Annotated in this window: 206 protein-coding genes, 2 tRNA genes and 25 pseudogenes (2 of these 233 only partly in view); 118 read left to right on the top strand and 115 right to left on the bottom strand. The window is 64.8% G+C overall.

Features of this window, described 5'->3' with window-relative positions:
* From DRB87_RS02880 to DRB87_RS02865, 4 genes and pseudogenes are all read right to left on the bottom strand, one after another.
* Nucleotides 1-709 carry the 5' portion of a Na/Pi cotransporter family protein gene (locus tag DRB87_RS02880; RefSeq protein WP_130024791.1) on the bottom strand. It extends 1,109 nt beyond the left edge of the window, so only the first 709 of its 1,818 coding nucleotides appear in the window; it begins with the start codon at nt 707-709; the stop codon falls past the left edge of the window.
* Between the two features lie 338 nt (nt 710-1,047).
* A pseudogene (phnY, locus tag DRB87_RS02875) lies at nt 1,048-2,501 on the bottom strand (phosphonoacetaldehyde dehydrogenase).
* Nucleotides 2,502-2,601: 100 nt separating this feature from the next.
* Nucleotides 2,602-3,855, bottom strand: coding sequence for a phosphonoacetate hydrolase (gene phnA / locus DRB87_RS02870; protein WP_130024790.1), 1,254 nt, complete (start codon nt 3,853-3,855; stop codon nt 2,602-2,604).
* Nucleotides 3,856-3,961: 106 nt separating this feature from the next.
* Nucleotides 3,962-4,678 carry a phosphonate utilization associated transcriptional regulator gene (locus DRB87_RS02865; RefSeq protein WP_130024789.1) on the bottom strand — a complete coding sequence of 239 codons (717 nt, stop codon included), beginning with the start codon at nt 4,676-4,678 and terminating at the stop codon, nt 3,962-3,964.
* A gap of 391 nt (nt 4,679-5,069) precedes the next feature.
* On the opposite strand from DRB87_RS02865, the gene DRB87_RS02860 reads away from it, so the two are divergent.
* From DRB87_RS02860 to DRB87_RS02850, 3 genes are all read left to right on the top strand, one after another.
* Nucleotides 5,070-6,203, top strand: a complete 1,134-nt coding sequence (locus DRB87_RS02860; protein ID WP_130024788.1) for a 2-aminoethylphosphonate--pyruvate transaminase — start codon at nt 5,070-5,072, stop codon at nt 6,201-6,203.
* Between the two features lie 172 nt (nt 6,204-6,375).
* A complete protein-coding gene (locus DRB87_RS02855) occupies nt 6,376-6,822 on the top strand; it encodes a DUF488 domain-containing protein (protein ID WP_130024787.1) in 447 nt (148 codons plus the stop codon).
* A gap of 354 nt (nt 6,823-7,176) precedes the next feature.
* Complete coding sequence (locus tag DRB87_RS02850) at nt 7,177-8,547, top strand: MFS transporter (RefSeq protein ID WP_130024786.1); 1,371 nt, start codon at nt 7,177-7,179, stop codon at nt 8,545-8,547.
* An 8-nt stretch (nt 8,548-8,555) separates the two neighbouring features.
* On the opposite strand, the gene purU is transcribed toward DRB87_RS02850, so the two are convergent.
* The 10 genes from purU to DRB87_RS02800 all read right to left on the bottom strand — a co-directional run bounded on the left by purU (nt 8,556) and on the right by DRB87_RS02800 (nt 20,579).
* The gene (gene purU, locus DRB87_RS02845; RefSeq protein WP_130024785.1) at nt 8,556-9,428 is read right to left on the bottom strand and encodes a formyltetrahydrofolate deformylase; all 873 of its coding nucleotides are present in this window, start codon (nt 9,426-9,428) and stop codon (nt 8,556-8,558) included.
* A 79-nt stretch (nt 9,429-9,507) separates the two neighbouring features.
* The gene (locus DRB87_RS02840; protein ID WP_130024784.1) at nt 9,508-10,359 is read right to left on the bottom strand and encodes an NUDIX hydrolase family protein; all 852 of its coding nucleotides are present in this window, start codon (nt 10,357-10,359) and stop codon (nt 9,508-9,510) included.
* Nucleotides 10,360-10,505: 146 nt separating this feature from the next.
* A complete protein-coding gene (locus DRB87_RS02835; RefSeq protein ID WP_130024783.1) occupies nt 10,506-12,995 on the bottom strand; it encodes an FAD-dependent oxidoreductase in 2,490 nt (829 codons plus the stop codon).
* 167 nt (nt 12,996-13,162) lie between these two features.
* Entirely contained in the window at nt 13,163-13,969 is an 807-nt protein-coding gene (phnE, locus tag DRB87_RS02830; protein ID WP_017232636.1) for a phosphonate ABC transporter, permease protein PhnE, read from the bottom strand.
* Between the two features lie 173 nt (nt 13,970-14,142).
* Nucleotides 14,143-15,111, bottom strand: a complete 969-nt coding sequence (phnD, locus tag DRB87_RS02825; protein WP_130024782.1) for a phosphonate ABC transporter substrate-binding protein — start codon at nt 15,109-15,111, stop codon at nt 14,143-14,145.
* Between the two features lie 16 nt (nt 15,112-15,127).
* Nucleotides 15,128-16,039: a phosphonate ABC transporter ATP-binding protein gene (phnC, locus tag DRB87_RS02820; RefSeq protein ID WP_130024781.1), complete on the bottom strand. Its 912-nt coding sequence runs from the start codon at nt 16,037-16,039 to the stop codon at nt 15,128-15,130.
* A gap of 322 nt (nt 16,040-16,361) precedes the next feature.
* A complete protein-coding gene (locus DRB87_RS02815; RefSeq protein WP_017232639.1) occupies nt 16,362-17,117 on the bottom strand; it encodes a DeoR/GlpR family DNA-binding transcription regulator in 756 nt (251 codons plus the stop codon).
* A gap of 83 nt (nt 17,118-17,200) precedes the next feature.
* Entirely contained in the window at nt 17,201-17,815 is a 615-nt protein-coding gene (locus tag DRB87_RS02810) for a LysE family translocator (protein ID WP_130024780.1), read from the bottom strand.
* A gap of 77 nt (nt 17,816-17,892) precedes the next feature.
* A complete protein-coding gene (locus DRB87_RS02805; protein ID WP_174966532.1) occupies nt 17,893-18,444 on the bottom strand; it encodes an adenine phosphoribosyltransferase in 552 nt (183 codons plus the stop codon).
* A gap of 152 nt (nt 18,445-18,596) precedes the next feature.
* Complete coding sequence (locus DRB87_RS02800) at nt 18,597-20,579, bottom strand: monovalent cation:proton antiporter family protein (RefSeq protein ID WP_130024779.1); 1,983 nt, start codon at nt 20,577-20,579, stop codon at nt 18,597-18,599.
* A gap of 205 nt (nt 20,580-20,784) precedes the next feature.
* Between DRB87_RS02800 and DRB87_RS02795 the strand changes: the two genes are divergently transcribed.
* The 11 genes and pseudogenes from DRB87_RS02795 (at nt 20,785) to rapZ (ending at nt 29,916) form a co-directional block, all read left to right on the top strand.
* Nucleotides 20,785-21,765 carry a KpsF/GutQ family sugar-phosphate isomerase gene (locus DRB87_RS02795; RefSeq protein WP_017232643.1) on the top strand — a complete coding sequence of 327 codons (981 nt, stop codon included), beginning with the start codon at nt 20,785-20,787 and terminating at the stop codon, nt 21,763-21,765.
* A gap of 107 nt (nt 21,766-21,872) precedes the next feature.
* A complete protein-coding gene (locus tag DRB87_RS02790) occupies nt 21,873-22,358 on the top strand; it encodes an HAD family hydrolase (protein WP_051060087.1) in 486 nt (161 codons plus the stop codon).
* Nucleotides 22,359-22,381: 23 nt separating this feature from the next.
* Nucleotides 22,382-23,041 carry an LPS export ABC transporter periplasmic protein LptC gene (gene lptC, locus DRB87_RS02785; protein WP_130024778.1) on the top strand — a complete coding sequence of 220 codons (660 nt, stop codon included), beginning with the start codon at nt 22,382-22,384 and terminating at the stop codon, nt 23,039-23,041.
* On the top strand, nt 23,038-23,736 hold the full coding sequence (gene lptA, locus DRB87_RS02780; RefSeq protein ID WP_130024777.1) for a lipopolysaccharide transport periplasmic protein LptA: 699 nt from the start codon (nt 23,038-23,040) through the stop codon (nt 23,734-23,736). The genes lptC and lptA overlap by 4 nt, the downstream gene beginning before the upstream one ends.
* Before the next feature lie 25 nt (nt 23,737-23,761).
* The gene (gene lptB, locus DRB87_RS02775) at nt 23,762-24,532 is read left to right on the top strand and encodes an LPS export ABC transporter ATP-binding protein (protein ID WP_026131715.1); all 771 of its coding nucleotides are present in this window, start codon (nt 23,762-23,764) and stop codon (nt 24,530-24,532) included.
* 76 nt (nt 24,533-24,608) lie between these two features.
* Nucleotides 24,609-26,113: pseudogene (locus DRB87_RS02770) on the top strand (RNA polymerase factor sigma-54).
* 142 nt (nt 26,114-26,255) lie between these two features.
* Entirely contained in the window at nt 26,256-26,609 is a 354-nt protein-coding gene (gene hpf, locus DRB87_RS02765) for a ribosome hibernation-promoting factor, HPF/YfiA family (protein WP_017232648.1), read from the top strand.
* 225 nt (nt 26,610-26,834) lie between these two features.
* Nucleotides 26,835-27,290 carry a PTS IIA-like nitrogen regulatory protein PtsN gene (ptsN, locus tag DRB87_RS02760; RefSeq protein ID WP_130024776.1) on the top strand — a complete coding sequence of 152 codons (456 nt, stop codon included), beginning with the start codon at nt 26,835-26,837 and terminating at the stop codon, nt 27,288-27,290.
* Nucleotides 27,291-27,386: 96 nt separating this feature from the next.
* On the top strand, nt 27,387-28,352 hold the full coding sequence (hprK, locus tag DRB87_RS02755) for an HPr(Ser) kinase/phosphatase (RefSeq protein ID WP_017232650.1): 966 nt from the start codon (nt 27,387-27,389) through the stop codon (nt 28,350-28,352).
* A 146-nt stretch (nt 28,353-28,498) separates the two neighbouring features.
* Entirely contained in the window at nt 28,499-28,810 is a 312-nt protein-coding gene (locus DRB87_RS02750; protein WP_130024775.1) for a PsiF family protein, read from the top strand.
* Between the two features lie 230 nt (nt 28,811-29,040).
* The gene (gene rapZ, locus DRB87_RS02745) at nt 29,041-29,916 is read left to right on the top strand and encodes an RNase adapter RapZ (protein ID WP_130024774.1); all 876 of its coding nucleotides are present in this window, start codon (nt 29,041-29,043) and stop codon (nt 29,914-29,916) included.
* A 15-nt stretch (nt 29,917-29,931) separates the two neighbouring features.
* On the opposite strand, the gene mutY is transcribed toward rapZ, so the two are convergent.
* Together mutY and mutM are read right to left on the bottom strand one after the other, a co-directional pair.
* Nucleotides 29,932-31,089 carry an A/G-specific adenine glycosylase gene (gene mutY, locus DRB87_RS02740; protein ID WP_130024773.1) on the bottom strand — a complete coding sequence of 386 codons (1,158 nt, stop codon included), beginning with the start codon at nt 31,087-31,089 and terminating at the stop codon, nt 29,932-29,934.
* An 83-nt stretch (nt 31,090-31,172) separates the two neighbouring features.
* Nucleotides 31,173-32,003: a bifunctional DNA-formamidopyrimidine glycosylase/DNA-(apurinic or apyrimidinic site) lyase gene (gene mutM / locus DRB87_RS02735; RefSeq protein WP_130024772.1), complete on the bottom strand. Its 831-nt coding sequence runs from the start codon at nt 32,001-32,003 to the stop codon at nt 31,173-31,175.
* A gap of 79 nt (nt 32,004-32,082) precedes the next feature.
* Here mutM and DRB87_RS02730 point away from each other — a divergent pair, with 79 nt between their 5' ends.
* The 7 genes from DRB87_RS02730 (at nt 32,083) to pth (ending at nt 38,338) form a co-directional block, all read left to right on the top strand.
* The gene (locus tag DRB87_RS02730) at nt 32,083-33,999 is read left to right on the top strand and encodes a tetratricopeptide repeat protein (protein WP_130024771.1); all 1,917 of its coding nucleotides are present in this window, start codon (nt 32,083-32,085) and stop codon (nt 33,997-33,999) included.
* Nucleotides 34,000-34,025: 26 nt separating this feature from the next.
* Nucleotides 34,026-34,622, top strand: a complete 597-nt coding sequence (locus tag DRB87_RS02725) for an outer membrane lipoprotein LolB (protein ID WP_240756152.1) — start codon at nt 34,026-34,028, stop codon at nt 34,620-34,622.
* Between the two features lie 224 nt (nt 34,623-34,846).
* The gene (ispE, locus tag DRB87_RS02720; protein WP_130024769.1) at nt 34,847-35,716 is read left to right on the top strand and encodes a 4-(cytidine 5'-diphospho)-2-C-methyl-D-erythritol kinase; all 870 of its coding nucleotides are present in this window, start codon (nt 34,847-34,849) and stop codon (nt 35,714-35,716) included.
* 53 nt (nt 35,717-35,769) lie between these two features.
* Nucleotides 35,770-35,846 (top strand) — tRNA-Gln (locus DRB87_RS02715).
* A 67-nt stretch (nt 35,847-35,913) separates the two neighbouring features.
* Complete coding sequence (locus DRB87_RS02710) at nt 35,914-36,843, top strand: ribose-phosphate pyrophosphokinase (protein WP_017232658.1); 930 nt, start codon at nt 35,914-35,916, stop codon at nt 36,841-36,843.
* 154 nt (nt 36,844-36,997) lie between these two features.
* On the top strand, nt 36,998-37,618 hold the full coding sequence (locus tag DRB87_RS02705; protein WP_130024768.1) for a 50S ribosomal protein L25/general stress protein Ctc: 621 nt from the start codon (nt 36,998-37,000) through the stop codon (nt 37,616-37,618).
* A 123-nt stretch (nt 37,619-37,741) separates the two neighbouring features.
* On the top strand, nt 37,742-38,338 hold the full coding sequence (gene pth, locus DRB87_RS02700; RefSeq protein WP_130024767.1) for an aminoacyl-tRNA hydrolase: 597 nt from the start codon (nt 37,742-37,744) through the stop codon (nt 38,336-38,338).
* Between the two features lie 45 nt (nt 38,339-38,383).
* Here the strand turns inward: pth and DRB87_RS02695 are convergent, their stop codons facing one another.
* From DRB87_RS02695 to rsmD, 3 genes are all read right to left on the bottom strand, one after another.
* Nucleotides 38,384-38,641, bottom strand: a complete 258-nt coding sequence (locus DRB87_RS02695; RefSeq protein ID WP_130024766.1) for a YfhL family 4Fe-4S dicluster ferredoxin — start codon at nt 38,639-38,641, stop codon at nt 38,384-38,386.
* Between the two features lie 64 nt (nt 38,642-38,705).
* A complete protein-coding gene (gene coaD / locus DRB87_RS02690; RefSeq protein WP_017232662.1) occupies nt 38,706-39,200 on the bottom strand; it encodes a pantetheine-phosphate adenylyltransferase in 495 nt (164 codons plus the stop codon).
* A 55-nt stretch (nt 39,201-39,255) separates the two neighbouring features.
* Nucleotides 39,256-39,849, bottom strand: a complete 594-nt coding sequence (rsmD, locus tag DRB87_RS02685; protein WP_130024765.1) for a 16S rRNA (guanine(966)-N(2))-methyltransferase RsmD — start codon at nt 39,847-39,849, stop codon at nt 39,256-39,258.
* A 272-nt stretch (nt 39,850-40,121) separates the two neighbouring features.
* Between rsmD and nodI the strand changes: the two genes are divergently transcribed.
* Nucleotides 40,122-41,039, top strand: a complete 918-nt coding sequence (gene nodI, locus DRB87_RS02680) for a nodulation factor ABC transporter ATP-binding protein NodI (RefSeq protein ID WP_130027681.1) — start codon at nt 40,122-40,124, stop codon at nt 41,037-41,039.
* Nucleotides 41,040-41,047: 8 nt separating this feature from the next.
* Nucleotides 41,048-41,931, top strand: a pseudogene (locus tag DRB87_RS02675) (ABC transporter permease).
* A gap of 116 nt (nt 41,932-42,047) precedes the next feature.
* On the opposite strand, the pseudogene DRB87_RS02670 reads toward DRB87_RS02675, so the two are convergent.
* The 3 genes and pseudogenes from DRB87_RS02670 to DRB87_RS23380 all read right to left on the bottom strand — a co-directional run bounded on the left by DRB87_RS02670 (nt 42,048) and on the right by DRB87_RS23380 (nt 45,414).
* Nucleotides 42,048-43,495: pseudogene (locus DRB87_RS02670) on the bottom strand (M16 family metallopeptidase).
* 12 nt (nt 43,496-43,507) lie between these two features.
* On the bottom strand, nt 43,508-44,926 hold the full coding sequence (locus DRB87_RS02665; protein ID WP_130024764.1) for a pitrilysin family protein: 1,419 nt from the start codon (nt 44,924-44,926) through the stop codon (nt 43,508-43,510).
* 164 nt (nt 44,927-45,090) lie between these two features.
* Nucleotides 45,091-45,414 carry a hypothetical protein gene (locus DRB87_RS23380; protein WP_165385205.1) on the bottom strand — a complete coding sequence of 108 codons (324 nt, stop codon included), beginning with the start codon at nt 45,412-45,414 and terminating at the stop codon, nt 45,091-45,093.
* On the opposite strand from DRB87_RS23380, the pseudogene ftsY reads away from it, so the two are divergent.
* Nucleotides 45,329-46,503 (top strand): annotated as a pseudogene (gene ftsY, locus DRB87_RS02660) (signal recognition particle-docking protein FtsY). The gene DRB87_RS23380 and the pseudogene ftsY overlap by 86 nt on opposite strands.
* Before the next feature lie 74 nt (nt 46,504-46,577).
* Here the strand turns inward: ftsY and DRB87_RS02655 are convergent.
* Nucleotides 46,578-47,264: a LysE/ArgO family amino acid transporter gene (locus DRB87_RS02655; RefSeq protein WP_130024763.1), complete on the bottom strand. Its 687-nt coding sequence runs from the start codon at nt 47,262-47,264 to the stop codon at nt 46,578-46,580.
* Between the two features lie 8 nt (nt 47,265-47,272).
* Nucleotides 47,273-47,920 (bottom strand): maleylacetoacetate isomerase, encoded by a 648-nt coding sequence (gene maiA / locus DRB87_RS02650; RefSeq protein ID WP_130024762.1) that lies wholly within the window; start codon nt 47,918-47,920, stop codon nt 47,273-47,275.
* 198 nt (nt 47,921-48,118) lie between these two features.
* Between maiA and ybiB the strand changes: the two are divergent.
* Nucleotides 48,119-49,073 (top strand): annotated as a pseudogene (gene ybiB / locus DRB87_RS02645) (DNA-binding protein YbiB).
* Between the two features lie 182 nt (nt 49,074-49,255).
* Here ybiB and DRB87_RS02640 read toward each other — a convergent pair.
* Entirely contained in the window at nt 49,256-49,639 is a 384-nt protein-coding gene (locus DRB87_RS02640) for a nuclear transport factor 2 family protein (RefSeq protein WP_130024761.1), read from the bottom strand.
* Between the two features lie 220 nt (nt 49,640-49,859).
* Between DRB87_RS02640 and rpoH the strand changes: the two genes are divergently transcribed.
* From rpoH to cydX, 5 genes are all read left to right on the top strand, one after another.
* On the top strand, nt 49,860-50,798 hold the full coding sequence (rpoH, locus tag DRB87_RS02635) for an RNA polymerase sigma factor RpoH (protein ID WP_026131720.1): 939 nt from the start codon (nt 49,860-49,862) through the stop codon (nt 50,796-50,798).
* Between the two features lie 415 nt (nt 50,799-51,213).
* Nucleotides 51,214-51,534, top strand: coding sequence for a cytochrome oxidase putative small subunit CydP (gene cydP / locus DRB87_RS02630; RefSeq protein WP_130024760.1), 321 nt, complete (start codon nt 51,214-51,216; stop codon nt 51,532-51,534).
* The gene (locus DRB87_RS02625) at nt 51,524-53,128 is read left to right on the top strand and encodes a cytochrome ubiquinol oxidase subunit I (RefSeq protein ID WP_130024759.1); all 1,605 of its coding nucleotides are present in this window, start codon (nt 51,524-51,526) and stop codon (nt 53,126-53,128) included. The genes cydP and DRB87_RS02625 overlap by 11 nt, the downstream gene beginning before the upstream one ends.
* A 27-nt stretch (nt 53,129-53,155) precedes the next feature.
* Nucleotides 53,156-54,292, top strand: coding sequence for a cytochrome d ubiquinol oxidase subunit II (gene cydB, locus DRB87_RS02620; protein ID WP_165385403.1), 1,137 nt, complete (start codon nt 53,156-53,158; stop codon nt 54,290-54,292).
* A 15-nt stretch (nt 54,293-54,307) separates the two neighbouring features.
* Complete coding sequence (gene cydX, locus DRB87_RS02615) at nt 54,308-54,430, top strand: cytochrome bd-I oxidase subunit CydX (protein ID WP_017232677.1); 123 nt, start codon at nt 54,308-54,310, stop codon at nt 54,428-54,430.
* An 86-nt stretch (nt 54,431-54,516) separates the two neighbouring features.
* Here the strand turns inward: cydX and DRB87_RS02610 are convergent.
* The 5 genes and pseudogenes from DRB87_RS02610 to DRB87_RS02590 all read right to left on the bottom strand — a co-directional run bounded on the left by DRB87_RS02610 (nt 54,517) and on the right by DRB87_RS02590 (nt 58,819).
* A pseudogene (locus DRB87_RS02610) lies at nt 54,517-55,205 on the bottom strand (SCO family protein).
* Between the two features lie 57 nt (nt 55,206-55,262).
* Nucleotides 55,263-56,168, bottom strand: a complete 906-nt coding sequence (cyoE, locus tag DRB87_RS02605) for a heme o synthase (protein ID WP_130024757.1) — start codon at nt 56,166-56,168, stop codon at nt 55,263-55,265.
* A gap of 18 nt (nt 56,169-56,186) precedes the next feature.
* Nucleotides 56,187-57,374 (bottom strand): heme A synthase, encoded by a 1,188-nt coding sequence (locus DRB87_RS02600; RefSeq protein ID WP_130024756.1) that lies wholly within the window; start codon nt 57,372-57,374, stop codon nt 56,187-56,189.
* Nucleotides 57,375-57,450: 76 nt separating this feature from the next.
* The gene (locus DRB87_RS02595; protein ID WP_165385230.1) at nt 57,451-58,083 is read right to left on the bottom strand and encodes a cytochrome C oxidase subunit I; all 633 of its coding nucleotides are present in this window, start codon (nt 58,081-58,083) and stop codon (nt 57,451-57,453) included.
* A 7-nt stretch (nt 58,084-58,090) separates the two neighbouring features.
* Entirely contained in the window at nt 58,091-58,819 is a 729-nt protein-coding gene (locus DRB87_RS02590; RefSeq protein ID WP_130027679.1) for an SURF1 family protein, read from the bottom strand.
* A 137-nt stretch (nt 58,820-58,956) separates the two neighbouring features.
* On the opposite strand from DRB87_RS02590, the gene DRB87_RS02585 reads away from it, so the two are divergent.
* On the top strand, nt 58,957-59,160 hold the full coding sequence (locus DRB87_RS02585; protein WP_026131724.1) for a twin transmembrane helix small protein: 204 nt from the start codon (nt 58,957-58,959) through the stop codon (nt 59,158-59,160).
* Between the two features lie 316 nt (nt 59,161-59,476).
* Here the strand turns inward: DRB87_RS02585 and DRB87_RS02580 are convergent, their stop codons facing one another.
* From DRB87_RS02580 to DRB87_RS02560, 7 genes and pseudogenes are all read right to left on the bottom strand, one after another.
* Complete coding sequence (locus tag DRB87_RS02580) at nt 59,477-60,337, bottom strand: cytochrome c oxidase subunit 3 (protein WP_017232684.1); 861 nt, start codon at nt 60,335-60,337, stop codon at nt 59,477-59,479.
* 39 nt (nt 60,338-60,376) lie between these two features.
* Nucleotides 60,377-60,598 (bottom strand): DUF2970 domain-containing protein, encoded by a 222-nt coding sequence (locus tag DRB87_RS23375; protein ID WP_150606400.1) that lies wholly within the window; start codon nt 60,596-60,598, stop codon nt 60,377-60,379.
* A 24-nt stretch (nt 60,599-60,622) separates the two neighbouring features.
* Nucleotides 60,623-61,207: pseudogene (locus DRB87_RS23370) on the bottom strand (cytochrome c oxidase assembly protein); the annotation flags it as partial.
* Nucleotides 61,208-61,337: 130 nt separating this feature from the next.
* Nucleotides 61,338-61,457 carry a cytochrome oxidase small assembly protein gene (locus DRB87_RS23365; RefSeq protein ID WP_217424916.1) on the bottom strand — a complete coding sequence of 40 codons (120 nt, stop codon included), beginning with the start codon at nt 61,455-61,457 and terminating at the stop codon, nt 61,338-61,340.
* 2 nt (nt 61,458-61,459) lie between these two features.
* Nucleotides 61,460-63,052 (bottom strand): cytochrome c oxidase subunit I, encoded by a 1,593-nt coding sequence (ctaD, locus tag DRB87_RS02570; protein ID WP_017232688.1) that lies wholly within the window; start codon nt 63,050-63,052, stop codon nt 61,460-61,462.
* A 47-nt stretch (nt 63,053-63,099) separates the two neighbouring features.
* Nucleotides 63,100-64,317 (bottom strand): annotated as a pseudogene (gene coxB / locus DRB87_RS02565) (cytochrome c oxidase subunit II); the annotation flags it as partial.
* A gap of 40 nt (nt 64,318-64,357) precedes the next feature.
* A complete protein-coding gene (locus DRB87_RS02560; protein WP_017232690.1) occupies nt 64,358-64,831 on the bottom strand; it encodes a DUF2244 domain-containing protein in 474 nt (157 codons plus the stop codon).
* A gap of 582 nt (nt 64,832-65,413) precedes the next feature.
* Here DRB87_RS02560 and DRB87_RS02555 point away from each other — a divergent pair.
* Nucleotides 65,414-66,241 carry an autoinducer binding domain-containing protein gene (locus DRB87_RS02555; protein ID WP_165385229.1) on the top strand — a complete coding sequence of 276 codons (828 nt, stop codon included), beginning with the start codon at nt 65,414-65,416 and terminating at the stop codon, nt 66,239-66,241.
* Here the strand turns inward: DRB87_RS02555 and DRB87_RS02550 are convergent.
* The 12 genes and pseudogenes from DRB87_RS02550 to DRB87_RS22950 form a co-directional block, all read right to left on the bottom strand.
* Nucleotides 66,189-66,836, bottom strand: a complete 648-nt coding sequence (locus DRB87_RS02550) for a flavin reductase family protein (protein WP_165385228.1) — start codon at nt 66,834-66,836, stop codon at nt 66,189-66,191. The genes DRB87_RS02555 and DRB87_RS02550 overlap by 53 nt on opposite strands.
* Before the next feature lie 48 nt (nt 66,837-66,884).
* The gene (locus tag DRB87_RS02545) at nt 66,885-67,841 is read right to left on the bottom strand and encodes an FAD-dependent oxidoreductase (protein ID WP_165385227.1); all 957 of its coding nucleotides are present in this window, start codon (nt 67,839-67,841) and stop codon (nt 66,885-66,887) included.
* Nucleotides 67,838-68,950: a threonine synthase gene (locus DRB87_RS02540; protein WP_130024751.1), complete on the bottom strand. Its 1,113-nt coding sequence runs from the start codon at nt 68,948-68,950 to the stop codon at nt 67,838-67,840. The genes DRB87_RS02545 and DRB87_RS02540 overlap by 4 nt, the downstream gene beginning before the upstream one ends.
* A 146-nt stretch (nt 68,951-69,096) precedes the next feature.
* Nucleotides 69,097-70,109 (bottom strand): annotated as a pseudogene (locus tag DRB87_RS02530) (ornithine carbamoyltransferase).
* A gap of 153 nt (nt 70,110-70,262) precedes the next feature.
* Nucleotides 70,263-71,228 (bottom strand): diiron oxygenase, encoded by a 966-nt coding sequence (locus tag DRB87_RS02525; RefSeq protein ID WP_130024748.1) that lies wholly within the window; start codon nt 71,226-71,228, stop codon nt 70,263-70,265.
* Nucleotides 71,221-71,724, bottom strand: a complete 504-nt coding sequence (locus DRB87_RS24095) for an adenylosuccinate synthetase (RefSeq protein ID WP_370363398.1) — start codon at nt 71,722-71,724, stop codon at nt 71,221-71,223. The genes DRB87_RS02525 and DRB87_RS24095 overlap by 8 nt, the downstream gene beginning before the upstream one ends.
* Entirely contained in the window at nt 71,721-71,837 is a 117-nt protein-coding gene (locus DRB87_RS24090) for a hypothetical protein (protein WP_370363919.1), read from the bottom strand. Before DRB87_RS24090 ends, DRB87_RS24095 begins: the two co-directional genes overlap by 4 nt.
* A gap of 116 nt (nt 71,838-71,953) precedes the next feature.
* Nucleotides 71,954-72,688, bottom strand: a pseudogene (locus DRB87_RS24085) (adenylosuccinate synthetase); the annotation flags it as partial.
* Complete coding sequence (sbnB, locus tag DRB87_RS02515) at nt 72,685-73,740, bottom strand: 2,3-diaminopropionate biosynthesis protein SbnB (protein WP_130024747.1); 1,056 nt, start codon at nt 73,738-73,740, stop codon at nt 72,685-72,687. The pseudogene DRB87_RS24085 and the gene sbnB, both read right to left, overlap by 4 nt.
* Nucleotides 73,737-74,822, bottom strand: coding sequence for a 2,3-diaminopropionate biosynthesis protein SbnA (gene sbnA, locus DRB87_RS02510; RefSeq protein ID WP_130024746.1), 1,086 nt, complete (start codon nt 74,820-74,822; stop codon nt 73,737-73,739). The genes sbnB and sbnA overlap by 4 nt, the downstream gene beginning before the upstream one ends.
* A gap of 209 nt (nt 74,823-75,031) precedes the next feature.
* On the bottom strand, nt 75,032-75,952 hold the full coding sequence (locus DRB87_RS02505; protein ID WP_130024745.1) for a methyltransferase domain-containing protein: 921 nt from the start codon (nt 75,950-75,952) through the stop codon (nt 75,032-75,034).
* Nucleotides 75,953-75,990: 38 nt separating this feature from the next.
* On the bottom strand, nt 75,991-76,194 hold the full coding sequence (locus DRB87_RS22950) for a hypothetical protein (protein ID WP_165385225.1): 204 nt from the start codon (nt 76,192-76,194) through the stop codon (nt 75,991-75,993).
* Between the two features lie 243 nt (nt 76,195-76,437).
* Here DRB87_RS22950 and DRB87_RS22945 point away from each other — a divergent pair, with 243 nt between their 5' ends.
* Nucleotides 76,438-76,905, top strand: a complete 468-nt coding sequence (locus tag DRB87_RS22945; protein WP_165385224.1) for a ComF family protein — start codon at nt 76,438-76,440, stop codon at nt 76,903-76,905.
* 16 nt (nt 76,906-76,921) lie between these two features.
* On the top strand, nt 76,922-77,392 hold the full coding sequence (gene trmL, locus DRB87_RS02495) for a tRNA (uridine(34)/cytosine(34)/5-carboxymethylaminomethyluridine(34)-2'-O)-methyltransferase TrmL (protein WP_130024743.1): 471 nt from the start codon (nt 76,922-76,924) through the stop codon (nt 77,390-77,392).
* Here the strand turns inward: trmL and DRB87_RS02490 are convergent.
* The 5 genes and pseudogenes from DRB87_RS02490 to DRB87_RS02470 all read right to left on the bottom strand — a co-directional run bounded on the left by DRB87_RS02490 (nt 77,374) and on the right by DRB87_RS02470 (nt 80,393).
* Nucleotides 77,374-77,903, bottom strand: a pseudogene (locus tag DRB87_RS02490) (O-acetyl-ADP-ribose deacetylase). The gene trmL and the pseudogene DRB87_RS02490 overlap by 19 nt on opposite strands.
* A 155-nt stretch (nt 77,904-78,058) precedes the next feature.
* Entirely contained in the window at nt 78,059-79,078 is a 1,020-nt protein-coding gene (locus DRB87_RS02485; RefSeq protein ID WP_130024742.1) for an NAD(P)H-dependent glycerol-3-phosphate dehydrogenase, read from the bottom strand.
* Nucleotides 79,079-79,135: 57 nt separating this feature from the next.
* Entirely contained in the window at nt 79,136-79,642 is a 507-nt protein-coding gene (secB, locus tag DRB87_RS02480) for a protein-export chaperone SecB (RefSeq protein ID WP_017232705.1), read from the bottom strand.
* Between the two features lie 65 nt (nt 79,643-79,707).
* Entirely contained in the window at nt 79,708-79,968 is a 261-nt protein-coding gene (grxC, locus tag DRB87_RS02475; protein ID WP_017232706.1) for a glutaredoxin 3, read from the bottom strand.
* A 17-nt stretch (nt 79,969-79,985) separates the two neighbouring features.
* The gene (locus DRB87_RS02470) at nt 79,986-80,393 is read right to left on the bottom strand and encodes a rhodanese-like domain-containing protein (protein ID WP_130024741.1); all 408 of its coding nucleotides are present in this window, start codon (nt 80,391-80,393) and stop codon (nt 79,986-79,988) included.
* A gap of 234 nt (nt 80,394-80,627) precedes the next feature.
* Here DRB87_RS02470 and gpmA point away from each other — a divergent pair, with 234 nt between their 5' ends.
* The 3 genes from gpmA (at nt 80,628) to DRB87_RS02455 (ending at nt 84,160) form a co-directional block, all read left to right on the top strand.
* Complete coding sequence (gpmA, locus tag DRB87_RS02465; protein WP_130024740.1) at nt 80,628-81,374, top strand: 2,3-diphosphoglycerate-dependent phosphoglycerate mutase; 747 nt, start codon at nt 80,628-80,630, stop codon at nt 81,372-81,374.
* 439 nt (nt 81,375-81,813) lie between these two features.
* On the top strand, nt 81,814-83,337 hold the full coding sequence (locus tag DRB87_RS02460; RefSeq protein WP_130024739.1) for a S41 family peptidase: 1,524 nt from the start codon (nt 81,814-81,816) through the stop codon (nt 83,335-83,337).
* Between the two features lie 70 nt (nt 83,338-83,407).
* The gene (locus DRB87_RS02455) at nt 83,408-84,160 is read left to right on the top strand and encodes a molybdopterin-synthase adenylyltransferase MoeB (RefSeq protein WP_130024738.1); all 753 of its coding nucleotides are present in this window, start codon (nt 83,408-83,410) and stop codon (nt 84,158-84,160) included.
* Nucleotides 84,161-84,314: 154 nt separating this feature from the next.
* Here DRB87_RS02455 and ptsP read toward each other — a convergent pair whose 3' ends face one another.
* From ptsP to DRB87_RS02410, 9 genes and pseudogenes are all read right to left on the bottom strand, one after another.
* Nucleotides 84,315-86,051, bottom strand: coding sequence for a phosphoenolpyruvate--protein phosphotransferase (ptsP, locus tag DRB87_RS02450; RefSeq protein ID WP_130024737.1), 1,737 nt, complete (start codon nt 86,049-86,051; stop codon nt 84,315-84,317).
* Nucleotides 86,052-86,195: 144 nt separating this feature from the next.
* Nucleotides 86,196-86,465 carry an HPr family phosphocarrier protein gene (locus DRB87_RS02445; RefSeq protein WP_017232712.1) on the bottom strand — a complete coding sequence of 90 codons (270 nt, stop codon included), beginning with the start codon at nt 86,463-86,465 and terminating at the stop codon, nt 86,196-86,198.
* A gap of 3 nt (nt 86,466-86,468) precedes the next feature.
* Nucleotides 86,469-86,881: pseudogene (locus DRB87_RS02440) on the bottom strand (PTS sugar transporter subunit IIA).
* A gap of 169 nt (nt 86,882-87,050) precedes the next feature.
* Nucleotides 87,051-87,989 (bottom strand): glutathione synthase, encoded by a 939-nt coding sequence (gene gshB / locus DRB87_RS02435; protein ID WP_130024736.1) that lies wholly within the window; start codon nt 87,987-87,989, stop codon nt 87,051-87,053.
* Between the two features lie 60 nt (nt 87,990-88,049).
* Nucleotides 88,050-89,348, bottom strand: coding sequence for a hypothetical protein (locus tag DRB87_RS02430; RefSeq protein WP_130024735.1), 1,299 nt, complete (start codon nt 89,346-89,348; stop codon nt 88,050-88,052).
* Nucleotides 89,349-89,781: 433 nt separating this feature from the next.
* Complete coding sequence (gene gshA, locus DRB87_RS02425) at nt 89,782-91,071, bottom strand: glutamate--cysteine ligase (RefSeq protein ID WP_017232716.1); 1,290 nt, start codon at nt 91,069-91,071, stop codon at nt 89,782-89,784.
* A gap of 357 nt (nt 91,072-91,428) precedes the next feature.
* A pseudogene (amt, locus tag DRB87_RS02420) lies at nt 91,429-92,897 on the bottom strand (ammonium transporter).
* Nucleotides 92,898-92,983: 86 nt separating this feature from the next.
* Nucleotides 92,984-93,322 carry a P-II family nitrogen regulator gene (locus DRB87_RS02415; protein ID WP_010804740.1) on the bottom strand — a complete coding sequence of 113 codons (339 nt, stop codon included), beginning with the start codon at nt 93,320-93,322 and terminating at the stop codon, nt 92,984-92,986.
* Nucleotides 93,323-93,335: 13 nt separating this feature from the next.
* The gene (locus DRB87_RS02410) at nt 93,336-94,157 is read right to left on the bottom strand and encodes a TorF family putative porin (RefSeq protein WP_130024734.1); all 822 of its coding nucleotides are present in this window, start codon (nt 94,155-94,157) and stop codon (nt 93,336-93,338) included.
* A gap of 393 nt (nt 94,158-94,550) precedes the next feature.
* Here DRB87_RS02410 and DRB87_RS02405 point away from each other — a divergent pair, with 393 nt between their 5' ends.
* Both DRB87_RS02405 and DRB87_RS02400 read left to right on the top strand, forming a co-directional pair.
* Nucleotides 94,551-94,799 carry an accessory factor UbiK family protein gene (locus DRB87_RS02405; RefSeq protein WP_017235617.1) on the top strand — a complete coding sequence of 83 codons (249 nt, stop codon included), beginning with the start codon at nt 94,551-94,553 and terminating at the stop codon, nt 94,797-94,799.
* A 297-nt stretch (nt 94,800-95,096) separates the two neighbouring features.
* A complete protein-coding gene (locus tag DRB87_RS02400) occupies nt 95,097-96,635 on the top strand; it encodes a YifB family Mg chelatase-like AAA ATPase (RefSeq protein ID WP_130024733.1) in 1,539 nt (512 codons plus the stop codon).
* 22 nt (nt 96,636-96,657) lie between these two features.
* Here DRB87_RS02400 and DRB87_RS02395 read toward each other — a convergent pair whose 3' ends face one another.
* Complete coding sequence (locus DRB87_RS02395; RefSeq protein ID WP_130024732.1) at nt 96,658-97,197, bottom strand: hypothetical protein; 540 nt, start codon at nt 97,195-97,197, stop codon at nt 96,658-96,660.
* 249 nt (nt 97,198-97,446) lie between these two features.
* On the opposite strand from DRB87_RS02395, the gene DRB87_RS02390 reads away from it, so the two are divergent.
* Together DRB87_RS02390 and DRB87_RS02385 are read left to right on the top strand one after the other, a co-directional pair.
* A complete protein-coding gene (locus DRB87_RS02390; RefSeq protein ID WP_240756150.1) occupies nt 97,447-98,043 on the top strand; it encodes a thioredoxin in 597 nt (198 codons plus the stop codon).
* Between the two features lie 211 nt (nt 98,044-98,254).
* Nucleotides 98,255-98,749, top strand: coding sequence for a TlpA disulfide reductase family protein (locus tag DRB87_RS02385; protein ID WP_370363388.1), 495 nt, complete (start codon nt 98,255-98,257; stop codon nt 98,747-98,749).
* 20 nt (nt 98,750-98,769) lie between these two features.
* Here the strand turns inward: DRB87_RS02385 and DRB87_RS02380 are convergent, their stop codons facing one another.
* The 11 genes from DRB87_RS02380 to DRB87_RS02330 form a co-directional block, all read right to left on the bottom strand.
* A complete protein-coding gene (locus DRB87_RS02380; RefSeq protein ID WP_370363386.1) occupies nt 98,770-100,134 on the bottom strand; it encodes a sigma-54-dependent transcriptional regulator in 1,365 nt (454 codons plus the stop codon).
* Nucleotides 100,131-101,984 (bottom strand): ATP-binding protein, encoded by a 1,854-nt coding sequence (locus DRB87_RS02375; RefSeq protein ID WP_240756267.1) that lies wholly within the window; start codon nt 101,982-101,984, stop codon nt 100,131-100,133. Before DRB87_RS02375 ends, DRB87_RS02380 begins: the two co-directional genes overlap by 4 nt.
* A 373-nt stretch (nt 101,985-102,357) precedes the next feature.
* The gene (locus DRB87_RS02370) at nt 102,358-103,644 is read right to left on the bottom strand and encodes a dicarboxylate/amino acid:cation symporter (RefSeq protein WP_130024729.1); all 1,287 of its coding nucleotides are present in this window, start codon (nt 103,642-103,644) and stop codon (nt 102,358-102,360) included.
* A 44-nt stretch (nt 103,645-103,688) separates the two neighbouring features.
* Nucleotides 103,689-104,483 carry an ABC transporter ATP-binding protein gene (locus DRB87_RS02365; RefSeq protein ID WP_130024728.1) on the bottom strand — a complete coding sequence of 265 codons (795 nt, stop codon included), beginning with the start codon at nt 104,481-104,483 and terminating at the stop codon, nt 103,689-103,691.
* Nucleotides 104,484-104,493: 10 nt separating this feature from the next.
* Nucleotides 104,494-105,330 (bottom strand): ABC transporter permease, encoded by an 837-nt coding sequence (locus DRB87_RS02360; RefSeq protein WP_206100061.1) that lies wholly within the window; start codon nt 105,328-105,330, stop codon nt 104,494-104,496.
* A 14-nt stretch (nt 105,331-105,344) separates the two neighbouring features.
* On the bottom strand, nt 105,345-106,313 hold the full coding sequence (locus DRB87_RS02355; RefSeq protein ID WP_130024727.1) for an ABC transporter substrate-binding protein: 969 nt from the start codon (nt 106,311-106,313) through the stop codon (nt 105,345-105,347).
* Nucleotides 106,314-106,602: 289 nt separating this feature from the next.
* Nucleotides 106,603-107,382: an IclR family transcriptional regulator gene (locus DRB87_RS02350; RefSeq protein ID WP_017235605.1), complete on the bottom strand. Its 780-nt coding sequence runs from the start codon at nt 107,380-107,382 to the stop codon at nt 106,603-106,605.
* Nucleotides 107,382-108,266, bottom strand: a complete 885-nt coding sequence (locus DRB87_RS02345; protein ID WP_130024726.1) for an N-formylglutamate amidohydrolase — start codon at nt 108,264-108,266, stop codon at nt 107,382-107,384. The genes DRB87_RS02350 and DRB87_RS02345 overlap by 1 nt, the downstream gene beginning before the upstream one ends.
* A gap of 369 nt (nt 108,267-108,635) precedes the next feature.
* Nucleotides 108,636-109,646: a lipoyl synthase gene (gene lipA, locus DRB87_RS02340; RefSeq protein ID WP_240756149.1), complete on the bottom strand. Its 1,011-nt coding sequence runs from the start codon at nt 109,644-109,646 to the stop codon at nt 108,636-108,638.
* Between the two features lie 24 nt (nt 109,647-109,670).
* Nucleotides 109,671-110,378: a lipoyl(octanoyl) transferase LipB gene (gene lipB / locus DRB87_RS02335; protein ID WP_130024725.1), complete on the bottom strand. Its 708-nt coding sequence runs from the start codon at nt 110,376-110,378 to the stop codon at nt 109,671-109,673.
* 261 nt (nt 110,379-110,639) lie between these two features.
* A complete protein-coding gene (locus DRB87_RS02330) occupies nt 110,640-110,972 on the bottom strand; it encodes a DUF2917 domain-containing protein (protein ID WP_130024724.1) in 333 nt (110 codons plus the stop codon).
* 100 nt (nt 110,973-111,072) lie between these two features.
* On the opposite strand from DRB87_RS02330, the gene DRB87_RS02325 reads away from it, so the two are divergent.
* Nucleotides 111,073-112,113, top strand: a complete 1,041-nt coding sequence (locus DRB87_RS02325; RefSeq protein ID WP_130024723.1) for a transcriptional regulator GcvA — start codon at nt 111,073-111,075, stop codon at nt 112,111-112,113.
* Between the two features lie 68 nt (nt 112,114-112,181).
* Here the strand turns inward: DRB87_RS02325 and DRB87_RS02320 are convergent, their stop codons facing one another.
* The 11 genes from DRB87_RS02320 to DRB87_RS02270 form a co-directional block, all read right to left on the bottom strand.
* On the bottom strand, nt 112,182-112,394 hold the full coding sequence (locus tag DRB87_RS02320) for a DUF493 family protein (protein WP_240756266.1): 213 nt from the start codon (nt 112,392-112,394) through the stop codon (nt 112,182-112,184).
* Between the two features lie 56 nt (nt 112,395-112,450).
* On the bottom strand, nt 112,451-113,299 hold the full coding sequence (locus tag DRB87_RS02315; protein WP_130024721.1) for a D-amino acid aminotransferase: 849 nt from the start codon (nt 113,297-113,299) through the stop codon (nt 112,451-112,453).
* 2 nt (nt 113,300-113,301) lie between these two features.
* On the bottom strand, nt 113,302-114,489 hold the full coding sequence (locus DRB87_RS02310; RefSeq protein WP_130024720.1) for a D-alanyl-D-alanine carboxypeptidase family protein: 1,188 nt from the start codon (nt 114,487-114,489) through the stop codon (nt 113,302-113,304).
* A gap of 252 nt (nt 114,490-114,741) precedes the next feature.
* Nucleotides 114,742-115,371, bottom strand: a complete 630-nt coding sequence (locus DRB87_RS02305) for an alpha/beta hydrolase (protein WP_130024719.1) — start codon at nt 115,369-115,371, stop codon at nt 114,742-114,744.
* 69 nt (nt 115,372-115,440) lie between these two features.
* The gene (locus DRB87_RS02300) at nt 115,441-115,770 is read right to left on the bottom strand and encodes a ferredoxin (RefSeq protein WP_130024718.1); all 330 of its coding nucleotides are present in this window, start codon (nt 115,768-115,770) and stop codon (nt 115,441-115,443) included.
* Nucleotides 115,771-115,936: 166 nt separating this feature from the next.
* A complete protein-coding gene (locus DRB87_RS02295; RefSeq protein ID WP_130024717.1) occupies nt 115,937-117,478 on the bottom strand; it encodes an MFS transporter in 1,542 nt (513 codons plus the stop codon).
* 197 nt (nt 117,479-117,675) lie between these two features.
* Nucleotides 117,676-118,848: a VanZ family protein gene (locus DRB87_RS02290; RefSeq protein ID WP_130027672.1), complete on the bottom strand. Its 1,173-nt coding sequence runs from the start codon at nt 118,846-118,848 to the stop codon at nt 117,676-117,678.
* Nucleotides 118,849-118,861: 13 nt separating this feature from the next.
* The gene (locus DRB87_RS02285; protein WP_130024716.1) at nt 118,862-119,722 is read right to left on the bottom strand and encodes an ABC-type transport auxiliary lipoprotein family protein; all 861 of its coding nucleotides are present in this window, start codon (nt 119,720-119,722) and stop codon (nt 118,862-118,864) included.
* The gene (locus DRB87_RS02280; protein WP_130024715.1) at nt 119,722-120,681 is read right to left on the bottom strand and encodes an MlaD family protein; all 960 of its coding nucleotides are present in this window, start codon (nt 120,679-120,681) and stop codon (nt 119,722-119,724) included. Before DRB87_RS02280 ends, DRB87_RS02285 begins: the two co-directional genes overlap by 1 nt.
* Nucleotides 120,671-121,627, bottom strand: a complete 957-nt coding sequence (locus DRB87_RS02275) for an ABC transporter ATP-binding protein (RefSeq protein WP_240756148.1) — start codon at nt 121,625-121,627, stop codon at nt 120,671-120,673. Before DRB87_RS02275 ends, DRB87_RS02280 begins: the two co-directional genes overlap by 11 nt.
* A complete protein-coding gene (locus tag DRB87_RS02270) occupies nt 121,627-122,748 on the bottom strand; it encodes an ABC transporter permease (RefSeq protein ID WP_130024714.1) in 1,122 nt (373 codons plus the stop codon). Before DRB87_RS02270 ends, DRB87_RS02275 begins: the two co-directional genes overlap by 1 nt.
* A 205-nt stretch (nt 122,749-122,953) precedes the next feature.
* On the opposite strand from DRB87_RS02270, the gene DRB87_RS02265 reads away from it, so the two are divergent.
* The 3 genes and pseudogenes from DRB87_RS02265 (at nt 122,954) to DRB87_RS02255 (ending at nt 125,968) form a co-directional block, all read left to right on the top strand.
* Nucleotides 122,954-123,952: a biotin--[acetyl-CoA-carboxylase] ligase gene (locus DRB87_RS02265; RefSeq protein ID WP_130024713.1), complete on the top strand. Its 999-nt coding sequence runs from the start codon at nt 122,954-122,956 to the stop codon at nt 123,950-123,952.
* A pseudogene (locus tag DRB87_RS02260) lies at nt 123,949-124,980 on the top strand (type III pantothenate kinase); the annotation flags it as partial. The gene DRB87_RS02265 and the pseudogene DRB87_RS02260, both read left to right, overlap by 4 nt.
* A 61-nt stretch (nt 124,981-125,041) precedes the next feature.
* Nucleotides 125,042-125,968, top strand: coding sequence for an SPOR domain-containing protein (locus DRB87_RS02255; protein ID WP_130024711.1), 927 nt, complete (start codon nt 125,042-125,044; stop codon nt 125,966-125,968).
* Between the two features lie 191 nt (nt 125,969-126,159).
* Here DRB87_RS02255 and DRB87_RS02250 read toward each other — a convergent pair whose 3' ends face one another.
* The 3 genes from DRB87_RS02250 to DRB87_RS02240 form a co-directional block, all read right to left on the bottom strand.
* A complete protein-coding gene (locus tag DRB87_RS02250) occupies nt 126,160-127,167 on the bottom strand; it encodes an asparaginase (protein WP_130024710.1) in 1,008 nt (335 codons plus the stop codon).
* Complete coding sequence (rfaE2, locus tag DRB87_RS02245) at nt 127,164-127,667, bottom strand: D-glycero-beta-D-manno-heptose 1-phosphate adenylyltransferase (RefSeq protein WP_130024709.1); 504 nt, start codon at nt 127,665-127,667, stop codon at nt 127,164-127,166. Before rfaE2 ends, DRB87_RS02250 begins: the two co-directional genes overlap by 4 nt.
* 106 nt (nt 127,668-127,773) lie before the next feature.
* Nucleotides 127,774-128,640: a hypothetical protein gene (locus DRB87_RS02240; RefSeq protein ID WP_026131919.1), complete on the bottom strand. Its 867-nt coding sequence runs from the start codon at nt 128,638-128,640 to the stop codon at nt 127,774-127,776.
* A 723-nt stretch (nt 128,641-129,363) separates the two neighbouring features.
* Between DRB87_RS02240 and DRB87_RS02235 the strand changes: the two genes are divergently transcribed.
* The 3 genes from DRB87_RS02235 (at nt 129,364) to DRB87_RS02225 (ending at nt 131,246) form a co-directional block, all read left to right on the top strand.
* Nucleotides 129,364-129,924: a chalcone isomerase family protein gene (locus DRB87_RS02235; RefSeq protein WP_130024708.1), complete on the top strand. Its 561-nt coding sequence runs from the start codon at nt 129,364-129,366 to the stop codon at nt 129,922-129,924.
* Nucleotides 129,925-130,107: 183 nt separating this feature from the next.
* Nucleotides 130,108-130,545 carry a nuclear transport factor 2 family protein gene (locus DRB87_RS02230; protein ID WP_017233765.1) on the top strand — a complete coding sequence of 146 codons (438 nt, stop codon included), beginning with the start codon at nt 130,108-130,110 and terminating at the stop codon, nt 130,543-130,545.
* A gap of 113 nt (nt 130,546-130,658) precedes the next feature.
* A complete protein-coding gene (locus DRB87_RS02225) occupies nt 130,659-131,246 on the top strand; it encodes a LysE family translocator (RefSeq protein WP_130024706.1) in 588 nt (195 codons plus the stop codon).
* Nucleotides 131,247-131,273: 27 nt separating this feature from the next.
* Here the strand turns inward: DRB87_RS02225 and DRB87_RS02220 are convergent, their stop codons facing one another.
* From DRB87_RS02220 to DRB87_RS22940, 7 genes are all read right to left on the bottom strand, one after another.
* On the bottom strand, nt 131,274-132,116 hold the full coding sequence (locus DRB87_RS02220; RefSeq protein WP_130024705.1) for an AraC family transcriptional regulator: 843 nt from the start codon (nt 132,114-132,116) through the stop codon (nt 131,274-131,276).
* A gap of 27 nt (nt 132,117-132,143) precedes the next feature.
* Nucleotides 132,144-133,433 (bottom strand): patatin-like phospholipase family protein, encoded by a 1,290-nt coding sequence (locus DRB87_RS02215; protein ID WP_130024704.1) that lies wholly within the window; start codon nt 133,431-133,433, stop codon nt 132,144-132,146.
* 110 nt (nt 133,434-133,543) lie between these two features.
* Complete coding sequence (locus tag DRB87_RS02210; RefSeq protein WP_130024703.1) at nt 133,544-134,488, bottom strand: PhaM family polyhydroxyalkanoate granule multifunctional regulatory protein; 945 nt, start codon at nt 134,486-134,488, stop codon at nt 133,544-133,546.
* 144 nt (nt 134,489-134,632) lie between these two features.
* Nucleotides 134,633-135,454: an enoyl-CoA hydratase/isomerase family protein gene (locus DRB87_RS02205; RefSeq protein WP_130024702.1), complete on the bottom strand. Its 822-nt coding sequence runs from the start codon at nt 135,452-135,454 to the stop codon at nt 134,633-134,635.
* 163 nt (nt 135,455-135,617) lie between these two features.
* A complete protein-coding gene (locus tag DRB87_RS02200; RefSeq protein ID WP_130024701.1) occupies nt 135,618-136,769 on the bottom strand; it encodes an ABC transporter substrate-binding protein in 1,152 nt (383 codons plus the stop codon).
* A gap of 276 nt (nt 136,770-137,045) precedes the next feature.
* A complete protein-coding gene (locus tag DRB87_RS02195; RefSeq protein WP_130024700.1) occupies nt 137,046-138,032 on the bottom strand; it encodes a fumarylacetoacetate hydrolase family protein in 987 nt (328 codons plus the stop codon).
* A 218-nt stretch (nt 138,033-138,250) separates the two neighbouring features.
* On the bottom strand, nt 138,251-138,475 hold the full coding sequence (locus DRB87_RS22940) for a hypothetical protein (protein WP_165385204.1): 225 nt from the start codon (nt 138,473-138,475) through the stop codon (nt 138,251-138,253).
* On the opposite strand from DRB87_RS22940, the gene DRB87_RS02190 reads away from it, so the two are divergent.
* From DRB87_RS02190 to DRB87_RS02180, 3 genes are all read left to right on the top strand, one after another.
* On the top strand, nt 138,440-139,438 hold the full coding sequence (locus DRB87_RS02190; RefSeq protein WP_130024699.1) for a DUF3108 domain-containing protein: 999 nt from the start codon (nt 138,440-138,442) through the stop codon (nt 139,436-139,438). The genes DRB87_RS22940 and DRB87_RS02190 overlap by 36 nt on opposite strands.
* 217 nt (nt 139,439-139,655) lie before the next feature.
* Entirely contained in the window at nt 139,656-140,450 is a 795-nt protein-coding gene (gene pcaD / locus DRB87_RS02185; RefSeq protein ID WP_130024698.1) for a 3-oxoadipate enol-lactonase, read from the top strand.
* Nucleotides 140,451-140,622: 172 nt separating this feature from the next.
* On the top strand, nt 140,623-140,880 hold the full coding sequence (locus DRB87_RS02180; RefSeq protein WP_017232000.1) for a DUF3567 domain-containing protein: 258 nt from the start codon (nt 140,623-140,625) through the stop codon (nt 140,878-140,880).
* A 132-nt stretch (nt 140,881-141,012) separates the two neighbouring features.
* Here the strand turns inward: DRB87_RS02180 and DRB87_RS02175 are convergent, their stop codons facing one another.
* Nucleotides 141,013-141,405, bottom strand: coding sequence for a rhodanese-like domain-containing protein (locus tag DRB87_RS02175; RefSeq protein ID WP_017231999.1), 393 nt, complete (start codon nt 141,403-141,405; stop codon nt 141,013-141,015).
* A 146-nt stretch (nt 141,406-141,551) separates the two neighbouring features.
* Here DRB87_RS02175 and DRB87_RS02170 point away from each other — a divergent pair, with 146 nt between their 5' ends.
* The 3 genes from DRB87_RS02170 (at nt 141,552) to DRB87_RS02160 (ending at nt 146,464) form a co-directional block, all read left to right on the top strand.
* Complete coding sequence (locus DRB87_RS02170) at nt 141,552-142,694, top strand: homocysteine S-methyltransferase family protein (protein WP_130024697.1); 1,143 nt, start codon at nt 141,552-141,554, stop codon at nt 142,692-142,694.
* A 170-nt stretch (nt 142,695-142,864) separates the two neighbouring features.
* On the top strand, nt 142,865-145,570 hold the full coding sequence (metH, locus tag DRB87_RS02165; protein WP_240756265.1) for a methionine synthase: 2,706 nt from the start codon (nt 142,865-142,867) through the stop codon (nt 145,568-145,570).
* A 183-nt stretch (nt 145,571-145,753) separates the two neighbouring features.
* Nucleotides 145,754-146,464, top strand: coding sequence for an MgtC/SapB family protein (locus DRB87_RS02160; RefSeq protein ID WP_130027670.1), 711 nt, complete (start codon nt 145,754-145,756; stop codon nt 146,462-146,464).
* A 214-nt stretch (nt 146,465-146,678) separates the two neighbouring features.
* On the opposite strand, the gene DRB87_RS02155 is transcribed toward DRB87_RS02160, so the two are convergent.
* Nucleotides 146,679-147,005, bottom strand: a complete 327-nt coding sequence (locus DRB87_RS02155; RefSeq protein ID WP_130024695.1) for a DUF1840 domain-containing protein — start codon at nt 147,003-147,005, stop codon at nt 146,679-146,681.
* Nucleotides 147,006-147,172: 167 nt separating this feature from the next.
* On the opposite strand from DRB87_RS02155, the pseudogene argS reads away from it, so the two are divergent.
* From argS to DRB87_RS02125, 6 genes and pseudogenes are all read left to right on the top strand, one after another.
* Nucleotides 147,173-148,953: pseudogene (gene argS, locus DRB87_RS02150) on the top strand (arginine--tRNA ligase).
* Nucleotides 148,954-149,072: 119 nt separating this feature from the next.
* Nucleotides 149,073-149,690 carry an SPOR domain-containing protein gene (locus DRB87_RS02145; RefSeq protein ID WP_240756147.1) on the top strand — a complete coding sequence of 206 codons (618 nt, stop codon included), beginning with the start codon at nt 149,073-149,075 and terminating at the stop codon, nt 149,688-149,690.
* A gap of 249 nt (nt 149,691-149,939) precedes the next feature.
* A complete protein-coding gene (locus DRB87_RS02140) occupies nt 149,940-150,623 on the top strand; it encodes a thiol:disulfide interchange protein DsbA/DsbL (protein WP_130024693.1) in 684 nt (227 codons plus the stop codon).
* Between the two features lie 46 nt (nt 150,624-150,669).
* Nucleotides 150,670-151,524, top strand: a complete 855-nt coding sequence (locus DRB87_RS02135; protein ID WP_130024692.1) for an SDR family oxidoreductase — start codon at nt 150,670-150,672, stop codon at nt 151,522-151,524.
* Between the two features lie 99 nt (nt 151,525-151,623).
* The gene (locus DRB87_RS02130) at nt 151,624-152,115 is read left to right on the top strand and encodes a hypothetical protein (protein ID WP_130024691.1); all 492 of its coding nucleotides are present in this window, start codon (nt 151,624-151,626) and stop codon (nt 152,113-152,115) included.
* 226 nt (nt 152,116-152,341) lie between these two features.
* Nucleotides 152,342-153,661 (top strand): MFS transporter, encoded by a 1,320-nt coding sequence (locus DRB87_RS02125; protein ID WP_130024690.1) that lies wholly within the window; start codon nt 152,342-152,344, stop codon nt 153,659-153,661.
* Nucleotides 153,662-153,869: 208 nt separating this feature from the next.
* Here the strand turns inward: DRB87_RS02125 and DRB87_RS02120 are convergent.
* Nucleotides 153,870-154,951, bottom strand: a pseudogene (locus tag DRB87_RS02120) (MBL fold metallo-hydrolase).
* A gap of 128 nt (nt 154,952-155,079) precedes the next feature.
* Here DRB87_RS02120 and DRB87_RS02115 point away from each other — a divergent pair.
* The 21 genes and pseudogenes from DRB87_RS02115 to DRB87_RS02020 all read left to right on the top strand — a co-directional run bounded on the left by DRB87_RS02115 (nt 155,080) and on the right by DRB87_RS02020 (nt 177,724).
* Nucleotides 155,080-155,517, top strand: a complete 438-nt coding sequence (locus tag DRB87_RS02115) for a MerR family DNA-binding transcriptional regulator (protein WP_130024689.1) — start codon at nt 155,080-155,082, stop codon at nt 155,515-155,517.
* Between the two features lie 254 nt (nt 155,518-155,771).
* Nucleotides 155,772-156,257 (top strand): PaaI family thioesterase, encoded by a 486-nt coding sequence (locus DRB87_RS02110; RefSeq protein ID WP_130024688.1) that lies wholly within the window; start codon nt 155,772-155,774, stop codon nt 156,255-156,257.
* A gap of 98 nt (nt 156,258-156,355) precedes the next feature.
* Nucleotides 156,356-157,537: an isovaleryl-CoA dehydrogenase gene (locus DRB87_RS02105; RefSeq protein WP_130024687.1), complete on the top strand. Its 1,182-nt coding sequence runs from the start codon at nt 156,356-156,358 to the stop codon at nt 157,535-157,537.
* Nucleotides 157,538-157,621: 84 nt separating this feature from the next.
* Entirely contained in the window at nt 157,622-159,427 is a 1,806-nt protein-coding gene (gene aceK, locus DRB87_RS02100) for a bifunctional isocitrate dehydrogenase kinase/phosphatase (protein WP_130024686.1), read from the top strand.
* 48 nt (nt 159,428-159,475) lie between these two features.
* A complete protein-coding gene (gene can / locus DRB87_RS02095) occupies nt 159,476-160,156 on the top strand; it encodes a carbonate dehydratase (protein WP_017231720.1) in 681 nt (226 codons plus the stop codon).
* 144 nt (nt 160,157-160,300) lie between these two features.
* A complete protein-coding gene (locus tag DRB87_RS02090; RefSeq protein ID WP_130024685.1) occupies nt 160,301-161,485 on the top strand; it encodes an acetyl-CoA C-acetyltransferase in 1,185 nt (394 codons plus the stop codon).
* 40 nt (nt 161,486-161,525) lie between these two features.
* Entirely contained in the window at nt 161,526-162,203 is a 678-nt protein-coding gene (locus tag DRB87_RS02085) for an SDR family oxidoreductase (protein WP_130024684.1), read from the top strand.
* Nucleotides 162,204-162,331: 128 nt separating this feature from the next.
* Nucleotides 162,332-162,937, top strand: a complete 606-nt coding sequence (locus tag DRB87_RS02080; protein ID WP_130024683.1) for a 2-hydroxychromene-2-carboxylate isomerase — start codon at nt 162,332-162,334, stop codon at nt 162,935-162,937.
* A 19-nt stretch (nt 162,938-162,956) separates the two neighbouring features.
* On the top strand, nt 162,957-163,379 hold the full coding sequence (locus DRB87_RS02075; protein WP_130024682.1) for a YchJ family protein: 423 nt from the start codon (nt 162,957-162,959) through the stop codon (nt 163,377-163,379).
* Between the two features lie 67 nt (nt 163,380-163,446).
* Nucleotides 163,447-165,054 carry a carboxyl transferase domain-containing protein gene (locus tag DRB87_RS02070; RefSeq protein WP_017231715.1) on the top strand — a complete coding sequence of 536 codons (1,608 nt, stop codon included), beginning with the start codon at nt 163,447-163,449 and terminating at the stop codon, nt 165,052-165,054.
* Nucleotides 165,055-165,088: 34 nt separating this feature from the next.
* The gene (locus DRB87_RS02065; RefSeq protein ID WP_130024681.1) at nt 165,089-165,880 is read left to right on the top strand and encodes an enoyl-CoA hydratase/isomerase family protein; all 792 of its coding nucleotides are present in this window, start codon (nt 165,089-165,091) and stop codon (nt 165,878-165,880) included.
* A 313-nt stretch (nt 165,881-166,193) separates the two neighbouring features.
* The gene (gene bioA, locus DRB87_RS02060; protein WP_130024680.1) at nt 166,194-167,570 is read left to right on the top strand and encodes an adenosylmethionine--8-amino-7-oxononanoate transaminase; all 1,377 of its coding nucleotides are present in this window, start codon (nt 166,194-166,196) and stop codon (nt 167,568-167,570) included.
* Entirely contained in the window at nt 167,567-168,775 is a 1,209-nt protein-coding gene (gene bioF / locus DRB87_RS02055) for an 8-amino-7-oxononanoate synthase (protein ID WP_130024679.1), read from the top strand. Before bioA ends, bioF begins: the two co-directional genes overlap by 4 nt.
* Nucleotides 168,768-169,526, top strand: a complete 759-nt coding sequence (bioD, locus tag DRB87_RS02050; protein WP_240756146.1) for a dethiobiotin synthase — start codon at nt 168,768-168,770, stop codon at nt 169,524-169,526. The genes bioF and bioD overlap by 8 nt, the downstream gene beginning before the upstream one ends.
* Nucleotides 169,527-169,651: 125 nt before the next feature.
* A pseudogene (bioB, locus tag DRB87_RS02045) lies at nt 169,652-170,644 on the top strand (biotin synthase BioB); the annotation flags it as partial.
* Between the two features lie 203 nt (nt 170,645-170,847).
* Nucleotides 170,848-172,869: an acetyl/propionyl/methylcrotonyl-CoA carboxylase subunit alpha gene (locus DRB87_RS02040; RefSeq protein ID WP_130024677.1), complete on the top strand. Its 2,022-nt coding sequence runs from the start codon at nt 170,848-170,850 to the stop codon at nt 172,867-172,869.
* 278 nt (nt 172,870-173,147) lie between these two features.
* Complete coding sequence (locus DRB87_RS02035; protein WP_130024676.1) at nt 173,148-174,344, top strand: porin; 1,197 nt, start codon at nt 173,148-173,150, stop codon at nt 174,342-174,344.
* Nucleotides 174,345-175,374: 1,030 nt separating this feature from the next.
* A complete protein-coding gene (locus tag DRB87_RS22935) occupies nt 175,375-175,545 on the top strand; it encodes a hypothetical protein (RefSeq protein WP_165385223.1) in 171 nt (56 codons plus the stop codon).
* A gap of 244 nt (nt 175,546-175,789) precedes the next feature.
* Complete coding sequence (locus DRB87_RS02030) at nt 175,790-176,182, top strand: helix-turn-helix domain-containing protein (RefSeq protein WP_240756145.1); 393 nt, start codon at nt 175,790-175,792, stop codon at nt 176,180-176,182.
* A 95-nt stretch (nt 176,183-176,277) separates the two neighbouring features.
* Nucleotides 176,278-176,634, top strand: a complete 357-nt coding sequence (locus DRB87_RS02025; RefSeq protein ID WP_130024675.1) for a hypothetical protein — start codon at nt 176,278-176,280, stop codon at nt 176,632-176,634.
* Between the two features lie 526 nt (nt 176,635-177,160).
* On the top strand, nt 177,161-177,724 hold the full coding sequence (locus DRB87_RS02020) for a helix-turn-helix domain-containing protein (RefSeq protein ID WP_370363363.1): 564 nt from the start codon (nt 177,161-177,163) through the stop codon (nt 177,722-177,724).
* A 90-nt stretch (nt 177,725-177,814) separates the two neighbouring features.
* On the opposite strand, the gene DRB87_RS23200 is transcribed toward DRB87_RS02020, so the two are convergent.
* Nucleotides 177,815-178,006, bottom strand: a complete 192-nt coding sequence (locus tag DRB87_RS23200; protein WP_206100060.1) for a hypothetical protein — start codon at nt 178,004-178,006, stop codon at nt 177,815-177,817.
* 626 nt (nt 178,007-178,632) lie between these two features.
* On the opposite strand from DRB87_RS23200, the pseudogene DRB87_RS02010 reads away from it, so the two are divergent.
* The 12 genes and pseudogenes from DRB87_RS02010 to DRB87_RS01950 all read left to right on the top strand — a co-directional run bounded on the left by DRB87_RS02010 (nt 178,633) and on the right by DRB87_RS01950 (nt 191,915).
* Nucleotides 178,633-179,216, top strand: a pseudogene (locus DRB87_RS02010) (YaeQ family protein).
* Nucleotides 179,217-179,545: 329 nt separating this feature from the next.
* A pseudogene (locus DRB87_RS02000) lies at nt 179,546-180,486 on the top strand (2-hydroxyacid dehydrogenase).
* Nucleotides 180,487-180,535: 49 nt separating this feature from the next.
* Nucleotides 180,536-181,476 (top strand): annotated as a pseudogene (locus DRB87_RS01995) (hydroxymethylglutaryl-CoA lyase).
* 58 nt (nt 181,477-181,534) lie between these two features.
* Nucleotides 181,535-182,052 (top strand): annotated as a pseudogene (locus DRB87_RS01990) (YbaK/EbsC family protein).
* Between the two features lie 85 nt (nt 182,053-182,137).
* On the top strand, nt 182,138-182,311 hold the full coding sequence (locus DRB87_RS01985; protein ID WP_240756144.1) for a DUF1289 domain-containing protein: 174 nt from the start codon (nt 182,138-182,140) through the stop codon (nt 182,309-182,311).
* Nucleotides 182,312-182,345: 34 nt separating this feature from the next.
* Nucleotides 182,346-182,776: pseudogene (locus DRB87_RS01980) on the top strand (MaoC family dehydratase).
* A 43-nt stretch (nt 182,777-182,819) separates the two neighbouring features.
* Nucleotides 182,820-183,743 (top strand): MBL fold metallo-hydrolase, encoded by a 924-nt coding sequence (locus DRB87_RS01975; RefSeq protein ID WP_130024674.1) that lies wholly within the window; start codon nt 182,820-182,822, stop codon nt 183,741-183,743.
* A 370-nt stretch (nt 183,744-184,113) separates the two neighbouring features.
* A complete protein-coding gene (locus tag DRB87_RS01970; RefSeq protein ID WP_130024673.1) occupies nt 184,114-185,061 on the top strand; it encodes a nitronate monooxygenase family protein in 948 nt (315 codons plus the stop codon).
* A gap of 622 nt (nt 185,062-185,683) precedes the next feature.
* Nucleotides 185,684-187,528, top strand: coding sequence for a hypothetical protein (locus DRB87_RS01965; RefSeq protein ID WP_130024672.1), 1,845 nt, complete (start codon nt 185,684-185,686; stop codon nt 187,526-187,528).
* A gap of 188 nt (nt 187,529-187,716) precedes the next feature.
* Nucleotides 187,717-189,639 carry a hypothetical protein gene (locus tag DRB87_RS01960; RefSeq protein WP_130024671.1) on the top strand — a complete coding sequence of 641 codons (1,923 nt, stop codon included), beginning with the start codon at nt 187,717-187,719 and terminating at the stop codon, nt 189,637-189,639.
* A gap of 321 nt (nt 189,640-189,960) precedes the next feature.
* Nucleotides 189,961-191,244 carry a hypothetical protein gene (locus DRB87_RS01955; RefSeq protein ID WP_130024670.1) on the top strand — a complete coding sequence of 428 codons (1,284 nt, stop codon included), beginning with the start codon at nt 189,961-189,963 and terminating at the stop codon, nt 191,242-191,244.
* Nucleotides 191,241-191,915 (top strand): hypothetical protein, encoded by a 675-nt coding sequence (locus tag DRB87_RS01950; RefSeq protein ID WP_130024669.1) that lies wholly within the window; start codon nt 191,241-191,243, stop codon nt 191,913-191,915. Before DRB87_RS01955 ends, DRB87_RS01950 begins: the two co-directional genes overlap by 4 nt.
* A 99-nt stretch (nt 191,916-192,014) precedes the next feature.
* Here the strand turns inward: DRB87_RS01950 and DRB87_RS01945 are convergent, their stop codons facing one another.
* The 4 genes from DRB87_RS01945 to DRB87_RS01930 all read right to left on the bottom strand — a co-directional run bounded on the left by DRB87_RS01945 (nt 192,015) and on the right by DRB87_RS01930 (nt 195,644).
* Nucleotides 192,015-192,863: a 3-hydroxybutyryl-CoA dehydrogenase gene (locus DRB87_RS01945; RefSeq protein WP_130024668.1), complete on the bottom strand. Its 849-nt coding sequence runs from the start codon at nt 192,861-192,863 to the stop codon at nt 192,015-192,017.
* Between the two features lie 308 nt (nt 192,864-193,171).
* Complete coding sequence (locus tag DRB87_RS01940; RefSeq protein ID WP_130024667.1) at nt 193,172-194,212, bottom strand: porin; 1,041 nt, start codon at nt 194,210-194,212, stop codon at nt 193,172-193,174.
* A 463-nt stretch (nt 194,213-194,675) separates the two neighbouring features.
* Complete coding sequence (locus tag DRB87_RS01935) at nt 194,676-194,861, bottom strand: hypothetical protein (RefSeq protein ID WP_130024666.1); 186 nt, start codon at nt 194,859-194,861, stop codon at nt 194,676-194,678.
* Nucleotides 194,862-195,221: 360 nt separating this feature from the next.
* On the bottom strand, nt 195,222-195,644 hold the full coding sequence (locus DRB87_RS01930; RefSeq protein WP_130024665.1) for a hypothetical protein: 423 nt from the start codon (nt 195,642-195,644) through the stop codon (nt 195,222-195,224).
* Nucleotides 195,645-196,388: 744 nt separating this feature from the next.
* On the opposite strand from DRB87_RS01930, the gene DRB87_RS01925 reads away from it, so the two are divergent.
* Nucleotides 196,389-196,850, top strand: coding sequence for a hypothetical protein (locus DRB87_RS01925; protein WP_130024664.1), 462 nt, complete (start codon nt 196,389-196,391; stop codon nt 196,848-196,850).
* A gap of 171 nt (nt 196,851-197,021) precedes the next feature.
* Nucleotides 197,022-197,426 carry a hypothetical protein gene (locus DRB87_RS01920; RefSeq protein ID WP_130024663.1) on the top strand — a complete coding sequence of 135 codons (405 nt, stop codon included), beginning with the start codon at nt 197,022-197,024 and terminating at the stop codon, nt 197,424-197,426.
* Nucleotides 197,427-197,501: 75 nt separating this feature from the next.
* On the opposite strand, the gene DRB87_RS01915 is transcribed toward DRB87_RS01920, so the two are convergent.
* Together DRB87_RS01915 and DRB87_RS01910 are read right to left on the bottom strand one after the other, a co-directional pair.
* Complete coding sequence (locus DRB87_RS01915; RefSeq protein ID WP_130024662.1) at nt 197,502-198,083, bottom strand: YigZ family protein; 582 nt, start codon at nt 198,081-198,083, stop codon at nt 197,502-197,504.
* 22 nt (nt 198,084-198,105) lie between these two features.
* Nucleotides 198,106-198,975, bottom strand: a complete 870-nt coding sequence (locus tag DRB87_RS01910) for a PhzF family phenazine biosynthesis protein (protein ID WP_130024661.1) — start codon at nt 198,973-198,975, stop codon at nt 198,106-198,108.
* Between the two features lie 375 nt (nt 198,976-199,350).
* Between DRB87_RS01910 and DRB87_RS01905 the strand changes: the two genes are divergently transcribed.
* Nucleotides 199,351-200,070 (top strand): pirin family protein, encoded by a 720-nt coding sequence (locus DRB87_RS01905; RefSeq protein WP_130024660.1) that lies wholly within the window; start codon nt 199,351-199,353, stop codon nt 200,068-200,070.
* Nucleotides 200,071-200,135: 65 nt separating this feature from the next.
* Here the strand turns inward: DRB87_RS01905 and DRB87_RS01900 are convergent, their stop codons facing one another.
* A complete protein-coding gene (locus DRB87_RS01900) occupies nt 200,136-201,386 on the bottom strand; it encodes a GTP-binding protein (protein WP_130024659.1) in 1,251 nt (416 codons plus the stop codon).
* 402 nt (nt 201,387-201,788) lie between these two features.
* Here DRB87_RS01900 and DRB87_RS01895 point away from each other — a divergent pair, with 402 nt between their 5' ends.
* Nucleotides 201,789-202,199, top strand: a complete 411-nt coding sequence (locus DRB87_RS01895) for a copper resistance protein CopC (RefSeq protein ID WP_130024658.1) — start codon at nt 201,789-201,791, stop codon at nt 202,197-202,199.
* Here the strand turns inward: DRB87_RS01895 and DRB87_RS24080 are convergent.
* Nucleotides 202,127-202,747 carry a hypothetical protein gene (locus DRB87_RS24080; RefSeq protein ID WP_206100059.1) on the bottom strand — a complete coding sequence of 207 codons (621 nt, stop codon included), beginning with the start codon at nt 202,745-202,747 and terminating at the stop codon, nt 202,127-202,129. The genes DRB87_RS01895 and DRB87_RS24080 overlap by 73 nt on opposite strands.
* Nucleotides 202,748-202,941: 194 nt before the next feature.
* Between DRB87_RS24080 and DRB87_RS24075 the strand changes: the two genes are divergently transcribed.
* From DRB87_RS24075 to alkB, 4 genes are all read left to right on the top strand, one after another.
* Nucleotides 202,942-203,187 carry a CopD family protein gene (locus DRB87_RS24075; RefSeq protein ID WP_130024656.1) on the top strand — a complete coding sequence of 82 codons (246 nt, stop codon included), beginning with the start codon at nt 202,942-202,944 and terminating at the stop codon, nt 203,185-203,187.
* Between the two features lie 102 nt (nt 203,188-203,289).
* Complete coding sequence (gene ada, locus DRB87_RS01880; RefSeq protein WP_130027667.1) at nt 203,290-204,480, top strand: bifunctional DNA-binding transcriptional regulator/O6-methylguanine-DNA methyltransferase Ada; 1,191 nt, start codon at nt 203,290-203,292, stop codon at nt 204,478-204,480.
* On the top strand, nt 204,477-205,208 hold the full coding sequence (locus tag DRB87_RS01875) for a 2OG-Fe(II) oxygenase (RefSeq protein ID WP_130024655.1): 732 nt from the start codon (nt 204,477-204,479) through the stop codon (nt 205,206-205,208). The genes ada and DRB87_RS01875 overlap by 4 nt, the downstream gene beginning before the upstream one ends.
* Nucleotides 205,205-205,864: a DNA oxidative demethylase AlkB gene (gene alkB / locus DRB87_RS01870; RefSeq protein ID WP_130024654.1), complete on the top strand. Its 660-nt coding sequence runs from the start codon at nt 205,205-205,207 to the stop codon at nt 205,862-205,864. Before DRB87_RS01875 ends, alkB begins: the two co-directional genes overlap by 4 nt.
* A 59-nt stretch (nt 205,865-205,923) precedes the next feature.
* Here alkB and DRB87_RS01865 read toward each other — a convergent pair whose 3' ends face one another.
* Nucleotides 205,924-206,544, bottom strand: coding sequence for an NAD(P)-dependent oxidoreductase (locus tag DRB87_RS01865; protein ID WP_130024653.1), 621 nt, complete (start codon nt 206,542-206,544; stop codon nt 205,924-205,926).
* Nucleotides 206,545-206,756: 212 nt separating this feature from the next.
* Between DRB87_RS01865 and DRB87_RS01860 the strand changes: the two genes are divergently transcribed.
* Nucleotides 206,757-207,686, top strand: coding sequence for a LysR family transcriptional regulator (locus DRB87_RS01860; protein WP_130024652.1), 930 nt, complete (start codon nt 206,757-206,759; stop codon nt 207,684-207,686).
* A 239-nt stretch (nt 207,687-207,925) separates the two neighbouring features.
* A complete protein-coding gene (locus DRB87_RS01855) occupies nt 207,926-209,644 on the top strand; it encodes an acid phosphatase (protein WP_130027666.1) in 1,719 nt (572 codons plus the stop codon).
* Between the two features lie 188 nt (nt 209,645-209,832).
* On the opposite strand, the gene DRB87_RS01850 is transcribed toward DRB87_RS01855, so the two are convergent.
* A complete protein-coding gene (locus tag DRB87_RS01850; protein ID WP_165385221.1) occupies nt 209,833-210,288 on the bottom strand; it encodes a MarR family winged helix-turn-helix transcriptional regulator in 456 nt (151 codons plus the stop codon).
* A 189-nt stretch (nt 210,289-210,477) separates the two neighbouring features.
* On the opposite strand from DRB87_RS01850, the gene DRB87_RS01845 reads away from it, so the two are divergent.
* The 6 genes and pseudogenes from DRB87_RS01845 to DRB87_RS01820 all read left to right on the top strand — a co-directional run bounded on the left by DRB87_RS01845 (nt 210,478) and on the right by DRB87_RS01820 (nt 215,528).
* A complete protein-coding gene (locus tag DRB87_RS01845) occupies nt 210,478-212,166 on the top strand; it encodes an FAD-dependent monooxygenase (RefSeq protein ID WP_130024650.1) in 1,689 nt (562 codons plus the stop codon).
* 29 nt (nt 212,167-212,195) lie between these two features.
* The gene (locus DRB87_RS01840) at nt 212,196-212,390 is read left to right on the top strand and encodes a DUF2783 domain-containing protein (protein WP_130024649.1); all 195 of its coding nucleotides are present in this window, start codon (nt 212,196-212,198) and stop codon (nt 212,388-212,390) included.
* A gap of 98 nt (nt 212,391-212,488) precedes the next feature.
* On the top strand, nt 212,489-213,898 hold the full coding sequence (locus DRB87_RS01835) for an MFS transporter (RefSeq protein ID WP_206100058.1): 1,410 nt from the start codon (nt 212,489-212,491) through the stop codon (nt 213,896-213,898).
* A gap of 72 nt (nt 213,899-213,970) precedes the next feature.
* Nucleotides 213,971-214,759, top strand: a pseudogene (locus DRB87_RS01830) (NYN domain-containing protein); the annotation flags it as partial.
* Between the two features lie 84 nt (nt 214,760-214,843).
* A tRNA-Val gene (locus tag DRB87_RS01825) sits at nt 214,844-214,920 on the top strand.
* Nucleotides 214,921-215,225: 305 nt separating this feature from the next.
* A complete protein-coding gene (locus tag DRB87_RS01820) occupies nt 215,226-215,528 on the top strand; it encodes a hypothetical protein (RefSeq protein ID WP_130024647.1) in 303 nt (100 codons plus the stop codon).
* A gap of 87 nt (nt 215,529-215,615) precedes the next feature.
* Here the strand turns inward: DRB87_RS01820 and DRB87_RS01815 are convergent, their stop codons facing one another.
* Nucleotides 215,616-216,509: a LysR family transcriptional regulator gene (locus tag DRB87_RS01815; protein WP_130024646.1), complete on the bottom strand. Its 894-nt coding sequence runs from the start codon at nt 216,507-216,509 to the stop codon at nt 215,616-215,618.
* 146 nt (nt 216,510-216,655) lie between these two features.
* Here DRB87_RS01815 and DRB87_RS01810 point away from each other — a divergent pair, with 146 nt between their 5' ends.
* From DRB87_RS01810 to DRB87_RS01780, 8 genes and pseudogenes are all read left to right on the top strand, one after another.
* On the top strand, nt 216,656-217,345 hold the full coding sequence (locus tag DRB87_RS01810) for a glutathione S-transferase family protein (RefSeq protein WP_130024645.1): 690 nt from the start codon (nt 216,656-216,658) through the stop codon (nt 217,343-217,345).
* Nucleotides 217,346-217,361: 16 nt separating this feature from the next.
* Nucleotides 217,362-218,336 carry a pyridoxamine 5'-phosphate oxidase family protein gene (locus DRB87_RS01805; RefSeq protein ID WP_240756141.1) on the top strand — a complete coding sequence of 325 codons (975 nt, stop codon included), beginning with the start codon at nt 217,362-217,364 and terminating at the stop codon, nt 218,334-218,336.
* A 478-nt stretch (nt 218,337-218,814) separates the two neighbouring features.
* Nucleotides 218,815-219,663: a DMT family transporter gene (locus DRB87_RS01800; protein WP_130024644.1), complete on the top strand. Its 849-nt coding sequence runs from the start codon at nt 218,815-218,817 to the stop codon at nt 219,661-219,663.
* A gap of 105 nt (nt 219,664-219,768) precedes the next feature.
* Nucleotides 219,769-220,665, top strand: a complete 897-nt coding sequence (locus DRB87_RS01795; RefSeq protein ID WP_130024643.1) for a LysR family transcriptional regulator — start codon at nt 219,769-219,771, stop codon at nt 220,663-220,665.
* 112 nt (nt 220,666-220,777) lie between these two features.
* On the top strand, nt 220,778-222,112 hold the full coding sequence (gene argG / locus DRB87_RS01790; RefSeq protein ID WP_130024642.1) for an argininosuccinate synthase: 1,335 nt from the start codon (nt 220,778-220,780) through the stop codon (nt 222,110-222,112).
* A gap of 216 nt (nt 222,113-222,328) precedes the next feature.
* A pseudogene (locus DRB87_RS01785) lies at nt 222,329-223,722 on the top strand (HdeD family acid-resistance protein).
* Between the two features lie 157 nt (nt 223,723-223,879).
* A complete protein-coding gene (locus tag DRB87_RS23195) occupies nt 223,880-224,332 on the top strand; it encodes a hypothetical protein (protein WP_206100057.1) in 453 nt (150 codons plus the stop codon).
* Entirely contained in the window at nt 224,257-225,051 is a 795-nt protein-coding gene (locus tag DRB87_RS01780) for an alpha/beta hydrolase (protein WP_206100056.1), read from the top strand. The genes DRB87_RS23195 and DRB87_RS01780 overlap by 76 nt, the downstream gene beginning before the upstream one ends.
* A gap of 280 nt (nt 225,052-225,331) precedes the next feature.
* Here the strand turns inward: DRB87_RS01780 and DRB87_RS24070 are convergent, their stop codons facing one another.
* The 4 genes from DRB87_RS24070 to DRB87_RS01760 form a co-directional block, all read right to left on the bottom strand.
* Nucleotides 225,332-225,502 (bottom strand): DUF6726 family protein, encoded by a 171-nt coding sequence (locus DRB87_RS24070; RefSeq protein WP_315973487.1) that lies wholly within the window; start codon nt 225,500-225,502, stop codon nt 225,332-225,334.
* A gap of 217 nt (nt 225,503-225,719) precedes the next feature.
* Entirely contained in the window at nt 225,720-226,001 is a 282-nt protein-coding gene (locus tag DRB87_RS01770) for a DUF1653 domain-containing protein (protein ID WP_130024640.1), read from the bottom strand.
* Nucleotides 226,002-226,067: 66 nt separating this feature from the next.
* Nucleotides 226,068-226,859 (bottom strand): DUF4239 domain-containing protein, encoded by a 792-nt coding sequence (locus DRB87_RS01765; RefSeq protein ID WP_130024639.1) that lies wholly within the window; start codon nt 226,857-226,859, stop codon nt 226,068-226,070.
* Between the two features lie 110 nt (nt 226,860-226,969).
* Nucleotides 226,970-229,078: an ATP-dependent helicase gene (locus DRB87_RS01760; RefSeq protein WP_130024638.1), complete on the bottom strand. Its 2,109-nt coding sequence runs from the start codon at nt 229,076-229,078 to the stop codon at nt 226,970-226,972.
* A gap of 177 nt (nt 229,079-229,255) precedes the next feature.
* Here DRB87_RS01760 and DRB87_RS01755 point away from each other — a divergent pair, with 177 nt between their 5' ends.
* Nucleotides 229,256-229,459 carry the beginning of a DUF72 domain-containing protein gene (locus DRB87_RS01755; protein WP_130024637.1) on the top strand. The gene runs 747 nt beyond the window's last position, so 204 of the gene's 951 nt are visible here — the first part of the coding sequence; it begins with the start codon at nt 229,256-229,258; its stop codon lies beyond the right edge, outside the window.

The raw sequence follows: 229,459 nt of genomic DNA, 5'->3' as shown, positions 1-229,459 counted from the left end.
GACGGCCCGCCGCATTCTGCCCCGCCGACGTGAGCATCGCGAGCATGCCGCTGCCCAGATTCGCGCCGATCACGAGGCACAAGGCCACCTTGAGCGAAATCACGCCCGACGACGCCAGCGTCGCCGTCAACAACACCGCCGCCAGACTCGAATACGACACCATCGCGAAGAGCGCGCCGATCAAAGTGTCGAGCATCACGTCGCCGGTCAGCGACCCAAACAGTACCTTGACACCCGCCGCCTCGGTCATCGGCGTGGTCGCGTTCACGATCAGTTGCAACGCCAGCACGATCAGCCCGAGCCCGATGGCCACGCGGCCGATCTGACCGGCGCGCGTCTGCTTGCGCGAGAGGAAGAAGACAACGCCGAAGAAGATCAGCAACGGCGAGAGCCAATGAAGATCGAACGTCAGGATTCGCGCCATGAGGGCCGTACCGACGTCCGCCCCCAACATGATCGACAGCGCGGGCGCGAGCGCGATCAGGCCCTGTGCACCGAACGACGAGACGATAAGCGCCGTCGCGTTGCTGCTCTGCACGAGTCCCGTGACGAGCACGCCTGCCGCAAACGCGAGGAATCGATTCGAAATGCTGTGCGACAAAATGCGCCGCAGATCGGCGCCGTAGACGCGCAAGACCCCGGTACGCACGATGTGCGTACCCCAGATCAGCATTGCAACGCCGGAGAGCAGGTTAAGGAGTGTCAGCATGCCAGTGTTCCGTGATCATTGTGTCGACGGGACCGGCAGCGCCTTGCGCCGCCAACATGACGCGCACACTGGTTTGCCAAACCGGCATCCCGCGTCAGTCCAACACTGGCGTCGGGATGCGTATGAAGTTCACGCGTCATGCGTATCCCCAATCGAAACACCGTACACCAAAATGAACAGCGCAACAATCGTGTCATCAATTTGTCACAATTTTTACCCTGATTCCGCCAAGCCTTGTTGCGTAAGGGGAACAGCCTGAGCCGAAGCGCCGCGAAACGCGGCTTTTCGCCCCATTTGACCGTGTCGGCAGGTGCCCCTTGCGCGGTCGATCACCTGCCTCAGACACCCCACGGCAACGTGAACGTTTTGGTGTTGGTGAAGCTCTTCATCGCCTCCTGCACGCCTTCCTTGTAGCCGAGCCCGGAATCCTTGATGCCGCCAAACGGCGTCAACTCGATGCGATAGCCCGGCACTTCCCAGATATTGACCGTCCCCACCTGCAGTTCGTTGGTGAAACGCGTCACATAATCAAGGCGGTTCGTGCACACGCCGGACGACAGACCGAATGCCGTGCCGTTGGAGATGGCGATGGCTTCGTCGATGCTGCCGAACGTCAGGATCGGCGACACCGGCCCGAAGGTCTCTTCGCGCACGACCGTCATTTTCGGATCGACACGATCGATGACGGTCGGCGAGTACAGCGCACCCTCGCGCCGGTTGCCCACGAGCAAGCGTGCGCCCTGCGACACCGCTTCGTTGACGCGTGCCTCGAACAGGCGGGCGGCCGCTTCGTCGATGACCGTGCCCATGTCGTTGGCGCCGTCGGCCGGGTCGCCGTACTTCCACGCGCGGGTCTTTTCCACCACGAGATCGGTGAACTGCGCCGCGATGTCGCGATGGACGAGCATGCGCTTGACGGCCGTGCAGCGCTGACCTGAATTCTTGTACGACCCCTGCACCGCCAGATCGGACGCACGATCGAGATCGGCGTCCTCCATCACGATCAACGGATCGTTGCCGCCGAGTTCGAGCACGATGCGACGATAGCCCGCCTTCGACGCGATGTACTTGCCGATCGATACCCCCCGGTGAAGGTGATCATGTCGATGTTCTCGTTCGTGATTAGCTCGTCGGCAATCTCCATCGGGTCACCGGTCACGACTTGCAGCATCTCCGGCGGCAGACCCGCTTCATAAAGCGTGTCTGCCAGGTAGTAGGCCGAGAGCGGTACCTTTTCCGATGGCTTGAGCACCATGCGGTTGTTGGTCGCAATCGACGGCGCCACCTTGTGCGCCACCTGGTTCATGGGATGGTTGAACGGCGTGATGGCCGAGATGGCCCCGAGCAGCGGCTCGCGCTGAGTCACGACACGACGCTTCTTGCCATGCGGCGTGAGATCGCACGAGAACGCCTGTCCGTCGTCCTTGAGCGCTTCGCCGGCGGCGAACCCGAGCACATCGGCCACGCGACCGATTTCGTAGACCGCGTCTTTCTTGCACAGCCCCGATTCCATCGTGATGATCGCCGCCGCCTCGGTCGTGCGCGCGCGCAGCAACGCAGCGGCCTTATCGAGAATGTTGGCGCGCTCGAAGCGTGTGAGCGTCGAGCGATACTGCTTCGCGATCGAGAACGCGCGGCGCACGTCGTCGAGCGAGGCTTTCGGCACCGTGCCAACGAGATCGCCCGAGTAGGGATTGAAGATTTCGATGATCCGATCGCGGGTCACTTTCTCGCCGCCGATGCGAAGCGCTTCGGCGCGGAACTCGGGATGCAGCTTGTGCGGCGCGTTCATGGGGTTCTCCACAGCGTATCCAACGGGTCGGGGCCCGGCGACGCAACCGTTCTGAGTTGCACGCCGCGGGCTCACAGGGCAAAGGCGTTGCGGTACCGCGTCAGACGTGATTGAGTGCCACGTCGAGAATGTCGAAGTTGCGCAGCCGCGCCTTGCCCGGAATACCGACGGTCTTGCGGTTGAAAAGCAACGGCACCGTCTGCTCCGAGATCCCGCCATGCGAGCGCAGCGGCACCGTGAGTCCGGTCAGATCGTGACGGCTGGCACTTGTGCCCAACACGACCGACTGATCGCTCACAACGACCAGGTCGCCCACGCGGTCAGGCGGCAGTTCGAAGCGAGCGCATGCCTCGGCGTTGCTTAGCACGACCTCGATACCGGGCATCGCGGCGATGCGCCGACGCATGGCATCGCGATCCACATCCCGCGGCAGATAGATCGTGGCAAACGAGCCGAGCGCGCCGTGATGCACCACGTAGGGATCGGTAATCGGCAGAATCACCCGCGCGCCGCCGGCTTCCACGCCCTTGCCGAGCCAGTCGTCGAGCAGATCCTGCAAATAGATGACGTTGGGCCGGCCAGTCGCCGGATCGTGCTTGGCGTTCATGCCGTGGTCGGCCGTCAGTCCGATGACGGCGCCCAGCGCGTCCATGCGACGCAGATAGCCGTCCATCATCGCGTAGAAATCGTTCGCGCCCTGCGTGCCCGGCGCCCATTTGTGCTGGACGTAGTCGGTCGTCGAGAGATACATCAGGTCGATGTGACGCGTCTCCAGCAGGCGCACCCCGGCGGCGAACACGAACTCGGAAAGTGCCGCGCTGTAGACGTCCGGTACCGGCATGCCGACGAGTCCAAGCACGTCGTCGATGCCGTTCTCGGCGAGCGTGACGTGGTCCGCCTTTTCCGACGAGAAGCAGATGCCCGTCATGCGATGGCCGAGCAGCTTGCGCAGCTTGTCCTTCGCGGTCACGACCGCCACGCTCGCCCCCGCATCGGCGGCGGCGGCAAGCACCGTGCCCGCGCGCAGGTAGGCAGGGTCGTTCATCATGACTTCCGCGCCGCGACCACCATCGGCCGACGGGTCGAAGAAGTAATTGCCGCAGATGCCATGCACGGCGGGGGGTACGCCGGTCACAATCGACAGGTTGTTCGGGTTGGTGAACGACGGCACGACACAGTCGCCCTGGAACACCGCGCCGTCGGCCAGCAGATGCTTCAGGTACGGGGCGACGCCGGCAGCCGCGGCGGCTTCGAGATACTCGAACTGGCAGCCATCGACGCAAACGATGACGGTCGGCTGTTGCGGCAACCGGTATTGGCGGCCGTTCACTTCGATCTGTACGGACGGGTTCACGTCGGGTCTCCTCAAGCGCAACTCGGCAAATGACCGCCGGTGTCGCCCTCGCGGCGACACGCACCCGGCGGCCGGGTATTCAGCAATACAAACCGTTCACGGTCCTTCAGCCGGCCTTCGCCTGCACGGCGGCACCGGGTGCTCGCGCAAGGGCCTCGCGAATGCGCGCGCGGCCTCGCGACAGATGCTCGCGCGTGACTTGCGCCGCACGCTCAGGGTCGCGCGACGCAATCGCGCTCACGATGTCGCGATGCTCGCGCGCCGACTTCGGCGGCGCAGACGTATCGCCGGTCAACGCTTCGTGACGGAACAGGCTCAGTTCCCTGACCAGGCGCCGGTAGGTTTCGATCAACTTGCGATTGCCGACCATCTCGACGAGCGCGTCGTGAAACGCCAGGTTCAGCCGGTAATACGCTTCGCTGTCGCCCGCCTCCACCGCAATGTGCATCGCCTCGACGGACTCGCGCAGACGGGTGAGCTGCGCCGAGGTGATCGCCTCGGCCAGCGTGCGCGCCACGAATTCGTCGAGCACGCCGCGCAGCGTGTAGATCTCTTCGGCCTCCTCCAGCGAGATGACGCGCACAAACACGCCGCGATTCTTCTCGGTGCGCAGCAGGCCCGCTTCTTCCAGCGCACGAAACGCCTCGCGCACCGGACCCCGCGACACGCCCAGACGTCCAGCCACTTCAATCTCGTTGAGCTTGGTACCGGGCGTGAGGGTACCCGCCATGATCTGGCGCTCGATTTCGTGCTGGACGAGCGTGGTCAGCGACTGGCTCTGTAACAGCTCGATCGCCGAGGGCGACGTGGGATTTGGATTCATACCGGTCTTCCTTCTCTCTGAACGCTGGCGCCACCCTGCGACGCGATCCCGCAAAGCACAAACCGCTTCCCCACTTATCCGTGGCAATTTGTGGCATTACGCGATTATTTGTGTTGTTTGTCATTCAAGCACAACGATTTGTAGATTGTCAACAAATCGTATTCGTAATTTTCCGGCAGCATCGCAAAACAGCCGGACAACGTTGCGCACGGCGACGACAAAACCCCATCTTAATCAATGATTTCCATACTATTCGAGGTATTTGACGAACAGATGACAACACCTCAACGGTTTCAATAAAACGACATAATTTGCCAATAATATGCAACACATCGCCTCGCCGAGGTGTTTTCCGAACGCAGCTTGTTTTCCCGCTTGATAGGAGGCAGTCATGATTCTTGGTCAGGAACCGATTCTGCTGACCCCCGGCCCGCTCACCACGTCGCCGGCGACGCGGCAGGCCATGTTGCGCGACTGGGGCTCGTGGGACGCGCAGTTCAACCGCGTCACCGCGTCGCTGTGCCACGATCTCGTGGACATCGTGCAGGGCGGCGACACGCACGTTTGCGTCCCGCTCCAAGGCTCGGGCACGTTCTCGGTCGAAGCGGCCATCGGCACGCTCACGCCGCGCGACGCACGCATTCTCGTGCCGGACAACGGCGCGTACTGCCAGCGCCTGCTCAAGATCTGTCGCTATCTTGGGCGCGACGCCGTCGCCCTGCCCATCCCCGACGATCAGGCGGCCAATGCCACCGCCATCGACGAAGTGCTCACGCGCGATCCGTCGATCACGCATGTTGCACAGGTGCACCTGGAAACTGGCGCGGGGGTCCTCAATCCGCTTGCGGATATCGCACGCGTCTGTCAGAAGCACGGTAAAGGGCTGATCGTCGATGCCATGAGTTCTTTCGGCGCGCTGGACATCGACGTGCGATCAATGCCGTTCGACGCGCTGGTCGCCGCGAGCGGCAAATGCCTCGAAGGGGTGCCGGGCATGGGCTTCGTGATCGCGAAGCGCTCAGTGCTCGAAGCGAGCGGCGGCAACAGTCATTCGCTGGCGATGGACCTTCACGACCAGTACGCGTATATGCAAAAGACCACGCAATGGCGCTTCACCCCGCCAACGCACGTGGTCGCTGCCCTGCGCGCGGCCGTCGATCAGTTTCTCGCCGAGGGCGGACAACCGGCTCGCGGCGAACGCTACCGCAAGAACTGCCGGACATTGGTCGATGGGATGGCGTCGCTGGGCTTCCGACCGTTCCTCGCGCCGGAGATTCAGGCGCCCGTGATTGTGACGTTTCACGCGCCCGCCGACAGCAAGTACGATTTCCAGACGTTCTATGCGGCGGTGCGCGAGCAGGGTTACATCCTCTATCCGGGCAAGCTCACGCAGATCGACACGTTTCGCGTGGGCTGCATTGGCGCCGTCGACGACAACGAAATGCGCAACGTCGTCACGGCGATCGGGCAGTCGCTGGCATCGCTCGGCATTCGGCAAGTCGCGCCCCTCACGCGCGCGGCGTGATGGGGTAGCCGCCGACGCCGGCGCATGCAGCGCGCGGCGTTCTCGACGGCCCTCACGTTCGGCGACGCAACTCGGCGTCGCCGAACGCACACGCGACTCGCCGGCCTCGGGCGCCTCGGGTAAGCTTTCGGGTGTCGCGCGCTTGCGCTCCCACGCTCCGAGGTCGCCGCCCATGCCGTCGTCGAAGACACCTGACGCCGCCCCGCCGGTCAAAGCCAACCCCGCTCGCAAGCGCGGCGCCAAACTTCCCGAGATTCGCTTCAAGCGGGTATACGACGCCCCCGAGGCCGCCGACGGCCAACGCGTGCTCGCCGATCGCCTCTGGCCCCGTGGTCTGGCCAAGGCCAAGGCGCAAATCGACTTCTGGGCCAAGGACGCCACCCCGAGCACGCCGCTGCGCCAGTGGTTTCACCAGCATCCCGAGCAGTTCGACGAATTCCGCCAACGCTATCTGGATGAACTCGCCGCGCTCGACGCCGAGCGAAACGCCACGCTCGCGGACTTGCGCACGCGATTGACCGAAGGCCCCATCACGTTGCTCACCGCAGCCCATCGACTGGAAGAGGAGGATGCGCACACGCACCTCGACGTGCTGCGCGACTTCCTGACATCGCGATAGGCTCGAACGCCTGCCAGGGCATCGACGCCGGTGGCGCTGCAACCGCCAGCAGGCAACGATCGGCGGCGCGTTTCGATGGATGCAACAACGTATTGTGGTGCAACACCGCATTCCACCCTCCAAAACGATGTTGCCCGCCGCGAGCTCCGTGAAAACCCGCATGGCGCCTGGCGCTGCACACGACGGGCACGGACCGCGGAGAAGTTTGCTATAACCCTCACTGCGCCGCCATCGAGCCTGCCATGACCGGCGCACCGCCGTGTTATCGATTGCCCCCGCTGACGCACCGCCGCTCGTGTGTCGAGTCGTTCTTCGTTTGCTTACCCGGTTGCCGCGACGGCAACGTCATGCCTCATGCTTGTTCCACTGATCGTTGCCTGCGCGCTGTTCATGGAGAACATGGATTCCACCGTGTTGTCCACCTCGTTGCCGTTGATTGCGCAAGATCTCGGCGAGAGCCCGATCACGCTCAAGCTCGCGCTCACGACCTACCTCATCAGCCTCGCGGTCTTCATTCCGATCAGCGGATGGATTGCCGATCGTTTCGGCACGCGCAATGTCTTTCGCACGGCCATTGGCGTGTTCGTGCTTGGCTCGATCTGCTGCGGCATATCGAGCACGCTGCCGGAACTGGTGATCGCGCGTTTCATCCAGGGCGTGGGCGGGGCGATGATGGTGCCGGTGGGACGCCTCGCCTTGCTCAAGTCCGTGGAAAAGCGCGACATGGTGCGCGCACTCAATTACCTCACGATCCCCGCGCTGGTCGGCCCGGTGCTCGGCCCGCCGCTTGGCGGCTTCATCACCACGTACTGGCATTGGCGCTGGATCTTCTACATCAACATCCCCATCGGCGTGCTCGGCTTCGTTCTTGCAACGAAGTACATTCCCGATCTTTATGAGGACGACGTGCCGCCGCTCGACATCCGGGGCTTCGTGCTGTCGGGCCTCGGACTCTCGATCCTGATGCTGGGGTTGTCCACCATCGGCCGCCATCTGATCCCCGTATCGCTCGCGCTGGGACTCGTCGCCATCGGTGCGGCGTTGCTCGTGGCCTACCTGCGTCATGCGAAGGGGCTCGCGCATCCGCTGCTGCGGCTCGACCTCTTTCGCATCCCCACGTTCCGTGCCGGTGTCGCGGGCGGCACGCTGTTTCGCATTGGCGTCGGCGCCACGCCGTTCCTGCTGCCGCTGATGCTGCAACTGGGTTTCGGGATGACGCCGATGGAATCGGGCGCGCTCACGTTCATCTCGGCGGCGGGCGCGATGTTCATGAAGACGCTCTCGCTGCGCATTCTGCAACGCTGGGGTTTTCGCCGCGTGCTGATGACGAACGCGTTGGTCGCGTCGGCGACGATCGGCGGCTACGGGTTGTTCTCCGCACAGACGTCGCATCTTGTGATTCTCGGCACGCTGCTGTTTGGCGGATGCTTCCGCTCGTTGCAGTTCACGAGCCTGAACGCCATTTCGTACGCGAACGTGCCGGCGCAGCGCATGAGTCAGGCGACCAGCCTGGCCAGCGTCGCCCAACAGGTGTCGCTCACGCTGGGCATCACCATCGGCGCCGCCGTGTTGCAGACGTCGTCGTGGCTGCACGGGCGCGATCATGTGATCGACGTCGACTTCCCGTGGGCGTTCCTGGTGGTCGGGCTGATTGCCGTGAGTTCGACGATCTCGATTGCGCGGCTTGCGCGCGATGCCGGCAGTGAGCTGGCGCGGCGTACCTAGCGCTTCGCTTAGCGGAAGATCACCGTCTTGTGGCCGTTGAGCAGAATGCGATGCTCGGCGTGATAACGCACGGCGCGCGCCAGCGCCACACATTCCACGTCGCGCCCGATGGCGGTCAGTTGCTCCGGGTCCATCGTGTGATCCACGCGCTCGACTTCCTGCTCGATGATCGGACCTTCGTCGAGATCGGATGTCACATAGTGCGCCGTCGCCCCGATCAGCTTCACGCCACGGTCGAACGCCTGATAGTACGGCTTCGCGCCCTTGAAGCTCGGCAGGAATGAATGGTGAATGTTGATCGCGCGGCCTGCGAGCTTCTCGCACAGATCGCTGGACAGCACCTGCATGTAGCGCGCGAGGACCACCAGATCGATGTCGTTGTCCTGCACCAGTTCATACACCTTCGCTTCCTGCGCCGCCTTCGATTCCGGCGTTGCGTTCATGAGCGGCAGGTAATGGAACGGAATGTTGTAGCTCGCGGCCAGTTGGTAGAAATCCTTGTGGTTCGAGACGATGGCCGGAATTTCGATGTTGAGCTGGCCCGTCTTGTAGCGGAACAACAGATCGTTCAGGCAGTGACCGATCTTCGAGACCATGAGCATCACGCGCGGCTTGATCGCGGCGTCGACCAACTCCCATTGCATCTCGTACTGCACGGCGAGCGGGGCAAAGTCGCGCTGCAACGCGGCCAGATCGCTCTGGCCCGGCAGTTGCTGGAAATGCACGCGCATGAAGAAGCCACCGGTGAAGCGATCGTTGAACTGGGCCGAGTCGAGAATGTTGCCGCCGCGCTCGACCAGGAAACCGGCCACCGCGTGGACGATGCCGGGACGGTCCGGGCAGGACAACTTCAGAATGTAGCTATTTTCGATCGGTGCCATGATTGCTCCTGGGCAAAGGCTTGCAATGTCGTTGCAGTGTTGAAATCGGTGTCGATGGACGTGCGTCCGATGGCCTCGATCATTCGTCCGCCGGCTTGAACAACGCCTCGATTCCGGCGCAGTCCTTCGTGCGAATGGCGCCTTCGCGCAGCAGGAAATCGAGACTGGCGAGGCTCGCGTCGACGGTCATCTTGCCGTCTGCGATCACCTCGCGCACGTCGCCGGCCGAGCACAGCCAGTGCGCGCTCGCCTCGCCATCCTGGTTCTCGGGCACGAAGCCGCGCGGCAGCGCGAGATCGTAGACGAAAATCTGCTCGGACTGCACGCCCTCCGGAATTTCCGCGAGGATATGCAGCGTGCGGCCAGGCCGCGCGTCGTTCGTCAGATGCGCCGGAATGCCGGCCTCTTCCCAGCACTCCTTGACGAGCGTGTCGCCTACGCCGATCCCATTGCCGATGCCCCCGGCCGCCGTGTTGTCGAGACAACCGGGATCGGTCGCCTTGAGCACACTGCGCCGCGCAATCCAGAGCTTCGGCGCCTCACCGACGAAGCGGGCCGGCACGTATCCGTTCACATGCACGGCGAACGTGCGCGTGCCGAAAAAGCGCGAGGCGGCGCGTTCGATCCACGCGAGCGGCGCGTCGTAGAGCCGTTGCCGGATGGCATAGCGCTCGTTGCGCCAACCCGTGATGAGGCCCTCGGCCGCAAGCGCTTCGATCACCGGCGCCAGCGCCGCCGTGCGCGCTTCGCAGGTATCGTGGCGCGGATGAATCCGCACCGCGAGTGAACTGATCTCGAACACGTCGGGCCAACGGCACAGCGACTCGGCGTCGCGACGGCGAATCCACCCATAACGCTGCGAACCGATCACGAGCGGCAGATGCGCCGTGTCGTCGAAGCGGCGCGCCGCCGCAATACAAGCAAAAGGCATACGTCAGAGACCGAACGCGCCCCCGTCGGAGACGCGCGAAATCGAGGCAAAAGCGGCATTTTACAGAAGCGGCGGCGAGTCCGCCCGCCTCCGGTGTCGCGGCGGCCTGCGTCGTCGTCGCGACCCACCGCGACAGGCTCGCCCGCTCAAGCGCTCACGCGCTCGCCCTTCGGGTCGTACAGCGCGCGCAGTTGGACTCGGGCGTCGAGCCGATCGCCCGCGAGATCGACCTGATAGCGGCCCGTTTCCACGTATTCGGCGGACACGAGGCCCTCGGGATTCGTCAGATAGGCGAGCCCGACGGGCGCATCGATCGTGTGCCCATACGCGGCCGACGACAGGAAGCCGACCGGCACGCCGTTGCGAAGCAGCGCCTCACCGCCCCAGAGCATTCTGTCGCTCGCCCCGTCGAGCACAACGCTCACAAGCCTGCGGCGGACCCCCGTCGATTTGGCCAGTTCGACCGCCTCGCGGCCGACAAACGGGAGACCGCCGGCCAGCTTGCAGGCGAACGTCAGCCCCGCTTGCACCGGATTCGTGTCAGGTGTCAGTTCTCGTCCCCAGGCACGATAGCCCTTCTCGATACGCAGCGAGTCGATGGCGTAGTAGCCCGCATCCTTCAACCCGAAGGCGGCACCCGCCGCGTGCAGCGTTTCATAGACGCCCACCGCGAACTCGACGGGCACGTACAACTCCCAACCGAGTTCGCCGACGTAGGTCAGGCGCGTGGCACGCACCGTGGCGTAGCCGAGATCGATTTCCCGGCTCGTGCCGAACGCGAACGCCTCGTTGGAAAAATCGGCGCGCGACACCCGCTGCAACAGCGCGCGCGAATTCGGCCCCATGAGCGCCAGTACCGCATACTGCCCGCTGACGTCGACGACCGTACAGCGCGGATCGTCGGGCCGTTGGGCAATGCGCCGTTCGAGATAGTCCATGTCGCGGGTCGTCTGCGCCGAACCGGTGACCATCAGGTATTGATCGGGCGCGAGGCGCGTGAGCGTGAAGTCCGACTCGTAGCCACCGCGCTCGTTGAGCATTCCCGTGTAGACGGTGCGTCCGGGCGGCACGGCCACGTCATTGGTACACAACGCTTGCAACACGCGCTCGGCATCGCGGCCCTTGATGAGCAGCTTCGAGAAAGAACTCATGTCAAACAGCGCGACGGCCTCGCGGCACGCGCGATGCTCGGCGGCACTCCACGCGTGCCAGTTCTGCTGACCGAAGCCGTAATCGATCGTCGCCTGCTCGGGCGACGGCGCGAAGAAGTTCGGCCGCTCCCAGCCCATCTTGCTGCCGAAGCAGGCGCCCTTGGCGAGCAGCGTCGCATGCAGTGGCGAGCGACGGAACGGCCGCGCCGTGTCCAGTTCGCGATTCGGCCACGGCATGGCGTAGTGCAGGCCGAGCGTCTCCTTCACGCGATCGTGCAGCCAGATGTCGTTGCCGTTGAATCGCGCAAAGCGGCGAATATCGACGGGCCAGAGGTCCATCGTCGGCTCACCCGCGACAATCCACTCGGCCAGCGCCATGCCGGCCCCGCCCGCCGACGCAATGCCCATCGAATTGAAGCCTGCGCCGACGTAGAAATTGCGCAGCTCGGGCGCTTCGCCGAGCATGAAGTTGTTGTCCGGCGTGAACGACTCGGGGCCGTTGTAGAACTGCCGGATCTGCGCCGTCTCGAGCGCGGGCACACGCATCAGTGCGTTCTCCATGAGGATCTCGAACTGGTCCCAGTCGTCGGGCAACAGTTGAAACTCGAAGTTCTCGGGAATGCCGTTCATGCCCCACGGCTTGGCGTTCGGCTCGAAGCCGCCCATCACCAGACCGCCGACTTCCTCCTTGAAGTAGGTGTAGCCGTCCGGGTCGCGCATGACCGGCAGATCGGGATGCACGCCCTCGATCCGTTCCGTCACGATGTAGTAGTGCTCGGCCGAATGCAGCGGCACGCTCACATCGCACAGGCGACCTACGGCCTTGGCCCACTGCCCCGCGCAGTTCACGACGATCTCCGCGTCGATGCGTCCGCTTTCGCCGTCTTTATTGCACCAGGACACCCCGGTCGCCGTGCGAATCCCGCCAGGCGACGCCGTGTGAATCGCCGTGATGCGCGTGTTCTCCGCGATGCGCACGCCACGGCTGCGCGCGCCGCGCGCGAGCGCCTGCGTGAGATCGGTCGGGTTGGCCTTGCCGTCGCCCGGCAGCCACACCCCACCGACGAGATCGTCGGTGCGCATCACCGGCCAGAGTTCGCCGGCCTCGCGCGGCGAGATCACGTCGCACTGCACGCCATAGGCACGCGCCACCGCCGCCGTGCGCTTGAGTTGCGTCATGCGCGCCTGGGTGCGGGCCACCGACAATGACCCGCATGCCTTCCATCCCGTGGCGAGCCCCGTCTCCGCTTCCAGTTCGCTGTAGAGTTTCGTCGAATAGCGGATGAGCTTCGTCATGCTCTCCTGCGAGCGCAACTGGCCGACCAGCCCCGCCGCGTGCCACGTCGTGCCGCACGACAACTGTCCCTGCTCCAGCAGGACGACGTCCGTCCATCCCAGTTTGGCAAGGTGATAGGCGACAGAACAGCCGACGATGCCGCCACCGACGATGACGACGCGAGCTTGAGTGGGCAAGGCAGAGGGCATGGGGGAGCTCCAGTTTGGCCGCGCGCCGGGAACGGCGTCACGGCCCGGGCGATCGGCATTGGCCGCTGTGCGGGACTCGACGCCGTCGCGAGGCGGCTGCCGTCAGGAAGAAGCAAAGGGCACCCAAGTGCCCTTTGCGGATTGACGCGATCGACGCGGCGGGACGATCAGATCACGTGCTTGCGCACACGGGCCGAAAACACGTCGATGCACGTGACGACCACGATCATGATGAGCATCACGGCACAGGTCTGCGCGTACTCGAAGCTGCGGATCACTTCGTAGAGCACCACGCCGATGCCGCCCGCGCCGACCATGCCGACCACCGACGCCGAACGCACATTCGACTCGAAGCGGTACAGCGTGTACGAGATCCACAGCGGCATGACCTGCGGCAGCACGCCGTACAGGATTTCATCGATCGCGCGCGCCCCGGTGGCCCGCACGCCCTCGACCGGGCGCGGATCGATCGCTTCGACCGCTTCGGCGAACAGCTTCGAGAGCGTGCCCGTCGTATGCACCCACAGCGCCAGTACCCCGGCGAAGGGGCCAAGCCCTACCGCCACGATGAAGAGCATCGCGAAGACCATCTCATTGATCGCGCGGCACGCGTCCATCACGCGGCGCACCGGCTGGTACACCCACGCCGGCACCATGTTCGACGCCGAGAGCAACCCCATCGGAATCGAGCACACCACGGCGAGCACCGTGCCCCAGACAGCGATATGAATGGTCACGAGCATCTCGTGGACATACACGCGCCAGTCGTGAAAATCGGGCGGGAAGAAATCGTGCGCGAATTGGCTCATGTTGCCGGAATCGCGAATCAGATCGAGCGGACGCATGTCGGCGCCGCCCCACGACCACACCAGGATCAGGAAGAATGCGCCCCAGCCGATCAACGTCAGCCATGAGCGCTTGGGCGGCTCGCCCGGCAGGCGGCCATTTGCAGTGAGGGATACGCTGGTGTTCATGTCGTGTACCACAAGGCAAGCCGGTGCAGCATCGACCGGCAAATCATCGGACCACAGAGGTCACCAGAGGTCACGGCGGGCCAGATGACCTGGCCCGCCGTCATCGATCACAGAACAACGCCCGTGCGCCGCCCTGTGACATCGTGTCGTTCCACGCCCAGGCAATCAGGCGCTTACTTCGTTTTGCTCATTTCCTGATCGAGCGCGGCGAGCTTGCTGTCGATGTCGGTCAATTGCGATTGCTTCTTGGCCGCATCGAGGTTGGCATCCGACTGGATCTGTTGCTTTTGCTTGAACAGCTCGAGCTGGCGGATCGGCAGCAGTTGCGCATTGCTCGACGCACGGAAGCCGCCGTAGTTGTAGATGTTCTTCAGCACTTCCTTCTCATGCGCGTCCTTGCCGTACGCCAGGAAGAAGTCGCGAATCTTCTTCTTCGTCGCTTCCGGCAGGTCCTTGCGCCACACCAGCGGATCCGACGGGATCAGCGGCGACTTCCAGATCACCTGCACCTGCTTGGCCTTCTCCGGCTGCGTTGCCTCGAGCTTGTCGATCTCTTCGGTGTTGTTGGTGGCCACGTCGACCTGGTTGTTGAGCACGGCCATCAGGTTGGCGCCGTGATTCGAGCTGCGCGCGGTTTTGAAGTACGTGCGCGGATCGATGTTGTGCTTCGCGAACACGTAGTAGCCCGGCACCAGCGTGCCCGACGTCGAGGTCGGATCGCCCAGGCCGAAGTTGATCTTCTTGCCGTTCTTGATCACGTCGTCGAGCGTCTTGTACGGGCTCGCCTTGTTCGCGATCAGCAGCGAGTAGTAGCCTTCGGTGCCGTCGGCGTACATGATCTTCGCGAAGACTTCGCCTTGCGAGCGGTCCACGGCTTCCATCGCGGCCTTGTTGCCCAGCCAGGCGAGCTGCACCTTGTTGAAGCGCATGCCTTCGATCACGCCGGCGTAGTCGGTGGCGAAGAACGGCGTCACCTTGATGCCGGTTTGCTTCTCCATGTCGTCGATCAGCGGCTGCCAACGCTGGCGCAGTGCCGCGCTCGAGTCGGTCGAGATGATGCCGAAATTGATTTCCTGCGCGTGCACTGCCGCCACCGAGGCAAGCATGGCCGCGCCGGCCAGCAGGGTTTTCCAAAGTTTCATGAGAGCAAGCTCCTGGTCAGGTCAGACTGAGGGACATCGAGGTGAGGAATGGGGCTTGCGCATTGGCCGGCGCGGGGCCGGCGGCGCGCGGAGAAGCGTCGGCAGCGTCGCTGCCGTCGGCGTCTTCCACATGGTCAACTTGGTCAACGCGGTCGTTAAGCAGTTCGCTTGCCTGCACGCCATACAGGCGGCGCAGCAAGTCGGGCGTGAGCGCCGCGGACGGGCCGTCGTACACCACGCGTCCCTGATGCAGGGCGACGGTTCGCACGCAATAGCGCATGGCGACATCCACCTGATGCAGCGAGACGACGACCGTCAGTTTGTGATCGCGGTTCATGCGGGCCAGCATGTCCATCACCTTGCGGGCCGACTCCGGATCGAGCGACGCAATCGGTTCGTCCGCAAGAATGATCTTCGCGCCCTGCACCAGCGTGCGCGCCAGCGCCGCGCGCTGCTGCTGACCGCCCGAGAGCGTGCTGGCGCGCTGGAACGCCAGATCGGCGATGCCGACCTCCGCGAGCGCCGCCATCGCCGCCTGACACTCGGCCGGCGTGAAGCGGAACAGCAGGCTGCGCCACAGTGGCACGCGCGCGAGCAGCCCCGTCAGCACGTTGGTCATCACCGGCAAGCGGCCCACCAGGTTGAACTGCTGGAAGACGAAGCCGATGTCGCGACGAATCTGGCGCACTTCGCGCACGATGCGGCCGTCGCGCTGAATCGGACGACCGAGAATGTCGATGCCGCCTGGCTGCGGATCGGCCGCCACGAAACCCGCCATGTGACGCATCAGCGTCGACTTGCCCGAGCCCGACGCCCCGATCAGGGCGACCATTTCGCCCGGCATCACGGTAAGCGCCACCTCGTCGAGCGCACGGCGGCCGCCCCCGAAAGTCTTGGTCAGTCGCTCGATTCGAATTGCTTCGTCCACGGGTCACCTGTCAATCGACTCGCCGGTCGGATCCGAGGCGTTCCCGCTAACCGCGCCCCAGGGTGGGAGCACGTCGCCCGCATCGCTCGACTAGCTGTTTTGTGGCAATTTGTGCCAAAAGTGACAGCAGTCTAAGAAGTGCCGATGACAGGACAGTGACAATCGATGAGCTTTTCGATGGGCGTTGAAAATCCTTATTGGGTCAAGGAGTTAACAACGTTTTCGGCGCCACGGCACGCACGGATGCGCGGGCGTCGAAGTCACACCGAACGGGGCGCGACGTCATCGGCCTCGGGGGCGAGCGCCGATGTTGTCTACACATTCACGCGATGAGGAGTTCCGGGCCGCGCGCGCGCAGTTGGGCCAGCATGCTCTTGTGCGGCGCGGCGTCGCTGATGAGGTAGCGGGCCGCCTCGAAATGGCGGATACGCACGGGCGTCACGCGCCCGAACTTGGTATGGTCCGCCACCACGGCCGAGATGTTCGCACACAGCAGCATGCGCGCGCGAAGCTCGGCGGCCGCGCGGTTGAAATCGGTAATGCCACCGTCCTCGGTCACGCCGCCTACGCCGATGAATGCGAAGTCGGCATGGTATTGCGATATCTGGTTGATGGCATCCCAGCCCTGCACGGCATCTTCGTTGTCCTGCAGCTCGCCGCCAAGCAACGTCACCTGATTGTCGTGATGACGGCCCAGCAATCGTGCGATCTGCCAGTCGTTCGTGTAGATGCGCAACCGATGCTTTGCGAGCAGCGCCTGCGCCACCGCCCGCGTGGTCGTGCCGTAGTCGATGATCACCGACGCCCCATCGGGTACGAGTTCCGCCGCGCGCATGCCGATGGCCCGCTTGCCTACGGCGTTGACGTTCTCGCGCAGCGTCCAGTCGGGTTCGCTGCGATCGGCGGCCAGCGCGCCGCCGTGCGTCATGAGCAGCAGTCCGCGCGCGGCGAGCGTGTTGAGGTCGCGGCGCACCGTCTCGCGCGACACCCCCAGCTCACGCACGAGATCGCTGATCGCGAGGGCCCCGGTCTTGGCAAGTTGTTCAAGCACGTACTGTTGGCGTTGTTCGGCAAGCATGATCTGGCAATGTCGGTGGGACTACGAATTCTTGGAAGGTATCGGCGCGGTCGCCGCCGCTCATGCGTGGGCGCGCGGGCGTCCTACGCCTGTAGCGCGACGCGCAAGCCCAGGCCGATGAAGATGGCGCCGGCGGCACGGTCGAGCCAGCGCCCCGCGCCGGGGCGTTGCTTGAGCCACGTGCCCAGCACGCCCGCGAACCATCCGTACGCGCTGAACACGACGATGGTCTGCGCCATGAACACCAGGCCGAGCAACAGCATCTGCGCGCCGGGATGGGCCGTGTCGGCACTCACGAACTGGGGCAGGAACACCAGGAAAAACAACGTGACCTTGGGGTTGAGCATATTCGCCAGCACGCTTTGACGAAAGACGGCCCCGAGCGGTTGCGGCGCGGACTCGTTGGCCAACGCCAGAGCGCCGCGCGCGCGTATCGCCTTGATGCCGATCCAGATCAGATAGGCGGCCCCCGCGAGCTTGATCCCCTCGAAGGCCCACGGCGACGAACGCAGCACGGTGGCCAGGCCGATGGCCGCGACGCTCGTGTGGAAGAGACATCCCGACGTGAAACCGGCGGCCGCGGCCAGTCCCGCCCGACGGCCCTGCGCAATGCCGCGCGCGATGACCTGCATGTTGTCCGGCCCCGGCGCAAGCGTGATCGCCACCGAGGTCAGCAAGAACAGCCAGAGATTGGGCATCGGCGGGTCCGAAGTCGGGTGATGAGGATGATCGGGGAAATGGGGACGCGGCAAGGCGTCCACTCAGGCAACCGGGTTCAGTGGCCTTCGAACGAGCACAGCAGGAATAGTGGCAATCCGGCGTCGCGAATCAGACGCGAGCCGCCCAGTTCCGGCAGGTCGACGATGGCCGCCCCTTCGATGACGGTCGCCCCCAGGCGCTCCAGCAACTTCTTGCCGGCGAGCATCGTGCCGCCCGTGGCGACCAGGTCGTCGATGAGCAGCACGCGGTCGCCCGGGCCGCAGGCATCGGCATGGATCTCGACCGTTGCGCTGCCGTATTCCAGCTCGTACTCCTCCGCGACCGTCTGATAGGGCAGCTTGCCCTTCTTGCGAATGGGGATGAAGCCGATGTTCAATTCGTACGCGAGGATCGATCCGAGGATGAAGCCGCGCGCGTCGAGACCCGCGATGTAATCCGGACGCTGCGTCATGTACCGATGCACGAACACATCGATGAGCACGCGCAAGGTGCGCGGGTTCTTGAGCAGCGGGGTAATGTCGCGGAACTGCACGCCCGGTGCGGGCCAGTCCGGCACGGTGCGAATCTGGCTCTTGATATAGGCGGCAGGGGACTCGTCGATCTGCACGGGGATCCTTCTTGGGATACTGAGGGGAAACACGCCACATTATGCCAAAAATCGCCCGGCGCCCCGCGAGGGGGCGGGCAGCGCCGCCCGGCGCATGATGCGCGCCCCGGCAGCACGCCTTCTTCCCGGCCGGGTCGTCCATTCGTCGCCGTCTATTCGTGGCCGCGCAGACGCGCCTCGGCCGCGACCAGCTTGTCGGGCAATCCGCGCAGCACCACGATGTCCTCCGCCATCAGACGCGTCTCCGACACCGGCTCGACGCCGCGAATGCCATGTCGACGGATGGCCGTGACCGTCACGCCGAGCTTGTCGAGCCGGAGTTCGCCGAGCGTGCGCCCGACCGCGTCCGAGTGAAGCGTAAGCGGCACCGATTGCAGCCTGACCTGCTCGCGCTCGCCCCCCTCGTCCTCGTCGTCGAGGCCGTGAAAGTAACCCCGCAGCAGGCTGTAACGCTCGTTACGCGCCTGCGCCACCCGGCGCAGCACGCGGCGCATGGGCACGCCCAGAAGCACCAGCGCATGCGACGCCAGCATCAGGCTGCCCTCCACGATCTCGGGCACGACTTCGGTCGCGCCCGCCGCGATCAGCTCGTCCATGTGGGTGTCGTCGACCGTGCGCACCACCACCGGCAAGGTCGGCTCCAGCGCCTGCACCTGCGAGAGCACCTTCAACGCGGCCGGGGTGCTGTCGTAGGTCACCACGATGCCGGCGGCGCGGTGAATCCCGGCCGCGACCAGCGCCTCGCGCCGGGCCGCGTCGCCGAAGACGACCGTCTCGCCGGAGCTGGCCGCCTCCATCACCCGATCGGGGTCGAGATCGAGTGCCACATAGCCGATGCCCTCCTGTTCAAGCATGCGCGCCAGATTCTGGCCGCACCGGCCGTAGCCGCAGATGATGACGTGGCCCGACGTCTTGATGCTCTGCGTGGCGATCCGGGTCATCTGCAACGACTGCATCATCCACTCATTGGCAACGAAGCGCAGCGCGATACGGTCGGCATTGATGATGAGAAACGGCGCACACAGCATCGAGAGCAGCATGCCCGCGAGCACGGCTTGCGAAAGCGACGGGTCGAGCAGGTGCCGGTCGATCACCAGATTGAGCAGCACGAAACCGAATTCGCCCGCCTGCGCCAGGCCCAGGCCGGTGCGAATCGCCGTGCCGGGCGGGCTGCCGAACAGGCGCGCGAGCCCCGCGATCAATGTGAACTTGACGACCAGGGGGCCAACGAAGAACAGCAGCACGAGCAGCGGCTGCTGCACCACGATGGACGGATCGAGCAACATGCCGGTCGTGATGAAGAACAGCCCCAGCAGCACGTCGCGAAATGGCTTGATGTCGTCTTCCACCTGATGGCGGAACGGCGTCTCGGCGATGAGCATGCCGGCAATGAACGCGCCAAGCGCCATCGACAGGCCGAGGTTCTCGGTGACGTAAGCCAGCCCGAGCGTGAGCAGCAACAGATTGAGCATGAACAGCTCTTGCGAGCGCCGCGCTGCCACGATGTGGAACCAGCGTCCGACCAGCTTCTGGCCGATCCAGAGCAACAGCGCGAGCGCCCCGGTGATCTTGAGCGCGGCCAGCGACAGTGCCAGAACCAGCGCCTTCGGGTTGCCGCCCAGTGCCGAGATCACGATCAGCAATGGCACGACGGCCAGATCCTGGAACAGCAGCACCCCCATGATGTTGCGGCCGTGCTCCGTCTCGAGTTCCAGGCGCTCCGCCAGCATCTTGGTGACGATGGCCGTCGAGGACATGGCCAACGCGCCGCCCAGCGCCACCGATGCCTGCCAGGAGAACGACCAGAACAGGTTGACGAGCGCCCCCAGTCCCACCGCCACGAGCAGCGTTCCCATGACCTGGGACACGCCCAGCCCGAGCACGATCCGGCGCATCGTCCTGAGCTTCGGCAGCGAAAATTCGATGCCGATGGAGAACATCAGGAAGACAACGCCGAACTCCGCGAGATATTGCACCCGCTGCGTGTCGGCAGCCAGTCCGACCGCATGCGGGCCGATCACGATGCCCACGCTCAGGTAGCCGAGCATCGGCGGCAGATGAAGCATGCGGAACAACACCACCCCGACACAGGCGGCAAACAGCAGGACGAGAGTGAGTTCGAGCGGTGATGCCATCGGCTGAGGTGGGTTTCCTGAGTGAATCTGAATGCTGGCGGTCTGACGGAACGCGGTACTTGCTATGCAAGTGCCGTGCCAGATAGCGTTGGCGCGGCGGTCTCCGACGAGGCACCGGGCCGCTTCCTGGGTGGTCTCGAACGGTGCGGGTCCAAGCCTGGCGCGGCTGTCCTCGGCGCCGCGTGCGTTTTGATATACTCCGCGCATGATAGCGAAAATCAATCCAGGCCGGGCACTCGAGGTCGCCCGGGAGGTGTTGCGCACCGAAGCCGACGCCATCGAACGCGTCTCCGCGCACCTCGACGACAGCTTCTTCGAAGCGATCTCTCTGCTGCTCGCTTGCCGCGGGCGCGTGGTCGTCACCGGAATGGGCAAATCGGGCCACATCGGCCGCAAACTGGCCGCCACGTTCGCCAGCACCGGCACACCCGCCTTCTTCGTTCACCCCGCCGAAGCCAGCCACGGGGATCTGGGCATGATCACGACCGACGATGTCGTTGTCGCCCTGTCCAACTCCGGCGAGACGGGGGAACTGGTCAGCATTCTCCCGATGATAAAGCGCATCGGCGCGAAGCTCATCGCCATGACCGGCAACGCCGCGTCCAGCCTGGGGCGCCTGTCCGACGTGCACCTCGACGCGCACGTCGACAGAGAAGCCTGCCCGCTGGGCCTCGCACCGACCGCCAGCACCACGGCCGCTCTCGCCCTGGGCGATGCGCTTGCCGTCACGCTGCTCGACGCGCGCGGTTTCGGCGCAGAGGACTTCGCCCGGTCGCATCCGGGCGGCGCGCTCGGTCGACGTCTGCTGACGTTCGTGCGCGATGTCATGCGCACCGGCGAGCGCGTTCCGCGCGTGCGCGCCGATGCAAGCCTGTCCGACGCCCTGCTGGAGATGACCGCCAAGGGTCTGGGCATGACGGCCATTGTCGACGCCGACGATCGCGTTGTGGGCATCTTCACGGACGGCGACCTGCGCCGCCTGTTCAAGCGCACGCTCGATTTCACCACGCTTACGCTGGCCGACGTCATGAAGGCCGGCCCGCGCAGCATCGGCCCCGATCAACTCGCCGCCGAAGCCGCCGAACTGATGGAACGTTTCGGCATCACGCAATTGCTCGTGACCGAGAACGACCGCCTCGTCGGTGCGCTCAACGTGCACGACCTGTTCGCCGCCAAGGTCGTGTGAGCCGCTTGCCCATGAATCAGCCCAGCATCGCCCAACCCACTCGTTCCGCCCCGCTTGATGCAACCGACGTGACCGACGCCGCTGCGCGCGCCGCGCGCCTGCGTGTCATGGTGTTCGACGTCGACGGCGTCCTCACCGACGGCGGCCTGCGCTACGGACCGGCCGGGGAAGTCATCAAGACCTTCGATTCGCTCGACGGCCACGGCCTGAAGCTGCTCGCCGAAGTCGGCATCGTCACGGCCATCATCACCGGGCGCCAGTCCGAGATCGTCGCCAAGCGGGCGGCCGATCTTCGTGTCGCACACGTCTATCAGGGCGTGCAGGACAAACGCGCCGCATTCGAAGACCTGTGCGCCAAGGTGTCGGTGACGAGCGAGGTTTGCGGCCATATCGGCGACGACTGGCCCGATCTGCCGATCCTCAGCCGCGTGGGCTTCGCCGCCTGCCCGGCCAATGCCCATGCCGAAGTCAGGGCACGCTGCCACTGGGTTGCCGCCACGCGCGGCGGCGAAGGCGCCGTGCGCGAGCTGTGCGACTTCATCCTGCGTGCCCAGGGACGTTACGACGCCCTGCTCGCCGACGCGCTCGCCTGACGCGTCGAGGAAGCCGATCATCCATGGCCACTCAACGCCTCTCACCCGCTTCGCTGGTCGCCATCGTCGTGCTGGCCGGCCTGGCCGCCGGCACCTACTGGCTCGTGCAACGCACGCTGCCGTCGGACGCCGACCGCGCGCCGTATGTAAAGCAGCACATTCCGGATTACTTCGCCGACGACATGGTGATCTCCACCCTGTCGGCGACCGGCCTCACGCAATACCGCGTCAATGCCGTGCACATGACGCATTTCGAGGACGACCAGACCACGGCCATGACCATGCCCGCCGTGCGCGCGTTCACGCCGAATCAACCGGAAGTGACCGCCACGAGCAAACGCGGCACGCTCAATGCCGACATGTCCGTCGTCGATCTGTACGACGATGCGGTCGTGGTACGTCAGGCCGGACCGCGCGATCCGGAGATGCGCGCGCTGTCCGAGCACTTCCAGGTGCTCGTCAACGACGACATCGTTCGCACGGAATTGCCAGTCCAGCTGTTCCGCGGTGCTTCCGTGATGTACGGCGACGGCATGATTTTCAATAACATCTCGCGCGCCGTACAATTGCTCGGCAATGTTCACGGCACGATCCAGCCGGCGGAACTGGGCGGCAATCGCCCGGCACCGGCCGCCGCGCCGAGCGCGCCAACTCAGACCAAACCGGGCCCCAAGACCCCATGACCGATCGCCGCCAACCGCGCCCCGTCTCTCTGTCGCTGCGTCGCCTACGCGCACTGGCCGCCGCCTTCGCCATGCTCGGCGCCCTCGCGTCGCCGCTCGCCCATGCCGAACGCGCCGACCGCGACAAGCCGCTCAATATCGAGTCGGATCACATGAGCTACGACGACCTCAAGCAGGTCAACATCTTCACCGGCAACGTGACGATGACCAAGGGGACGATTCTCCTCAAGGCCGATCGCGTCGAAGTGACTCAGGATCCGGAGGGCTATCAGTACGCCACGGCCTATTACAAGCCGGGCGGCCCGCTCGCCTACATGCGCCAGAAGCGCGACGGCCTGGACGAATACATCGACGGCTGGGGCCAGACGATCTATTACAACGGCAAGACCGAAGTCGCCACGCTGACCACACAAGCCACGCTCAAGCGCCTGGCCTGCGGCACGAGGGTGCTCGACGAGATTCACGGCAGTGTGATCACTTACGACACGTACAACGAGGTCTATACCGCCAACAGCGGTGCCGATCAGGTCAACGCCAACAATCCGAACGGCCGCGTGCGCGCCACGCTCGCCCCGCGCAATGCCACTGGCGCGAACCAGCCCAGCGCCGGCGGCGCGAGCAAGCCGGCGGCCGCGCCCAAGGGCGATCTGCCGCCGCTGTCTCCCTCCAAAAGCATCGGGAATCCGCGTGAGTAATCCTGTCAACAGCAACGCCTCGACGATCCATCCGGGCGACGGTCAATCCGGCAAGCCGAGCGCGCTCGTCGTGCGCTCGCTCAAGAAACAATACGGTGCCCGTACTGTCGTCAAGGACGTCTCGCTCGATGTGAAGAGCGGCGAAGTCGTGGGACTGCTCGGCCCGAACGGCGCGGGCAAGACGACATCGTTCTACATGATCGTGGGCCTCGTGCCCGCCGACGACGGCGAAATCCAGCTCGACGGCAACGTGATCAGCGAACTGCCGATTCACGAGCGCGCCCGCATGGGGGTCTCGTACCTGCCGCAGGAAGCGTCGGTGTTCCGCAAGCTCACGGTCGAAGACAACATCCGGGCAGTGCTCGAATTGCAGCTCGACGCGCACGGCAAGCCGCTCAAGCGCGACGAGATCGACCGACGCATCGAAGCGCTGCTCGACGAGTTGCAGGTGAGCCATTTGCGTGAAAATCCGGCGATGTCGCTCTCGGGCGGCGAACGACGCCGCGTGGAAATCGCCCGCGCCCTGGCCACGCAACCGCGCTTCATTTTGCTTGACGAACCGTTCGCGGGCGTCGATCCGATCGCGGTGCTGGAAATCCAGCGAATCGTGCGTTTTCTGAAAGATCGTGGCATCGGTGTCCTGATTACCGACCACAACGTACGCGAGACGCTCGGCATCTGCGATCACGCCTACATCATCAGCGAAGGCTCGGTGCTCGCCGCCGGCACGCCCGACCAGATCGTGGCCGACGAAAGCGTGCGGCGCGTATATCTGGGCGAAAACTTCCGGATGTAAAGCAAATTTTTCGCATGTAAACCCTGCCTCCGATAGGGGACCGGGCCGGTTTCGCTGGCGTGACAAAGCCTCTACAATGAAGGCGAGAAATGCTATGAAACCGACCCTTCAACTCCGCACCTCCCAGCACCTGACTCTCACGCCTCAGTTGCAGCAATCCATCCGATTGTTGCAACTGTCGACGCTCGAACTTCAGCAGGAAGTCGAGCACGCCCTCACCCAGAACCCGATGCTCGAGCGCGAGGACGATTGGCTCGCCGGCACGGTTCGTGTGGGCACGGACGGATCGCTGCGCAATGAGCGGGGCTCGTCGAGCAGCAGCACCAACGACACGCCGGAATCGGGCAGCGGCCAGGACGACGCCCGCGAACTCGACGGCGAGACCCGCTTCGACGACAACGCGCGCGACGGTGGCAACGACTGGAGCCTGAACGACTTTGCCCGCTCGGGCAGTGCGTCGGACGACGACGACAATGAGCGGCCGCAACTGCACGTCGATCATCCCAATCTTCGCGAACACCTGCTCGCGCAGTTGCGCCTGACGAAAGCCAGCCCGCGCGATCGCCTGCTGGTGGAATTCCTTATCGAATCGCTCGACGAAGACGGCTATCTCGGTACCCTGCTCGACGAAATTCAATCGGAAATGTCCGAAGAGCTCGGGCTCGAGACCGAAGAGATCAATGCCGCGCTCGCGCTGCTGCAGAGCTTCGACCCGGCAGGCGTGGGCGCCCGAACCCCGTCCGAATGCCTTCGCCTGCAACTCCAGCGACTGCCGGCAAGCAGCGTGCGAACGCTGTCGCTGCGCATCGTTTCCGATCATCTGGAGCTGCTCGCCGCGCGCGACTACACGCGCTTGCGTCGTCTGCTGGGAGTGAGCGAAGACAGCCTGCGCGCGGCGCATCAACTGATTCGCTCGCTCGACCCGTTCCCGGGCGCCGCCTACGGCTCGCCCCAGGCGGATTACGTCATCCCCGACGTGCTCGTGCGCAAGCAAGGCGGCGGCTGGACCGCCGAACTCAATCCCGAGGTCATGCCGCGCCTGCGCATCAATGAAATGTATGCGCGCATCCTTCGCAACAACCGCAATGCGCCGGGAACCGGCAACCTGCAGCAGCAACTTCAGGAAGCGCGCTGGCTCATCAAGAACATCCAACAGCGGTTCGACACGATCCTGCGCGTGTCGCAGGCGATCGTCGAGCGTCAGAAGAACTTCTTCACGCATGGCGAAATCGGCATGCGGCCCTTGGTTTTACGCGAAATTGCTGATACGCTGGGTTTACATGAATCCACGATTTCACGCGTGACAACCAGTAAGTACATGCTCACTCCATTCGGGACCTTCGAGCTTAAGTACTTCTTTGGTTCACACGTGGCCACGGAAGCCGGGGCGCAGCCTCATCGACCGCCATCCGCGCACTCATCAAGCAACTCATAGGAGCAGAAGATCCGCAGACCCCCCTTTCCGACAGCCGTATCGCGGAGCTGCTGGCAGAGCAAGGGTTCGTGGTAGCGCGACGCACCGTCGCGAAATACCGTGAAGCCATGCGCATTCCCGCAGTGAACTTGCGCAAATCTTTGTAGGACGGTCCTGGTGTGCCATCTTGGCTCGCTGGGGCATCACGCCGCAGTGCGACATTGCGTCACGCCAATGGCTCGCACTCCCGCTAGCCAGCGTTGCTTGTGACGCGGCCTGCACTTCGGCATTTCAGCAAGGAGAGCAGCTATGAATCTGAAGATCAGTGGACATCATCTCGAACTCACGCCGTCGCTGCGCGAATTCGTGGTCAACAAGCTTGAACGCGTGTTGCGCCATTTCGACCAGCTCATCGGTGCCGAGGTGATCCTATCTGTCGACAAGACCAAGGAGAAGACCGGACGCCAGATCGCTAGCGTCACCGTGTATCTCAAGGGCAAGGAGATTTTCGTCGAGAAGTGTGACGAGAACATGTACGCTGCCATCGACAAGCTGATCGACATGCTCGACCGCAAGGTTATGCAATACAAGGACAAGGTTCAGGATCATGGCCGCGAGGCCCTCAAGCACCAGGAACCTCCCGAGGCGGAACCGCTGCAATGAGTCTGTCCGGGCAAGGTAGCCGCATTGACCGACACTGACGGCGATTCGCGAGGGAGCCCACGCGCACATCGACGTCTGTCGTAAGTCTGGCATCACCCACCGCGGGCCGTTGAACGGCCCCTTTTGCATGCCCCCTCGCATCGCCGGGAGTGCGTCGACGGGTGGTCTATAATGCGAGGTCAACCGGGGGCTGGAGGGCGACCATGCGTTCGCCCGCATTACAAGATGAACCGTTTAGTCAAACTCTTACCTGCGTCCAACATATTGCTTGGGCTGTCTGTCACCAGCAAGAAGCGCGTCTTCGAGCAAGCCGGGCTTCTCTTCGAGAACAATGCCGGCCTGTCGCGCGCGCTTGTCACCGACAATCTGTTCGCCCGCGAGCGTCTCGGCTCGACCGGACTGGGAGAAGGTGTGGCCATTCCGCACGGGCGCATCAAGGGCCTCAAGCATCCGATGGCAGCCTTCGTGCGCCTGGACGATCCGATTCCCTTCGAGGCCCCCGACGCGCAACCCGTGTCCCTGCTGTTCTTCCTGTTGGTACCGGAGCAGGCAACGCAGCAGCATCTCGAGATATTGTCCGAAATTGCGCAGTTGCTCTCGGATCGCGCGATGCGCGAGACCTTGACCTCCGCGCCGAGTGCCGACGATATCCATACCGCGCTCGCGAACTGGCAACCCTGAGCCGGCGCGGGTGCGGCTATCCCGGTGTTTCGGGTATCGCGCCGCGACGCTGGACGAACTCCGTAGCACCCAACCCCAACCGAACGAGGCGACGCGGTGGAACTGACCGGCATCAACGCGCAAAGCATTTTCGACGACAACGCCGCCACGCTGCGTTTGTCGTGGCTGACCGGGCACGAGGGGTGGGAGCGCGGCTTTACGCCCGAGAGCGTGTCGACGGCCACCTCCAGCGCCGACCTGGTGGGTCACCTGAACCTCATTCATCCGAACCGGATCCAGGTCCTTGGCGAGGCCGAGCTGCGCTACTACCAGCGCCTCACCGACGAAAACCGCAAGCGCCACATGGGCGAAGTCATCGCGCTCGAGCCGCCGTTCCTCGTGGTGGCCGACGGCCTCGAAGCCCCGCCCGATCTCGTATTGCGCTGTACCCGCTCCTCCACGCCACTGTTCACCACGCCGATGTCGACGGCGGCGGTCATCGACAGTCTGCGCATGTACATTTCGCGTGTGTTCGCCCCGCGATGCACGATGCACGGCGTATTTCTCGACATTCTGGGCATGGGGGTGCTGCTCACCGGCGATTCCGGCCTCGGCAAGAGCGAGCTCGGCCTGGAACTGATCAGCCGCGGTCACGGACTGGTGGCAGACGATGCGGTCGATTTCGTGCGCCTCGGGCCGGATTTCGTCGAAGGCCGTTGCCCGCCGCTGCTGCAAAACCTGCTGGAAGTGCGCGGCCTGGGTTTGCTCGACATCAAGACGATCTTCGGTGAGACGGCCGTGCGCCGGAAGATGAAGCTCAAGTTGATCGTTCAGTTGGTGCGCCGCCCCGACGGCGAGTTCCAACGGCTGCCGCTCGAAGCGCAAACCGTGGATGTGCTGGGCCTGCCCATCAACAAGGTGATTCTGCAAGTGGCGGCCGGGCGAAACCTCGCCGTGCTGGTCGAAGCCGCCGTGCGCAACACGATCCTGCAACTGCGTGGCATCGACACCCTCAAGGATTTCATGGAGCGCCAGCGTCAAGCCATGCAAGATCCGGACGGCATGCAGAACCGGCTGCTCTGAGCGATCTCCCGCCGGACGAATGCCCCGGGTTTACCGCAATTTCTGCGTCTTTCTGTCAACGCCGCGCGATTGCGGCGCGTTTTCTTTCATGTTGTAATCGCCACGCGGTCCAATCCCGTGCGTGTCGACCTTATGGAGAGACGATCATGAAAAAAGCATTCGCTGCATTGCTTCTGGTATCCCCGCTGCTCGCATCGCCCGTGTTTGCCCAGACGGCCGCCCCCGCGCCTGCGCCCAAGGCCGCCAATGCCCAACAAAGCAAGATGGGCGCCTGCAATACGCAAGCTGGCAGCAAGAAGGGCGACGATCGCAAGGCGTTCATGAAGGAATGCCTGTCGAACAAGCCCGCCGCCAAGCCGACCCAGCAGGAAAAGATGAAGACCTGCAATGCCCAGGCTGGCGACAAGAAGGGCGACGATCGCAAGGCGTTCATGAAGTCGTGCCTGTCGAACAAGTAAGCGCACCGGGGGCTTTCCCGCACCGACCTTCTGACGGATAGACGGATGGACGGACAAGCGGCGAGACCGCCCACAGGCTGACACAACGGCGCCCCTCGCGGGCGCCGTTGTCGTTTCTCGCGCGTCCGTCTCGCGAATGGAGCAAAAACGCATGGAACGTTCTTCTTTTTGGCGGCTCGACACCCATACGACACAATCGCTTACCATGATCGCTGTATCCGGGGAATCTCATGAAGATCGTACTGATTACCGGCGTTTCGGGTTCCGGCAAATCGCTCGCCCTGAACGTCCTCGAAGATGCGGGTTACTACTGCGTCGACAATCTACCGTCGCGCTTTCTCCCTGAACTCGCCGAGTATCTCGAAACGCAGAACTACACACGTCTCGCCGTTGCCATCGACGCGCGCAGCGGCGGCTCGCTTGCCGATCTGCCACCGATCATTGGCGGCCTGCGTCGCTTCGGTCACGACGTGCGAGCCCTGTTCCTCAACGCCACCACGCAAACGCTGGTTCAGCGCTTCTCGGAGACACGCCGCCGTCACCCACTCTCCGTGATGAGCGATGATGCCGTCTCGGCCAATGGTTCGCTGGTCGAAGCGATCGAGACCGAGCGCGAAATGCTCAACAGCGTGGCCGAACTCGGTCACCAGATCGACACCAGCAATTTGCGCGCGAGCGCGTTGCGCCGTTGGATCCGCGAGTTCGTCCAGCACGATCACACCGGACTCACACTGATGTTCGAGTCGTTCGGATTCAAGCATGGCGTGCCGCTCGACGCCGATCTCGTCTTCGACGTGCGCTCGCTGCCCAATCCCTATTACGACACCCAGTTGCGTCCGCTGACCGGTCGCGATCAACCGGTGATCGACTTCCTGTCGGCCGTCCCCGAAGTCGACGAGATGACCAACGATATCGGCGCCTATCTGCAGAAGTGGCTGCCGAGCTATATGCGCGACAACCGCAGTTACCTGACGGTGGCGATCGGCTGCACGGGCGGTCAACACCGCTCCGTGTTCATCGCCGAAACGCTGGGTAAGCGCTTTCGCACCGAAGCCAGCGTGCTGGTGCGCCATCGCGAACTCGCCCCGCTCGAGTCGACGACCTGAGCCGGAACAGCCCGCTCAGGTCGGCAACGACAGTTGGCCGTCGCTCGGCGAACCGATCGACAAGGCGTCGGCAATCTTGCGGATCGGCGAGGGCAGGCCGGCGGCGGCAACGCCTGCGGCGTCCAGCCACGCGTGGCGTGAACCGTTCGGCGGCACCGCGGCGCTCGCGCCCAGCGTCACCCGCCACGGCCTCAAGTGCAGCCGGAAATGGGTGAAAACGTGCGTGAGACCGTGCAGCGGTTCGAGCGACTGCACCCTCCCGTTACCCGCACCGAGCGCGGCGGCATGCGCGCTCAGACGCTCGCGCAGCAACGCATCGTCGGCGTCGCGCGCGTCGGACGGCGGGGTCAGTTCCGGCAGGCTCCATAACCCGCCCCAGATACCGCTGTCCGGCCGTCGCTCGAACAACACGCGCTCGCCCGCGCAAATCACCAGTACATCGACATAACGCTCCGGCTGCGCCTTTTTGGGCTTGGACGTCGGCAACGTGCGCTCGCGTCCGGTTGCATGCGCGACGCAATCGCCGTCGAACGGGCACTCGCCGCAACGCGGCTTGCCGCGAGCGCACAGCGTCGCCCCGAGATCCATCATCCCCTGCGTATAGGCCGGCAAGTCGCGTTGCGGCAGCAGGGACTCGGCCAGCGTCCACATCGCCCGCTCGATTTTCGGCGAGCCCGGAAATCCCTCGATGCCGAACACCCGCGCGAGGACTCGTTTGACGTTGCCGTCGAGAATCGCGGCGTGCGCATCGTAGGCAAACGCGGCAATCGCCGCGGCCGTCGAACGGCCGATGCCCGGCAGCGAGGCGAGCATCTCGGGGTCGGACGGGAAACGACCGCCGTGCTCGGCCACCACGACCTGCGCGCAACGGTGCAGATTGCGCGCCCGCGAGTAGTAGCCCAGGCCGCTCCAGAGCGCCATCACGTCGTCCTGCGCGGCGCTCGCCAATGCCGCGACGTCGGGGAAGCGCTCGAGAAACCGCGTGTAGTAGGGGATCACCGTCGCGACCTGGGTCTGCTGCAACATGATCTCGGAGAGCCAGATGCGATAGGCGTCGCGCGTGTTCTGCCACGGCAGGTCGTGACGGCCGTGCTCGGCCTGCCAGGCAATCAGACGCTCGGCGAAATGGCTCGCCGGCGGGCCGGCGGTGGAGTCGTTGAGGGAGTCGTTCATATCATTTTCTGGGGGGCGTCGTGTACGGCAGCCGTCGCGGCCAAACCGCCGACCCGCTGCGCGATCGGCCATTGCCGCCTGCGTTATTTCTGACAATGCGGGCAGAAGAACGTGGAGCGCTGCCCTTGCACGATCTGCCGGATCGGGGTGCCACACACGCGACAGGGTTGCCCGGCACGATCGTAGACGAAATATTCCTGCTGGAAATAGCCGCGATTGCCGTCGCTGCCAACGAAGTCGCGCAACGTGCTGCCGCCCTTCTCGATCGCCGCGGCAAGCACGTCCTTGATGGCTTGGGCGAGCTTCTCGGCGCGGGGCCGCGAGAGTTTGCCCGCCGCCATACGCGGCGCGATGCCCGCGCGAAAGAGGCTCTCCGACGCATAGATGTTGCCCACCCCGACCACGATGCTGCCCGCGAGCAATGCCTGCTTGATGGCGACGGTCTTGCCGCGCGTGCCGGCGTAAAGCCATTGGCCGTCAAAATCGTCGGTCAGCGGCTCGACACCGAGACCGGCGAGCAGAGGATGCGCCAGCACGTCTCCCGCCGAGCGCGGATGGAACAGCACCGCGCCGAACCGACGCGGATCGCGATACCGCAGCGCGCATCGCTCGAAAACGAGATCGATATGGTCGTGCACCCCGGCGGCCGGCAGCGCCTGCGGCTCGGGCAGGACACGCAACGTGCCGGTCATGCCCAGATGCACCAGCAGCCAGCCGGGCGCGTATTCCAGCAACAGGTACTTGCCGCGACGGGTCACGCCGACGAGCGTTTCGCCGCGCAGGAGCGTGTCGAGCCCGTCGGGCACCGGCCAGCGCAACGAGGCGTTGCGCACGTCGATGCGGGCAACGCGTGTGCCTGCCACGTGTGGCGTAATTCCGCGACGGGTAACTTCGACTTCTGGGAGTTCAGGCATGCCTGCGAACGTTTGCTGAGGATTTAGACTCTATTGTATCGGGCGCGCTACAATCGCTCGAAACCTGTCGTGGATCCCTATGCCGAACACCCGATTCCAGTCCATCCCCGCCGCGACCAGCACGGCGCTCACCGTGGCACCCGTGGTTTTGCGCCTGCGCGGCGCCCTGGCACGCGGGGCGTGGGCCGGCGCAACGGCGCTTGGCGTAACCTGCGCCAGCGCCATCATGGCGTTCCTGCCTTCGTCGAACGCGTTCGCACAGTCCCGGCCGACGGCGCAAGCCGCGCCGGCGAGCGCGCCGGCAGGGGCGAGCGACGCCTCGGCAAACGCCGGCAGCGAGGCCGCGGCGTCCGATGCGAATGTCCCGCGCGAAAAGCTTCCGAACGTCGCGCTCTCCAGCGAGATCGTTTTCGAGGTGATGGCCGCCGAGTTGAGCCTGCAGCAAGGCAGCCTGGCGCCCGCCTTCAACACCTACGTCGCACTGGCCAATCGCACGAAGGACCCGCGCATGGCCCGCCGCGCGGTCGAGATCGCGCTCGGCGCCCGCCAGCTCGGAGACGCGCTCATTGCCGCCCGACTCTGGCATGAACTCGATCCGACCTGGCGTCCTGCATCGCAGTTGCTCGCGAGCCTCGAGGTCGGCACCGGCCATCTGGCCGAAGCCGAGCCACTGCTCGTCGGCGAATTGAACAAGGTACCGGAAGCGCGCCGCGGCCAGGCCATTCTCGAGCTGCAGCAGATGATTGCGCGCAGCCCGGAGCGCGCCACAGGGATCGCGTCGCTCAAGCGGATGCTGGCGAACGACATGCAACGCCCCGAGGCGCAACTGGCCATCGCCCGCTCGCAACTCGATGCCGGCGACACCGCCGGCGCACGTGCGTCGCTGGAAAAGGCGCTCAGTCTCAAGCCCGATTACGAAGCCGCCGCACTGCTTTACGGTCAGATGGGGCCGGAAGAGCGCAGCAGCGCCATTGCCGGATTGAAGACCTTCCTCGATCGCAATCCGAACGCCAAGGAAGCGCGCTTCGCCTACGCCAAGCTCCTGCTGGCCGACAACCAGCTCGACGCGGCACAGAAGCAGTTCGAAACGCTGGAAAAGCGTTACCCGCACGAACTCTCGACGCTCATGGCGCTCGCGCTGCTCAACCTGCACGCCAAACATCCGGAGCAGGCCGAACAATATCTGCAGAAGTACGCGTCGGAAGCCGAGCAGCAGAACACCGACGGCGCGCAAGCCTATGTCTATCTTGCGCAGATCGCCCAGGACCGCAAGGATTACCCGGCCGCCGACCAGTGGCTTTCGAAGATTCGCGAAGACAGCAACGCGTATCTGCCCGCGCAGATCGGGCGCGCGCAGCTGCTCGCCGACCAGGGCAAGGTCGACGAAGGCCGTGCGCTGCTGCACAGCATCAGCATCAAGACGAGCGATCCGCGTGAGCAACTCGCACTCAAGCGCGCCGAGTCGGATTTGCTCGTCAAGGCAAAACGCTACGACGAGGCGGAAAAGCTGCTCGCCGTCGAGGTGAAGAACCATCCCGACGATCCGGACCTGCTGTATCAGTACGGCATGGTGGCCGAGTTGAACAAACACTACGACGTCATGGAAAAGACGATGCGTCGTGTGATGGCGTCACAGCCGGAAAACGCACAGGCCTACAACGCGCTCGGCTACTCGCTGACTGTGCGAAACACCCGTCTGCCGGAAGCGCTCAAACTACTGCAAAAGGCGTCGGCGCTCGCGCCGGACGATCCGTACATTCTGGACAGCCTGGGCTGGGTGAAGTATCGCCTCGGCGACAAACCGCAGGCGCTCGAACTGCTGCGCCGCGCGTATGGCATTCAGGCGCAGGCCGAGATCGGCGCTCACTTGGGCGAGGTGCTGTGGGAATCGGGCCAACAGGACGAGGCACGCAAGACCTGGCGTGAAGCCCTCAAGCTCGACGGCGACGACGACACGCTGCGCGCGACGATGAAACGCTACAACGTGACGCCGTAATGCGGACGAGGTCGCCGTTTTCGCGCGTGGCGTCGCGTTCGGCTCGCGCCACGTCCCTGGTCCTGGCCTGTGCGCTCGCCGGGCTCGTCACCGGCTGTGCGAGCCTCGCGCCGCCCACCGTGGTGACGTCGACGGCGGGCGCCAGCGTCGAACATTACCGCGGCCGCTTCTCTGTGCGTTACGAGCAGAATGGCGAAACGCGCAACACCTACGGCAATTTCGACTGGCAGCAGAACGGCGACAACGCGATCGTTCAGTTGCTCGACCCGCTCGGACAAACCCAGGCGATCGTGCGCGAGAATCCCCGTCGTGCGTCGCTCGAATTACCCGGCAAGGCACCGTTGAGTGGCCCGCGCCTCGAAGATGTCATGCATGACGCCCTGGGCTTCGCGCTGCCGGTGGGCGGCCTGCGCTACTGGTTGCAAATGCAGGGCGCTCCGGGATCGCAGGCGAGCATCGAGCGCGATCCCCAGACACAACGGCCGACGCATTTGAAGCAGGACGGGTGGACGATCGACTATCAGGCCTTTTTCGACGGCGCGCCGCTACGCGTCAAGCGCATCGACCTGTCGCGCGATCTCGACGGGTCGCCGCTCGCTGTGCGGCTCGTGATCGACGAGTAAGGTCGAGCGACGCCGATTGGGCCGGGCACCGGCATCGCTTCGGCGGCCACTTGGACGCGCTTGTTGCGACGGTGCTATGCTTGGCGCCGCCCGATCCAACGCGCGTCGTGTGCCGCGCGCGCCTTGAGAGCAGGGATCGAATTGCGCGGGGAAGTCCCCGTCTCCAGACACCGACGTTGCGACATTGCCGCGACGACGCTCGTTAGCCATCGTTTTGCATCGCCATGTACGAAATCCTGCGTGATTGCCCGGCTCCGGCCAAGCTGAACCTGTTCCTGCACATCGTGGGACGCCGGCCGAACGGCTATCACGAGCTGCAGACTGTCTTCCAACTGATCGACTGGGCCGATACGTTGCATTTCGCGCGTCGCGACGATGGACGGATCGTCCACACGAACCCGCTGCCGGGAGTGCCGCCTGAGACGGATCTGACGGTGCGCGCCGCCCGCCTTCTACAGCACCATTGCGGCGTGCACTTCGGCGTGGAGATTGCCATCGAGAAGCGGCTGCCGGCCGGTGGCGGCATCGGCGGCGGCAGCTCCGACGCCGCGACGACGCTGCTCGCGCTCAATCGCATGTGGCAACTCGATCTGCCGCGCGCGGAACTTCAGGCGCTCGCCCTGCAACTCGGGGCCGACGTGCCGTTTTTCGTCTTCGGCCGCAATGCGTTCGCCGAAGGGCTGGGCGAGGAATTGCACGCCGTGGATTTGCCGCACAGGTACTTCCTCGTGGTCAACCCGCGCGTCCACGTCGCGACCGACAAAATATTTCGCGATCCACTGTTGACAAGGGATTCGAAGATCGTCACAATGGCGTTCTTTCTCGAACACGCAAGCAAAAACGTGTTAGGAACGGATGAAATTTTCCGTAACGACATGCAAGCGGCAGTGATTCGAGAATACGCGGAAGTCGCTGCGGTGATTGACTGGTTCAGAACCTTCACCACCGCACGTATGACGGGCTCCGGCGCCAGTGTGTTTGCAGCATTCGACACGAAGGCAGAGGCGGAAGCGGCATACCAGCGATTGCCAGAGCACTGGCTGGGTCAAGTGACCGCCAGTCTGGCCGAACACCCGCTGTTCGCCTTCGCGTGAAGGGTTTTACTTTGTTGCGTTTCCTACGACGCGGCAAGGGCAACGGTTAGTGTAGGGGAGTCGCCAAGTTGGTTAAGGCACCGGATTTTGATTCCGGCATACGAGGGTTCGAGTCCTTCCTCCCCTGCCAATTTCTCTGTCGTGCAGTCTCAGCATCCCAACGTTCCGCAGGTAGCCAGATGAGTAGTGATAACCTAATGGTATTCACCGGGAACGCCAATCCCGCCCTGGCCCAAGCGGTCGTCGACACTCTCGGCATTCCCCTCGGCAAGGCCATGGCGAGCCGGTTCTCGGACGGTGAGATCCAGGTCGAAATCCAGGAAAACGTGCGCGGCAAGGACGTCTTCGTCCTCCAGTCGACGTGCGCGCCGACCAACGACAACCTGATGGAACTGATGATCATGGTCGATGCGCTCAAGCGCGCGTCTGCCGGCCGGATCACCGCTGCCATCCCGTATTTCGGCTATGCCCGTCAAGATCGCCGCCCCCGTTCGGCGCGCGTGGCGATCTCGGCGAAGGTCGTCGCCAACATGCTGCAAATCGCGGGCGTCGAGCGCATCATCACGATGGACCTGCACGCCGACCAGATTCAGGGTTTCTTCGATATCCCGGTCGACAACATCTACGCGTCGCCGCTGCTGCTGGCCGACGTGCGCGCGCAGAACCACGAAAACCTGCTGGTGGTCTCGCCGGACGTTGGCGGTGTGGTGCGTGCGCGTGCGCTCGCCAAGCAACTGCATTGCGATCTGGCCATCATCGACAAGCGTCGTCCGAAGGCCAACGTCGCCGAAGTGATGAACATCATCGGTGAAGTCGAAGGCCGCACCTGCGTCATCATGGACGATATGGTCGACACGGCCGGCACGCTGTGCAAAGCCGCGCAGGTGCTCAAGGAACGTGGCGCACAGAAGGTGTATGCGTACTGCACGCACCCGGTGCTTTCCGGCGGTGCGGCGGCGCGCATCAACGCGTCGGAACTCGACGAAGTGGTCGTGACGGACACGATCGCGCTGCGCGACGACTCGAAGGGTGGCAAGATCCGCCAGTTGAGCTGTGCCAATTTGCTCGCCGAGACGTTCTCGCGTATCCGTCGTGGCGACTCGGTAATGTCGCTGTTCGCGGAATAAGCGTTCGGTAAATTTTTGCGACGGCGCCTGTGTGGCGCCGTTGTTGTGTCGGCGGGGAGCGTCTCCCCGCCTTTGTCATTCCTGAAGCCGATGTTTTTTGCACGGCATTTGGGAAGCTATCGCTGCCTGGTCGCGGGCAGTCCAAGGAGTTGTTATGAAAGTCGTCGCTTTTGAGCGTAATCTGCAAGGTACGGGTGCGAGCCGCCGCCTGCGCAATGCCGGTAAGACCACGGGCATCGTGTACGGTGGAAACGTTGATCCGAAGATGATTGAGCTCGATCACAATGCGCTGTGGCATGCCCTGCGCAAGGAAGCGTTCCACTCGTCGATTCTCGAGCTGGAAGTTGCCGGCAAGACCGAACAAGTGCTGCTGCGCGATGTGCAGTACCACCCGTTCAAGCAATTGGTTCTGCACGTGGATTTCCAACGTGTCGATCCGAACAAGTCGATTCACGTGAAGGTGCCCCTGCACTTCCTGGGCGCTGAGAACGCCCCGGCCGTGAAGCTGGCGTCGAACGTGATCAGCCACACCGTGAACGAACTCGACGTGAACTGCCTGCCGGGCAAGCTGCCGGAATTCCTGGAAGTCGACCTGTCGACGCTGGAAGCGGGCAAGACGGTGCACGCCAAGGACGTCAAGCTGCCCGCCGGCGTGACGCTCACGCTGCACGTCGAGCAAGAAAACCCGGTGGTCGCGCAAGCCGTCCAACCGGCAGGTGCGGCTGCTGACGAAGCGGCTGCCCCGGCTGCCGAAGGTGCAGCGCCGGCCGCCTAAGGCCCGCGCGTTAGCCTTCAGCGGCGACGCTGGACGCAAGACCCGCCGCGACGTCATGTCCGGCGGGTTTTTTTATGGCGGCGCGCATGCCGATTCGGCGCGCGCCAAGATCGTGATACCGAAATGATCAAGCTGATCGTAGGGCTCGGCAATCCGGGCGCCGAATACACAGCAACGCGTCACAACGCCGGCTTCTGGTTCGTCGACGCGTTGGCGCAGCAATGCGGTGCATCGCTCACGAACCAGAAGAACTTCCACGGCTTTGCGGCGCGCACCCGCATTGCCGGCCAGGAAGTCTGGTTGCTCGAGCCACAGACCTTCATGAACCGCTCGGGGCAGTCGGTTGTGGCGCTCGCACGCTTCTACAAGATCCTGCCGGATGAAATCCTCGTCGTGCACGACGAACTCGATCTGCTACCTGGCACGGTGAAACTCAAGCGTGGTGGGGGCAGCGGTGGTCACAACGGACTGAAGGACATTGCCGCGCATCTGACGACGCCCGAGTTCTGGCGTCTGCGCCTGGGCATCGGCCATCCGCGCACGCTTCAGCCGACGGGCAGCCAACAGCAGGTCGTGGACTTCGTGCTCAAGCCACCGCGCAAGGAAGAGCAGGCGCAGATCGACGACGCGATGTCGCGCTCGCTCGACATCGTCGATCAGGTCGTCAAAGGCGAGATGGAAAAGGCAATGATGCGCCTGCACGCCGCGCCGGGGAAGTAAGCGGCGCTGCCGCGCAGTGCGCGGCTGGCTTGGCTTGCACGTCGCTCAGGCCGTCTTGGCCGCTTGCAGATGGGTGTACTTCTCGAGCAGTTGCTCGGGCGTCTCGACGTGTTCGGGGTTGAGGGGAATGCACTCCACCGGACACACCTGCACGCACTGCGGTTCATCGAAGTGCCCCACACACTCGGTGCACTTGTTCGGATCGATCTCGTAAATCTCGACCCCCATCGAAATCGCGTCGTTCGGGCACTCTGGCTCGCACACGTCGCAATTGATGCATTCATCGGTAATCATCAAGGCCATACGGCACCTCCAGCCGTATCGCAACGCCGGTCAGCCGCAAGGGCCGGGCCGGCGTACGCGATACTCATCCGTTCGTCGGCAGGCTGCCGACTTTCGTCATCAGCCATTTTTCGACGGAAGGAAACACGAACTTGCTGACGTCGCCGCCCAGTTGCGCGATCTCGCGCACGATCGTGCCCGAGATGAACTGGTACTGGTCAGACGGCGTCATGAACATCGTTTCCACATCGGGCAACAGATAGCGGTTCATCCCGGCCATCTGGAACTCGTACTCGAAGTCGGACACGGCGCGCAGGCCGCGCACGATCACACGGGCCTGGTGCTTGCGCACGAAGTCCTTGAGCAGCCCGGAAAACCCTTCCACGCTGACGTTCGGATAGTGACCCAGCACTTCGCGCGCGATGTCGATGCGCTCTTCCAGTGAGAAGAACGGCTTCTTGTTTCGGCTATCCGCCACGCCGACGACGAGCTTGTCGAAAATCCCTGCCGCGCGGCGGACCAGATCTTCATGTCCTCGGGTCAACGGGTCGAACGTCCCCGGATAAATCGCCACTACCATGCGAACGTCTCCTCGCGGCTGGGGACCTGTGCTGCGTACTTGTTCATTGTGGTCTCTAGGTTTTCGGTATCGATTCAAGCAAATGATAATGCACGGCCCCGGCTTTCGCCCGTCGCAGGCATGTGAGGTCGAGCACCGCCAGTGCGTCGTCCTCCAGCGCGATGTCCGATTCGGCGTAGATCACCCCGCCAGGGGCGAGCAGACGGGCCGCGGGCGCCAGCAGGTCGTTCATCCAGCCGCTCGCAAACGGCGGATCGAGAAACACCACGTCGAAAGCCCCGGGCGGGAGTGTGGTTATCAGGCGGCGGGCATCGGCCTGCACGATCTCGATCTGATCGGCCCCGAGTTTGGCCTGATTGGCACGCAGTTGCCGAACGGCCCGCGCGGCGTGCTCGACCATCAGCACCCGGGCGGCACCGCGCGAGGCGGCCTCGAATCCCAGCGCGCCGCTGCCTGCGAACGCGTCGAGGCACCGCATGCCGCCCAGATCCTGCCCCAGCCAATTGAACAGGGTTTCCCGCACACGGTCAGGCGTGGGCCGCAGGCCTTCGCCCGACGGCACCGGCAGCGGCGTGCGCTTCCACTGGCCGCCGATGATGCGCACCTGCTGCGGCGCGCCGCGTGCCACGTTTCCCGAACCGGACTTCATCGTGTTCCCCGCAGGACAGCCTTGCCGGAGACACCGTCACCCGTGCAAAAATGAGTTCGCGCGCGCGGCTGCGCACGCCAGGAATCCAAAATCATGACAATTCACGCTACATTGTTGAGGCGAAACATACCACATCGCCCGCAAGACCTGCCCCATCAAGGCATACGATGGCAGGCGATGCGTCGATCCCGAACGGCGAGCGTCTGCTTCGACGCCAGTGGCACAACGACGACGCGCCCGGCAGGACATCACAGGAAACCGCCCGATTCGCCATGACCGACGCCGCCATCGAGGTAATTGAGCTGTGCAAGGCCTATGACGGCCGTTCCGTGGTCGACCATCTTTCGCTGCGCGTCGCACCGGGCGAGTGCTTCGGCTTGCTCGGGCCCAACGGGGCGGGCAAGACCACCACGTTGCGCATGCTGCTGGGCCTGGTCACGCCCGACAGCGGTGAAATCCGTCTCGGTGGCCTGTCCGTGCCGCGACAGGCGCCACAGGCGCGACGCCGCGTCGGTGTCGTGCCACAATTCGACAACCTCGACCCCGACTTCACCGTGCGCGAGAACCTCGCGGTCTTCGGACGCTATTTCGGACTCTCCTCTGCCGAGCTTCGGGAACGCGTGCCCGCCCTGCTCGCGTTCGCGCGACTCGAGTCGAAGGCAGACGCCCGCGTCGGCCAACTCTCAGGCGGCATGAAACGACGTCTCACACTCGCCCGGGCGCTCATCAACAATCCCGATGTGCTTGTGCTCGACGAGCCCACGACGGGCCTCGATCCGCAAGCTCGCCACCTGATCTGGGAACGGCTCAAGTCGCTGATGAACGAGGGCAAGACGATTCTGCTCACGACGCACTTCATGGAAGAAGCTGAGCGCCTGTGCCATCGTCTGTGCGTGATCGACGCCGGCCGCAAGATCGCCGAGGGCACGCCGCCCGAACTGGTTGCGCGCGAAATCGGCTGCGATGTCGTGGAGGTGTTCGGCGACGTGCCGCAAGCCCTGCTCGCGCGCCTGACGCCGCTGGCCGAGCGCATCGAGACGAGTGGCGAGACCCACTTCTGCTATGTGCGCGACGCGGTGCCGGTCGTTGCAGCGCTGCAAGATCAGCCCGGCGTTCGATATCTGCATCGGCGAGCCAATCTGGAGGACGTCTTTCTCAAACTCACCGGCCGGGAGATGCGCGATGACTGAACGTGACCATCCCATGCCCGACACACTCGAAACACGCGAAACACGCGACACCGGCGACAGCGCGGCAGTCTCGACGGCGGGCGCGCACCGCGCGGGCCCACCCACGAACGCCCCCGGAGACGCCTCGCTACCTGCCCGGCATCTCGTCGTGGATGGGCGTCTGGCGGCGCAACTTCCTCGTCTGGCGCAAGCTCGCCATCGCGTCGCTGTTCGGCAATCTGGCTGACCCGATGATCTATCTCTTCGGGCTGGGGTTCGGCCTCGGCATGATGGTCGGCGAGGTCGACGGCACCTCATACATTGCGTTTCTCGCCGCAGGGACCGTTGGCTCAAGCGTGATGTTCTCCGCCAGCTTCGAATCGATGTACTCGGGCTTCTCGCGCATGCATGTGCAGCGCACGTGGGAAGCGCTCATGCACACGCCGCTCACGCTGGGCGACGTCGTGCTCGGCGAAGTCGTGTGGGCTGCGAGCAAGGCCGTGCTCTCAGGTGTCGCGATCCTGCTGGTGGCCAGCGCACTCGGCTATGCGCGCATCGACAGCATACCTGTCGTACTGCCGGCGATCCTGCTGGCGGGACTCGCGTTCGCCAGTCTGGCGATGGTGATGACGGCGCTCGCGCCGAGCTATGACTTCTTCATGTTTTACCAGACGCTGGTCATGACACCGATGCTGCTGCTCTCGGGGTGTTCTTCCCCTTGGCGCAACTGCCGGCGGCAGCCCGTCACGTCACTGAATGGCTGCCCCTGGCCCACGCGGTAGCGCTGATCCGCCCCGCCATGCTCGGACGCCCCATCGACCTGCCATGGCTGCATGCAAGCGCGCTCGCTATCTATGCAGTCGTCGGGTTCGCCGCGGCACTCGTACTGCTGCGCAGGCGCATTCTTCGGTAACGCCGCGCCGTACCTTTCGGCCCGCTCACGCAAGACAACGAAAAACGGCACCGAAAGCTGTCGGTGCCGTCTGTCGTATGCCAATACGTCGCGTCAATCCCACGACGATGCGACGATTATTTCGTTTGCTTGCCTGCCGAAGATTTGGCGCCGGGCGCCGCCGCGCCTGCGCTTGCGCCGCCGAAGACGTTGCTCGGCCCCACGACAACCGTGACGAGCCGGTCCGGCTGCACGTGACGCGCGAAGGCGCTCTTTACCTGCGCGGCGGTCACGGCTTGAACGTTGCGGGTCCACGTATCGAGGTAGTCCAGCGGCAGGTGATAGAAGCCGATAGCGGCCACGTTCGCCAGCAGCTTGCGGTTACTGTCGAGTCGCAGCGGGAAGCCGTTGGTCAGGTTGTCCCTGGCGGCCTGCATCTCCGCGTCGGTCGGCCCGTCCTGGACGAACTTGGCGAGTGTTTCACGCACGACCTTGAGCGCCTCCGGTGCCTGCTCGCGGCGCGTCTGCAAACTGATCTCGAACGGCCCCTCCTGCAACTGCGGCATGAAGCCACTCGACACACCGTACGTCAGACCGCGTTTCTCGCGCACCTCTGCCGTCAAGCGAGACACGAAGCCCCGCCGCCCAGGACATAGTTACCCACGAGCAACGGGAAGTAGTCGGGATCACTGCGTGCCACCGATGCCTGCCCCGTCACGATATGCGCCTGTTCCGCCGGGTGCGGCAGATCGATCTGCATGGCACTGCCCAACGACGCGACCGGCGGCATCGCCGGCGGCGTCACGCCCACGGGCATGGCGTCGGTCAGCATGGCGACGAGCGCCTCCGCCTGCGCTCGATCAATGTCCCCGACGATCGTCACGACCGCACGCTTCGGGCTGTACATGTCGCGGTAGAAACGCACCAGATCGTCGCGCTTCACGGCGGTCACACTCGCCACCGTCGGGCTGACGCCGTACGGATGGCTGCCATAGATCGCGCGGCGAAATGCCTTCTCGGCGATCGCCTCGGGCTTCGTATCGGATTCCGCAATCGCCGACGACAGACGCGCCGCTTCCCGCTTGAGCACCGCATCGGGGAACGTAGGATGTTGCAGGAACTGCGCCATCGCGCCGACCGCCGCATCGCGTTCGGTCGCCGACGACAGCGTGCGCAGGGTGACGGTCGCGGCATCGCGTCCGGCACTCGTCGCTTCCATCGCCCCCACGTCGGCAAAGCGATCGGCAATCTGCGCCTCGGTCAGCGCGGGGCGCCCCGCTGCGGCGGACGCCCCCGCGTCGAGCAAGCCCGCCGTGAGCATCGCCAGACCGGACTTGCCCGGCGGATCGTAGCGACTGCCTGCATCGAAGTCGATGTTCAGGTCGATCATCGGGATCGAACGACTCTCGACGAACATCACCTTGGCGCCCGACGGCGCCACCCAGCTTTGAATCGGCAGCGCCGCGCGAGCACTCAGCGGTGTGACGGCAATAATCGCGCCCGCGGCAACGGCAGCAACGCTCGCCGTAAAGCCCGTGCGCGCAGGCACGGAGAACGCACGCAACAGTGCGGAAATTTTCATCATCGTGTGGCCCTCTCAGCGCATGTTCTTCAAGTCTTCCGCCCCTTGGGCGCGGCGCTTTCGTGTCGCTTCGTCGATGGGCTGGGGGACCAGCGTCGCCACGGTCAGGGACGCGTCGCCGAAGTACTTGCCGGCCACCGCCTGCACCTGTGCCGGCGTGACCGCCTTCACCTTGTCGAGCATGCGATCGATCTGCCGCCACGAGATGCCCGACATTTCGTTCAAGCCGATCTCCATCGCCTGGCCGAACACCGAGTCGCGTTTGTAGATTTGCGAGGCGACGACCTGCGCCTTCACGCGCCCAAGTTCCGCCTCGGTCACACCATGCGCCGCAATATCGGCCACCTGCGCGCGAAGCGCCTTCTCGAGCTGCTCAGGCGTCTTGCCCTTCGCGGGGGTGCCGTCGAGAAGGAAGAATTGCGGGCCACGGCCCACGCCATCGTAGTTGGCACCGACATCGTTCGCGATGCGTTGCTCGCGCACGAGATGGCTCGTCAGACGCGCATTGCCATAGCCGTCGAGCACGGCGGCGAGCACCTGCAACGCATAGACGTCGTCGTCCTTTTCGACGTCGGTCAGACGAGGCGCACGCCACGCGAGCATCACGTGTGGATTCTCGGCAGGCGCTTTCACGAACACCCGGCGCACGCCGAGTTGGGCCGGCTCGTTCTGAGGACGCCGATCAGGCAACGCATGCGGCTTGAGCGGGCCGTAATAGGTCTCGGCGAGTTGCTTGACCTGCGCGGGATCGACATCGCCGCTCACGACCACCACTGCATTGTTCGGCGCGTACCAGCGCGCATACCAGTCGCGGGCGTCCTGGACGGTCATGTGCTGAAGGTCGTCCATCCAGCCGACGATTGGGCGACGATAGGGATTGGCAACGAGCGCCGAGGCCATCAGTTGCTCGTAGAGCAATGCGCGCGGCTGATCGTCCGTGCGCAGCCGGCGCTCCTCCATGACCACCTGGATCTCTTTGGCAAACTCGTCGCCGGAGAGCGTGAGGTTGGCCATGCGGTCGGCCTCGAGACGCATCATCTCCGGCAGACGCGACTTCTCCGTCTGCTCGAAGTAGCCGGTGTAGTCCTTGCTGGTGAACGCATTTTCACGGCCACCCAGGGCCGCCACCTGACGCGAAAACTGGCCCGGCCCGACAGCCTTGGTGCCCTTGAACATCATGTGTTCGAGCACGTGGGCCACGCCCGTCGTGCCGTTGAATTCGTCGAGCGAGCCAGCGCGGTACCAGACCACATGGGCCACCGTTGGTGCCCGGTGGTCTTCGCGCACGATCAACCGCAGCCCGTTCGATAACGTGAATTCCGACGTGTTATCCGCCGTTTTGCTGCCGGCGGTGTCGGCCGCCTGGCTCAGGCATGCCACACTGGCCAGGATGAGTCCGGCCAAGGTATGTCGCCAGCGCATGGTTCCCGTCATGGATCCCCTTTCGCCCGTCACGGACGTTGATTCGCGTCTGATAAAATACGTCGCATCTCCCGCGTCGGAAATCACGACCCGCCCATTGTAGGGCGTTTTGTGCGACGCGAATGGCAAGACAAATCACAGACGCACGCCGACCGCGTGCGCCCACGTCGAGTTCTTCACCCCATGTTCAGTTTCTTCAAGCGCTTCAAGTCGGGCGGTAACAAAGCCGCCGAGACGAGTCCCGCATCGACCGAATCTCTCGCGTCCGACGCGCTGGCGCCATCGCCGGAAATCCCGGAAACGCCCGCTTCGCCAAGCTTGCCGGTCGAAGACGCTGCGGCGAAGGCCGACATCGCACCGGCCGTTGCCCCCGCGCCCGCGCCGGCCGAAGCCGCACCGGCGCCCACCGCGCCGATCGACGCCCCGTCCTCGCCTGTCACCCCGGTCGAAAATGCGGCGCTGTCCGAACCGGCGCGGGGGAATGTCCCATCGCTCGTCACGCCTGCGCAGTCCACGCCGACGCTCGCTCCGCAGATCGCGCCCGAACAGGCGGAACTGGCGGAGCCCCTCGAGCCAATTGAACCGATTGAGCCGATTGAGCCGGCCGCACCGCCCCGGCCGTCGTTGTCAAGGATGCCCACGGCGACGCCATCGGCGAGATCGTCGCGGCCCCCGCGCAAGCTCCGGCCGCCAAGCGGTCCTGGCTCACGCGCCTGAAGGCAGGACTGTCGAAGACGAGCGCCGGTCTCACGGGCATCTTCATCGGCGTGAAAGTCGACGAGAACCTGTTCGAGGAACTGGAAGACGCCTTGCTGATGAGCGACGCCGGCGTGGAAGCCACGGCTTTCCTGATCGGCGCCCTGCGCAAGAAGGTCAAGACTGACCGGCTGACCGAAGGCGAGCAGGTCAAGCGCGCGCTGCACGATCTGCTGGTCGAATTGCTGCAGCCGCTGGAACAAAGCCTGGTCCTGGGTCGCGAGGCGCCGTTGGTCGTGATGATCGCGGGCGTGAACGGCGCAGGCAAGACGACAAGCATCGGCAAGCTCGCCAAACACTTCCAGCACTACGGGCAGTCCGTGCTGCTCGCCGCCGGAGACACCTTCCGCGCGGCGGCACGAGAACAACTGGCGATCTGGGGTGAGCGCAACAACGTCGCCGTCGTCTCACAGGAAAACGGCGACCCGGCCGCCGTCGTCTTCGACGCCGTCACTGCCGCACGCGCGCGCAAGATCGACATCGTGATGGCCGACACCGCGGGTCGACTGCCCACACAATTGCATCTGATGGAAGAGTTGAAGAAGATCAGGCGCGTGTTGGGCAAAGCTGCCGAGGGCGCACCGCACGAGGTGCTGCTCGTGATCGACGCCAACACGGGACAAAACGCGCTCACTCAGGTCAAGGCGTTCGACGACGCGCTGCAACTCACCGGCCTCATCGTGACAAAGCTCGACGGCACGGCCAAGGGCGGCATTCTCGCCGCCATTGCGCGCCAGCGTCCGGTGCCGGTGTACTTCATCGGCGTGGGCGAAAAGGTCGAGGATCTGCAGCCGTTCTCGGCGCGCGAATTCGCCGACGCCTTGCTCGGCTAACTCAGCGAACTCAGCGAAGCGCGTCCGACGGCACGGTCCGCAAAGCCGACCATAAAGGCAACGGCCCGCTCGCATCACGCGGCGGGCCGTTGCCTTTTCAGACGGCGCAAGACAGCGCCGCGCGATAACAGCGCATTACCACTGCTGCGCGACGAGTCCTGCGCAGAGCCCCACATCATCGTGCCGACGACCCCATCGAGGATCTGCCACGCCCGCGCGCGCGCAAAAAGCGGCGCAAGCAACCGGGCGCCATAGCCCAGCGCGCAGAACCACAACACGGAGGCGGTCATTGCCCCCGCGGCAAACCACGCATTCCCGGGCGGCACCTCGCGAGCGCCGATCCCGCCCAGCAGAATCACCGTATCGAGATAGACGTGCGGATTGAGTAACGAGAGCATCAGCACGAGCACGAACGCTCGCCGCCAGGTCATCGCCTGTGTGGCCGCACGGCTGCCGTCTGCCTGCAAGGCACCCGCACCGCGCAATGCGGCACGCCACGCGCGCAGGCCGTACCAGAACAGGAACGCGGCGCCGCCCCACGTCACGGCCGTCAGGAAGCGCGGATAGGCGGCAATCAAGCCGCCCATGCCCGCGACCCCCGCCGCAATCAAGACCATGTCGCAAATTGCGCAAACGGCCACGACCACGCCGACATGGCGTCGAAGAATGCCCTGACGCAGCACAAACGCGTTCTGCGCGCCAATGGCCATGATGAGGCTGGCGCCCAACGCCATGCCCCGCCAGAACGCGGGATCGACCATCGTGAGGCTTACTCGGCGTCGGGTTGCGCTTCGGGCGCCGCGCGCTGGAAAGCGTCGAGTGTCAGGCAATGTGCGTTGACGGCGGCGATTCGCGGGAAGGGCGTCATGTCTACCTTGAATCGGTTCGCGTTGTAGACCTGCGGCACGAGGCAGCAATCCGCGAGCGTCGGGGTGTCACCAAAGGTGAACCTGCCTTGCGGCGACTGCGCCGCCAGCCGGGCTTCCAGCGCCGCGAAACCCTCCACGACCCAGTGGACATACCACGCATCCTTTTGCGCGTCGGTCACCCCCAGGTCGTGCTTGAGGTAACGCAGCACGCGCAGGTTGTCGATCGGGTGGATGTCGGCGGCGATGTCGAGCGCCAGTGCCCGCACCTGAGCGCGCGCCACCGGGTCGGCCGGGAGGAGCGCAGGCGTCGGATGCACCTCTTCGAGATACTCGATGATGGCCAGCGATTGATGGAGGTTCACGCCCTCGTCGACGAACGTCGGCACCAATCCGTTGACGTTGAGCGCAAGGTACGCCGGTTTGCGCTGCTCGCCGCCCTCGCGCACCAGATGCACCGGCACGGTCTCGTAATCGAGGCCCTTCAAATTCAGGGCGATCCGCACGCGATACGCGGCGGAACTGCGGAAATAGCTATACAGCGTGGACATGGCTGACCTCGGAGGCGAAATTGGGGAAGGCGCGGCGCCGGCTTCAAGCCTGAGGGGCTGCGTCTGAACACGAAATGGTACTTCAAGCGCTGGCCCCGATGACACTTGATTGCGTATGATGGATGGATATCCGGCGGCAGGATCACAGCGGCTCGCCCGTCCCCTGCACCGCCCCCGCGACCCCAACACCGACGTGCCATGACCTCTGCCGCTCCTTTCGCCTGTGCACCACTGCTCAAAATCATCGCTCGCGGGCGAAAGGCGCACGGGCACTCAACGCCGACGAGACGCGTACCCTGTTCGACGCCATCCTCGCCGGCCGCGTGGCGCCTGCGGAGCTGGGCGGGGTTCTGATCGCCTATCGTATCAAGGGGAAACGCCGGTCGAACTGCGCGCGATGCTCGACGCCGCACACGCGACGTTTACGCCGCTCGTCGCCCCCACCGACGCCCCGCCGCCGGTGCTGCTGCCCAGTTACAACGGCGCGCGCAAGCAACCGAACCTCACGCCGCTGCTTGCCCTGCTGCTCGCCCGCGAGGGGATTCCGGTACTCGTGCACGGTCAGCATCACAGCGGCGCGAATCGCGTGGGCTCCCAGGCGATCTTTACCGCGCTGGGTCACGCCGCTTGTCAATCCGCGGCCGAGGTGGAGGCAGCGCTGCGAACGCGTCGTGTCGCCTATCTGCCGATTGCGGCGCTTTCCCCGGCGCTGGAGCGACTGCTGGAGATGCGTTCGGCGCTGGGTGTTCGCAACTCCGGCCACACCGTGGTGAAGTTGTTGCAGCCATTTGCCGGCCCGGCGTTGCGGCTCGTGAATTACACGCACCCGGAATATCGAGCAACGCTCAGTGAGATGTTTGCCGACGCGGCCAACAGTCCGGCGCCGGGCGTGCTGCTCGCGCGTGGCACGGAAGGCGAACCGGTCGCGGATGCCCGCCGCCAGGCCGCCATCGACGGCTTTTCGGATGGGGCTTACCAACTTTGGCAGGAAGCGGAAGACGGTGCGACGGGCACGCCGCCGATGCTCCCGGCGGCCGACGCGCCGGCAACCGCGCAGTGGATTGAAGCCGTGCTGGCCGGCACCGTTGCCGTGCCTGCGCCGATCGCCCGGCAAGTCGAGGTGATTCGTCAGGCATTGGGACGCATCCAATAGAAAGCAGTCGCACGCGCTCGAGCGCAACGGCGAGGCCCCCTGGATTTCGACGCCCCCAAGAATACTTGATAATTTTCGGAACATTTCATTCCGAAATTAGTCAATTATACTGTTTTGGGGCAAACATCCAGCGAGTGCTAGGGAAATGCGCGGCCCAATCGGCCTGACGAAATACTGACGATTCAGTCGGTCGACGCCATGCGAGTTGCCTGCCACGAGATGAGGTGCCATTCGTTGGCCTCAAGCACGTGCACCGCCGTATAAGCCATTTGCGACTCGAGCGAGCCGGTGGCGGTTTCCAGTTCGACCTTCAGCTTGCCCGTGACGACCACGGTGTCGCCGAACTGGCGCAGTTCCTGTGCGCGGATATCGATGTCGAGGTAACGACGGCGGCCCGAGGTGAGCGCGTCGAGAAATTCGCGTTTGCTTTCGCGTTTACCGTTCGAATGAACGTAGTGCAGACCGTCGGCCAAGAGGGCGTCGAGTTGTTCGACGTCCCCTTCGACCATCGCGTCAAAGCGCGCCGACTCGCGTTCGCGTACCGCGTCAAGTTGCTTCTCCGCCATGTCGACCTCCCGTCGTCTTCGCCCCAATCGCGCGCGGCTTGGGTTGCAATTTACACCATCCGCGTGACGTTTGCGCCAGTGACTTTCCCCGTTTGATGGGGGGTGCTGGAAAACCCCGAGATTGCGGAAACTTCCCGTCCGGTAAGGGTTCTAACGTCTTTAGCACTCATTCGAAGAGAGTGCTAAAATGCTTTCCAGAGGCTAACCAGGAGTCTGCCACTTGAGTACTGCCGCCACTTTGCATCCGACGACGCCGGCCACCGGCACGGCGCCGACTTCGCGAGCCCTTGCGTTTGCCCCGTCTGCATTGATGCTGCCGGGCAGTCTGGGCAATATCGAAAGCTATATTCAAGCCGTCCACCGTATTCCGCTGCTTACCGCCGAGGAAGAACAGTCGCTCGCCAAGCGTCTGCGTGAGAACGACGACCTCGAAGCCGCCCGTCAGCTCGTGCTCTCGCACCTGCGTCTGGTGGTGTCGATCGCACGTAATTACCTCGGCTACGGTCTGCCGCACGCTGACCTGATCCAGGAAGGCAACATCGGCCTGATGAAAGCCGTCAAGCGCTTCGATCCGACCCAGGGGGTGCGACTCGTGTCGTACGCCATGCATTGGATCAAGGCTGAGATTCACGAGTATGTGCTGCGCAACTGGCGCACGGTCAAGGTTGCAACGACCAAGGCCCAGCGCAAGCTGTTCTTCAATCTGCGCAGCCAGAAGCAAGGCCTGCAGGCGTTCACGCCGGACGAGATCGATCAGGTCGCCCGCGATCTGAACGTCAAGCGCGAAGACGTCGTCGAGATGGAAACGCGCATGTCGGGCGGCGATATCGCCCTCGAAGGGCATAGCGACGACAGCGACAGCGCAAGCTTCGCCCCCATCGCGTATCTGGCCGATTCGCACCAGGAGCCGACCGCCGTGATCGCCGCACGCGAGCGCGACCGTCTGCAAAGCGACGGCCTGCAAACGGCCCTCGGCCGTCTCGACGCACGCAGCCGCCGCATCATCGAAGCGCGCTGGCTGTCGGTGGCCGACGACGGCAGCGGCGGCGCCACGCTGCACGAGCTGGCAGACGAATTCGGCGTGTCTGCCGAGCGCATCCGTCAGATCGAAGTCGCCGCAATGAAGAAGATGAAGGGCGCGCTGCAAGCCTCTGCGTAACACCTCGATCGGATTGTCGACGGCAATGCGTCACGTTGCCACACGACATCGCCGACACCGAAACCCCGTGAGATCCACGGGGTTTTTTTATTGGACTTCGAAAGTTCACGCGACATTTGCGTCGGACTTGATGCATCGCAAAGTCGCCGGCGAGCGCGGTCGATAGAATCAATCTGCACGTGGCCATGTTACGTGCGAAGGACGGCCCGGGGGCCGTTCGCTGCGCCGGACCCGTGTTTCGAATCCGCTTCTCTTCGGCCGTCTTGCCTGACGGTAGATCCGCATCGAAATGGCGTCGTCGGCGTGTCATCCGCCCCCGCGCCGCGGTTTGACATTTTCAAGCGATGAGGCAAAATGCGGCGAAAGTCGACGCGGTTTCCGACACAACGACTTTTGACGCCAGGAGCCGTCACGGATGGACACCCACTCTCCTAGCAGTCTGAAGCCTCCCGCCACGGCCGCGCCTGTCGCGGCGTCGCGTCCCGCCATCGCCGCCCTGCGTACCTGGGCGATGCAGCGCTGGCGCAACCGCCCGTCCCGCTTCATGTTCGAAATCCTGATCGTCCTCGCGATCAAGGTAGCACTCCTTTTCATCCTGAAGCACGCGTTCTTCGACGCCCCGATGGCCAAGCACATGCAAATGCCGCCGGATGTCGTGGCCCGCGCCCTGATCGGGCCGCAAGCCGTCGAAGCGCCATCCCCCACCCCAAGTCAAGGTGTCCGCCATGATCAGTAGCGAAGTCGTTGACCTCTCGCGCCTGCAGTTCGCCATAACGGCGTTGTATCACTTCCTGTTTGTCCCGCTCACCCTGGGCCTGTCGTGGCTGCTTGTCATCATGGAATCAGTCTACGTGATGACCGGCAAGCCGATCTACAAGGACATGACCCAGTTCTGGGGCAAGCTCTTCCTGATCAACTTCGCGATGGGCGTGACCACCGGTCTCACGCTCGAATTCCAGTTCGGCACCAACTGGGCGTACTACTCGCATTACGTGGGCGATATCTTCGGCGTGCCGCTCGCGATTGAAGGCCTGATGGCGTTCTTCCTCGAAGCCACGTTCGTCGGTCTGTTCTTCTTCGGCTGGAACAAGCTCTCGCGCATCGGCCACCTGGCCACCACGTTCGCGGTGGCACTGGGCTCGAACCTCTCGGCGTTGTGGATTCTCGTGGCCAACGGCTGGATGAACAATCCGGTCGGCGCGCACTTCAACTACGAGACCATGCGCATGGAGTTGACCAGCATCTGGGACGTGATCTTCAACCCCGTGGCCCAGGTGAAGTTCGTGCACACGCTCTCGGCCGGCTATGTCACCGCCGCCATGTTCGTGCTCGGCATCTCGGCCTGGTACCTGCTCAAGCGCCGTGACGTGCCGTTCGCGCTGCGCTCGTTCGCCGTCGCGGCCGGCTTCGGCCTGGCCTCGACGCTGTCGGTCATCGTGCTGGGCGACGAATCGGGCTACACCACGGGCGAAGTGCAGAAGGTCAAGCTCGCCGCGATCGAAGCGGAATGGGAGACGGCCAAGCCGCCTGCATCGTTCACGCTGTTCGGCTTCCCGAACCAGAAGGAGGAGCGCACCGACCGCGCGGTGACGATTCCCTGGGCGATGGGCCTGATCGCCACGCGCTCGATCGACACGCCGGTGATTGGTCTCAAGCAATTGCGCGACGAGCACGAGGAGAACATTCGGCGCGGCATGCTCGCCTTCGCGGCACTCGAGAAGCTGCGCGGCGGCGATACCTCGCCGGCCGTGCGCACCGAGTTCGACAAGTACAAGGACGATCTCGGCTACGGTCTGCTGCTCAAGAAGTACACACCGAACGTTGTCGACGCCACGCCCGAGCAGATCCACCTGGCGGCCAACGACACGATTCCGCGAGTGGCACCCGTGTTCTGGTCGTTCCGCGTCATGGTCGCGCTGGGCTTCCTGTTCCTGTTCACGTTCCTCTGGGCGTTCTGGCTGTGCGCGCGCCGTCGTCTGCTCAAGCCGCGCTCGGCATGGTTCCTGCGCTGGACAGTGTGGGCGATTCCGCTGCCGTGGATCGCCATCGAGTTCGGGTGGATCGTTGCCGAGATGGGGCGTCAGCCGTGGACCATCGCCGGCGTGCTGCCGACCCACCTTTCGGTCTCGTCGCTCTCGGCAACCGACCTGTACCTGAGCCTCGCGGGCTTCATCATCTTCTACACCGCGTTGCTCATCGTCGAAATGTTCCTGATGGTGAAGTACGTCAAGCTCGGCCCGTCGTCGCTGCACACCGGCCGCTATCACTTCGAGACCGAAGGGACCGACGGCGCGGCCATGGTTGGCAAGCGTCCGACGGCTTCGGTCTGATCGTCAGGGAGACACCACATCATGATGATCGATTACACCGTACTCAAGCTGGTCTGGTGGGTGCTCATCGGCGTACTGCTGATCGGCTTCGCCTTCTTCGACGGCTTCGACATGGGCACGGCCACGCTGCTGCCCTTCCTGGGCAAGACCGACGCGGAGCGCCGCGTCATCATCAATACGGTCGCGCCGACCTGGGAAGGCAATCAGGTCTGGTTCGTGACGGCGGGCGGCGCAATGTTCGCCGCCTGGCCGCTCGTCTACGCGGCCGCGTTCTCGGGCTTGTACTGGGCACTGCTGCTCGTGCTCTTCGCGTTGTTCCTTCGACCGGTCGGCTTCGACTACCGCAACAAGCTGCCGAGCGCACGCTGGCGCAATTCGTGGGACTGGGCGCTGTTCGCCGGCAGCGTGGTGCCGTCGCTGGTGTTCGGCGTGGCCTTCGGTAACTTGCTGCTCGGCCTGCCGTTCTCGTTCGACGACACCATGCGCTCCACGTACACCGGCTCGTTCTGGGCACTGCTCAATCCGTTCGCGCTGCTGTGCGGCCTCGTGAGCCTGCTGATGCTGCTCACGCACGGCGCGGCCCATCTGCGCATGAAGGCCGATCCGATCGTGGCCGAACGCGCCGGACGCATCATGCGCCTCACCGCGCTGGGCACGCTGCTGCTGTTCCTCGTGGCGGGCGTACTCGTCGCCACGCATGTCGACGGTTTCGCCATCACGAAGATGGCCGCGACCGACTCGCCGGCCAACCCGCTCCTGAAGCAGGTCACGACGGGCCCCGGCCTCTGGCTCTCGAACTATCAGACGTACCCGTGGATGATGGCGGCACCGATCGTTGCCTGCTTATGCGCCCTGCTCGCGGCCCTGCTGGCGACCAGCCGGGCCTACGCGTGGACGTTCGTCGTCACCGGCCTGATGATGGCTGGCATCATCCTCACCGCGGGCTTCTCGATGTTCCCGTTCGTGATGCCCTCGGCCACGGTGCCCGGCAACAGCCTGACGGTCTGGGACGCCACCTCGAGTCAGCTCACGCTGCAAATCATGCTCATCGCCGTCGTCGTCTTCCTGCCCGTCGTCCTGCTCTATACCGGCTGGGTGTATCGCGTGATTCGTGGACGCGTGACGATCGAGACGGTCAACGACAACCCGCACACGATGTATTGATCAAGGAGTCGCGACATGTGGTACTTCTCTTGGATTCTCGGCCTCGGCCTCGCGCTCGCGTTCGGCATCATCAATGTGATGTGGTTCGAAGCGCATGACGACCTCGAACGCCGCAGTCAGGAAGGCAATGGCCCCTGAGTGCTCCCGCTCGGGGCCAGGTCGGCAGAAATGAAAATCGCGCCCCGAGGGGCGCGATTTTTTTGTGCGTCACGCGCGATGCCGACTCAGCTCAACAACGTGTGCAGATCCTTGGCCATTGCATCGACCGACTCGTCGGGACGCATGAACAGGCGCAACTGACCGCTCGGGTCGAAGACATAGATGCCCGCGGTATGATCGATGGTGTAGTTGGTCGGCGTGGAACCTTCCTCCTTGTTCACCACCACGCGGAACGACTGGGTAACGGCCTTGAGCGCCGCGTCGTCAGCCGGACGCAGCCCACGAACGTCGGGTTGAACGCAGGCGCATACTGCGCCATCAGTTCCGGCGTATCGCGCTGCGGATCGACGGTCACGAACACGACCTGCACGCGTTGCGCGTCCGGACCGAGCTTCTGCATGACCTGATTGAGCTGCGCCATCGTGGTCGGGCAAACGTCGGGGCAATGCGTGTAGCCGAAGAACATCACCACCGCCTTGCCCTTGTAGTCGGCGAGTGTACGCGTCTTGCCCTGCGGATCCTGCAGCGAGAAGTTTTGCGCAAACGCCTTGTTGCCGGTGATATCGAGGCTCTGGAACGTCGGGCCGTCGTTGCCGCAGGCGGCGAGCAGCACGGTGAGTCCCATCAGCAATAGCGCGCGACGCAACCAGATGACAGCCAGATTCATGAACGAATGCCCCAAAAACGGATGAAAAAATGCGTCGCGCAAAGACAACAGGCGCGCCGGCCAGGAATACCGTAACGCGCCTGTCATCGTGGCTCGACCGACCGCGGACCACGCACCCGCGACTACAACTGCAACGGCAAGGTCTTAGCCCAGCAGGAAGATCTGAACGTAATGATCCACCAGCAGTGCGGCAAACAGCAGCGACAGGTAGATGATCGAGTAGCGGAACATCGATCGCGAGAGCGCATCGGAATAGTGGCGCCACAGCTTGATCGCGTAGCCGAGGAAGATGCCCGAGAGCACGACCGCCGACACCAGGTAGACGTAACCGCTCATGCGATGCGCGAACGGCAGCAGCGACACCGCGAACAGCACCACACTGTAGAGCAGGATTTGCAGACGCGTGTATTTCTCGCCGTGCGTGATCGGCAGCATGGGCAGCCCCGAATTCACGTAATCCTGACGGCGATAGAGCGCGAGCGCCCAGAAATGCGGCGGCGTCCAGACGAAGATGATGAGCACCAGAATCCACGCATCGGCCGGCACGGCGCCGGTGGCCGCGGCCCAGCCGAGCGCCGGCGGCATGGCCCCCGACGCGCCGCCGATCACAATGTTCTGCGGCGTGGACGGCTTGAGGATGATGGTATAGATCAGCGCGTAGCCGACGAATGTGGCCAGCGTGAGCCACATCGTCAGCGCATTGGTAAAGGTGTAGAGCACCGCCATGCCGGCTGCGCCGAGAATCGTCGAGAAGACGATGATTTGCCACGGCGCGATCTCGCCACGGGCGGATGGCCGCCACGCCGTGCGGCGCATCAGCGCGTCGACGCGTTGCTCGATCAGGCAATTCACGGCAAAGGCGGATCCGGCCAGAAGCCAGATACCGAGGGTGCCGCCGATCAGCACCTGCAGCGGCACCATGCCCCGCGTGGACAGGAACATGCCGATCACGGCGCAGAACACGGCGAGCTGCGTCACACGGGGCTTGGTCAATGCCCAGTATTGTGCGATACGGCTCGCTGGCGGATGGGGGAGGGTCGTGCTTTTCATACACTCAGAGGCAATGCGCTACGCCGAGCCAGTCGGGGCGCCGGCGAGTGGAGCGGCAGCCGGCTGCGCTGCTGGGAGGGGCTTCTGGCGGGCCGGAAGGTCATCAGCCTGATCGCTCAGGCGGGCCGCCGTTAACGCCGTTTTAGCGGCGCGAATGCGGAAGTTTAACATAACGAGCAATAGCAGCAGGATCGCCGCCCCGCCGTTGTGGGCAATGGCGTTGAGCAGCGGCCATTGGAAAACGATGTTCGACAATCCGGTCGCGAATTGCACAAACACCAGGATCAACACCAGGATCGATGGCTTTCTGAGCGCCGCATGACGTCGCAGCCTGCTCGCCAGCCAGGCCAGATACGCCACCACCACCACCGCGAACGTCCGGTGCACCCAATGGATCGCGACCAGCGCGTCCATGGGAATCACCTCGCCACCGGCCGTTTTCCCCAGCGCACGCCAGAGCCTGAAGCCGTTATGGAAGTCCATCGGCGGCACCCACTGGCCCTGGCACGTCGGGAAATCGGTACAGGCAAGCACTGCGTAGTTGGTACTCACCCATCCTCCGAGCGCGATCTGGAACACCAGCAACGCCAGTCCGATGAGCGCAGCCCAGCGCCAGCGCAGCGCGCCGGGGTCGGCTGCCACGCTGGCGAGCGGCATCTGACGCGATGCCAACCAAACGAGCGACGCCAATAAAGTGAGCGCCAACATCAAATGTGTCGAGACGATCACTGGCTGAAGCTTCATCGTGACGGTCCAGGCGCCGAACGCCCCCTGCACGCAAACGAGCACAAACAGCCAGGTGGCGAGCCAGGGCGACTGCTTCAGTTCGCGTCGCTTCCCCCAGGCTGTCACCATCAGCGCAATGATGAGCACGCCCACAGCCATGGCGAAGTAGCGGTGAACCATCTCGATCCACGCCTTGACGAACGTCACCGGGCCGCTCGGCAGCAGCAACTGCGCGGCGTGAATGTCCGCATGGGCGGCGAACGGCGACGACGTGCCGTAGCAGCCTGGCCAGTCAGGACACCCGAGCCCCGAATCCGTGAGCCGCGTGAAGCCGCCGAACATGATCAGGTCGAGCGTGAGAAAGGTCGTCACCCAGGCCAGTTTGCGGTATTTGTTCGTGTCGCGGCGCAACAGCACCCAGCCCAGCGGCAGCACCGCGATACACAGGCCGATAAAGCCCAGTTCCAGAAGGTAAAGCATCGGTTTTACGTCAGGTCTTCGTCATGTCCGGTGCGCCATTGCACACGGTCTCGTTGCCGTTGTCGGGTCTCGCCCCTCAACCCGTCCCCGACCACTTGAGCAGGCGAGCAAGATCGCGCTTGATCTTGCTGGGGTCGGCGTGCTTCGGGAACGCCATCATCAGGTTGCCCAGCGGATCGACCAGGTAGATGTGGTCGCTCACCTGGGTGCCGTCCTGCGTTGGCAGCCAGGCGGCCAGTGCGGCAGGATCGACGCGCAGACGTCGCGTGTCCGGATACGCGCTGTCGATTTTCTGCGGCAAAGAGGCGGCATCCGTCACCAGCCAGAGCGTTTCCACTCGCGTGCGCTCATTGCCCTGCAACACGCGAATCTGCCGCATGTAGAAGAGCTTGCTCACGCAATTCTCGTCGCAAGCGGCCGCGTCCGCGCTGATCATCAGCCACTTGCCCTTGAGCGACGACAGCGGCAGCGTCTGCCCAGTCTCGTCGTCGCGCGCCACCAGCGCGGGCAGCGGCCGCTGCGGCTCGATCAGCTTGCCGTAGGCCGACGTGCCGCCCTGCGGCTTGAACACGTAATACATCAGGTACGCCGCCACCGCCGGCGCCGCACACACGACGAACAGCAGCACCAACATACGCCGCGCTCGGCGTCGCTGCGCCGGATCGATGGCGGGGCCGTCGGCGTGCCCGGGATTCACCTCTGTACTCATGCTCGCCTCATGCCCGCTTGAAGTTGTTGTCGGGGGACGCCGCCAGCCGGCGTCCTCGCCGATACGCCAGACGCAAGCCCAGCAGCGCGAGCACCAGCGACATGCCGGCCCACTGCGCCATATACCCGTAGTTGCGATCCGCCCCACTGGCCGGCGCAGGCCAGTCGCGCAACAGATGATCGCCCGTGTCGTTCGTTTGCATGATCACAAACGGCTGCAGCGGCAGCGCCGTTTCGCGCGCGTAATCCGCCACGTCGAGATTCTGGCGAATCGTCATCCCCGCCGCAGAACCGCCTTTGCCCAACTCGAAGGCACGCGACGGGTCCGGCTGCGCCAGGCCCTCGATGGTGACGTCACCGGCTGGGGTCGCGTACGGCATGATCGACGTGCGATCGCGCAAATCGCGGGGCAACCATCCGCGATTGACGAGCACCACGTGATCCGGTGCGATCTGCAGCGCCATCACCACATAGAAACCGGGCAGTTCGTTGCGGGGACGATTGTCCAGGTACACCACGCGGTTCTGCAGGAAGCGTCCCGTGACGCGCACGCGCCGGTTCGCCACGTCACCGAGCGTGTATGCCCGTGCGCCCAGCACGAGTACCGGCGCGTGTTCGGCCTGCTCGATCTGCGCCTGACGCGCCAGACGCATCTGGGCACGCTCGTATTGCCACACACCAAGCGCCGCCGTAAGCATCACGGCCAACAGCATCAGCACCGCCGGCACCGGGCGCATACCGCGCAAAAGGGTTTTCAACACATCCATTCCTTGTCTGGCAGCACGACGCAGGCGGGCGAACAACACACCGCATTGCAGCGTGCCAGCGCGTGTTCGTTGCCCGATAATGTCGCATCATTGTCATCGGACACATCATGCGCATTATCGTTGCCATCGCCTTCGTCCTGATTCTCGGCAGTCTGGCGTCCGCATTGTTTTTCATGATGCGGGACAAGGGCGGATCGAATCGCACCGTGCATTCGCTCATGGTGCGCGTCGGCCTGTCGGTGACGCTGTTCCTGCTCATCCTGTTCGCCAACTGGATGGGGTGGATTCACAGCACGGGCATACGATACTGAGTCCCGCGCCGCTTCTCTGCGGCAAAACGCCGCACCCCATGCCCACCCTACGGGTTCGATCCACGTCATGCGACGGGTCGTCGCGCGGCGTCATGGCTTGCCGGCCGACGACGGTCGTGCGACATAAAGCCGCATTGCGTCCGCCGCCGCCCTTCGCCTCGCCCATCACGCCCATCCTGCCGGCCATCGTGCCGTGAAAGCGCGTTCCGGGCGCTGTCTCGCCTCGCTGCCCTCGCCTCAGCCCCCGCCATCGCTGCAAAAGGAAACGCCGCCGGAATTCGGCGGCGTTCCCCCGATGCACCGACGGCTGTCGGCGTCAGAGCCAGTAGACCACCACGTACAGTCCCAGCCACACCACGTCAACGAAGTGCCAGTACCACGCGGCGCCCTCGAAGCCGAAGTGATGCTCCGGTGTGAAGTGCCCCTTCATCATGCGCACCATCATGACGGTCAGCATGATCGCGCCCAACATCACGTGAAAGCCGTGGAAGCCGGTGAGCAGGAAGAACGTCGAGCCGTACACGCCCGAGGTCAGCTTAAGGTTCAGCTCGGTATAGGCGTGGTGATACTCATAAGCCTGGAAGCCCAGGAACGTGAAGCCCAACGCCACGGTGGCGAACAGCCAGAAAATCGCGCGGGCGCGATGGTTGGCGCGCAGCGCGTGGTGCGAGATCGTTAGCGTGACGCCCGAGGTCAAGAGCAGTGCCGTATTGAGCGTGGGGATCGGCCAGGGGCCCATCGTCTCGAAGGCGTCCACCACGCCGGCCGGGCCGGCGTTCGGCCACACGGCGCTGAAGTCGGGCCAGAGCAGCTTGTTGTCGAGATCGCCGAGCCACGGCATCGCCAGGGTGCGGGCGTAGAACAGTGCGCCGAAAAACGCGGCGAAGAACATCACCTCGGAGAAGATGAACCAGCTCATGCCCCAGCGGTAGGACGCGTCGATGCGCTTGCCGTACAGGCCGCCCTCGGACTCGGCAATCGAGTCGCCGAACCAGCTACGCAGCACCCACAGTACCCACAGCAGGCCGGCCAGCGCCGTCCACGGGGCCCACGGTTGTCCATTGACCCACGCGGCCGCCGAGCCGAGCACCACCAGCAGGCCGACACTGCAGCTCACGGGATGGCGCGACGGGGCCGGCACGAAGTAGTAAGGCGCCGTTTGGTGTTGACCACTCATTCTTATCTCTCCAGGCTTGGTTCTCTTTGTCGATGCCACTCACGTCGCGAGCCGAATGGCGAGCTTCGCCAGCAATACCAGCGCCACGACGAACAGGATGCCTCCGATCAGCCCCGCGACGATCAGATGCACAGGGTTGAGCTGCGCCATGTCGCGGTCATGATCACGCCCCTTGCGCACGCCGAAAAACGACCAGAACACGGCTTTGACGGTCTGGACGAATGACAGCTTGCGCTGGGTCGCCTCCTTCAAGTCATCCATTGCTGCCCTTGCCTCCCCCGTCGGTCCTGCGTTCAACTCGCCAGACTGGGCACCGGTTGAGGTATCCGCGCGCGGACTGGCGTCGTTCTTGCCGAGATCGAAAAAAGTATAGGACAGCGTAATCGTATTCACATCCTTGGGCAGCTTCGTGTCCACCACGAAGACCACCGGGTATTCCTTGGCCTCTCCGGCCTTGAGTGTCTGCTGGGTAAAGCAGAAGCACTCGAGCTTCTTGAAGTAGCGCGCGGCCAGCGCCGGCGCATAGCTGGGAATCGCCTGCGCACGCACCTCGTGCGACTGCTGGTTCGCCACTTCGTACTCGATGGTCGCGATCTGCCCCGGATGCACCGTCAGACTGCTCTTCGCCGGCTTGAAGCGCAACGGGCCCTGGGCATTGGCGTCGAACTCGACGGTGATCGTGCGGCTTTCGTCGACCTGCGAATTGCGAGCGGTGATCTCGGTCGCGCGATCGCCCAACTGGTTGAGACCCACCAGATTGCAGAACGCCCGGTAGAACGGCACCATGGCGTAACCGAAACCAAACATCACCACGACCATCAGCAGCAGCTTGCTGAAGGTGCGCACATTGATTCTTCGCAAACCGCTCATATTCGCCTTGCCGGTTCCCTGCCTGACGGCCGTCAGTCCTTCGATGCCGTCGGTTGCCGTGTGCCGTCGTGTGCCCTCGTGAACCCGCTTCCCGTACCGCGCGTCCCGCCGGTGCGACGGGACGTCCGGATCAGATGCCGCCCACCAGCTTGACCTTGATCATCACCCCGAAGAAGAACACCAGCACGACGGAGCCCAGGATCAGCCCCGTGCGCAGGTTCTTCGCGCGTTGCTCGCGAGTCGAAGCCATGATCAATGCACCTTCGGCGGCGTCTCAAACGTATGGAACGGCGCCGGGCTCGGCACGGTCCACTCGAGGCCCTCCGCACCATCCCACGGCTTCGCTTCGGCCGCCGGGCCGCTGCGCCACGTCGGCAGCGCCACGAAGAACAGGAAGTACACCTGCATCAGGCCGAAGGCGAACGCGCCGATCGTCGCCACCTGGTTGAAATCCGTGAACTGCGCCGGGTAGTCCGCATAGCGACGCGGCATGCCGGCCAGCCCCAGGAAGTGCATCGGGAAAAACGTCACGTTGAACGAGATGAGCGTGCCCCAGAAGTGGAATTTGCCACGCCACTCGTTGTACATGTGGCCTGTCCACTTCGGTACCCAGTAGTAGAACCCTGAGAAGAGCGCGAAGAGCGAACCGGCCACGAGCACGTAGTGGAAGTGCGCCACCACGTAGTAAGTCCCGTGCATCTGGATATCGAGCGGCGCCATGGCAAGCATGAGGCCGGTGAAGCCGCCCATCGTGAACACGAAGAGGAAGCCGATGGCGAAGAGCATCGGCGTCTCGAACGTGAGCGAGCCCTTCCACATCGTGGCAACCCAGTTGAACACCTTCACGCCCGTCGGCACCGAGATCAGCATCGTCGCGTACATGAAGAAGAGCTGGCCCGTGACCGGCATGCCCGTCACGAACATGTGGTGCGCCCAGACCATGAACGACAGGATCGCGATCGACGCCGTGGCGTAGACCATCGAGCTATAGCCGAACAGCGGCTTGCGCGAGAACGCCGGAATGACCTGCGAGACGATTCCGAACGCCGGCAGAATCATGATGTACACCTCCGGGTGTCCGAAGAACCAGAAGATGTGCTGATACATGACCGGATCGCCGCCGCCCGCCGCGTTGAAGAACGACGTGCCGAAGTGACGGTCCGTGAGCAGCATCGTGATCGCGCCGGCGAGCACCGGCATCACGGCGATGAGCAGATAGGCGGTAATCAGCCACGTCCACACGAACATCGGCATCTTCATCAGCGTCATGCCCGGCGCGCGCATGTTGAGGATGGTCACGATGATGTTGATCGCGCCCATGATCGACGACGCGCCGAGAATGTGCGCACCGAAGATCGCCAGATCCTGGCCCGGCCCCATCTGTACCGACAGCGGCGCGTACATCGTCCAGCCGGCTGCCGTGGCGCCGCCCGGCACGAGGAACGACGAGAGCAGCAGCAGGCCGCCGACCGGCAGCAGCCAGAAGCTGAAGTTGTTCATGCGCGCGAAGGCCATGTCCGACGCGCCGATCTGCAGCGGGATCATCCAGTTCGCAAACCCCACGAACGCCGGCATGATCGCGCCGAAAATCATCACCAGCCCGTGCATGGTGGTGAGCTGGTTGAAGAACTCCGGACGAATGAACTGCAGGCCCGGTTCGAACAACTCCGTACGGATCATCAACGCCATCACGCCGCCCGAGAGCAGCATGACGAACGAGAAGATCATGTACATCGTGCCGATGTCCTTGTGATTCGTCGCGAACAACCAGCGACGCCACCCGTGCGGATGGTCGTGCGCGTGATCGTCGTGACCCGCCACGTGATCGTGAGCGATGGAACTCATACCCAATCTCCTTCCTCGAACTGGTCGAACGGCACTTAACTGTTCTTCGCTGCGCCAGCGTCGGCAGCCCCTGCGGCCTTGGCCGACTTGTTGCCCCGCGCTTCGCGCACCTGGGCCGGCTGAATCACGTCGCCGGTCTTGTTGCTCCACGAGTTGCGCTCGAACGTAATCACGGACGCAAGCTCCACATCGTTCAGATGCGACCAGTTAGGCATCGCATTCTTGCCATGCAGCACGATGCTGATGTGGTCGGCCACCGGTCCGTTCGCGATCTTCGAGCCGTCAAGCGCCGGGAAGGCGCCGCCGCCCTTGCCGTTCGGCTGGTGGCACACCGCGCAGTTCGACGCGTAGACCTTCTGGCCGCGCTCCATCAACTCCTGCACGGTGTAGGTCTTGTTCGGATCGTCGGCCGACGCGGCCATCAGCTTCTTCTGCGACTCGACCCACGTGTTGTAATCCGCTTCCGAAACGACCTTCACCACGACCGGCATGAACGCGTGTTCCTTGCCGCACAGCTCGGTGCAGAAGCCGCGATACTCGCCGACCTTTTCGGCCTTGAACCACGTGTCGCGCACGAAGCCCGGAATAGCGTCCTGCTTGATGCCGAAGGCCGGTACGTAGAACGAATGGATGACGTCGTTGGCCGTGGTGATCAGACGCACCTTCTTGTTGACCGGCACGACCAGCGGGTTGTCGACTTCCTGCAGATACGTGTTGCTCTTCGGCGACTCCCCGTCGATCTGGCTGCGCGGGGTGGTGAGCGTGGAGAGGAACTTGATACCCTCGCCGTCGCCCTTGAGGTAGTCATAACCCCATTTCCACTGATAACCGGTGACCTTGATCGTGAGATCGGCGTTGGTGGTGTCCTTCATGGCGACCACGGTCTTCGTGGCGGGCAGCGCCATCAGAATCACGATGATGAACGGCACGACGGTCCAGATCACTTCGACCGTGGTGCTTTCATGGAAATTCGCGGCTTGATGGCCCTTGGATTTGCGGTGCTTGAAGATCGAGTAGAACATCACGCCGAACACGCCGAGGAAGATCACCAGGCAGATGATCAACATCATGGTGTGCAGGCTGTGAAGCTCTTGCGCGAGTTTCGTGACCGGCGGCTGGAAGTTGAGTTCGTTGACGGCCGGCCCCCCGGGCATGTCCGTGACCGCCGCCAGGGCCGGAACGCAGGCGAGCAACGAGGCGCCCGCAAGGAAGGCCGCCAAGGCGTGTTTCGTTTTTTTCATAGCTTCCTTACCCAAAATTACCATCCAAACCTCCCTGGCGGTCGCCCGAGATTGTCTCCATCTCTCAGGCCTGTTGGGCAAGACAACGGCGCAGCTCGCGCGCAAACGTTTCGCGGCGATGCGGCGCAAGGTAAGCACCGACAGTGACCGAGCGGCTACCCGAGCGCAAGACAATGCGCAAACGCGGCGGCTTCTCGATGTCGATGCGCACCCAGCGGGGATTGAACTCGTACTGCGTCAACCTCTGTGCTGAACGTTGCTCGACCACAAGGCTCACGGGCGACAACCGAATGACCTCGTAATCTGTGGCATGCCGGGCATGAATGACAAACGCAACGCCCACCACGAGCAAGTCCAGGCCTGTGAACGGCAAGACCAACCACCCACCGCGCCACGCCGCAATCAAGGCAACACCCAGCGACACGGCGGCCAACGACAGGTAGAACAGGACAAACTGGCGCGGCGATATCGCGCAGTTGCGCTTGTGCTTCCATTCCTTCGTCACCGAATCGGCATCGGAAGAAGAGGCTGCGAGCATCGCCGTCACCCGTGGGGCATTTTGGGTCTTTCATGTCCGACGGCCGGGAACTTGCTGCGTCCGGGCCGCGACAAACTGCCGCATTATAGAACGCGCCTTCTCCAAGCGACAACATTGATACCGAGTATTTGGCGCACCATAGCATTCTCCTGAACTCATTGATGCAAAAGGGAAATCCGTTTATTCCCCTAGTCTGAAATCGCGACGGCGAAGCGACTACGGGATACTCCCTATGCGTCACCGGTTTGACACATTGCAACAACGCGACGACTCGTTGCGGTGTCCTGACTACCTGACGCCCCCCCTCCACAGACGATCGTCGCCCCACCCCGTCCAATGCCCGTCACGCAAATGGCGCAATGCGACGCACGCCCCGCCGCCTTCGCTGCGATGCGGGATTCGTCCGATATCCGTCAACCGTCGATGCGGCACCCGGGGGCGCGTGCGACGTTATGTCGCGCCCTGAGATGGCGCGCCGCGGCGGCTGCACGGCGAATGCGCGCCGGCCCCTCGGCGTCCGTCGATGCGCGCGACGATACAACGCGTGCTAAAACCGAAACCTGTTCCCCACCTCGCCATGCCATGCGTGCCACGCGTTGCGTCACTCCCCGCTCGTTTGCCGACGGTCTGAGCGCCTTGCGCTCCGCCACCGACTTCGATGCCTTGTGCGCCCTGCTGCAAACGTTGTGCGGCTCGCTCAGCCACCGCTATTTCAGCTATCGCGGACATTTCCCTCTGCCGGACGGTAAACGGGCAACGCCGCGACTCGGCAACGTGCCGCATGCGTGGCAAGCGCACTACGAGGCTCAGCGCTATGCGCGCGTCGATCCGGTGCTGGCGCGCGCCAGCCGGCAACTCACCCCCGTCGAATGGACGCCGGCGCTCTACACATCGCCCGACGCCCGGCGGTTGCTTCGTGATCAGCGGGCCGCGGGCATGCGCTACGGCGTGACGTATCCGGTATTCACCCCGTCGGGCGCGTCGGGCATGTTGAGTCTCTCATCGACCCGCCCGCCTCCCGGCTATGTGCGAGCACCCGGCGCGCATGCCTGGAAGCCGCATGCCGGCGCGTCGCTGGCGATGCATGTGCATGAAGCCGTGTGGCGCATCGTGCAGCGCGACGCCGTGCATCACGGCGCCCCCGTGCTGACGCCGCGCGAGCGCGAGTGTCTGCGGTGGGTGGCGCGCGGCAAGACGTCATGGGAAATCGGGCGCATTCTCACGCTCTCCGAGCATGGTGTGGTGTTTCATCTGCGCAGCGTCATGCGCAAGTTCGACGTCTCGAGCCGCCATCGGGCAGCGAAGCTGGCGAGCGATTACGGCCTGCTCGACGATCTCGCCGGCGGCGGGTCGGCTGTCATCGGGTCCGCGCCGCAAGATCGGCAAGCGTCTTGTATCGCGTCAACGTGAAGGTGTCGCTCGCGGCATTCACGAACGAGCCGCCGCCCAATCGCCCCACAGGACGGAGCGCCTGCAAATCCACGTGATGTGTGACGGGGTCGAGCAACGCGTCGTCGACATGGACCGCGACGACGGTGCCGAGCACGACCCATCCGCCGCCCGGCGCGGCGCTGATCTCGATAATGTCGCGGACATGGCATTCGTACGCGACCGCAGCCTCCTGAACACGCGGTGGTCGCACGCGCGACGAGGCAACCGGTGTCATGCCGGTGAGCGCGAACTCAGACTCGCCGGGCGGCAACGGCGCCGCCGAGAGATTCACGGCCTCGATACACGACAGGCTCGCCACGTTCACGACGAACTCCGGCACCGCCTCGACGTTGAGCAACGTGTCCTTCTTTCGCTTCGGCGCCGGCGGCACCACCGGGCAGAACAGTACCGTCATCGGCACACAGCACACGCCCATGAAGTACGCATAGGGCGCCAGATTCGGCCGTTCTTGCGCGTCGACGGTACTCACCCATGCGATGGGCCGCGGCAGAATCGTGCTCATCATGAAGTTGTAGCGACTTGCCTCGTCGAGCGTCGCCGGATCCAGTTCCATGTCGTCTCCCAGAGTTGTCATCCCTCGCCTGCTATCCGAAGGCGGGGGCTAGTTGCGTGATGTCACGCCCGTGAGCCGAAGCACCTCATTGGCGCATCCCCACGACAACGTGAAGCCCCCGCCCCCGTGGCCGTAGTTGTGAAGCAAACGCGGGTGGTGCGCGTCGCACGCCACCCGTGTCACCCGTCGCATCGGCCGAAATCCGAGGCGGACTTCGACGACACGCAGCGCGGCTACGCCCTCACACAGCCCGGTGCATCGGCGGACGATGTCCTCGACCTGCCGCTCGCCGATCACGGTCGACGTCAGGTCGGGATCGGCGGTACCGCCCAGTACGACGTCCTCGTTCCGTTCGACCACGTATGTCGGCGCCTGCGGATCGGAATCGTCGATAAAGCAGCCGCGCACGGCGGCGTCGCGTTCTGCCCGAAGCACAATGGCGCGCGACAACGATAAATCGCTGTCGCCAAACGGCCGGCTTCCATAACCGCAGCAATTCACGACGTGCTCGGCGTCGCCGAGCAACGACGCCGGATCGCCGACGCGCTGCGCCACATACCGGCCGCCGAGTTCGAGGAACAGCGTCATCAGGTAGCGAAGATAGACCGCTGCGTCGGCCACGGGCACGTCCATGCGGTAAGCGCAGGCGAAGCGCGACGGCACGTCCGCCGGCGCCAGACGCTCAAGGCCGCTGGCGCATTCCGTCCACCACGGCGGCCCGGCATCGCGTTGAAAATATTCGGTGAGCATGCGCATCCGTACGCCTGAAGCCGCGTCGGCGGACAGTCGACGCATCGTCGCGTAGGTTTGCCGGGCGCGTTCGAGATAGACCAGGTCGGGCGCCTGATAGAACGGATGCCAGATGGCCGCCGCGAGCGCCGACGTCGTCTGCGCCGGCCCCTCTGCCGCGTAGATGACGACGTCGCACCCGGCCAGCGCCATCGTCACGGCCGTCGTCAGGCCGCTGACCCCGGCACCGAGCACAATGATGCGCGGGCGGATCACGGCTGCGCCTCCGATTGCACGTATCCTGGGTCGTCAGGCATGCGGCGCGGCGCGGCATCGATATAGTCCCGCAGTTGGCCGGGCGTCACAGCGTCAAAACACTGCGGAGATTTCAGGCCGCTTCCCGTCCCGAGCAGCACCACGCGCGACCGGGGCTCGATGCGCCCCGTTGCGAGACACTCGCCCAACGCGGCGTAGCCGGCGGCCGTCGACGGTTCGAACCACAGGCCGAAGCGCTGCGCGAGCATGCGCGCCGCCGCCATGATCCGTGCATCACTGAGTGCGACGCACGCGCCGCGCGTGGCGCGCAAGGCATGCAGGGCCGCGAAGTGATCGCGTGGACGACCGACCGCCAGACTGTCGGCCACGGTGTCCGGGCTGACCTGCGTGGGCGACGCAGGCAAGGCCATGGCATCGTCGCAGGCGCGCCAATCGCGGGTGATGCTGTTCGCGCTGTCGGCTTGCGCCGCAAGCAGGCGCGGCATGGCGGAGGTAATGCCGAGCGAATAGAGATCGAGAAACCCCGCCGCGATGCCTGACAGAATGTTGCCGTCCCCCGTGGGTACGATGACCCAATCGGGTACCCGCCAATCGAGCGCTTCCGCCATCTCGAACGCGCACGTCTTCTTCCCTTCGCGCGTGAAGGGATTGATGCCCGTATTGCGACAGCACACGCTGGCGTCGTCGGCCATGCGCTCGGCGATGTCGAAGGCGTCGTCGTAGCTGCCCTCGACCTCGCAGACCTTCGCCCCATATGCGCGAATCTGCGCCAGCTTCACGCGAGGCGTGCTTGCCGGCACGACCACGGTGGCCGACATTCCCTGAGACGCCGCGAGGCACGCCAGCGACGCACCGGCATTGCCGGTCGATGCGGTCACCGCATGCTGGCACCCGGCGCGTTTGGCGACCGCCAGCACCACGTCGGTGGCGCGGTCCTTGAGCGATCCGCTTGGGTTCCGCGACTCATCCTTCACCCAGAGACGGACCCCACTGTCGTCGCCGCAATCGACCAACGGCGTAGCGCCCACGACCAACCGGCTCGCCCAGTGGGCTTCAACCGGAAGGAGTGCGCCATATCGCCACATTCCCCGTCCCTGAAACGTATTCACGATGTCCGCGGCACATGGCAAATCCGCGTCCGCCCGCCGTTGAATGCGAAGATTCTGCCCACACACAGGGCAGCGATAACGGATCGTGCCCCACGACTGCGGCGTTGCACACCTCACACACACGTAGTGATACGAAAACGGCGCCCTCACGCGAGGCACCCCGGATTCAGCAGGTGCGCCATCACGGCATTCTGCGCATGAAGTCGATTCGCGGCCTGGTGGAAAACCCACGACGACGGGCCATCGATCACGTCGTCCGTCACCTCCTGCCCCGGTCAGCGGGAAGGCAATGCAGGTAGCCTGCGTCGGGCGCTGAGCGTCGCATGACGTCGGCGTCGACGCACCAGTCCCGGTACCGCTCGAAGACGTTGTGCATGGCGGCCTCATCGACCGAATCGCCGTGACGTTGCGGAAGATGCGCGAGACTGCACCACGACTTGGCGTAAACGACGTGCGTATCGGACACGCCGTCGCGCAGATCGTGGGTCACGCGCAGACGCGCCCCGGTCTGCTCGGCAAACCGCGTGGCCGCGGTCATCACCTGCGGATCGAGGCCGAACGACGGCGGATGCGCAAGCGTCACGTCCATCCCGGATTTCACTGCGGCGAGCAACAGACTCTGCGGCACGGCCACTGGCTTGTGCCAGCTACCGGAATACGCCCAACTGATGCACAGCCGTCGACCGGCCAGTCCGCCCAATTGCTCACGCATCGTCATCACATCGGCAAGCGCCTGACACGGATGAAAGCGGTCGCACTCCATGTTGATGACGGGCACCCGACTCGACTGAGAAAAAGCTTCGAGATGACGATGCGCCGCACCGTACACCCACCCGGCCGGCGCGCCATACATGCGAATGGCAATCGCGTCGCCATAGGAAGAGAGCACGCGCGCCACGTCGGCCACGCGCTCCGTCGAGTACGGAATCTCCGCCTCGGGTAGCGCGGGTGTATAGATCCCGTTCAGCGGATCGAGCACGATGGCATGGCCGCCCATTCGCGACAGTCCGGTCTGGAAGCTGCTGCGAGTGCGTAACGACGCGTTGTAGAACAGAAAGTAGATCGTTCGGCCGCGCAGCGCAGATTCCGTGTGCTGCGGATAGCGGCGCTTGAAGGCGAGCGCCGCCTCGAGGAGTGCGCGATACTCCGCCGCACTCATGGTCAAATCGGGGCGAGCCAGTGGCAATTCACAGATCTCTCCTGGTCGTTTATCAGTGAAGCGCGGGGACACCACCACGTTGCCCGCCGGGTTGAACCGGTTCGGCCGCATGATCGCGCGCGTCGCAGCGCCATCGGCTCGACTGGCCGACGGTCAAGGCGGCCGCCAGCGACTCGCTTGTTGCGCGAAGCGTTCCACACAGGCCATGCCCAATCGCTCGAACAAACGCCGTGGCACCCGCGCCGCTTCCATCATCTGCACGCCCACTTCGAGCGGGTCGATGCTCTCGCGGATCACAAGATCGGCTTCAGTGGCATCCAGCCCGACGGCACACAGATGCGCTCGCCACACCGGTAATTCAGGCGCAAGGAACGCGGTCATCAGGTCGGGAAGCAGCGTGTCGAGAAACGCGCGGTCCGCTGGGGATAACGACGGTATCCACTCGCTGGAAAAGCGGACAAACGCCGCCTGATGACGTCGTTCGTCGGCGCCATGTTCGCTCAGCATTGCGCGCACGGGCGGGTAGATGTCGTCACCGGCCCCCGCCTGCCGCAGCGTGCCTGTGATCAACGTCTCGGTCACCGTTGCCGCTGCGACGATGGCCATCTCGCGATGCGTTTCGGGCACCGCCTCACACAACGCCAGCACGCGCACGACACTCAGCGATGGCGTTCGCGCCAGCTCATACCCCGCCTGTTTCAACAGTTGTCCGCGGAAGCGCTCCATCATCCACGTGTGAAAGCCCTCGTCCGTGTAGATGGCGAGCAGATCGTCACGGCTGACCGACGCGATGCCAGCAATGTCGAGCATCTGCTCGATGGCGCGATTCACGATGTGTAGTTCGACACGTTCCGTTTTGTTCAGGTAATCGGCCAGACGGCGCGCACTCAACTGCTGCCGAGCCGCCTGACCGCGTTCACAGACCAGCGGATGCGTGGCATACGGCATGAGCGACAGGTTGAAGAACAGATGCTCGGGCCGCAGCGGCGGGAACGGTGCCTCCCCGCCGCCGCGGGTCACGGCGGCGACGTCTCGCCACGGCCGCTGCCCATGCTCAACCGACCCGCCATCGCCGGGCATGCACGTTTCAACGCCGCTCTCCGCATGCCGATCAGACATGCGGGGACGCCGCGGCCACAAGCGCCGGTTGATGCGCGCTCAGCGATACCAGGCTGGCCCGTTCCGGCCCCAGTCCGATGCCGGCCAGCGGCGCGCCGATTTGCCGCTCGACGAAATCGACGAAGCCATGCATGGCAGCATCCAGTTGGCCTTCGCGTCCGAGTGTGAGTGAATGCTCGGACAGTCCGGGATAGATCAGCACGTCGGGCGTGACGTCGCTGGACAACACATCGCGATGCACACGCATCGGCACGCCCTGATAAGTCGAATGGAAGTAGTGGGCCAGGCAGTCGACCTTGTTGAGGTAGACGCAGTCGACAGCGTGGGCCTTGACGACCTCTCGCAACTGCGCGAGATCGAGCATGCCGATACGACGCGGGCGCCCCGTCCCCGTGCCGTACTCGCCGGTGAGCATGCGAAGCGCAGTGCCAACGTCGAACGGATCGTTGGAGCGCAGCAGTTGCTCCGGCGAAAAGCGTACCTGCTCGTCGGTCACGCCGAGGTGAGTCTGTGACGCGTTATCGCAATATTGCGCCGAGCGCTCGCCCCCAACTCCGACGGAAACGGGCCACGCCCCACGCGCGACATGATGGCCTTCGCCACACCGATGGTCCGACGGTGATACTTCGGCGACAGATCCCCCCCACATACGCATATGCCGGCACCGTGTGGCTCGACGTGACATACGGCTGACAGCCGTCAACGACATCGAGCAACACCGACTGCGCCCCTTCGAACAACACCCTGGCGCCCTGCTTCACGCGATTCGCAAGCCATCCTCGATCGGGTTCAATGTAGGCGCGCAAGGTGTCGGCGACTTTCGGCAGACTCAACAACAGATCCGACATTTCGGCGACCCAGGGCGACGTTCCCCCTTCCGCGTTGATCATGCGCGTGAAGACGTCGCGCATCGAGGCCACGGTGTCCGCCTCGCTATTGAGCAGATCGCCGAGCATCAGATTGACGCGTTTGTCGTTGCGCACACGCAAGGCGCGATCGGCGTAGCACGGCCCGATGCCGTTACCCGTGGTACCGATCGTGCCGCCGCCGCGTCGATCCAGCGCAATGTGGTGGGGCTGCACGAGCGCGGCTCGCGCGCTGATGCGTAGCCGGCCCTCGAGCGAGACGCCCATCTCGCGGAGTTGTTCGATCTCGTCAGCCAGCTTCCACGGGTTGAGCGCGCACCCAGACCCGATGTACAGCGTGGCGTGGGGATGAAACACGCCTGACGGCAGTTGCTTGAGCGCGATGCGGCCGAAGGGTGTGTCGATGGTGTGGCCGGCGTTGGCGCCGCCATTGAATCGGGCGATCACGTCGTACCCCGCAGCGAGGGCGTCGATGATCTTCGCTTTGCCTTCGTCGCCATATTGCAGACCGACAAGGACGTCGGCGAAGCCTTCGGCGGGAGGCGAAGCGAGGTGAGCGGCGGGGAAGGAGGCGCTATAGGTAACGGAGGTCATGCGCGTTGCATATCGTGGAAAAAATGGGGGATGGGCGCCTGCTGCGCAGCCAACTGTTCATAGACCCAACGCCCGACGGCAATGTCCAGGATGCCCAGACCGAACGGCGAAAACACAATCGGTCGATCACGCACCGGCGCCTGTCCGCCACAGAGCAAATGCGGCAGCGACGTCGTGACGAAGCGCCGATGACCGGTCTCGACTTCGGCGAGATGAAGCGAGGTCATCGCCCGCAGACAATGATCGATGTCGTCGACGACGTTGTGGGACGCAAGCACGACCGCTGGCGCAAGGTCGCGAAGCGAGAGGTGCAGCACGACGGGGCAGTGAGAGAACCAGTCCGGGTCGTTCACATAGGGCGAGGGCGCCGTCGTGGTGAACACGATCACGTCCGACGCGCGAACGATACGTTCGAGCGAGGCCTCGGTACGCGCTTCGTAGCCGAGGCGCATACCGATGCGGGTGGCAAGTGTCGTGGCGTAGTCCGGGTTCAGGTCGTGCACTGTCACGTCACCGATTGGCAGTTCGGCGAGCGGCAGACACTCGGCCACGTGGCGTGCGATCACGCCGGCGCCGACAAATGCCACGCGCAGGCTTCGCGCTGAGGTCTTGGCCGTCGCCTTCGTGGCGAGCGCGTCGCTGGCGAGACACCGCAGCGCGCTGATCGCGCTCGCCGCCGTGCGCGCCGCGCTGATGAGGCTCGCTTCCATGCACGCGATCGGATAGCCCGTCGCCCCATCGTTCAGAATGAGGACGGCCGACGCGCGCGGCATGCCACGTTCGACGTTCGCGGGAAAGCTCGATATCCATTTGATGCCGGTCACCGCCTCGCCGTGATCATCGCGAAGGTGCGCAGGCAACGCGATGATGCGATTGCGTTGCGCGTCGGGAAAGCGGAGAAACTGACTCTCCGGATTGACGGTGCGCCCGGCGTGATGCGCGCGATACGCCGCTTCGACCGTTTCGAGAACGGCAGCCGTCCCCGTCCCGAGAGTCGAACTGACCTGCTCTCCGGTGAACACGCGAAATTGCGGTAGCGGTAGTGCGTTCATGGCAATGAAGGACCGACGGTATCGACGAGAGGAGACGTTCCGCATGGCGAACTTGGGCGGCCATCGATACAGGTAGCGGCCCAATCGGGGTCGTAGAGGGTGTCGAGATATTTGTCGCCCATATCGGGAGCGACGGCGACGACCGTGTCGTTGGCGGCGATCTCGCCCGACGACATTTGCACGGCACGCAACACGCTGCCCGTGGACCCGCCCGCGAGCAAACCGCGCGCGGCCAGCGTGTGGCACATGCGAAGGGTTTCGGCCTCGTCAACGTAGACGATGGCGTCCGGCGGCTCGGCCTGCGACGCCTCAGACAACGCCGGGCGGCAACTCGTGCCCAGTCCAGGGATGCGGCGAGGCCCCGGCGGGCCGCCAAACGTCACCGAACCGACGGCATCGACCGCAATGACACGGGTCGGCAGTCGATGGGCGCGTACGTAACGCAGGCAGCCCATCAATGTGCCGGTGGTGCCCGCGCCGACAAACAAGTGGTCGACGTTGCGATAGGCCGCGAAGATTTCCGGCGCCGTCCATCGATAGTGCGCACGCCAGTTGCCTGGGTTGGCGTACTGATTGACCCACACCCAACGCGGGTTACGCGCCACTTGCTCACGGATCCACGCGATGCGTGTGCCGAGATACCCCCCCTGCGCATCGCGACGTTCAACGCGCACGACGTGCGCGCCCGCCGCCTGCATGGCGCGGATCGCATGACGCGACGTGTTGGGATCCGTGACGCAAGTGAACGGGTAGCCGCGATTTGCGCACACCATCGCCAGCGCCATCCCGAGATTGCCCGAGGAAGACTCGACGATCCGCGTATTCACGTCAACGCGGCCCGCCACCTCCAGATCCTCGATGAGTTGAAGCGCGGGCTTCAGCTTGATGGAGCCCGCCGCGTTCAGACCTTCGAGCTTGAGGTGAACCGTGGCGCGACACAGGCCGTCAATCGCCGTGAAAACGGGGGAGGTCGGTCGCAGAAAGGCGCCATCGACGCGCAGCCTCTGGCGATCGCGCGTTGTTTCGCGTTGCGCAGGTTCGACCTGCGGCGACGCCGCCCACGTTTCGTGCTGGTTCCCCACCCCGACCTCCCGATGTCTCGCCCGAAGGCGATTCGATGGCGTGGCGTAGCGAAGGCAATCCGCAAGGCCCTGTGCTCATGCACGCCGTGAAGCGTCATTTAAGCGAATCGGACGTGCGCGGAACACCTGCAAGGTCGTGTAGGGCGCAGGACACGGTGGGTCGTCAGGGCGCCAGCGGGAGGTGGCGGGTCCGCGAAACGCGGCGAAACTCAGCGAGGCCGGCCGCCGCGTCCGATGTCCTGAAGGCGAACGACGGCATTGCCGGCCGCATCGGTCTTCTCGGGAATTTTCCAGGCGTGCCCGTAGACGAGTTCGAACGTCAATGCGATCGTGCCGTCCGCACCGCGCTGTCGTTCCAGCGCCGCACGCAAAGCCGCAAGACGCGCCCGCCCGGTGAGGCCCCGGCGACGCTCGGGTCGTGGATTCACGCCGAGCAACCGCACGTCGCGCAGCAACGTGTCAGGCGTTTCGAACGTCAGCGTGAGGCGCTCCATGTCCGTGACGGGGGTATCGAATCCACTCGCCACCATCATGTCGCCCAAGTCATGCATGTCCGTCGGCTCGAGGGCATGCGGCACGTCATCGACTTCCGCCCACGCCGCTCGCAACTCCCGCAGGGTGTCGGGACCATAGGCCGAAAACATCAGCAAACCGTCGTTGCCAAGCACGCGATGCCACTCGGGAATGACGCGATGCGGCTCGCGATACCAATGGAGCGCGAGGTTCGACCAGACGAGATCGAAGGTGCGCGGCGCGAACGGCAGCGCGGAGAAATCGGCCTGCACGAGGCCATAGGGCGGCGCACTGCGCAGCAGTCGGCGCCAGCCGGTTGCTGCGCCTGCCGCCGCGGCGGCCTTGACCATCGCGAGCGACGCATCGAGCCCCACGCGATATGCCTCGGGGTAACGCTCGCCGAAGCTCAGCAAATCGCCGCCCGTGCCGCATCCGGCATCGAGCACGCGGGTCGGCTTCAGCTTGATGTAATCGAGTCGGCTCGCGAGCCGCGACGCCACCTCCCGCATCAGGAAGTCGGCCTGCGGCCAGTTCGGCGCTCGGCGGTCGAACGCAGTGCGCAAAAAGCGAGCGGAGAACGCGGAGGACGGGGTCGGGGGAGCGGCGGAAGGCTTCATGGGACGGGCGAAAAGGCGAGTCGGCAGTATACTCGTTGCTAACCGAACGCATCGGGCACCGCCACGCGCCCCGTCGCACGCCGTCCCATGCCGAGCATCGACGACGTCGACCGCGCCGCCTTCCACACCACTTCATCGCCGCTATCGCCTTGCCCTTCCTCCATGCCACCTTGCAAACGCTCGCCAAGCTTGCTGGCGGGTGGCTGCGCATGGCGTTGCCCGATCACTGCGCGCTTTGCCACCGGCGCGCACCGCGGCAGATCTGTGTCGATTGCGCACACGCCTTCGATGCCGACCGGCCTGATGCGCCGCTGCGCTGTCGTCAATGTGCGGTCGCATTGCCATGGCGGCCCACTTGCGCGGACGAAACCGACTCGCAGGGCATCGGAGGTGCGACAATTTGCCGCACCCCACCCCCGCCCGTGTGCGGACAATGTCTGCGGTTACGACCCGCGTTCGATACGACACTGACCCTCGCAGACTACGTGGCACCGCTCGATACGCTGATGATTCGTCTGAAATATCAAGGCGCCCTGCCATTCGCGCGCGAGTTCGGCGAACGCCTCGGCGATGCCCTCTCGAATTGCCGAGACGAGGCTGCGCTGCTGGTGCCCGTGCCGCTGGCGCCCTCGCGACTCGCGACGCGGGGGTTCAACCAGGCGTGGGAACTCGCGCGGGTCGCGTCGCGGCGGGCGCATCTGCCCGCCAGCGCCCACGTGCTGCACCGCGAGCGAACGACCGCCGCGCAGCGACGCCTCTCGCGCGATGAACGCCGACGCAACCTGCGCGGCGCCTTCGTCGCGAGCGACCAAGTCCGTGGGCGTCGGATTGTGCTTATCGACGACGTGATGACGACGGGTGCGACGTGCGACGCCGCGGCCGCCGCCCTCAAACGCGCCGGCGCAACGCATGTGATTGCGGCAGTCGCATTGCGCACGCCGCTCACCTCATAACTCTGTCTCAACGCTCATGTTCAACGTTGTTCTCGTCAGCCCCGAAATTCCGCCGAACACCGGCAACGTCATTCGCCTGTGTGCCAATACGGGCGCGCGCCTGCACCTTATCGAACCGCTAGGCTTCCCGCTCGACGACGCGCGTATGCGCCGCGCCGGGCTCGACTATCACGAGTATGCCGAGATAAAGGTCCACCGGGATTGGGCCGCGTTTCTGAGCGCAGAAGCGCCGGATCCCACGCGCATGTTCGCGTTGACGACGCGCGGTTCGCGCCCGTTCGGCGAGCTGTCGTTCGCCGAGGGCGATTGGTTCGTGTTCGGATCGGAAACCCGCGGCCTCGCCCCGGAACTGCTCGATACATTCGCCACGACGCAGCGCGTGCGTCTGCCGATGCGCCCCGGCAATCGCAGCCTCAATCTTTCGAATACGGTTGCCGTCGTGGTCTTCGAGGCGTGGCGTCAACAGGGTTACGCCGGCGGGTCCTGACTCGCCAGTTCGGCGCGATAACGCGCCAGCATCGCACCGTCGAAACAAACGAACTCGACGTGCTCGATGCTCGGGAAATGCGGCAGCGCGTCGCGCACGGCGAAGACAGCCAGCGGCACCGCCAACTCGGGGGATAACCGTAGATACCGCAACTGATGGCCGGAAACGCTACGCTGCGACAGCCGTGCGCCGCCGCCAGACGCAAGCTCTCGCGATAGCAGCTCGCGAGCAGCGCAGGCTCATCGTTCGCGCCGCCGTGCCAGACGGGCCCCACCGCATGAATCACGTATTTCGCCTTGAGTCGAAATCCCGGTGTGAGCTTGGCCTGTCCCGTCGCGCAACCCTGCAGTTTGCGACAGGCGTCCAGCAATTCCGGGCCGGCGGCACGATGGATCGCCCCGTCGACACTGCCACCGCCCAGCAGCGATTCGTTCGCGGCATTCACGATGGCATCGACCGACGATTGCGTAATATCGCCTTCGGAGGTATGGAGATGGGCAACTGGCGACATGGGTTCGACTCCCTTGTGCGAGTGCCGACGACGGGATTCCGCCATCGGGGAAACGGCGCACCGACCCTCCTGCGAAACATCGCAGGCCGGTCATGCCGCGCCGGGCAAGACCGGACAACCGTCGCAACTTACCAGTGATGCGTCAGAGCGATGCCTCAGCCCGCAGGGGCGTCGTCCTCGCGTTCCGCGCGGGCATCGCGCCGCAGCAGGGATTCCACCGCCGCACGGGCGGGTAGCCCCTCGAACAGCGTAGCGCATACCGCGTCGGTAATTGGCATTTCAACCCCATGCGCGTGGGCCAGATCGCGCACCGCACGTGCACATCGTACGCCTTCCGCGACGTGCCCCAACGATGCCAGCACGTCGTCGAGCGACTTGCCCGACGCCAGTTGCAGACCGACGGTACGATTGCGCGACAGATCACCCGTTGCCGTCAGGATCAGATCACCCATGCCGGCCAGCCCCATGAACGTCTCGGGCTTGCCGCCCAGCGCGACGCCCAGGCGGGTCATTTCGGCCAGGCCCCGCGTGACGAGCGCCGCGCGGGCATTGAGTCCCAGACCGAGTCCGTCACTGACACCCGTGGCGATGGCGAGCACGTTCTTCACGGCGCCGCCGACCTCGACGCCGACCACGTCGTCACTCGAATAGATGCGCAGCGCGCCGAAGTGACATGCGGCGATCGTCAGCTCGCACAGCGACGGCACCGCGCTCGCAATGGTCAGCGCCGCCGGCAGTCCCTGGGCGACTTCGCGGGCGAAACTCGGCCCGGAGAGCGCGCCGCCCGCCACCTGTGGGAAGACCTCGGTAACGATCTGGTGTGGCAGCAGTCCGGTATCGGACTCGAAACCCTTGCACAGCCAGATCAGGTTGTGCGGCGCATCGGCCGCAAGCGCCATATGGCCGGCCAGTGCCCGCAGGCCGGCCACGGGCACAGCCGCTACGCACAAGGCGCGTTCACCCGTGCCATGCGTGAGCGCCGTCGCGAAGTCGGCTTCGAATCGCAGACGAGGCGACAGCGGCGAACCAGGGAGGTAGAGGGAATTTTCGTGCGAGGCGCTCAGTTGCTTCACGAGCGCCGCATCGCGCGCCCAAAGGACAACCTCATGGCGTGCCGCCATGTGACTCGCCATCGCGGTGCCCCAGGCACCTGCACCGAATACGGCAATCTTCATGAGAGAGGCCTCGACGCGAAGGCTGACGCCGGGCCGGCCGTCGCGTCGATCAAGCGCTTAGTGGGTCTGGGCGGCCGAGCCGTCGGGCATCACGATGCCCGGGGCCGGCGTTTCGCCGTTGGCCGCTTGTTGCTCAGCCAGTTGCGCCAGTCGCTGTTCGTACAGTGCCTGGAAATTCACTTCGGCCAGGTGGATCGGCTGGAAACCGGCACGGCTGATGGCATCGGCCACGTTGGCACGCAGGTACGGGTAGACGATCGTCGGGCAAGCAATGCCAATGAGGGGGTCGAGCTGTTCGACCGGCACGTTGCGAATTTCGAAGATACCGGCTTGCTTACCTTCGACCAGGAACGCGACCTTGTCCTTGATCTTGGCCGTCACGGTGGCAATCACGGCGACTTCGAAGATTTCCTCGGCCAGGCGTTCGGCGGCGACGTCCAGTTGCACTTCCACGGTCGGCATCTCTTGCTCGAGGAAGATCGCGGGCGAATTCGGCTGCTCGAGCGACAAATCTTTCAAGTAAGCGCGCTGGATGCTGAAAAACGGCTGATTCTGGTCGGACATTTTGTTTCCTTGAGATAAGACAGCCGCGCAGACACGCGGCTGGGCGCACTATTTTGCGGGCGGTATCAGGCGGCTTGCAAGAGCGGCACGAGGCCGCCGGCACGGTCGAGTGCCGACAGATCGTCGTAACCGCCGATGTGGCGCTCGTCGATGTAGATCTGCGGCACGGTGCGGCGCCCCGTGCGCGTCATCATTTCCTCGCGGCGGGCGGGTTCCTTGTCGATCAGAACCTTCTCGATTTCCTGAACGCCACGCTGACGCAGCAGTCGCTCCGCCATCTGGCAATACGGGCACACTTGCGTGCTGTACATCACGATCTTCGGCATGACTGGCGATTCCTCGATTACTTCACGACCGGCAGGCCGGCTTCCTGCCAGGTGGCAATCCCGCCCTGGAGGCTGAACGCCTCGGCGTAGCCGAGACCGCGCAGCAACGTCTGTACGCGCGCGGCGCCCTGCCCGTTCTTGCACACGATCAGGACCGGTGCGGCCTTGTTCTTGATGACCTGCCCGACCTTTTGTTCGACGTCGTCGAGCGGCAGGTTGCGCGCGGAGGGCAAGTGGCCTGCGGCGAACTCTTCGCCAGAACGCACATCGAGCACCACGGCGCCTTTACGGTTGATGAGCTGGGTCGCTTCCACAGTCGACAGACCGCGCCCGCCGCGCTTGACTACGGGCCATGCCAGCATGCCCCCAGAAACGAGGGCAATGGCGATCAGCGCGAGGTTGGTGTAATCAGTAAAGAACGTCACAAACCACCTGAAAAATATCAAAAGAATCCGATCATTATAAAATAATCCGTGATTGCGCCGACGGGTTGCGTTGCCAATCGCTGCGCCGGACGTCGGCGGCCCCTTCGCCGCGCCCCCGAACGTCTCTGAATTGCTGCCGCAAATCCCCTTGCCGGGCCTTGCTGCGCAAGGCGCGGCGTGTAGCAATGCGCTCGCCGGCTGCCCCCGCTTTCCAACTCTGACTGACGTTTTCTCATGTACAAGCTCGTTCTCATCCGCCACGGCGAATCGACGTGGAACAAGGAAAATCGCTTCACCGGCTGGGTCGACGTCGACCTGACCGAGAAGGGCGCTGCCGAAGCCATTCAGGCCGGCAAATTGCTCTCTGACGCCGGCTACACGTTCGATCTCGCCTATACGTCGGTCCTCAAGCGGGCGATCCGCACGCTCTGGCATGTGCAAGACGCCATGGACCAGATGTGGATTCCCGTCATCCATAGCTGGCGCCTGAACGAGCGTCACTACGGTGCGCTTGCCGGCCTGAACAAGGCCGAGACCGCCGCCAAGTACGGCGACGATCAGGTGCACGTCTGGCGCCGCAGCTACGACACGCCGCCGCCGCCGCTCGCCGCGGATGACGAGCGTAGTTCGTACCGCGACCCGCGTTACGCCAAGCTCAAGCGCGACGAGATTCCGCTTACGGAATGCCTGAAGGACACCGTGGCGCGCGTGCTGCCGTTGTGGAACGAGTCGATCGCCCCGGCCGTGCGGGCCGGCAAGCAGGTGCTCGTCGCCGCGCATGGCAACTCGCTGCGTGCGCTCATCAAGCATCTCGACAACATTTCGGACGACGATATCGCCGGTCTGAACATCCCGAACGGCACGCCGCTGGTGTACGAGCTGGACGCCGACCTCCAGCCGATCCGGCATTACTACCTGGGCGACGCGGAGAAGATCGCCGGCGCGCTGGCCGCCGTGGCCGCGCAAGGCAAGTCGAAGTAATCGTCGACCCTCGCCTGCGTCAATTGCCGACACCGAGCGCGCCGCCCCCTTGCGGCGTGCTCGCCCCCCGTCTGGCGCGCCGCTACGTTCCTCCCTTCCGCCGCTTTCGCCGCATTTCCCCCAACACGTCCCCCAGCACGTCCCCGCTGCCCCCTCCAGTAACGCGCCGTAACATGATTTCCCTCGCTTTCGGGCATCCTGCCCCGCGAGGTCCAATCCTCGCCAATGCTCGCTCCGCCAGCGAAAGCCCGCCGTTATCGAGCCGCGCCCCGGAAACATCCCCCACAAAGTCGCCGCAACCGGAACTTTTCGTAGAACCACTCCGGAAAACTCCCTGTCGAATGGGCAATGCCCGCCCTGCGGGCAAACGGTTATACTTCGCCAAAGTGCGCGCGCCCCTTGGCGGGCGCCCCGAAAAATCCGGAATTTCCACGCCTATATGCGCCAAACCCTCAAACACATCGGCCTGATCGTGCTGGGCCTCGCAACCGGTGCGGCTGCCACCCTCGCGTTCTCGCAGGCTTCCGCACAAACCGCTACCACGCCGTTGCCGCTCGAACAGCTCCGGCTGCTGGCCGAAGTGTTCGGTCAAATCAAGCGCGAATATGTGCAGCCGGTCGACGACAAGAAGCTCCTGACCGCAGCCATCAAGGGCATGGTGTCCAGCCTCGATCCGCATTCGTCCTATCTCGACAAGGACGAATACAAGGAGTTGCAGGAACAGACGCGTGGCCGCTTCGCCGGTCTTGGCATCGAGATCTCTCAGGAAGACGGCCTCGTGAAGGTCATCTCGCCGATCGAAGACAGCCCGGCCTTCAAGGCGGGCCTCAAGCCTGGCGACCTCATCACCCGCATCGACGACAAACCCGTGCGCGGCATGACCCTTGATCAGGCGGTCAAGCGCATGCGCGGCGCGCCCGGCAGCAAGGTCACGCTGACCATCTACCGCAAGTCGGACGAGCGCACGTTCCCGGTGTCCATCGTACGTGCTGAGATTCGCGTCCAAAGCATCAAGGGCAAGATGCTCGAGCCGGGCATCGCTTACGTGCGCATCACGAGCTTCCAGGAACGCACGGTGCCGGATCTGGCCAAGAAGCTGCAGGAGCTGGCCAAGGATCAACCGATCAAGGGTCTGGTGCTCGACCTGCGCAACAACGGTGGCGGCATTCTGCAGTCGGCCGTCGGCGTGTCGGCAGCCTTCATGAAGGAAGGTGCCACGGTCGTGACGACCAACGGCCAGATCGAAGACGCCAAGCAGAAGTACACGGCCACCTTCGACAACTACCGTCTGTCGGCGAGCCCGGAGGATCCGCTCAAGGGCGAAGCCGCCTTCTGGAAGACGGTGCCGATGGTCGTGCTGGTGAATGCCTACTCGGCGTCGGCCTCGGAGATCGTGTCCGGTGCGCTGCAGGATTCGAAGCGCGCGCTGATCATGGGCAAGACGACCTTCGGCAAGGGCTCCGTGCAGACCGTGCGTCAACTGTCGCCGGACACGGCGCTGCGTCTGACCACGGCCTACTACTACACGCCGAGCGGCCGCTCGATCCAATCCATCGGTATCACGCCGGACGTGCCGGTCGACCAGAATCCGAAGGGCGATCCGGAAGACGTGCTGGTGACGCGCGAAATCGACTACCAGAACCATCTGCGCAACACGCAGAAACCTGACGAGCAGAAGGCCATCGACGCCCGCGAAGCCCGTCGACTGGAAGAATTGCGCCGCCTCGAGGAAGAGAACGCCAAGAAGACGCCGGAAGAGCGCAAGAAGGAGCGAGACGCTCGCCTGCCGGATCTGGGCAGCGCCGACGACTTCATGCTCCAGCAGGCCGTTCACCAGCTCAAGGGCGAGCCGGTCCAACGCACGAAGTCCCGTCTGGAAGCCAATGCCGGCCCGATGCCGAAGGACGCGTCCAAGGCCGCCAGCCCTGCCGCGACGCCTGCCAAACCGTCGGACAAGAAGTAAGCATCGGCTTTACACTACAAACCGTGCCCGCGAAAGCCGGCACGGTTTTTTTATTCTTTTCCGTTTTGCGATGAACGACGACCAGTTGCTGCGTTACTCCCGCCATATCCTGCTCGACGAACTCGGTATCGAGGGTCAGGAGCGTCTGCTCGCGGCCCACGCCGTGATCGTGGGCGCAGGCGGTCTAGGCTCGCCCGCCGCGCTTTACCTCGCGGCCTCCGGCATCGGACGCATCACGCTGATCGACGACGACGACGTCGATCTCACCAACCTGCAACGCCAGATTCTTCACGACACCGGCAGCGTCGGGCGGCCCAAGGTGGTCTCCGGACGCGACCGCATTGCGCAGATCAATCCCGGCGTGGTCGTCGACGTCGTCACCGAACGGGTGAACGAAGCGCAACTCACAACGCTCGCCCGCAGCGCCACCGTGGTGCTCGATGGGTCGGACAATTTCACTACACGTCACGCCGTCAATCGGGCTTGTGTCACGGCGAGGGTGCCGCTCGTGTCCGGCGCGGCCCTGCGCTTCGACGGACAGATCAGCGTATTCGACGTGCGCGACGACGCGTCGCCGTGCTACGAATGCATCTTTCCCGCCGACGAACCCTTCCCTGAGCAGGCCTGCGCCACGATGGGGGTTCTCGCCCCGCTCGTAGGCATTATCGGCAGCATGCAGGCGGCCGAGGCGATCAAGCTCATCACGGGCATCGGGAAGCCGCTCGTTGGGCGCCTACAGATGCTCGACGCCCTCAGAATGAGCTGGCACACCATGCACTGCGCCCGCAATCCGGAGTGCAAGGTCTGCGGCCAGCGCCACTGAAGGCACAGGGTCCGGCCGACGTTGACCCGGCGTCGCACGAACACTCCAATCGCGCTCAATGCCCGGTGAGCGCGGGCGAAAAAAAGCGGGCCCCCTGCGACAGGAGACCCGCTTTTTTCGTAGTTGGGGGATGCGCGATGCCCCGGCCTGCCCGTCAGGCCGCCGCCAGGCGCGCCAGCGCCGCCTGCATCTCCTCGGGTTCAGTGGCGGCGAGCAGCTCCTGGACCGGCCGCTCCAGATCCGGCAGATGCGCCCGCAGGATCTCCTGCTTGACCTGCAGCAGTTGGCTCGGATGCATTGAAAACTCGCGCAGGCCCATGCCGAGCAACAGACGGGTCGCCGTCGGATCGCCCGCCATCTCCCCGCATACGGCCACCGGCACGCCAAACGCATGCGCTTCGCGAATGGTCATGGCGATGAGTCGCAGCACCGCCGGATGCAGCGGGTCGTATAGATGGGCGACGGCGTTGTCCGCGCGATCGATCGCGAGCGTGTATTGAATCAGGTCGTTCGTGCCAATGGACAGGAAGTCGAGCCGCTTGAGGAACATCGACACCGTGAGCGCCGCCGCCGGCACTTCGATCATCGCGCCCAGCTTCACGCCCGGGTCGTAGAGCAGGCCTGCCGCGTCGAGCTGCGCCTTCGCTTCGCGAACGAGTTCGAGTGTCTGGTCGATTTCCTGCGCATGCGCGATCATCGGGAACAAAATCTGCACCTTGCCGAACGCCGACGCACGCAAAATCGCGCGCAACTGCGTGAGGAACATGCGCGGCTCGGAGAGGCTCCACCGAATGGCCCGCAGCCCCAGAGCGGGGTTCGGCGCCGTCTCGTACGACTCATGACTGTCGAGCGGCTTGTCGGCGCCAACGTCGATGGTCCGGATCGTCAACGGCAGACCTCGCATCGATTCGACGGCGCGCTTGTACGCCTCGAACTGCGCCTCTTCCGCCGGCGCCTCCTTTTCGTTCATAAAGAGGAATTCCGTGCGGAACAGCCCCACTCCCACCGCGCCGGCGGCGACCGCCGTCGCTGCGTCCTCCGGCAATTCGATGTTGGCCAGCAACGCGATGTGGGTGCCGTCGATCGTCTGCGCGGGCGAATGCTTCAAACGCTGGAGACGGCGCTCCTCGAGCGCACGCTCGCTTTGGCGGTAGCTGTACTCCTCGAGCACGATCGGCGCCGGGTCGACGATGACGATACCGTGATCGCCGTCGATGATGATGACGTCGTCCTGCTTGATGAGCAGGCTGGCCTGCGCGACGCCGACCGCCGCCGGAATGCCCAGGCTGCGCGCGACGATGGCCGTATGCGACGTCTTGCCGCCAAGATCGGTGACGAAGCCTTTGAACGTCTGTGACTTGAATTGAAGCATGTCGGCCGGCGCGATGTCGCGGGCCACGACGATCATGTCGTCGCGTGGCGTCTCAGCCACCACATGGCGAATGCCGGGTGCACCGGCGAGCGCCTTGAGTACGCGCTCGGTCACCTGTTCGATGTCGGCGCGGCGCTCTCGCAGATACTCATCGTCGATCTCCTCGAAACGGGCGACGAGCACCTCGAGCTGGGTGGTCAGCGCCCATTCCGCGTTGTAGCGGCGCTCGCGAATCAGCCTGATGACGGCGTCGGCCAGCAGCGTGTCATTGAGGATCAGCGAGTGAACGTCCAGGAATGCGCCCATCTCGCCCGGCGCATCGTGGGGCAATTCAACCTTGAGGGTATCGAGTTCGTGCTGGACGGTCGCCTGCGCGCCGTGAAAGCGCGCGATTTCGTCGTCGACCTGGGTAGGGTCCAGCAGATAGTGCGGAACATCGAGCGTGGCCGGCGCGAGCAAGTAGGCGCGTCCGATTGCGATGCCGCGGGAAACGGGAATGCCGTGCAGGGTGAAAGACAAGGAAGTCTCCCGGTTCAGAGGCGGATGATTCGACCGAAGTCCGTGTATTTTGCCGCGTACGGGCGGCGCTCGGCACGGTGAGTCGCCATTGGGCACAGGCGCGATCGACGCTCGCGGCGCACCGCGACTCACCGCAACGGCGTGTTACTCCCCTTCGCCGAACTTGCTCGCGATGAGCGCCAGGATTTCATCCATGGCTTGTTGCTCGTCAGCGCCTTCAGTCTCCACTTCGACCGTCGCGCCAATCCCGGCAGCCAGCATCATGACGCCCATGATGCTCTTCGCGTTGATGCGCCGACCATTCCGGGTCAGCCAGACCTCACTCTGAAATTTCGCCGCCAATTGCGTCAGCTTTGCCGATGCCCGGGCATGCAAGCCCAATTTATTTACGATCGTCGTTTCTTGTCGAAGCATGTTTCAGTGTGACGTAGTGTGTGTGGCCGGCGCACCCGCGCCGACTTCCAGAATACCTTTAGATCCGCCCGAAAGCACCTTCTCCACCAACGTGTCGAGCGGCACCGAGCGATAGCACACCGCCTTGATGAGCATCGACAGGTTCACCCCTGAGAGCACACGCACCTTCGAATCGACGAGTTGCGCAGCAACATTCGACGGCGTGGCCCGAACAGATCGGTGAGGACCAGCACGCCGTTGTCTTCGTGCAACTGCGCGAGGCGTTCGCGCGCCGTGACGACGAGTGCCGCCGTGTCCTGGTCGGGCACAACGTCGATCGCGCCGATGTGCGCCGGACAACCGCCATAGATGTGCGAAACACACTCGCGAAGTGCCGAGGCGAGCGGTGCGTGAGCAATAATCAGAATTCCAGCCATGATGCTAGGTACGCCAAGCGCCGCGCGTGTTTGGAAGACAAACACAACGGCGAACGCGAACCTGTCGTTTTTGGGACTGTTATTTTAGCAGGCGCGCAAAAAACCCGAATTTTCATCAAGTTAGGGGCTGTCTGAAACGACTCGTCGCCCGACCGCCCCCGGATTTGCCTTACACCGCCCGTTCCAGCGCATCGATGAACATCTTCGGCACGTCGAAGCCGGTTTGCTCCGTAATTTCCTGGAAACACGTCGGACTCGTGACGTTCACTTCCGTGAGGCAATCCCCTATGACGTCGAGCCCTACGAGCAGCAGGCCACGTTGCCAGAGTATCGGCGCCAGTGTTTCGGCAATCTGACGATCGCGCGCCGTCAGGTCGCGCGCCTCGCCCACGCCGCCGGCGGCAAGGTTGCCACGCACTTCATTGCCCTGCGGGATGCGCGCCAGCGAGTGCGGCACGACTTGGCCGCCGATGACGAGAATCCGCTTGTCGCCCAGCACGATCTCGGGAATGAAGCGCTGCGCCATCACCGAGCTGGCCCCGTATTCACCGAGCATTTCGATGACCGACCCAAGGTTGCGGCCATCCGGCCCGATGCGGAACACCCCCGTGCCGCCCATGCCGTCGAGCGGCTTGTAGATCACGTCGCCATGTTCGTCGTGAAAGGCGCGCAGGCGGTCCGCGTCGCGCGTGACCAACGTCGGCGTCACGAACTGCGCAAACTCGGCGATCGCCATTTTTTCGGAGTGATCACGAATCGAGCTCGGCTTGTTGAACACCCGGGCACCGGCGCGCTCGGCGACTTCCAGCAGCCACGTGGCGTTGATGTACTCCATGTCGAACGGCGGGTCCTTGCGCATGAGCACGGCGTCGAACTCGGTAAGCGGACTCACCTGCGTTTGCACCACGTCGTACCAGGCTATCGCATCGCCCGTCAGGCGGATTTCCCTGACGCGCGCATCGACCGCCGCGTTTTGCCATGCCATCTCGTGCGTCTCGCACGCAAAGATGCGGTGCCCTCGACGCGCGGCCTCGCGCATCATCGAGAACGTGGTGTCCTTGTAGATCTTGAACTGGTCGAGCGGGTCGGCGATAAAGAGAATCTGCATCGATCGGCGGGAGTCTTTGGGGGTTCGGATGCACACACCGCGGGCAGCGGCGACAGGCGTCTATTCTAGCCGAGGCGCCATTTTGCCGCTGTGCGTCGCCTCGACGAGCGGCGCCACGCGCTCGCGCGCCCCCAGCGCACGTGCGCCGCTTCCGAGCGCCGCCATCCCGCCCAGCCCAAGCAGCAGCGATGCGTCGCGCACGGGGTCCAGACGAGCGCGCATGAGCGACAAATGCGTCTTGAGCGTTTGCACGCCAATCGCGCAAGCCTCGCGCGTCTGGGCGCGCGACTGCCCGGCAAGCAATCGCATCGCGATCTCGCGCTGCACCGGGGTCAGCCCCGTCTCCCAGAGCCGCAGCAGCAGCCGGATGGCGGGCGGCACGGCCAGGTGCAGGGCAATGCGCACGCGCTCGGTCGCTCGCCCCCCCATCCCGCACAAGTGCGTGGCGTGCAGATGCAGCGTGCCGCCCGGCACCTCGACCGCCGCGCAGACCGGCACACCCGGCGACGAGGCATCCGATGGGTGGAGTCGGAGTTCGTCGACCAGCGTTTGACACGCCTGCACCACGACGCACGCGTCGGGCCAAGCCCGCCCCGGCATGCGTTGCCAGACCCGTCGCATGAGCGTCAGCGCGGCGGGGTCGGCCCACTCCGGCTGACGCCGATGCCAGACGAGCGTACCCGCCACGTCGTCGCCAATCGCGCCCGACGGCTCGGGCCGAAGGATCCGCGCAGGCGATGTCATCGCGGTCATCGGCGGAAAACCGGGGCGCTTGGGTGGCGTGGCGAATTCGGCGGCGGCTGCCTCGAACGCCATGACTTCGCGCGCAGTGAACCGCGGCTGCGACCTGCGGCGCGACACGAACAATCGCAACACCCCGAGGGGTGCGATGGCCAACAGATCGGCGCCGTCGCTGCGCGCCGCTTCCTCGTCGCACGCCCGGGACGCCGGCAACAGACAAACGTCGAGCAAGTCCCCGTCGGCGAGGCATCCCGCCAGTTCCGGAGGACGACGCAACGTCGACGGCGCCGCGCCCAGACCGCCCCGCGAGCGCCGCGCATGACCGCATAACAGTTCGCCGTGCGCGAGCGAGCGCTGTAACTCCGCCACCGGCGGCATCGTCCAATCGCTGGCGGCAAGGCGCTCGCAGGCCGACAGCGGTGCCTGCGGTGCGTACCAGCGGGTGGCCTCGGCCGTCGCGGCCGGGTCGGCTGACGCATGACACCAGAGCGCGGCGACGCCATCCGCCGCCAGACGTCGGCGCAGCGTCTCCAGCCACAGCGGCAGATAGCCCAGCGTCGGTACCGGCAGTTGATGGATTTGACGAAGGCCCGTGCGCAAATCCCCCTGCATTTCCATGTGCCTCCCAGACACCCCGTTCCGAGGAAATTTCCTATTCCGCGTCGAGACGGACGCGCATCCCCCGTTCGGGGATGTGGTGCACGTCAAACGGTCGCATCATCGCTTCAATGCTGACGCGAACGAGACGGCGGATCGGCACAGTACACCGATCCAACAGTCGAAGGGGGAGCGCAGGAAACCAGTTTGCGGGGGGAACCGCCCAGGGAAGCCCCGATTTCCGGTCGTTGCATGAGGCGACCGGTAAATGTGACGCCCGGCTAGTCGGGGGGCCAGCCGGGCGTCTTTTTCTTTTCGCCCCACGGAACTTGAAGCGTTCAAGGCCGCCGCCGCACGGGCGGGGCCTCACCTCAAATTCGGAAACATCTCAAACCAACGCGCGACCGAAAGGGCGTGAACGGATGTCACTTGCCGCCGCGCCGATCATGCCGCGTCAATACGTTTCCGGATCCGGATCGGTGCGCTCGAGTTCGACCGACGCCGCGAGCAGCGCCAGACGCGCTACCACACCGTACATATAGAACCGGTTGGGCGGTGCCGCCCCCGGCTTGGCGTGGACATCGGGCAGTGCCGTATGCTCGAAGGCGAGCGGCACGAAGTGCATGCCCGGCGCGTTGAGGTTCTCGTCGGTCCCGCGTCCGGTGTGCACCCGGTAGAAACCGCCGACCACGTACCGATCGATCATGTAGACGACCGGCTCGGCCACGGCTTCGTTGATGCGCTCGAACGTGTAAACCCCTTCCTGCACGATCACGTCGTGCACTTCGAGACCTTCCTTGACCACACTCATCTTGGTGCGCTCGCGCCGGTTCAGGTTTTTGATCTCGGCGGCGTCGTGCACCATCATCACGCCCATGCCGTAAGTACCGGCATCGGCCTTGATCACGACGAACGGCTTCTCGCTGATGCCGTACTCGCGATACTTCTTGTTGATCTTCTTGAGCACGGCGTCGACCGTATCGGCGAGCTTTTCTTCCCCCACGCGCTCGTCGAAATCGATGCCCTCGCACTTGGCGAAGTACGGGTTGAGCATCCAGGGATCGACGTCGATCATCTTGGCGAACTTCTTGACGATGTCGTCATATGCCGAGAAATGCTGGCTCTTGCGGCGCACCGCCCACCCCGCATGCAGCGGCGGCAGGAGGTACTGTTCGTGCAGACCTTCGAGAATCGGCGGAATGCCGGCGGACAGGTCGTTATTGAGCAGGATCGAACACGGATCGAAATTCTTGAGGCCCAGCCGGCGCGGTGTACGCTCGAGCGGCTCGATCACGACGTGCTGGCCGTCGGGCAACTCGATGGTGGTCGGCTCGGTGATGTCGTCCGAGAGACTGCCCAGACGCACATGGAGCCCCGCGTGACGCATGATCGTCGACAGTCGCGCAAGGTTCTGCAGGTAGAACGTATTGCGCGTATGCCGTTCGGGAATGAGCAGCAGGTTCTTGGCGTCGGGGCAGATCTTCTCGATGGCGGCCATCGCCGCCTGCACCGCAAGCGGCAGCACCTCAGGCGCCAGATTATTGAAGCCGCCGGGGAAGAGATTGGTGTCGACCGGAGCAAGCTTGAAGCCGGCATTACGCAGGTCGACCGAACAATAGAACGGCGGCGTATGTTCCTGCCACTCGAGCCGGAACCAGCGCTCGATGGCGGGCGTCGCATCGAGGATCTTCTTTTCCAGGTCGAGCAAAGGGCCTTTCAGAGCCGTGACGAGATGCGGAACCATGCTTCTCTCATATCCAGATGGAATATCGATTGTAGAGCATACGCTCGGCGCCCCCCACCCTTGGGCAGGATCGGAGGACGTGGAGTGCGCACGCCGCGGTGAGAGAAGATGGGGACGAAGCGGGGAATCGCAAGCGAAAAAAACGGGCACCCGCCGGGTACCCGTCCAATGCCGGGGCGGCTGTCCGACCAGCCACCGGCAACCTCTCGTGCTCGCCCTGGGCCGAGGTTGGCAGCGTATCGTTGCCGATTCGCGGGCGCTTGTTGAAAGTCACGCCCGGCCGAAGCCGGGCCCAAACCATGCGATGTCACAGCGTCGAGCGGTGGGGCAAACGCCCCCCCACCGACGCCTGCGTCATCAGTTGTGATAAGCGGATTCGCCGTGCGAGGTAATGTCCAGACCCTCGCGCTCTTCGTCTTCCGGCACCCGCAGACCCAGCACGATGTCGGCGATCTTGAAGGCGATGAAGGCGACCACGCCCGACCAGACGACCGTGGTGAGCACGGCTTGCAGCTGGATCCAGACTTGACCGGCGATCGAGTAGTCCGGCGCCACCTTGTTGGCCACGTAGTCGTAGATGCCCGTGCCGCCAAGCGACGGGGCCGCGAACACGCCCGTCAGAATCGCGCCGAGCATACCGCCCACGCCATGCACGCCAAACACGTCGAGCGCGTCGTCGGCCTTGAGCAGGCGCTTCAGGCCATTCACCCCCCACAGGCAGATCAGACCGGCAAGCAGGCCGAGCACGATCGAGCCCATCGGGCCGACGAAGCCGGCGGCCGGAGTCACCGCCACCAGACCGGCGACAGCCCCGAGGCGCCACCGAGCATTGACGGCTTGCCCTTGCCGATCCACTCACCGGCCGTCCACGACAGCGTGGCAGCCGCGGTGGCGAGCAGCGTGTTCACGAAGGCGAGCGCGGCACCGCCGTTGGCCTCCAGCCCCGAGCCGGCGTTGAAGCCGAACCAGCCGAACCAGAGCAGCGAGGCACCGATCATCGTCATCGTGAGCGAATGCGGCTTGAACGCTTCCTTGCCGAAGCCAACACGCTTGCCGACCATGTACGAGCCGACCAGACCGGCGATAGCGGCATTGATGTGCACCACCGTACCGCCTGCGTAATCGAGCGCGCCCTTCTGGAAGAGCCAGCCGGCATGTGCCGTGGCGGCGTCGGCGGCGGCAGGGTCCGTGTAAGCATCCGGACCCGACCAGAACCACACCATATGGGCGATCGGCAGGTACGAGAACGTGAACCAGATCACGGTGAAGAGCAGCACGGCCGAGAACTTGGTACGTTCGGCAAATGCCCCGACGATCAGCGCACAGGTAATGGCGGCGAACGCGGCCTGGAACGCCATGTACGCGTATTCCGGCACATTCACACCCTTGCTGAAGGTCGCGGCGATCGAGTCCGGCGTCATGCCCTTCAGGAACAGTCGATCAAAGCCCCCGAAGAACGCCCCGCCCTCGGTGAACGCGATGCTGTAGCCGTAGATCGACCAGAGCACGACCACGAGCGAGAAGATGATGAAGCACTGCATCAGCACCGAGAGCATGTTCTTCGAGCGGACGAGACCGCCGTAGAACAGGCCCAGGCCGGGCAGCGTCATCAAAATCACCAGCGCGGTACAGGTCAGCAGCCAGGCCGTATCGCCTTTGTTCGGCGGCACGGGCGTTGCGGCGGCAGGCGCCGGCGCAGCGGCCTGAGCCGACGGTGCAGGCGCAGCCGCCGGCGTCGCAGCCGTCGCTGCGGGTGACGCCGTCTCCGACGCGGCGGCAGGCGCCGAAGCGTCCTGCGCGAGCGCGGCGGTCGAGCCGAGGCCCATCGTGCCCGCGACGCCCGCGAAGGCGGCGACGAGCAACAGTTTGGCAAGCAGTTTTTTCATGATTTGTTGTCTCTTTTGTAGGACCTTCACAGCGCGTCTTCGCCCGTCTCTCCCGTACGGATGCGGACGACGTGTTCGACGTTGGACACGAAAATCTTGCCGTCGCCGATCTTGCCGGTGCGGGCCGCCTGCTCGATGGCGTCGATCGCCTGATCGAGCAGGGCGTCGCCGATGACCGCCTCGATCTTCACCTTCGGCAGAAAGTCGACGACATATTCTGCACCCCGATACAGCTCGGTATGGCCCTTCTGGCGGCCGAAGCCCTTGACTTCGGTCACCGTAATCCCCGCCACGCCAATGTTCGAGAGGGCTTCGCGCACCTCGTCGAGCTTGAAGGGTTTCACAATTGCGGTTATCAGCTTCATATTGAGTCGCTCCTTAGAATGTCTTCGACAACCCCACGACGACCGTCGCCTTGGAGAGTACCTTGCCGGAATTCGCGGCGGTGTAGTACTTCTCATCGGCGTTCGTATCGACGTAGGCAACCGACACGGAGAAGTTCTTGCCCAGGTCTTTCGACAGGCCGATCTTCCAGTCGGTGTAGCCAGCCGCGCTGAAGTTGTGCACCCACTGATGCCCCACGTGCCCCACAGCCGAGAGGCCCCAGACGCCGATGTCATAGGTTGCCGTGAGGTCGAGGTAGCCGCTGTTCGACGTATCCTGGCCGTCCGGACTCACGAGGCCGAACAAGCGGGTCATGGAGTGCGAGTACTTCAGCGTTACGGTTTTCCAGCCCAAGGCGGCATACAGTTCGAACGTATGCGGACGCGGGAAGAAGGCCCCGGACGGATAGGTGCCCGGGTAGTAGTACTGCAGGCCCCCGACATCGATGGTCCAGTCCGGGATGATTTCCTTCTTCCAGCCGCCGTAGAAATCCATTTCGATCGGCGCGCTCACCGCCGAATTGCCATCCGAAATCCAGCTGATGTTCGACGCCCATACGCCCGCATACAGTCCGGATTCGTGTGCGATATCGAAGCCGCCCTGCACCGCCGGGCGCTTGCCCGTTTGCGAGATCCCGCGGAAGCGGTAGTCGGAGAACAGACCGATGTTGGCGGTCACGGTCAGCGGTTCGGCCGCGGCACTCGCCGCTGTGGCGGGCGCCGCGCCATCGGCGCTCGTCTGCGCAAAAGCGCTGGCAGACATCGCCATCGCACCGGAGAACACAACGCCAGCCATCGCAGTTGACACTTTCTTCATCACTTTCCCCTGAGTTGTTATCTAACGTCTTGGTGCAGCGTGCGGCAGTTTCTGACCTGAGTAGAGCAACTCTCGTGCCAGGTCTCAGATCCCCATGCGCTGCGACGCGCAAGATACAAATTCCGGGATAAAAAATTGGCAAAATTGCGGGGGCAAAGTGACGCGCCGGCGCCGGTGCCGGCGACAACCCGGCGTGTCGAACGAGGTCAAGTCCTTGCCGGGTAACGGTTGCGCCGTTGTGTGCGCTGGCTGGGCGCAGGAAACGGTGTTAGAGTTGCGCCAACGTTGGCGGCCGCCCTGATGCACCACCTTGCACCGGTCAGACCGGCGCGCCGAAGCACACCGACGGTGCAAGCACCACGTTGGTGCGAAGAATTGAAGAGAGGAAGGCTTATGAAACCGAACGAGATCCTGCAAGACATGCAAGCCAAGGTGAGTGAGTTGCTCAAGCAATCCCCCGCCAAGGATATCGAGCGCAACGTCAAAAGCCTGCTCAACCAGGGGTTTAACCGGCTCGATCTGGTGACCCGCGAGGAATTCGACGTGCAGGCGCAGGTGCTCGCGCGCACGCGCGAGAAGCTCGAGGCGCTCGAAAAACGCGTGGCCGAACTCGAAGGCCTGCGCAACGAAGCGCAAGACTGACGAAACACAAGGGGCGCGTGGGCGCCCTTTGTCATCTTCGGCGGCCGAAGGCCAACGCCATGCCCCACTGCGGCGCACCCAGCTGTCGTGTGTCGTCACTTCCCGATTCTCAGTCCGAGATCAGAATCCTCCTAAATCGCAGCGGACCTTGCCGAGCCGTCGGTGCCGTCGCTCCGAAAACACCCTCCACTCCCCCGATTTCCTCCGACTGGACATTGTGCGTCGCGGCGTTCTGCGACGACTATCGACATCGACGCGATGTGATGTGACGCGTCGCAATCGTTCGAAGGAGGAGAGATGTCATTGGCAGTTGTCAGCAGCCGTGCGATCACGGGGATGGCGGCCCGCGCGGTCACCGTCGAAGTGCACTTGGCGAACGGGCTGCCCGGCCTGTCGCTGGTCGGCCTGCCCGATACCGAGGTCAAGGAAAGCCGGGAGCGCGTGCGCTCGGCGTTGCAGAACTGCCGGTTCGAATTCCCCGCCCGGCGCATCACGGTCAATCTGGCGCCGGCCGATTTACCCAAAGCGTCTGGCTGCTTCGATCTGCCGATTGCGCTTGGCATCCTTGCGGCCAGCGGTCAGCTCCCCGACGCCGGATTGCGCTCGCACGAGTTTGCGGGAGAGTTATCGCTCACCGGCGAGTTGCGTCCGGTTCGCGGGGCATTGGCGATGGCGAGCGCCATGCTGGCCGAGCCGTCGGCGCGTGCGCTCGTGCTACCTGCGGGAAGCGCGCAGGAAGCCGCATTGGTGGAGGGCGCCACTGTCTATGGCGCGCGCACCTTGCTCGATGTCTGCGCACATCTCGCCGAGCCCGACGTGGCGACGCCGCTGCCGCGCGCCGTTGTCCCACTGGCGCTGGCGGCGTCGGCCGACAGCGGCGTCGCGCAAGCAAGCGACCTCCCCGACCTGGGCGATATCAAGGGACAAGAGCACGCCAAGCGCGCGCTGGAAGTTGCGGCGGCGGGCGGACATCACATCCTGTTCTACGGTCCACCGGGTACCGGCAAGTCGATGCTCGCGACGCGGCTCGCGGGACTGCTCCCGGCGCTGAGCAAGGCACAGGCCGTGGAAGCCGCCACGCTGGCCAGCCTGAGCGTACAGGGATTCGATATGCGCCACTGGGGCCGGCGACCGTTTCGCGCGCCGCATCACACGGCGTCGGCCGCGGCCCTGGTGGGCGGAGGTAGCGCGCCGCGGCCCGGTGAAATCAGCCTGGCCCATCGCGGGGTGCTCTTTCTCGACGAACTACCTGAATTTCAGCGCCGCGTGCTCGAAGTCCTGCGCGAACCGCTGGAGTTGGGCCATGTCACGATCTCCCGCGCGGGCGGACACGCCACGTTCCCTGCCGCGTTTCAACTCGTGGCCGCGATGAACCCGTGCCCGTGCGGCGACCTGGGACATCCGTCGCGCAATTGCCGCTGTACGAGCGAGGCCGTGGCGCGATATCGCAATCGTCTCTCGGGCCCGCTGCTCGACCGCATCGACCTGCACGTCGAGGTGCCGGCGCTGAGCGCCGAGATGTTCGCCGCGCCGGCCAGCGGCGAGCGCAGCGAGGTCGTGGCGACACGCGTCAGCCAGGCGCGGGAGCGCCAGCTATCTCGCCAGGGCCAATTGAACAGTGGCCTGTCGAGCCGTGCGCTGGAGGCGCAATGCGCCCTGCGGCCGAACGCGCAGGACGTTCTGCACCGCGCGGTGACGCAACACCATTGGTCGGCACGCACCTATCATCGCGTGCTGCGCGTGGCGCGCACGGTAGCCGATCTCGCAGGCATTGGCGATATCGATGCCGATCACGTCGCAGAGGCCGTGCAATACCGCGAAGCCCCGTCATCGTGACGGGCGCGCAGCGCAGCGGCCATCACTCCAACGTGAACGAATCGAGAAATTGGTCGACCTGGTCCTTCGCGGGAGCCTTCGTCGCCAGCACGACAACTTGATAGACGTGATTGCCGCGTCCGACGAAACGGGCGGCAACGTAACGCTCGGTCTTGTCGCTGGCCTTGCCTTGCGCGGATACGCCCAGTCCTGGAATCGCAGGCGCGTCGCCCGCCTGACGCACCATGACCTGCACCGGCGCGGCGGCCCCGTCGTTCACGTTCGCGAGCAAGCCATGCTGCAACTCGGCGAGGACTGCTTGACGTAGCGTCGCGTCGTCCTTGGGCAGCGTCACCACGCCCACGGCGAAGAGTGCCGCATCGACCCGGGCGGCTTGCATGCGCATCGGCAGTAGGCCGGAGGCGAACTTCACTTCGCGCGCGTCCTGCGTCGGTTTGGCGGGATAGGTTGCGGCATACCCGCCGTCTTTGTCGTGCACCTCGCGCCAATCGTAGCGAGGGGAACAGGCGGCGAGCACCATGGTCGCGGCAAGCAGGACGTAGACACGGACAACGCGATTCATAGACAGGAGGATGAGCCTGAAGGGAAGGAGATTGCCATTATCCGCCATGTGTTGCGACACGAAAAACGCGCCGTTGCAGATCCCGGTATCATCGGCGGCATGAAACGCGCCACGGCCGACTCATCCCGCCCATTGCCTACCAGCGTCCGCGACAGTCGCGGGGCGATTGCATCCGCGCGGGCGCTCATGCCCGGGCGTCAAGCCGTAGCGCCCCTGCAAAGGACCGGTAGCCTTGTCAGGGGGTTGGCGGTGCTGACGACGGTATTCGCCATTGGCACGACGGCCGCGGCGCCGGCATCGGGCGGTAACCCGCGCCCCGTCGCAGGGAATCTCGCGTCGGCGCAAACCGCAAGCGTCACGTCACCCCGTAACGGCGGAGGCGGCGCGGCAACGCCCGCGCAGAACGACGGTACGCGTGCGGCGCAAGCACAGGCCAGCGTGCCGCTGGCGACGGACTTCGCCGCTCACGCCCGCCGTGCCGCTTCGCTCGACGCCCCGCTGATCGTGCTGGTATCGCTGCGCGACTGCGTGTATTGCGGCCCGATCCGTCAGCGCGAACTTGCGCCGCTCGTGCGCAGTGGAAAATATGAGGTCCGCGAAATCGGCATGGACAGCACAGCGCCCGTGCGCGAGTTCGACGGCTCGACGACAACCGGCGTTGCCTGGGCGCGCGCTCACGGCGTGAAGGTGTCGCCGACGGTTTTGTTCCTCGATACGAGCGGACGCCCCGTCGCCGACCCGCTGATCGGCGCAGGGCTCCCCGACTTCTATGGCGCCTATCTCGACGACGCCATCTCGCAAGGCCGCACCCAGCTGCGCGCTGGACGCGCCACCGTGACGCGCTGAGCATCGGGGGCCGTGAAATCGGAGCTGTGGAATCGGTGCGCTGGAATCGGGGCAATGGAATCGAAGCGGCACGATCGCGGCGGCGCTACCGAAGCAGCGGGATCGGGGCGGCAGAATCGGAGTTGGAAATCAGAGTAGAATCGTTGTCACCCATTGAACCATCCTCCCACACGGCTGTGTCATGAGCGCTACGACCACCCGCAAGTCTCCCATGAGCAAGATCCTCGCCATTGCGATCGTCGCAATCGTGGCGATCGCTGCGTATTTCACGTTTTACGGTCAGAAGCGCGCGCCCGAGGCGACGTTCACGCTGCTCTCGGGACAAAAGCTCGACACCGAGCAACTCAAGGGCAAGGTCTATCTCGTGAACTTCTGGGCGACGAGCTGCACAACGTGCATGAAGGAAATGCCGACGATGGTGCAGACGTACGAGAAGTACAAAGGCCGAGGGCTGGAATTCGTGGCCGTCGCCATGAGCTACGACCCGCCAATGTATGTGGTGAACTATGCCCAGTCGCGCCAACTGCCGTTCAAGGTGGCGATGGATTCCGACGGCAGCGTGGCCAGGCAGTACGGCAACGTCCAGCTCACCCCGACGACCTTCGTCGTGGACCGCAATGGCAAGGTGCTCAAGCAATACGTCGGCGAGCCGGAATATGCGGAACTCGACAAACTCATCGAGACGGCGCTGGGCAAGCAGGCTTGACGACGCCGCGCCCGGCCGCGTCACCGCATCGTCTGACCGCCCTCGCCTCCATCGCCTTGACCGCGCGTGTGTAGACCGTAACGCTTGAGCTTTTCATACAGCGTTGCCTTGGGCACATGCAGCGCCTCGGCCGTCGCCGCCACGTTGCCCTTGCTGTGCTCCAGCGCCTCTTGCAGCACGGCGCGCTCGAAGCGGTCCACCTGCTCCTTGAGCGGCAGCGGCGCAAGCGAGTCGCCCTCGGGCGCACTCGCCACACCGAGCACCAGACGATCCGCCGCGTTGCGAAGCTCACGCACGTTGCCCGGCCAGTCTGCCTGCATCAGCTCCTGACGCATCCGATCCGAGACCACGGGCGCCGGACGTCCATAACGCACGGCGGCGTCCAGCATGAAGTGCTCGAACAGCGGCAGGATATCCTCGCGACGCTCGCGCAGCGGCGGCAACGCCAACGTCACCACATTCAGCCGGTAATACAGATCGCGACGGAATGTGCCCTCGCGCACCAGCGCTTCCATATCGCCCTTCGCAGCTGCGACCACGCGGCAGTCGACACGAACCGATTGATTCGAGCCCAAGCGTTCCAGCACACCCTCCTGCAAAACGCGCAGCAACTTGACCTGCAACGCAAGCGGCATGCTCTCGATCTCGTCGAGAAACAGCGTGCCGCCCGACGCATGTTCGAGCTTTCCGATGCGACGTTTGGCCGCGCCGGTAAACGCGCCAACCTCGTGACCGAACATCTCGCTCTCGAAAATCGCCTCGGGCAACGCACCGCAGTTCAGCGCGACGAACGGCGCATCGCGGCGGCGCGACAACTCATGCAGACTGCGCGCCACCAGCTCCTTGCCCGTCCCCGTGTCGCCGTTGATGAGCACCGGCGCATCGGTCATCGCCACGTTGGCGATGAGCGTGCGCAGCGTCTCCATTGCCGGACTGCGTCCGATGATGCGCGAGGCGCGTCCGCCCTGTTCCGCCAGTTCGCGCCGTAACGCCTGGTTTTCCAGCATGAGCTTGCGTGTTTCCAACGCACGCTTGGCCGATTCGATCAGACGGTCCGGCGCAAACGGCTTCTCGATGAAGTCGTAGGCACCATCGCGAATCGCCTGTACGGCCATCGAAATATCGCCGTGACCGGTCACGAGGATCACGGGCACCTCGGGCGCGTGCTGACGCAGATGCGAAAGCAGCTCAAGCCCGCTCATGCCGATCAGGCGAATGTCCGACACGACGATGCCGGCGAAATCCGGCGTGATGCGCTCGCGCGCGGCTTCGGCCGAGGCAAGCCCGAAGGCGTCGAGTCCGGCGAGTTGCAGGCTCTGCAGCGTGGCACGCCGCACGAGTTCGTCGTCTTCGACAAATAAGATCTGAAGGTTCTTGTACATCATGCGATTGTCGCGCCGGTGCGTTGCACGCGGCGCAGCGTCACGAGAAATTCTGCGCCACCGCCAGGAACGTTGCGTGCGACCAACTGGCCGCCGTTCTCCTGGGCGATGGATGACGAGATGGCGAGTCCGAGCCCCATGCCCTGCCCCCCCTCCTTGGTACTGAAAAACGGCTCGAACAGTCGCGGCATATGTGCCTCCGAAATGCCCGGCCCGTTGTCACGCACGTAAATGCGCACCCACAGGTCGTCGGCCTCCACATCGATCCAGATCGACGGCGGTGCGTGCGGGCTGGAAACGCTTCCCACCGCGTCGATAGCGTTACCCACCAGATTGATCAACACCTGTTCGAGACGCAGTCCTTCGCAGGCCACGTACACGTCGTCCAATCCGTCGGCAAACGTCGTCGTCAATGGGATGTCCGCCAGACGCCCTCGCAGCAGCGTCACCGTATTGTCGAGCGCGCGGCGCACCGACGCCTCCATGTCGCCACGGCGCGATCGGCCCGCGAAGAGCCTCAGTTGCCCGGTGATCTTGCCCATGCGGTCGGTGAGCGACGCAATGGCCTCCAGGTTCTCCTGCGCCGCGCCGTACTCAGCGCGTTCGAGCAACACCCGTGTGTTGTCGGAAAAGCTGCGCAGCGCCGAGAGCGGCTGATTGAGTTCGTGCGTGATACCGGCGGCCATCTGCCCCAGCGCCACGAGTTTGGACGCCTGCACGAGTTCGCTCTGTGCCTCGCGCAGTTCGTGCTCGGTGCGCGAGCGCTCCTGCACCTCTGTCTGCAAGCGTTCATTGGCCGACTGCAGATCGGCGGTGCGCTCGGCCACGCGCTCGCCCAGTTCCGCGTACGCCGCTTGCAACAGCTCACGGCTCTTGAGCATGTCGCGTACGCGCTGACGCCGCTGGTTCCATGCCACCCCCAGCAAGCAGGTAAACGCCGCGAGACAGCCCGCCGCCACCGCCGCGATCCGGGCATTGGCGATCACCTGATCGAGCGGCGCGAAGTACATCAGCGTCCAGTTCGGCTCGCCCAGCCTGCGCTGCACCGCAAGAAAGCGGCGCATCTTGCCTGCGCCGCGTCCGTCGCGCACGGTCACGACCTCGCCGTCGGCGTCGAGCCGCTCGTCCTCGCTCCAGGCGAGCGGCGTGATGTGCTGGTTGTAGTACTGACGCGAGCTGTCGAGCGCCGCCTTCACCGCGGGGGTTAGCGGTGCGAGCGCCCGATACTGCCAGCGCGGCTCGGACGACAGGAATATCACGCCGTGATCGTCGGCCACGACGACGGGCTCGGAGGCGTCGGCACCTGCACGCTGGAACCACTCCAGGTTGAGCTTGAGGACCACTACGCCACGAATCTGGCCATCCACCACAATCGGCTGCGAGACGAAGTACCCTGGCTCGCCCGATGTCGTACCCACGCCATAGAAACGGCCCAGCGCGCCGCGGATCGCATCGATGAAGTACGGGCGAAAACGATATTGCTGCCCCACGAACGTGGCCTTCTCGCGCCAGTTGCTCGCGGCCAGCGCGATCCCGTTGGCATCGATCACATAGGCGGCCGATGCCTTGGCGCGCTGGTTCACGTCGAACAGATAATCGTTGGCGCGCTGCACGACCGCGGGATCGTTCGGATGAAGCAGCAGATCGCGCACATCCGGATGCAGCGAAAGCAAATACGGCAGGAATTCGTAGCGATCGACGGTGCTGCGCAGACTGCCCGCGTAGCGCTCGACCCGCGCGCCGGCGTTCACGCGCAGGTCGGCCACGCCGCGCTGCCAGCTCAGGGCGTACGTCAACCAGCAGAACAGAACGCTCGCCAACAGCATGACGGCGATCCACGACCAACGGCGCATCGGCACGGCCCTCTCGAAATCGATGGGGACTTCGTCGCGCCGGGGGGCGAAGCGTCCGTACGTGAAGCGGAGGCACCTGCCGGTGCTTGGCGCTCACGTGGGCGAATCGGGTTGTCGTGCTGAGTGGCCATTGGGTCGCAGCGTACGCCTTGTCGACGTCGATGACGGCCGGTTCTGGCGATGGCGGCAGGCGGCGCGGTCGTGCCGCCTGTCGTCATCGCAAAACCAGGAAAAACCAAAGGACCACCGGGCGGCGAAGCTCAGGCGCTATTGTGCCTGTGCCGCGCCGCCCGGTGGCGAATCTTGCGTTGGCGGGAGCCGGTGGCGTCACGCGAAACGACTCACGTGACGCTCCCGCCCCCGCCGCCGGCCGTCAGGCCAGCTCAGGTTCGCGGTCCTTGGACATGGCCTGCGCGAGCTTGTTGCGGTCCAGCTCCTTTTCCCAGGCCGACACGACGATCGTCGCCACGCCATTGCCGACGAGGTTCGTCAGCGCACGGCACTCGCTCATGAAGCGGTCGATACCGAGAATCAGCACCATCCCGGCCACCGGGATCGTCGGGATCACGGCGAGCGTGGCGGCCAGCGTGATGAAGCCGGCGCCGGTCACGCCCGAGGCGCCCTTCGAGGTCAGCATCGCCACGGCGAGCAGCGTGAGCTGCTGGCCCCAGGTCAGATCGATGTTGGTCGCCTGCGCAATGAACAGCACGGCCATCGTCATGTAGATGTTGGTGCCGTCGAGGTTGAACGAGTAACCGGTCGGAATCACCAGACCCACCACCGACTTCGAGCAACCGGCCTTCTCCATCTTCTCCATCAGGTGCGGCAGTGCCGCTTCCGACGAGCTGGTGCCCAGCACGATCAGCAGCTCTTCCTTGATGTAGGCGAGGAAACGGAAGATCGAAAAGCCCGTGAACTTGGCGATCAGACCCAGCACGACGACCACGAACAGGAACGACGTCAGGTAGAACGTGCCCATGAGCTTCGCGAGCGGCACCAGCGAGGCGATGCCGTACTTGCCGATCGTGAAGGCCATCGCACCGAAGGCCCCCAGCGGCGCGACCTTGGTGATGATGTGCACCACGCGAAAGAGCACGCCCGAGACGCTGTCGATCCAGTTAGTCACCACACGGCCGCGCTCACCGATCATGCCCAGGGCGGCGCCAAACAGGATGGCGATCACGAGGATCTGCAGAATCTCACCCCTGGCGAACGCGTCGGTGATCGTGCTCGGAATCAGGTGCATCAGGAAGTCGACGAACGTCTCGCCGTGGGCGGCCTTCGCGGCATAACCGGAAATCGCCTTCGGATCGAGGGCATTGATGTCGACGTTGAACCCGGCACCCGGCTTCAGGATGTGGGTCGCGGCCAGACCGATGATCAGCGCGAGCGTCGAGACGATTTCGAAGTAGAGAATCGCCTTGCCGCCGACGCGGCCGACCTTCTTCATGTCTTCCATGCCGGCAATACCGGTCACGACGGTACAGAAGATCACCGGGCCGATGATCATCTTGATCAGCTTGATGAACGCATCGCCGAGCGGCTTCATCTGCACGGCCAGATCGGGCTTGAAGTGACCGAGCACGATGCCGATGACGATGGCGATCAGCACCTGTACGTACAGGATGCGGTAGAAGGGTTTTTTGGTCTGAGTTTGCATGTTGTTTCCTCTTCAGGCGGCGGGGCAAGCCACCGCCCTTGTTATCAATCCGCGGTGACGCCGCGAATTTCGCTTTGCGCAAAGCGCATTTGCTCCTCCATCACCATCTGGGCCAACGTCTTCTTCAATTCATTGAATTCGCTGCCTGCCGTGTCGCGCGGACGGGGTAGGTCGATGACCATGTCTCGCTTGACCGTGCCCGGCCGGTACGTCATGACGACGACCCGGTCGGCCAGATAGATCGACTCCTCGATGCTGTGTGTGACGAAAATGATCGTCTTCTTGAACTCCTCCCAGATGCGCAGCAGCTCGTCCTGCAACGTGCGGCGGGTGAGCGCGTCGAGCGCGCCGAACGGCTCGTCCATGAGCAGGATCGGGCTGTCGAGCGCGAGCACGCGGGCAATCGCCACGCGCTGGCGCATGCCGCCCGACAGATCGCGCGGAAACCGGTCGCGAAACTCGCGCAGGTTGAGCTTGCCGAGCAGCAGGTCCACGCGCTCGTTGATCTCGGCGCGGCGCATCCCCTTGATTTCCAGCCCGAAGGCAATGTTCTGCGCCACCGTCATCCACGGAAACAGCGCGTACTCCTGGAACACCATGCCGCGATCCGGGCCCGGCTCGGCCGCCGCATGCGCACGACCGTCGATACGGATGGCGCCCGAGGTCGGTTGCACGAATCCTGCCAGCGCGTTGAGCAGCGTCGACTTGCCGCAGCCCGACGGTCCCAGCAGGCAGACGAACTCCCCCGCGCCGATGCTCAGGTCGATGTCCTTGAGCGCATCGACGACACCGCCCGGAATCGGGAACTGCTTACCCACGTGTTCAATTTCGATCAGCATGTCGCTCGCCTCACTTGGTTTCGAGACCACGGTGCCACTTGAGCAGGTGGTTGTTGAGACGATCCATGCCGAGGTCGATCACCAGGCCGAGCAGACCGATGGTCAGCATGCCGGCGATGATCTTGTCGGACCACATGTATTCGCGCGCTTCCAGAATGCGGTAGCCGAGACCGTTGTTCACGGCGATCATCTCGGCCACGATCACAACGATGAACGCCGTGCCGATGCCGATGCGAATGCCCGACAGGATGTACGGCGTCGCCGCCGGCATGATGACGCGACGAAAGATCGTGAACTGGCTCGCCCCGAGGTTGCGGGCCGCGCGCAGATAGATGCCGTCGACATGACGTACGCCCGCGATGGTATTCATCAGCACAGGGAAAAACGCCCCGAGCGCGATCAGGAAGAACGCCGGCGGATTGCCCAGGCCGAACCAGAGAATGGCCAGCGGAATGTAGGCGATCGGGGGAATCGGGCGCACCACCTGCACCAGCGGATTGAACAGCCCATAGATGCGGCTGCTGGTGCCCATGAGCAGGCCAAGGGGCAACGCGATCACCGCGCCCACGAGGAAGCCCATGACCACGCGATACAAGCTGTTGGCGGCATCCATGAGCAATTCGCTCGAATTCAGCCACGCGCCGACGCCGTCGGCCATCGTCACGGTCGGTTTGAGGTATTGCCACCACTTGGCGACAACGGCCAGCGGCGACGGGAGAATGATCGGGTTGATCCACCCGAGGCCCGTGACGATCTGCCAGATCGCCACGACCGCGAGCGGAATCAACACACCGCGCATCATGCGCGCGGTGCGCATCGCGCCCGAAGAAGCAAGCACAGCGGCCATCCGTTCGCCTCGCTTTACTTGATGTTCAAGTGGGTCTTCGCCTTGGCGAGCAGGTCGAGCTTGACCCAGTCGTCCGCCTTCGGCACCGGATCCTGCAGCCGGCCCACGCCATACTGTTTCATCAGGTCGGTCGTGAGCTGCACATGCGAGGTGCTCAGGTCGTAGCTATACGGCGAGTTGCCGATGGCATCCGAGAAGTCCTGCGTCGTGATCTGATTCTTGAACATGTCCTCGCGCACGAACTTCTCGGCCGCTTGCGGGTGCTGGATGAAGAAGTTGGTGGCTTCGACGAACGCATACATCAGGCGCTGCGCCACGTCGGGCTTTTCCTTGTAGAGCTTCTCGGTGATCACGAGGGCGCGCACCGGTTCGCCGAGCGGCGTGTCGTACGGCTTGAGCACTTCCACGCCGAAGCCCTTGTTGATGGCCTGCGACGCCTGCGGCTCGGACTGGCACATCGCATCGATGCTGCCGGCGGCCAGCGCCTGGTTCAGGTCGGCGTACGCCATGAAGAGGATCTGCACGTCCTTGCCCGGCTTATCCGACCACGTCAGGCCGGCCTTGGCCAACTCGGCGTACAGAATCAACTCCTGGGCGCCGCCCCGGGCCACGCCCACTTTCTTGCCCTTGAGGTCGGCCACCTTGGTGATCGGCAATCCCTTCTTTGCGACAAGGCGCACACCGCCTTTCGCAAACCCGGCCACGGCGTAGATCGGCGCGCCCTGCGCACGCCCCGCAATCGCGGCATCCAGCGCGCTTGCCGACACATCGACCTGCCCCGCCACGATCGCCGGCATGATGTCCACCCCCTTGGCGAACATCCGCTCCTCGATCTTCAGACCGTATTTCGGCCCGATGACCTTCATGTACGACACCGCGCCGTAGTGGGCGAACTTCAGATTTCCCAGACGCACGACATCGTCGGCGAACGCGTGTAACGAAGCCGCGCACAGCGCCGCAGCGGCAAGACATTGCTTGAACATAAGGTCTCCTCTCTTATTGGGACGGCTTGCCGGGCGCGTCTGGATTCCCGTAGGGACGCCAGATCATGCGGCAGCACGTGCTCTACAAAAGCAATACCCATGCCAACAACGCAAGTCTTTGATTTTAATAATGGAAGCTGTGGAAAACCCGAAGATCGGTAATACGGAAACCTGGAAAACGAGGCCATAGACTTTCTGGATTTCCAGAAAATCCACGACGCGTGGTGTGTCGCACACGGCGCAAGGGCAAATCCCGAGGTCGCATCAGCGACGCGGCCCGACCACTCGCTCAGGCGGACAGCGCTTCCGGCAGGGGCGTCTGATAGCCCAGTGCAGCGGAGATCTCGGTGGCACAGGCCGACAGGCGCGACGAGATGTCGGGCAGCAGGGCCCGCGTCATGCGCGACGACGGACCAGACGCCGACAGCGACGCGATCACTTCGCCGGAGGCATCGCGTACCGGCACCGCGACCGATACGGCCTCGGGCGCCAGTTCACCGAAGCTCACCGCGCAGTCCTGACGGCGCACGTTGAGAAGCTCGGCAGCCAGCTCGTCGCGCTCGATGAGCGTGCCTGCGGTGTAGCGCTTGCGCGGACGCCCCAGCACCTGCGCGCGAACATCGTCGGACGCGAATGCCAGCAGCACGCGGCCTGATGCGCCGACATACAGCGGACGACGATTGCCGACCACGCCGTGCACGCGCAACTCGTGGGTCGACTCGACGCGTGCCACGCACAGCGACTCGAGCCCGTCGCGTACGCGAAGCTGGATATTCTCGTTCAGCGCGCGATTGAGCACCTGAAGATGGCGATGGGCGACCTTCACGAGATTGACCTGCTCGTGCCCCGCCACGCCCAACACCAGGGCCTGTGCGCCCAGCACATAGGTGACCGGGCTGCCTTCGCGCACCACCCAGCGGTGCTGCTCGAGCGTTGCCAGCAGACGAAAGGCGCGCGACTTGTTCAGGCCGGCGCGATGCGCCAGTTCCGTCACACCCAGGCCAGGACACTCCCCGACCAGCGACAGCAGCGTAAGCGCCGTATCGACCGAAGCGACTGTGTAGTCCATCAAACTTCCTCACTATGTTGTTCGGCATAGGCGGCGAGCGCCGCCGCGAATTGGCCAAGTTGCGATTGCAGCGTCGAGAAACCGTCATGCTTCTCCACGCGCGATTCGTTCAGATAAAGCGCCTGATTCAGCTCGATCTGCACACTGTAGCGCCGCTGCTCGGGGCGTCCGAAGTGACGTACCAGATCGCCGCCGCCGTCCTCACCGCACGGCGTGTTGTACGCCACGCGATAGCCCAGTCGTGTGAACTCGGCGATGATCCAGCGTGAGAAGGCCGGATCGGCCGTCGTGCCGCTGCCGTCGCTCACGAGCACGTCGGCACGCGATATGCCGGCATCGACATCGAGCGCCCCGCCGCGCGAACGCATCGAATGACAGTTCAGGTGCCAGACCGCACCGTGCCGCTGCCAGGCGGCATCGAGCACATCGCGCAGGGCGTGACGGTATGGCAGGTAATAGTCATGAATACGCCGCTCGACTTCGGCCACCGACAGTCGCCGGTCGTAGAGCGGCACGTTCGGCGCGGCAAACCGATGCAGCAGGCCGACACCGCGCTCGCTATACGCTTGCGGACGTGCGTCGAGCGGCCACAGGCTCGCGAGCAATTCGGGATCGATGTCGTGCTCGGCGCGGTTCGCGTCGATGTAGGCGCGCGGGAAAAGCGCGGCAACGAGCGTCGCGCCGTGATGCGTGGCCACGGACCACAGCTCGTCGACGTAAGCATCGCCGCACGCGAGAATCGCAGCCGTCGGCGCAATGGTGTCGAAATCGGGGGGAAACACATGCCCGCTGTGCGGTGCGTCGATCACCAGAGGCAAACGCCTCCCCAGGCCCCCTTGTGGCGCTTCCACAAAATATCGGCCCTCGGTGACCTGACGGGACATGCAGTCTCCTCGCGTGCGTCCGGAACGTCTGTTCGCGAATTCCCATGACAGCCGCATTGTTTTGTCAAGCAAAACAAGGTTTCAATATTCTGAAACAATGCCGGAGAACCGACAAGGTGAGGGTTGTTACAGCATATTTCGTGGCGCGATGAGGCGCGACTGGCGGGTGAGGCGTCCGATTCGTCGACGTTCACCGCAGATAGCGACACATTTGGAGCGACTTAGTCGGCACAGGCCCACTTGTGCGCGCGTATTGCGTATTGAACCGAGCCCATCCTGTGACGCGTCGTAATCGAAAGGCAAACAAAAACGCGGACCGTCTTTCGACGGCCCGCGTTCTGTGTCTGACGACGAGGTGACGCTGACGAATCAGATGGCGTCGGCCACACCCGCTTCGTGCGCCTGCACATCGGCGTGATAACTCGAGCGCACCATCGCGCCGACGGCCGCGTGCGTGAAGCCCATCTTGTAGGCCTCCTCCTCGAACATCTTGAACGTGTCCGGCGTGACGTAACGACGTACCGCCAGATGGTGCTCCGACGGCTGGAGATACTGGCCGATCGTGAGCATGTCGACGTTGTGGGCACGAAGATCGCGCATCACTTCCAGGATTTCTTCGTCCGTCTCGCCCAGGCCGACCATCAGGCCCGACTTCGTGGACACGTCCGGATGCTTCGCCTTGAACTCCTTCAGGAGCGTGAGCGAGTGCTGGTAGTCCGAGCCCGGGCGCGCTTCCTTGTACAGGCGCGGCACCGTTTCGAGGTTGTGGTTCATCACGTCGGGCGGCGCCGCGTTCAGAATGCCCAGCGCGCGATCGAGACGCGCGCGGAAGTCCGGCGTGAGGATTTCGATGCGGGTTTGCGGCGACAGCTCGCGCACGTGGCGGATGCAGTCGACGAAGTGCTGAGCCCCGCCGTCGCGCAGGTCGTCGCGATCCACACTCGTGATCACCACGTACTTCAGGCGCATCGCGGCGATGGTCTTCGCGAGGTTGAGCGGCTCGTCGACGTCGAGCGGATCCGGGCGGCCGTGACCAACGTCACAGAACGGGCAGCGGCGCGTGCACTTGTCGCCCATGATCATGAACGTGGCCGTGCCCTTGCCGAAGCACTCGCCGATGTTCGGGCAACTCGCCTCTTCACACACCGTGTGCAGGTTGTGCTCGCGCAGGATCTGCTTGATCTCGTAGAAACGCGACGTATGGGTGGCCGCCTTCACGCGGATCCAGTCCGGCTTCTTCAGACGCTCGATCGGCACGACCTTGATCGGGATGCGGGCCGTCTTGGCTTGCGACTTTTGCTTGGCGGTGGCGTCGTAATCGCCGTCGATCGTGCGAACTTCCTTGTTCGCGGTGTCGTTCTGAGTCACGGTGGTGGTCATGTTGGGGGCTGTCCAGACGTCCAATCAGGCGGCGGCGTTTGCGCTGGGGGCCGGATCGGCCTGCGGCGCGGCTTCGGCCGACGCGGTGTGCTGTTCGAGATGATGGCCGAGTTGCTGCGCCAGTCGCGCGGCCACTTCGTCCCAGCGCGGGGCCACGCCGAGCGTGGCCATGTCTACGGTTTGCAGGCCGGCATAGCCGCACGGATTGATCCAGTCGAACGGCCGCAGATCCATCGCAACGTTCAACGACACGCCGTGATAACTGCATCCGTTGCGGATCTTCAACCCGAGCGCGGCGATTTTCGCACCGGCATGCGCTGTGGCACCGTCGCCTGGGCTCACATAGATTCCCGGTGCGCCGGCCCGGCGCTCAACGTCGAGATTATACGCGCCCAGGGTGTCGATCACCGCCTGCTCGATCAAACGCACCATTTCGCGCACGCCGAGCTTGCGCCGGCGCAGATCCACGAGCAGGTAAATCACCACCTGTCCCGGGCCGTGATACGTGATCTGGCCTCCACGGTCGACCTTGACGAGCGGAATACCGGTATTCGAAACGAGCAAGTGAGCGGGGTCGCCGGCCAGTCCAAGCGTGTAGACAGGCGGATGCTGAACGATCCAGAGCTGGTCGGGGCCGTGCGCGCCACGCGTGTCGGTGTACGCGCGCATGGCGTCGAACGACGCGGCGTAGTCTTCGGTGCCGCGCCAGCACACTTCGATCGGGGAGGTCATGCCCGCAATTTTAACGAAACCTGCGCAGACGTGCTCGAAGCCGCGCCCCCGGGCGCGAGATGGCGACTTTTTCGGCGTAGTTTCGCTCCGCCGGCATTCCGCTCATCGCACAGATTGTTGTGAATTCCATTGACACATCGACGACGTCGACGTCACCCTCTGGAATGAAACACGCGCCCATTGGCAACGAAGGCCAAGGGGCGCGCGATGTCGATGACCCCGCGCGCCAAACCTGCGCGCCGGACCCGCGACCGGCGTTCGTCAGGCGGCGGCCGCGCAAGCGTTCGCTGCGCGCGATGCCCGGCGCCCGGCGAGCCACCGGCGCAGCACACGAGCCAGTGAGAAACGGTGCGCCACTTCGCGCTGCAGCTCGGCTTCCGCCACCCCGTCGGACGACACCCAGTAACGGCGGCCGGGCTCGACGGCGAGACGCTGACCGGGCATGAGCCAGTAATCGCGCGGATCGCCTGCACGCGTCACCCAAACCGCCGCGCCGCGTGCCACCAGCGTATGCTCGTGATGCAGGTCGAGGCTGATGACGTCCCCGGGACGGATACCGTAGAAGTACTGCACCTTTGTTAAATTGTTTTGCATTTTACGACCCCCACTCAGTGCGAGACAATGACTGAATCATAGGGACTGGCGGGCGCTGCACCAAACGACATATTTTCACGGCGTTGCTAACAAAATTCACATGGATATTCGGAGACTTCCTAACCTGAGCGCCCTGCGCGCCTTTGAGGCGGCGGCCCGCCTGGAAAGCTTCTCGCGCGCGGCAGAAGAGTTGTTCGTCACGCACGGCGCCATCAGCCATCAGATTCGCGCGCTGGAGCAGGAGTTGGGGACGACGCTTTTCGCGCGCAACGGCAAACGCATCAGCATCACGCCGGCGGGACGCCAGTACGCCGCGTCGATCCGTACCGCGCTCGGCGACATTGCCCAGGCGACGCGCAAGTTGCAAGCGGGCACGCGCAGCGAGCGGCGGCTGGTACTGACCACCATGCCGTCGTTTGCAAGCCGGTGGCTCACACCACGCATCGGGCGCTTCATCGACCGGCATCCGGAGCTGGAAGTGGAGTTGCGGTGCAGTGCCCAGTTGATCGACTTCGAGCGCGAAGATGTGGACGTCGCCCTGCGCATGGGCAAGGGCAACTGGCCCGGGCTGCACATTGAGAAAGTGCTCGACGATGTGTTTTTCCCGGCATGTAGCCCGTCATACAACCAAGGGCATCTGCCGCAAACGGCGGAGGAATTCCGCCGCAGCACGTTGCTGCGCTCGGAAGGCGAGCCGTGGGCGCCGTGGTTCGCGGCGGCGGGCTTCGATCTGCCCGAGCCGACGCAGGGCATGATGTACGAAGATTCCGGCATGTTGTCGCAAGCGGCCATCGTCGGCCAGGGGCTGGCGCTCGTACGCCGCTCGCTGGCCGTGGGCGACATCATGGCGGGACGCCTTGTCCGGCTGTCCGACGTCGATACGCCGTGTGACTGGGATTATTACTTCGTGTGTCCGCCCGCTGTGCTGGAAACGCAGCGCGTTCAGGCGTTCAGAACGTGGTTTCTGGAAGAGTTGAAGGCGTTCGAGTCGGTGAAGGACATGCAGCGCCGCCCGGCGCGCCCGACGTCCGTCGACTGGGAGGCCGACATGGTCACCACTGCGGGCGAGACTGCACCCGGCATCCAACCCGGGCTCACGGCTTCATCGCCGCCCGACGACGGCGCACCGACGCACGCGTGATGGGTGCGCCGCAAGCGCGTTCGTGAGGCGCATGCGTGCATCGCCTGCGCCTCACACGCGGTGCACGCTTACAGCACCACCTTGACCATCGGATGCCCGGTCAACGCGCGATAGATATCGTCGAGATGGGCTTTCGAGTGGGCGCGCACCGTGACGGTCAGGCCGAGATATTTGCCCGTGCTGGACGGGCGCATCTCCACGGTCGCCGCGTCGAATTCGGCATCGAACTCTCGCAGCAATGCCACGATGGCGTCGGCGAAACCGTCCTGCGTCGCCCCCATCACCTTGATGGGAAAGTCGCACGGAAACTCAAGCAGGCTTTCCTTCTTTTCCAGGGTCACAGTGCCTCCTTGGCGCGTTGATACGCGGCATACAGCGCCTGGAAGACGGGGCCCGGCGTGCCATCGCCCACGGGCTTGCCGTCAAGCGTGACGACCGCCAGCACTTCCTTGGTCGCGGACGTGATGAGCAGCTCGTCGGCGTTGCGCACGTCCGCTTCGCTGACCGGGCACTCATGGAACCGGATGCCGCATTCGCGTGCAAGACCTTCGAGCACGCCGTAGCGAATTCCTTCCAGAATACGATTGTCGCGCGGCGGTGCGAACATTTCCCCCCCCTTGACGACCCACACGTTGCTCGACGACGCCTCGGTCAGATTCCCGTCACGGAACTGTATCGTTTCCTGAACGTCGTGATCGGCGGCGTACTGCGCCATCAGCACGTTACCCAGCAGCGACGTCGACTTGATATGGCAATTCAGCCAGCGTCGATCTTCATGCGTGACCGCGCCCACGCCCTGCGCCACCTTTTCGCGGCTGGGCAGCGTGAGCGGGGTTGCGATGCCGAACACCGTGGGCACGATGTCCTTCGGAAATGTGTGCTGACGCGGTGCCACGCCGCGCGTGACCTGCACGTAGACGCTGTGCGGATCGGCCGAACACGTGGCCGACAGGCGCGCGAAGAGCGCCTCCCATTCGGCGCGCGTGTACGGGTTCGCGATGCGGATCTCGGCGAGGCTGCGCTCGAGCCGGTCCAGATGCTGCGCAAGCCGGAAAGGCTTGCCGCGATAGACCGGCACGACTTCATAGATGCCGTCGCCGAACAGGAAACCCCGATCGAGGACGGAGATTTTCGCGTCGCCAAGCGGGATCAGGTCGCCATTGAGCCAGACCGTGGGGTTATCCATGCTTACTTCTTCACGAACATCAGGCGCAGCGCGTCCCATGCGCGGCCGACGAAACTGGCCTGCGCAACGTCGGCGAGGGCCACAACCGGGAATTCGGCCAGCGACTTGCCATCGGCCATGACCTTGACGGTACCGACCTGCGCACCATTGGCGATCGGCGCGATCAGCGGCTCACGCAGTTCGAGTTGCGGCTTGATCTTGTCGGCGGTGCCCTTCGGCACGGTGATGAAGGTGTCCTTCTTCACGCCGATCTTCAGCTCGCTGTCCTTGCCCTTCCAGACCTTGGGCGTGGCCACGACCTGATTGGCGCCGTACACACGCAGCGTGTCGAAGTTCTGGTAGCCATAGTTCAGGGCCGAGAGGCTGTCCTGCACGCGCGCGCGCTCGGTCGGCTCGCCCACGACCACGGACAACACGCGGCGGTTGACGCCCGCCGCCCCCGGCATCGGACGCGACGCCGTCGCCACGAGGCAGTATCCCGCTTCCTTCGTGTGGCCGGTCTTCAAGCCGTCGACCGTCGGATCGAGGTACAGCAGACGATTACGGTTCGGCTGGCGAATGTTGTTGTACGTAAAGCTCTTCTCCGCGTAAATCTTGTAGTACTCGGGGAAGTCTTGAATCAGGTGCGTCGACGCCGCCGCGATATCCGCCACGGTCGTGTAATGCTGCGGATCGGTCAGCCCGTCGACGTTCGCGTAATGGGTGTGCTTGAGCCCCATGCGCTGCGCCGCGCGGTTCATCAGTTCGACGAAGCCCTGTTGCGAGCCGCCGACGAGTTCGGCCAGCGCGATCGACGCGTCGTTACCCGACTGGACGATCATGCCGTAGATCAGATCGTGCACCGAAACCGGCTTGCCCGCCTCGATAAACGTGCGCGACTCGTCGCGACCCACCTTGCGAACCGAATCGCTCGGAATGACAGTCTGCTCCATCGAAATGCGCTTGTCGCGCAGGGCTTCGAAGATCACATAGGACGTCATGATCTTCGTGAGCGACGCGGGCTCCACGCGCGCATCCGCATTACCGGCGGCCAGCACCTGACCACTGTTGACGTCGACAATCGTCCACGCCGTGGCCGACATCGGCGGCGGCGGAATCTGTTGGGCACGAGCGGGAAGCGAGGCAAGCGAGCCGCAAGCGACGAGCGCCGCGGCAGCGGCGGCACGGGACAGCGAAGCGTTGAATTTCATGGGCGATGAGGAAAACGATGTGAGGCTCAGGGGCATCTGCGCTTGAAGAAACGCCGTGCCGCCGACACGTTGACGAGCGCGCGGCACAGCGAAGAAGACGGCGGCACCGGAGCGCCGGAGCCATGCCTGTCGGAACCATAGACCCGACGCGGCATGACAAGGTTCAGGGTCGAATTATACCCGTCGTGATTTCACGTCCCCAGCGGGGCGGGCCTCGACGGTGGAAATCGGCCGAAATTCGCCCCGGGTGTATCAATGACGCCACGCGTCGACCACGAGCTGTTTCAGCAGGGGTAACAGGCCGTGGAAAAAGTGTTCGCCGCCGGGAACGACCACTACGGGTAACGTCTGGGGACGCGCCCAGTCCAGCACCGATTGCAGCGGCACCGTATCGTCGAGTTCGCCGTGAATGACCAGCGTGTCGGCCGGTACGGTCGCCACCTCCCAATTGCTCGCCGCCGTGCCCACGAAGACCAGACGCTGCGCGGCGGTCCCCGCCGCCTCCAGCGTCTTCGCGACATGCGAGAGCACGAAGGTGCCGAACGAGAAACCGGCGAGTGCGAGCGGCAATGTCTCCCAGCCCGGTTGCCGGCGCATCCAGTCGATTACGGCGAGCAAGTCGTCGCGCTCGCCGATGCCTTTGTCGTGCTCGCCCGCCGACTTGCCGACGCCACGAAAATTCGGGCGCACCACGGCGTAGCCGAGCTGGACGAACGCCCGGGCGAGCGTCTGGGCGACCTTGTTGTCGAGCGTGCCGCCGAACAGCGGGTGCGGATGGGCGACGAGCGTGATGCCGCGCGGCGCGCCGGCCGGACGGTCGATGGCGATTTCGATGGCGCCGACCGGGCCGTCGATGGTGAAGCGTTCAGTCTGGGCGTTCATGAGCGATGGTGGGCTGAGGTGCGGCGAGGGCCGTGCGCCGTGCGCGGGGCCATGTCTGTGTCGCCGGGATCAGTCGATCAGCAGACGCTCGACGATCTCGCCTTGCGCCAGATGCTTTTCGACGATCTCGTCGATATCGGATTCGTCGATATACGTGTACCAGGTCCCTTCGGGATAGATCACCACGACAGGCCCTTGCTCACAGCGATCGAGGCACCCGGCCTTGTTGATCCGCACCTTGCCGGGACCGGCCAGGCCGAGTTGCTTGACCTTTGCCTTGGCGTACTCCTGCATCGCCTGCGCGTTGCAGTTGGCGCAGGACGGGCGATCGGCGCCGGGTTCGCGCTGATTGAGGCAGAAAAACACGTGATGCTGGTAGTACTGCGGCTGGGTGGCCATGTCGGGGCTCTGGCGGAGTGGCAACGTATTGCGGGCCATTCTAACCGACCTGCCGGGGCACTGCGGGGACGGCCCCGGTGCGCTCACCGGGCACCGCATGGCGGGACATCGGGAAATGCGAAATCCGGGACGTCTCGTCCTGCGCAGGGCGGCGCGCGCCCTGCCCTTAGCGCAGGCGTCGCTGCACGGCCATGAAGACGGCGCAGAGCGCCGCCAGACACGCGAAGCCGAAGAACACGTTCACGCAGGCAAGCACGAGCGCCTGTTGCGACGCGAGGCCGCCCACCCAGGCCGACGCCATGTGCGCGGCGGTCGTCGCATCGACACTGGCGCCGAACGCCTGCTGCGCTTGTGAGACGGCCGCGTTGTACGCCGGGTTGAGCGGCGTCATCGACGGCGTGAGTTGATGCATGAAGACCGCCTGCCGGTCCTGCATCAGCACGGCCATTACCGACACCGACATCGAGCTCACCAACTGGCGCACGATGTTCTTCGTCTGATAGCCGTGCTGGAAGACGTACTCGTCCATACCGCGAAACGTCAGCTCGGCAATTGGAATCATGGCGAACACGCCGCCGAGCCCGCTCAGCACCATCGGCAGGATCAGCCACTGACTCGACACGCCCTGATAACTTTGCGAGAGCAGGAAGGCATAGCCGAGCAGGCACAAGTAACCGAGCAGCACAAACGGCTTGAGTTGCACGAACTTCGGACGCGCGACGGTGTATATCACGGCCACAACAAGGCTCGTCACCGACGCCACGGCCTGCAGATAGCCGGTGTGCTCCACGCTCCAGTTGAGCCCTTGCTGCATGTAGATCGGGAACAGATACGACGTCGAATACGAAAAGAAGTAGTACACGGCATAGCCGCCCAGTCCCAGCACATAGGCCGGATTGCGCACCAGCACGCGAAAATCGATCAGCGGCTTGTGATGCGAATACTGATGCCACATGTAGCCCATCGCGCAGATCGCCCCCACCAGGCAGAGTTCGACCAGATGCAGCGGATCGGAGAAGAAGTCGAAGCGCGAGCGCTGCATCATCACTTCGACGAACAGCACGCCGGCGGCGAAGAACACGATGCCACGCATTTCAAACTCGCCTTCGTCGCGCAAGCGCTCGCGGAAGTCCGGGATCACGAGCCACGAGGCGATCGCCCCCGCGAGCGCGATCGGCACGACGGCGAAGAACACCGACGACCAGACGAAGTGATCGACGAGATAGCTGGCGAGCAGTGGCGCGGAGATTTGTCCGCCGAAGAAGCCGTAGGTAAAGAAGCGCAACGCCCTCAGCCGAAGCTCCGGCGCGAAACACAGGTTGATGAGAATCCGGCTGGCGGTAAACAGCGACCCCGCACCCAACCCGAGCACGAAACGTGCGACGGCGAGCTGCGTCGACGTGTGCGCCATGCCGCACAGCCATGCCCCAAACGCCATGAGCGTGAGCGCGCCGGTGAGGAACGCGCGATACCCCAGGCGCGAGGCCAGCCAGCGCTGCTTGAGAATCACGAGGATCCCCGCCACGGCATAGAGCGTCGAGACAAACGCGTATTCTTCGGGCGCGGCACCGACGCCGCCCGCGATATGGGACGACGCGAACACGAACATGCCGTTCTCCAGCATTTCAATGCCTGTGGCGGCGGCGATCACGGCCATCAACACGCGCTGCCGTGTCGTGTGTGCCAACCGCAAACCCCAGGAATTCATCTTCGCCTCGCCAATGAAAACCGCCCGGGATCTGCCTGAAGATGCCGGGCGGTCATGACACACCGAGTGTCAGCGTGCCTTACATGGGAGTCTAGGCGTTGCCGGCTTGCGGACCAATGGGATGGCGGCCAATACGCTATTGCCGATTTGGCAACAATGCGCCGCTCAACAAGCCGTTCGGCCAGGCCGGGTGGACCTTAGCGCCGCACGCCAGCGGTGCGGGCGGGGCCGCGGTGGCTCGGATCGAACATCGCGAGCAGGTAGATCAGCACGAGGTACGGCCATGTCCAGGCGAGCCAGCGCGCCAGCACATTGAAGTGAACGTAGCGGCCTTGCCGCCAAGACTGGAGCGCTGCCTCGTAGTATGGATTCGCGGGCAGCAGATTGACGAACACCAGCAGCACGACAAGCGCGCCCAGCGCGACGGCCCCGCGCAGCGCACGCGGTCCGCGGCCGGCGACGAGCAACACCAGCGCGCCGATGACTACGCCGTAAATGGCGCCCGCCGTCACCCAGTCGAATGCCTGCGCGGGCGAGAACTGCCACGCCGACGCGATGGCCTTGATCGCGAACGCGCTGGTGAACATGGCGCACAACAACGGCACACGCGGTGCCGTCCGGCGCATCGCGAGCGTGGCGAGCAGCCCGGCCAGCACGGTACCGCTGGCGCTCACCACCGTCTCCCACAGGGCATGACTGGCGACGGCATCGAGTTCGGAAAGATAGTCCTGCAATTGCCCCAAGCGCGGCACCCAGTCGATCACCAGACCGGTGACGTCGGGATCCTGCCAGAGCCATATTTGGCGCACCAGATCGCCATCGCCAAAGAGAAACTGCTGCGGGTAAGCCTGCGCCCACGGCCACAGGGCCAGCAACACAAGCAGCAGGCTCGCGTGGCGTTCGAACCATGCGAAGCGCAAATGCCGCAGCCATCCCCGATCGAGCAACGGGCTCGTGAGCGGCACCGCGATGGCGCCACCGATGAGTGCGCCGAGCGCGTTCGTGGCGAGATCGACATTCGACGCCACCCGCGTCGGCAAGTACGTCTGCAACGCCTCGATACCACCGGAAAGCAATGCGCCGAGCACGAAGGCGGCGACGACGGCGCGCACACCCCGCCAGGCCGGATGCAGGGCCAGCACGGTCAACATGCCCAGCGGCAGGTATCCAAGCACGTTGGTGATCACGTCGAACTGCGTGATCCAGCGGGGTAACGGCGCGAACAGATAGTCGAACGGCCCCACGGCCGCACGCTGGAACTCGAACGGATACAGGCTCGCATAGGCGATCAGCAGTATCAGGCACAGCAGCGCCTGACGCGCAAGCGGCGAAGCGCGTCGTTGCCAGGGTTTGATGTCCTGATCGGTCATCGGCGGCACGAGCCTATCGTGCTGTCGCGCCCGGGGCCGACGACGCGGCAGGCAACGACGGCCGGGCGCGTGCCGCTGTCCCGGCCGTAGCCGACGGTGCCGGCACGCGCCCGGCAAGCCACTGAATCAGTTGCGTCTGCACCGCGTCGCTGGCCGCGGCAAGCGCGCGGGTGCCGCCGGCTGCGTCGGCACTCGCAGCGGGGGCCTGCGCACGTAACGTCGTCTGCGCGAGCAGCTTCGGTCCATCGAACAACGTGGCGCGCACCTGGACAACGCCGTGGCTTGTCGACGCACTGTCGAAGTACTGCGCAAACTCTTCGATCTCCACGCGCAGCGCTGGCGCAGCGGTCGGATCGCCTGCCGCCAGCACCGGCCTGTCGACCGACAACGCCGCGCGCAGCCGATCCCCGAAGAGCCGCGCGGGCGACGCCAGCCATCGGCTGTTCGCATACCCGCGTGCCTGATCGCCGTCGCTGGAGGGCAAGCGGTAGTAGATCGTGTCGACGTCGAGCCAGCTTGGCGCATTGACCACCACTTTCAGCGGCGACATCCGCAGGCCACCGGTCGCGGCCACGTCCGATGCCGGGGCGGCGGTGTTGGCGGCGGTGTTGGCGCTAGTGTCCCTGGCATTGGCAGCGACATTGGCCGACGCGGCAGGGATCGTCGGCGGGCCGAGATCGAAGCGCGTCAACGAGGCCGACGGTGCCGGGGCGGCGCACCCCGCCACCAGCACAACCGCGGCGGCGCAAAGCCACCCGGCGGCGAGCGCACGCGCACGCTCGCCGCCGCGAGGCGCGACGGCTACCTCGTTGGCGTTGACCGCGTCGATCGGCTCAATCATCTCGATATCCCCTTGCATGACGGTGTTGCGCATTATTGACGTCCTCCGCCGGGCCACGAAAACCCCGCTTCCCCCGGACCGGGTGGCGGTGGCGACGTGCCGAAGAGCAGTGCGCGCGGATTGCGATTGATCGTCTCGGCCGCTTGCCCGACGGCCTGCGTCGTGAAGCGCAAATCGTCCGAGAGCGTGTTCAGGCGCGGCAGCGCTTCTTGTTGCAGCGACCCTTCGAATGTTTCCATCGTTCCCTGGAACGCCGCCAGACTCGACGCCGCCTGATCGGCCGCGCGTCCCACGCTATCCAGGTTGCGCACGAGCGGCCCCTGAGGATCGGTCAATTGATCGGTCAGACGATGCGCCCCGGCAAGCGTGCCGGTGAGCTCGCGCACGGTGTCGGGTAACTGCGCCGTGACGGGCTCGAGCTGCTGCGCCACGCGATCCACGCTCTGCGCCGCGGCCTTCACGCTGTTGATCGAATCGAGCATGGCCTGCCGGTTGTCGGGCGACAGCAGCGTATTGACCGAGGACGTTGCCTCTTCGAGCTGATGCACCAGGTTGTTGCCGCGCCGCTGCAGTTCGTCCACGAAACTCGGGCGCAACTGCAATTGCGCGACTTGCTTCTCCGACGACGACAGCAACGTTCGGTCGCGTCCATCGTCGTCCAATTGTACGAATGCCAACCCGGTCACCCCTTGATAGCTCAGCGTGGCGAATGTCGATTGGGTCATCGGCGTGCCTTTGTTCACGAGAATGCGGATCAAAATCTGCCCAGGCGTGCGCGGGTCGAACTTGATCGACTCGACCTTCCCGACGGACAGGCCGCGGTACCGCACGGCGGATTCCGGATTGAGTCCGGTCACGTTGGTGTGCGAGACCAGGTCGTAGGGAAGGCGCACACGGTTGTCGCGATTGAACCAGTACACCGACGCGGCGACGGCGGCAAGCAACACCAGCGTGAAGAGGCCCGCCATGAAAGCGTGCGATTTATTTTCCATCGTCGAGGAACTCCGAAATCTTGGCGCGCCGCGCCGCAGGCAATGCCAGCAACGCGCGTCTGCCGCGTTCACCGAGGAAGAAGCTGTGGATGAACGGGTGATCGACACGGACCACGTCTTCCACCGGCGCATTGACGAGCACCCGACGCTCGGCGAGCACCGCCACGCGCGTGGCGAGCATCATCACCGTGTCCAGATCATGCGTGACCATGACGACGGTCAGGCCCAGCGAGCGGTGCAGGCCGCGAATCATGTCCACGAATTCGTCTGACGCCTGCGGATCGAGCCCAGCCGTGGGCTCGTCGAGAAAGAGCAGTTCCGGCTCCAGCGCAATGGCCCGCGCGATCCCTACGCGCTTGATCATCCCGCCCGACAGCTCCGACGGCATGCGGTTGGCCATGCGCCCCGACAGCCCCACCATCTCGAGCTTGTACATCACGACATCGCGAATCAGGTCTTCCGAGAGCGTGTGCAGTTCGCGCAGCGGTTGCGCAATGTTGTCGAACACCGTCATTGCGGAGAACAGTGCCCCGCGCTGAAACAACATGCCCGAGCGGCGGCGCAGCAGGTGCGCGCTGCGACGATCGATCGTCGTGATGTCGTGACCGAAGACGCTGATGTGGCCAGTGGTCGGCGACTCCAGCCCGATGATCTGGCGAATCAGCGTGGTCTTGCCCGAGCCTGAGCCGCCGACAAGCGCAATGATCTCGCTTTGCCGTACGGTGAGATCCAGATGCTCATGAATCGTGTGCGTACCGTAGCGCTTCGTGAGATCGCGCACCTCGATCACCGGGTCGGCATCGCCCGGCAGGCTTGACGACACAGGCGGACAACCCGCCGCGGCGCCGGATATCACATCGCTGGCGTAAGCCTGCGCGGCGGGAACGGCCGCGACGGCCGAGGTGGCGAGCGCTGGGGCACGATCGGGTACGGGGGATTGGGACATCAGCCGATCCCCGTGTTGCGAAACAGAATCGCGAAGATGGCATCGGCCAGAATCACCACGGTGATCGACGTCACTACGGACTGTGTCGTGCCCTCCCCAAGGCTCTGCGTGTTCGGTTTGACCCGCATGCCGAAATGGCAGGCCACGAGTGCGATCAGCATGCCGAAGACGCCCCCTTTTCCCAGGCCGATCCACAGATTGGCGATGGGCACGGCATTGGGCAACGTGGTGAAGAAGTAGCGCAGTCCGATACCGAGTTCGTACTTTGCCGCGAGCGCGCCGCCGAGCAGCGCGATGATGTTCGTCCACATGACGAGCAGCGGCATGGCAATGGCCAGCGCAATGACCTTCGGCAGGACGAGCCGCAAACCGTGCGGAATGTCCATGACGCGCATCGCGTCGAGCTCTTCGGTCACGCGCATCACGCCGAGCTGGGCGGTGATGGCCGACCCCGAGCGACCCGCCACGAGAATCGCGGAAAGCACCGGGCCGAGTTCGCGGATCACGGCAAGACCGAGGATGTTGACGATGAACGTGCTCGCCCCATACAACTTGAGTTGCTGGGCCGACAGATAGGACAACACGATGCCGATCAGGAACGCCACCAGCGCCGTGATGCCGAGTGCCTTGGCCCCGGCGCTGTAGATATTGGCGGACATCTCCAGCCATGGCGCACGAACCGGATGACGAATGACGCGGCCGAGGTCGATCACAAAGCGTCCGAACATCGTGACGCCGTCGCGCAAATGCTCGCCCAGCGTGAAGAGCGACGCCCCCAGCCGGCTGATCGGATCGAGGCGGCGGGTGGGCGCCGGACTCTGTCGCGAGCGATCGAATTCGGCAAGGTGATCGAAGAGCGCCCGCTGTGTCGGCGTAAGCGCGATGCGCTCGGGAAACCGACGTTGCCAATAACGCCACAGCGCCTGCGCGCCGACGTGGTCGAGCCGCTCGACGCGGGTCAGGTCCCACGCCAGCTCGCCCTGCGGCAGCGAATCGACCAGGCGCAACAGCGTCTTCTTGCGCTGCGAGAGGGCGAGCGCTGTCCACAGGCCGTGCAGCATGACCACCGGGCCTTGCGCCGTGGTGGTCAGCTCCAGAGTGGGCACGGCATCGAGGTTCAAAACAGACGATCTCCTGGCGACAAACTCGTCGAAATCCGGCAAAACGCGGTCATTGTACGGTACAGGGGCGACCAGTCGATGGCAACCCGGCGCAGGCTGAAAACGCGGTGGTGCTGGCCGATTGGGTCCTCGGACAATACCGAAAAACGGGGACGACGGCAGTGCAGACCGGCGCGGCGCCGGCCTCGCCGCTACAATAGCAACCATGAATAAAGCCGCGCCCTCCTTGCCGAACGCCCCCCTCGCCCCAATGGCGGCGGATTCGTCTGAACGCCCCGCCGACGCGGGTGGCGAGCCGTCGCGCGACACCGTATCCCGCCAGCTCGATGGCGACCGAATTCGCTCGGCGCTGTCCGCCACTTGCCGCAACTGGCAGATCGACGTGGTCGAGACCACGGGGTCCACGAACCTCGATCTGCTGGCCCGCCTTCGTCAGGACGCGTCGTGCGCGCCCATGCTGCGCGCCGCGATGCGCCAGACGGGCGGACGCGGACAACGTGGCCGCGCGTGGCAGAGCGTACCGGGCGACAGCCTGACGTTTTCGCTCGCCTATGGGATGCCGGGCGGACCGGCCGAACTGGCCGGGTTGTCGCTCGCGACAGGCGTCGCGGTGGTGGAAGGACTCTCGGATCTGCCGCTGTCGACACCGCAGGCGCTCGGGCTCAAATGGCCCAACGACGTGCTGCTGCGCGGCGACAAGCTCGCCGGCATCCTGATCGAGACGCTCCCGGCCGGCCCAGGGCGCATCGGCGTCGTGATCGGCATCGGGGTCAATCTTCGGCGGGCTGCGGACGTGGCCGCCCGCATCGACAACGCCGCGCCTTCCGACGGCGGCACGACCTCATCGGCCGCCGTGCAGGCCACACCGCCGGCGGCGCTCGAATCGGTGCTGGTCGATCCGGATATGTCGACGGTGTTGATCGCATTGGTCCAGCGTCTCGCCACCATGCTGGATCGCTTCGCCGTGCATCGTTTCGGTGTCTTCCGTGACGACTGGGAAGCCATGCACGCCTATGGTGGGGCGTCGATTCGCGTCATCGAAAATGGTCGCGATCTGTTGCAGGGCGTGGCGCTCGGCGTCGATTCGCAAGGTCGGCTGCGCGTCGCGACGCCTGACGGCGAGCGCGCGATTGCCAGCGGAGAAGTCTCCGTGCGATTGCTCGATGCTTCCCGCACGCGTGACGCCCAAGGGGGCCGTGGATGAGCGCCGCCCGACAGACACCGCCACAACGACCGGCGGACACCGCGAAGTCTGCGGCAACGGTGGCGGACACCCGCCTTGCGAATGCCTCGCGCGGCAGCTTCGACACACATGGCGCAAGCAGCGCTGACGGTGCACCGTGGCTGCTCGTCGATGCCGGCAACAGCCGAATCAAATGGGCGCTTGCGCCGGCCGTGCGCCCAGCGGGTTGGCGCGCAGCGGCGCCGTCCTTTCTGGCCAGCGGTGCGGTCGATCACGCCGAATGGCGCACGCTCGCCACGCAAATTCGCGCGGGCTGGGCCGCGCTGGTGTCGGGCTCGGGAGAAGCTCACTTCGCGCCGAACATGACACCGCTCGCCACCGGCCATGGCAGACGGGACGAAGGCTTCGTCTGCCCTGCGCCAGCGGGTGTCTGGCTTGCCAATGTGGCGGGCGATCCCGCGGAACAAGCCGTGCGCATGACACTGCAAACGCTGTGGGGCCTGCCATCGGCCGATTGGCTGCAGGTCTTGCGCGCCAGCGAATCGCGAGCGGGGGTGCGCAATGGTTATCAAGTCCCCACACAGCTCGGCAGCGACCGCTGGGCCAGCCTGATCGGCGCGCACGCCGCGTGGCCGGGCGAACATCTGCTGATCGTCACGTTGGGCACGGCCACCACCGTGGAAGCCTTGCGTGCCGACGGCGATTATCTCGGCGGGCTGATCGCCCCGGGGCCCGCACTGATGCTCCAGTCGCTTGCCCACGGCACCGCACAATTGCCGACGCTAGACGCCACCATGCCAACCGGCGGACAAGCATTTGCATGCAGCACGACCGATGCCATCCTGCGCGGGTGCGCCGCGGCGCAAGCCGGCCTGGTCGAGCGCAGTCACGCGCAATTGCAGGCACAACTCGGCGCCCCCGTGCGTTGCGTGCTCGCGGGCGGCGCACGCCAGGCGCTTGCGCACACCCTGACCGTGCCCGTTACCGAACACGATCAACTGGTACCGGCCGGCTTATACGAGGTGGCGCTTCGGGCTGCCGAGGGCGGCGCAGCGGCGAGCGCCACATCCGTCCCCCACATGACCGATATGTCGGTATCCCCATCGCAAGATGCCGATCCATCCCCCGGGGGTGCTTGAGATGTTGCGTGCGCTGTTGCTTGTCATGTTTCTCGCGGCGAATGCAGCACTCGCCGCTGTGCAGTTCGGCTGGCTGAAATGGCACGATGTGCTGCCTGCCACCGGCCGCGAACCGGCGCGGGTCGAAAGGCAAATCGAACCGGAGCGCATCCGCTTGACCGGAGCAGCGATCAGCGGTCAGTCGCCCGCCGCCTCCCCCCCCGTCGGTACGTCAGGCGGGAGACACGAATCGCAAGCCTCACGAGCGGCGGCGACGGCCGGCGCTTCGGGGGCGAGCGTTGCATCGGCAGGGTCGTCCAGCCCCGGAACGTCCGAGTCGGCATTGACGACGATGGCCGCAAGCCGGGCCGTCGCCGCCGCGACAGCGAACGCGGTATCGGGCGATTCGGCGGCTTCGCAGGCCGCCGCCGCGAAGGTCACGTCCATCTGCCTGGATGTCGGCCCGTTCGCCGCCAACGACGCGCAACAAGCGCGCGGCCTTTTGCTCGCCGCACTGCCTTCGGGACAAGGTGAGATTCAATCGGTGGCGCTCGACAAGCGGTACTGGGTACATCTCGACCCGGTGCCCAATAAACCCGCCGCCGATAAACAGGTTGCGCAATTGCGTGCAGCAGGGGTGACGGAGTATTTCCTGCTCAACGGCGAAGGCTCGACGCTCGTCGTCTCGCTCGGACTGTTCAACGACAAGGAGCGTGCGGTGCGCTTGATGAGCGCCGCGCAGAAGCGAGGCATCACGCCGCAACTGAGCGAAAGGCCCAATGCCAAGAGCCGGATCGTCTACCGAATTGTCGGCATCAACGCGAATGCCGCGGCCCAGATTCGCAGCGTCGTGACGCAACAGTGGACTGCGCAATGGGTGCGGACTTGCCCCGCCCCGGCCGCGAGCGCACCGGGGTAACGGTCGCGTCACGCTTCGTCGGATGACGTCCGCTGCGGCCGCTGGCGGCTGGCGGCTGGCGGCTGGCGGCTGACGGCTGACGGCATCGGGTTATGTTCGGTTGCGCCGGTCCGAGCCCAGCCGATCCGAGCTGACGCGCCCCGAGCCGGGTTGAGCCACGCTCAACCACGCTCAGCCACGCTCAGCCGCGCTCAGCCGACGCGCTTCAACGACACGACGGGCCGCACAATCCCGGTCTGTATACCCCGCGCGTTCTTGACGATCGGCGACACCCACGGCGCCAATCCGGTCGCCTCGGGCGACGCGACCAACCCGAGGGCCTTGAGTACGGCCACCGCTGCGGTATATAACGCACGCATATTGCCGTCGACAACTTTGATGGCAATGCCCAGGCCCGCGGAGCGCACGCCGATCGTCTGCACGCCATCGGCGCCGATCTTGGCCACCCAGTCCCCGGGTGCCATGCGCATGAACGCCAGATCGTTGCGCGCCGTGCCGGACACCATCTCCGGCTGCTGCGTCATGGCGGCGAACAAGGTCGAGAGTGCCGCATCGTCGCTCGCGGCGAGTCGGGCGTACGCGGCAGCGAGCCTGTCGAGCGGCAACGCGTAGTTCGGCGCGGAGCATCCGTCAATGCCCAACGCCAGCGTCTCGCCCTTCACGCCGACGACATCGCCGACGCGCGCGCGAATCGCCTGTTGCAGCGGATGCGCCGGATCCAGGTAGGTATCGAGCGGCAAGCCGTGCTGCACGCAATACGCGAGAAAGCCCGCATGCTTGCCCGAACAGTTGTGATGCAGCGACGTCGGCTTCAGATCCGCCGGTGCACGTCGACCGGTGGCGGAGTAAAACGTCGGCATGTGACAGCCGCACTGCAAATGATGCTCGTCGCAACCCGCCTTGTTCAGCAGGCTTTTCACACCGTCGACGTGAAACGCCTCACCGGAGTGGCTCGCGCACAGTAACGCCAGCTCCGGCTGCGTCAGACCGAAATGCGCGACGCCGTCGCCCTCGACGAACGGCAGCGCCTGAAAGGGCTTGAGCGTGGAGCGCGAAAACGTCAGAAACGACAGGTCGCCTGCGGCGTATCGCAAGCGCCCTTGCGCGTCGACCACGGCTACGGCGCCGTAATGCACGCACTCGACCGTATCGACGCCCATCGCGCCGCGCGTGACTTCAACGAGCGGGGCCAGATTCATGATTGGGCGCGCACCTTCTTGAGCAGCGACGTCGTCGAGCGTTGATGTTCGAACGGAATGGCCAACGCCTTGCCGCCCCAGCCACGCACGAGCGCAGACTCCGGCAGCGTGTCCATGTCGTAGTCGCCGCCTTTGACGAGAATGTCGGGACGCACGGCGGCAATCAGCGCCTCGGGCGTCGATTCGCCGAACGTCACGACATAGTCGACGCTTTGCAACGCCGCCAGCAGCGCGGCACGGTCGTTTTCGTTATTGATCGGCCGGTCGTCGCCTTTGCCGAGCGTGCGCACCGAGGCGTCGCTGTTCACCCCGACGATGAGGCACGCCCCCAACGCGCGCGCCTGCGCGAGATAGGTCACGTGACCGCGATGCAAGATGTCGAACACGCCGTTGGTGAACACCAGTGGTCGCGGCAGCGTCGGCGCCAATGCGGCGAGCGCCTCGCGCGGGAGAATCTTGGCCTCGAAATCGGCCGGAGGAATGACTTGGGAAGCGGACATGACGATCGTTCGAAATAGGTGCGCTATTGTCCCACGCCGCGTATGAGGCAACAAAAAAGGGGCCGAAGCCCCTTTCCTGTCGATACCGTCGGCGCCGAACGTGCGATTACGATGCCGTGGCAACGGCCGGTGCGGCCACCGCCGCCAGACGGCTGGTGATTTCCTTGCGGTAACGGTTCAAGTCCTGCGCCGTCGCGAACGTGTGCTCGAACAGGAGCGACATGTTGTGCAGAATACGCTCGACGACCTTCTTCTCCCAACTGTCGTCGAATTTGATTTGCTCGTCGAGCCAGTGTTCGAGCCACTCCGGTTCCGGCAAACGCGACTGCACCGTGTCGTTCGGGAACAGGTCCTTGTTCACGTGCAGGTTGGTCGGGTGCAGCGGCTTTTCGGTACGACGCGCCGACGCCATCAGCACGCCGATCTTCGCGAACGCGGCGCGCGCGTTATCGCCGAAGCTCGTCAGTGCCTTCTTCATATAGCGCAGATAAGCGCCGCCATGACGCGCTTCGTCGCGCGAGATGATTTCGTAGATGGCCTTGATGACCGGCTCGGTGTGCCATTCGGCCGCACGGCGATACCAGTGATTCAGGCGAATTTCGCCGCAGAAGTGCAGCATCAGTGTCTCGAGCGGCGGGGCCGGGTCGAACGGGAAGCGCACGGCGTGCAGCTCGGCTTCGGTCGGCACGAGGTCCGGGCGGAAGCGGCGCAGGTATTCCATGAGCACCAGCGAGTGCTTCTGCTCTTCGAAGAACCAAACGCTCATGAACGCGGAGAAGTCGCTGTCGTCACGGTTGTCGCGCAGAAACATCTCGGTGGCCGGCAGCGCCGCCCATTCCGTGATGGCATTCATCTTGATGGTGCGCGCCTGATCGTCGGAGAGTTGGCTTGCGTCGAACTTGTCCCACGGAATGTCCTTCTCCATGTTCCAACGCACTGCCTCCAACGACTTGTACAGTTCGGGATACAGCATTTCGTTCATTTCAATTACCCCCAAGGTCGCGAGACCTTACACCAGGACTCAAGATAGTATTGTGAAAGTTTACGCCGAATTTCGACAGACAAAACGGTGAGCGTGTCGTGGGCGGCCCCCGCCGTCCGACTTCACGTCTTGAACCCTGCCGTCGCTGAAGGACGACGAATTAACGCCTGTAATCTGGCCGCATCCTGGCGATATGGCTTAGAGCGAGCCTTCTAAAATATGGCCAAACTCTTGAATCATAACATAAAAGCCGTTTAATCCCGCCAACGTCGCCCCTCGCGTGACAGTAATGCGTCGTAATGTTGACGCCCGTCAAATTGTCACGCAAAGCGCCTATGCTCATTGGGCGACCGGCTTTCCGACACACCTTCGGCGGCCAACCCGGCGCGCGGCCAGCCGCTTGCGCGTCTTGAGCGTCGACGCGTGCGAATGCGGACATCACGGCAGCGCGTCAGGGTTTGCCCTTGTGCCATGGGCCTGCGCGCGCGGCGTCCGATGGTCTACGCTGAAATCAATCGTTCCGTAAGTGCGACCGGGTGACAGCCCCCATCCCTGCCGACGCCGACGTTTCCTTTTTCCGCGCCGCGCTTTGAGGAAAGTTCTCAGTCGCAAATACGCAACACGTTGTATCGGCCGGCGCACCGGCAGAACGAGCCATGCGCCGCCAACGGGCCTACCGACTCGACTGGATCCTTGACCGATAAGGAGCCGAGCATGCCCACTCGTCCCGCACTTGCCGCATGGCTACGCACCGTCTGCTTTCTGGCGACGGTGGCAACGGCCCCCGGCGCCCTGGCGTTCGACGCCGGGCAACTCGCGTCGCAAGAAATCCCCACCGCCCATCTGGTCGGCCACGGGTCCTTCACGCGCCTGGGTTTTCATCTCTACGACGCGGAACTCTTCTCAGGCGCCGATCGCATCAGCGCGAACTGGAGTGCGCATCCGCTGGTGCTCGATCTGCGCTACGCGCGCAGTTTCAAATCTCATACGCTCGTGCAGCGCAGTCTGATCGAAATGACCAAGCTGCAAGTGGCCACCGATGCGCAACGGGAGCGCTGGGCGGAAGAACTGGCGCGCATCCTGCCCGACGTGACGGCCGGGCAGCACTTGACCGGCGTCTTCCTGCCCGGCGACGGCACGCGGTTCTTCTCGGACGGCAAACTGATCGGCCAAATCGCGGGCGACGCCTTTGGCCGTGCTTTTTTCGCCATATGGCTGGATCCGCGCACCAGTGCCCCCGACCTTCGCGCCGAATTGATCAGCGACGCGCGATAAGTCGCCGGTGTCTCATCCGCGCCACGCACGCTGCAACATCGCGGTGCAAACGTGCGTTGCCGTTGATAATTGACCAAAAGTCGATCCCGGCGCCGCGCGCCCGGGATGACTGAGACCGGCCCCGCCCCGGCCATGGACGGGTCCATCGAATCGCGCTGTCCAGGCGCCCACGCGAGCATGCCTATGGATATCGATCATGCGGCTGCGCTTACGCGCCTGACGCGCTACTTCGAGACCCTCACCCGCCAAAGCGTCGGGAATCTGGGCGAGTTCTACGCGCCCAACGTCTATCTCAAGACGCCGCTGCACGAGGTGCGCAGCGCCGCCGAAGTGGCGACGCTGCTCACGCACCTATTCGAGCGCGTCGACGTGCCGCGCATTGAATTTACCGCCACGCTGCTGCAACACAATCAGGCGCTGCTGGTGTGGAATCTGCATTTCCATACCAAACGGTGGCTTGACGACGAACAGGTCATTCATGGCGCATCGCACCTGCGTCTCGCTGTGGACGGACGCGTGGCCTATCAGCGCGACTATTGGGACGCCACTGAAGATATCTACGTCAAGCTCCCCATCTTTGGACGTCTATTGCGTTGGCTACGCCATCGACTGTTTCGTTGAGACGTCGCCACACCGCCATTTGCCAAAGGGCAGTTTTCTTCAATACACGGCGTCCGTCGCCGCCTACATTCGGAACCTCGCTTCACCCGCTTTCTTCAGTATCGAGGGATCCGATGACACTTTTCTATTCAATGGCGGCGTTCGCGCTGGCCGCTTCGATCACGCCGGGTCCGGTCAATGTCGTGGCACTGGGCGCGGGCGCGCGCTATGGCCTCGGACCGAGCCTGCGTCACGTGACCGGTGCGACGGTGGGCTTCGTCGCGTTGCTCGTTGCGGTCGGCTTCGGCGTGCACGAGTTACTGCACCGGATGCCCGTACTGATGCACGCGATTCAGTGGTTCGGCGTGGCGTTCCTGCTTTATATGGCCTACAAACTGGCGATCGATAACGGCGTGTTGAACGACGCCGACACGCGGCGTGGCCCGACCCTATCGAAAGGCGCCGTCATGCAGTGGCTCAATCCGAAAGCCTGGCTCGCGGCGCTGGCCGGAATGGGCGCGTACACGGCAGGTGATCCCGCGCGCATCTGGCAATTCGCGGCGATCTGCTTTGTCGTTTGCTGGTGCTCGGTGGGATGCTGGGCCGCCGCGGGTGCGATGTTGCGTCATCGCATGCGCGACGCGCGGCGCGTGCGGCGTCTGAACTGCGCGATGGCGGCACTGTTGGCGGGAAGTGCCCTGTATCTTGTCGCGACCGGCTAAGGAAACATGCGCCTTCGCGGCGTCGAATCACGCGGCGTGCGGCTCCCGGTAATGCCCCGGCGTCGTGGCGAGGCGTTGTTTGAAGGCGCGTTGGAAATGCGCCTGGTCCGCGAAGCCCGCATCGAGCGCCACCTCGGCAATGGCATGTCCACGGCGCAGTCGGCGCCGTGCATATTGAATCCGCTGGTCCATGAGAAAGGCGTGCGGCGTGAGTCCGTATTGCTCTCGAAAGACGCGTGTCAGGTAAGACGCCGACAGGCCCGCTGCCGCGCAAATCTGCGCAAGCGTCAGCGCCTCTGTGCAGTGGGCACGGATGAAATCGGCGGCGCGGCGCAGCTTGTGCGAGTCGTCCCGCATCGGTTGCGGCGCTGGGTTCAACCGCTCGTGCACGTCGATGAAAAACTGCTGTACCACGCTCTCGCGCTCAAGCCGGTCGCGCGTCGCGTCGGTGCAAACGTCATAGAGCCGGTTAAGCCCCTGGTACAACACCGGATCGTCAGCGGACATCGGGTCGAACAGATGCAAATCCTGTCCATGCCCGAAACCCAGTTCCCGCTGCGTTTCGCGCAACCACGCCGTGTCGACGAACAGCATCCGATAGGCCCACGCCTCGTCGTCAATGGGATTGCAAGCATGCACCGCGTCAGGGTTCATCACGACAACGCTGCCGCGGCCCACCGTCTCGCGTGCCCGGCCATTCCGATAGGTACTCCGCCCTCCCGTCACGACGCCGATGGAAAACGTCTCATGGCTGTGCAACGCGTAGCAGACGCGACGCCCATCGCGCACCTCTCGCGCTTCGAGAAACGGCAGCGCCGGATCGCGCCAGAACGTCGACGGGTACGGACACGCAACAGTGGATTTCGACATAGGGACAGGATCAGTGAGGACAACAACTCATGCGGCCGGCTTGCCAGTATCCGCCACGGCGGCGGGCGGTTCCGCCGATAGCGGCGAATTCGCCGGCAACCCCACGCCCCCGACCGCCCCGGCCTCGACACGATGGAGCGGGCTGGTGCCATCCGCTTCCGCCACGAGCCATGCGGCAATCGCGTCGCGCTGCGCGTAGGCGTCGGCCTCGCCCAGCGCAATGAGTTCCTGCGTGTAAGACGACTCGAACAGCAGGTAGCTGGCGAAGGCCGCGCCGCGCGCTTCGTCCGCCCCGATCGCGCCGAGGATCGTACGAACGGCCCGCGGCAACTGCTGCAGATGACGCGCTGCAATCGGCTCGATGCGCTGGCTTGGCGAGATCAAAAGCGTCTCGATGGGCCGCCAGCCGCTGGATTCGCGTTGCGCCTCGGGCACATGCCGCAGCACGTTGTTGATATGCTGGAGTCGCTCCAGATCCGCCGACAGGCCGTCGATGAACACGCTCGCGAGCGCCTGCCCGCCGATCTGCGCCAGACTGGGATAGCCGCCGATGCGCTCGCCGCTGCTGTCGAGTCCGTACTGTCCGTGCGCCGCGCCAATGATGAGGATGCGGGTGGCGCCGAGATGGATCGGTGGACTGAGCGGCGCAATCTGGCGCATCGATCCGTCGCCGAAATACTCGGGCTGCCCGTCGAGATCGAGCTCGACGGCGGGAAAAAGAAACGGGATCGCACTCGATGCCAGCAAGTGCTGCACGCTCAGCGGCACCGCACGCGCCAGGCGCAGCGAACGCTTCCAGGCCTGAATCGGCTCGGCGCTCTGATAGAAGGTGACATGCTTGCCTGACGAGTACGAAAGCGCCGTCACCGACAAAGCCTCGAGCGCCCCCGACGCGAAAACGTCGGGCAGTCGATCGAGACGAATCGCACTGCGCAGCATGTCGCCGAGTGGCGACCAATCGAACAGCGAGCGCGGTGAGCGACGCAGCGCCCAACCGAGCGAAAGCGCCGCCAGCCAGCGTGCCCCGGTGCCCGCCATGCCCAGCGAGTCCGCGCGGAACACCTGACCGGCGTGAAATTGACGCCACACTGCGTCCAGCTTCATGACCCCATGCTGGAAATCGTCGGCGTGCGAAGCGAGCGCGGCGGCGTTGATCGCGCCGGCCGAGGTGCCACAGACAATGGGAAACGGAATCGCGCGCCGCGACGGCAGAACCTCGCGTTGGATCGCGGCGATCGCGGCCAGCACGCCCACCTGATACCCCGCGCGTGCTCCGCCGCCCATCAGGACGAGGCCAGTACGTTCGCCTGAAATCATGGGGGCCTCCTCCCGCCGTGGTCAACGTTGTGGTTGTGTCTGCCTTTGTCGCTATCGCCGTGGCCGATGCCGCCGTCGCTCCTGCCGCATGTGTCGTTGGTCCGACCGCCCTACCACTTCCAGGCGGCCTGCTTACCCGGCGTCTTGCCTGCGGCGGGCGCGGCCTTCGCCGACGTCTTGGCAGACGTTTTTGCCGCGGCCGACTTCGCCGGCGGCGTCTTGCTGGCCGGCGCACGCTTGGCCGCGGTCTTGCCCGTCGCCTTGCTCGTACCCGCCGCCCGCTTCGCCGTGCTGGCCTTTGCCGTGGCCTGGCCAGACGCCTGCGTTGGCTCCGCCCCCGCCGATTTCGTGGGTTTTGCGGGCTTTGCGGGTTTCGCCGTCGCGCCCTGCGTCGCCTTGGCTGCGGCCTCCGACATTTGCGCCGCCGCCGCTTCCGTCATCTGTGATGCCGACACGCCGGCCGCCTGCGCGGCAGCGGCAATCTGGTCGAACTGCGTGCGCATCGCGTTGAACCAAAGCGACGGGTCCAACGCACCGTAAGCGTTGCCCGCCTGCGCGAACGGCGACTGTGTGTCGCCGCCCGCCGGGGCTTCCTCGGCCGCGGCCGCCTTGGGTTCCGGCTCCGGTTCCGGTTCCGGCTCGGGTTCCGGTGCGCTCGCCTGCGGCTCGACGTCTTGCGCCGGCGCCTCGGCGGCAAACGGTGAGCGCCAGAAGTTCGCCGCGCCCGCCTGTCCGAACGGCGACGCACTCGCCTGCGCGTCGCTCGCGGCGCCGAAGGTGCCGGTGCCGAACGAGCGAAGCGTCGCATAGGTGGCCCGTTGCACTTCGAAGGCCTGGATCGTCGAGCGCAGCACATTCAGATTGAGCGTGAGCCACTGCTCCACCGCACGCATCTCGGCGATGCGATTCTCGATCTCGTCGGGATCGAGCAACGGTGCCGCGCTCTGCATCAGCTGCGTGAGCGGCGAGGTAAATGTCGCGGGCGGGCTGAACGCTTCCCACATCTTCTTGAGAATGTCGAAGCCGTTGGGCATGGCACTCGTCGAATCGCTCATTACAGTCTCCAGTCACGGTCGGGGACGCACGGCCCGCGGGGCAATCCCGGCAAGTCGCGCACATCCTGAGCGCCTTCTCGCGCACGTGGGTGCGCGAAGGGCGTATGGATATCGATCATACGCCGAGCGTGCGCCAGTGGTGTGTCAGAACGGGGCGTCACCGCCGTAATCCGGCGCGCGACGCTCGCGCAGCGACGCAATGCCTTCGCGCACGTCCGGCCCCGCGAAGCCCATGAATTCGAGTGCGAGCGACGCATCGAACGAGGGCCCCGCGCTGCGCAACCAGTTGTTGAGCGCGTACTTGGTCCAGCGAATGGCCGTGGTAGAGCCACGCGCCAGCTTGTCGGCCACTTCGAACGCGCGCGGCAGCAGGTCGGCCTCGTCGACGGTGAGCGACACGAGCCCGATGCGCTCGGCCTCTTCGCCCGTGACCGGCTCGCACAGCAGCAGGTAGTACTTCGCCTTCGCCATGCCGCAGAGCAGTGGCCAGACGATGGCGGCATGATCGCCCGCCGCAACTCCCAGCCGCGTATGGCCGTCGATGATGCGCGCGGTCTTCGCGGCAATCGAGATGTCCGCCAGCAGGCCCGCGACCAACCCGGCCCCCACGGCCGGACCGTGCATGGCGGAGACGATCGGCTTGCTGCAATTGATCACGTTGTAGACGAGATCGCGCGCTTCGCGCCACACGCGGGCGCGCACGGCGAAATCGTCGGCCATGTCTTCCACGAGCGACAGGTCGCCGCCGCCGGAGAACCCCTTGCCTTCGCCTCGAATGACGACCGCGCGCGTCTCGGTGTCGCGATCGATATCGCGCCACACATCGGCCAGTTCCTGGTGCATGCGATGGTCGGCCGTCGACAGGCCGCTCTTGTTTGCCCCGGCGCCCATGATGAGTTCGAGCACGCCATTGGGATGCCGCTTGAATTGCAGCGACTGGTAGTGTTGATATGGGTCTTGCGACATGGCTTACCGCTCCAAAAAAATATCCCCGCGCAGGCGGGGATGGGGAGGCGGCGGCACCGGACAACGCCGATACCACCGACGGTCAATCTGTGGTGGATGCGCGCGGCGTCGGCCGCCTCACCGTCATGCGAGATCGGCAGGACTCACAACGTTCGCGCTGCACTCACGGCGCGAGTTGCCACTTGCCATTCTCGATTTCGACCATCACGCGAGCCCGCTGGTCGAGGCCGAGGTGATCGGTCGGGCTCATGTTGATCACACCATTCGTGACGTGCATGTTCTTGCTCGTCTCGAGCGCGTCGCGCAACGCCTTGCGGAATTCCGGCGTGCCCGGCTTGGCCGTCTTCAGCGCGATCGGAATGGCGCGCTGAAGCAGAATGCCGGCATCCCAAGCATACGAACCGAAGGCAGCCACCGTGCCGGCACCGAACTTGGCTTCGTACTTCTTGATGTAGTCGAGCGCCACCGCCTTGGCCGGATGATCGTTCGGCAGTTGCGACGCCACGAGCACCGGGCTCGCCGGCAGGTACGTGTTGTTGCAATCCTTGCCGCACACGCGCAGGAAGTCGTTATTGCCCACACCGTGGTTGTGATACACGAGCCCCTTGTAGCCGCGCTCGGCCAATGCCTTCGGCGGCAGCGCGGCAGGCGTGCCGGCGGCGCCCACGACGACGGCGTCCGGATGCGCGGCCATGATCTTCAGGATCTGCCCCGTCACGCTCGGATCGGTACGGGCGAAACGCTCGCTGGCGACCATCTTGATCTTGTGCAGAGCGGCGAACTTGGCGACTTCCTCGTAGAACGCTTCACCCAGCGCATCCCCCTGACCGATGAACGCCATCGTCTTCACGCCATGACGGCTCGCATGCTCGGCGATGGCTGAAGCCATCTGCGCGTCGGTCTGCGGTGTCTTGAACATCCAGTAACGCTTGGCGTCGACCGGTTCGATGATGCGGGCCGACGATGCCAGCGAAATCGTGGGCGTCGTGCCGCTGGCGATCACGTCGATCATCGCGAGCGTGTTCGGCGTGATCGACGACCCGATGATGGCGTCGACATGATTCTCGGAGATGAGCTTCTTGGTGTTCTGAACGGCGGTCGTGGTGTCCGACGCGTCGTCGAGCGTGATGTACTCGACCTTCTGGCCACCGATCTCGGTCGGCAGCATGGTGATCGTGTTGCGCTCGGGAATGCCAAGTGACGCGGCAGGCCCGGTGAGCGAGATATTCACGCCGATCTTGACTTGAGCGGCAGCACCGCCGGCCATCGCCAGCAACATCGCGCCCAGCAGGGCAGTGCGCACGGGGTTTCGCATGGAGAGTCTCCTGATCTGGTCTGGCCCGCGCTCGTTTTTTCTCTTGCGCGGGCCCCCTGGAAAAGGTGCCTCGCGCCGCGCCGGCGAAAATTAGGGCCGGCTCGCCTACCCGATAGGGGTGCGAACCGACTCAAGGAGACAAAGCATAGCGGAGCCGGAATTCCCCGCCATATCCGGGTTCACCCTATTGACGCATCCCCGCGAGCGCCGCAAAGGTCTGCGGGACGCCGATCTTCAAGGCTCACAGGCGTTTCCCACCGCGCTGGCGACGAGATGTCATTCATCCAGCGGCGAGACGGCCTGATCGATAGCGCCGAAGATCGACTTGCCCTGGGCGTCGAACATTTCGATGCGCACGCGATCGCCGTAGCGCATGAACGCAGTCTCCGGCGCGCCCTTGTCGATCGTCTCCAGCATGCGCTTCTCGGCAATGCATGCGCTGCCACGACTGCGATCCTTGTTGGAGATCGTGCCCGAGCCCACGATGGTGCCCGCGCGCACATTGCGCGTCTTGCACACGTGCGCCACGAGTTGGCCGAAGTCGAACACCATGTCTTCGCCGCATTCGGGCGCACCGAACTTCTTGTCGTTCCACTTCACGGTGAGCGGCCGGTGCACCCGGCCAGCGTGCCAGGCATCGCCCAGCTCGTCGGGCGTGACGGCCACCGGCGAGAAGCTGCTTGCCGGTTTGCTCTGGAAGAAGCCGAACCCCTTGGCCAGTTCGGCGGGAATCAGATTGCGCAGGCTCACGTCGTTGACGAGCATCAACAGACGCACGCCTTCGAGCGCGCGCGCCGGGCTTGCGCCCATCGGCACATCCGACGTCACCACGGCAACCTCGCCTTCGAAGTCGATGCCGAAGTCTTCGGACGCGCAGACGATGTCGTCCGTCGGTCCAAGGAAGTCGTCGCTGCCGCCCTGGTACATGAGCGGATCGGTCCAGAATTCGGGCGGCATGTCGGCCCCGCGTGCGCGGCGCACCAGCTCGACGTGGTTCACATAGGCCGAGCCGTCGGCCCATTGGTACGCGCGCGGCAGCGGCGCCATGCACTCGGCCGGATCGAACGCGAAGACGTTGCGCGCACGCTGGTGATTGAGTTCGGTGTAGAGCGTCTGGAGCTGAGGCGCGTAGAACGTCCAGTCGTCGAGCACGCGTTGCAATGTGGGCGCGATGGCGTCGGCAATGCAGGCGCTCGACAGATCGCGCGACACGACGATCAGTTGGCCGTCGCGGGTGCCGTCCTTGCGGGTAGCGAGTTTCATGATATGGAGTCTGCGGGCCACCTGAGGCCCGATAGAATGGCGCGTGAAGCCAAAGATTCTACCTGAGGGCATCGCCCGCCCGTTGAACGGCCGCCGACACGATCTGTCGAACCGAGTACATCGCGATGTGAGATCCTGAGCGCGTGACGTTCCGGTGGATTGTGGCTCGTGCCGTCGCTCGCCAAACATCGGAATCGCCCGCATTGTCCGTATCGCCCTTATTGCTCCTTTTGCCAAGCAGTGCCCAACGTGCCTCCGGCCCCCAACGATTCCCAGGACGCGGTCTTGCCGCCCGCTGGCCCGACACCGTCAGCGGCGGCTCGCCAGCGCGGGCTTTGGCGCACGCGTGGCTTCGTCTGGGCGGGCGTGATGGCCGCCGTGCTCGCCGTCCACGGGCTCATCGCATTGTGGGTCGCGAGCGACCGGTCGTCGATGGAAGACACGCCGATTCCCGACATCCCGGTCACGCTGATTCCGCTCAAACCTGTCGCGCCTCCCGCACCGCCAGCGCCGCCAGCGCTCCCCGCACCGTCAGCGCCCAAGCCGGCCGTCAAGCCGCGCCCCCGCAAGCTCGCCCCCCCGCGCCGCGGGCCGCCCCCGATACACTTGCCGCACCGGCCACGGCGAACACGCCCGGGCCGCAGGCGGCCTCGCAGACCGTCGCAAGCGAAGGCGACACGTCCGGGGCGCCCGCCAGCAGCGCGCAAGCCACCTCGCCGCCCGGCCCGCCGCTCACGGCAGCCGCCGCCAATGGCGACAGGTTCGATCCGCCGCCCTCCGCCACGATGGCGTACGACGCGTACATGAACGGCGTGCGCAATCAGACCGGCGAACTGCAATGGGTCAACGCAAACGGCCATTACCGCCTGCGCGTGGCGGTGCCGATCATCTTCTTCGGCACGTTCGAGTTCATCAGCGAGGGCGGTTTTGACGTGAACGGCATTGCGCCATCCCGTTATGTCGAAAAACGCGGTCGTCGCGCCGAATACGTCAGTGACTTCCATCGCGATGGCACGCCGATGCTGCACTTCTCGCGCTCCGGCCAGTCCATGCCGCTCGCGCCCGGCGCGCAAGACCGATTCAGCGTGATGATGCAGCTGGCAAGCTATGCGAGAGGCAATCCGGAACGCTACGCGCAGGTCGGCGTGACGCACGAGTTCACGGTGGTCGACACGGACAGCAGCGAAGTCTGGCCGGTGCAGTACGTTGGCCAGGAAACCCTGCGCACACCGCAGGGCTATGTCGAGACCCGCCACTTCACGCGGTTGCCGCGTAAGGCGGGTGACGAGCGACGCGTCGACATCTGGCTCGCGCCATCGCTGGACTGGATGCCGGTGCGCGTCAAGCAGACCGAGCCGTCGGGCAACGAATTCGAACTGGTTTTCACACAGAAGGCGTCGCCTTGAGCCGGCTTGGCACGGCCCGGCCTGCCGGGCACCAAACCCGCGCGCCCACTCCTTAGAATTTCGAGCGATATGCGCGTCGCACCGCCGCGCGGCGCAGTGTTGCCTTGCTACTACGGTTCGCCAGCAGAAGTCCAAGGTTCCTGACATAATCAGAAACATCCCACTGCACCTACGCCACTTCGCCAACGCATCGACGAGATTTGGGGGGCCGCTCACCATGAAAGTCAGTGCCAACGGTGCATCGATTCATTACGCGGTGGAAGGCCACGGTCCGTGGGTGACGCTCGCGCATCCGCTGGGCGCGGATCTCACGATCTGGGACGATCTGGTGCCCGACCTCGCGGCCCATTTCCGGGTGCTCCGATACGACAGCCGCGGCCATGGCCGCAGCGACGTCCCCGCCGGCCCTTACACCATCGAACAACTGGCCGCCGACGCGACCGCACTGCTCAATTCGCTGGAAATCTCACGAACGCACTTCGTCGGCATTTCGATGGGCGGTGCCGTCGCGCAACAAGTCGCGCTCGATGCGCCGGAGCGCATCGCCAGCCTGACGTTGATCGACACCACGGCCGGTTACGACGACGCCGACGCGAAGGTGTTTCGCCAGCGCGCCACGCGGGCACGCGAACAGGGCATGAAGGCGCTTGCCGACGGCACGCTCGAGCGCTGGCTGGGCGAGCGCTTCCGCAAGCGCCACCCCGAGACATCGGAACGCGTTCGCGCGCTGGTGGCCAAGGCGCATCCGGAGGGTTTCGCGGCCGCCTGCGAAGCGCTGGCCGCGTTCGACGTGCGAGCCAAACTGTCGGAAATCGACGCGCCGACCCTGGTGCTGGTCGGGGAAAACGATCCCTCCACGCCTCCGGCCGTCGCGCGACGCATCGCCAGCGGCATCGCCGGTGCCCGGCTGGAGATCGTGCCCGACGCCGCCCATCTGTCGATCGTCGAGCAGAAACAGTTCGTAACCAATGCCCTTGCAACGTTTTTGCTCGGGGCTTCCTCTAACGTTTGAACCAGCATGCTGCGGGACCTGTCGCGGGATCTTTGACTAGGAGGGCCAAAACCATTGAATTCGTCAGCCGGTGTGCCGATAAGCGAATCATGGGGCACTGCCTCTTGAAATCGCGCCGCGTTGCCCCTATGTGGGTTACTGAGGACCAAGCAGGAACACCAGGAGAGTTGCCATGCTCATGATTTACAACAGCCCGAACTACTATGTCGTCGAGTTTGCCGCGGATAACGGCGATCACGCGCTATCTGCCGGTGGCTATGAAATCGTGGACAAAACCGCTGGCCGTGAGATTTTTCTCGACGGCACGCTTGCCCGGCAATTCCGTGAAGAAGTGCAGAAGTTGATCGCCAGTGAGCCCTCCGAGGATGAAGTCGATGAATTCCTCGGCCAGTTCGATACCTTCATGACGAACCCGGTCGTGCTCCACTGACGCCAACACCGCGCGGTGCCGCCACCCACACAAAACCCTCGCCTCGGCGAGGGTTTTTTCATGGCGCCAAAGCTTGACGCCATGTCAGGCGTCATCGGCGAATCCAGCGCGCCAACGGCCTCGGCCCGACCCTCAGCACTGCTCCCACGGCAGTCCCTCGAAGCGCCAGCCGTTCACGGCGTTGCGGTGATGGGTGCCGTCCAGATCGCCCTCGAAGCCGTGCAGCACGGCATACACGTTGCGGAAACCGGCCGCCTCGAGCGCCTCGCCGGCGGCGGTGCTCCGGTTGCCGCTGCGGCAGATCAACAAGACGGGGCGCTCGCCCCCGGCGCCAGCGAGCTTGCGCACGCTCTGGACGAAGTGCGGGTTGATCTCCCAATCCGGGCCGTCGTTCCACGCTACGTGGATCGCCCCGGCCGGGTGTCCCACGAACAGGTATTCCATTTCGCTGCGGCAATCGACGAACAGGGCATTGGCCTTGGCTTGCAGAAACTGGTGAGCGGCGCTCGGGAGCAGGAATTCCATATCGTTGGCGAAAGCGAGTCAGGACGGCGCGGCGCGCGCGTCACGAATCGCCGCCGGCGCCGCCCGGCAGGCGGTGGCGCGCGGGCGGCGGGCGCGAAAACCATTACAATTATAGGTTTTCCGGCCACTCCAAGGCGACGTCCGTCATGACCACCGCTAGCCCATCCGCCGTCAACGCCCCTACGGGGACCGCATCGACCACGGCTCCGGCCCGCTCGCAGCCGCGCTACACGCGGGGTCAGGCACTGCCCGCGCTGCTCGAATCGCGCATCCTGATTCTGGACGGCGCCATGGGCACGATGATCCAGCAGTACAAGCTGAGCGAAGCCCAGTACCGTGGCGAGCGCTTCGCCGACTTCGCGCACGACGTCAAGGGCAACAATGAGCTGCTCTCGCTCACGCGCCCCGACATCATCAGCGAGATTCATCGCAAATACCTTGCGGCAGGCGCCGATATCCTCGAGACGAATACGTTCGGGGCGACGACGATCGCTCAGAGCGACTATCACATGGAGGATCTGGCCGACGAGATGAACCGCGCGTCGGCACGTCTGGCGCGCGAGGCCTGCGATGCCTTCAGCACGCCCGACAAGCCGCGCTTCGCCGCCGGCGCCATCGGTCCGACGCCGAAGACCGCGAGCATCAGCCCGGACGTGAACGATCCGGGCGCGCGCAACGTCGACTTCGACCAACTGCGCGACGCCTACTACGCGCAAGCCAAGTCGTTGCTCGAAGGCGGCGTCGATCTGTTCCTCGTCGAGACGATCTTCGATACGCTCAACGCCAAGGCCGCGCTCTTTGCCATCGACGAGCTGTTCGAAGACACCGGCGAGGTATTGCCGATCATGATTTCAGGCACCGTCACCGATGCCTCCGGGCGCATTTTGTCGGGCCAGACGGTCGAAGCGTTCTGGAATTCGCTGCGTCACGCCCGCCCGCTCACGTTTGGCCTGAACTGCGCGCTCGGGGCGACGCTCATGCGTCCGTACATCGCTGAACTGGCCAAGCTGTGCAACACCTACGTGTCGGTCTACCCGAACGCCGGCCTGCCCAACCCGATGAGCGATACGGGCTTCGACGAGACGCCCGACGTGACGTCGAGCCTGCTCAGGGAATTCGCGCAGGCGGGCCTGGTGAATCTGGCGGGCGGCTGCTGCGGCACCACGCCGGAACACATCGCGGAGATCGCGAAGGCGCTGGCTGACGTGAAGCCGCGCCGATGGCCGTCGCAATATCGCCCCACCGGCGGCAGCGGCAGCACGGATGGCGACGACGGCGACGACGCCTGAGCGTCGCGACCGTCCGCCCGAAGAAGACAAGACTGATTGCAGCAAGCCCGGCGCGCCGCCCTCGCCTCTCACGCAGGAGGCACGGCCAACGCGCCAACCACTGAACGGATTGCCCCATGAGCCAAACGCCCTTCCTGACGCCTGTCGAATCTGTCGAGCCAGTGCAGCCGATGCGCCTGTCCGGCCTCGAACCCTTCAACATCGGCGCGGGCACGCTCTTCGTCAACGTCGGTGAGCGTACCAACGTCACGGGTTCGAAAGCGTTTGCGCGCATGATCCTGAACGGCCAGTTCGATGAAGCCCTCGCGGTCGCCCGTCAGCAGGTCGAGAACGGCGCCCAGGTCATCGACATCAACATGGACGAGGCGATGCTCGACTCCAAGGCCGCGATGGTGCGCTTCATGAACCTGATCGCCTCCGAGCCGGACATCGCGCGCGTGCCGATCATGATCGACTCGTCGAAGTGGGAAGTGATCGAGGCCGGGCTCAAGTGCGTGCAGGGCAAGGCCATCGTCAACTCGATCTCGCTCAAGGAAGGCCGCGACGCGTTCGTGCATCACGCCAAGCTGATCCGCCGTTATGGCGCCGCTGCCGTGGTCATGGCCTTCGACGAACACGGGCAGGCCGACACCTACGCGCGCAAGACGGAGATCTGCGCGCGCAGCTATCGCGTGCTCGTCGACGAAGTGGGCTTCCCGCCCGAGGACATCATCTTCGATCCGAACATCTTCGCGGTGGCCACCGGCATCGAAGAACACAACAACTACGCGGTCGACTTCATCAACGCCACGCGCTGGATCAAGGCGCACCTGCCCGGCGCGAAGATCAGCGGCGGCGTATCGAACGTCTCGTTCTCGTTCCGCGGCAACGACCTCGTGCGCGAAGCGATTCACACCGTGTTCCTGTACCACGCGATTCAGGCGGGCATGGACATGGGCATCGTCAACGCCGGTCAGCTCGGCGTGTACGAGAACCTCGATCCCGAACTGCGCGAGCGCGTCGAAGACGTGGTGCTCAACCGCCGCGACGACAGCACCGAGCGTCTGCTGGAGATCGCCGAGCGCTTCAAGGGCGGCGCCCAACGGCGCGAAGAGAACCTGGAGTGGCGCAACCAGCCGGTCGAAGCGCGTCTCGCGCACGCACTGGTGCATGGCATCACCACGTTCATCGTCGACGACACCGAAGAAGTGCGCCAGAAGATCCACGCCGCGGGCGGCCGTCCGATCCAGGTGATCGAGGGCCCGCTCATGGACGGCATGAACGTCGTGGGCGATCTGTTCGGTGCGGGCAAGATGTTCCTGCCGCAGGTCGTCAAGAGCGCGCGCGTGATGAAGCAGGCCGTCGCGCATCTGGTGCCGTTCATCGAAGAGGAAAAGGCGCGCATGGCCGCCGCCGGGGAAGACGTTCGCTCGAAGGGCAAGATCGTGATGGCCACGGTCAAGGGCGACGTGCACGACATCGGCAAGAACATCGTGACGGTGGTGCTCCAGTGCAACAACTTCGAAGTGGTCAACATGGGCGTGATGGTGCCCTGCGCCGACATCCTCGCCAAGGCGAAGGAGGAAGGCGCCGACATCATCGGCCTGTCGGGTCTCATCACGCCGAGCCTCGAAGAGATGGCCTACGTCGCCTCGGAAATGCAGCGCGACGATTACTTCCGCCTGCGCAATATTCCGCTGATGATTGGTGGCGCCACGACGTCGCGCGTGCACACGGCCGTGAAAATCGCGCCGCACTATGACGGCCCCGTGATTTACGTGCCCGACGCGTCGCGCTCGGTGTCGGTCGCCTCGAATCTGCTGTCGGACGAGGCCGCCGAGCGATATCTCGAAGAGGTCAAGACGGATTACGAGCGCGTGCGGGCACAGCATGCCAATCGCAGGGCCACGCCGATGGTCTCGCTCGCCACGGCGCGGGAGAACAAGTTCAAGATCGATTGGTCGACGTACGTCCCGCCCAAGCCGAAGTTCATTGGCCGGCGCGTGTTCAAGAACTACGATCTGGCCGAACTGGCGGACTACATCGACTGGGGGCCGTTCTTCCAGACGTGGGATCTGGCCGGCCCCTTCCCCGCGATTCTCAGCGACCCAATCGTCGGCGAGTCGGCCCAACGCGTCTTCGCGGACGGCAAGGAGATGCTGGATCGCATGATCAAGGGCCGCTGGCTGACGGCCAACGGCGTGATCGCGATGCTGCCCGCCAACGTGGTCGGCGACGACGACATCGAAATCTATACGGACGAGTCGCGCTCGGAAGTCGCTTTCACGTGGCATAACCTGCGACAGCAAAGCGAGCGGCCCGTGGTCGACGGCGTGCGTCGCCCGAACCGCTCACTGGCCGACTTCATCGCGCCCAAGGACAGCGGGGTGGCGGACTACATCGGCGTGTTCGCGGTGACGGCCGGTCTCGGTGTCGACGCCAAGGAAGCCGGCTTCCTCGCCACACACGACGACTACAGCGCGATCATGCTCAAGGCATTGGCCGACCGACTCGCCGAGGCGTTCGCCGAGTGCATGCACGCGCGCGTGCGTCGCGAGTTCTGGGGCTACGCCGGCGGCGAGCAGCTCGACAACAACGCCCTCATCAAGGAAGCGTACGTCGGCATTCGCCCGGCCCCGGGCTACCCGGCTTGCCCCGAGCACTCCGTCAAGGGACCGATGTTCCACTACCTGCAAGCCCATGAAGTCGGCATGAGCGTCACGGAATCGCTCGCCATGCTGCCCGCCGCGAGCGTATCGGGCTTCTACCTGTCGCATCCGGACAGCACGTACTTCAGCGTCGGCAAGATCGGCCCAGATCAGGTTGAGGACTTCATGGAACGCGCCAACGTGGACGAGGCCACCGCCCGGCGCCTGCTGGCCCCGCAACTGTCGTAATCGCATTCCTTCGCGTGACCCGGCGGGCGGCATGACGACTGCACGCCGATGCCGGTGTCACGCCCCTGTCGCAACCGACGCGTAGTGTCCCGCCCGTTCGGGCTGAGCCGGCAGATCGAATCCTCGGCCGCCGGCGCCTTGCCATCTGTCGACCGGCCCACTTCGAGAGGTTCCATGCACGCATTGCAAAGCATTCAGAATTTTCACCTCCTGCCGCTGCTCAACACAGCCGTCTCGCTGCTCGTCGCGTTTATCCTGGGCACGATCATCGGTGTGGAGCGTCAAGTCCGCCAGCGCACGGCCGGTCTTCGCACCAACGTGCTCGTGGCCGTGGGGGCCGCCGCCTTCGTCGACTTGTCGATGCGGCTCATGCCCGGCGATACGCGCGTGATTGCCTACGTCGTGTCGGGGGTCGGCTTCCTCGGGGCCGGCGCCATCATGAAAGACGGCGCTTCGGTGCGCGGCCTGAACACCGCCGCCACGTTATGGGGCTCGGCCGCCGTGGGCGCCGCCGCCGGGGCCTGTCTGATCGTCGAAGCCGTCGTCGTGGCGGGCTTCGTGCTGGCGGCCAATACGCTGCTGCGTCCCGTCGTGAACCGCATCAACCGCGCCCCGATCAACGAGGCGACGTCGGAGGCGACTTACGCGCTGTCCGTTATCTGCGCCCGCACGACGCAACGAGAAGTGCTCGACAAGGTGGAAGCCTGGCTCGAAGCGTCGAACTATCCCGTGCGCGCGCTCGATATTCACCCGTTCGGCGAAGCCGACGTCGAGATCGAAGCGCTGCTGCTGCCCACCGCCGTGCAGGCTGGCGAACTCGACGCCCTCACCGATCACCTGGAAACGCTGCCGGGGGTGAATCAGGTGTTCTGGTCGAGCCGTTCGGACGACTAGGGGAAACATGCCGAACGATGCGCGATGACGCCCTATGCGAGGGCGTCGCAGCATCGATCGCTGGCACTGAAAATTGCAGATTCCGGGACGGGGAACTCACGCGAAAGCGAGAGGGTTGGCGAGCGACGCGCTCGGACGACGGGCGCGTCGTGCCGGACAAGGGGAGTAGCCTGCCCCGCGCTGTCTGCGAGGGCCTGCAGTTGCCTTAGACCGCTTAGCGGCGGCCCGTCTCCCACATCACGGCGACGTTTTCCTTGCGGGACTCCCGCAGCATATCGAGCAGTGGATACGCACGTTGCGCCAGGCGCAGACGATCCTCTTCCTCTCGTTCGCCGGACGTCTTGCCCTCGTTTTCCTTCTTCGCGGCGGCATTGTCTTCCGCGATGGCGGCTTCCAACTTCGCAATGGCCTCGCCCATTTCGTCCTCGCCGATGGCACCGCGCTCGCCAAGCTTCTTGCCGACCAGCCCGAGCAGAAACTGCGCGAGATTTTCCAGCATCGTGATCGTGGGCGAAGCGTGCGACTTGAACGTTACCAGCATGGTTGTCTCCCTATTAGCGTTGTGACCCCCTCCGCCGCTCCGAGCGCATGTCACGCAACGCGTGGGATCAGCGGGTACCGTGACTTCATCATACACCTGTTAAAATCCGGTGCTGACGATTCAACTGCCTGTCCGGACGCGTCCGGACGCACCCGAAACACCCGCCAATGCTACCTGCACAAAAGAATGCTCTCGTCGCGCTGATCGGCGACGTCGTCGCCGGTCTGATGCCCGCAGACGGCACTGCGACCCACGCGCAAAATGCGCCGGCCTTGCCGACTATCCTGCTCGAACGCCCGAAAGTCGCCGCGCATGGCGATCTGGCCTGCAACGTGGCGATGCAACTCGCGAAGCCGCTGCGCGCCAATCCACGCGAGCTGGCCCAGAAGATTGCCGACGCCATCCTCGCCGACGCCCGCGCGAGCGGACTCGTCGACGCGGTTGAGATCGCCGGCCCCGGCTTCATCAACCTGCGTCTGGCCAACGCCGCGAAGCAGTCGGTGGCGCGCGCGATCCTGACCGAAGGCGCCGCCTTCGGCCACTGCGCCGTGCGCCACGACGACGCGCCGGTGCTCGTCGAGTTCGTCTCGGCCAACCCGACCGGCCCGCTGCACGTGGGTCACGGCCGTCAGGCCGCGCTCGGCGACACGATCTCGGCGCTGCTGGGCACGCAAGGCCATCCGGTCCATCGCGAGTTCTATTACAACGACGCCGGCGTGCAGATCCAGACGCTCGCCACCTCGGTGCAGGCGCGCGCGCGCGGCCTGAAGCCGGGCGACGCCGAGTGGCCGGAATCGGCCTACAACGGCGACTACATCGGCGATATCGCACAAGACTTCCTCGCACACAAGACCGTGCAGGCGTCCGACGGCGCCCCGGTCACCGGCAGCGGCGACATCGAGGACATCGATTCGATCCGCGCGTTCGCCGTGGCCTATCTGCGCCGCGAGCAGGACATCGATCTGCAGACCTTCGGCGTGCGCTTCGATCAGTACTACCTCGAGTCGTCGCTCTATGCCGACGGCAGTGTCGAGCGCACGGTGCAGGCGCTCGTCGATGCGGGCGTGACGTACGAACAGGACGGCGCGCTGTGGCTGCGCACCACCGATTACGGCGACGACAAGGACCGCGTGATGCGCAAGTCCGACGGCACGTACACGTACTTCGTGCCGGACGTTGCCTATCACACCCGCAAGTGGGCGCGCGGCTTCCATCAAGTCATCAACGTGCAGGGGTCGGACCACCACGGCACTATCGCCCGCGTGCGCGCGGGGTTGCAAGCGCTGGGCATCGGCATTCCGACGGGCTACCCCGACTACGTGCTGCACAAGATGGTCACCGTCATGCGCCACGGAGAAGAGGTGAAGATCTCCAAGCGCGCGGGCAGCTACGTGACCGTGCGCGACCTGATCGAGTGGTCGGGCGGCATCACGGCCGAAACCCCGGTCACGGATCCGGCCGAGCGTGAAGCCGCCCTGCGCCGTGGCCGCGACGCCGTGCGCTTCTTCCTAATTTCGCGCAAGGCGGACACCGAATTCGTGTTCGACGTGGATCTCGCGCTCAAGCAGAACGACGAGAACCCGGTGTACTACGTGCAGTATGCGCACGCCCGCATCTGCTCGATCCTCACGCAATGGGGCGGCGACGACGCCCGTTTGGCCCACACCGACCTCGCGCCGCTCGACAGCGAACGCGCGCTCGCGCTGCTGCAACTGCTCGCCGAATACCCGGACATGCTCACGCGCGCGGCCGAGGAACTTGCGCCGCACGCCGTGGCCTTCTATCTGCGGGATCTGGCGGGGCGTTCCACTCCTTCTACAACGCCGATCGCGTGCTGGTCGACGACGAGACCGTCAAGCACGCGCGTCTGGCGCTGCTGGCGGCGACGCGTCAGGTGCTGCGCAACGGTCTTGCGGTGCTGGGCGTGTCGACCCCGGCCAAGATGTAAGCCCCAGTTATCCAACCCTTCCGAACGGCAAACGCATCGGAACTCTGTAAGGACGGAATCGACTCGATGGCAAACACACGTCGGCCTCCCCGCCAGCGGGCGGTACTTTTCTGGGCATCGTGCTCGGCCTGATCGTTGGGCTGGCCGTTGCCGTCGTCGTCGCGCTCTACATCACGAAGACGCCGACCCCATTCGTCGAAAAGACGCCGCCGCGCCCGGCCGATAACTCGCCGGCCGCGCAAGCGCCCGATCCGAACAAGTCGCTGCAGCCGCGCACGCCACTGCCGGGCGCCGCGTCGGCCGTGGCCGGGCCGGAGTCGGCCTCGCAGGCCGTGACGTCGCCGCTCGTACCCGGCACACCGGTCACGTCGCCCACCGCGTCCGCGCCCACGGCACCGGCCCCGACAAAGCCGTCGCCCGCCGATATTCTCAGCGGCAAGTCGACCGTGCCGGTCGCGCCGCAGACCACGCCGCCCGCCAGCGCGACGGACACCGCCAACACGGGCTACTTCCTGCAAGTCGGCGCATTCAAGTCGCAGAGCGACGCCGAGCAACTGCGCGCCAAGTTGGCGCTCTCGGGCTTCGAGGCGAAAGTCACGCAGCGCGATGCCAACGGTCTGACGCTCTACCGCGTGCGCCTCGGCCCGTATGGCAAGCTCGACGAGATGAACCACGTGCGTCAGCGCCTGCAGGATGGTGGCTACGACACAGCCGTTATCCGCTTCACGAGGCAATAACCGCAAGAGGCGCTGCTCGATCAGGGCAACGCCTCTTGTTTCCTCGCCCGGCACCGCGTCGCACCCGCGCGGAATGCATGGTTTACCGTCAGCATCGTTCGGGAAACGCCGGGGTTGCCGGGAGGTTGAACCCGGCAGCGCGGCGCTGGTCATAAGCACTAGCTTATCTATGTGAATCCGGGATATGGTTTCGCAGGAGCGCCGGCCAACCGATGGCTGGCGCGTCTGCCTCACTCCTCAACAACGATCATGAAAAAACTTCTTGGTACCGTTCTGCTGTCTTTCGGTTTCCTTTGCGGCGCCGCCTCGGCCTCGCCCGAAGCCCCGGTCGCGGGAACCGATTACCTGGTGTTGCCGCAAGCACAGCCCACGTCGGCCGGCGCGGGCAAAATCGAAGTCACCGAATTCTTCTGGTATGGCTGCCCGCACTGCAATGCGCTCGAACCGTCGCTGGAAGCGTGGGTCAAGAAGCAAGGCAAGGATGTCGTGTTCAAGCGCGTGCCAGTCGCCTTCCAGGACCGCTTCGAGCCGCACACCCGCATGTTCTACGCACTCCACGCGCTGGGCCGCGAAGCTGAACTCACACCGAAGGTCTTCAACGAGATCCACGTCAAGCACAACTATTTGCTGACGGCGCAAACGCAGGCCGACTTCCTCACGCAGTTCGGCATCGACAAGCAGAAGTATCTCGACGCCTATAACGGCTTCTCGACCCAGGCCAGCGTAAAGACGGCCAACAGGACGTGGCAGGACTACAAGATCGACGGCGTGCCGACGATCGCGATCCAGGGCAAGTACCTGGTCTCGCCGGCCACTTCGGGCGACGCCCTGCAAAAGGCGGGCAAGCCGGCCACGACCGAGCAGCAGACGTTCGATGCGGCGCTCAAGACGGCCGACGCCATCATCAACCAGATCCGCGCGAAGAAGCTGTAAGCTTCGCCGCTCACCCAGCCCGGCCCCGGCCGGGCTTTTGCATTAGATGGCGACACACACAACATCACCGAAGGTCTTTATCACGGGCGCCTCAAGTGGATTGGGCGAAGCACTCGCACGCCACTACGCGGCGCAGGGCGCCATCCTCGGGCTAGTGGGCCGACGCGGCGACAGGCTCGCCGATCTGGCCGCCTCGCTCCCCCATCCGCATGCCGTACATAGCTACGCGCTCGACGTGCGTGACACGCTCGCGCTGCACGCGGCGGCCGACGACTTCATGGCCCGTCACGGCGTGCCGGACATCGTCATCGCCAATGCGGGCATCAGCCACGGCGTGACGACCGAAGACCCGGCCGATCTACCGCACTTCGCGTCGGTCATGGACACCAACTGGCTGGCGATGGTGGCCACGTTCAGCCCCTTCGTGGCACCGATGCGCGAACGCAAGCACGGCACGCTCGTGGGTATCGGCAGCGTGGCCGGTGTGCGCGGTCTGCCAGGGCACGGCGCCTACAGTGCTTCGAAGGCCGCCGCGATGACGTACCTCGAAAGCCTGCGAGTGGAATTGCGCGCTGCCAAGGTCGCGGTCGTAACGATTGCGCCGGGCTACATTCGCACGCCAATGACGGATGGCAACCCGTTCCCGATGCCGTTCCTGATGCCCGCGGACGCGTTCGCGCGCAAGGCGGCCGCGGCGATCGCCCGACGCAAGCGCTTCGTGGTGCTGCCGTGGCCGATGGGCGTGGTGGCCTGTGTCCTGCGATGCCTGCCGCGCTGGCTTTACGACAGGCTCTTCGCCCGTGCACCGCGAAAGCCACGGTTGTCCGAGCGCAACGTACAAAACGCCCCCTCGGCCAACACCGTCCAGCCGCCGGACGGTCCCTCAACAGGCCCCAAATAGCGGCCAACGCAGGGATATTCCCCAAATCTACGGGCGAAGCCGGGGAAAGCTGAATGTCACGCGTTACATTGCTCCGCATCCCTAACGCGCGACGTCCCCATGAACGCCATGTCAACGCAAGCCGCGTCACGCGCTTGCCCCAATCGCGGCGTCGCGCTTCATCGACGCATCGCCCTCATCCTCAGCCTGCCGCTCGCCCTGATGGTTTCCGGGTGCGCAGCGTTGGATCCCGGCAACTGGCAAATCGTCGGCCCGCCGGAATCGTACATCCGCCCCGCCCCGACCCTCGTCGCGCCCGCGCCCATGATCGTCGCCCCTGCACCGGTGATCGTGACCCCGGCGCCCGTGATCATTGCGCCGCGCCCGCCCGTGGTGATCGCCCCCGCGCAGCCGTATATCGTCGTGCCGCAGGCGCGACCACGCACGTCGCGCGATGCCGCTCACTTCCTGAGCGAGAAATGCTATCTGCAGAAGGGCGGCTGCTACACCAGCGAATACCGCGAAGGCTACGAGTTCAATCCCTACACCGGCACGTGGGAATGGGTCGGTCAACGAGACTATCGGTGGAAGGGCAGCCGGGGGAATCGATAGCTCGATACGCCTGCGTTTCTCCCTTGGAACACGCCACCGGCCGCCGTGGCGGCGCGGATTATTGAACCGTTGTGGTGCATTGCGAACCTGCGCTAGAGTGCTTGTGTAACTTCGATAGAGGTACACACGACGTTAAACCGGTCTTGCCGTCAGCGAGCGGACGGATGTCGACGGACGTTAGCAGACCGATCCGACTGCGGCACGCCCAACCAAGCAGGAGAGGCATATGCAGGCAACCCCCACCGGCGCGCCGGTCATCGATCCGGCACTGCGACGCAAAGCGGTGATCGGTTCCACGCTGGGCAATGCATTCGAGTGGTTCGACTTTACGGTCTACGGTCTCTTCGCGGTCATCATCGCGAAACTCTTCTTCCCCGCGGAAAACGATACGAACTCGCTGCTGGCGAGTGTGGCGTCGCTTGGCGTAGCGTTCTTCTTCCGTCCCATCGGCGGGCTCGCATTCGGTTTGTACGCCGACCGGGCTGGGCGCAAGTCGGCGCTCTCGGTCATGGTGCTGCTCATGGCGCTGGGCACGGGCCTGATCGGTATTGCGCCGACGTATGCGGCGATCGGCTTTGCCGCGCCGTTGCTTATCCTGCTGGCACGCGTCATTCAGGGCTTCTCGGCGGGCGGTGAATTCGGCGGCTCGACGGCCATGCTCATCGAGTTCTCGCCGCCCCACCTGCGCGGCTTCTACGGCAGCTTTCAAATGTGCTCGCAGGCACTGGCCGTCGCGTTCGCCGGGCTGTGCGCGTATGTGCTCAACACGTCGCTCACCAAGGAGGCACTCGAATCGTGGGGTTGGCGTCTTCCGTTTCTGTTCGGGATTCTGATCGGTCCGGTGGGCTTTTATATTCGACGTCGCATGACGGAGTCGCCGGAGTTTCTGGCCTACGCGGCCGCGCGTGCACCGACCCGCCGCACACCGCTCGCCGACGTCTTCTCGCATCACTATCGCGCACTCATCGCCGGCTTCGGCCTGACGGTTGCCGCAACGACGTCGTTCTACGTCACGCTGATCTATACGCCGATCTACGCAGTCAAGCAGTTGGGATTGACGCAGGGCGCCGCGAGCCTGTCGACGTTCATCGCCGCCATGCTGATCGCCGCGCTGTGCCCGCTCACGGGCTGGATTTCGGATCGCGTGGGCCGCAAACCGCTGATTCTGCTGTTCGTGCTGCTCTACGGTCTGACGTCGTTCTGGATGTTCACGCGGCTACACAGTGCGCCGTCGATGGGCAATCTGCTGCTCGCGCAGATTCTGCCGGCCGTGTGCATGGGCTTCGTGTGGGGCGCGTTCCCGACGGCGGTCACGGAGGTGTTTCCGGTCGGCGTGCGCTCGACGGGCGTCTCGATTCTCTACAACGTCTCGGTGATGTTGTTCGGCGGTCTCGCGCCGTTCTGGATCACGTACCTGATCAAGGCGACGCAGAACCCGCTGGCCCCCGCGTATTACATTCTGATGACGGTGACGATCAGCCTGGTGACGTACGGTTTGCTCGGTCGCGACGGCCGCAACACGGCGGCATCGACGCAGCACGCCTGACGTCGCACGCGACGCCCAAAGTACGCACGGCAAAAATACAATGCCCCGGCGACCTGATTCGGTCGCCGGGGCATTGTTTTGTGGCCAACCGATACGGTCGGCCGCTCATGCGCAACGCTCATGCCTGCCGCTCACGCCCGCCGCTCATGCCTGCCGCTCGCACCTGCCGCGAAGGCAGGTCATCGTGCAGGTCGTCACGCAGGTCCGATCAAACCGGAGAAAAGCGCCAGACGCCCTTCGCATCGCGCTCGCGCTTGAGTTCCCCCGAACGCCAGAGCATGTGCAGGTGCGCCAGCGCTTCGCCCATGGCGAAGGTGGTCTGGTGCGCATCGAGCTTGCGATGGAACATGATCGGCACGATATCGCCCGCGCTTTGCGGCGACCGGGCGCAGGCGTCGCGCACTTCCTGCAACCGTGCGGTGTGGTGATCACGCAGTTGGCCAATGCGGGTGTGCAGTCCGGTGAACGGCCGGCCATGCGAGGGCAGCACGAGACAATCGGCGGGCAGATCGAGGTAGACGCCGAGCGAGTCAAGGAACAGTTGCAGCGAGTTGGCTTCGGGTTCGATGTCGAAGACGCTGACGTTGGTCGAGATGCGCGGCAGCACCATGTCGCCGGAGATGAGCACGTTGTGCTGTTCGGAGTACAGCGCCATGTGCTCTGGCGAGTGGCCGTAACCCGCGATCAAACGCCAGTCGCTGCCGCCGATGCGCAGGGACTCGCCATCGCGCAAGCGGAAGAAGCGCGACGGCACCTCCGGTACGAGGTCGCTGAAGTAGGTCTTGCGGTGGCGGATCTGGTCGATCATGGCCTCATCGGCAAGCCCATGCGAAATAAAGTGCGCCACGGCGAACTCGCCGCCAGCATTGGCGGCGTTGTTGTTGACGGCCTCCGACATGAGACGGCCCCATGCGTAGTCGCCCTGCGACATGGCGAGCCGAGCTGACCAGCGGGGTTTGTCGCCGCCCTTGCAGATCCAGTGCGCAAGGCCGAGGTGATCGGGGTGGCAATGCGTGACGACGACACGCAGAACCGGGTCGCCCCGAGCGCATGCTCGAACACTTGCTCCCAATAGGCCTTGATCTGCGGATGTGTGATGCCGCAATCGACGACAGTCCAGCCTTTGACGCCGTCGATATCGTCGCGCAGCAGCCACAGGTTGATGTGATCGAGCACGAACGGCAGCGGCATGCGCACCCAGAAGACGCCTGGCGCCACTTCGTGCACGGTGCCGCCTTCCGGCAAGAATTCTCCGAGGGGGTAATTCAGTTGTTGTTCAAGGGCATTCACGAGGACCACGCTCCAGATGGACTTGTTCTGTCGTTATCGGCTAACGCCGTCACCGATTGCATAGGAAGCAACTTGACGCTAACGTAAACGGCAATTCTATCTGCAATGGTAAGCACCTGCTTAACCCGATGCTCACATACACGATTACCGAGCTTGCCCGCGAGTTCGACATTACGCCCCGCGCGATCCGTTTCTACGAGGATCAGGGGCTGCTCACACCGGCCCGCGAAGGTCCCGGCGGGCGCCACCGCGTCTACACCGGGCAGGATCGCACGCGTCTGAAGCTGACGCTGCGCGGCAAACGTCTCGGACTCACGCTCTCGGAGATCAAGTCGATTCTCGATCTCTACGCGTCGCCCAAGGATACGGTGTCCCAGCTTCGCGTGTTCCTCGAAACGCTGTCCCAGCATCGGCAGGTGCTTGAGCAGCAACTCGAGGATCTTCACGCCACGCTCGACGAGGTCGCGCAACACGAAGCCCAATGTCTCGCGCTGCTCGAGGCTGCCGGCGAAACCGCTCCCGCCGACGTCGCCCGACGGTCGAAGACGACGGCTGTGTCGCACTGATTCGTCAGGTTTCGACTTCTGTTCCGACTTCTGTCTCGGCCTTGGCGTCGGCCTCGGTTTCAACCACTTACTGCCCCAACCCGCCCAAACCCGGCCCAACCCGCCTGAATCCGCCTCGCCCTGCATCCTGTCCGGGGTCGCCTCCCGCCCGGCCGACCTTCGCGCTTTCGATGCTGGAAAGCCCTTACTTTACGTTTACGTAAACGTAAAGTAATATCTGGGCACTCGGCTTTGTCCGTACTTTCGCTCCCATCATGGCCAACCTCCCTGTCTCCCACGCTGCACCGCTCGACGACGCCGTCGCCGCAAAGATCCGCGCCAGCTTCGAAAAACAGGGCGTCATGACGCATTGGGGCGCGCTTCTCTCGCATCTTGCCGACGGCCACTGCGAAATCTCGCTGCCGTTCTCGGACAAGGTCAACCAGCAGCACGGCTTTTTTCACGGTGGTGTGATCGGCGCCATCGCCGACTCCGCCGGCGGCTACGCGGGCTACACCCGCATCTCACCGGACCAGGAACTGGTCACCGCCGAATACAAACTGAACATTCTCGCTCCCGGCAAGGGCGATACACTGGTTGGACGCGGCCAGGTCGTGAAATCCGGGCGCACGCTGATCGTCGCCACCGCCGAACTGTTTGTCGTCGACGACAGCAAATGGACGCTTTGCGCATTGATGCAGCAAACGCTTTTCGTGCTGGCGGCCAGTCCCTCGGCAACGTCGTCTCCCACGACTCGCTGAGCGCCCCCGCCACCGGATCGCCGAATCAACCTCATTAGCCGCACCATCGAACCCATGCGCGGGCTAACAGCCACGCGCCACCCTCTGGAGACTGTGTCATGACCCTGTTGCCCGGACTCAATTTCATGCTCGGCGAAGACCTCGATATGCTGCGCGAATCGGTCGCGAACTTCGCCTCCAAGGAAATCGCCCCGCGCGCAGGCGAAGTGGACCGCACCGACCAGTTCCCGATGGACCTCTGGCGCAAGATGGGCGACCTCGGCGTGCTCGGCATGACGGTCTCGGAAGAGTATGGCGGCGCGAACATGGGCTATCTGGCGCACATGATCGCGATGGAGGAAATCTCGCGCGCGTCGGCGTCGATCGGCCTGTCGTACGGCGCGCACTCGAACCTCTGCGTCAACCAGATCCACCGCAATGGCACCGCCGCGCAAAAGGCGAAGTACTTGCCCAAGCTGGTGTCGGGCGAGCATATCGGGGCGCTCGCGATGAGCGAACCGAACGCGGGCTCGGACGTGGTCAGCATGAAGCTGCGCGCCGAGAAGCGCGGCGACCGCTTCGTGCTCAACGGCACGAAAATGTGGATCACGAACGGCCCGGACTGCGACACGCTGGTCGTCTACGGCAAGACCGATCCGGAAGCGGGCGCCCGCGGCATGACGGCCTTCCTTGTCGAGAAGGGCATGAAGGGATTCTCGGTCGCGCAGAAGCTGGACAAGCTCGGCATGCGCGGCTCACACACCGGGGAGCTGGTGTTCGAGAACGTGGAGGTGCCCGAGGAGAACGTGCTGGGCCAGATCGGCGGCGGCACGAAGGTGCTCATGAGCGGTCTGGACTATGAGCGCGCGGTACTCGCCGGCGGCCCGCTGGGCATCATGCAGGCAGCCATGGACGTGGTCGTGCCCTATATCCACGACCGCAAGCAGTTCGGCCAGTCGATCGGGGAGTTCCAGCTCATCCAGGGCAAGGTCGCGGACATGTACACGATTCTGCAGGCAAGCCGCGCGTATCTCTACGCGGTGGGCCGCCAGCTCGATTCGCTCGGTCGCGATCACGTGCGTCAGGTGCGCAAGGACTGCGCGGGGGTGATTCTGTACACGGCCGAGAAGGCGACGTGGATGGCCGGTGAAGCGATCCAGATTCTCGGCGGCAACGGTTATATCAACGAGTACCCGGTCGGGCGCCTGTGGCGCGACGCAAAGCTTTACGAAATCGGCGCGGGCACGTCGGAGATCCGCCGCATGCTGATCGGCCGCGAGTTGTTCGCGGAAACGATGTAAGCCGACGACACATCGACTGACATTCAGGCGCAGGCAGCAGCGCTACAATCCACTGAGACCGCTCCCGCGCCTGTCCCGACCGGTATGAATCACTTCCCGAAACTCCTGTCGTCGCAGTTTGCTTACGACGTCGCCCGCACGATGCTGGACGGCTTCGACAAGCATTACCGCATCTTCCGCGACGTCTGCGTCGCGGCGCAGGCATGTTTCGAGGCGGGCGATTTCATGGGCATCCAGAAGCTCCAGCGCGACCGCATCGCCTATTACGACGAACGCGTGCGGGAATGCGTCGTGACGCTGGAAGACGAGTTCGACGCCCAGTCGCTCGACGACGATGTCTGGCAGCAAGTGAAGCTGCACTACATCGGCTTGCTCACGGAGCATCGTCAGCCGGAGCTGGCCGAGACGTTTTTCAACTCGGTGTGCTGCAAGATCCTGCACCGTTCGTATTTCAACAACCGCTTCATCTTCGTTCGCCCCGCCGTGGCGACGGAGTACATCGAGAACGACGCCCCCGCCGCGAAACCGACGTATCGCGTCTATTACCCCGCGCCAGACGGCATGGCGGCCACGATCGCGCGTATCGTCACGAATTTTCAGCTCACCCGCCCGTTTGCCGATCTGCCGCGCGACGTCGGCTACGTGATACGCGCGCTCGACGAGACGCTCGGCGACTTCGTGCCCGCACCGAATTTTCAGATTCACGTGCTCGCGTCGCTGTTCTTCCGGAACAAGGCGGCCTATATCGTGGGACGTATCGTGAACGGCGACGTGACCACGCCCTTCGCCCTCGCGATCATGCACGACGCGAACGGCATGCTGGCGCTCGACGCCGCTCTGCTGCGCCGCGAGGAACTCCGCGTGGTGTTCGGCTTCACACATGCCTATTTCATGGTCGATATGGAAGTGCCGTCGGCCTATGTGCAGTTCCTGCGCACGATCATGCCGGGCAAGCCGAAAGCGGAGATCTATACGTCGGTCGGTCTGCAGAAACACGGCAAGAACCTGTTCTATCGCGATTTCCTGCATCACCTGAAGCATTCGAGCGACCTGTTCGTGAGCGCGCCGGGCATTCGCGGGCTGGTCATGCTGGTTTTCACGCTGCCCTCGTATCCGTATGTCTTCAAAGTGATTCGAGAGCGCTTCGCGCCGCCCAAGGAGACCACGCGCGAGCAGGTGAAAGCGAAGTACCTGATGGTCAAGCAGCATGATCGCGTGGGCCGGATGGCCGATACGCTGGAGTTCTCGAGCGTGGCCTTCCCGCGCGCGCGTTTCGACGACGCCCTGCTCGCCGAACTCCAGCGAGAAGTGCCCTCGCAGCTCGAAATCGACGGCGACGCCCTCGTGATCCGCCACTGCTACATCGAGCGCCGCATGACGCCGCTCAATCTGTGGCTGCAAACGGCATCGGACGCCGAGGTCGACCACGCCATGCGCGAGTACGGCCACGCGGTGAAGGAGCTGATGGCGGCGAACATCTTCCCCGGCGATCTGCTGTACAAGAATTTCGGTGTCACGCGCCACGGCCGGGTGGTCTTTTACGACTACGACGAACTGGAATATCTGACGGATTGCCACATCCGTCGAGTGCCGGAACCCCGTAACGAAGAAGAGGCGATGTCGGGGGAAGTCTGGTACCGTGTAGGCCCGCACGACGTGTTTCCGCAGACGTTCGAGACGTTCCTGACAGGAGACGCGCGCGTGCGGCACTCCCTGAGCCAGCATCATCCGGATTTTTTCGACCCCGGCCTGTGGCAAGACTATCAGGACCGGGTGCGAGCCGGACAGATGCACGACTTCTATCCGTACGATGTCTCGCTGCGTTTCGTCAATCGCTACGGCACCGGCCACGGTGCCACCGGCGCCCCGCCCCGCGCGGCGGCCGCTTGAGCATGCGATGTCTCCCAGCACACGACACGTTCACCGGATGACACGATCATGACCGAAGACAAAGACCAACCTCTCCTCCATCTGCTCGATAACAACCGCGCCTGGGTCGCCAGCGTGAACGCGGAAGACCCCGCATTTTTCGAGCGGTTGTCGAAGCTGCAAACACCGGAGTACCTCTGGATCGGCTGCTCGGACTCGCGCGTGCCGGCCAACCAGATCACGGGCCTCGCGCCGGGCGAAGTGTTCGTCCACCGCAATATCGCGAACGTCGTGGTGCACAGCGATCTGAACTGTCTGTCGGTATTGCAGTTCGCCGTTGAAGTGCTGAAGGTTCGCCACATCATGGTGGTCGGCCATTACGGTTGCGGCGGCGTGGGCGCGGCGCTCGACGGCGCGAAGATGGGCCTCGTCGACAACTGGCTGCGCCACGTGCGCGATGTGTACGAGCGCCACGTCGAGCAAATCGACGCGCTGCCGTCGCGCGACGCCCGTCACGACCGACTGTGCGAACTGAACGCCATCGAGCAGGTGGTCAATATCTGTCATACGACGGTATTGCGCGACGCCTGGGCCCGCAATCAGCCCGTAACGGTGCACGGCTGGGTGTACGGCCTGCGCGACGGTCTGGTGCGCGACCTGCGCATGTCGGTCAACAGCCTCGAAGCCCTGCCGCGTATTTACGACCGCTGCGTGGCCGCGATGGCCGAATTACGCAATCCGCGCGCCTAAGCGAGCCATGTTGTCCGGCCCCGCCGGACACCCCTCGCCGGGCGCACGGACGATGCAAGGACTGAAGCATTGGATATTCGGGGGCTGACGACCCGGTCCGCAAGGACGATCGTTGGCCTCCGCAAGCGATTACAGGAGACTGCCATGCAACACGACCCGATCGTTATCGTTTCCGCCGCCCGCACGCCGATGGGCGGCTTGCAAGGGGTATTCGGCGATGTCGCCGCACCGCAACTGGGTGCCGCCGCCATTCGCGCCGCCGTCGAACGCGCCGGGATCCAACCCGAGCAGGTCGACGAAGTGGTCATGGGCTGCGTGCTGCCCGCCGGTCAGGGTCAGGCGCCTGCGCGTCAGGCCACGCTCGGCGCCGGTCTGCCGCTCGCCGCCGGGGCGACCACCGTCAACAAGATGTGCGGTTCGGGCATGCGCGCCGCCATGTTCGCGCACGACATGCTCGTGGCCGGCAGCGCCGACGTGATCGTCGCCGGCGGCATGGAAAGCATGAGCAATGCCCCCTATTTGCTGCCGAAGGCACGCACCGGCATGCGCATGGGGCACGGTCAGGTCATCGACCACATGTTTTACGACGGTCTGGAAGACGCCTACGACAAGGGCCGCCTGATGGGCACCTTCGCCGAGGAATGCGCCGACCGTTACGCCTTCACCCGCGAGGCCCAGGACGCCTTCGCCATCGCCTCGCTCGAACGCGCGCAAAAGGCCACGAAGGACGGCGCGTTCTCGTGGGAAATCGCGGCAGTGACGGTACCGGGTCGCAAGGGCGACACGGTGGTCGATCAGGACGAGCAGCCGTTCAAGGCCAACCCCGAAAAGATCCCGACGCTCAAGGCAGCCTTCCGCAAGGACGGCACGGTGACAGCGGCAAATTCGTCGTCGATCTCGGATGGTGCCGCCGCATTGGTACTGATGCGCGAATCGACGGCCAAACGTCTCGGCCTCGCACCGCTCGCGCGCATCGCCGGACACACCACATTCGCCCAACAGCCGGGCCTCTTTACCACGGCGCCGGTCGGCGCGATGCGCAAGCTCTTCGAGAAGACCGGCTGGTCGACGAACGACGTCGATCTATATGAAATCAACGAAGCCTTCGCGGTCGTCACGATGGCCGCGATGCACGAGTTCAACCTGCCGCACGAGAAGGTCAATATTCATGGCGGCGCCTGCGCGCTCGGCCATCCGATCGGCGCCTCCGGCGCCCGCATCCTGGTCACGCTCATCGGTGCGTTGCGCCAGACCGGCGGCAAGCGCGGCGTGGCCAGCTTGTGTATCGGCGGCGGCGAAGCGACAGCGATGGCCATCGAACTCGTATGACCCCGCAGGCTCACGCACTGGCCCAGAGGAATCGCACGTCATGAAAACAGCACTCATCATCGGTGCGTCGCGCGGCATCGGCATGGAATTCGTCAGGCAGTATCGCGGCGACGGCTGGCGCGTCTTCGCCACGGCCCGCGATGAGGACGGTCTGGCTGCCCTGCGCGAGTTGGACGCCGAGCCGTTGCAGCTCGACGTCACGCGCGTGGAGTCGCTCTCCGGCCTGTCGTGGCAACTCGACGGCGTGGCCCTGGACGTCGCGATCTACAACGCAGGCGTGAATTCGGAGCGCACCACGGGCCTCGCGCCGATCACCATGGCCGAGTTCGACCGCGTGTTCCACACGAATGTCCTCGGCGCCATGCAGGCCGCGCCGCTTGTGTTGCCGTTCGTCGAAGCCGCCGGCGGCGCGTTTGGTTTTCTTTCGAGTCGCATGGGGAGCATCGCCCTGATGGAGACCAATGGCAGCTGGCTATATCGGGCAAGCAAGGCGGCCGTGAATTCGGTCGTCAAGGCCACGTCGCTCGAAGCGCAGCGCGCCACCTGCGTCGCGATGCATCCGGGCTGGGTACGCACGGACATGGGCGGCGAGAACGCGGACATCGACGTGCAGACAAGCGTGGCCGGCATGCGCCGCGTGCTCGCCCGCGCACCGGGCGAGCGCGCCACGCACAACGGGGGTTTCTTCAATTACGACGGCAGCGCGTTTGCGTGGTAATCGCAGGAAAAAAATAAACTCGCGACCGGGCAGGCATCGTCTGGCGCGAGACGGAATAACAAGCTGTAGCCACACCGCCGCATCTTTTGATTCGCGGGCCAGACACGTCACTCGGAAACGGAGCCCACATGACGTCCGCCATCGATTTTTATTTCGACTTCGCATCCCCGTATGGGTATTTTGCGAGCACCTGCATCGACGACATCGCGACGAGACACGGGCGTGGCGTGGCGTGGCATCCGATCCTGCTCGACATCGTCTACAAGGTGAACGGCACGGGCGCACCGACGCAGCATCCGATCAAGACCGCGTATCTGCGGCATGACGTGGAGCGCACCGCGCGGTTTCATGGCATCGCGTACAAGCGGCCGACGCACTTCCCGATCCCGACGCAAGCCGCCGAGCGCGCCGTGCTCTGGGTGCAGGATCATCACGGCGGCGACCTGTCCGCCGAGTTCGCGAAGTCGATCTTCCACGCGCTTTACGTCGACGACGTGAACATCGGCGACCCGGCGGAACTCGTGCGCCTGGGCGAGGCTCTGGGCATCGACGGCACGAAGCTCGACACCGGCATGCATTCGCCCGCCGCCAAGGACCATCTCAAGGCCGAAATCGATCTGGCGATGGCGCGCGGGGTGTTCGGCTCGCCCTTCGTGATCGTGGACGGCGAACCGTTCTGGGGCTTCGACCACTTCCCACAGGTCGAGGCCTGTCTGAAGCAAGGCAAGATCTGACAACAAGGCACGACTCACGATGGCAAGACCCCTCACGTCGCGCAGCGCGACGACGCCAGACATCGAGCGCGACGCCTGCCCTTGCGGCGGGCTCACATTCGACGACTGTTGCGCGCGCTACCTGGAACACGGCGACATGGCGCCGAGCGCCGAAGCGCTGATGCGCTCGCGATACACGGCGTTCGTGCGTCACAACGCCGCGTACCTGCTCGACACCTGGGCGGCGCGCACGCGTCCCGCCACGCTTGACTTCGACGACGCGCCGCAATGGCTTGGCCTGCAGATCAAGGCCCATCGCCAAAGCGACGCGTCGCATGCCGAAGTCGAATTCGTCGCCCGCTACAAGGTCGGCGGACGGGCGCACCGGCTGCACGAACGCAGCCGCTTCGAGCGCTCGGACGACGGCCGCTGGCGCTACATCGACGGCGACCTGTTCGACTGACCCCGCCGCGGCGCGCGTCCACGAAACGCCTCCAACGACTCCCTCACTCTCCACCGGATTTCGTCACATGCCGATTCTTGAAAGCAAGCTCAACCCGCGCGGCGAAGACTTTGCACGCAACGCGGCCACGATGCAGACCCTGGTCGACGACCTGCGTGCCCGCATTGCACAACTGGCCGGTGGCGGCGGTGAGGCCGCGCGCAAGAAGCACATCGCGCGCGGCAAGCTGCTGCCGCGCGAGCGCGTGCAGCAGTTGCTCGATCCGGGCTCGCCGTTTCTCGAACTCTCGCAGCTCGCGGCGATTGGCATGTATCACGACGACGCCCCGGGCGCCGGCATCATCACCGGCATCGGCCGTGTGTCGGGCCAGGAGTGCGTGATCGTCTGCAACGACGCCACGGTCAAGGGCGGCACCTATTACCCGATGACGGTCAAGAAGCATCTGCGCGCGCAGGAGATCGCCGAGCAGAACCATCTGCCGTGTATCTACCTGGTCGACTCGGGCGGCGCCAACCTGCCGAACCAGGACGATGTCTTCCCCGACCGCGATCACTTCGGGCGCATCTTCTACAACCAGGCGCAGATGTCCGCGCAGGGCATTCCGCAAATCGCCGTGGTGATGGGCTCGTGCACGGCCGGTGGTGCCTATGTGCCCGCCATGAGCGACGAGTCGATCATCGTCAAGGAACAGGGCACGATTTTCCTCGGCGGCCCGCCGCTCGTGAAAGCCGCCACCGGCGAGGAAGTGAGCGCCGAAGACCTCGGCGGTGCCGACGTCCACACGCGCCTCTCGGGCGTCGTCGATCACTTCGCGCAGAACGACGCGCACGCACTTTCCATCGCGCGCAGCATCGCCGCGAACCTCAACCGTCGCAAGCCGGCCACCGTTGCGGTCAAGCCGCCGGTCGAGCCGAAGTACGACGCCCGCGACCTGTACGGCGTGATTCCGTCAGACACGAAGAAGCCGTTCGACGTACGCGAAGTGATCGCACGCCTGGTCGACGGCTCCGAGTTCGACGAATTCAAGGCGCGCTATGGCACCACGCTCGTGTGCGGCTTCGCGCATCTGTGGGGCTATCCGGTCGGCATCGTGGCGAACAACGGCATCCTGTTCTCCGAGTCGGCCCAGAAGGGCGCGCACTTCATCGAGCTGTGCTGCCAGCGCAAGATCCCGCTGATCTTCCTGCAGAACATCACCGGCTTCATGGTCGGGCGCAAGTACGAGAACGAGGGCATCGCCAAGCACGGCGCGAAGATGGTGACGGCGGTCGCCACCGCGAACGTGCCGAAGTTCACGGTCATCATCGGCGGCTCGTTCGGCGCGGGCAACTACGGCATGTGCGGTCGGGCCTACTCGCCGCGCTTCCTGTGGATGTGGCCGAACGCCCGTATCTCGGTGATGGGCGGCGAGCAGGCCGCGTCGGTGCTCGCCACGGTCAAGCGCGACGGCATCGAGGGCCGCGGCGGCCAGTGGAGCGCCGAGGAAGAGGATGCCTTCAAGCAGCCGATTCGCGATCAATACGAGCGCCAGGGCCATCCGTACTACGCCAGCGCCCGCTTGTGGGACGACGGCGTGATCGATCCGGCGGACACCCGCACCGTGCTCGGACTGGGGCTGTCAGCCACGCTCAACGCGCCCATTCCCGAAACGCGCTTCGGCCTGTTCCGCATGTAATCGCCCGCAACGGCCCATCGAGGAATTCCACGTCATGAATCTCGTCACGTTAAAAGTCAGCGTCGACGCCCACGTCGCCACCGTCACGCTCAACCGTCCGGACGTGCGCAATGCGTTCAACGAAACGGTCATCGAGGAACTGACGGGCGCGTTTCGCGCGCTCGCCACGAACGACGACGTGCGTGCGATCGTGCTCGCCGCAGAAGGCGTCGCCTTCTGCGCGGGCGCCGACCTGAACTGGATGCAGAAGATGGCCGGCTACTCCGACGCCGAGAACCGCGCCGACGCGATGACACTGGCCGTCATGCTGAGCACGATCTATCGCTGCCCGAAGCCGGTGATCGCTCGCGTGCAGGGCGACACTTACGCGGGGGGCGTGGGTCTGGCCGCCGTGGCCGATATGGTCGTGGCGGTCGACACCGCGCACTTCTGCCTGTCGGAGGCGAAGCTGGGCCTGATGCCGGCGACGATCGGCCCCTATGTCATTCGCGCGCTCGGCGAGTCGGCCTCACGTCGCTATTTCCTCACGGCGGAGCGTTTCACCGCCGCGACCGCGCACCGTCACGGTCTCGTGCACGAGGTCGTGAGCGCCGAGGCGCTCGACAGCACCGTGCAGGCGCTGACCAAGGCGCTCGTCGACAACAGCCCGAACGCAGTGAAAGCGTGCAAACGACTCGTGCAGGACTTCGCGGGTCGAGAGATCGACGACGGCGCCATCGCCGACACGGCGGACCGCATCGCGAAGATCCGCGCGTCCGACGAAGGCCGCGAAGGCGTGCGCTCGTTCCTCGAGAAGCGCGCGCCGGCGTGGCGCGAGGCGTCCTGAGCCACGCACGTGCGTCAGGCCACATCATCGGTTACAAATTTTTTGGGGGAGGGGTGACGGCGGAGATGCCGCAACGTTATCGGCGGTTTTTGCGAATTTGCCTATAACGTCGCGCTACGGCACACAAAGCAGCGATTTTTCGCGCCAATTCCGCCTATTGCCCTACTAAAACGCTTTGCCTACCATGCGTCCATCCCCCCACCTCCGGCCCCGTGCGGCAGCGCCCTGTGCAACGCCCGTCACCGGCCAGCCGAACGGACGGCATACGTCACATGGCGAACGCCTTCCGTCGCGGCCAACCAAGGAGTCACCGATGGACGCCTCTTCGCGCCCCCCCGCCGGTCCCGGCGATCTCGCCGCGCGCAGTCTGCGACAGGTCTGGCACCCCTGCACGCAGATGAAGCAACAGGCAAAGCTGCCGCTCGTCGCGTTGTCCCACGGCGAAGGCCCCTGGCTCGTCGATACCGACGGCAAGCGCTACCTCGACGCCATCAGTTCGTGGTGGGTCAATCTGTTCGGCCATGCGAATCCGCGCATCAACGCGGCGCTCGTCGATCAGCTTGGCCGCCTCGAACATGCGATGCTCGCGGGCTTCACCCACGAACCGGTCGTCGCCTTGGCCGAACGTCTGTCGGCGTTGACCGGCGGCGTGCTCGGGCATGCGTTCTTCGCGTCCGATGGCGCGTCGGCTGTCGAGATCGCCCTGAAGATGAGCTTTCACGCGTGGCGCAATCAGGGCCACAGCGACAAGCGCGAATTCGTCTGCGTGCGTCACGGCTATCACGGGGAGACGCTCGGTGCGCTCGCCGTGACCGACGTCGCACTCTTTCGCGACGCCTACGACCCGCTGCTGCGCCACGCCCACGTGGTGGCCTCGCCCGATGCGCGCGACGCCCGCGACGGGGAGACGCCGGCCGACGTCGCGCGTCGCGCCGCGGCAGACCTCGAGACGTTGCTCACGCAGCGCGAGGGACGCATTGCCGCCGTCATCGTCGAACCGCTCGTGCAATGCGCGGCCGGGATGGCGATGCACGATCCCGAGTATCTGCGCCGCGTGCGCGCGCTGTGCGATCAGCACGGCGCGCATCTCATCGCCGACGAAATCGCCGTTGGGTGCGGACGCACGGGCACCTTCTTCGCGAGCGAGCAGGCCGGCATCTGGCCCGATCTGCTCACCCTGTCCAAGGGGATCAGCGGCGGCTATCTGCCCCTGTCGCTGGTGCTCTCGCGCGACGCGATCTACAACGCCTTCTACGACGACGACACCGCACGCGGCTTCCTGCACTCGCACTCGTACACCGGCAATCCGCTGGCGTGCCGCGCGGCACTCGCCACGCTCGACATCTTTGCCGACGACGACGTGCTCGCAAGCAACATGCTTCGCGCACAACGCCTCACACAGGCACTCGCGCCGTTGGCCGACGATCCGCGGGCCAGGCACGTGCGTCATCGCGGCATGATCTGGGCGTTCGATGCGGTGTTGCCGGACGCCCCCGGGGCCGCCAGCGCCTTCGCGAAGCGCTTTTACGCCGAAGCCCGGGCGCGCGGCGTGCTGCTGCGCCCCATCGGGGCCACGGTCTACCTGATGCCGCCGTACGTGCTCGACGACGACACCATCGACTGGCTCGCGGCGCAAACGCTTGCGGCCTTCGACGCCACGACGACGCACGGCACGGAGGTGCCCGCATGACCCCCCATCCCCTGTTCGCCCGGCTCGACGCCGGCCTGGCCGACATCGACCGCGCGCATCTGCGACGCCGCCGCCGCGTAGTGTCCACGCCGTGCCAGCCCCATGTGTGCGCCGACGGCCGCGACGTACTCGCATTCGCCAGCAACGACTATCTCGGTCTGGCCGCGCATCCGAAGATTGTCGAGGCGCTCATCGAGGGCGCGCAGCGCTACGGCGCAGGCAGCGGCGCATCGCACCTCATCAGCGGTCATTCGCAGGCCCACGCGGAACTCGAAGACGCGCTCGCCGACTTCATGTCGCCCCATCTCGTCGACGGTCGCGCGCTGTACTTCTGTACCGGTTACATGGCCAACCTGGCGACCCTCTCCGCGCTCGCCAACAAGGACGCCGAGATCTTCTCCGAAGCGCTCAATCACGCCTCGCTGATCGATGGCGCACGTCTGTCCCGCGCGCGCACGCACGTCTACCCGCATGGCGACGTCGACGCCCTGGCCGCGCTGCTCGACGCCAGCACCGCCGAGACGAAGCTGATCGTCACCGACGGCGTGTTCTCGATGGACGGCGATATCGCGCCGCTGCCGCAACTGCTCGCACTGGCCGAACGGCACAACGCGTGGCTGGTCGTGGACGATGCGCATGGCTTCGGCGTCGTCGGCGAGACTGGCCGGGGCGTGTTCGAGCATTTCGATCTGCGCTCGCCGAATCTTGTCATCATCGGCACGCTCGGCAAGGCTGCCGGTGTCGGCGGCGCATTCGTCGCCGCCAACGAGCGTGTCATCGAATGGCTCGTCAATCGTGCGCGGCCGTATATCTTCACCACGGCCGCCGCGCCGTCGCAGGCCCACGCACTGCTCACGAGCCTGGCGCTGATCGCCGGCGACGAGGGCCGCGAGCGCCGCGCCGCGCTGCAAGCGCGTATCGCCCAACTGCGCGACTCGCTCGCGCTCCGGCATTGGCGGCATATGGTCTCGCCCACCGGCGTGCAGCCGATCATCCTCGGCGAGAACGCCGCCGCGCTGCACGCGCAGGCGGGGCTGGCCGAGGCCGGACTGTGGGTGCCCGCCATCCGCCCGCCGACCGTGGCGCCCGGCACATCGCGACTGCGGTTGACGCTCTGTGCCACGCACACGGCGGACGACGTCGCCCGGCTCGCCACCGCCATCAATCAACTCGACCGAGACTGGACGGAGCACGCGCATGGATGACCCGCATCTCAGCGCCCCGCTCGATATGCCCGCCGAACGCGCCACGCCCGCGCGCCATGCGTTCTTCGTCACGGGCACCGACACCGAGATCGGCAAGACGCTCGTCTCGTCGGCATTGCTGCACGCGGCCGGTCGCCGCGGGCTGGTGTGTGCGGGGCTCAAGTCGGTCGCGGCAGGCGCCTCCGAGCACAACGGGCGCTTCGTGAACGACGACGTCGAGCAGTTGCATCAGGCAAGCAACCTGAAACTGCCCGACGACTGGTACTGCCCTTACGTACTGAAAGACGCCACGGCACCGCATATCGCCGCCGCCGCCGAGGGCATCGCGCTCGATTGCGGCGTGATCCGTGCGGGCTATGCGCGTGTCGCCGCACGAGCCGATCTGGTGATCGTCGAGGGCGTGGGCGGCTTTCGCGTGCCGCTCGGCGCCGATGCCAATGCACCGGATACGGCCGAGCTGGCGCGCCAGCTCGGCCTGCCGGTGATCCTGGTCGTCGGTTTGCGGCTCGGCTGCATCAACCACGCCCTGCTCACCGCCGAAGCCATCACGGCTCGTGGGCTGACGCTCGCGGGTTGGGTCGCCAATCACGTCGATCCGGAGATGCGTCACGTGGCGGCAAACATCGACACCCTTGCCGCGCGCTTGCCCGCGCCGCTGCTCGGGCGAGTGCCGCATCTGGCGCACCCAGACGCGGCGACCGCCTCCGGCTATCTCGACATCGGGCCGCTCGTCGACATGACGCGGCCTTGAGCGCGCCACTGCCCTATCGCGCGACATCAACGAACTCACCGAATTCAAGGAATCACATCATGCAAGTTCACGCCCACACTGCCGCTCACGGTCACGACGAAGCCCTGCGCCGTAACGACACGCCCTGGAGCGTCGCCGACATCGAGGCGCTCTTCGCGCTGCCGTTCAACGACCTGATCTTCCGCGCACAGCAAGTGCATCGGGAACACTTCGACGCCAATGCCGTGCAGCTCTCGACGCTGCTCTCGATCAAGACCGGCGGGTGCCCGGAGGACTGCGCCTATTGCCCGCAATCGGCGCGCTATGACACCGGCGTGGAAGCCGAGAAGCTCATGCCGGTGGAGGAAGTGGTCGCCGCCGCGCAGCGCGCCAAAGACGCCGGCGCCACCCGCTTCTGCATGGGCGCCGCATGGCGCAGCCCGAAGCCGCACCAGGTCGACGCGGTGGGCGAGATGGTGCGCAGCGTCAAGGCGCTGGGCCTGGAGACGTGCGTCACGCTCGGCATGCTGCGTGACGGGCAAGCGCAGCAATTGCGCGACGCCGGCCTCGACTACTACAACCACAACCTCGACACGTCGCCCGAGTTCTACGGGCAGATCATCACCACGCGCACCTATCAGGATCGCCTGGACACGCTGGCCCGCGTGCGCGACGCGGGACTGAAAGTGTGCTGCGGCGGCATCGTCGGCCTGGGCGAGACAAGCCGCGAGCGCGCCGGCCTGATCGCACAGCTCGCCAACCTGTCGCCGTATCCCGAATCGGTGCCCATCAACAACCTGATGAAGGTCGAAGGCACGCCGCTGGAGAACAACGACGCCGTCGATCCGTTCGACTTCGTGCGCATGATCGCCGTGGCGCGCATCACGATGCCGCGCGCAATGGTGCGGCTGTCGGCCGGGCGCGAGATGATGGACGACGCCCTGCAATCGTTGTGCTTTCTCGCCGGTGCGAATTCGATGTTCTACGGCGAGAAACTGCTCGTAACCCAAAACCCGCAAGCCGAACACGACCGCGCGTTGCTCGCGCGTCTCGGCATGCACACGTCGACCGAGCAACAGCTCGGCGCCGCCGAGCCCGCAGGCGAGTGCGATGGCCTGACGGCCTGCGCCACGCACTGAGCGTTTTCGGCACGGCGAAGGGCTGGCGTTGAAGGATGTGTTGACAGGTTAAGCCGCCACGACGGCGACGAGATCGCAAAAAGACGATCCGCCGACGCGGCGAAGTTGGATAGCAAAGAGAATGGCGCAAGTCAGTGGCCCTTCGTCACAAGCGAAGTGCGATATGCAGGCGCCGCCCCAATCGATCATTTTCCGGAGGCAGCATGTTCGACAAGATCCTCATCGCCAACCGCGGCGAAATCGCCTGCCGCGTGGCCGCCACGGCCGCACGGCTGGGCATTCGCACGGTGGCCGTCTATTCCGACGCCGACGCGCACGCCAAGCATGTCGCCGTGTGCGACGAAGCGGTGCACGTGGGTGGCGCCGCCGCGCGCGAGAGCTATCTGCGCATCGATGCCATCATCAACGCCGCCAAGGCCACCGGCGCCCAGGCCATCCACCCGGGCTACGGCTTCCTGTCCGAGAACGAAGCCTTTGCCGCCGCGTGTCACGAGGCCGGCATCGTCTTCATTGGCCCGCCGGTCGGCGCCATTCATGCGATGGGCAGCAAGAGCGCCGCGAAAACCCTGATGGAAGGCGCCGCAGTGCCGCTGGTGCCGGGCTACCACGGCGACAATCAAGACGCCGCGTTCCTGCACGAGCGCGCCGACGAGATCGGCTACCCCGTGCTGCTCAAGGCCAGCGCGGGCGGCGGCGGCAAGGGCATGCGCGTGGTTGAGCGCAGTTCGGCGTTTCGCGCCGCGCTCACGTCCTGCCAGCGCGAAGCCGCCAGCAGCTTCGGCGACGAGCGCGTGTTGGTCGAAAAGTACCTGACGCGTCCGCGCCATATCGAGATTCAGGTATTTGCCGACACGCACGGCAACTGCGTCTATCTGTTCGAGCGCGACTGCTCGGTGCAGCGCCGTCACCAGAAGGTCCTGGAAGAAGCCCCCGCCCCGGGCATGACCGACGAGCGTCGTCGCGCCATGGGCGAAGCCGCCTGTAATGCCGCGCGGGCCGTGGGCTACGTCGGCGCGGGCACGGTCGAGTTCATCGCCAATCAGGACGGCTCTTTCTACTTCATGGAGATGAACACGCGCCTGCAGGTCGAGCATCCGGTCACGGAAATGATCACCGGGCTCGATCTGGTCGAATGGCAATTGCGCGTGGCGGCGGGCGAAGTGTTGCCGCGCAAGCAGGACGCGTTGCGCATTCAGGGGCATGCGCTCGAAGCCCGTATCTACGCCGAGAATCCGGATAACAACTTCCTGCCGTCGACGGGCACGCTCTGCACGCTGCGTCCGCCCGCAGCGGTCCAGTTCGAGATCGGCAGCGCCGACGCACCGGCCGCCGTGCGCATCGACTCGGGCGTGCGCGAAGGCGACACCATCTCGCCCTTCTACGATCCGATGATCGCCAAGCTGATCGTGTGGGGTCGGGACCGCGACGAAGCACTCGCCCGCATGCGACGCGCGCTGGGCCAGTATCGCGTGGTGGGCGTGCAGACGAACATCGCGTTCCTCGGACGCCTGGTCGCCAGCGAGCCGTTCGCGGCGGCCGATCTCGACACCGGGCTGATCGAGCGTCATCGCGACACGCTGTTCCCGGCCGCCGCCCCGGTACCGGCGACCACGCTGGCACTGGCCGTCGCGGCGCAGCTGGCCCGCGAAACCGTGATCGGCCGCCGCAAATATCAGGACAGCATCGATCACCACTCGCCGTGGCAGCTCGCCACCGGGTGGCGCCTGAACGGCGACTACCAGCGCACCCTCGCCTTCGATCACGGCGAGACGCGGCTGTCGGTTCTCCTCACGAGCGGGCCGCAGGCGAGCACGCTCACCGTGGACGGGCAGACGTACCCGTATCGCTACGCCCACGACGCCGGGGTGTATCGCGTGACGCTCGGCGATCGCCGCGTTCAAGGGCATGTCGACTTCGAGCACGACGCCGCGCACGTCTTCGCCGACGGTCAGTCCTGGACGCTGCGCTGGCACGATCCGCTGACACAAGCGGGGGCGCAGGAAGGGGGCGAGGGGCGGCTGACGGCGCCGATGCCGGGCAAGGTCATCGCCGTGCTCGCGCCCGCCGGTACGAAGGTCGAGAAGGGCGCGCCGCTGCTCGTGATGGAAGCGATGAAGATGGAGCACACCATCAGCGCACCCGCGGACGGTGAAATCGAAGAGGTGCTGTTCGCCGTCGGCGACCAGGTGCCGGAAGGCGCCCAGTTGCTGGCGTTCAAGCGATAGCGATCGTCCTGGCGCGGTGCTCCGGCATCACGCCGCAGCACACGATGGCGCGGATCCACATTGACTCGCGCAGGACGGTGCTTTTCGCGCTACCGCTTACTGCGGTAGCGCGCGATGAAATTTGAGGACACTTCCTAGAAACTTCGGCATCACCCCCGACAGGGGGTCGCTGCCATGGGGATTTCAGCGCATTCGGAATTTTCATAAGGAATCCGAATGGCTGTTCGGAAATATTCTCGGTGTCGATTTCCACCATGCGCGGTTAAGCGCTCGACACCATGACTCAACGTCCTCACTCGTTCATCGGCCCGCGCGCCATTGCGCTCGCCGCCACACTCACCCTCCTGACTTTGTCTGCCGGCGCCAATGCGCAAAGCAACGTCACCCTCTACGGCACGATCGATTCCGGCTTCGTCCACGCCAATCACACGGCCAGCATCAACGGCCCGCAATCGCGATCGATGATCACGAGCAACATCATCTCCGGCAGCCGCTGGGGCCTGCGTGGCACCGAACCGCTGGGCCGCGGACTGTCCGCGATGTTCCAGATCGAAAGCGGCTTCAATGCGGTCAACGGCGAGATGGGTAACGGCGGCCGGGCGTTCGGACGCAAATCCATCGTCGGCCTGAAGAGCATCGAATGGGGCGAAGTGACGATCGGCCGTCAGTACGACCCGGTCGTCAATCTCGTGCAGGGCATGACCGCAGACGGCTACTTCGGTGGGTTCTTTGCCACGCCGGGCGACGTCGACAACTACGACAATGGCGCACGCATCAACAACTCGATCCGCTACGCCACACCGAACTTCGGCGGCTTGCAGTTCGAAGGCATGTACGCATCGGGCAACGTGGCCGGGGAAACCGGGGCCGGCCGGTCGTACGGCGTCGCCGGTGCCTACAACAACGGTCCGCTCGCGCTCGGCGCCGGTTTTTTCTTCGCGGACGGTGGCAACACGCGGGCGGCCTATGGCTATCGCGAGTGGACCAGCAGCGCGGGCTCGCTGTTCAACTCGCCGATCAACAGTGGCTTCCGTACGGCGAGTAAGGTACGCATCGCGCGCGTGGCCGGCAAGTATGCCGTTGGCCCGGCGATCCTTGGGCTGTCGTATTCGAATGCCCAGTACGCGAGCGATGGTCTGTCGGAATTCACCGGCACGGCGACATTCGACACCGTGAACGCCTTCGCCACGTATGCCCTGACGCCGGCGATCAACACGGGCATCGGCTATAGCTACACGCGAATGCGCGGTGCGCGCAACCTCGGCGCTCACTACAACCAGTTCAATGCCGGCGTCACCTATGCGCTGTCCAAGCGCACGTCGACCTACGTCATCGGTGGCTATCAACAGGCCATCGGCAAGACGCTGGATCGCGGTCAAACGGTGGAAGCCACCGCGTCGGTCGGTTCGTACGGCTTCAACGCCGGCGCACGAACGCAATTGCTGGTCGGCATGGGCCTGAAGCACAGCTTCTGACCCCCTTCGTCCTGATCGGCCCGAACACGTGGAAGCCCGCGGGTTCGGGCCGATTTCTTCAATGAATTTAAGCAGCTGAAATTCAAACGATCGTTTGGATCATTGCGATTCCTCTGTCTTAAAAAATACACAATTTGCGTTATTGGTATTTACCCTATTCGGGAATCTATTTAGAATTCGCTCCTGTTGAAGTTTGTTGCGGTAGCAACCGACTTGCGACGACTGGCCTCCCCGCTTTCTGAATTTCGCCTTGCGTTCGACGCGCGCCGATGTCTCTCGCGCCGATGTCTCTCGCGCTGCCGTCACTCGGGCCGGTCGTCACTGGGCACAGTCATCGCTTAGGTCTGTTGTTACGCCGCGCTGTCGTCGCTTAGGGAGAGGGTTTGTGATTTTCGTCATTTGGCTAGGGTCGCGACGCTCGCCGTCACGGCGACAGTGGCACGTGTCATGCAACTGCAACGCGCTGCCGCACGCACCGCGGCGGCGACCCACGTCTCACGAGTCTTGCGATATCGCCGTAGTCATCGCCGTACCCTTGCTCGCGCATTCGCTTGAAGGACGCCGCGTAATTTGACGTTGGCCAGCCACCGTTGGCGCAGACGCTGCCGGAACCGAAGTCGTCAGTGACCGTTCAACGAGTCGCACCGAGTTGTCGTCGTACTTGAAGTCACAGTCCGTAGTCCGCAGTCCGCAGTACTCATGCTGTATTCCGGCACAGATGTCCTAGCCGGATAGAGAGTCATCCCTCCCCGCCGTTACGAGCATCGCTCTCACGCGTTAGCGCCGTACTGCCGCCCACGGCTCGGGCGGCCGATTTCGCGCCCACAGCCTCGTATTGCCCACGCATTGCATTAGCCCCCCGACGCCCTCCATCGCGCGCCGTCGGATCACGCTCGCTCGCGTTATTGCGTGGGCGCTTCGGCATGCGCTTCACCGCGCGGCATGCCCAATGTTTTGAACCCGAGAAAATTGGCAGACATGAACACCGCCTCAGAGCGCATCACCCACCCTCGAGCTGCATCCGAACGATGTGAAACAGCTCGATATCGCCTGCGAGCGCGTCGGCATGAGTCGAGAAGATTTCTGCCGGCTGGCCACCCACCTGGAAGGCGCTCGCGTGCTCAATGGCGAGGGCCTCGCCACGCTGTCGCGCCCATTCGGTTTCGCGCCGCGCTGCCCGCCGTCCTGCGCGGAGCGCTAGCCCGCTTCTGCCTGCGCTGATCGACATCATTGCCCTACGACACGGCCAGCACCATCCGATGCACTCGCGCTGTTCCATGTCAGCGTGTCGTCCCATCGGCTGACAACGTCTCGTGTGATGGCGCGGCCCCACGAATTGGGAAGCGTCCGATAAGTTCTGCGCTATAGAGGTCGCCAACTCTGTATAGAGGCCCGCCTGTAACGCATGGGGAGGAGAGCGATATAACGTCGCAAGACGCGGGGGATTGATTACGCTGTGTGACTCGTCAACGGAGTTCCGCCATGCAAACGAATCCACTCGCGCTGTTCGGAGACCATCTGGCCTGGCCTGCCTGCGCAAGGCGCGCGGCTGGTCGCAGGAGAAACTGGCGCTCGAGAGCGGCCTGGCACGCTCGTACGTCAGCGGCATCGAGCGCGGTCGACGCAACGTCGCCCTCGTCAATATCTGCGTACTGGCCGATACGCTCGGCGTGCCAACGTCAGAAATGCTGCGCTTTGCGCAGGCGGCCGGAGCCGCCGACACCGCAGCGCCGCCCGATCGCACGCCACTGCCGCAGATCAGCCGTTCGTGTGCCGCCTCGAGAACCGCGATCAGGTCTGGCTCGCCGAAATCATTCGAAGCCTCAGCTCCCGCCTGAGTCAGGCGGCGCCGCCGTTGGCGACCGACGCTTACGCAGACCGATGCGGCCCCTTGTCTGTCGCACACGGCAGTGCCTGCTGCGATGCGCGAGATATGCGCAATCGACACGAAGCGCGCGACGACATCGAAGATGCCGAGGATTTCGACGACCTCGATGACGCCGCCCCCCCCGGGCTTCCCAACGCCGCTAGACAGACGCCCATCGCCCCAGCGTTCTCCGCAGGCTTTCCTGCCCATCTTCAACTCGCCGCGCCTAGGGAAGCTGACTACCGCGTTGCCGACGGCACCGGCACCGGCACCGACGCCGCCCATCCCGTCGCGCGCATCTGTGACCCCGGGCGCACCCCATCCGAACGCCACGACGCATCCGTCACGTCGTCCAATACCGCCAGATCCGACGCCATCGCACGCGAAGACTCGCGGCATTTCCCCACCGGCGATGACGAGTGAGCGAAAGCGAGGCAATTGATTCTTAGGACATTGCGCAAAGTCCCCCAGCATCGCGGGGACGTTGCGCAAGCGTTCGTCTTGTAAGCGTGACCTGGCCTTCCGTGAAAACGCTCGCCGCGGCGAGCGTCTTACATCCCGCAATGGACGTATCACCGCGCCGTGCCTATCTCACGCGCGCCAAGCCTATCAAGCATGACAGCCGGCCGATGACTGCCGACCATTCGCGCCGCTCGACACAACGTCCGGTTCGCCCCGTCAACATCGAGTGACATCCCAAGGCGAAAACTTTCAGAATCGCGTGATGGCTTGGGCCGCCATGTCCGGTGTCACACTGCGCGGCTCCGGTTCACGGGAGTGCGACAAAGCGTATCGAAACGCCAGCAGAGCGGTAACGCAAACTGGCGCCACCACTACCGTCTGAAAGCACGCACTCTTTGTGCCTTCTCCGAAAGTCCGCAAAAAATCCGCGTTGCGGACTCGGTAGTTCGTGCCTCGCAAACGGGGGATACCCGAGGCACCGTCCCCAATGCCGGCTTTTTGTTTCAATCTTCTTGTCCCTAACAAGGAAAACATTCTTATGGACACCAATTTATTCAGATTCGGCCGACACCTGGCCGGTTTGCGCAAGAAGTACAACTGGGCGCAAGACAAGCTTGCCCTGGAAAGCGGTCTGGCGCGCTCATACCTGAGCGGTGTCGAGCGAGGCAAGCGCAATATCTCGCTGCGCAACATCTGCATTCTCGCCGACACGTTGGGACTGCCGCCGCATGAGTTGCTGGCGTTCGATTCGTCGAACGGCATGGTGGCTGACTCGGGGTGGCGGTGCCCTGCGATCCGTATCCCTCGCTCAACCGGGCCATGCAGAAACTGTCGGACCGCGATCAGGCGTGGATGCCGATCTGGTCCGCACGCTGAGCTTGCGTCTGGGCCACGGCGTGTTGCGCGACGAAATGAGAGCGGGACGATTGATCGCGGGACGCGACGGCCGCGCGGCGCGCGCGTGCCCGGCGCCGGGCAACGCCGGCCCCGCGCGCCGGCGTCGCTACTCGGGTTCAGTCGTTCCCGAGGAAGGCGTCCACCGGCGCGGTGAAACGCAATCGGATTGGCCAGATTCATGCCGTGCGATGCGTCCTGGATCACCATGCGACCGGGCTTCCGGCATGGCGCAACGCGAGCGCATTCAGCACGTCGGGATAGGGGCGGGACTTTGCGCGCCGCCCATCAAAAGCACCGGCGCATGCAACGCGCCAAGGGCGTCGATCGGCAACGGCGTACGCGGTTCGGCCACCTGACCGATCAGGGTGTGCGCGTTGTCGCGCACCATCTGCTTGAACCACGGCACCATGCGCCGCCACGTATCCGGGCCGCTCACGGTGTCGATAAAGATCGCCAGTCCGCCGTCGATATCGCCGGACTCGATGGCGGCAAGCGCCTGTTCGCGGAACCTGCCCCGCTCGCGGTCGAGTGGTGTCTGCGCCGGGCCGCCGCTGATTCCACGCCCGGTCCGCCAGTATCAGCGAGCGTACGGTGTCGGGCGCGAGCAGCGCCGTGCGCAACGCGACATAGCCGCCGCGCGAATGGCCGAGCATATGGACCGGCCGACGCCAACGCGTGACGAACGCGGCCAGGTCCTCGGCGTGCTGCTCCCCCGAGAACGTGCCGTCGTGGCCGCTCCAGGCTTCGGCCAGTAGTGACGCAGACTCACTGAGATCACCCGCCGCCGCTGCCCCAACGGCGCCATGTTCGGCTTGAAGTAACGGCAATCGCAAAGCGAACCGTGAACCAGCAAGAGCGGCGCGCCACTGCGTCGGCGGGGGCAGGGGTCTCGACGTACGCCATCGGATAACCGTTGACGTTGATCGTTTGCGGTACAGGAACCGGCATGGGAGACACATCAGGTAAGGCGGGCCGCCAGTATAACGAGCTTGCCGCCCGCTTGCCGCCGTGCGCCATCGGCCTGCCATGCCGCCTGGAAGAGCGGGGACAACGCGCTAGTGTATGCTTGCGACTCCTTCATTCCTGCGGTTTCCCGGCATGGCACTCAAAGCCACCATATACAAGGCCGAGGTGCAGATCACCAACCTCGACCGCCACTACTACGCCGCCCATAGCCTGACGCTCGCCGGCATCCGTCGGAAACCGACGAACGCATGATGGTGCGCCTGCTGGCCTTCATGCTGTATGCCGATGAACGGCTCACGTTCGGCAAGGGCCTCTCCAACGCCGACGAGCCCGACCTGTGGGAACACGACTTCGGGGCGACATCGTCCGTTGGATCGACGTCGGCAGCCCGACGCACGGCGCCTTGTCAAAGCCGCGGGCCGTGCGACGCATGTCGACGTCGTGGCGTACGCGGCAAACCCGCCGCCGTCTGGTGGCAGGCGACCGAGTCGCAGATCACCCGCTTGTCGAACCTCACGGTGCGCATGCTCGATGAGACATCCGCCGAGGCGCTCACGGCACTCGCCGCGCGCACGATGCGCCTCCAGTGCACGATTCAGGACGGTGAAGTCTGGATCGCCGACGACAGCCACAATTTCGCCGTCAACCTCGTGACGTTGCGCGCGGCCGCCAACGACTGACCGGCTTCGGGCATTCCCCGACGGCGGCGCGGCGCGCTGTGCCGCTGCGCCGCGTCACAACGTCACCGCCCTCGCCCTCCTCGCCCTCCTCGCCCTCCTCGCCCTCCTCGCCCTCCTCGCCGTTCTCGCCGTCCACGCGGCTCGTCGCCCTCCGCGCCTCCGGCCTCGCCGCAGTACGCGCGACACCACAAGCTGCGTTACACTTGACGTTAACGTCAATCGAGTGAACACGGCCGCGTCCCCAACGCCCCCCAGAAAGACCGGCACCGGTCGTCACCTCGCTGGCCTATCGCCATGGCTCATTCCTATACGCGTCTGCCCCGCAACTCATGGACATCCTGATCTTTTCTCCGGACGGCAAGACCGCCGCCTACGAAGCCGGCCTCGCCGAGCATTTGCCGCAGGCCGGCATTCGCGGCTGGCAGCCCGGCGACACGGCACCGGCCGACTACCTGGTGCTCTGGAAGCCGAATGCCGAAGTGTTGCAACCGCGCGAGCGCCTGAAAGCGATTTTCAACCTGGGCGCCGGGTGGACGGCGTGCTCGGCGCGCACGGCGAAGGCGCACATCGCCTGCCGGCGGGCGTGCCGCTGGTCCGTCTCGAAGACGCCGGCATGGCCGACCAGATGGCGCAGTACGTGAGCGCCGCCGCATTACGCTACTTCCGCCGTCTCGACGAATTCGACGCGCAGCAAACCCGAGGCCAGTGGAAGTTCCAGAAGCCGAACCGTCTCGCGGACTTCCCCGTCGCGGTGCTCGGATACGGCACGCTCGGCGCGCACGTCGCCAAGGCACTCAAGGCGTTCGGCTTTCCGGTACGTGCATGGACCCGCAGCCAGCGCTGCGACGATAGCGGCATCGAATTGCACCACGGCGACGCCGGCTTCGATGCCTGCGTGTCCGCGCCCGCATACTCGTCAACCTGCTGCCGCTCACGCCGCAAACGGTCGATGTGCTCAACGCCAGGCTGTTTGCGAAGTTGGCGCACGGGCGTTCCTGATCAACGTCGCGCGCGGCGCGCACTTGGTGGAAGACGACCTCCTTGCCGCGCTGGACAGCGGCCAGATCGCCGCGGCCACGCTCGACGTGTTTCGCACGGAGCCGTTGCCGGCCGACCATCCGTTCTGGCACGCACCTCGCCTGACGCTCACACCGCACATTTCCGCCCTGACGTTGCGCGACGAAACGGTCGCGCAGATCGCCGGAAGATCGCCGCGCTCGAACGCGGCGAAACCATCACCGGCATCGTCGACCCGACGCGCGGCTACTGAGCCGTCGCCTACGCGCGCCATTGCCCGAACCCCTCCAAGGAGACACCGCATGTCCTTGTCCACGTCTAATCTGCCGAAGCACGTGAAAGTGGTCGAAGTCGGCCGCGCGACGGTCTGCAAAACGAAAAACAGCCGGTACCGACCGACATCAAGATTGCGCTGATCGACCGACTGTCGGCCGCCGGCTTCGCCAATATCGAATCGACGTCGTTCGTCTCACCCAAATGGGTGCCACAGATGGCCGACGGCGCCGAGGTGATGGCGGGCATTACGCGTCGTCCCGGCACGATCTACTCGGTGCTCACGCCGAACCTGCGCGGCTTCGAGGGGGCGGTGGCGGCCAAGGCCGACGAAGTGGTGATCTTCGGCGCCGCGAGCGAAGCGTTCTCGCAGCGCAATATCAACTGCTCCATCGTGGAGAGCATCGAGCGCTTCGAACCCGTCGCGCGCGCGGCGAAGGACGCCGGTCTGCGCTTGCGCGGCAGCATCTCGTGCGCGCTCGGCTGCCCGTACCAAGGGGAAGTGTCCGTCGCGAGCGTGGTCGACGTCGTGCAACGACTCGCGGCGCTCGGCTGCGACGAAATCGACATTGCCGACACCATCGGTGTGGGCACGCCCTCGCGCACCCGCGAAGTCATGGAAGCCTGCGCGAAGGTGTTCCCGATCGAGCGTCTGTCCGGCCACTTCCACGACACCTACGGCCAGGCGACCGCCAATGTCTACGCGGCGCTGCTTTCGGGCATCTCGATTTTCCACTCGTCCGTCGCCGGTCTCGGCGGCTGCCCGTACGCCAAGGGCGCGACGGGCAACGTGGCGACGGAAGACGTGGTGTATCTGCTGCAGGGTCTCGGCATCGAGACCGGCATCGACCTGGACGCCGTCGTACGCACGGGCGACTTCATTTCGCGCGCCATCGACCGGCCGAACGCGTCACGCGTCGGCCGCGCCATGCTCGCGAAACTGCAGGACGGCGCGCCCACCTGTGTGTGATACCGCGCGGGCCAATGTGCCCGCGTCGACCCTGTGATTCGAAGACACTGACACGACCATGAGCGAGACACCCCGGACTCCCGAACCCGCCCAACAGGACGCTCTTCCCGAAGGCGCACGTCACGTTGCACGGCTGCTCGCCGGCCTGGGCCACGACCAGCCGATCGTGCTTCTGCCGAGCACCGGCAAGACCTCGGCCGAGGCCGCTGCCGGCCTCGGTTGCGACGTGGCCCAGATCGCCAAGTCGATCCTCTTTCGCCGCGCCGCCGACGACACCCCCGTGCTGGTCATCGCGAGCGGCATCAATCGCGTCGACGAGAAGAAGGTGGCGGCACAGGTCGGCGACCTTGCCCGCGCCGATGCGCGTTTCGTCAAGGAGAAGACGGGCTATTCAATTGGTGGCGTCAGCCCGATCGGGCACGTCGTGTCGCCGCTCACGCTGATCGACGAAGACCTGCTCAAGCTCACCAGCCTGTGGGCCGCCGCCGGGCACCCGCATGCCGTGTTCAACCTCACGCCAACGCAGCTCGTGGCGATGACGGCGCGCCCGTCGTCGACGTGGCGCTGCGCGACTAAGCCCCCCCAAGGCCATCATGACCCTGCCCGAGTCCCCCGTGCCGTCGCCCTGCACCAACATCTGCCGCATGAATCCAGCGACGGGGTGGTGCTCGGTTGCTGGCGCACGCTCGACGAAATTGCCGCGTGGTCGACGATGGCCGAGGGCGACAAGCGCCACATTTGGTCGCTGTTGCCCGCACGACGTGTTGAACACGAGCCGCCGCCGGTGCAGTATCGCCGCGTGATCGCCAACGACCCCGGCTCGGGCAACGCATGACGCGCCCCGACGCATAACGCTTTCTATATCGCATATGGGAAAAATCGTTGCCATTGGCGAGACCTTCGCCGCCACCACCATTTTTCGCCTGACTCGATCCGCGAATTTTCCGCGCTTGCGCACGACTTCAATCCACTGCACCACGACGCGGACTATGCGGCCGCCGACCTGCGTTTCGGCGGACTGATCTCGTCGGGCACGCAGCAGATGTCCTATCTGGCCGCCCTGCTCGCCACGCACTATTCGAAGACGGCCCAACCGCTCGGGCTCGAATTCGACATGAAGTTGCGCCGCGCCGTGCACGCGGGCGACGACATCACCGTGCGCTGGACCGTGACCGACAGCCTGTGGAAAGACAAACTCGCGGGCGACATCGTGTCGCTCGACGGCGAGGCCGTCAATCAACGCGGCGAGACGGTGATCGCCGCCACCGCCAAGATCCTCGTAAGCGCCAAGCCGGCGTGACACGCCGCCCGCGCCCTGTGTTCCTCCTCATGCCCCTACGTCCATGACCTCGCATGCCCTGCCCGCCGGGCTTCGCGTGTTCGAGCGCGGCTGGCTCTCCTCGAACAATGTCCTGTTCCTCGGCGACGCGCCAACACTCGTCGACAGCGGCTACGTCACGCATGCGGAGCAGACGCTCGCGCTCGTCGCGCACGCGCTGCCGCAGGGTCAGCCGCTCGCACGGCTCGTCAACACGCATCTGCACTCCGATCACTGCGGCGGCAACGCGGCACTTCAAGCTCGCTACGGTTGCCGCACATGGGTCCCCGCCGCCGACGCCGATCCCGTGCGCCATTGGGATGCGCGGCGTCTGTCGTTCGAGGCGACCGGCCAGCAGTGCGCGCGCTTCACCTTCGACGACACCCTCTCGCCCGGCGACGCGATGACGCTCGGCGAGCGCGAATGGCTCGTTCTCGGCGCCCCGGGCCACGATCCGCACGCGCTGATGCTCTACAACGCCACCGACGGCATCCTGATTTCCGGCGATGCGCTGTGGGAGCGCGGCTTCGGCGTGATCTTTCCGGAGCTCGACGGCGAGTCCGGATTCGCCGAACAGGCGGCCGTGCTCGACCTCATCGAGCAACTCGATGTGGCGCAGGTGATTCCAGGACACGGCAAACCGTTCGGCGATATCGACGGCGCACTCGCCACCGCGCGCGCGCGCCTTGACTATTTGCAAAGCGATCCGGCACGCAATGCGCGCAACGCGCTCAAGGTGCTGATCGTCTTCCGTCTCATGGCCGAGAGTGAGATGACGGGCACAGCGCTCAAGGCCACACTCGACACCGCGCGGGCATGGCGCAGCGCCGCCGCGATGCTTGCGCCGCCGTCGGCCTGGCCCGATCTGCTCGACCGCCTCGTGGCGGAACTCGCCAAGGCAGGCGCAGTGCGCTACGAGTGTGAGACGGATACGTTGTACGCCGTCTAGGCGCACCGGGCTTTCGAGATCTTTGAAAAAAACAACGCCGCTTGCCAGTCACGGCAAGCGGCGTTTGAGGACGTGACGTGCCGGACGAACGCTGCGGTCGCTAACGCGGCGCCCGTCCTGTGGCGTCTTGATGCTGACGCCGCTTGGCACGCGCTTTCATCCTAGTCGCGACGCCCCCGTCCCCAAGGGGACTTTCCCTGATACGCGCGCGAATTCCCTCGACGGAACCGAAGCTTTCTTCGAGTGCCCGCTCGACGGTCGACGAACGAATCCCCCTATAATCGAACGATCGTTCGCGAAATTAACCTGCTGCGAATTGGGCGTCGACGCAATGATGTCGCTCGCCGAATGTCCTGCTCGAGGAGACTTCATGGCCCTTCCCAAGATTCTGCAAAACCTGGCGTTGCCTGTCGTGGCGTCGCCGATGTTCATCGTGAGCTACCCGGAACTGGTGCTCGCACAGTGCAAGGCCGGGATCGTCGGCTCGTTCCCTGCGCTGAACGCGCGTGAGCCGCAAATTCTCGAAGACTGGCTCTCGCGCATTACCGAAGAACTCGCCGCGTATCAGGCGGCGAATCCGGACGCCATCGTGGGTCCGCTCGCCGTCAATCAGATCGTGCACCAGTCGAACCAGCGGCTTGAACACGACGTGCGGGTGTGCGTGGAGCATCGCGTGCCGATCTTCATCACCAGCTTGCGCGCGCCGCCCAAGGAGGTGCTCGACGCGGTGCACAGCTATGGCGGCATCGTGCTGCACGACGTGATCAATCTGCGTCATGCGAACAAGGCGCTCGAAGCCGGTGTGGATGGGCTGATCCTCGTCGCCGCCGGGGCCGGCGGCCACGCGGGCATGCTCTCGCCGTTCGCGCTGGTGGGCGAGGTCCGCAAGATCTTCGACGGACCCATCGTGCTCTCCGGCGCGATTGCCAACGGCGGATCGATTCTCGCCGCCCAGGCCATGGGCGCCGATCTCGCGTATATCGGCACGCGGTTTATCGCCTCTTCCGAAGCCAACGCCAGCGACACTTACAAACAGGCGATCGTCGAGGCCAGCGCCAACGACATCATCTATACGAACCTGTTCACTGGCGTGTCGGGCAACTACATCCGCCAGAGCATTCTGAATGCGGGCCTCGACCCCGATGACCTGCCTACGGCCGACAAGAGCGCCATGAATTTCTCCAAGGCGAAGGCGTGGAAGGACATCTGGGGCGCGGGTCAGGGAGTGGGATTGATGGATGACGTGCGCCCCGCAGCCGAGATCATTGCGCGCCTGAAGCAGGAATACGACGACACGCGCAAACGACTGGCCGGCTGACAACGCACGCGCGCGCCGGACGAATCGACGTTTCGGCGCGGCGTTTCACCGCGACTCGACGGCCGCCTCTCTCCCCGCCGCCCACTTCGCCCCCTCACCACCGCTCCCGCCTCGCCATTCGCCGCGGCCTCGTCGCGCCCGTCGCCGGACACAACGCCCCGTCGCGCCGGTGGCCGGTCGCGTCATGACGTCACGTCAGCACCTCGCGGCAATGCGCCGGAATCGACAGTGCGCTCGGCCGAAGCGCAAACACGCCCCTTCACGCGATGGCAGTCTTCGCCCATGGCCGTCGATTCGGTTTCATGTCGGCGCCGGCACGCACCTTCACCCCATCGTCAGGAGGCACTTTCATGCGGTTTTCGTCGCATTGTCGCGCAATCCACTCGCCCCCTCTCTACCATGCCCGCGACGCCACGCCCGCTCGTGGGACGCCGGCGCCCACTTCACCAGACTTCCCGCACGCGTTCCACGGCACACGCAATTCCCGCAGGCGCTGTCATGGCGAGGTAGACATGCGCCATCGCGTCAGCCCCCCAAGGCCTCGCCCGCCAGTCCCTGGCCGGCGGCCTTCGCCGTGATGCTGGTCGCCAATCTCATGGCCCCCACGGTACGCGCCACACCGATGCTCCCCCGCCTCCTCGACAGCCGTGTGCAGGAAGACAGTCCACTCGCCAACGCCACGGCGCTGCCCTTAGACGGACTACCAGACGTCCCAAGCGACGTCGAAATACACCCGCTCCCCCTCTCGCTGATCAAGACCCACTACACCTTCCAGGAATTTCTCAGGGCCGTGGCCACCGCCAGCGCACCGTTTCGGCATCTTGGAAGATCCATCGGCGAGGCCTACAGCGCGGTGAGCGGCAACCCCGTGGATCGACCGACGCTCGACGCGGTGCAACGCCTCGGCGGTGTGGTGGACGTCGCCACCGGGCTAATCCCGGAAGTCCAAATGGCGCGAGTGCCCGGACATTTCGCCGATCTGGCCGCCGACCTACTCGACGGTAGACCGCCGTCGTCGGCCAAGCTCACCGACTTTCTGCAATATGGCGACCCGCGCACGATCGGCAGAGACATGCCGATTCAGGACGCGTCCGCGCCGGCACAACCGGTGCTATTCAGGCGTGGGCCGGTGCATGCGCCGGTGTCAGCGCATGGCGTCGAGGCCGACGCGCCGGTGGTACGCGACGTTGACGTTGACGGCGACGGACTCGAACCGCCGCGCGACGCGACGCCTGAGCACGGCGCGGAGATCGTCGACGCGCAGGCCGCCGACGTCGAAGGTCTCGGTGTCGGGCACGGATTGCGCATCGAAGGCGAGCGCGAACACCTTAAGGGATACGAACAATCGTTGCCGCCCGAGAGCATTCCGGAAGGGTCACGGCGCCAACTGATGACGATCAACGGCCGCCACTATCTTCGCGGGGAATCCGGCTATTACCAAGTGACGCCCGGACAGCGCGCGGGCGAATGGTTGATCAACGCGCCGCGCGGCGCGCGCGCGCAAGTGCCGGTGACCTACGACGCGCCGTCCGGCGAATGGCATGCAGACGCCCCGTTGCGCCTGTGCGGCGGCGGATGCGGTCCGAGTCGCTCGTCCACCCCCGACAGCGTTGCCATGAGCAAGAACGACGTCGCCGACGCCATCCGCCACCTCGCCGATCATGACGTGCGGCGCGCGATACTGCAGGCGTACAGCGATCTTGGAGCGCTGCACCTGATGCGAACGAACCGTGAGGACCTGCGGGCATTGCGCGACAACTCGATCATTGAGCACCGCCGTGTCCTGGCCCCCCAACTGATGCGCATCGACCCGCATTCCACCTTGTTCGAGCAACAGCGCGAGGCCGCCCTGATCACGGCGATGCACTACGACAATTACCCGGAATACAACATCTTCGAACTCAGCGCCGAAGCCTTCTGCCAGGAAAATGCGGAGATTCTCTTTCACTACCTTCTGATCCGCGGGGTTCCCAGCCACCATATCCGCATGATCACCTTGCAGCCGCAAGGCCGCCCGCCGCATGTCATGGTGCTTTACACCGAATCGGATCAATTCATCGATCTGCTCGATCTGTCCACGCCGCAACCGCCGGTGAAAGGGCATGTCGACGGCATCAACGGCAATCGTTTCACGGCCGCGGTGTTCCTGACGCGCGACACCACCGTGCTGCTCGACCCCTGGAGCCGAATCAAGGCATCGTCGTTCCGGCACGCGAACGATGTCGAGGCGTTGATGGGCATGTTGGACGTCTCGCTCGCGGATGCCGGCCACCGCACCGGCAACCCCTACACGGTGTCGCTGACCCGGCCCTACCCCACACCGCGCGAGCGCGCTGCGGCAGCCACGGGCGGCGGCGCCGACACGAGAAGTCCGGTCGGTTCGGCAGGCGCCTTGCCAAGGTCCGGCTCGGCGCTCCGGAACCCGCCGATTCAACTCGCGGGTGGCGAACACGGTACGCCGGTCTGATCCCGGCGCGTGTCACGCGTTAGCACGCGCCGACGATTCCGATTCGCGCATTGCGCCTTCCCGCCCTCGCGGCCTCGGACAATTGATCTCCCTTTCCTTTGGAGGCATTCATGCCATTCGCTTCGCACCGCCGCGACATGCGAGTCGCGCCTTGTTACGGGCTACCGAATGTCCCTCGCGTCACTCACATGCCTCACGTACCGCGACGGCACGAAAGCACGCCAAGCGGCGCGACGGGCTTGTGCCGTGCCTTCCGCGGTGCGCGCCCGACACGCTCCGAGTCCGGTTCGTCGACCCGCGTACCGCGTGAGCGGTCTGCCACCCAACACACGCCCGGCGATCACGTCTGGCCCGCCGCGCTGGCCCTCCTGCTTGTCGCCAATCTCGCCGCACCGGCCCTCGCGCGCGTGCCCGCATCCTCGCATCACACGCGCGAGGGCGAGGGCGCGGGCACCCCGCGCGTCGGATCAATCAATGCCAACGCGGTGCCGCCGTCGGGCGCCCTGGCCGCGTCCGCGCACGCGGAGGTGATTCGCCGCCCCGTGAAGCACTCGACAACGATCAAGACGGACTATACGTTTCGCGACGTCCTGAAAGCCGTCTCCACCGCGCGCGCCCCTTTCCACTACCTGTTGGCGTCGGTGGGCGACGCCTACGAAGTCCTCAGCGGCCGGACGATGGATCCAGACGTACACCGCCGCGTTGAGCACGGCGCCGATGTCCTGGATCTCGCGACCTCCGTGCTGCCCGGCGTGCGGCTGTTGCGACTCCCCGGCGATCTGGCGGACTTGGTCGACGATGAACTCGGGCACAAACCTCCCGATCCCGGCAAGCTCGCCGGCCTGCTGCAATATGCCGACCCGCGCGTGATGGGATCGGCGCCGCGAACACTCGCGCGAGCGACCGCGCGGGGCGAAATCGCGGGCACTCGCACTGCCGCCGCAGCACACCCCGCCCGGCCCGCCCAGCACCCTGCGGCGGGCGTGGCACGCGAACCGGCACCGGCGAACCGGCACCGCATCGTCGACGAACATACCCATCTGCGCGGCTATGCGCAACCGCTGCCGGCCGCTCGGCGCCCCGGCGGCGAATCGCCGGATCTCGTCCTCGTGAACGGCCATCACTACCTGAAAGGGAACGCAGGCTATTACCGGGCACATCGCGGCGTGAGCGCCGACCATTGGCTGATAGATGCCCCGCCGGGCAGCGAGCGACGGGCGCAAGTGCCGGTGACGTACGACCCAAGCACCGGCACATGGCACGCTCACGCGCCGCTGCGCCTGTGCGGCGGTGGATGTGGGGCGAGTCGCCCCGCCGATGCGCCGGACAGCATCGCCAACAGCGTTGAAGACATCGCGCATGCAATAGGCCATGTTCGCGACGAAGGGGCGAAAAAGGCGATTCAAGCGGCGTTCTCAGAATTGAGCGCCTTACGCTTGCGAAGAACGAATCGCCCCGATCTGCAACCCGGTCGCGACAACTCGATCATCCATCACCGAATCGCTTTGCGCGGCGCCATGAGAAAACGGATCGATCCGAACGCGCCGCTGATCAAGCAGCAACGCATCGCGTCCACGATCACGGCGACGCATTACGGATGGCGCGAGGCAAGTGAAGCGTTTTGCCAGGAGAACGCCGAGATCCTGTTTCATCGCCTGCTCGAGAACGGTATTTCGCGAGATCGGATTCGCATGATCACCCTCAAGCCGCACAACAAGCCGTCGCATGTCGCGGTGCTGTACACGGAATCCGACAGCTTCATCGAGTTGCTGGACCGCTCGACACCGCAGCCACCGTCGGCCCTTCACGGCGACGGCATCAGTCACGAGTTGTTCCAGGAAGCCGCCTACTTGACGCGCGATTCAACGGTGCTGCTGGACCCGTGGAGCACTACGAAAGCCATCTCGTTTGCGCGCGCGACCAGCCGGCGCACGACCGGCCGCATGATCCACCGGGCACTCGCCGATATTGGACACGTTCCCGGACATCCCTATGTCGTTTCCGTGACGCGCCCGCTCGGCATGCATCGCGCGACCCCGAGCGGGCGGAGCGCCGAGGCGAATCCGCATCGTCGGAAGGATGCCCCGCCCTCGCCACACGCCCTCGCGTGACGGTGGGGTTCGCCCTCACAGCCCGCTTTGTCGCGCGCTGCGCGTTATGGCGGTCGGTGTGCCTCACCGACCGCCCCTTTGGAGGACTTCATGCCATTTGCTTCACACCACCGCCTCCCCCGTGTTTCCCCGTGCTACGGACTCCCGCATGCGCCCCAACATCGCGCGAACGGGTCGGGGCCCGCCGCGGGCTTGTCCCATGCGTTTCGCGGCGCGCGCCTCGGGCGACCCGGGACCGGGCTACACGTCCCAGCACTTCGTGAGCGCGTGGGCACCGGCCGGCCGACACACAACGCGGCATGGCCTGCCGCCCTCGCGATCATGCTGGTCGCCAATCTCGTGCCCCCTGCATCCGGCGCCGTGCCAAAACGCGACCTTGCCCCCGACCGCTCCGCCGAAGTCAGTGCCAACATCGACACGGCGATCGATGCCGAAGCGCTTGCGTTGGCCAACACAACCACAAGAACCGAGTTCGACGACGTGGACATACGGCCGGTGGATCACCCGTTGATCAAGTCGGATTACACCTTTCACGACTTCCTGAAAGCGGTGGCCGCAGCTCGCGCGCCGTTCCGCTACCTTGGCGAATCGGTGGGCGACGCCTATGAGATCCTCAGCGGCGAGGAGGTCGATCCGCAGGTTCGGCAACGCGTTCGTCAAGGCGGCGAAGCGCTGGACCTCGCGACAGACCTGCTGCCCGTCGTGCCCCTGTTGCGGCTGCCTGGCGATCTGGCCGACATCGCCTGCGACGAACTCGAAGGCAAAAGCCTCGATCCGGAAAAGATCGCCGGATTTCTCCAATATGCCGATCCGCGCCTCATGGGGTCGGCACCGCCGCTTCGCGGCGATTCGTCCGCGCCAGTGCCCGCGCCGTCGGCGCCTCGGCCGATCATCAAATCCGTCCAGACGCGCCATGCAAATGCGATACCTGCCGAAGCGATGGCCGACGGCGGTGCGGCCAACGCCATCCAACCCGGCTGGCTAGGCGATGCGCATGACGAAGGCGAAGGCATCGACGCCGCCGAGGCTGGAGACGCCGCGCGCTTTGCCGCCGCGCCACTGGCTGACGCGGCGAACGCTCCCGCCCTCGCGAGTCAGCCTGAAATCGTCGACGAAGACGAATATCTGCAAGGCTACGAACAACGTCTACCGGCCGATCATCTCCCCGACGGGGAACCGGCGCGCGTCGTTTTGGTGAAGGGTCAGCACTACCTGAGGGGCGAAGCCGGTTACTACCAGGCACGACGCGGCCTCAGTGACGATCACTGGCTGATCGACGCCCCTCAGGGCGCCGAAAGGCGTGCACAAGTGCCGGTGACTGTCGACGCGAGCACGGGGCAATGGCACGCCCACGCCCCCTGCGACTGTGCGGTGGCGGATGCGGTTCGAGCCACCACGAATATCCGCCCGACAGCATCGCCACCAGTTTCGAAGACATTTCGCATGCCATTCGCCACGTCCCTGACGAAACTTCACAAGAGGCCATTCAACTCGCGTTTGCCGAACTCAGTGAACTGCATCTGCTTCGAACGAATCGCGCAGATCTCAAGCCGATTCGCGACAACTCGATCGTCGGCCATCGTATGGCCCTTCGCGGCTCCATGAGCAAGGAGATCGATCCGACCTTGCCGTTGCCCAAACAGCAACGCCTCGCGGCCGAGATCACGTCGATGTATTACGAGTTGAACGCCTCGGCCGAAGCCTTTTGCCAGGAGAATGCCGAGATTCTCTTCCACCGCCTGCTAGAGAACGGCGTCTCTAAGGATGAAATCCGCATGATCACGTTCAAGCCACAGAATCGTCCGCCGCATGTCATGGTGATTTATACGGAATCCGAACATTTTATTCAGCTATTGGATCGCTCGACGCCAAATCCGCCACATCCGCAGTATCGCGACGGCATCAGTCGGGAATTCTTCCGGGAAGCTGCCTACCTGACGCGCCATTCGACATTGCTGCTCGATCCGTGGAGCACGACGAAAGCCATCTCGTTCTCGGGCGCGACCTCGCGATATGAAGCAGGCCGCATTATCAACCGGGCACTCCTGGATATCGGGCATCTGCCGGGCACGCCCTACACCGTATCCCTTACCCGCCCGCTCGGATTCCTCCGGCCTAGCCCGAAGGGTTCGGCCGGACGTTTAAGTTTGGGGAGTTCAGAGAGTTCAGGGAGTTCGCCCGGACTATCCGCGTCCATCAGCGCGCGCCAGGACACGAGTCGAGTGTCGTCGGAGACGGTGTTGTCGCACGGCACCGGCCCCGCGCCGTCAGAGTGAGACGCGGGTCGCGCATCGATTGCAGGGCATCATGCGCACTCAGGTCCGGCCCCGGCGCGGCGCACGCGCCGGGGCTTCCGCCCGTTCAGCCGGCGCGCATCAATACGTGTAAACGCCGCGCCCGGTCTTGCGTCCGAGATACCCGGCGGCGACCATTTCCTTGAGCAACGGGCACGGACGGTACTTCGAGTCCGCAAATGATTCGTAATAGACGTTCATCACGGACAGGCAAACATCGAGACCGATCATGTCGGCGAGCGCCAACGGTCCGATCGGATGATTGCAGCCGAGCTTCATGCCTTCGTCGATCTCTTCGGGCGACGCCAGATGCTCGGCCAGCACGAAGAAGGCCTCATTGATCATCGGCACCAGGATCCGGTTGACGACGAAGCCCGGCGCGTTCTTCACCGTGATCGGCGACTTGCCGAGTCGGCGCGCGAGGGCATCGACACGCGCATGCGTCTCGTCACTCGTCTGCAAGCCGCGAATGATCTCCACGAGCGCCATCAGCGGCACCGGGTTGAAGAAGTGCATGCCGATGAATTGCGTCGGCTTGGCGACCACGGCGGCAAGCTGAGTGATCGAGATCGACGACGTGTTGGACGCGAGAATCGCACTGTCCTTCGTCGCGCCCTCGAGCTGTTTGAGGATCTTGACCTTCAGATCGAAGTTCTCCGTGGCCGCCTCGATCACGATGTCGGCGTCGGCCAGCGAGGCGTAGTCGGTTGAGGTTGTGATGCGCGCCAGTGCGGCTTGCTTGTCGGCGGCCGTGAGCTTGTCTTTTTTGATCAGGCGATCGAGGCTGCCGGCAATCGTCGCCACGCCTTTCTGTACGGCGGCATCGCTGATATCGACCATCGTCACCGGCAGCCCGGCCACCGCACAGGCCTGTGCAATGCCGTTGCCCATGGTGCCTGCGCCAATGATGCCTACGTGTTGAATCGTCATGTCGTCTCTACTCCGTTTGTGCTCGGGGATGGCGGGAATACCGTCTTGCGCGGTGCACAAATCATAGCGCGGACCCGTGGATTCGGTGACACATGAAACCGCTCTGCGAAACGATGCTGACTCGGGCGTGTGATCTGCCGGGCGTGTGATCTGCCGAGCGTGTCGGTGTCGGTGTCGGTGTCGGTGTCCGCAAACAATGACATCGCGATCGACATAACGAACCAAGGGGGCAGACGCGCCCAATCGGCGTCTGCCCCCCTTCGATAATTCCTTCGGCACGCGCATAAAGTCGGCGTGCGCGGGGAACGTCAGAACTTCATGCGAACGCCGCCGCCGAAGGTATCGCCGCCCGACAGCGTGCTCACCCGGTCGTTCATGTACGCAGCATAGACATCCGTACGCTTCGACAGCGGGTAGTCGTAACCGAGCGCCCACGTCTTGCGGTTGACATTGCTCGCGCCCGAACTCTTCGTGTAAGCGTACGAGGCGAGCACGCTGCCGTTGCCCAGCGGCACCGACACGCCGAGCTGGCCGCCATTCTCCGACACACCGCCGCCGGTGATGTTGTTGCGGATGTACTGATACTGGCCGAACAACTTCACCACATGCAGGTCGTACGTCGCCCCTACTTGCACGGCCTGCTGGCTGCGAAAGCCCGTCATGCCGGCGAGGTCGTCCGGTTGCGAATCGAACTTCACCTGCTGGTAAGCGACGCTCGCCGCAAACGGACCGTTGAAGTACAACGCCGACGCGCTCCACTTGTTCTGCCCCGTCTCACCGGCCTTGTTGCCGAACGCATACGAGACGCTGCCCGACAGGCCCTTGAAGGTCGGCGTCGTGTACATCACGGCGTTGCTCCAGCCGGAGTCGCCCACGATACCCTGGCCGGCCGCGCCAATATACGTGTGGAACACCATCGGGCTGAACGTGTACGAATCGACGAACGGGTTGAACAGGATCGTCGAGACGAAGTACGAAGTGGTGAGACGGCCGAGCGTGACCGTGCCGGCGGTGTCCGACGACAAACCGACGTACGCGTTGCGCGAGAACATCGAATCGCCCTGGAAGCGGCCGTATTGACCATTCTGCGGACGGAAGAAGTCCTCCAGCACGAACACCGCCTTCAGGCCGCCGCCGAGATCTTCGTTACCCTTCATGCCCCAGTACGATGTCGACATGCCGCCGCCGCCCTGCGTCCAGGCGCGATCGCCGCCCGGGTTCTTGACCGCGCCCATCCAGGCGTCGACCTGACCGTACAGCGTGACGTTCGATTGTGCGAACGCCGGCGCGCTCATGCACGCGCCCAACACGAGTGCCCCGCCAATGCCCTTGGCCATGCTCCGCTTCATTCACTTCTCCTTGGTTTATGTCTTTTGTGTGCCCGTTCCCGGTGTGCACGGGAGCGGCTGGCGCCCGCTGGCGAAGCGCCTCCCTGATAAACGGCCGTGATTCTCGCACAGGCGTGCCGTGCGCAGATAGGCCGAACCGTCGAGAAAAAACGCACCACACGAAGTGGCCGGGAAATGGTGGGGAGACAAAATTCAGCCGACCATCCGCGCCAAAGTTAGTCTCGGTATAACGAAATCGATATGTCCCTTACATCAGCAAGTTAGCGATTGCTCACATTCGCCGTGATGTCGGGAAATAATGGAGGCGCGGGACGCGTGATTGGCAGACGTTGCTGGGAATGGGCGAGCGCATCCGATGTTGCACATGTGCAACGCCTGGCTCGTCCAAGGACATCGGAGGGGAGGGGAAAAACTGGAAGTGGGGACAGCAACGCCGGCGGGGGACCGCCCGCGGCAACAAGCGTCAGCGACCGCGACGGCCGCCACCACCACCGCCACGCGACCCGCGCGGCTCGCCTTGCGGCGAGTATTGGCGCTCACGCGGCTCCGCCGGGGCCGCCCAGTTCGGATAGGCCGCCTGACCGCGACCGCGATCGGCGCTGAAACGGCTGATGTCTTCCCGCAGCGATGCCTTGTTCAAATCCAGCATGTCGCGCCCGCGCCCGCCCCTGCCCAGGCAGGATAGGCACACACAAGCAGCAACAGGAAACAGTAACGAAGTCGGGCACTCATTTGGGTTCAGCCATCGCGGCCGGCCCTAATGTGGGGCCGGTTGGCACGAGACGCGGACGGCACCGATGGGTTACCTGTGCGCCATACGCCTCAAGAATGACTGTACCGGGTCGGTCGAATGAGCGTCGACCGAAAAGATGTTAATGCGTGGCGCGGTCTGCAACCGTTTGTAACGGCCGCATCATGGTGGCGCCAGCCCCTTCCAGCGGGACGGGGCGCGCCACCGAGCGGCCTAGCGCGAGAGGGGGTCCCCCCCCCGGCGACGGTAGCGCACCGCTTACTTCTCGATCTGCTTTTCGACGGACAGCGAGATTTCTCGCAGGCGCTCGCCGCGCGGTGTGACCAAGTCCTGTGCCGTGACGGTGAAGTTGACCGGACGCGCATACTTCCGGCTCGCACTCTGCCATTCGGCCGGCAAACCGGCTGCGTTTGTCGTGGTCGTGCGCAGCGTGGTCACGCCCCGGGTGCAGCGCGAGACCTGCGTGGCGAATCCCTGCGCCTCGCGGCGCAGATCCGCCGGCGTGATCTTCTGGTAATCCCAGACACATTCGTAAGTCGGTGCGAGCCCCTTTGCCCGGAACACCTTGCAGTCGCCGCCCGGCACCGAGTAGGTGGCCTGATAGCTTTCGCCGCGGTCGTTCTTGGCCGCAAGCGGGCCGGAGATGTTGTCAAAGCCAGTCTGCGCGCTCTTGGCCAGCATGAGGATTCCCTCGCACTGGTCGGCGGCGATCGCCGACTGCGCCGCACAGAGGCAGGCAAGCAGGGTCCATCGTTGTAGAGAATTAATTGCCATCATTGGAATGTTCGGCTGGGGTCTGGCGTCGTATCGCGCGATGACGATGCGGGAGCCGCATGCGTTGCGATCACGTCGTGAATGGTGACATTAAACCCCAAAGTCGGCGCGGACGAAACCGTGGGCACGACGGAAATCCTGTGTCAATTCGGGGCTTGCCCACCGAGGGGCCCGCCCCGGCGTCCCTCATCCGAAAAGTCGATTCGCTTACACGTGCGCGACCTATACTCAAGGGGCAGTCAAACTGCATGGGCACGGCCGGGAACTGGAAACGGTTCAGTGCATGACGGCAATGCCTTCCCGGTGCCAAGTCTGCTTGGCCCATACCATGCCGCGCCGGTACACGCGGCTGGCGACGCCCCGATGGGGCATCAACCGGCGGCTCAGTCCGCCGGTTTTCATTGAGTCGTCGCGCGCCACAGAGTCCCTGCCGCTGTCCGGCGCGGGATCGTTGGCACCTCATGCCGACGGATTAGGCGAAAGTGCGGATTTCGCCCGTTGCAGTCGTCTGCAACTATCAAATCACTAGACCAATATTCGCCGGGCACGCAACTTCGGGAAGTCAACGGAGTGTTTGTGGATACCTGTACGTTATCGGCAATACTTGGCTTGCCGTGCGCACGCATGGTCGTGCGTTACGCGGGGTGAACCATGGGACACCCGACCCTTCCCGGCCGACTTCGCCCCGGCACGCCAGACCCTGACATTGCGTTGGCGCATGACCCGTCGTGCCTGATGGAGTGCGTTCGCGGTCATGGCGGCACGCTGGCCCACGTGCTCGGCGCCCTCGGCACGTTCCGCTCCCGGCACGGTCATTGGCCGCGCCGCCTCTACCTCTATCCCGAAACGCTCGCCGCGCTGGTCCAGGATCTCACGCCACTAGGCTTCTACCGATGTCAGCAACGGCTCGACATCCTGGCGGATCTGGAGCGCGACCTGTTCTGTGCCGACGAAAGTGGCAACGTGTCGATCTACCGCATACAAGCCACGGTGGACCCGGTAGCCATTGACGCGGCCGCCGTCTGGCTGGGCCTGGCGCCACCGATGGCCGGCAACGCGGACGGCCCGGACGACACGCCACGTTCGTTGGCCACACCGAAACCACCCCGCTGACGACGACTTCCGAACCGCGGGCGGCTGTCACGGCGCTATCGCATCGCGTGGCTAATCTGGCCTGCCGCCAAGTACCACCGGAACCTTCCTCTGAGCGTTGGACCGCAACCGGACCCCGTCGCCTTGCACGGGGCGATCTCACCTCCGCACCCTTTTCGTCGGAGAGATGTCATGAACCGAACCGCGATTGTTCTGGATGGTTTGATGCTGCTCTATCTCGCTGCGGCAACGGTCGTCGGCGTGCAATCGAGCGCCGCCGACGGGCATGCACCGCTCGCCAGCGTGCTTGGCGTGCTCCTCGCGCTTTGCGTGCTGGCCCTGCTTGCCGCGCCGTTCTATGTCTCGCTGGTCGTGCTCGTGGCGCAATCCGAGCGGCATTTGCGGCTGGCGACGTGGCTGCATCGTGCGATGCTGGCGATCATGGTGGCGTTGACACTCGTCTCGCTGCTCGCGCGCGACACCATCGAAGTCTCCGCGCCCCTCTTCGCGCTGGTTGCGCTCGTGTGCATCGTCAATCTCGTGGCGCTCTCGCGACGGCGGAACCACTTCGAGGCCTTCCACCTCTTCGAGCATTGACGCCGCGCCTCGCCGCCCCTGCCCCGGTCCAGCCACGGCGCGCCGTCTCACGCGACGACCGGCCGCCTCATCGTCTCAATCGCTCCGCTTGAGGCCGCCGCTGAGGGCTTGCGTCGCGTCGGCTTCGAACGCCGCCACGTCACGCATCTTCAGTCGTAACCGCAGCGTGACGGCGTCGTCGTAGGTGGCGTCGAGCACCTCGGCGCCATGACGCTCCGCCAACCGGCGCAGCGTCGCTTCGTGGGCAAAGGTGCAGCGGTAGCGCGGCTCGGTCGTCGGCTCGACCGCGGTGAGCGTGGCGAGCTTGAGCGCTTCGCTCACCGCCTGCCCGTAGGCGCGGGTCAGGCCGCCCGCGCCCAGTTTGATACCGCCGTAATAGCGCACAACGACCGCCAGCACATTCGTCAGGCCCTTGTGCATGAGCACGTTGTACATGGGCTTGGCCGCCGTGCCGCCCGGCTCGCCATCGTCGTCGAAACCCGACGCGCCCTCGCACAACAACACCCAGCAATAATGCGTGGCGTTGGGGTAGCGCACACGCAGCGCGCCGAGTTCGCGCATGGCCGCCTCGCGCGACGTTACCGGCATGACGATGCCGATGAACCGGCTCTTCTTGATGTCCAGCTCGGTGTCGACCGGCGCTGCCAATGCATACATACGACTGTCGTCTCCCGGCGCCTTACAGGCGCACCTCGCCGCGTGCGAGTTCGATGACGTTACCGCCCACCAGGATCCGACGATCCGCCGTGACTTCGAGCGTCAACCGGCACGGTCGCTCGATGGCGTCGCCCTGCGACACGTGCGCGCGCACCGGCAGCGGATACCCTTGTCCGATCAACCAGCCGCCAAGGTTGGCGCAAGCGGATCCCGTGCCCGGGTCCTCGCTCACACCGCCGCCCTGCGTCGTGAAGAAGTAGCGCGCCGTGACCTGCAACTCGCCGCCCGTCGCCTCGTCGATGGAAAACACGTAGCCCGTTTTACGCTCCAGACTCGAGAGCGGCCAGCGTTCCAGACGCGCGCTGTCGGGTTGCGCCCGCGCGACCGCGTCGGCGTTGCGCAACGGAATCAGCAGTTGATCGGCCCCGGTGTCGACCCATTGGGGCGACTGTGCGAGATCGTCGCGCCCCAGCCGCACCAGCGCGGCGATGTCGGCATCGGCCTCGCTCGCAGGCTTGATCTTCGGCTCGCCCGACGAAGGCGCCGTGAGCGTCCAGTGATCGCCGCTGGCCTGCACCGGCACCAGGCCGGCGGCGAATTGCAGCGTCACGCGGTCGCCCAGGGCGCGCATGGCACGCAGCACGTGCGCCGTCCCCAGCGTGGGATGCCCGGCAAAACGCATCTCGTAACCGGGTGTGAAAATTCGCACGTGCGCATCGGCCGTCTCGGAGGGCAAAATGAACGTCGTCTCGGACAGGTTGAACTGTCGCGCGAGCGATCCCATCTCTTCGTCGCTCAGCCCGCGCGCGTCTTCGAAAACGCACAGCGGGTTGCCTCCGAAGGTCGTTTCGGCGAAGACGTTGACGATACGAAATGCATAGGTGCGGCTCATGACGAATCTCCAGTGGGGGCGGGTCGGACGACCGCACGGCCCTCGAGCCATGCGCGCACAGGTGTCCGATAACAGCGTGCCGTGCCTGCTCCCGTTGGCCGGCCAGCCTTGAGAAAGAAGGTCCGTAGTCTCGCACATCGCGCACCGGCACGCGCGCCAACGCCCGCGCTTTCGGCCGCTTGAACCCCACGCACTAAGAATCGTCCGCCTCGCGCCCGAAAGACGGGGGGATCGTCGTCGGCCTTGATTGTCACCTAAATCAGGACAATTATTCACGAATCAGGCGGATTGTGGTTTTTCTACAGGACTCTAAAATGACATTCATCGAGGCCAACCCGGCCTCTCAATGAAACGACGAAGACATAGGAGCCCATCATGCTGGACATCAGAAAAGCTGCGGACCGAGGCGTTGCCAACCATGGCTGGCTCAACTCGCACCACACGTTCTCGTTCGCGAACTATTACGATCCGAAGCAAGTCGGCTTTTCCGACCTGCTGGTGATCAACGACGACCGCGTGGCCCCGGCTCAGGGCTTCGGCAAGCATCCGCACCGCGACATGGAGATCTTTTCGTACGTGCTCGAAGGCGCACTCGAACACAAGGACACCATGGGCACGGGGTCGGTGATCGAGCCGGGCGACGTGCAGTTGATGAGCGCCGGGCGCGGCGTGGCACACAGCGAGTTCAACCACTCGCCCACCTCGCCGGTGCACTTCCTGCAGATCTGGATCGTGCCGAATCAGGCAGGTATCGCGCCCGAGTATCAGCAACAACACTTCACGCCGGAAGAAAAGCGCGGCCAACTACGCCTGATCATCTCGCCGGACGGCAGCGACAACTCGCTGCACATCCATCAGGATGCGCGTGTGTATGCCGGCCTGTTCGACGGCGACGAGTCGGCCACGCTGACGCTCGCGCCGAACCGCTACGCCTATGTGCATGTGGCACGCGGTGGCGTGAGTTTGAATGGCGTGGCGCTGGCGGAAGGCGACGGGGTGCGCGTGCGCAACGAAACCGCGCTCACGCTCTCGCACGGTACCAACGCGGAAGTGCTCGTGTTCGACCTGCGCCCGGTGGAAACGCCTGACTTCTAAGGCGCGGCACGCAGACGCACCGTACGGCGACACGCTCGCTCTGCGGTGCGTCGTGCGCGCCCGGTTCACGCGCTCTCGCTCTCCATCGACAGCGGCAGCGCGTGCTCGGCGTCGCGCCAGGCGCTGTCCCCCAACGAGCATTCGACGGTGCTCAGGCAGCAGGCGTCGAACGCTTTTTCAATGGCGTCGCGATCCATATGGCGTCCGATGAACACCACTTCATTGATGCGATCGCCCCAGGGCGCCTCCCAATTCGCCTCGATGTCGGCGCGCTGCGGATCACCTTCGGGTGGCCACACCGCCCGATCCACGGCAGCCCACCACTGCCCCATCGGCTCGAGCGTCGCCGTATTGCCGGCGCGCGAGTAGGCGAGCGCCCACGCCGGACGGCTCGCGGCCCAGACATACCCCTTGGCGCGAAGGAGGCCGTCGAACGGCATCGACATGAACGACGCAAAGCGCGCCGGATGCAAGGGCGCACGACGACGCAGCACAAAACTCGTCACCCCGTAGGTGTCGGCCTCTGACACAGGCTCGCCCTCGAGCGCCTGCGCCCAACCGGCCATTCGCTCTGCCCGCTCGGGATCGAAAAGCCCCGTGCCCAGCACATCGGCGAGCGGTACCTGTCCGTGCTCGCCCAGCACGATGCGGGCCGACGGATTGAGACCGGCGATCAGCGCCTTGACGGCGTCAAGCCGCGCCGCGTCCACGCGATCCCCCTTGCTCACGACTACCACATCCGCAAACTCGATCTGCTCGGTCAGCAGTTCGGCCAGACGTCGCTCATCCTCCTCACCGGCCACTTCGCCGCGCTGCGAGAGCGTGTCGACACTGTGGAAGTCCTCCAGCACATGCAGGGCGTCGACGACCGTTACCATCGTGTCGAGACGAGCGATGTCGGCGAGCGATTTGCCCGCCTCATCGCGAAATTCAAACGTCGCGGCCACCGGCATCGGCTCGGCAATACCCGTCGACTCAATGAGCAGGTAATCGAAGCAGCCCGCCTGCGCCAGATCGCGCACCGCGATGAGCAAATCCTCGCGCAACGTACAACAGATGCAGCCGTTGCTCATCTCGACGAGACGCTCCTGCGTGCGCGAGAGCGCCGCGCCCGCCTTGGCCGCACCGCGCTCCACGAACGACGCATCGATGTTCACCTCGCTCATGTCGTTGACGAGCACCGCCACGCGCAGGCCGTCGCGATTGCGCAGCACATGGTTGAGCAACGTGGTCTTGCCGGCCCCGAGAAAACCGGAAAGCACGGTCACGGGCAGGCGACGGTCAGCGTCGCCGGATGCCCCGAGAGGAATCGTCATGGCAGCAAAGTCCTGTGATCTTGTGAGGCCGGCACGGCGCGCGGACGTCCCATGGCGCGGTTCGCGGCCCGATTAATGCAACCAAGTTGCAACATGGCGCGATGATACTGAGGTCGATGTCATTTTGCAACCGAGTTGCAAAATGACAGACGTGCCTCGATGCAATCGGCGCGACACATTGCCGCGCGAGACGCGCCCCTGGGAACCCTCAGATGGCTGCGTCGGTCTGCAAGGTCTGCGATACTGCGCGAGCGGCGTTGAGCGCGCCTGCGCGCAGGACAGCGCGAGCGCCTCGCCGACGCGGGCGAGCGCGTTCGGCCCTACCGCTCGCCTGCGAACGCCGCCACCCGAATGTCTTCGCGGCTTATTCAAATCATTACCCAACTCGTTAGCCCACTCGATATGCGCATTTCCAAGAACGCTTCCCATGCTCCTCGTGCCACTGGCTTCCTGCGACGCGCGACGCACGGACTCACACTGGCGGCCGTGGTCGGCTTGACCGGGCTCGCGCAGGGGGCATGGGCCCATGCACACATCGTTTCGAGCGAACCGGCCGCGCAGGCGAGTGTCGCAGCGCCGAAGGCCGTGCGCGTGACGTTCGACTCGACGCTCGAAGGCGCGCTCTCGAAGCTTGGCGTGGTCGACGCCCAAGGCAAGCCGGTCACGCAGGCCAAGGCCGAACTCGACGCCGCGCGCAAAACGCTCACGCTATCGCTTCCCGCGCTTGCCGCGGGTCGCTATCAAGCGAACTGGGTCGCCGTCGCGAGTGACGGCCATCGCACGCAAGGCAACATCAAATTCTCCGTGAAGTGATGTCGGCCGATCTGGCCGCCGGCACCTGGCAGCCGGCCACCGCAGGATTGCTGAACCTGGCGCTGGCCCTGGCCCTCGGCGTGCTGCTGCTGCGCAGTCCGCACGCCGTGCGGCGCGGCCTCACCCTGCGCGTGCTGCCGGCCTTTGCGGCGGGCCTCGCCGTATTCGCGTGGATCGCCTACGTATTCGCAAGCACCGATGCGATGACGGGCGGCGACTGGGAAAGCACGTCCGCCATGACGGGCGACGTGTGGGTGGTGCTTACCCAAACCCACTTCGGCCGGATGCAATGGATCGCCGCGCTCGGCGTCGCACTGCTGTGCGCGGGCGTCTGGGCCTGGTACGACGCGCGACGGCGCCTGCGCGCGGCGCTGCCGATCGCCGATGATCCTCGTGACCGGCATCATCGTCGCGAGCATCGTCAGGAGCGTTACGCGCGCATGGTCTACGCCGCCGGCGCCGTGACGCTGGCGCTCGCCCGCGCCGGAACGGGACACGCGGCCGATGCGGCCGTGCCGTGGCTCGCCATTGGCATTCACACGCTGCATGTCGCCGCCGCGGCCTCATGGACCGGCGCGCTGCTCGTGGCCGGATGCGCGATCCCGGGCTGGCGTCATTGGCCAGTTGGCGCACGGGCAGCGTATGGCGAACGGCTTTCCTCGGTCGCCGCACTGGCCATGGTCGTCGCGCTGGTGACGGGGGCGTTCAACGCATGGCGCACCCTCGGTGAGACGCCCTCGCTGTGGTTCGCCCCCAGAACGCGCCGTACTTCGCCTGGCTCGTCACGAAGCTCGTGCTCGTCGGCATTGCGGCATTGCTGGGTGCGTGGAACCGTTGGCATTTCTTGCCGCGTCTTGCGCTGGACACGGGCGAGACGCCGCTGGATACGACGGCCTTCGCGCGCGTGGTCGCCATCGAGGCGCTCGTGCTCGTGATGGTGATGAGCCTTGCGGCCAAGCTTGGCACGACGATGCCGCCGGGCGGCTGACCGAATTCGACAGCAAGAAACGGAGCGCGGCATCGCGACCCGTTCCCTACACTGAAGGCAAGTCCTCAGTCGTCCGGAGCCCCTGCGATGCCCACCGATCCAATGACCGCCAAACGCCCCCTTCATCCCGGCGCCCCGACCGGCAGCCCGAGTCTTTCGCAGGCCCGGACGCCGACTGTCGCGGCGAGCCACCCTTCGGCCAAATCGCGCTACGCGACCGACGACGCCAAGTGGGCCGCGGTCGCCGCGCGCGACAAACAGGCGGACGGCGAATTCTTCTATGCCGTGCGAACGACTGGCGTGTATTGCCGCCCCTCGTGTGGCGCGCGGCTCGCGCGGCGCGAAAACGTGACGTTCCATGCCGATAGCGCCGCGGCCGAGCGCGCGGGCTTTCGTGCCTGCAAGCGTTGCCAGCCGGCGCTTGGCGCGTCCGGCGCGCGCCAAGCCCGTCACGCCGCACTGGTGACGGCCGCCTGTCGGCAGATCGAGACGGCCGAGGTGCCACCGCGACTGGACGCGCTCGCTGCCGAAGCCGGCCTGAGTCCGCACTATTTCCACCGACTCTTTCGCGCGGTCACGGGCGTGACCCCGCGCGCTTATGCCAACGCGCGTCGCGCCGGGCGTGTGCGCGACGCACTGTCCGCGGCCGAGAGCGTCACGTCGGCGTACTACGACGCCGGCTTCAATTCGAACGGCCGCTTCTACGCGAGTGCCGACGCGCTGCTCGGCATGAAGCCCGCGGCATTCCGCGCGGGCGGCAAGGCCGAATCGATTCGCTTCGCCGTCGCGCAGTGCTCGCTCGGCGCATTGCTGGTCGCCGCTACGTCGCGCGGACTCTGCGCCGTGGCGTTGGGCGACGACCCCGATACGCTTGTGAAGGAACTGCAAGACCGCTTTCCGCAGGCCGAACTGGTCGGGGCCGACGCCGAGTTCGAGCGATGGGTGGCCCAGGTGGTGGGGTTCGTGGAGTCGCCGCGCGCGGGTCTGTCGTTGCCGCTCGATGTCCGTGGTACGGCGTTCCAGCAACGCGTGTGGCAAGCACTGCGCGACGTGCCGGCCGGCGCGACCGCCAGCTACACGCAGATCGCCGAGCGCATTGGTGCCCCTCGGGCGGTGCGGGCGGTAGCGCAGGCATGCGCATCGAACCCACTGGCCGTCGTCATTCCGTGCCACCGCATCGTGCGCAATGACGGCGCCCTGTCGGGCTATCGCTGGGGCGTGGAGCGCAAGCGCGCCTTGCTCGCCCACGAGGGCGAGGAAAGTGGCGACGCGACGCCCCAGGTGACGCGGTGAGCGCGCGTGTGCTGTCGCTCGATTGGGCCGCCCTGGAGGACGAACTCAATGGCTTCGGTGCGGCGCGCATTCCAAAGCTGCTGAACGCCAGCGAATGCGCTGCGCTCTGCGCAATGTACGGCGAGACCGACGCGCCCACGAGCATCACCCCCACATCGCCCCGCTTCCGCAGCCGCATCGTCATGGCGCGTCACGGATTCGGGCAGGGCGAATATCAGTACTTCGCTTACCCACTGCCGCCGCTGGTCGCCGAATTGCGTGAAGCGTTCTACACGCCGTTGCGCGACATCGCCCACCGCTGGCACGTCGCGATGGGCATTGACACGCGCTACCCGCCCTCGCACCGTGCCTACCTCGACCAATGCCACAACGCCGGTCAGCGACGCCCTACGCCGTTGCTGCTGCGCTATGCCGCAGGCGACTACAATTGCCTGCATCAAGACCTCTACGGCGAACACGTCTTCCCGTTGCAGGTGGCCATTTTGCTGTCTCGGCCCGGCGAGGATTTCACGGGCGGCGAGTTCGTCCTCACCGAGCAGCGCCCGCGCATGCAGTCGCGCGCCGAGGTGGTGCCGCTCACGCGCGGCGATGCGGTCGTATTCGCCGTGCATCACCGTCCGGTGAACGGCGCGCGCGGGGTGTACCGCGTCAATTTGCGCCACGGCGTGAGCCGCGTGCGCAGTGGCCATCGACACACGCTCGGCGTGATCCTGCACGACGCCACATGACACTCGACCTTTTCGGCTCAGCGCACGACGACAAAGACCACGGCACGCCGCCATCCGACGCACTCGGTCCGGGCGCATTCGTGTTGCGCGGGTTCGCGCAGTCACAACTGACGACCTTGCAGGCCGATATCGACGCGGTGATCGCGCAAGCGCCGCTGCGTCACTGGCTAACGCCAGGTGGCAAGCGCATGTCGGTCGCCATGACGAATTGCGGGGAAGTGGGATGGATCAGCGACCGGCAGGGGTATCGCTACGGCACGCACGATCCTCTCTCGCAGCAACCGTGGCCGCCGATGCCGGCATCGTTTCTCGCGCTCGCGCGCCACGCCGCCGACGCTGCCGGGTATCGCGACTTCGCGCCAGACGCCTGTCTCGTCAATCGCTACTCGCTGGATGCGCGGCTCACGTTGCATCAGGATCGCGACGAGCGCGATCTGGGCGCGCCCATCGTGTCGGTGTCGCTTGGACTTCCCGCGACGTTCCTGTGGGGCGGGTTGCACCGTAGCGATCGCACCCGCCGCATGCGTCTCGCCCCGGGTGACGTGGTCGTCTGGGGCGGGCCGTCGCGACTCGTCTATCACGGCATTGCCGGCGTCGAAGGCAGCTTCGACGCGCAAGCCGTGCGTTACAACCTCACGTTCCGGCAGGCGCGCTGAGCGCGCCGACGATCGACGCGCGCCGCCGTCATGTCACGCTCGACGGCAATCGGCAGCGCTCAGTAGCCGACCGTGAAGCGCGCGTGCGGATGCTGGTTCCGTTCGAGTTCGTCGACCAGCGCGATGGCGTAGTCCTCCATCGAAATCCAGCTCTTGCCGTTGGCATCGACGAGCAGCGCGTCGCCGCCGAGACGGAACTTGCCCGTGCGCTCGCCTGGCTCGAACAACGCCGACGGCGACAGGAACGTCCAGTTCAACGGTGCGTCCTTTGCCTCGGCGCGCAGCACTTGCAGGAACACGCGGCCGGCACTCGCTTCTGGCTTGTATGCTTCCGGGAATTCCGGCGTATCGATGAGCGCCTTGCCCGGCGCGATGTCCAAACTGCCTGCCCCGCCCACGACGAGCAGACGCGGCACGGCGGCCTGCTTCACGGCGTCGATGAGCTTGGCGGCGTCCATCGAGGCGAAGCGACCCGCGCTGATCACGGCATCGTGACCGGCGAGCAGCGGCGCGAGCATCGCCGGATCGGCGGCATCGCCCTTGACGACTGTGAGCCCCTGCTCGGCGTCAACGCGCTCGGGATTGCGGGCGATCCCGGTCACCGTGTGATTACGCTGCAGCAGTTCGGCGGCAACGCGCGTACCCACGCGGCCGGTAATACCAATCAAAGCGACTTTCATCAAGACTCTCCTGGGAGTGATGGGGAATGCGGGATAGGCGGCAGACGCTCAGCGCGCACAGCCGTCGGGACCGCATTGAGGCAACGCATCGGCGTCGCCTTGCACCGAAGATGCCGTCGTTCGACGACACGCATGCTTGCCATCGTAGTCGCGTCAGTCGCCCAAAAAAAGCCCATAATGACGATCACTTTGTTGCATCGATCGAGCAAATCATGGACCGTCTGACGGCAATGCGGGTCTTTACCGAAGTGGCCGAGCGCGGCTCGCTCACGGCGGCGGCGCAGCGGCTCGATATGTCGCGGGCGATGGTCTCGCGCTATCTGGCCGAACTCGAAGCGTGGCTCGGCACGCGGCTGCTGCACCGGACGACGCGAGCGGTAAGCCTCACCGACGCTGGCAACGACGCCTTGCCGCGTTGTCGCGAGATGCTGGGCATCGCCGACGATCTGGCGTGCGCATCGCACGCCGACAGCGCGCCGCGCGGTCTGTTGCGCGTGGCTTGCAGTACGTCGCTCGGCCAGGCGTTCCTGGCGGCGGCGGTCACACGGTTTATCTTGCGCCATCCCGGGGTGGCTATCGATCTCGTGGTGGCGGACCGCACCATCGATCTGGTGGACGAGCGCATCGATCTGGCGATTCGCGTCACGTCCGAGCCGTCGCCTGGGCTGATCGCGCGGCGGCTGGCCACATGCCACTCGGTGGTCTGTGCGGCGCCGTCGTATCTCCAGCGTCACGGCACGCCGGAGCGCGCCGAAGACCTGAGCCTGCACAACTGCCTGACCTACACGTACTTCGGCAAGAGTCTCTGGCAGTTCACGCACAACGGCACACCGTTGAGCGTGCCCGTCGGCGGCAATCTGTCGGCCAATGAGGTCAATGTGGTCTTTGCCGCCACGCTGGCGGGCGCGGGGATCTCGATGCAACCGGTCTACTCGGCGCTGCCGCATCTGCGCGACGGCACCCTGCGCGCGCTACTGCCCGATTGCGTGCCGCGCGAGATGACCGTCTACGGCGTGTACATGTCGCGCAAGCAGATGCCCAGCGCATTGCGCGCCCTGCTCGACGATCTGGTCGAACAGTTCCGCACGGAGCTGTTCGAGGACACGGGCTACGCCGGACGACCGGCCGCGCCCGAGGCATGAGCGGCATGAACGACGTGAGCGGCTTGCGCCACGCCGACGGCCCCCATCCCGTGCGGTCTGTCGTGACGCCGCGACGGCGTCACTGAATTGTCACACTCCCCGCGTAAAAACGTCGTCTGCCTGCCCCGCCCCGGCAGTCTGGCGATGCTGCGCGCGTCCGCCTGCCGTTACCGACCGGACGCGGGTGCGCTCGCCTGCCTCGCCGAATGCCTACGCCCGACTCGCTCATCAAGGACATCATGACGCACGACGCCAAGCCCCAACCTCACGATCCCGCGCTCGACGCCGACCTCGCGCACGACGACAACCCGAGCGATCCGTCGCGCCGCCGCCTGCTTCAAGGCCTCGCCGCCATCGGTGCGGCCAGTGCGGCGGGCGCCACCACGGCATTGACCGGCTGCGCCGCCGAGGGCGGTGCCGGCGCGCCGACGAGCGTCGCCGCTGGCGGCACGTTCGACGCCCAACTCAAGGCCAACATCAAGACGGTGGTCGTGATCTATCTCGAGAATCGCAGCTTCAACAATCTGTTCGGCGATTTCCCCGGCGTGGAGAAGCCCCTCTCGAAGGTGCCGGCGTCGGTCTACACCCAGCTCGATCGCGACGGCAAAACCCCAATGCCGCTTTTGCCGCCGATCTTCGAGGGTCTCGTGCCGCGCGCGCAGACCGTCGGCGGGAAGAAGTACCACATCACCGAGAAGGACATCGCGCGGGCGCCGAACGCGCCGTTCATGCTCAAGGACGCCGAGGGCCAGTTGCTTCCGACGTCCGTCATCACGCGCGATCTGTGGCACCTGTTCTGGCAGAACCAGATGCAGATCAACGGCGGCAAGAACAACCAGTTCGCCGCATGGGCCAATTCGGGCGGTCTGACGATGGGTTACTACGGCGAAACGGCCAAAACGCTCGACATGTACAAGATCGCGCAGCAGTACACGATGTGCGACAACTTCTTCATGGCGGCTTTCGGCGGTTCGTTCCTGAATCACCAGTTCCTGATCGCGGGACGTCCGCCCGTGTATCCGAACGCCGCGCAAAGTCCGGCGAAGGAGAAGATCGCCGTGCTGGCCGATGGGCCGCAAGGCGTGCGTCTGGCGGTGTCGCCGGAGTCGCCCGCCTCGGCGGCCGGCGGTCCGCCGAAGTTCGTGCGCGACGGTGCCATCACGCCCGACAACTTCGCAGTGAACACAATGATGCCGGCTTACCAGCCGTCGCCGATCAAGCCCGCTGCCTCGGGCGACAAACGTCTGGCCGATCCGTCCAACCCCGCCACGCTGCCGCCGCAAACGTTCGCCACCATCGGCGACGTGCTCTCGACGAAAGGCGTGTCGTGGGCCTGGTACGCGGGCGCGTGGCAGTCGGCGCTCGATCACAAGGGCGGTGCGGACAAGCCGAACTTCCAATATCACCATCAACCGTTCAACTACTTCGCGCAGTTCGCGCCCGGCACGGCCGCACGCGAGATGCATCTGCGCGATGGAGGTGAGGGCGACAGCCCGATCGCGAACAAATTCATCGCCGACGCCATTGCGGGCAAGCTGCCGGCCGTCACCTTCTACAAGCCGCAGGGCAACCTGAATCAGCACGCAGGGTATTCGGATGTGGAATCGGGCGACCAACACGTGGCGAACGTGCTGGCCCACCTCATGAAGTCGCCGCAGTGGCAGAACATGATGGTCGTGATTACGTACGACGAGAATGGCGGTTGGTGGGATCACGTCGCGCCGCCGCAGGGCGACCGCTGGGGGCCGGGCTCGCGCGTTCCGGCACTGGTGGTCTCGCCGTTCGCCAAGCGCGGCAACGTCGATCACACCTTCTACGACACCACGTCGATCCTGCGCTTCGTCACGCGCCTGTACGATCTGCCGACGCTCGAAGGCATCGCCCATCGCAACGCCGCCTTCGCGGCGCGTGGTGCCATGCCGCCGGGCGATCTGACGAAGACGCTGTCGTTCGCTTGAGGATGGTTAAGGTTGGCGTCGCGCGTGCAGGGCGATGGTTTTGATGACTTCGATGTACGTGTATCGCAACTGAGCAAAAGGGCATCTGCGTGTCCGCCCCTCCCGATCTTTTGGGAGCGGTTCCACGCGGCTGCCCTTTCCGTTTTCCGTGGCGCGCGGCAAGTAGCGCATGCCCTCGGCGGGATCGATCAGCCCTGCCCGTCGAGTTCGTCCGAGCGCAGCAGCAGTTTGTCGAGCAGTTGCTCGTACACGCGCATCTCGTCATCGGTCAGCGTGTCGAACAATCGGTCGTAGTGGGCGCGCGCCGCATCGATCACCACGCGCCACACTCGCTCGCCTTCTGGCGTGAGCGTGACCTTGACCGCGCGGCCGTCGTGCTCGTCCGGCGCACGACGCACCAGCCCACGCGACACCAGCCCGTCCGCCCCCCGGCTCGCCTGACTCTTGTCGAGATTCGCGCGACGCGCCAGCTCCGAGTTCGACAACGCCCCCGCCGTGCCCACCGCCGCCAACACGCGCGACTCGGCCAGGCTCAATTGCGCCGTGTCCGCATACGACTGCGCGATACGTTTGTCGTGCTGCTTCATCAGGCGGTGCATCTTGTACGTCAGGAACTGGTCGAGCGATTCGTGGACAGGCCGCATCTCAGTGTTTTTCCCTAGTCGAAAAGGGTCGATATTTGGTTGCGAGCGCAACATTAGCACACTAGAATGGTTGCGTTAGCAACTATATGCTCAATGGCGCTTTCGCCATTCGCGCTGCGCATCCGGCGTCTCCCCGCTGACACGAGACCCGCTGCGCACGCGCCGAGCTGAATTTTTGGGTGCCGCATCATGCATCGACCAGAGACCACCCCGCGCGCGTCGCTTTATCACGCGTACCGCGTCCATCCGCATTTTGCGCCGCAGGGCGAGACAACCCCAGATGTCCCTGTCACCGTCGTGGGCGGTGGCCCCATCGGCATGGTCACGGCGCTCGCGCTGGCACGCCACGGGGTGCGCTGTGTCGTGCTTCAGGCCGAGCAGCAAGTCTCGGAAGGCAGCCGCGCCATCGTCTTCACGCGTCGCTCGCAGGAGATTCTGCAAGCCGTGGGCGTGGCCGACGCCGTGCTCGCCAAGGGCCTGCCATGGACCAGCGGCAATTCGTACTATCGCGGTCAGCGGGTCTTCCGCATGGAATCGCCGGTGGATGAGGACGACCGCTTCGCGCCGCTCATCAACTTGCAACAGAACGTGCTCGAGAGCTATCTGGTGGATGCCGTCGAGCGCCAGCCGCTCATCGAGATGCGATGGGGCAACAAGCTCGTCGGGCTCACACAGGACGAGCACGGCGTGGCCCTGCGGATCGACACGCCCGAGGGCGAGTACACGCAACGCACGCGCTGGCTCGTCGCCGCCGACGGCGCGCGCTCGACGGTGCGCACCGCGCTGGGCCTCCGTTTTGAAGGGGCGAGCTACGAAGGCCGCTTCGTCATCGCCGACATCCGCATCGATCTCGATCTGCCCACCGAGCGCCTGGCATACTTCGCCCCCGACTGGAATCCCGGCAACACAGTGCTCATGCATCGCGAGCCGGATGGCATCTGGCGCGTCGATTATCAGTTGCCGGCGTCGGAGACGTCCGAGCACGCGCTGCAACCGGAGACGATTCGCGAGCGCATCAACGCGCAGCTCGACATGATGGGGCTCGGCGGCACGCCGTGGGAACTCGACTGGTGTTCGGTCTATTCGGCGCGCGCGCTCACGCTGCCCGACTATGTCCACGGACGCATTCTCTTCGCGGGCGACGCCGCTCACCTGCTGCCGATCTTCGGTGTGCGCGGGGCCAACACCGGCTTCCAGGACGCTATCGATCTGTCGTGGAAAGTTGCCGCGGTTGCCAAGGGTGCGGCACCGGCCTCGTTGCTCGCGTCGTACACGCACGACCGCGTGGGCGCGGCGCGCGAGATCATCGCGGAAGCCGGCAAGAGCACGCGCTTCATGACGCCCCCCTCACATGGCTTCCGTGTGTTGCGCGACGCCGTGCTCGAGCTCTCGCTCGATCACGAATTCGTGCGGCCGCTGTTCCACTGGCGCACCTCGCGCGCGCACGATTATCGCGACTCGCCGCTCAACAGCGCCAACGACGACAACGCGCGGATGACGGCGGGGCCCGGTGTCGGTGCGCCAGCCCCGAACGTCAAGCTCGGCGACAACGACTATCTGTACGACCATCTCGGCGCCGCGTTCCATCTGCTGACGTTTGGCGACATCCCGCTCGACGACACCGTGCGTCACGCACTCGCGACGTGGCGCGAGCGCGGTGTGCCCGTGAAGGTCATCGCGTTCTCATCGTCGCGAGGCGACGTGACGGGCGCGGACCTCACGCTGCCCGATCCGACGGGCCACGGCGCGACGAAATACGGTGCCGCCAACGGCACGGCGTACCTCGTGCGTCCCGATCACCATGTCTGCGCTCGCTGGCAGCAGCTCGATGCCACGCGTCTTGCCAGCGCGCTCGCACAGGCGACGGCCCACGCCTGAGCCGTCACGTCACACAAGGAAGCTCTGCCATGACCGCCCAACAAACCGCCATCGCCGGACTCGAGGAGATTTACGACACCCTCGCGCTGGCCATCGACGCCGCACCGCACGACAAGCGCGAGCTGCTGCTCGCCAAGGTCGTTCTGCTGTTGGCACACGAGATCGACGATCCGCAGCGCGTGATCGACTGCATTGAGCAGGCCGCCCGCAGCGCGCAGGAATAAGCACGGTTCCCTTCGGCGTCCGCCCTCGATGGCGGGCCCGTTTTCATCACACCGCCACACAATATTCGAGGCGGGGAGCGTTGGAGAAGACACCCATCATGAGTCGTATCACGTCTGCCGCCGGTATCGCCGGCGGAATCGCTGCATCCGCATCGCCCGCCGCTGTCGCCCTCGATGGCACGCCGGCGTCGCCGTCTCTTCCGAACGAGGCCCTGGAGCGCGAAGTCGTACGCAAGGTCTCGCGCCGCCTGCTGGGTTTCCTGTTCGTGCTGTTTCTGTTTTCGTTTCTCGATCGCATCAACGTCGGCTTCGCCGCGCTCACGATGAGCCAGGATCTGAAGCTCACGAGCACGATGTTCGGCATGGCCTCGACCGTGTTCTACCTCACATATGTGCTGTGCGGTGTGCCGAGCAATCTGATGCTGGTGAAGGTCGGCGCGCGTCGCTGGATCGGCACGATTCTGATCGCGTGGGGTTTCGCGTCGAGCGCCACGATGTTCGCGCACGATGCCACGAGCCTCTATCTCATTCGCGCCATCGTCGGCATTACCGAGGCGGGCTTCCTGCCAGGCATGTTGCTCTACATGGGCGACTGGTTCCCTTCGGCCGCGCGCGCACGCGCCAATGCCTGGTTCATGATCGCCATGCCGGTGACGTCCGCACTTGGTGCCGCCGCATCGGGCTATTTGCTGCGGCTTGACGGCGTGGGCGGACTCGCCGGCTGGCAGTGGTTGTTCGTGCTCGAAGGACTGCCGACGGTGTTGCTCGGCGTCGTCACCTGGTGGTACCTGGACGACAAGCCCGCCGATGCACGCTGGTTGAGCGTTGCCGAAAAGCGCACGCTCGATACGATGATCGCCCGCGACCGCGCCGCCGCGCTCGCCCAACAGACGGGTCGTGCGGCGCACGCGGGCGACCGCATGTGGCGCGCGGTCGTCACACCGAGCGTGGCGAAGTTCGCGCTGGGGTACTTCTGTCTCGTCAATACGCTTTCGCTGGCATCGTTGTGGATTCCGCAGATCGTGAAGAGCTTCGGCACGACGAGCAGCAACGTGACCATCGGCCTGCTCGCGGCGATTCCATCGGTCTGCACGATAGCCGGCATGATCTGGTGGGGACGCCGCTCCGACCGGCTGCAGGAACGCCGCTGGCACCTCGTGCTGCCCATGCTCTTCTCCGCGGCGGGCTGGGTCGTCACGTGCTTCGCGCCGGAGCCGTCACTGCGCCTCGCCGGGGTGGCGATGGCATCGACCGGCGCCTACACCGCCATGGCGATCTTCTGGACGGTGCCCGACCGCAGTCTCGCCCCGCATACGCGCGCCCTCGGACTCGCGGTCATCAATGCCGTCGGCAATCTCGGCTCGGCGCTCAGTCCCATTGTCGTGGGCGCGCTCAAGGACTGGACGCATTCGTTCACCTCGGGCCTGATGTTCGCTGCCGCGAGCCTGCTCGTGGGCATTGCGGTGCTGTGGTTCGCACCGCTGGGGCAGCGTCGCGGCAACTGCTGATCCCGGTCAAGGCATGGCGGACGCCGTTCCGGGCCATAATGCGAAACGTCTTCGCGTTCAAGGAACCCCGTCATGCCAGTGACCCCCGCCGTGGCCGCTCAAGGCCCCACGCTCGTCGTTCTGATCGACGCCGATAACGCCGCGCCCGCCATCGTCGAGGGCCTGCTCACCGAAGTGGCCAAGTACGGCGTGGCGAGCGTGAAGCGCATCTACGGCGACTGGACCAAACCCAATCTCGACGGCTGGAAGAAGTGCCTGCTCGAACACTCGATCCAGCCGATCCAGCAGTTCCGCTACACCGTCGGCAAAAACGCCACCGACAGCGCCATGATCATCGACGCGATGGATCTGCTCTACACGGGACGCTTCGACGGTTTCTGTCTCGTCTCGAGCGACAGCGATTTCACACGACTCGCCTCGCGCATCCGTGAGCAGGGACTGATCGTGTATGGCTTCGGCGAACGCAAAACGCCGCAACCGTTCGTCACCGCCTGCGACAAGTTCATCTACACGGAATTGCTGCGTCACGACGACGAGCGGGACGACGACGACGACGCCCCGGCGCCGCGCAAGCGCCGCAGCGCGTCGGACCTGAAGCGTGACACGCGCCTCGTGCGACTGCTGCGTAACGCGGTGACCGGCGTGTCGGATGAGGACGGGTGGGCGAGCCTTGGCCCCATCGGCAGCCATATCGCGAAACAGGCGCCGGACTTCGACGCGCGCAATTACGGCTTCGGCAAGCTGAGCGACCTCGTGACGACCATCGGCCTGTTCGAAGTCGAGCAGCGCACAGGCAGCGGCGGGAACAAGAGCCTCTGGGTACGGATCAAGCCCAGGCGCGGCACGGCGAAACGCGGCGAATGAGCGCACTCGAAACTTTTTTCGACGATATCGCGCGAAACACTTGTCAGGTTCCGGAATTCCCCCTATACTCGCGGTCTTTCTAGGCTCGTAGCTCAGCTGGTTAGAGCACCACCTTGACATGGTGGGGGTCGTTGGTTCGAGTCCAATCGAGCCTACCAACGAATCAAAAGCACAAGGCGTTGCGCGTTTTCGCGTAACGCCTTTTGTTTTTTCCGCGACCGCGCGCAGGCCATCGCCCGCGTTACAAAACGACACATCCCCGACAAACTGGTAGCACCTGCTGCGCGGGGTCATCGATACACTGGCTTCAATGGTTCGACGACTGGCATCTGGATGGGAAAGCTTCCCCGCTTGCACCGCCGTCGCGAATCGATCCGACTCACTGGCTTCATTGCCCACGCGCACGCAGTCGCGCCATGCCATCAACCGATGCATCGACCTGCGAGCGCCATTGGAGGACATCATGAAACGCATGCTTATCGTCGCTGCCCTTGGTGCTGCCGCCGCTGTCGCTTCGAGCGCGGCGTCGGCCCGTACGGACATTGGCGTCTATCTGGGCCTGCCCATGCCTGTGGTTGAAGCGCCGCCGGTCTACGTGGCACCGCAGCCTGTCTATGTGCAGCCGCGCCCCATGTACGAAGCGCCGAGCCCGGTTGTCTACTACGGTCGCGACCGCTGGGACGACTGGCGTGATCGCCGCTGGGAAGACCGTCACGATCGCGGCCACCACCGCGGTTGGGGCTGGCGTCACGGCGACGACGACTGATCCCACAACGAACGAAGCGGTCCGCCGATTGGCGTCGGCGGGCTTTTTACGCGGGAAGCGGCACTGTCGCTTTCCGCGTTCTTTTGTTCATCGCATCGACACGTCGCGCAACTCCCGCTTCATCCACTCCACGAACACGCGCGTGCGCGAGGGCAACAGTCGCGCGTGGGGATACACGATATTGACCGGCCGCGCCGGTCCTTCGTAGTCCTTGAGCACGCGCACGAGACGGCCGTCGGCCATTGGTGCAGCGACCTGATATGAGAGGAAGCAGCCGTAGCCCAGCCCGTCCAGGCACGCGTCGATGGCCGTGAGGCCATGGCTGACCTCGAGATTGCCGTCGACCGGCACGACGAACTCGCGCCCTCCCTCCCAGAACCGCCACTGTCCCAAACCGCCACCCTGCGAGCGGATGCAATTTTTGCCCGCCAGGTCGCGCGGGTGCATCACTTCCCCTTGCTCGACCAGACACGCCGGACTCGCCACCACCACGCGACGAATTGCCCCGAGGCTTTGCGCTACGAGCGTGGAGTCGTCCAGCGGCGAGATGCGAATCCCGACGTCGATGCCTTCCTCCCAGAGATTCACCACGCGATCGTTGAGCAACAGACGACATTTGACGGCTGGGTAGGCGCGCAGGAAGCGATATAGCGCGGGCGCGACGTGCAACTGCCCGAAAAGCACCGGCGCCGTGACCACGAGCGTGCCGCTCGGCGCCTCGTGCCGCGCGGCCAGCCGCGCTTCTGCCTCCTGGAGTTCGCTCAGGATCTGGCGACACGTGTCGAGATACGTCCGCCCCTCTTCGGTGAGCGCGATGCGGCGCGTGGTGCGATTGAGTAGCCGGACGTCGAGCGATGTCTCGAGCGCCGCCAGCGTGCGCACGACCGCAGGGAGCGAGGAATCGAGCGCGCGCGCCGCCGCACTCAGGCTGCCCCGATCGACAATGGCAACGAACGTCTGCATGGCACGAAGTTTATCCATACCGCGCATCATTACTCCGAATATTGGAGCAGTCAAATCAACTCTTCGGCATTTATCCAAAAATCGGCTTGATGGAGAATGGGTCCATCGCGCGACACACCTGAGAGCAGGACTCACGCGGCCTCGCTCACCATCGGAGACATTTCATGGCCCACCCCGCCGAAACGCACGCCCCCTCGCCTGTACCGTCCTTGCGCCCGACACGTCCGATTCGCCTGTATCGGCATGCGCTGTCAGGCCATTGCCATCGTGTCGAACTGATGCTGCACCTGCTGGATCTGCCGTACGAGACCATCGACATCGACCTCATGGCCGGCGAGCACAAGCAACCGGCGTTTCTCGCCGTCAACCCGTTCGGGCAAGTACCCGCCATCGACGATGACGGGCAGGTGATCGCCGATTCGAATGCGATTCTCGTCTACCTCGCAAGCCGTTACGATATACAGGGCACCTGGTTGCCCCGCAACCCCGTGACGGCCGCCACGGTGCAGCGCTGGCTGTCGGTGGCCGCTGGCGATCTGGCCTTCGGGCCGGCGGCCGCGCGCGTGGTGGTCGTGTTCAAGCGTTCCATCGATGCCACGGCCATGATCGAGCGCGCCACACTGCTCCTGTCGCGCATGCAGGCCTACCTGTCGGCACCGCAGGCGACGCCGTTTCTCGCGGGCGCCGCGCCGACGATCGCCGACGTGGCGTGTTACACGTATCTCGCGCATGCGCCCGAGGGCAACGTCTCGCTAGGACCGTATCCGGCCGTGCTTGCGTGGTTGGCCCGTGTAGCCGCACTGCCGCGCTTCGTGCCAATGGTGTCGAGCGCTTGCGGCTTGAACGCCGCCTGAGCCTCGGGAGGACATCATGAATGCATCCGAATCATCGTCCGTGCCCACGTCGCCGTTCCATGCAGGCGAAATCGCTGTGCAGACACTGGCCGGTTCGCGCGAAGCGATAGCGGATGTCGGGGCGCGGGTGATCCGCACGGCGATGCCCGATCAACATCGTCAGTTCTTCGCGCAGTTGCCGTTTCTGGTCGTGGGTGCGCTCGACGCGCGGGGGCAGCCCTGGGCAACGCTGTTAAGCGGCACGCCAGGGTTCGCCCAGGCGCCTGACCCGACGTTGCTGCGAGTGAATGCTTTGCCGCCCGCTACCGATCCGTTGTACGGCGCCGTGACGCCAGGCGCGCCGGTGGGCGTGTTGGGGCTCGAGCCGTCAACACGCCGTCGCAATCGTGTGAACGGACAGGTCGTCGACGCGGATGCGCAGGGCTTTGCGATTCGCGTTGCGCAGAGCTTCGGCAACTGCCCCCAATACATCCACAAACGCGACGTCACGCCGCAAGCGCACGCCGCACCGGCGCTTGCCGAGCCGCCGCAGACATCGCTCGACGACGATGCGCAATGGCAGATCGCCAGCGCCGACACGTTCTTCATCGCCACGCATTACGCGGGCGACGGCGCGACCGATCGCAGCGCCGGCACGGACGTCTCGCATCGCGGCGGCAAGCCGGGCTTCGTGCGTGTCGACGATGCCAACACGCTGACGTGGCCCGACTTCCGTGGCAACGCCTACTACAACACGCTGGGCAATCTGCACGCCAATCCGAGGGCGGGACTGGTGTTCGTCGACTTTGCGTCGGGCGACTTTCTGCACGTGGCAGGCGACGCGGAAATTCTTTGGCAGGACGAAACGGCGAGCGGCTTCGCCGGCGCACAGCGGCTTGTGCGCATGCGGGTGCGCGAGGTTCGGCGCGTGCATGGTGCGCTGCCGGCCGCGTGGCGCGATGGCGAGACGTCGCCGAGCGTCGATCGCACGGGCGCGTGGCCAACGGCGTGACGTCATGTGTTGGTCTCGTGCTTGCCGTCCTCAAAAGCACCGTGTAAAGTGTGTTCACGCCCGTCGAGTGACGGGCGTCGCTTTTCTTCTCATCGATCCATGACTGCTCACACGTCCCTCCGACTTGCCGTAGCACCGCCGCAACGCGCGGTGGGCTCACGGCTGCGCGGACGTTTTGCGGCAGTCGCGCCTCCCCCGCCTGCAGGCGTGGCACCCCCGCTGGGGTGGTTGCGGTCGCAGTCGTCGGCGCCGTGGCCTGACGCCACCGTTGGCGCGCTGGGCGATCGTCGCCCGGCTCAATTCCTTTTCATCCGAATTTCAGTTTCGATCCGCCTGTCCGCGCATCGTGCGTCGAGCGACATGACACGTTGTCATGTCGCACCGGCGCCGACATCGCGTCAGGGGAACCGGCAACGTTGAGCCGGTTCCCCTGACGTGGCGCCCCGGCAGGCTGGACATCCTGTTCAGGGGAAGATCGATGCAATCAGAAGGTCTCGCGTGGCGCCGGCACGGCGCCACGCTCTTGTTTGTTCTGCTATGGAGCGGCGGCGCACTGGCTGCCAAATGGGGGCTGGCGCATGCGTCGGCGTTTGCGTTTCTTGTCATTCGGCTGGGGGTGGCGCTGGCTGCGCTCACACTCATCGCACTGACGCGCCGCCAATGGCGGCCGGCCGCGAACACCCGGTGGCAAGTGGCGGGCACCGGTGTGCTGCTCATTGGTGGTTATCAGGCGGCGTACCTGCTGGCGCTCTCGCATGGCATCACGCCCGGCGCGCTCGCCACGGTGCTGGGCGTGCAGCCGATTCTCACGCTCGTGGCGCTGGAGCGGGCGCATAGCGTGCAACGTCTCGCCGGGCTGGCCGTCGCCCTGGCCGGTCTTGCGCTGGTCGTCGCACAAAGCCTGATGTCGGCGCGACTGTCGGAGGCGGGCTCGCTGTGGGCGCTGGCCGCGCTGGCGTGCATGACGCTTGGTACCCTCGCGCAAAAAGGCTCGCGACAAACGCCGCTCGACGTACTGCCGCTGCAATACGCGGTCGGGTTCGCGCTGGCGTTGCTCGTCGTGCCCACGCAACCGTGGCACGTCGACGCGTCGCTCGGTTTCTGGTTGCCGCTGCTCTATATGGCGCTCGTGATTTCGGTCGGCGCGACGCTGCTGCTCTACCGCATGATCGCCACGGGCAATCTCGTCACCGTCACCAGCCTGTTCTATCTGGTGCCCGTGGTCACGGCGCTGCTCGACTGGGGCATCTTCGGCCACCGTCCCACGGCGCTCGCCGTCGCAGGCACGGCCGCGATCCTGCTGGGACTGCGATTGGCGCTTCGATAGGCCGCTCGCGCGTCATCTCGGCTAAGATTGTCGGCTACCGGGTGACAATGCTGGGGTGAATCCCCTCGTTGTCACCTGGATCTTCTTATGACTGGGAGCTTGCGGATGGATTTACTCGACGACATGCGGATCTTCGTCACCGCGGTCGATGCCATGAGCTTTACCGGCGCGGCGGCGAAGCTCGGCCTGTCGAAACAGTTCGTGAGCCGCCGCATCTCGTCGCTGGAGCAGGCGCTTGGCGTACGTTTGTTGTTGCGGACGACGCGGAGACTCGCAGTCACGGACCTCGGCCGCGTCTATTACGAGCGCGCGCGGCGCATTCTCGACGACGTGGAGGCGGCCAACCTCGCCGTGAGCAGTCAAGCGGAGCGCCCGCGTGGCAATCTCCGGGTCTCCGCCCCCATGTCATTCGGCACGATGTTTCTCGGATCGGTCATCCCGTCGTTTCTCACGACCTATCCGGACGTCACCATCGAACTGGAACTCAACGACCGCACCGTCGACATCATCGGCGAAGGCTACGATGTGGCGGTGCGCATCGGTGCACTGGCCGATTCGTCGCTGATCGGCCGGGCGGTCGCGCCCATGCGCATGGTGACCTGCGCCAGCCCGCGGTATCTGGAGGCGCACGATGCGCCGCAAACGCCGGAAGCGCTGCGCGAGCACGCCCTGCTGCCCTATGGGCATAGCCAGCGCGTGAGTTGGACTTACACGCGAGACGGTCATCCGGTCGAGATTCCGGTGACCGGGCGCCTGCGCGTGAACAACGGCGAACTGGCGCGCGACGCCGCCGTGGCCGGGCTCGGCATCACGTGGCTTCCGGTGTTCATTGTCGCGCCCGCCTTGCTGAGCGGGCGGCTGGTCACGGTCCTCGACACGTTCGCACCCGCCCCGTCGGCGATCCACGTGGTCTATCCGCAGCATCGTCAGGCATCGCTCGTGATTCGCGCGTTTTCCGATTTCCTGTCGTCCGCATGCAGCGTGGCCGGTACTCAGTGGTGACCCTTTGGGCGATGTTTGGCGTCCCGACGCACGGGAATCGGCCGTCAGACTTGACCATCCATAGCCCGGACAGGGATACTTGACAGGTTAAAAACCCAGCTTTTCCACGCCGATGACCACGATTCTGCAACACATTCCCACGGGACAACGAGTCGGCATCGCCTTTTCGGGCGGTCTCGACACCAGCGCTGCGCTGCTTTGGATGCGCCAAAAGGGCGCGATTCCGTACGCTTACACGGCCAATCTGGGTCAGCCGGACGAACCGGACTATGACGAAATCCCGCGCCGCGCCATGGGTTACGGCGCCGAGAACGCCCGTCTGATCGACTGCCGTGCGCAACTCGTGGCCGAGGGCATCGCCGCCCTGCAATCGGGCGCGTTCCACATCTCGACCGCCGGCGTCACGTACTTCAACACCACGCCGATCGGCCGCGCCGTCACGGGCACGATGCTCGTCGCGGCAATGAAGGAAGATGACGTCAACATCTGGGGTGATGGCAGCACATACAAGGGCAATGACATCGAGCGCTTTTACCGCTACGGTCTCTTGACCAACCCGGGCCTGCAAATCTACAAGCCGTGGCTCGACCAGACGTTCATCGATGAACTGGGCGGCCGCAAGGAAATGTCGGAATTCCTGATCGCCAACGGCTTCGATTACAAGATGTCGGTCGAGAAGGCCTATTCGACGGACTCGAACATGCTCGGGGCGACGCACGAAGCCAAGGACCTCGAGCATCTGAATTCGGGCATCAAGATCGTGCAGCCGATCATGGGCGTGCCGTTCTGGCGCGACGACTGCGCGATCAAGGCCGAAGAAGTCACCGTGCGTTTCGAAGAAGGCCAGCCGGTGGCGCTCAATGGCAAGACGTTCGCGAGCGCCGTCGAGTTGTTCGAGGAAGCCAATCGCATCGGCGGCCGTCACGGTCTGGGCATGAGCGATCAGATCGAGAACCGCATCATCGAAGCCAAGAGCCGTGGCATCTATGAAGCCCCGGGCCTCGCGCTGCTGTTCATCGCGTACGAGCGCCTGGTCACCGGCATCCACAACGAAGACACCATCGAGCAATATCGCGAGAATGGCCGCCGCCTGGGCCGTCTGCTGTATCAGGGCCGCTGGTTCGACCCGCAAGCCATCATGCTGCGCGAGTCGGCACAGCGTTGGGTGGCACGTGCCGTGACCGGCGAAGTGACCGTCGAGCTGCGTCGCGGCAACGATTACTCGCTGCTCAACACGACGTCGCAGAACCTGACGTACAAGCCCGAGCGCCTGACGATGGAAAAGGGCGACTCGGTGTTCACGCCGCTCGACCGTATCGGCCAGCTCACGATGCGCACGCTCGACATCGTCGATACGCGCGAGAAGCTCATGACCTACGCCAAGGCCGGTCTGCTCACCGCATCGAGCGACGACGCCCTGCCGCAGCTCGAAAGCAAGAAGGACTGAGTCGGCCAACGCTCGCGTTGCCTTTCGGGGCGCTGCGAGTATCGCCCGCCACAACAGGCGGCGCGCCCTGAAAGGAGCGCGCCGCCTTTGTTTTTGGTCTGTCACGGTTCACGCGCTAAGATAGCGTCAAAATCAGCCACATCCCCAATCCTCACGCATTCGGGGTGCGCGCCGTGTCCCGTCTCGCGGACAGGCGCATGCGATGGAGACCCTGCGTTGGTACGCTTGATATTGCTGTTGCTCGGCGTCGATTACTTGCGCCGCCGCGCCCTCGCCCTGATCTGGATCGGGGCGATTTTCTTCGCTTTCGGGCTGGCGCTGATCGTCGATGCCCTCGACGGCGTGGTGCACTTCCCGCTCAACGTGTTCGCCTGGCTGCTGCTGCTCGAAGGCCTGGCGACGCTGGCCATTGTCAGCATCGGCGTCGGTGGCCAGCGCATCGTGCGCGGACTCAAAGGCGGCACCTTCACCCTCGCCGCGTTGCTGGTGCTCTTCTTTCATCAACAGCACGGTAACTTCTGGCTGTCGATGCTGTTCGGTACGTTATTCCTCGCCGATGGACTGCTGCAATGCGTGGCGGCCTATGTCGTGCGGTATCCGCGCTGGGGCTGGGCGACGGCGGGGGATTGGTCGAGATTGCCGTGGCGATCTTCTTCTATCAGCCGTATCCGACGCACTACAAGGGCACCTTGCCCTACGCCATCGGGCTGGGGCTCGCGTTCACCGGGTGGAACTTACTGGTCCTCGCCATGCGCGCGCGGCGCCTGCGCCGCGACTTCCGCGTCGAGCAGATTCTCGGCAGCCCCAGCGACAAACGCGGCTTGTGGAAGAATCGTCCCCGCGCACCGCGCTGGGAGGGCCCGCCCGCCGACGGCGAACCCGCGTTGACGGTGCACGTCTGGACACCATCGGGCTCGTCCAAGGCCCCAGCGCGCCGTCACCCGGTCATCGATCGTTATATCGCCGCCGTCGACGGGAATGGCGTGATCTCGACGGGTCACGCCGCGCTGGAGAGTCACGAAGGCGTGTATGTGAGTCTGTATCCCGCCAAGGAAATCGACCGTTCTCCGGATCAATTCGGGCAACTGCTGCGCGCCACGCGCGAGAATGACGTCCCCGGTGTGTTCCAGCCGGACTATGCAACGGAATCGAAGGCCTGGTGTGCGTCCACCGTCAAGGTGCGCATTCGCAATTACAGCCCGCGTCAGCTAGGCACGTTCTGGCAGGCTTACCGTCAGAACGCCACGTATAACCTCACGCACCGCAACTGCTCGAGCAGTGTGGCCAAGGCGCTCGAGGCCGCGATCGAAGGCCGCGTGGGTCAACTGCCCGGCGGGGCGGATGCCGGGTGGTGGACCTTCGTGCGCCTGTGGCTCACGCCCGAGCTGTGGGTCGCCGCGCAACTGCGCAAGCGAGCCGAGACGATGGCGTGGACGCCGGGTCTGGTGCTCGATTACGCGCGTGCCGTGAGCATGCTCGTCGATCCGCGTCCGTTTGGCTGGATCACGATGTCGTCGCTCGCGCTGCGGCGCATGCGCCGGGCGCGTCGCGCGTGGCGGGAGGCCGCCGATCAGGCGAGCGTCGCACAAGCGCAGGAAAATCGGCCGTAGCATGGCCGACGGAACACGGAAACGCCCGAGACATCTGAATGGCGACGGCGTAACGTCATGGGTACGACGCAAGGCAGTGGCAGCAGGTCCGCGGGCGACGCGTGAGCTTCACTCACGCATGCTTCAGAAGCACAACTCAATACGAGGACAGTTCAGCATGTTCCATCGCCTGTGGCGCTTTATCAGCGCCGCCCTGTTTGCCAGTCTGGTCATCGGCCGCGCGGCCCACGCGATCACGCCCGAAACCGCGCCCGCCACCCTTCCGCACGGTGCCATCGTCGACCGGCAGCCGCTCGATGCCGACCACGGCTTGCCCGAGGCCGGCGAGCAATTCCGCATTCGTTATAGCTCCATCGATGGCGTGGGTGGCATTGAAGCGCGAGAAGACACGGGTGCCGTCTTCCTTCCCAAAGGACCGACACCGCCCGGTGGCTGGCCGGTCGTTGTGTGGGCACACGGCACGGTGGGCGTCGCCAGCGCGTGCGCGCCGTCGCTCAACGTGCGCAGCCAGCGCGACATGCAATATCTGGGCACGTGGCTCTCGCTCGGCTTCGCGATCGTGGCCCCGATTACGCGGGTCTGGGCTCGCCCGGGCTGCACCATTATCTGAATTCGCGTGCGCAAGCCTACAGCGTGCTCGACAGCCTGCTGGCTGCACGCAGCGTCTTCCCGTTGCAGAACCGCGTCGTCCTCGTCGGGCAATCGCAGGGCGCGCACGCGGCGTTCTCGGCCGCCGGTTATCAGCCGCAATACGCGCCGGACGTCAAAGTGATTGCAACCGTGCTCACGGGCACGCCGTATTTCAACGCGCAGACGTCGGCCGCCATGCTGTTCGCAAGCCAACCCGATCCGGGCGCGCCGGATCCGAAGATTCCGTACGCGATGTACCTGTTCCTGTCGGCGGCCGACCGCGATCCGACGATGCAGGCGTCGCGCTACTTCTCACCGCAGGCGTTGCCTGTGCTGAACGAAGCCCGCACGCTTTGCATCGACGAACTGACCGATCGCTCCACGGCCGCCGGCCTGAATGCGGGCAACAGCATGCAGCCGGATATCCAGCAGCTGCTCGACAACCAGACGCCGTCACTGCGCTACCCGACGCTGCACATCAAGCATCCGGTGTTCATCGGCATGGGCATGAACGACATCGACGTGCCGGTCATCATGCAACAAGCATTTGCGCGCGATGTGGCCCAAGCTGGGACCACCACCGTGGTGCGTACGTACGAAGGGCTCGATCACGATGCGACCGTCAATCCCTCGCTGCGCGATTCGGTGCCCTTCGTCCTCGACCTCATGTCGACAAGAAAGGGTGCGCACGCACAATAATTAGAGGGATGCCTCGAAGTTTTGAGTCGGGAAGGTGGAAAGACTTATGGAGAGCAACTGTAAGTAGCTGATTTTATTGTTGTTATTTTGCGTTGCATAAATGCAACATGCGGGTAACTACGTAAAATTACATATGGTGCGTCGCAGCACGGCGTCCTATACTGAACTCGTCTCCTCCATGTCTCCTCCTGATATGGATTAAGCCCGCCATTCGCGGGCTTTCTTTTTTTCTGCGGCCGGAATTCGCTCGACCGTCCGGCGCGGTCATGCCCCAGCGCGCTCAGTCGATAGCGGCCGCACACGCGTCCGTCGGCGTGGCCAGCACGCCCCCCACGCCCGGAATGATCTTCAGCCCCGCCGACGCCACCCGGCAGGGGGCAGCCATCAATCCACACCCTGACACCGACGTCACGAACGGAAGAATCGCGAACAAGGCCCACCACCGGCGCAGATTGCGCGGGGCGGGTTTCGACGCCAATGTCGCGTCCCCCACGTCGGGCGTGCGGAGCGATTGCCCGTCGACCGTTACCGGGCGGGAGCGCGAAGCGTCAATGGTGGGATGGGGCATCGGGGGCGCAGCGTCATTAGGGGGTGTCCTGATAAGGGCGGAAGGCCAGTCGTTCATGTGATTTGCCGCGGGCGTCGCAAAGCGAGCGAGGCGACGTGGCTCAGGCAGCAGGCGTCGTGTGGCCGATGTATGTGAAGCGCGGCACCGGACCGCTGTCCGTCTCCACCGGTTCATTCCAGATGCGCAACAGACGGGTGCTCATGGGTAGCCCTTCGCGCGGGTACAGCCGCGTATAGACGACCACCGGCTCATCGGTCTCATCGGCGCGGGCGACGCCTAGCGCGAGATAACAATTGCCTTTGTAGTGACGGTAGACACCCGGGCGGAACGCCTCGATTTCCGGCGTGGATTCCGCCGACGACGCGGACACATTCGATACCATCGTTCTCTTCTCCTGCTGACCACAACCGGATACGGTCCGGCAAAAAATGCTCGCTGAAGTTCCGCGTCAGCGCGGCACCGCGATCCCTACCGATTTTGCGAGCGGCGCAGGCGAGATGCCCGAAGCGCCACGGAACGGCTCATCGAGGTTGACGATCAACGCGATCACCATCCCGATCGCGCCCATGTGGATCGCGATGATGAAATGGCTTTTCCACGAGCCCGGATACCGGCCGTTCATCGCCATCGCCGCCAGCATGAAGAGCGCGATGACCCACCAGAACACGTCGGGCACGGTTTTCGTCGAGTTTTCGAAACGTCCTTGACGGGCCTCTTCCAGCCGATCGAGCAAGGTCCGGATCGAACTGGCGCTGTCCTCGTGTTTCGCGACCACCCGGCGCGTAGCCCCGACAAACGCCGTCAATGCCGCTTCGGTCACGGGCGACAGATCCGGGTCGGCGGTGCTCAACGTCTTCCATTCGTCGGTGACGGCGGACGTCACGTAGCTGCGCAGCAATACGCGCGCCGCCTGTGCATCGCTGTCGCCAACCGCCTTGAGTTCTCGATCGAGACGTCGGACCACCGACGCCTCGCGCAGCGCCTGATCGTCCGCATGGCCGAGGTTGGCACGCACGTCGGTCAACACATGGGCGAGCACGAAAACGATGAACGCGAGCAGGCTACCGTGGACGACATCGGATACCGTGCCGCGCACCTCTGACGGATCGGCCAATCGATCGAACAGCCAGACACGCGCCAGCCACGCGACGACCACGGCGAGCAGCGCCGTGCCGATGGCCATGCTGACGAGCAACAGCCCCGTCGGCATCAACGTCATGTGGTTCACCACCCATTGCATTCGCGTTCCCCCGCATCCGTCTCGACAAAGCTTTGCGAAACTTTCAAGGCGACGGTAAGCCCTGCACCGCCGCCGATGCGGCGACTATACCTGATGCGCGCAATACGGCCTCAAGACCACGCGTTACGAAGCTTGCGAGCGACATCGATATGCACGGTCACGTCGCCCACCGGCCTTCGCGGCACCTCGCCCTCGCGCGGCTTCGGGAGAATTTCGTACAGCGGCAACATCGTGTCGGAGACGAAACGGCTGCGCGTGCCGTACACGTGGCGATCGCCCATTCCCGTTTGCTGATGCACATAAAACCGCTGCGGCACGACCAGTTGCAGCGATTCCTTCGCGCGCGTCATCGCCACATACAAGAGCCGACGCTCTTCCTCGATGTCCTCGTCGTCGCCCGTGCTCATGTCGGACGGAATGCAGCCGTCGACGACGTTGAGCACATAGACCGAGCGCCACTCTTGCCCTTTCGCACTGTGGATCGTCGACAGAATCAGGTAGTCCTCGTCGAGCAACGGCGGGCCGGATTGCGCACTCGTGGCGTCGGGAGGATCGAGGGTCAGCTCGGTCAGAAACTGCTCACGCGACCCATACGTGCCCGCAATGCGGGCGAGCTGTTCGAGGTCCGCCTGGCGCACGGCCGCGTCGTCGAAGCGTTGTGTCAGCAGCGGCGCATACCAGCGCAGCGCCAAATCGACATCGGCCGGCCACGACAGCCGCGTGTCGTGCAACGCGATGAAGACGTCGACGAACGCGCGCCAATCGGCAGCGGCCGCCGACGGCGGCTTGAAGCCCGCGAGCACCTGCGCGGGCGCGGCGGAGGCTGACATGGCGTCGAGCAAACGCGTCGCGCTCACGGGCCCGATGCCGGGGATCAACTGAGCCACACGAAACCCCGACAACCGGCTGGCCGGGTTGTGCGCCCAACGCAGGATCGACAACATATCCTTGACGTGCGCCGCTTCGAGAAACTTCAAGCCGCCGAATTTCACGAACGGGATATTGCGGCGTGTGAGTTCCAGTTCCAACGCCGCGCTATGGCTACCGGTGCGGAACAGCACCGCCTGCTGCATCAATCGGGTGCCGGTCTCACGTTGGGCGAGCACCTGATCCGCGACCCAGCGGGCCTGTCCCGACTCGTCGCTCACATTGACGAGTTGCGGCAGATGCGTCGATTGCCGATCGGTCCACAATGCCTTCGCGTAGCGCTCGTTCGACTCGGCGATGACGGCATTGGACGCATCGAGAATCGGTTGTGTCGAACGGTAATTCCGCTCGAGCGTGACGACATGGGCGGGCTCGGCAAATTGCCCGGGAAAGTCGAGGATGTTTCGGATGGTGGCCGCGCGGAACGCATAAATCGACTGCGCATCGTCCCCCACGACGGTGAGGCCGCGCCCGTCGGGTTTCATCGCGAGCAGGATCTGCGCCTGCAGCCGATTGGTGTCCTGGTATTCGTCGACGAGCACGTGGTCGAAGCGCTCGCCCAGTTCGCGCGCGAGTTCCGGCGCGCTCATCGTCTCGGCCCAGTACAGCAGCAGATCGTCGTAATCGAGAACGTGCTGCGCTTGCTTCGCGTCGACGTAGGCACCGAAGAGCGTCTTGAGCTGCGCCTCCCATTGCGCGCACCATGGGAAGTGCTTCGCGAGCACTTCCGCAAGCGGTGCCTGACTGTTCACTACGCGCGAATAGATCGAGAGGCATGTGCCCTTGAGCGGGAAGCGCGACTGCGTGGCGGACAAGCCGAGGTCGTGGCGCGCAAGGCCCAGCAAATCCTCGGCATCGCTGCGGTCGTGAATGGTGAACGCTTCCGACAGGCCGATGCGCGTTGCCACATCGCGCAGAATGCGAGCGCCAATGGCGTGAAACGTGCCGGCCCACGGTAGCGACGGCGGTTGCGACGACGCCAGCCCCAGCACCTTTTGCAGCACCGCGCCCACGCGTCGCTCCATTTCGCCGGCGGCGCGACGCGAGAACGTGAGCAGCAAGATACGGTTGGGGTCGGCCCCGCGCACGATGAGGTTGGCGACGCGATGCGCAAGCGTACTGGTCTTGCCCGAGCCGGCGCCGGCGATGACGAGCAATGGCCCGCCGGGCGCGCCATCGTCACCGACACCGACACCGACACCGACACCGACACCGTAGTCGACGGCTTCGCGCTGGCGGTCGTTGAGTTCGGCCCACGGATCGCGGGCAGGGGCGGTCGTCTGTTCGGACATGCGAGGTCTGGGAGCGCCATGAAAATGCAGGCCGTGGCCCGCAAGTACGCTCATCGAGTACTGTATATTTATACATTATAACGATGGCTTCGACGCCCATCGAGCCTCCTCGGAACCCGTTCGGAAATTGGGACGAATTCCGGCTGTCGCCCGTCTGACGGCCCACTTATCTACCTCATGACGATTCGTACCGGCACCTCGTCCTGGACCGATCCGACGCTCATTGCGTGCGGACGGTTCTACCCGCCGGGCGTCGATACGCCCGAGGCGCGGTTGCGTCATTACGCGTCGCAGTTCGATCTGGTCGAGGTCGACAGCAGCTACTACCGGCTGCCCGACGCCGCCATGGCATGGCGCTGGACGCAACGCACGCCCCCGTCG

Origin of the sequence: Pandoraea sp. XY-2 (assembly GCF_004193915.1) — a bacterium.
In the GTDB taxonomy this organism is placed as follows: Bacteria; Pseudomonadota; Gammaproteobacteria; order Burkholderiales; family Burkholderiaceae; genus Pandoraea; species Pandoraea cepalis.
The sequence above is the reverse complement of the archived record's forward strand: the minus strand, read 5'-3'. Positions and strand labels throughout refer to the sequence as shown.

Excerpts from the sequence above, each read along its gene's own strand:
- DRB87_RS02865 (WP_130024789.1), bottom strand. The coding sequence starts at position 4,678 with ATGAATCCAAATCCCACGTCGCCCTCGGCGATCGAGCTGTTACAGAGC.
- DRB87_RS02860 (WP_130024788.1), top strand. The coding sequence starts at position 5,070 with ATGATTCTTGGTCAGGAACCGATTCTGCTGACCCCCGGCCCGCTCACC.
- DRB87_RS02855 (WP_130024787.1), top strand. The coding sequence starts at position 6,376 with ATGCCGTCGTCGAAGACACCTGACGCCGCCCCGCCGGTCAAAGCCAAC.
- DRB87_RS02850 (WP_130024786.1), top strand. The coding sequence starts at position 7,177 with ATGCTTGTTCCACTGATCGTTGCCTGCGCGCTGTTCATGGAGAACATG.
- purU (WP_130024785.1), bottom strand. The coding sequence starts at position 9,428 with ATGGCACCGATCGAAAATAGCTACATTCTGAAGTTGTCCTGCCCGGAC.
- DRB87_RS02840 (WP_130024784.1), bottom strand. The coding sequence starts at position 10,359 with ATGCCTTTTGCTTGTATTGCGGCGGCGCGCCGCTTCGACGACACGGCG.
- DRB87_RS02835 (WP_130024783.1), bottom strand. The coding sequence starts at position 12,995 with ATGCCCTCTGCCTTGCCCACTCAAGCTCGCGTCGTCATCGTCGGTGGC.
- phnE (WP_017232636.1), bottom strand. The coding sequence starts at position 13,969 with ATGAACACCAGCGTATCCCTCACTGCAAATGGCCGCCTGCCGGGCGAG.
- phnD (WP_130024782.1), bottom strand. The coding sequence starts at position 15,111 with ATGAAACTTTGGAAAACCCTGCTGGCCGGCGCGGCCATGCTTGCCTCG.
- DRB87_RS02815 (WP_017232639.1), bottom strand. The coding sequence starts at position 17,117 with ATGCTTGCCGAACAACGCCAACAGTACGTGCTTGAACAACTTGCCAAG.
- DRB87_RS02810 (WP_130024780.1), bottom strand. The coding sequence starts at position 17,815 with ATGCCCAATCTCTGGCTGTTCTTGCTGACCTCGGTGGCGATCACGCTT.
- DRB87_RS02800 (WP_130024779.1), bottom strand. The coding sequence starts at position 20,579 with ATGGCATCACCGCTCGAACTCACTCTCGTCCTGCTGTTTGCCGCCTGT.
- DRB87_RS02795 (WP_017232643.1), top strand. The coding sequence starts at position 20,785 with ATGATAGCGAAAATCAATCCAGGCCGGGCACTCGAGGTCGCCCGGGAG.
- DRB87_RS02790 (WP_051060087.1), top strand. The coding sequence starts at position 21,873 with ATGGTGTTCGACGTCGACGGCGTCCTCACCGACGGCGGCCTGCGCTAC.
- lptC (WP_130024778.1), top strand. The coding sequence starts at position 22,382 with ATGGCCACTCAACGCCTCTCACCCGCTTCGCTGGTCGCCATCGTCGTG.
- lptA (WP_130024777.1), top strand. The coding sequence starts at position 23,038 with ATGACCGATCGCCGCCAACCGCGCCCCGTCTCTCTGTCGCTGCGTCGC.
- hpf (WP_017232648.1), top strand. The coding sequence starts at position 26,256 with ATGAATCTGAAGATCAGTGGACATCATCTCGAACTCACGCCGTCGCTG.
- ptsN (WP_130024776.1), top strand. The coding sequence starts at position 26,835 with ATGAACCGTTTAGTCAAACTCTTACCTGCGTCCAACATATTGCTTGGG.
- DRB87_RS02750 (WP_130024775.1), top strand. The coding sequence starts at position 28,499 with ATGAAAAAAGCATTCGCTGCATTGCTTCTGGTATCCCCGCTGCTCGCA.
- rapZ (WP_130024774.1), top strand. The coding sequence starts at position 29,041 with ATGAAGATCGTACTGATTACCGGCGTTTCGGGTTCCGGCAAATCGCTC.
- mutY (WP_130024773.1), bottom strand. The coding sequence starts at position 31,089 with ATGAACGACTCCCTCAACGACTCCACCGCCGGCCCGCCGGCGAGCCAT.
- mutM (WP_130024772.1), bottom strand. The coding sequence starts at position 32,003 with ATGCCTGAACTCCCAGAAGTCGAAGTTACCCGTCGCGGAATTACGCCA.
- DRB87_RS02730 (WP_130024771.1), top strand. The coding sequence starts at position 32,083 with ATGCCGAACACCCGATTCCAGTCCATCCCCGCCGCGACCAGCACGGCG.
- ispE (WP_130024769.1), top strand. The coding sequence starts at position 34,847 with ATGTACGAAATCCTGCGTGATTGCCCGGCTCCGGCCAAGCTGAACCTG.
- DRB87_RS02710 (WP_017232658.1), top strand. The coding sequence starts at position 35,914 with ATGGTATTCACCGGGAACGCCAATCCCGCCCTGGCCCAAGCGGTCGTC.
- DRB87_RS02705 (WP_130024768.1), top strand. The coding sequence starts at position 36,998 with ATGAAAGTCGTCGCTTTTGAGCGTAATCTGCAAGGTACGGGTGCGAGC.
- pth (WP_130024767.1), top strand. The coding sequence starts at position 37,742 with ATGATCAAGCTGATCGTAGGGCTCGGCAATCCGGGCGCCGAATACACA.
- DRB87_RS02695 (WP_130024766.1), bottom strand. The coding sequence starts at position 38,641 with ATGGCCTTGATGATTACCGATGAATGCATCAATTGCGACGTGTGCGAG.
- coaD (WP_017232662.1), bottom strand. The coding sequence starts at position 39,200 with ATGGTAGTGGCGATTTATCCGGGGACGTTCGACCCGTTGACCCGAGGA.
- rsmD (WP_130024765.1), bottom strand. The coding sequence starts at position 39,849 with ATGAAGTCCGGTTCGGGAAACGTGGCACGCGGCGCGCCGCAGCAGGTG.
- nodI (WP_130027681.1), top strand. The coding sequence starts at position 40,122 with ATGACCGACGCCGCCATCGAGGTAATTGAGCTGTGCAAGGCCTATGAC.
- DRB87_RS02665 (WP_130024764.1), bottom strand. The coding sequence starts at position 44,926 with ATGACGGGAACCATGCGCTGGCGACATACCTTGGCCGGACTCATCCTG.
- DRB87_RS02655 (WP_130024763.1), bottom strand. The coding sequence starts at position 47,264 with ATGGTCGATCCCGCGTTCTGGCGGGGCATGGCGTTGGGCGCCAGCCTC.
- maiA (WP_130024762.1), bottom strand. The coding sequence starts at position 47,920 with ATGTCCACGCTGTATAGCTATTTCCGCAGTTCCGCCGCGTATCGCGTG.
- DRB87_RS02640 (WP_130024761.1), bottom strand. The coding sequence starts at position 49,639 with ATGGCGGAGAAGCAACTTGACGCGGTACGCGAACGCGAGTCGGCGCGC.
- cydP (WP_130024760.1), top strand. The coding sequence starts at position 51,214 with ATGGACACCCACTCTCCTAGCAGTCTGAAGCCTCCCGCCACGGCCGCG.
- DRB87_RS02625 (WP_130024759.1), top strand. The coding sequence starts at position 51,524 with ATGATCAGTAGCGAAGTCGTTGACCTCTCGCGCCTGCAGTTCGCCATA.
- cydX (WP_017232677.1), top strand. The coding sequence starts at position 54,308 with ATGTGGTACTTCTCTTGGATTCTCGGCCTCGGCCTCGCGCTCGCGTTC.
- cyoE (WP_130024757.1), bottom strand. The coding sequence starts at position 56,168 with ATGAAAAGCACGACCCTCCCCCATCCGCCAGCGAGCCGTATCGCACAA.
- DRB87_RS02600 (WP_130024756.1), bottom strand. The coding sequence starts at position 57,374 with ATGCTTTACCTTCTGGAACTGGGCTTTATCGGCCTGTGTATCGCGGTG.
- DRB87_RS02595 (WP_165385230.1), bottom strand. The coding sequence starts at position 58,083 with ATGAGTACAGAGGTGAATCCCGGGCACGCCGACGGCCCCGCCATCGAT.
- DRB87_RS02590 (WP_130027679.1), bottom strand. The coding sequence starts at position 58,819 with ATGCGCCCGGTGCCGGCGGTGCTGATGCTGTTGGCCGTGATGCTTACG.
- DRB87_RS02585 (WP_026131724.1), top strand. The coding sequence starts at position 58,957 with ATGCGCATTATCGTTGCCATCGCCTTCGTCCTGATTCTCGGCAGTCTG.
- DRB87_RS02580 (WP_017232684.1), bottom strand. The coding sequence starts at position 60,337 with ATGAGTGGTCAACACCAAACGGCGCCTTACTACTTCGTGCCGGCCCCG.
- DRB87_RS23375 (WP_150606400.1), bottom strand. The coding sequence starts at position 60,598 with ATGGATGACTTGAAGGAGGCGACCCAGCGCAAGCTGTCATTCGTCCAG.
- DRB87_RS23365 (WP_217424916.1), bottom strand. The coding sequence starts at position 61,457 with ATGGCTTCGACTCGCGAGCAACGCGCGAAGAACCTGCGCACGGGGCTG.
- ctaD (WP_017232688.1), bottom strand. The coding sequence starts at position 63,052 with ATGAGTTCCATCGCTCACGATCACGTGGCGGGTCACGACGATCACGCG.
- DRB87_RS02560 (WP_017232690.1), bottom strand. The coding sequence starts at position 64,831 with ATGCTCGCAGCCTCTTCTTCCGATGCCGATTCGGTGACGAAGGAATGG.
- DRB87_RS02555 (WP_165385229.1), top strand. The coding sequence starts at position 65,414 with ATGCGTGCCACGCGTTGCGTCACTCCCCGCTCGTTTGCCGACGGTCTG.
- DRB87_RS02550 (WP_165385228.1), bottom strand. The coding sequence starts at position 66,836 with ATGGAACTGGATCCGGCGACGCTCGACGAGGCAAGTCGCTACAACTTC.
- DRB87_RS02525 (WP_130024748.1), bottom strand. The coding sequence starts at position 71,228 with ATGTCTGATCGGCATGCGGAGAGCGGCGTTGAAACGTGCATGCCCGGC.
- sbnB (WP_130024747.1), bottom strand. The coding sequence starts at position 73,740 with ATGAACGCACTACCGCTACCGCAATTTCGCGTGTTCACCGGAGAGCAG.
- DRB87_RS02505 (WP_130024745.1), bottom strand. The coding sequence starts at position 75,952 with ATGAAGCCTTCCGCCGCTCCCCCGACCCCGTCCTCCGCGTTCTCCGCT.
- trmL (WP_130024743.1), top strand. The coding sequence starts at position 76,922 with ATGTTCAACGTTGTTCTCGTCAGCCCCGAAATTCCGCCGAACACCGGC.
- DRB87_RS02485 (WP_130024742.1), bottom strand. The coding sequence starts at position 79,078 with ATGAAGATTGCCGTATTCGGTGCAGGTGCCTGGGGCACCGCGATGGCG.
- secB (WP_017232705.1), bottom strand. The coding sequence starts at position 79,642 with ATGTCCGACCAGAATCAGCCGTTTTTCAGCATCCAGCGCGCTTACTTG.
- grxC (WP_017232706.1), bottom strand. The coding sequence starts at position 79,968 with ATGCCGAAGATCGTGATGTACAGCACGCAAGTGTGCCCGTATTGCCAG.
- gpmA (WP_130024740.1), top strand. The coding sequence starts at position 80,628 with ATGTACAAGCTCGTTCTCATCCGCCACGGCGAATCGACGTGGAACAAG.
- DRB87_RS02460 (WP_130024739.1), top strand. The coding sequence starts at position 81,814 with ATGCGCCAAACCCTCAAACACATCGGCCTGATCGTGCTGGGCCTCGCA.
- DRB87_RS02455 (WP_130024738.1), top strand. The coding sequence starts at position 83,408 with ATGAACGACGACCAGTTGCTGCGTTACTCCCGCCATATCCTGCTCGAC.
- DRB87_RS02445 (WP_017232712.1), bottom strand. The coding sequence starts at position 86,465 with ATGCTTCGACAAGAAACGACGATCGTAAATAAATTGGGCTTGCATGCC.
- gshB (WP_130024736.1), bottom strand. The coding sequence starts at position 87,989 with ATGCAGATTCTCTTTATCGCCGACCCGCTCGACCAGTTCAAGATCTAC.
- DRB87_RS02430 (WP_130024735.1), bottom strand. The coding sequence starts at position 89,348 with ATGGAAATGCAGGGGGATTTGCGCACGGGCCTTCGTCAAATCCATCAA.
- gshA (WP_017232716.1), bottom strand. The coding sequence starts at position 91,071 with ATGGTTCCGCATCTCGTCACGGCTCTGAAAGGCCCTTTGCTCGACCTG.
- DRB87_RS02415 (WP_010804740.1), bottom strand. The coding sequence starts at position 93,322 with ATGAAGCTGATAACCGCAATTGTGAAACCCTTCAAGCTCGACGAGGTG.
- DRB87_RS02410 (WP_130024734.1), bottom strand. The coding sequence starts at position 94,157 with ATGAAGAAAGTGTCAACTGCGATGGCTGGCGTTGTGTTCTCCGGTGCG.
- DRB87_RS02405 (WP_017235617.1), top strand. The coding sequence starts at position 94,551 with ATGAAACCGAACGAGATCCTGCAAGACATGCAAGCCAAGGTGAGTGAG.
- DRB87_RS02400 (WP_130024733.1), top strand. The coding sequence starts at position 95,097 with ATGTCATTGGCAGTTGTCAGCAGCCGTGCGATCACGGGGATGGCGGCC.
- DRB87_RS02395 (WP_130024732.1), bottom strand. The coding sequence starts at position 97,197 with ATGAATCGCGTTGTCCGTGTCTACGTCCTGCTTGCCGCGACCATGGTG.
- DRB87_RS02385 (WP_370363388.1), top strand. The coding sequence starts at position 98,255 with ATGAGCAAGATCCTCGCCATTGCGATCGTCGCAATCGTGGCGATCGCT.
- DRB87_RS02380 (WP_370363386.1), bottom strand. The coding sequence starts at position 100,134 with ATGATGTACAAGAACCTTCAGATCTTATTTGTCGAAGACGACGAACTC.
- DRB87_RS02375 (WP_240756267.1), bottom strand. The coding sequence starts at position 101,984 with ATGCGCCGTTGGTCGTGGATCGCCGTCATGCTGTTGGCGAGCGTTCTG.
- DRB87_RS02370 (WP_130024729.1), bottom strand. The coding sequence starts at position 103,644 with ATGCAAACTCAGACCAAAAAACCCTTCTACCGCATCCTGTACGTACAG.
- DRB87_RS02365 (WP_130024728.1), bottom strand. The coding sequence starts at position 104,483 with ATGCTGATCGAAATTGAACACGTGGGTAAGCAGTTCCCGATTCCGGGC.
- DRB87_RS02360 (WP_206100061.1), bottom strand. The coding sequence starts at position 105,330 with ATGGCCGCTGTGCTTGCTTCTTCGGGCGCGATGCGCACCGCGCGCATG.
- DRB87_RS02355 (WP_130024727.1), bottom strand. The coding sequence starts at position 106,313 with ATGTTCAAGCAATGTCTTGCCGCTGCGGCGCTGTGCGCGGCTTCGTTA.
- DRB87_RS02350 (WP_017235605.1), bottom strand. The coding sequence starts at position 107,382 with ATGGACTACACAGTCGCTTCGGTCGATACGGCGCTTACGCTGCTGTCG.
- DRB87_RS02345 (WP_130024726.1), bottom strand. The coding sequence starts at position 108,266 with ATGTCCCGTCAGGTCACCGAGGGCCGATATTTTGTGGAAGCGCCACAA.
- lipA (WP_240756149.1), bottom strand. The coding sequence starts at position 109,646 with ATGACCACCACCGTGACTCAGAACGACACCGCGAACAAGGAAGTTCGC.
- lipB (WP_130024725.1), bottom strand. The coding sequence starts at position 110,378 with ATGACCTCCCCGATCGAAGTGTGCTGGCGCGGCACCGAAGACTACGCC.
- DRB87_RS02330 (WP_130024724.1), bottom strand. The coding sequence starts at position 110,972 with ATGCAAAACAATTTAACAAAGGTGCAGTACTTCTACGGTATCCGTCCC.
- DRB87_RS02325 (WP_130024723.1), top strand. The coding sequence starts at position 111,073 with ATGGATATTCGGAGACTTCCTAACCTGAGCGCCCTGCGCGCCTTTGAG.
- DRB87_RS02320 (WP_240756266.1), bottom strand. The coding sequence starts at position 112,394 with ATGGGGGCGACGCAGGACGGTTTCGCCGACGCCATCGTGGCATTGCTG.
- DRB87_RS02315 (WP_130024721.1), bottom strand. The coding sequence starts at position 113,299 with ATGGATAACCCCACGGTCTGGCTCAATGGCGACCTGATCCCGCTTGGC.
- DRB87_RS02310 (WP_130024720.1), bottom strand. The coding sequence starts at position 114,489 with ATGAAATTCAACGCTTCGCTGTCCCGTGCCGCCGCTGCCGCGGCGCTC.
- DRB87_RS02305 (WP_130024719.1), bottom strand. The coding sequence starts at position 115,371 with ATGAACGCCCAGACTGAACGCTTCACCATCGACGGCCCGGTCGGCGCC.
- DRB87_RS02300 (WP_130024718.1), bottom strand. The coding sequence starts at position 115,770 with ATGGCCACCCAGCCGCAGTACTACCAGCATCACGTGTTTTTCTGCCTC.
- DRB87_RS02295 (WP_130024717.1), bottom strand. The coding sequence starts at position 117,478 with ATGAATTCCTGGGGTTTGCGGTTGGCACACACGACACGGCAGCGCGTG.
- DRB87_RS02290 (WP_130027672.1), bottom strand. The coding sequence starts at position 118,848 with ATGACCGATCAGGACATCAAACCCTGGCAACGACGCGCTTCGCCGCTT.
- DRB87_RS02285 (WP_130024716.1), bottom strand. The coding sequence starts at position 119,722 with ATGCGCAACACCGTCATGCAAGGGGATATCGAGATGATTGAGCCGATC.
- DRB87_RS02280 (WP_130024715.1), bottom strand. The coding sequence starts at position 120,681 with ATGGAAAATAAATCGCACGCTTTCATGGCGGGCCTCTTCACGCTGGTG.
- DRB87_RS02275 (WP_240756148.1), bottom strand. The coding sequence starts at position 121,627 with ATGTCCCAATCCCCCGTACCCGATCGTGCCCCAGCGCTCGCCACCTCG.
- DRB87_RS02265 (WP_130024713.1), top strand. The coding sequence starts at position 122,954 with ATGAATAAAGCCGCGCCCTCCTTGCCGAACGCCCCCCTCGCCCCAATG.
- DRB87_RS02255 (WP_130024711.1), top strand. The coding sequence starts at position 125,042 with ATGCCGATCCATCCCCCGGGGGTGCTTGAGATGTTGCGTGCGCTGTTG.
- DRB87_RS02250 (WP_130024710.1), bottom strand. The coding sequence starts at position 127,167 with ATGAATCTGGCCCCGCTCGTTGAAGTCACGCGCGGCGCGATGGGCGTC.
- rfaE2 (WP_130024709.1), bottom strand. The coding sequence starts at position 127,667 with ATGTCCGCTTCCCAAGTCATTCCTCCGGCCGATTTCGAGGCCAAGATT.
- DRB87_RS02240 (WP_026131919.1), bottom strand. The coding sequence starts at position 128,640 with ATGCTGTATCCCGAACTGTACAAGTCGTTGGAGGCAGTGCGTTGGAAC.
- DRB87_RS02235 (WP_130024708.1), top strand. The coding sequence starts at position 129,364 with ATGCCCACTCGTCCCGCACTTGCCGCATGGCTACGCACCGTCTGCTTT.
- DRB87_RS02230 (WP_017233765.1), top strand. The coding sequence starts at position 130,108 with ATGGATATCGATCATGCGGCTGCGCTTACGCGCCTGACGCGCTACTTC.
- DRB87_RS02225 (WP_130024706.1), top strand. The coding sequence starts at position 130,659 with ATGACACTTTTCTATTCAATGGCGGCGTTCGCGCTGGCCGCTTCGATC.
- DRB87_RS02220 (WP_130024705.1), bottom strand. The coding sequence starts at position 132,116 with ATGTCGAAATCCACTGTTGCGTGTCCGTACCCGTCGACGTTCTGGCGC.
- DRB87_RS02215 (WP_130024704.1), bottom strand. The coding sequence starts at position 133,433 with ATGATTTCAGGCGAACGTACTGGCCTCGTCCTGATGGGCGGCGGAGCA.
- DRB87_RS02210 (WP_130024703.1), bottom strand. The coding sequence starts at position 134,488 with ATGAGCGATTCGACGAGTGCCATGCCCAACGGCTTCGACATTCTCAAG.
- DRB87_RS02205 (WP_130024702.1), bottom strand. The coding sequence starts at position 135,454 with ATGTCGCAAGACCCATATCAACACTACCAGTCGCTGCAATTCAAGCGG.
- DRB87_RS02200 (WP_130024701.1), bottom strand. The coding sequence starts at position 136,769 with ATGCGAAACCCCGTGCGCACTGCCCTGCTGGGCGCGATGTTGCTGGCG.
- DRB87_RS02195 (WP_130024700.1), bottom strand. The coding sequence starts at position 138,032 with ATGAAACTCGCTACCCGCAAGGACGGCACCCGCGACGGCCAACTGATC.
- pcaD (WP_130024698.1), top strand. The coding sequence starts at position 139,656 with ATGAAAGTCAGTGCCAACGGTGCATCGATTCATTACGCGGTGGAAGGC.
- DRB87_RS02180 (WP_017232000.1), top strand. The coding sequence starts at position 140,623 with ATGCTCATGATTTACAACAGCCCGAACTACTATGTCGTCGAGTTTGCC.
- DRB87_RS02175 (WP_017231999.1), bottom strand. The coding sequence starts at position 141,405 with ATGGAATTCCTGCTCCCGAGCGCCGCTCACCAGTTTCTGCAAGCCAAG.
- DRB87_RS02170 (WP_130024697.1), top strand. The coding sequence starts at position 141,552 with ATGACCACCGCTAGCCCATCCGCCGTCAACGCCCCTACGGGGACCGCA.
- metH (WP_240756265.1), top strand. The coding sequence starts at position 142,865 with ATGCGCCTGTCCGGCCTCGAACCCTTCAACATCGGCGCGGGCACGCTC.
- DRB87_RS02155 (WP_130024695.1), bottom strand. The coding sequence starts at position 147,005 with ATGCTGGTAACGTTCAAGTCGCACGCTTCGCCCACGATCACGATGCTG.
- DRB87_RS02140 (WP_130024693.1), top strand. The coding sequence starts at position 149,940 with ATGAAAAAACTTCTTGGTACCGTTCTGCTGTCTTTCGGTTTCCTTTGC.
- DRB87_RS02135 (WP_130024692.1), top strand. The coding sequence starts at position 150,670 with ATGGCGACACACACAACATCACCGAAGGTCTTTATCACGGGCGCCTCA.
- DRB87_RS02130 (WP_130024691.1), top strand. The coding sequence starts at position 151,624 with ATGAACGCCATGTCAACGCAAGCCGCGTCACGCGCTTGCCCCAATCGC.
- DRB87_RS02125 (WP_130024690.1), top strand. The coding sequence starts at position 152,342 with ATGCAGGCAACCCCCACCGGCGCGCCGGTCATCGATCCGGCACTGCGA.
- DRB87_RS02115 (WP_130024689.1), top strand. The coding sequence starts at position 155,080 with ATGCTCACATACACGATTACCGAGCTTGCCCGCGAGTTCGACATTACG.
- DRB87_RS02110 (WP_130024688.1), top strand. The coding sequence starts at position 155,772 with ATGGCCAACCTCCCTGTCTCCCACGCTGCACCGCTCGACGACGCCGTC.
- DRB87_RS02105 (WP_130024687.1), top strand. The coding sequence starts at position 156,356 with ATGACCCTGTTGCCCGGACTCAATTTCATGCTCGGCGAAGACCTCGAT.
- aceK (WP_130024686.1), top strand. The coding sequence starts at position 157,622 with ATGAATCACTTCCCGAAACTCCTGTCGTCGCAGTTTGCTTACGACGTC.
- can (WP_017231720.1), top strand. The coding sequence starts at position 159,476 with ATGACCGAAGACAAAGACCAACCTCTCCTCCATCTGCTCGATAACAAC.
- DRB87_RS02090 (WP_130024685.1), top strand. The coding sequence starts at position 160,301 with ATGCAACACGACCCGATCGTTATCGTTTCCGCCGCCCGCACGCCGATG.
- DRB87_RS02085 (WP_130024684.1), top strand. The coding sequence starts at position 161,526 with ATGAAAACAGCACTCATCATCGGTGCGTCGCGCGGCATCGGCATGGAA.
- DRB87_RS02080 (WP_130024683.1), top strand. The coding sequence starts at position 162,332 with ATGACGTCCGCCATCGATTTTTATTTCGACTTCGCATCCCCGTATGGG.
- DRB87_RS02075 (WP_130024682.1), top strand. The coding sequence starts at position 162,957 with ATGGCAAGACCCCTCACGTCGCGCAGCGCGACGACGCCAGACATCGAG.
- DRB87_RS02070 (WP_017231715.1), top strand. The coding sequence starts at position 163,447 with ATGCCGATTCTTGAAAGCAAGCTCAACCCGCGCGGCGAAGACTTTGCA.
- DRB87_RS02065 (WP_130024681.1), top strand. The coding sequence starts at position 165,089 with ATGAATCTCGTCACGTTAAAAGTCAGCGTCGACGCCCACGTCGCCACC.
- bioA (WP_130024680.1), top strand. The coding sequence starts at position 166,194 with ATGGACGCCTCTTCGCGCCCCCCCGCCGGTCCCGGCGATCTCGCCGCG.
- bioF (WP_130024679.1), top strand. The coding sequence starts at position 167,567 with ATGACCCCCCATCCCCTGTTCGCCCGGCTCGACGCCGGCCTGGCCGAC.
- bioD (WP_240756146.1), top strand. The coding sequence starts at position 168,768 with ATGGATGACCCGCATCTCAGCGCCCCGCTCGATATGCCCGCCGAACGC.
- DRB87_RS02040 (WP_130024677.1), top strand. The coding sequence starts at position 170,848 with ATGTTCGACAAGATCCTCATCGCCAACCGCGGCGAAATCGCCTGCCGC.
- DRB87_RS02035 (WP_130024676.1), top strand. The coding sequence starts at position 173,148 with ATGACTCAACGTCCTCACTCGTTCATCGGCCCGCGCGCCATTGCGCTC.
- DRB87_RS02025 (WP_130024675.1), top strand. The coding sequence starts at position 176,278 with ATGCGCAATCGACACGAAGCGCGCGACGACATCGAAGATGCCGAGGAT.
- DRB87_RS02020 (WP_370363363.1), top strand. The coding sequence starts at position 177,161 with ATGCCGGCTTTTTGTTTCAATCTTCTTGTCCCTAACAAGGAAAACATT.
- DRB87_RS01975 (WP_130024674.1), top strand. The coding sequence starts at position 182,820 with ATGACCTCGCATGCCCTGCCCGCCGGGCTTCGCGTGTTCGAGCGCGGC.
- DRB87_RS01970 (WP_130024673.1), top strand. The coding sequence starts at position 184,114 with ATGGCCCTTCCCAAGATTCTGCAAAACCTGGCGTTGCCTGTCGTGGCG.
- DRB87_RS01965 (WP_130024672.1), top strand. The coding sequence starts at position 185,684 with ATGCTCCCCCGCCTCCTCGACAGCCGTGTGCAGGAAGACAGTCCACTC.
- DRB87_RS01960 (WP_130024671.1), top strand. The coding sequence starts at position 187,717 with ATGCCTCACGTACCGCGACGGCACGAAAGCACGCCAAGCGGCGCGACG.
- DRB87_RS01955 (WP_130024670.1), top strand. The coding sequence starts at position 189,961 with ATGCTGGTCGCCAATCTCGTGCCCCCTGCATCCGGCGCCGTGCCAAAA.
- DRB87_RS01950 (WP_130024669.1), top strand. The coding sequence starts at position 191,241 with ATGAGCAAGGAGATCGATCCGACCTTGCCGTTGCCCAAACAGCAACGC.
- DRB87_RS01945 (WP_130024668.1), bottom strand. The coding sequence starts at position 192,863 with ATGACGATTCAACACGTAGGCATCATTGGCGCAGGCACCATGGGCAAC.
- DRB87_RS01940 (WP_130024667.1), bottom strand. The coding sequence starts at position 194,212 with ATGAAGCGGAGCATGGCCAAGGGCATTGGCGGGGCACTCGTGTTGGGC.
- DRB87_RS01935 (WP_130024666.1), bottom strand. The coding sequence starts at position 194,861 with ATGCTGGATTTGAACAAGGCATCGCTGCGGGAAGACATCAGCCGTTTC.
- DRB87_RS01930 (WP_130024665.1), bottom strand. The coding sequence starts at position 195,644 with ATGCTGGCCAAGAGCGCGCAGACTGGCTTTGACAACATCTCCGGCCCG.
- DRB87_RS01925 (WP_130024664.1), top strand. The coding sequence starts at position 196,389 with ATGGGACACCCGACCCTTCCCGGCCGACTTCGCCCCGGCACGCCAGAC.
- DRB87_RS01920 (WP_130024663.1), top strand. The coding sequence starts at position 197,022 with ATGAACCGAACCGCGATTGTTCTGGATGGTTTGATGCTGCTCTATCTC.
- DRB87_RS01915 (WP_130024662.1), bottom strand. The coding sequence starts at position 198,083 with ATGTATGCATTGGCAGCGCCGGTCGACACCGAGCTGGACATCAAGAAG.
- DRB87_RS01910 (WP_130024661.1), bottom strand. The coding sequence starts at position 198,975 with ATGAGCCGCACCTATGCATTTCGTATCGTCAACGTCTTCGCCGAAACG.
- DRB87_RS01905 (WP_130024660.1), top strand. The coding sequence starts at position 199,351 with ATGCTGGACATCAGAAAAGCTGCGGACCGAGGCGTTGCCAACCATGGC.
- DRB87_RS01900 (WP_130024659.1), bottom strand. The coding sequence starts at position 201,386 with ATGACGATTCCTCTCGGGGCATCCGGCGACGCTGACCGTCGCCTGCCC.
- DRB87_RS01895 (WP_130024658.1), top strand. The coding sequence starts at position 201,789 with ATGCGCATTTCCAAGAACGCTTCCCATGCTCCTCGTGCCACTGGCTTC.
- DRB87_RS24080 (WP_206100059.1), bottom strand. The coding sequence starts at position 202,747 with ATGCAGCGTGTGAATGCCAATGGCGAGCCACGGCACGGCCGCATCGGC.
- ada (WP_130027667.1), top strand. The coding sequence starts at position 203,290 with ATGACCGCCAAACGCCCCCTTCATCCCGGCGCCCCGACCGGCAGCCCG.
- alkB (WP_130024654.1), top strand. The coding sequence starts at position 205,205 with ATGACACTCGACCTTTTCGGCTCAGCGCACGACGACAAAGACCACGGC.
- DRB87_RS01865 (WP_130024653.1), bottom strand. The coding sequence starts at position 206,544 with ATGAAAGTCGCTTTGATTGGTATTACCGGCCGCGTGGGTACGCGCGTT.
- DRB87_RS01860 (WP_130024652.1), top strand. The coding sequence starts at position 206,757 with ATGGACCGTCTGACGGCAATGCGGGTCTTTACCGAAGTGGCCGAGCGC.
- DRB87_RS01855 (WP_130027666.1), top strand. The coding sequence starts at position 207,926 with ATGACGCACGACGCCAAGCCCCAACCTCACGATCCCGCGCTCGACGCC.
- DRB87_RS01850 (WP_165385221.1), bottom strand. The coding sequence starts at position 210,288 with ATGCGGCCTGTCCACGAATCGCTCGACCAGTTCCTGACGTACAAGATG.
- DRB87_RS01845 (WP_130024650.1), top strand. The coding sequence starts at position 210,478 with ATGCATCGACCAGAGACCACCCCGCGCGCGTCGCTTTATCACGCGTAC.
- DRB87_RS01840 (WP_130024649.1), top strand. The coding sequence starts at position 212,196 with ATGACCGCCCAACAAACCGCCATCGCCGGACTCGAGGAGATTTACGAC.
- DRB87_RS01835 (WP_206100058.1), top strand. The coding sequence starts at position 212,489 with ATGAGTCGTATCACGTCTGCCGCCGGTATCGCCGGCGGAATCGCTGCA.
- DRB87_RS01820 (WP_130024647.1), top strand. The coding sequence starts at position 215,226 with ATGAAACGCATGCTTATCGTCGCTGCCCTTGGTGCTGCCGCCGCTGTC.
- DRB87_RS01815 (WP_130024646.1), bottom strand. The coding sequence starts at position 216,509 with ATGGATAAACTTCGTGCCATGCAGACGTTCGTTGCCATTGTCGATCGG.
- DRB87_RS01810 (WP_130024645.1), top strand. The coding sequence starts at position 216,656 with ATGGCCCACCCCGCCGAAACGCACGCCCCCTCGCCTGTACCGTCCTTG.
- DRB87_RS01805 (WP_240756141.1), top strand. The coding sequence starts at position 217,362 with ATGAATGCATCCGAATCATCGTCCGTGCCCACGTCGCCGTTCCATGCA.
- DRB87_RS01800 (WP_130024644.1), top strand. The coding sequence starts at position 218,815 with ATGCAATCAGAAGGTCTCGCGTGGCGCCGGCACGGCGCCACGCTCTTG.
- DRB87_RS01795 (WP_130024643.1), top strand. The coding sequence starts at position 219,769 with ATGGATTTACTCGACGACATGCGGATCTTCGTCACCGCGGTCGATGCC.
- argG (WP_130024642.1), top strand. The coding sequence starts at position 220,778 with ATGACCACGATTCTGCAACACATTCCCACGGGACAACGAGTCGGCATC.
- DRB87_RS23195 (WP_206100057.1), top strand. The coding sequence starts at position 223,880 with ATGTTCCATCGCCTGTGGCGCTTTATCAGCGCCGCCCTGTTTGCCAGT.
- DRB87_RS01770 (WP_130024640.1), bottom strand. The coding sequence starts at position 226,001 with ATGGTATCGAATGTGTCCGCGTCGTCGGCGGAATCCACGCCGGAAATC.
- DRB87_RS01765 (WP_130024639.1), bottom strand. The coding sequence starts at position 226,859 with ATGCAATGGGTGGTGAACCACATGACGTTGATGCCGACGGGGCTGTTG.
- DRB87_RS01760 (WP_130024638.1), bottom strand. The coding sequence starts at position 229,078 with ATGTCCGAACAGACGACCGCCCCTGCCCGCGATCCGTGGGCCGAACTC.